This is a genomic window from Streptomyces tibetensis (assembly GCF_007655005.1).
In the GTDB taxonomy this organism is placed as follows: Bacteria; Actinomycetota; Actinomycetes; order Streptomycetales; family Streptomycetaceae; genus Streptomyces; species Streptomyces tibetensis.
Genome location: NZ_SZVW01000009.1, coordinates 114,823 through 338,922 on the forward strand (window position 1 = coordinate 114,823; position 224,100 = coordinate 338,922).

At 71.6% G+C, this 224,100-nt stretch carries 186 protein-coding genes, 5 tRNA genes and 11 pseudogenes (1 of these 202 only partly in view); 87 read left to right on the forward strand and 115 right to left on the reverse strand.

Annotated features, from left to right (window positions below; all coding sequences use genetic code 11):
* The 4 genes and pseudogenes from FDO69_RS16935 to FDO69_RS16945 all read left to right on the forward strand — a co-directional run.
* A protein-coding gene (locus tag FDO69_RS16935; protein WP_104780667.1) for a TerB family tellurite resistance protein crosses the window boundary here: on the forward strand, positions 1 to 110 show its 3' portion. It extends 586 nt beyond the left edge of the window; only the last 110 of its 696 coding nucleotides appear in the window; its start codon lies off the left edge, out of view; it ends in the stop codon at positions 108 to 110.
* Between the two features lie 153 nt (positions 111 to 263).
* Positions 264 to 533, forward strand: a pseudogene (locus FDO69_RS41210) (MMPL family transporter); the annotation flags it as partial.
* Positions 522 to 971: pseudogene (locus tag FDO69_RS16940) on the forward strand (sensor histidine kinase); the annotation flags it as partial. The pseudogenes FDO69_RS41210 and FDO69_RS16940, both read left to right, overlap by 12 nt.
* Positions 968 to 1,630 carry a response regulator gene (locus tag FDO69_RS16945; protein WP_104780668.1) on the forward strand — a complete coding sequence of 221 codons (663 nt, stop codon included), beginning with the start codon at positions 968 to 970 and terminating at the stop codon, positions 1,628 to 1,630. The pseudogene FDO69_RS16940 and the gene FDO69_RS16945, both read left to right, overlap by 4 nt.
* Before the next feature lie 75 nt (positions 1,631 to 1,705).
* Here the strand turns inward: FDO69_RS16945 and FDO69_RS16950 are convergent, their stop codons facing one another.
* Genes FDO69_RS16950 through FDO69_RS16970 form a run of 5 tightly spaced genes read right to left on the reverse strand, consistent with a single transcriptional unit; the run spans position 1,706 to position 8,216 of the window.
* Entirely contained in the window at positions 1,706 to 2,638 is a 933-nt protein-coding gene (locus tag FDO69_RS16950) for a dihydrodipicolinate synthase family protein (RefSeq protein WP_104780669.1), read from the reverse strand.
* Entirely contained in the window at positions 2,635 to 3,654 is a 1,020-nt protein-coding gene (locus FDO69_RS16955) for an oligopeptide/dipeptide ABC transporter ATP-binding protein (RefSeq protein WP_104780670.1), read from the reverse strand. Before FDO69_RS16955 ends, FDO69_RS16950 begins: the two co-directional genes overlap by 4 nt.
* Entirely contained in the window at positions 3,651 to 5,624 is a 1,974-nt protein-coding gene (locus FDO69_RS16960; RefSeq protein WP_104780671.1) for a dipeptide/oligopeptide/nickel ABC transporter permease/ATP-binding protein, read from the reverse strand. The genes FDO69_RS16955 and FDO69_RS16960 overlap by 4 nt, the downstream gene beginning before the upstream one ends.
* Positions 5,621 to 6,583 carry an ABC transporter permease gene (locus FDO69_RS16965; protein ID WP_104780672.1) on the reverse strand — a complete coding sequence of 321 codons (963 nt, stop codon included), beginning with the start codon at positions 6,581 to 6,583 and terminating at the stop codon, positions 5,621 to 5,623. Before FDO69_RS16965 ends, FDO69_RS16960 begins: the two co-directional genes overlap by 4 nt.
* Before the next feature lie 4 nt (positions 6,584 to 6,587).
* Positions 6,588 to 8,216 carry an ABC transporter substrate-binding protein gene (locus FDO69_RS16970; RefSeq protein WP_104780673.1) on the reverse strand — a complete coding sequence of 543 codons (1,629 nt, stop codon included), beginning with the start codon at positions 8,214 to 8,216 and terminating at the stop codon, positions 6,588 to 6,590.
* 290 nt (positions 8,217 to 8,506) lie between these two features.
* On the opposite strand from FDO69_RS16970, the gene FDO69_RS16975 reads away from it, so the two are divergent.
* A complete protein-coding gene (locus FDO69_RS16975; RefSeq protein ID WP_104780674.1) occupies positions 8,507 to 8,944 on the forward strand; it encodes a protein-tyrosine phosphatase family protein in 438 nt (145 codons plus the stop codon).
* A 71-nt stretch (positions 8,945 to 9,015) separates the two neighbouring features.
* On the opposite strand, the gene FDO69_RS16980 is transcribed toward FDO69_RS16975, so the two are convergent.
* The 4 genes and pseudogenes from FDO69_RS16980 to FDO69_RS16995 form a co-directional block, all read right to left on the reverse strand.
* Positions 9,016 to 10,494, reverse strand: a complete 1,479-nt coding sequence (locus FDO69_RS16980) for an alpha/beta hydrolase (protein ID WP_104780675.1) — start codon at positions 10,492 to 10,494, stop codon at positions 9,016 to 9,018.
* A 135-nt stretch (positions 10,495 to 10,629) separates the two neighbouring features.
* Positions 10,630 to 11,082 (reverse strand): GNAT family N-acetyltransferase, encoded by a 453-nt coding sequence (locus FDO69_RS16985; protein WP_104780823.1) that lies wholly within the window; start codon positions 11,080 to 11,082, stop codon positions 10,630 to 10,632.
* A 79-nt stretch (positions 11,083 to 11,161) separates the two neighbouring features.
* Positions 11,162 to 11,368 carry a DUF397 domain-containing protein gene (locus FDO69_RS16990; protein WP_104780676.1) on the reverse strand — a complete coding sequence of 69 codons (207 nt, stop codon included), beginning with the start codon at positions 11,366 to 11,368 and terminating at the stop codon, positions 11,162 to 11,164.
* Positions 11,350 to 12,182: pseudogene (locus FDO69_RS16995) on the reverse strand (helix-turn-helix domain-containing protein). The gene FDO69_RS16990 and the pseudogene FDO69_RS16995 overlap by 19 nt, the downstream one beginning before the upstream one ends.
* A 116-nt stretch (positions 12,183 to 12,298) precedes the next feature.
* Between FDO69_RS16995 and FDO69_RS17000 the strand changes: the two are divergent.
* The 5 genes from FDO69_RS17000 (at position 12,299) to FDO69_RS17020 (ending at position 15,834) form a co-directional block, all read left to right on the forward strand.
* A complete protein-coding gene (locus FDO69_RS17000) occupies positions 12,299 to 12,505 on the forward strand; it encodes a hypothetical protein (RefSeq protein WP_104780677.1) in 207 nt (68 codons plus the stop codon).
* Positions 12,502 to 12,717, forward strand: coding sequence for a hypothetical protein (locus FDO69_RS17005; protein ID WP_030836519.1), 216 nt, complete (start codon positions 12,502 to 12,504; stop codon positions 12,715 to 12,717). Before FDO69_RS17000 ends, FDO69_RS17005 begins: the two co-directional genes overlap by 4 nt.
* 26 nt (positions 12,718 to 12,743) lie before the next feature.
* Positions 12,744 to 13,490, forward strand: coding sequence for a DNA repair protein RecO (recO, locus tag FDO69_RS17010; RefSeq protein ID WP_003990109.1), 747 nt, complete (start codon positions 12,744 to 12,746; stop codon positions 13,488 to 13,490).
* A 60-nt stretch (positions 13,491 to 13,550) separates the two neighbouring features.
* On the forward strand, positions 13,551 to 14,384 hold the full coding sequence (locus FDO69_RS17015; protein WP_104780678.1) for an isoprenyl transferase: 834 nt from the start codon (positions 13,551 to 13,553) through the stop codon (positions 14,382 to 14,384).
* A gap of 61 nt (positions 14,385 to 14,445) precedes the next feature.
* Complete coding sequence (locus tag FDO69_RS17020) at positions 14,446 to 15,834, forward strand: MFS transporter (protein WP_104780679.1); 1,389 nt, start codon at positions 14,446 to 14,448, stop codon at positions 15,832 to 15,834.
* 74 nt (positions 15,835 to 15,908) lie between these two features.
* Here FDO69_RS17020 and FDO69_RS17025 read toward each other — a convergent pair whose 3' ends face one another.
* Genes FDO69_RS17025 through FDO69_RS17040 form a run of 4 tightly spaced genes read right to left on the reverse strand, consistent with a single transcriptional unit; the run spans position 15,909 to position 19,039 of the window.
* Entirely contained in the window at positions 15,909 to 16,328 is a 420-nt protein-coding gene (locus tag FDO69_RS17025) for a Fur family transcriptional regulator (RefSeq protein WP_104780680.1), read from the reverse strand.
* 58 nt (positions 16,329 to 16,386) lie between these two features.
* Positions 16,387 to 17,289, reverse strand: coding sequence for a metal ABC transporter permease (locus FDO69_RS17030; protein ID WP_104780681.1), 903 nt, complete (start codon positions 17,287 to 17,289; stop codon positions 16,387 to 16,389).
* Positions 17,289 to 18,056 carry a metal ABC transporter ATP-binding protein gene (locus FDO69_RS17035; protein ID WP_104780824.1) on the reverse strand — a complete coding sequence of 256 codons (768 nt, stop codon included), beginning with the start codon at positions 18,054 to 18,056 and terminating at the stop codon, positions 17,289 to 17,291. Before FDO69_RS17035 ends, FDO69_RS17030 begins: the two co-directional genes overlap by 1 nt.
* Positions 18,057 to 18,076: 20 nt before the next feature.
* Complete coding sequence (locus FDO69_RS17040) at positions 18,077 to 19,039, reverse strand: zinc ABC transporter substrate-binding protein (RefSeq protein ID WP_104780682.1); 963 nt, start codon at positions 19,037 to 19,039, stop codon at positions 18,077 to 18,079.
* Positions 19,040 to 19,210: 171 nt separating this feature from the next.
* On the opposite strand from FDO69_RS17040, the gene FDO69_RS17045 reads away from it, so the two are divergent.
* Complete coding sequence (locus FDO69_RS17045) at positions 19,211 to 20,593, forward strand: glycine--tRNA ligase (RefSeq protein ID WP_104780683.1); 1,383 nt, start codon at positions 19,211 to 19,213, stop codon at positions 20,591 to 20,593.
* A gap of 87 nt (positions 20,594 to 20,680) precedes the next feature.
* Here FDO69_RS17045 and FDO69_RS41610 read toward each other — a convergent pair whose 3' ends face one another.
* A complete protein-coding gene (locus tag FDO69_RS41610) occupies positions 20,681 to 20,887 on the reverse strand; it encodes a hypothetical protein (protein WP_199838290.1) in 207 nt (68 codons plus the stop codon).
* 163 nt (positions 20,888 to 21,050) lie between these two features.
* Here FDO69_RS41610 and FDO69_RS17055 point away from each other — a divergent pair, with 163 nt between their 5' ends.
* Positions 21,051 to 22,055 (forward strand): aldo/keto reductase, encoded by a 1,005-nt coding sequence (locus tag FDO69_RS17055; protein ID WP_104780825.1) that lies wholly within the window; start codon positions 21,051 to 21,053, stop codon positions 22,053 to 22,055.
* A gap of 25 nt (positions 22,056 to 22,080) precedes the next feature.
* Positions 22,081 to 22,674: a TetR/AcrR family transcriptional regulator gene (locus tag FDO69_RS17060; RefSeq protein ID WP_104780684.1), complete on the forward strand. Its 594-nt coding sequence runs from the start codon at positions 22,081 to 22,083 to the stop codon at positions 22,672 to 22,674.
* Positions 22,675 to 22,751: 77 nt separating this feature from the next.
* Here FDO69_RS17060 and FDO69_RS17065 read toward each other — a convergent pair whose 3' ends face one another.
* Together FDO69_RS17065 and FDO69_RS17070 are read right to left on the reverse strand one after the other, a co-directional pair.
* Positions 22,752 to 22,958 (reverse strand): hypothetical protein, encoded by a 207-nt coding sequence (locus FDO69_RS17065; RefSeq protein WP_104780685.1) that lies wholly within the window; start codon positions 22,956 to 22,958, stop codon positions 22,752 to 22,754.
* Between the two features lie 115 nt (positions 22,959 to 23,073).
* Complete coding sequence (locus FDO69_RS17070; RefSeq protein WP_104780826.1) at positions 23,074 to 24,525, reverse strand: MFS transporter; 1,452 nt, start codon at positions 24,523 to 24,525, stop codon at positions 23,074 to 23,076.
* A 102-nt stretch (positions 24,526 to 24,627) separates the two neighbouring features.
* Here FDO69_RS17070 and FDO69_RS17075 point away from each other — a divergent pair, with 102 nt between their 5' ends.
* Positions 24,628 to 25,542, forward strand: a complete 915-nt coding sequence (locus FDO69_RS17075) for a helix-turn-helix transcriptional regulator (RefSeq protein ID WP_104780827.1) — start codon at positions 24,628 to 24,630, stop codon at positions 25,540 to 25,542.
* Between the two features lie 132 nt (positions 25,543 to 25,674).
* Here FDO69_RS17075 and FDO69_RS17080 read toward each other — a convergent pair whose 3' ends face one another.
* Positions 25,675 to 27,120, reverse strand: a complete 1,446-nt coding sequence (locus FDO69_RS17080; RefSeq protein ID WP_104780828.1) for an MFS transporter — start codon at positions 27,118 to 27,120, stop codon at positions 25,675 to 25,677.
* Between the two features lie 78 nt (positions 27,121 to 27,198).
* On the opposite strand from FDO69_RS17080, the gene dusB reads away from it, so the two are divergent.
* Entirely contained in the window at positions 27,199 to 28,332 is a 1,134-nt protein-coding gene (dusB, locus tag FDO69_RS17085; protein WP_104780686.1) for a tRNA dihydrouridine synthase DusB, read from the forward strand.
* 28 nt (positions 28,333 to 28,360) lie between these two features.
* Here the strand turns inward: dusB and FDO69_RS17090 are convergent, their stop codons facing one another.
* The 3 genes from FDO69_RS17090 to FDO69_RS17100 all read right to left on the reverse strand — a co-directional run bounded on the left by FDO69_RS17090 (position 28,361) and on the right by FDO69_RS17100 (position 33,805).
* Positions 28,361 to 30,070, reverse strand: a complete 1,710-nt coding sequence (locus FDO69_RS17090; protein ID WP_104780829.1) for an alkaline phosphatase family protein — start codon at positions 30,068 to 30,070, stop codon at positions 28,361 to 28,363.
* A 334-nt stretch (positions 30,071 to 30,404) separates the two neighbouring features.
* Positions 30,405 to 32,342, reverse strand: a complete 1,938-nt coding sequence (locus tag FDO69_RS17095) for an amylo-alpha-1,6-glucosidase (RefSeq protein WP_104780687.1) — start codon at positions 32,340 to 32,342, stop codon at positions 30,405 to 30,407.
* A complete protein-coding gene (locus tag FDO69_RS17100) occupies positions 32,339 to 33,805 on the reverse strand; it encodes an MGH1-like glycoside hydrolase domain-containing protein (protein WP_104780688.1) in 1,467 nt (488 codons plus the stop codon). The genes FDO69_RS17095 and FDO69_RS17100 overlap by 4 nt, the downstream gene beginning before the upstream one ends.
* Positions 33,806 to 33,925: 120 nt before the next feature.
* Between FDO69_RS17100 and FDO69_RS17105 the strand changes: the two genes are divergently transcribed.
* Positions 33,926 to 35,152, forward strand: coding sequence for an ROK family transcriptional regulator (locus tag FDO69_RS17105; RefSeq protein ID WP_170320896.1), 1,227 nt, complete (start codon positions 33,926 to 33,928; stop codon positions 35,150 to 35,152).
* Positions 35,153 to 35,558: 406 nt separating this feature from the next.
* Entirely contained in the window at positions 35,559 to 38,306 is a 2,748-nt protein-coding gene (gene ppdK / locus FDO69_RS17110; RefSeq protein ID WP_420878512.1) for a pyruvate, phosphate dikinase, read from the forward strand.
* 121 nt (positions 38,307 to 38,427) lie between these two features.
* On the opposite strand, the gene FDO69_RS17115 is transcribed toward ppdK, so the two are convergent.
* The 4 genes from FDO69_RS17115 to FDO69_RS17130 all read right to left on the reverse strand — a co-directional run bounded on the left by FDO69_RS17115 (position 38,428) and on the right by FDO69_RS17130 (position 42,869).
* Positions 38,428 to 38,946, reverse strand: a complete 519-nt coding sequence (locus tag FDO69_RS17115; RefSeq protein WP_104780691.1) for an NUDIX hydrolase — start codon at positions 38,944 to 38,946, stop codon at positions 38,428 to 38,430.
* Between the two features lie 115 nt (positions 38,947 to 39,061).
* On the reverse strand, positions 39,062 to 40,219 hold the full coding sequence (locus tag FDO69_RS17120) for an alkaline phosphatase PhoX (protein WP_104780692.1): 1,158 nt from the start codon (positions 40,217 to 40,219) through the stop codon (positions 39,062 to 39,064).
* Positions 40,220 to 40,521: 302 nt separating this feature from the next.
* Entirely contained in the window at positions 40,522 to 42,009 is a 1,488-nt protein-coding gene (locus FDO69_RS17125; protein WP_104780693.1) for a sensor histidine kinase, read from the reverse strand.
* Positions 42,006 to 42,869: a response regulator transcription factor gene (locus FDO69_RS17130; protein WP_104780694.1), complete on the reverse strand. Its 864-nt coding sequence runs from the start codon at positions 42,867 to 42,869 to the stop codon at positions 42,006 to 42,008. Before FDO69_RS17130 ends, FDO69_RS17125 begins: the two co-directional genes overlap by 4 nt.
* Positions 42,870 to 43,086: 217 nt before the next feature.
* On the opposite strand from FDO69_RS17130, the gene FDO69_RS17135 reads away from it, so the two are divergent.
* Both FDO69_RS17135 and FDO69_RS17140 read left to right on the forward strand, forming a co-directional pair.
* Positions 43,087 to 43,692, forward strand: a complete 606-nt coding sequence (locus FDO69_RS17135) for a carbonic anhydrase (RefSeq protein WP_104780695.1) — start codon at positions 43,087 to 43,089, stop codon at positions 43,690 to 43,692.
* A 383-nt stretch (positions 43,693 to 44,075) separates the two neighbouring features.
* Complete coding sequence (locus FDO69_RS17140; RefSeq protein WP_420878516.1) at positions 44,076 to 45,908, forward strand: SulP family inorganic anion transporter; 1,833 nt, start codon at positions 44,076 to 44,078, stop codon at positions 45,906 to 45,908.
* Positions 45,909 to 46,105: 197 nt separating this feature from the next.
* Here FDO69_RS17140 and FDO69_RS17145 read toward each other — a convergent pair whose 3' ends face one another.
* The 5 genes from FDO69_RS17145 to FDO69_RS17165 all read right to left on the reverse strand — a co-directional run bounded on the left by FDO69_RS17145 (position 46,106) and on the right by FDO69_RS17165 (position 51,896).
* The gene (locus FDO69_RS17145; RefSeq protein WP_167526623.1) at positions 46,106 to 46,873 is read right to left on the reverse strand and encodes an SDR family NAD(P)-dependent oxidoreductase; all 768 of its coding nucleotides are present in this window, start codon (positions 46,871 to 46,873) and stop codon (positions 46,106 to 46,108) included.
* 228 nt (positions 46,874 to 47,101) lie between these two features.
* Positions 47,102 to 47,677: a TetR/AcrR family transcriptional regulator gene (locus tag FDO69_RS17150; protein ID WP_104780697.1), complete on the reverse strand. Its 576-nt coding sequence runs from the start codon at positions 47,675 to 47,677 to the stop codon at positions 47,102 to 47,104.
* Between the two features lie 45 nt (positions 47,678 to 47,722).
* Complete coding sequence (gene nirD, locus FDO69_RS17155) at positions 47,723 to 48,073, reverse strand: nitrite reductase small subunit NirD (RefSeq protein WP_104780698.1); 351 nt, start codon at positions 48,071 to 48,073, stop codon at positions 47,723 to 47,725.
* Positions 48,070 to 50,679 (reverse strand): nitrite reductase large subunit NirB, encoded by a 2,610-nt coding sequence (gene nirB, locus FDO69_RS17160; RefSeq protein ID WP_104780699.1) that lies wholly within the window; start codon positions 50,677 to 50,679, stop codon positions 48,070 to 48,072. The genes nirD and nirB overlap by 4 nt, the downstream gene beginning before the upstream one ends.
* Complete coding sequence (locus FDO69_RS17165) at positions 50,679 to 51,896, reverse strand: NAD(P)/FAD-dependent oxidoreductase (protein ID WP_104780700.1); 1,218 nt, start codon at positions 51,894 to 51,896, stop codon at positions 50,679 to 50,681. The genes nirB and FDO69_RS17165 overlap by 1 nt, the downstream gene beginning before the upstream one ends.
* Positions 51,897 to 52,079: 183 nt before the next feature.
* On the opposite strand from FDO69_RS17165, the gene FDO69_RS17170 reads away from it, so the two are divergent.
* On the forward strand, positions 52,080 to 52,862 hold the full coding sequence (locus FDO69_RS17170) for a sulfite exporter TauE/SafE family protein (RefSeq protein WP_104780701.1): 783 nt from the start codon (positions 52,080 to 52,082) through the stop codon (positions 52,860 to 52,862).
* A 242-nt stretch (positions 52,863 to 53,104) separates the two neighbouring features.
* Here FDO69_RS17170 and FDO69_RS17180 read toward each other — a convergent pair whose 3' ends face one another.
* On the reverse strand, positions 53,105 to 53,998 hold the full coding sequence (locus FDO69_RS17180) for an NAD(P)-dependent oxidoreductase (protein ID WP_104780702.1): 894 nt from the start codon (positions 53,996 to 53,998) through the stop codon (positions 53,105 to 53,107).
* Between the two features lie 105 nt (positions 53,999 to 54,103).
* Between FDO69_RS17180 and FDO69_RS17185 the strand changes: the two genes are divergently transcribed.
* The gene (locus FDO69_RS17185) at positions 54,104 to 54,496 is read left to right on the forward strand and encodes a winged helix-turn-helix transcriptional regulator (RefSeq protein WP_104780703.1); all 393 of its coding nucleotides are present in this window, start codon (positions 54,104 to 54,106) and stop codon (positions 54,494 to 54,496) included.
* On the opposite strand, the gene FDO69_RS17190 is transcribed toward FDO69_RS17185, so the two are convergent.
* Entirely contained in the window at positions 54,434 to 55,039 is a 606-nt protein-coding gene (locus FDO69_RS17190; protein WP_104780831.1) for a class F sortase, read from the reverse strand. The two genes, FDO69_RS17185 and FDO69_RS17190, sit on opposite strands and share 63 nt — an antisense overlap.
* A 164-nt stretch (positions 55,040 to 55,203) precedes the next feature.
* Positions 55,204 to 55,725: a hypothetical protein gene (locus FDO69_RS17195; protein WP_104780704.1), complete on the reverse strand. Its 522-nt coding sequence runs from the start codon at positions 55,723 to 55,725 to the stop codon at positions 55,204 to 55,206.
* A 267-nt stretch (positions 55,726 to 55,992) separates the two neighbouring features.
* On the opposite strand from FDO69_RS17195, the gene FDO69_RS17200 reads away from it, so the two are divergent.
* Positions 55,993 to 56,601: an NADPH-dependent FMN reductase gene (locus tag FDO69_RS17200; protein WP_104780705.1), complete on the forward strand. Its 609-nt coding sequence runs from the start codon at positions 55,993 to 55,995 to the stop codon at positions 56,599 to 56,601.
* Positions 56,602 to 56,674: 73 nt separating this feature from the next.
* Here the strand turns inward: FDO69_RS17200 and FDO69_RS17205 are convergent, their stop codons facing one another.
* Positions 56,675 to 57,091, reverse strand: coding sequence for a gamma-glutamylcyclotransferase family protein (locus FDO69_RS17205; protein WP_104780706.1), 417 nt, complete (start codon positions 57,089 to 57,091; stop codon positions 56,675 to 56,677).
* Positions 57,092 to 57,230: 139 nt separating this feature from the next.
* Here FDO69_RS17205 and FDO69_RS17210 point away from each other — a divergent pair, with 139 nt between their 5' ends.
* The gene (locus tag FDO69_RS17210) at positions 57,231 to 58,877 is read left to right on the forward strand and encodes a M4 family metallopeptidase (RefSeq protein WP_104780707.1); all 1,647 of its coding nucleotides are present in this window, start codon (positions 57,231 to 57,233) and stop codon (positions 58,875 to 58,877) included.
* A 3-nt stretch (positions 58,878 to 58,880) separates the two neighbouring features.
* Here FDO69_RS17210 and FDO69_RS17215 read toward each other — a convergent pair whose 3' ends face one another.
* The gene (locus FDO69_RS17215; RefSeq protein WP_104780708.1) at positions 58,881 to 61,010 is read right to left on the reverse strand and encodes a molybdopterin oxidoreductase family protein; all 2,130 of its coding nucleotides are present in this window, start codon (positions 61,008 to 61,010) and stop codon (positions 58,881 to 58,883) included.
* Positions 61,011 to 61,403: 393 nt separating this feature from the next.
* On the opposite strand from FDO69_RS17215, the gene FDO69_RS17220 reads away from it, so the two are divergent.
* From FDO69_RS17220 to FDO69_RS17230, 3 genes are read left to right on the forward strand one after another with little or no spacing between them, the layout of a single operon-like run.
* Complete coding sequence (locus FDO69_RS17220; protein WP_104780709.1) at positions 61,404 to 62,924, forward strand: amino acid adenylation domain-containing protein; 1,521 nt, start codon at positions 61,404 to 61,406, stop codon at positions 62,922 to 62,924.
* The gene (locus tag FDO69_RS17225; RefSeq protein WP_104780710.1) at positions 62,921 to 64,177 is read left to right on the forward strand and encodes a ferredoxin reductase domain-containing protein; all 1,257 of its coding nucleotides are present in this window, start codon (positions 62,921 to 62,923) and stop codon (positions 64,175 to 64,177) included. The genes FDO69_RS17220 and FDO69_RS17225 overlap by 4 nt, the downstream gene beginning before the upstream one ends.
* A 12-nt stretch (positions 64,178 to 64,189) precedes the next feature.
* Positions 64,190 to 64,969: an enoyl-CoA hydratase-related protein gene (locus FDO69_RS17230; protein WP_104780711.1), complete on the forward strand. Its 780-nt coding sequence runs from the start codon at positions 64,190 to 64,192 to the stop codon at positions 64,967 to 64,969.
* A 38-nt stretch (positions 64,970 to 65,007) separates the two neighbouring features.
* Here FDO69_RS17230 and FDO69_RS17235 read toward each other — a convergent pair whose 3' ends face one another.
* A complete protein-coding gene (locus FDO69_RS17235; RefSeq protein ID WP_104780712.1) occupies positions 65,008 to 65,706 on the reverse strand; it encodes a SanA/YdcF family protein in 699 nt (232 codons plus the stop codon).
* A gap of 212 nt (positions 65,707 to 65,918) precedes the next feature.
* Between FDO69_RS17235 and FDO69_RS17240 the strand changes: the two genes are divergently transcribed.
* From FDO69_RS17240 to dnaG, 4 genes are all read left to right on the forward strand, one after another.
* Positions 65,919 to 66,686, forward strand: coding sequence for a sirohydrochlorin chelatase (locus FDO69_RS17240; RefSeq protein ID WP_104780713.1), 768 nt, complete (start codon positions 65,919 to 65,921; stop codon positions 66,684 to 66,686).
* Between the two features lie 136 nt (positions 66,687 to 66,822).
* A complete protein-coding gene (locus FDO69_RS17245) occupies positions 66,823 to 68,100 on the forward strand; it encodes a deoxyguanosinetriphosphate triphosphohydrolase (protein ID WP_104780714.1) in 1,278 nt (425 codons plus the stop codon).
* Between the two features lie 134 nt (positions 68,101 to 68,234).
* A complete protein-coding gene (locus FDO69_RS17250; protein ID WP_104780715.1) occupies positions 68,235 to 69,500 on the forward strand; it encodes an NAD(P)/FAD-dependent oxidoreductase in 1,266 nt (421 codons plus the stop codon).
* A gap of 108 nt (positions 69,501 to 69,608) precedes the next feature.
* Positions 69,609 to 71,528 (forward strand): DNA primase, encoded by a 1,920-nt coding sequence (dnaG, locus tag FDO69_RS17255; RefSeq protein WP_104780716.1) that lies wholly within the window; start codon positions 69,609 to 69,611, stop codon positions 71,526 to 71,528.
* A 6-nt stretch (positions 71,529 to 71,534) separates the two neighbouring features.
* Here the strand turns inward: dnaG and FDO69_RS17260 are convergent, their stop codons facing one another.
* The gene (locus tag FDO69_RS17260) at positions 71,535 to 72,530 is read right to left on the reverse strand and encodes a nucleotidyl transferase AbiEii/AbiGii toxin family protein (RefSeq protein WP_104780717.1); all 996 of its coding nucleotides are present in this window, start codon (positions 72,528 to 72,530) and stop codon (positions 71,535 to 71,537) included.
* A complete protein-coding gene (locus FDO69_RS17265; protein WP_167526625.1) occupies positions 72,527 to 73,144 on the reverse strand; it encodes a hypothetical protein in 618 nt (205 codons plus the stop codon). The genes FDO69_RS17260 and FDO69_RS17265 overlap by 4 nt, the downstream gene beginning before the upstream one ends.
* Positions 73,145 to 73,283: 139 nt before the next feature.
* Between FDO69_RS17265 and FDO69_RS17270 the strand changes: the two genes are divergently transcribed.
* Complete coding sequence (locus FDO69_RS17270; protein WP_104780719.1) at positions 73,284 to 74,579, forward strand: RNA polymerase sigma factor; 1,296 nt, start codon at positions 73,284 to 73,286, stop codon at positions 74,577 to 74,579.
* 345 nt (positions 74,580 to 74,924) lie between these two features.
* On the opposite strand, the gene FDO69_RS17275 is transcribed toward FDO69_RS17270, so the two are convergent.
* The 4 genes from FDO69_RS17275 to FDO69_RS17290 all read right to left on the reverse strand — a co-directional run bounded on the left by FDO69_RS17275 (position 74,925) and on the right by FDO69_RS17290 (position 80,600).
* Entirely contained in the window at positions 74,925 to 76,853 is a 1,929-nt protein-coding gene (locus FDO69_RS17275) for an ABC transporter ATP-binding protein (RefSeq protein WP_104780720.1), read from the reverse strand.
* Positions 76,853 to 78,586: an ABC transporter ATP-binding protein gene (locus FDO69_RS17280; RefSeq protein WP_104780721.1), complete on the reverse strand. Its 1,734-nt coding sequence runs from the start codon at positions 78,584 to 78,586 to the stop codon at positions 76,853 to 76,855. Before FDO69_RS17280 ends, FDO69_RS17275 begins: the two co-directional genes overlap by 1 nt.
* Before the next feature lie 112 nt (positions 78,587 to 78,698).
* Positions 78,699 to 80,147 carry a xylulokinase gene (locus tag FDO69_RS17285; protein ID WP_104780722.1) on the reverse strand — a complete coding sequence of 483 codons (1,449 nt, stop codon included), beginning with the start codon at positions 80,145 to 80,147 and terminating at the stop codon, positions 78,699 to 78,701.
* 147 nt (positions 80,148 to 80,294) lie between these two features.
* Positions 80,295 to 80,600, reverse strand: a complete 306-nt coding sequence (locus tag FDO69_RS17290) for a YtxH domain-containing protein (RefSeq protein WP_104780832.1) — start codon at positions 80,598 to 80,600, stop codon at positions 80,295 to 80,297.
* A 159-nt stretch (positions 80,601 to 80,759) separates the two neighbouring features.
* Between FDO69_RS17290 and FDO69_RS17295 the strand changes: the two genes are divergently transcribed.
* The 3 genes from FDO69_RS17295 to FDO69_RS17305 all read left to right on the forward strand — a co-directional run bounded on the left by FDO69_RS17295 (position 80,760) and on the right by FDO69_RS17305 (position 81,174).
* Positions 80,760 to 80,832, forward strand: a tRNA-Asn gene (locus tag FDO69_RS17295).
* Positions 80,833 to 80,837: 5 nt separating this feature from the next.
* Positions 80,838 to 80,910: transfer RNA gene (locus tag FDO69_RS17300), tRNA-Asn, on the forward strand.
* 190 nt (positions 80,911 to 81,100) lie between these two features.
* Positions 81,101 to 81,174: transfer RNA gene (locus FDO69_RS17305), tRNA-Ile, on the forward strand.
* A gap of 739 nt (positions 81,175 to 81,913) precedes the next feature.
* Here the strand turns inward: FDO69_RS17305 and FDO69_RS17310 are convergent.
* The 4 genes from FDO69_RS17310 to FDO69_RS17325 form a co-directional block, all read right to left on the reverse strand.
* Positions 81,914 to 82,822 (reverse strand): SDR family oxidoreductase, encoded by a 909-nt coding sequence (locus FDO69_RS17310; RefSeq protein ID WP_104780723.1) that lies wholly within the window; start codon positions 82,820 to 82,822, stop codon positions 81,914 to 81,916.
* Between the two features lie 276 nt (positions 82,823 to 83,098).
* Entirely contained in the window at positions 83,099 to 83,575 is a 477-nt protein-coding gene (locus FDO69_RS17315; protein WP_104780724.1) for a MarR family winged helix-turn-helix transcriptional regulator, read from the reverse strand.
* A gap of 8 nt (positions 83,576 to 83,583) precedes the next feature.
* Positions 83,584 to 84,645 (reverse strand): alkene reductase, encoded by a 1,062-nt coding sequence (locus FDO69_RS17320; protein ID WP_104780725.1) that lies wholly within the window; start codon positions 84,643 to 84,645, stop codon positions 83,584 to 83,586.
* Between the two features lie 63 nt (positions 84,646 to 84,708).
* Positions 84,709 to 85,614 carry an NADP-dependent oxidoreductase gene (locus tag FDO69_RS17325; protein ID WP_104780726.1) on the reverse strand — a complete coding sequence of 302 codons (906 nt, stop codon included), beginning with the start codon at positions 85,612 to 85,614 and terminating at the stop codon, positions 84,709 to 84,711.
* A gap of 887 nt (positions 85,615 to 86,501) precedes the next feature.
* Here FDO69_RS17325 and FDO69_RS17330 point away from each other — a divergent pair.
* Both FDO69_RS17330 and FDO69_RS17335 read left to right on the forward strand, forming a co-directional pair.
* Entirely contained in the window at positions 86,502 to 86,879 is a 378-nt protein-coding gene (locus tag FDO69_RS17330; protein ID WP_104780833.1) for a type II toxin-antitoxin system RelE/ParE family toxin, read from the forward strand.
* Complete coding sequence (locus FDO69_RS17335) at positions 86,876 to 87,214, forward strand: helix-turn-helix domain-containing protein (protein WP_104780727.1); 339 nt, start codon at positions 86,876 to 86,878, stop codon at positions 87,212 to 87,214. Before FDO69_RS17330 ends, FDO69_RS17335 begins: the two co-directional genes overlap by 4 nt.
* A 474-nt stretch (positions 87,215 to 87,688) precedes the next feature.
* Here FDO69_RS17335 and FDO69_RS17340 read toward each other — a convergent pair whose 3' ends face one another.
* A complete protein-coding gene (locus tag FDO69_RS17340; RefSeq protein ID WP_104780728.1) occupies positions 87,689 to 88,849 on the reverse strand; it encodes a DUF418 domain-containing protein in 1,161 nt (386 codons plus the stop codon).
* 315 nt (positions 88,850 to 89,164) lie between these two features.
* Here FDO69_RS17340 and FDO69_RS17345 point away from each other — a divergent pair, with 315 nt between their 5' ends.
* Both FDO69_RS17345 and FDO69_RS17350 read left to right on the forward strand, forming a co-directional pair.
* Complete coding sequence (locus tag FDO69_RS17345) at positions 89,165 to 89,377, forward strand: hypothetical protein (RefSeq protein ID WP_138430113.1); 213 nt, start codon at positions 89,165 to 89,167, stop codon at positions 89,375 to 89,377.
* A 75-nt stretch (positions 89,378 to 89,452) separates the two neighbouring features.
* Positions 89,453 to 90,324, forward strand: a pseudogene (locus FDO69_RS17350) (ABC transporter transmembrane domain-containing protein); the annotation flags it as partial.
* A gap of 12 nt (positions 90,325 to 90,336) precedes the next feature.
* Here FDO69_RS17350 and FDO69_RS41985 read toward each other — a convergent pair.
* From FDO69_RS41985 to FDO69_RS17360, 3 genes and pseudogenes are all read right to left on the reverse strand, one after another.
* Positions 90,337 to 90,514 (reverse strand): annotated as a pseudogene (locus tag FDO69_RS41985) (ATP-binding protein); the annotation flags it as partial.
* Positions 90,505 to 90,654, reverse strand: coding sequence for a hypothetical protein (locus FDO69_RS41215; RefSeq protein WP_159030621.1), 150 nt, complete (start codon positions 90,652 to 90,654; stop codon positions 90,505 to 90,507). The gene FDO69_RS41215 and the pseudogene FDO69_RS41985, both read right to left, overlap by 10 nt.
* The gene (locus FDO69_RS17360) at positions 90,651 to 91,322 is read right to left on the reverse strand and encodes a response regulator (protein ID WP_167526626.1); all 672 of its coding nucleotides are present in this window, start codon (positions 91,320 to 91,322) and stop codon (positions 90,651 to 90,653) included. The genes FDO69_RS41215 and FDO69_RS17360 overlap by 4 nt, the downstream gene beginning before the upstream one ends.
* Before the next feature lie 275 nt (positions 91,323 to 91,597).
* Between FDO69_RS17360 and FDO69_RS17365 the strand changes: the two genes are divergently transcribed.
* Positions 91,598 to 91,849, forward strand: coding sequence for an alpha/beta hydrolase family protein (locus FDO69_RS17365; RefSeq protein ID WP_138430116.1), 252 nt, complete (start codon positions 91,598 to 91,600; stop codon positions 91,847 to 91,849).
* A gap of 94 nt (positions 91,850 to 91,943) precedes the next feature.
* Here FDO69_RS17365 and uppS read toward each other — a convergent pair whose 3' ends face one another.
* The 4 genes from uppS to FDO69_RS17385 all read right to left on the reverse strand — a co-directional run bounded on the left by uppS (position 91,944) and on the right by FDO69_RS17385 (position 96,127).
* Positions 91,944 to 93,800 carry a polyprenyl diphosphate synthase gene (gene uppS / locus FDO69_RS17370; protein WP_324826515.1) on the reverse strand — a complete coding sequence of 619 codons (1,857 nt, stop codon included), beginning with the start codon at positions 93,798 to 93,800 and terminating at the stop codon, positions 91,944 to 91,946.
* Between the two features lie 66 nt (positions 93,801 to 93,866).
* Complete coding sequence (locus FDO69_RS17375; protein ID WP_104780732.1) at positions 93,867 to 94,832, reverse strand: YihY/virulence factor BrkB family protein; 966 nt, start codon at positions 94,830 to 94,832, stop codon at positions 93,867 to 93,869.
* Positions 94,833 to 94,902: 70 nt separating this feature from the next.
* Positions 94,903 to 95,145 carry a DUF6411 family protein gene (locus FDO69_RS17380; protein WP_053672211.1) on the reverse strand — a complete coding sequence of 81 codons (243 nt, stop codon included), beginning with the start codon at positions 95,143 to 95,145 and terminating at the stop codon, positions 94,903 to 94,905.
* Positions 95,146 to 95,428: 283 nt separating this feature from the next.
* Positions 95,429 to 96,127, reverse strand: coding sequence for an ANTAR domain-containing response regulator (locus FDO69_RS17385; RefSeq protein WP_104780835.1), 699 nt, complete (start codon positions 96,125 to 96,127; stop codon positions 95,429 to 95,431).
* A gap of 185 nt (positions 96,128 to 96,312) precedes the next feature.
* Between FDO69_RS17385 and FDO69_RS17390 the strand changes: the two genes are divergently transcribed.
* Together FDO69_RS17390 and FDO69_RS17395 are read left to right on the forward strand one after the other, a co-directional pair.
* The gene (locus FDO69_RS17390; protein WP_104780836.1) at positions 96,313 to 96,660 is read left to right on the forward strand and encodes an STAS domain-containing protein; all 348 of its coding nucleotides are present in this window, start codon (positions 96,313 to 96,315) and stop codon (positions 96,658 to 96,660) included.
* Positions 96,657 to 97,610 (forward strand): anti-sigma factor RsbA family regulatory protein, encoded by a 954-nt coding sequence (locus FDO69_RS17395; RefSeq protein WP_104780733.1) that lies wholly within the window; start codon positions 96,657 to 96,659, stop codon positions 97,608 to 97,610. Before FDO69_RS17390 ends, FDO69_RS17395 begins: the two co-directional genes overlap by 4 nt.
* A 112-nt stretch (positions 97,611 to 97,722) precedes the next feature.
* On the opposite strand, the gene FDO69_RS17400 is transcribed toward FDO69_RS17395, so the two are convergent.
* The 9 genes and pseudogenes from FDO69_RS17400 to FDO69_RS17445 all read right to left on the reverse strand — a co-directional run bounded on the left by FDO69_RS17400 (position 97,723) and on the right by FDO69_RS17445 (position 110,675).
* Positions 97,723 to 98,760, reverse strand: a complete 1,038-nt coding sequence (locus FDO69_RS17400; protein ID WP_104780734.1) for a rod shape-determining protein — start codon at positions 98,758 to 98,760, stop codon at positions 97,723 to 97,725.
* Positions 98,761 to 98,930: 170 nt separating this feature from the next.
* On the reverse strand, positions 98,931 to 103,277 hold the full coding sequence (locus tag FDO69_RS41615; RefSeq protein ID WP_199838292.1) for an SAV_2336 N-terminal domain-related protein: 4,347 nt from the start codon (positions 103,275 to 103,277) through the stop codon (positions 98,931 to 98,933).
* The gene (locus FDO69_RS17415) at positions 103,267 to 104,274 is read right to left on the reverse strand and encodes an AAA family ATPase (RefSeq protein ID WP_104780735.1); all 1,008 of its coding nucleotides are present in this window, start codon (positions 104,272 to 104,274) and stop codon (positions 103,267 to 103,269) included. The genes FDO69_RS41615 and FDO69_RS17415 overlap by 11 nt, the downstream gene beginning before the upstream one ends.
* A 105-nt stretch (positions 104,275 to 104,379) precedes the next feature.
* Positions 104,380 to 106,113 carry a VMAP-C domain-containing protein gene (locus FDO69_RS17420; protein WP_167526627.1) on the reverse strand — a complete coding sequence of 578 codons (1,734 nt, stop codon included), beginning with the start codon at positions 106,111 to 106,113 and terminating at the stop codon, positions 104,380 to 104,382.
* Complete coding sequence (locus FDO69_RS17425) at positions 106,110 to 106,448, reverse strand: CU044_2847 family protein (RefSeq protein ID WP_167526628.1); 339 nt, start codon at positions 106,446 to 106,448, stop codon at positions 106,110 to 106,112. Before FDO69_RS17425 ends, FDO69_RS17420 begins: the two co-directional genes overlap by 4 nt.
* Positions 106,449 to 106,519: 71 nt before the next feature.
* On the reverse strand, positions 106,520 to 107,869 hold the full coding sequence (locus FDO69_RS17430; RefSeq protein ID WP_104780736.1) for a carboxyl transferase domain-containing protein: 1,350 nt from the start codon (positions 107,867 to 107,869) through the stop codon (positions 106,520 to 106,522).
* Entirely contained in the window at positions 107,862 to 109,307 is a 1,446-nt protein-coding gene (locus FDO69_RS17435; protein WP_104780737.1) for an acyl-CoA synthetase, read from the reverse strand. Before FDO69_RS17435 ends, FDO69_RS17430 begins: the two co-directional genes overlap by 8 nt.
* A gap of 36 nt (positions 109,308 to 109,343) precedes the next feature.
* Positions 109,344 to 109,508 (reverse strand): annotated as a pseudogene (locus FDO69_RS43230) (SLC13 family permease); the annotation flags it as partial.
* 93 nt (positions 109,509 to 109,601) lie between these two features.
* A complete protein-coding gene (locus FDO69_RS17445) occupies positions 109,602 to 110,675 on the reverse strand; it encodes a MerR family transcriptional regulator (RefSeq protein ID WP_104780738.1) in 1,074 nt (357 codons plus the stop codon).
* 187 nt (positions 110,676 to 110,862) lie between these two features.
* On the opposite strand from FDO69_RS17445, the gene FDO69_RS17450 reads away from it, so the two are divergent.
* The 3 genes and pseudogenes from FDO69_RS17450 to FDO69_RS41990 all read left to right on the forward strand — a co-directional run.
* Complete coding sequence (locus FDO69_RS17450) at positions 110,863 to 111,741, forward strand: ATP-grasp domain-containing protein (protein ID WP_104780739.1); 879 nt, start codon at positions 110,863 to 110,865, stop codon at positions 111,739 to 111,741.
* A gap of 62 nt (positions 111,742 to 111,803) precedes the next feature.
* Positions 111,804 to 113,174 carry an MFS transporter gene (locus FDO69_RS17455; protein ID WP_104780740.1) on the forward strand — a complete coding sequence of 457 codons (1,371 nt, stop codon included), beginning with the start codon at positions 111,804 to 111,806 and terminating at the stop codon, positions 113,172 to 113,174.
* Between the two features lie 156 nt (positions 113,175 to 113,330).
* Positions 113,331 to 113,465: pseudogene (locus tag FDO69_RS41990) on the forward strand (RNA-guided endonuclease TnpB family protein); the annotation flags it as partial.
* Between the two features lie 253 nt (positions 113,466 to 113,718).
* Here FDO69_RS41990 and FDO69_RS17465 read toward each other — a convergent pair.
* From FDO69_RS17465 to pgfA, 10 genes are all read right to left on the reverse strand, one after another.
* A complete protein-coding gene (locus FDO69_RS17465; RefSeq protein WP_104780741.1) occupies positions 113,719 to 114,327 on the reverse strand; it encodes a hypothetical protein in 609 nt (202 codons plus the stop codon).
* Positions 114,293 to 115,120 carry an FkbM family methyltransferase gene (locus FDO69_RS17470; RefSeq protein WP_104780742.1) on the reverse strand — a complete coding sequence of 276 codons (828 nt, stop codon included), beginning with the start codon at positions 115,118 to 115,120 and terminating at the stop codon, positions 114,293 to 114,295. Before FDO69_RS17470 ends, FDO69_RS17465 begins: the two co-directional genes overlap by 35 nt.
* Entirely contained in the window at positions 115,117 to 115,338 is a 222-nt protein-coding gene (locus FDO69_RS17475; protein WP_104780743.1) for a Trm112 family protein, read from the reverse strand. Before FDO69_RS17475 ends, FDO69_RS17470 begins: the two co-directional genes overlap by 4 nt.
* Positions 115,335 to 116,240 carry a hypothetical protein gene (locus FDO69_RS17480; RefSeq protein ID WP_104780839.1) on the reverse strand — a complete coding sequence of 302 codons (906 nt, stop codon included), beginning with the start codon at positions 116,238 to 116,240 and terminating at the stop codon, positions 115,335 to 115,337. The genes FDO69_RS17475 and FDO69_RS17480 overlap by 4 nt, the downstream gene beginning before the upstream one ends.
* 15 nt (positions 116,241 to 116,255) lie before the next feature.
* Positions 116,256 to 117,002, reverse strand: a complete 747-nt coding sequence (locus tag FDO69_RS17485; protein WP_104780744.1) for a class I SAM-dependent methyltransferase — start codon at positions 117,000 to 117,002, stop codon at positions 116,256 to 116,258.
* Positions 116,999 to 118,282 carry a condensation protein gene (locus FDO69_RS17490; RefSeq protein WP_104780745.1) on the reverse strand — a complete coding sequence of 428 codons (1,284 nt, stop codon included), beginning with the start codon at positions 118,280 to 118,282 and terminating at the stop codon, positions 116,999 to 117,001. Before FDO69_RS17490 ends, FDO69_RS17485 begins: the two co-directional genes overlap by 4 nt.
* Positions 118,279 to 122,454 carry a DUF3367 domain-containing protein gene (locus tag FDO69_RS17495; RefSeq protein WP_104780746.1) on the reverse strand — a complete coding sequence of 1,392 codons (4,176 nt, stop codon included), beginning with the start codon at positions 122,452 to 122,454 and terminating at the stop codon, positions 118,279 to 118,281. The genes FDO69_RS17490 and FDO69_RS17495 overlap by 4 nt, the downstream gene beginning before the upstream one ends.
* Entirely contained in the window at positions 122,451 to 123,260 is an 810-nt protein-coding gene (locus FDO69_RS17500) for a class I SAM-dependent methyltransferase (protein WP_420878513.1), read from the reverse strand. The genes FDO69_RS17495 and FDO69_RS17500 overlap by 4 nt, the downstream gene beginning before the upstream one ends.
* Complete coding sequence (locus FDO69_RS17505) at positions 123,257 to 124,405, reverse strand: glycosyltransferase family 4 protein (RefSeq protein ID WP_104780747.1); 1,149 nt, start codon at positions 124,403 to 124,405, stop codon at positions 123,257 to 123,259. Before FDO69_RS17505 ends, FDO69_RS17500 begins: the two co-directional genes overlap by 4 nt.
* 217 nt (positions 124,406 to 124,622) lie before the next feature.
* Entirely contained in the window at positions 124,623 to 125,618 is a 996-nt protein-coding gene (pgfA, locus tag FDO69_RS17510; protein WP_104780748.1) for a cell envelope lipid trafficking protein PgfA, read from the reverse strand.
* Positions 125,619 to 125,833: 215 nt separating this feature from the next.
* Here pgfA and FDO69_RS41225 point away from each other — a divergent pair, with 215 nt between their 5' ends.
* Together FDO69_RS41225 and FDO69_RS17515 are read left to right on the forward strand one after the other, a co-directional pair.
* Positions 125,834 to 125,986, forward strand: a complete 153-nt coding sequence (locus FDO69_RS41225) for a hypothetical protein (RefSeq protein WP_167526629.1) — start codon at positions 125,834 to 125,836, stop codon at positions 125,984 to 125,986.
* 2 nt (positions 125,987 to 125,988) lie between these two features.
* Positions 125,989 to 127,230, forward strand: a complete 1,242-nt coding sequence (locus tag FDO69_RS17515) for a PucR-like N-terminal domain-containing protein (RefSeq protein ID WP_104780749.1) — start codon at positions 125,989 to 125,991, stop codon at positions 127,228 to 127,230.
* A gap of 41 nt (positions 127,231 to 127,271) precedes the next feature.
* On the opposite strand, the gene FDO69_RS17520 is transcribed toward FDO69_RS17515, so the two are convergent.
* Positions 127,272 to 129,281: a TerD family protein gene (locus FDO69_RS17520; RefSeq protein ID WP_170320898.1), complete on the reverse strand. Its 2,010-nt coding sequence runs from the start codon at positions 129,279 to 129,281 to the stop codon at positions 127,272 to 127,274.
* 240 nt (positions 129,282 to 129,521) lie between these two features.
* Between FDO69_RS17520 and FDO69_RS17525 the strand changes: the two genes are divergently transcribed.
* Entirely contained in the window at positions 129,522 to 130,295 is a 774-nt protein-coding gene (locus FDO69_RS17525; RefSeq protein ID WP_104780751.1) for an IclR family transcriptional regulator, read from the forward strand.
* Positions 130,292 to 131,140, forward strand: a complete 849-nt coding sequence (locus tag FDO69_RS17530) for an SMP-30/gluconolactonase/LRE family protein (protein ID WP_104780752.1) — start codon at positions 130,292 to 130,294, stop codon at positions 131,138 to 131,140. The genes FDO69_RS17525 and FDO69_RS17530 overlap by 4 nt, the downstream gene beginning before the upstream one ends.
* Positions 131,141 to 131,317: 177 nt before the next feature.
* Here the strand turns inward: FDO69_RS17530 and FDO69_RS17535 are convergent, their stop codons facing one another.
* The 3 genes from FDO69_RS17535 to FDO69_RS17545 all read right to left on the reverse strand — a co-directional run bounded on the left by FDO69_RS17535 (position 131,318) and on the right by FDO69_RS17545 (position 134,815).
* A complete protein-coding gene (locus tag FDO69_RS17535; RefSeq protein WP_104780753.1) occupies positions 131,318 to 132,724 on the reverse strand; it encodes an FAD-dependent oxidoreductase in 1,407 nt (468 codons plus the stop codon).
* Between the two features lie 253 nt (positions 132,725 to 132,977).
* Positions 132,978 to 134,207 carry a DUF6545 domain-containing protein gene (locus FDO69_RS17540; protein WP_104780754.1) on the reverse strand — a complete coding sequence of 410 codons (1,230 nt, stop codon included), beginning with the start codon at positions 134,205 to 134,207 and terminating at the stop codon, positions 132,978 to 132,980.
* Complete coding sequence (locus tag FDO69_RS17545; RefSeq protein ID WP_170320899.1) at positions 134,204 to 134,815, reverse strand: toxin-antitoxin system, toxin component family protein; 612 nt, start codon at positions 134,813 to 134,815, stop codon at positions 134,204 to 134,206. Before FDO69_RS17545 ends, FDO69_RS17540 begins: the two co-directional genes overlap by 4 nt.
* Positions 134,816 to 135,064: 249 nt before the next feature.
* Here FDO69_RS17545 and FDO69_RS17550 point away from each other — a divergent pair, with 249 nt between their 5' ends.
* The 4 genes from FDO69_RS17550 to arfA all read left to right on the forward strand — a co-directional run bounded on the left by FDO69_RS17550 (position 135,065) and on the right by arfA (position 139,835).
* Entirely contained in the window at positions 135,065 to 136,423 is a 1,359-nt protein-coding gene (locus FDO69_RS17550; protein ID WP_104780755.1) for an extracellular solute-binding protein, read from the forward strand.
* Positions 136,420 to 137,385 (forward strand): carbohydrate ABC transporter permease, encoded by a 966-nt coding sequence (locus FDO69_RS17555; RefSeq protein WP_104780756.1) that lies wholly within the window; start codon positions 136,420 to 136,422, stop codon positions 137,383 to 137,385. The genes FDO69_RS17550 and FDO69_RS17555 overlap by 4 nt, the downstream gene beginning before the upstream one ends.
* On the forward strand, positions 137,382 to 138,215 hold the full coding sequence (locus FDO69_RS17560; RefSeq protein WP_104780757.1) for a carbohydrate ABC transporter permease: 834 nt from the start codon (positions 137,382 to 137,384) through the stop codon (positions 138,213 to 138,215). The genes FDO69_RS17555 and FDO69_RS17560 overlap by 4 nt, the downstream gene beginning before the upstream one ends.
* 108 nt (positions 138,216 to 138,323) lie before the next feature.
* Positions 138,324 to 139,835 carry an arabinosylfuranosidase ArfA gene (gene arfA / locus FDO69_RS17565; RefSeq protein WP_104780758.1) on the forward strand — a complete coding sequence of 504 codons (1,512 nt, stop codon included), beginning with the start codon at positions 138,324 to 138,326 and terminating at the stop codon, positions 139,833 to 139,835.
* Between the two features lie 10 nt (positions 139,836 to 139,845).
* Here arfA and FDO69_RS17570 read toward each other — a convergent pair whose 3' ends face one another.
* Together FDO69_RS17570 and FDO69_RS17575 are read right to left on the reverse strand one after the other, a co-directional pair.
* On the reverse strand, positions 139,846 to 140,961 hold the full coding sequence (locus FDO69_RS17570; protein WP_234387972.1) for a ligand-binding sensor domain-containing protein: 1,116 nt from the start codon (positions 140,959 to 140,961) through the stop codon (positions 139,846 to 139,848).
* A 90-nt stretch (positions 140,962 to 141,051) separates the two neighbouring features.
* Positions 141,052 to 144,060, reverse strand: coding sequence for a glycoside hydrolase family 35 protein (locus tag FDO69_RS17575; protein WP_104780759.1), 3,009 nt, complete (start codon positions 144,058 to 144,060; stop codon positions 141,052 to 141,054).
* Between the two features lie 131 nt (positions 144,061 to 144,191).
* Here FDO69_RS17575 and FDO69_RS17580 point away from each other — a divergent pair, with 131 nt between their 5' ends.
* Positions 144,192 to 144,650 (forward strand): RrF2 family transcriptional regulator, encoded by a 459-nt coding sequence (locus tag FDO69_RS17580; protein ID WP_104780760.1) that lies wholly within the window; start codon positions 144,192 to 144,194, stop codon positions 144,648 to 144,650.
* Positions 144,651 to 144,962: 312 nt separating this feature from the next.
* Positions 144,963 to 145,616, forward strand: coding sequence for a DUF4360 domain-containing protein (locus FDO69_RS17585; protein WP_104780761.1), 654 nt, complete (start codon positions 144,963 to 144,965; stop codon positions 145,614 to 145,616).
* Positions 145,617 to 145,677: 61 nt separating this feature from the next.
* On the opposite strand, the gene FDO69_RS17590 is transcribed toward FDO69_RS17585, so the two are convergent.
* On the reverse strand, positions 145,678 to 146,130 hold the full coding sequence (locus FDO69_RS17590) for a hypothetical protein (RefSeq protein WP_104780762.1): 453 nt from the start codon (positions 146,128 to 146,130) through the stop codon (positions 145,678 to 145,680).
* Between the two features lie 45 nt (positions 146,131 to 146,175).
* Positions 146,176 to 150,219: a GDSL-type esterase/lipase family protein gene (locus tag FDO69_RS17595; protein WP_104780763.1), complete on the reverse strand. Its 4,044-nt coding sequence runs from the start codon at positions 150,217 to 150,219 to the stop codon at positions 146,176 to 146,178.
* 745 nt (positions 150,220 to 150,964) lie between these two features.
* Between FDO69_RS17595 and FDO69_RS17600 the strand changes: the two genes are divergently transcribed.
* A complete protein-coding gene (locus FDO69_RS17600) occupies positions 150,965 to 151,462 on the forward strand; it encodes a hypothetical protein (protein WP_240806339.1) in 498 nt (165 codons plus the stop codon).
* An 81-nt stretch (positions 151,463 to 151,543) separates the two neighbouring features.
* Here the strand turns inward: FDO69_RS17600 and FDO69_RS17605 are convergent, their stop codons facing one another.
* Positions 151,544 to 152,320 carry an alpha/beta fold hydrolase gene (locus tag FDO69_RS17605; protein ID WP_104780764.1) on the reverse strand — a complete coding sequence of 259 codons (777 nt, stop codon included), beginning with the start codon at positions 152,318 to 152,320 and terminating at the stop codon, positions 151,544 to 151,546.
* 60 nt (positions 152,321 to 152,380) lie between these two features.
* On the opposite strand from FDO69_RS17605, the gene FDO69_RS17610 reads away from it, so the two are divergent.
* Positions 152,381 to 152,929, forward strand: a complete 549-nt coding sequence (locus FDO69_RS17610; RefSeq protein WP_104780765.1) for a YciI family protein — start codon at positions 152,381 to 152,383, stop codon at positions 152,927 to 152,929.
* Between the two features lie 78 nt (positions 152,930 to 153,007).
* On the opposite strand, the gene FDO69_RS17615 is transcribed toward FDO69_RS17610, so the two are convergent.
* Together FDO69_RS17615 and FDO69_RS43050 are read right to left on the reverse strand one after the other, a co-directional pair.
* Positions 153,008 to 153,787 carry an intradiol ring-cleavage dioxygenase gene (locus tag FDO69_RS17615; RefSeq protein ID WP_104780766.1) on the reverse strand — a complete coding sequence of 260 codons (780 nt, stop codon included), beginning with the start codon at positions 153,785 to 153,787 and terminating at the stop codon, positions 153,008 to 153,010.
* 63 nt (positions 153,788 to 153,850) lie between these two features.
* Complete coding sequence (locus FDO69_RS43050; protein WP_420878514.1) at positions 153,851 to 154,390, reverse strand: helix-turn-helix domain-containing protein; 540 nt, start codon at positions 154,388 to 154,390, stop codon at positions 153,851 to 153,853.
* Here FDO69_RS43050 and FDO69_RS17625 point away from each other — a divergent pair.
* The 5 genes and pseudogenes from FDO69_RS17625 to FDO69_RS17645 all read left to right on the forward strand — a co-directional run bounded on the left by FDO69_RS17625 (position 154,389) and on the right by FDO69_RS17645 (position 159,063).
* Positions 154,389 to 154,876 (forward strand): annotated as a pseudogene (locus tag FDO69_RS17625) (ATP-binding protein). The gene FDO69_RS43050 and the pseudogene FDO69_RS17625 overlap by 2 nt on opposite strands.
* An 81-nt stretch (positions 154,877 to 154,957) precedes the next feature.
* On the forward strand, positions 154,958 to 155,416 hold the full coding sequence (locus FDO69_RS17630; protein WP_104780767.1) for a pyridoxamine 5'-phosphate oxidase family protein: 459 nt from the start codon (positions 154,958 to 154,960) through the stop codon (positions 155,414 to 155,416).
* Positions 155,417 to 155,436: 20 nt separating this feature from the next.
* Positions 155,437 to 156,495 (forward strand): hypothetical protein, encoded by a 1,059-nt coding sequence (locus FDO69_RS17635; protein ID WP_104780768.1) that lies wholly within the window; start codon positions 155,437 to 155,439, stop codon positions 156,493 to 156,495.
* Between the two features lie 169 nt (positions 156,496 to 156,664).
* Positions 156,665 to 157,645, forward strand: coding sequence for an arabinan endo-1,5-alpha-L-arabinosidase (locus FDO69_RS17640; RefSeq protein WP_170320900.1), 981 nt, complete (start codon positions 156,665 to 156,667; stop codon positions 157,643 to 157,645).
* Positions 157,627 to 159,063: a family 43 glycosylhydrolase gene (locus tag FDO69_RS17645; protein ID WP_104780769.1), complete on the forward strand. Its 1,437-nt coding sequence runs from the start codon at positions 157,627 to 157,629 to the stop codon at positions 159,061 to 159,063. The genes FDO69_RS17640 and FDO69_RS17645 overlap by 19 nt, the downstream gene beginning before the upstream one ends.
* A 112-nt stretch (positions 159,064 to 159,175) precedes the next feature.
* Here FDO69_RS17645 and FDO69_RS17650 read toward each other — a convergent pair whose 3' ends face one another.
* From FDO69_RS17650 to mmsA, 4 genes are all read right to left on the reverse strand, one after another.
* Positions 159,176 to 161,023 (reverse strand): pyridoxal phosphate-dependent aminotransferase, encoded by a 1,848-nt coding sequence (locus tag FDO69_RS17650; protein ID WP_104780770.1) that lies wholly within the window; start codon positions 161,021 to 161,023, stop codon positions 159,176 to 159,178.
* Positions 161,024 to 161,194: 171 nt separating this feature from the next.
* Positions 161,195 to 162,343, reverse strand: a complete 1,149-nt coding sequence (locus tag FDO69_RS17655) for an aldose epimerase family protein (RefSeq protein WP_104780771.1) — start codon at positions 162,341 to 162,343, stop codon at positions 161,195 to 161,197.
* Between the two features lie 137 nt (positions 162,344 to 162,480).
* A complete protein-coding gene (gene mmsB / locus FDO69_RS17660) occupies positions 162,481 to 163,725 on the reverse strand; it encodes a multiple monosaccharide ABC transporter permease (RefSeq protein WP_104780772.1) in 1,245 nt (414 codons plus the stop codon).
* A complete protein-coding gene (gene mmsA, locus FDO69_RS17665) occupies positions 163,722 to 165,272 on the reverse strand; it encodes a multiple monosaccharide ABC transporter ATP-binding protein (RefSeq protein ID WP_104780773.1) in 1,551 nt (516 codons plus the stop codon). Before mmsA ends, mmsB begins: the two co-directional genes overlap by 4 nt.
* A 21-nt stretch (positions 165,273 to 165,293) precedes the next feature.
* Here mmsA and FDO69_RS41015 point away from each other — a divergent pair.
* A tRNA-Thr gene (locus FDO69_RS41015) sits at positions 165,294 to 165,398 on the forward strand.
* On the opposite strand, the pseudogene chvE reads toward FDO69_RS41015, so the two are convergent.
* The 4 genes and pseudogenes from chvE to FDO69_RS17685 form a co-directional block, all read right to left on the reverse strand.
* Positions 165,379 to 166,434 (reverse strand): annotated as a pseudogene (gene chvE, locus FDO69_RS43055) (multiple monosaccharide ABC transporter substrate-binding protein); the annotation flags it as partial. The gene FDO69_RS41015 and the pseudogene chvE sit on opposite strands and share 20 nt — an antisense overlap.
* Positions 166,435 to 166,563: 129 nt before the next feature.
* Positions 166,564 to 167,532 (reverse strand): glycosyltransferase family protein, encoded by a 969-nt coding sequence (locus tag FDO69_RS17675; RefSeq protein ID WP_104780775.1) that lies wholly within the window; start codon positions 167,530 to 167,532, stop codon positions 166,564 to 166,566.
* 164 nt (positions 167,533 to 167,696) lie between these two features.
* The gene (locus FDO69_RS17680; protein WP_104780776.1) at positions 167,697 to 168,701 is read right to left on the reverse strand and encodes a zinc-dependent alcohol dehydrogenase; all 1,005 of its coding nucleotides are present in this window, start codon (positions 168,699 to 168,701) and stop codon (positions 167,697 to 167,699) included.
* Positions 168,698 to 169,861 (reverse strand): mandelate racemase/muconate lactonizing enzyme family protein, encoded by a 1,164-nt coding sequence (locus FDO69_RS17685; protein WP_104780777.1) that lies wholly within the window; start codon positions 169,859 to 169,861, stop codon positions 168,698 to 168,700. Before FDO69_RS17685 ends, FDO69_RS17680 begins: the two co-directional genes overlap by 4 nt.
* Before the next feature lie 270 nt (positions 169,862 to 170,131).
* On the opposite strand from FDO69_RS17685, the gene FDO69_RS17690 reads away from it, so the two are divergent.
* Positions 170,132 to 171,010, forward strand: a complete 879-nt coding sequence (locus tag FDO69_RS17690; RefSeq protein WP_104780779.1) for an SCO2400 family protein — start codon at positions 170,132 to 170,134, stop codon at positions 171,008 to 171,010.
* Positions 171,011 to 171,433: 423 nt separating this feature from the next.
* On the opposite strand, the gene FDO69_RS17695 is transcribed toward FDO69_RS17690, so the two are convergent.
* Positions 171,434 to 171,883, reverse strand: coding sequence for a MarR family winged helix-turn-helix transcriptional regulator (locus FDO69_RS17695; RefSeq protein WP_170320901.1), 450 nt, complete (start codon positions 171,881 to 171,883; stop codon positions 171,434 to 171,436).
* A 96-nt stretch (positions 171,884 to 171,979) separates the two neighbouring features.
* On the opposite strand from FDO69_RS17695, the gene FDO69_RS17700 reads away from it, so the two are divergent.
* Positions 171,980 to 173,038, forward strand: a complete 1,059-nt coding sequence (locus tag FDO69_RS17700) for an NADP-dependent oxidoreductase (protein WP_104780781.1) — start codon at positions 171,980 to 171,982, stop codon at positions 173,036 to 173,038.
* A 95-nt stretch (positions 173,039 to 173,133) separates the two neighbouring features.
* A pseudogene (locus tag FDO69_RS17705) lies at positions 173,134 to 173,591 on the forward strand (organic hydroperoxide resistance protein).
* Between the two features lie 123 nt (positions 173,592 to 173,714).
* Here FDO69_RS17705 and FDO69_RS17710 read toward each other — a convergent pair.
* On the reverse strand, positions 173,715 to 174,860 hold the full coding sequence (locus FDO69_RS17710) for a serine hydrolase domain-containing protein (RefSeq protein ID WP_104780782.1): 1,146 nt from the start codon (positions 174,858 to 174,860) through the stop codon (positions 173,715 to 173,717).
* Positions 174,857 to 177,424, reverse strand: a complete 2,568-nt coding sequence (locus FDO69_RS17715) for a M14 family zinc carboxypeptidase (RefSeq protein ID WP_104780783.1) — start codon at positions 177,422 to 177,424, stop codon at positions 174,857 to 174,859. Before FDO69_RS17715 ends, FDO69_RS17710 begins: the two co-directional genes overlap by 4 nt.
* Positions 177,425 to 177,622: 198 nt before the next feature.
* Between FDO69_RS17715 and FDO69_RS17720 the strand changes: the two genes are divergently transcribed.
* A complete protein-coding gene (locus tag FDO69_RS17720; RefSeq protein ID WP_104780784.1) occupies positions 177,623 to 178,459 on the forward strand; it encodes an EI24 domain-containing protein in 837 nt (278 codons plus the stop codon).
* Here the strand turns inward: FDO69_RS17720 and FDO69_RS17725 are convergent.
* Together FDO69_RS17725 and FDO69_RS17730 are read right to left on the reverse strand one after the other, a co-directional pair.
* Entirely contained in the window at positions 178,410 to 179,663 is a 1,254-nt protein-coding gene (locus FDO69_RS17725) for a pyroglutamyl-peptidase I (RefSeq protein ID WP_104780785.1), read from the reverse strand. The genes FDO69_RS17720 and FDO69_RS17725 overlap by 50 nt on opposite strands.
* Positions 179,664 to 179,837: 174 nt before the next feature.
* Positions 179,838 to 180,776 (reverse strand): LysR family transcriptional regulator, encoded by a 939-nt coding sequence (locus FDO69_RS17730; protein WP_420878515.1) that lies wholly within the window; start codon positions 180,774 to 180,776, stop codon positions 179,838 to 179,840.
* Positions 180,777 to 180,825: 49 nt separating this feature from the next.
* On the opposite strand from FDO69_RS17730, the gene FDO69_RS17735 reads away from it, so the two are divergent.
* Entirely contained in the window at positions 180,826 to 181,212 is a 387-nt protein-coding gene (locus FDO69_RS17735) for a RidA family protein (RefSeq protein WP_104780787.1), read from the forward strand.
* 256 nt (positions 181,213 to 181,468) lie between these two features.
* Positions 181,469 to 183,901 carry a glycoside hydrolase family 3 protein gene (locus FDO69_RS17740; protein ID WP_104780845.1) on the forward strand — a complete coding sequence of 811 codons (2,433 nt, stop codon included), beginning with the start codon at positions 181,469 to 181,471 and terminating at the stop codon, positions 183,899 to 183,901.
* 80 nt (positions 183,902 to 183,981) lie between these two features.
* On the opposite strand, the gene FDO69_RS17745 is transcribed toward FDO69_RS17740, so the two are convergent.
* Entirely contained in the window at positions 183,982 to 184,953 is a 972-nt protein-coding gene (locus FDO69_RS17745) for an aldose epimerase family protein (RefSeq protein WP_104780788.1), read from the reverse strand.
* Positions 184,954 to 184,980: 27 nt separating this feature from the next.
* Positions 184,981 to 185,868: an SGNH/GDSL hydrolase family protein gene (locus FDO69_RS17750; RefSeq protein WP_104780789.1), complete on the reverse strand. Its 888-nt coding sequence runs from the start codon at positions 185,866 to 185,868 to the stop codon at positions 184,981 to 184,983.
* 259 nt (positions 185,869 to 186,127) lie between these two features.
* On the opposite strand from FDO69_RS17750, the gene FDO69_RS17755 reads away from it, so the two are divergent.
* Positions 186,128 to 186,622 (forward strand): DUF3145 domain-containing protein, encoded by a 495-nt coding sequence (locus FDO69_RS17755; RefSeq protein WP_104780790.1) that lies wholly within the window; start codon positions 186,128 to 186,130, stop codon positions 186,620 to 186,622.
* 315 nt (positions 186,623 to 186,937) lie between these two features.
* On the opposite strand, the gene fabF is transcribed toward FDO69_RS17755, so the two are convergent.
* From fabF to fasR, 5 genes are all read right to left on the reverse strand, one after another.
* Positions 186,938 to 188,209, reverse strand: a complete 1,272-nt coding sequence (gene fabF, locus FDO69_RS17760; protein ID WP_104780791.1) for a beta-ketoacyl-ACP synthase II — start codon at positions 188,207 to 188,209, stop codon at positions 186,938 to 186,940.
* 87 nt (positions 188,210 to 188,296) lie between these two features.
* Positions 188,297 to 188,545 (reverse strand): acyl carrier protein, encoded by a 249-nt coding sequence (locus FDO69_RS17765; protein WP_003989952.1) that lies wholly within the window; start codon positions 188,543 to 188,545, stop codon positions 188,297 to 188,299.
* Positions 188,546 to 188,626: 81 nt separating this feature from the next.
* Positions 188,627 to 189,628 (reverse strand): ketoacyl-ACP synthase III, encoded by a 1,002-nt coding sequence (locus FDO69_RS17770; protein ID WP_104780792.1) that lies wholly within the window; start codon positions 189,626 to 189,628, stop codon positions 188,627 to 188,629.
* Between the two features lie 25 nt (positions 189,629 to 189,653).
* Entirely contained in the window at positions 189,654 to 190,583 is a 930-nt protein-coding gene (locus FDO69_RS17775; RefSeq protein ID WP_104780793.1) for an ACP S-malonyltransferase, read from the reverse strand.
* A gap of 89 nt (positions 190,584 to 190,672) precedes the next feature.
* Entirely contained in the window at positions 190,673 to 191,878 is a 1,206-nt protein-coding gene (fasR, locus tag FDO69_RS17780; RefSeq protein WP_104780794.1) for a fatty acid biosynthesis transcriptional regulator FasR, read from the reverse strand.
* Positions 191,879 to 191,941: 63 nt separating this feature from the next.
* Between fasR and FDO69_RS17785 the strand changes: the two genes are divergently transcribed.
* The gene (locus tag FDO69_RS17785; protein ID WP_104780846.1) at positions 191,942 to 192,592 is read left to right on the forward strand and encodes a pirin family protein; all 651 of its coding nucleotides are present in this window, start codon (positions 191,942 to 191,944) and stop codon (positions 192,590 to 192,592) included.
* A gap of 23 nt (positions 192,593 to 192,615) precedes the next feature.
* Here FDO69_RS17785 and FDO69_RS17790 read toward each other — a convergent pair whose 3' ends face one another.
* Both FDO69_RS17790 and FDO69_RS17795 read right to left on the reverse strand, forming a co-directional pair.
* Positions 192,616 to 193,443, reverse strand: a complete 828-nt coding sequence (locus FDO69_RS17790; protein ID WP_104780795.1) for a serine hydrolase domain-containing protein — start codon at positions 193,441 to 193,443, stop codon at positions 192,616 to 192,618.
* Between the two features lie 18 nt (positions 193,444 to 193,461).
* Positions 193,462 to 193,932, reverse strand: coding sequence for a GNAT family N-acetyltransferase (locus FDO69_RS17795; protein ID WP_104780796.1), 471 nt, complete (start codon positions 193,930 to 193,932; stop codon positions 193,462 to 193,464).
* A gap of 98 nt (positions 193,933 to 194,030) precedes the next feature.
* Between FDO69_RS17795 and FDO69_RS17800 the strand changes: the two genes are divergently transcribed.
* Positions 194,031 to 194,495, forward strand: coding sequence for a MerR family transcriptional regulator (locus tag FDO69_RS17800; RefSeq protein WP_104780797.1), 465 nt, complete (start codon positions 194,031 to 194,033; stop codon positions 194,493 to 194,495).
* Entirely contained in the window at positions 194,492 to 195,508 is a 1,017-nt protein-coding gene (locus FDO69_RS17805; RefSeq protein WP_104780798.1) for an aldo/keto reductase, read from the forward strand. The genes FDO69_RS17800 and FDO69_RS17805 overlap by 4 nt, the downstream gene beginning before the upstream one ends.
* Positions 195,509 to 195,616: 108 nt before the next feature.
* On the opposite strand, the gene FDO69_RS17810 is transcribed toward FDO69_RS17805, so the two are convergent.
* The 3 genes from FDO69_RS17810 to FDO69_RS17820 all read right to left on the reverse strand — a co-directional run bounded on the left by FDO69_RS17810 (position 195,617) and on the right by FDO69_RS17820 (position 198,455).
* Positions 195,617 to 196,465, reverse strand: a complete 849-nt coding sequence (locus tag FDO69_RS17810; protein ID WP_104780799.1) for a DUF4429 domain-containing protein — start codon at positions 196,463 to 196,465, stop codon at positions 195,617 to 195,619.
* Between the two features lie 75 nt (positions 196,466 to 196,540).
* Positions 196,541 to 197,749, reverse strand: a complete 1,209-nt coding sequence (locus tag FDO69_RS17815; protein ID WP_104780800.1) for an alpha/beta hydrolase — start codon at positions 197,747 to 197,749, stop codon at positions 196,541 to 196,543.
* Between the two features lie 73 nt (positions 197,750 to 197,822).
* The gene (locus tag FDO69_RS17820) at positions 197,823 to 198,455 is read right to left on the reverse strand and encodes a TetR family transcriptional regulator (protein ID WP_234387977.1); all 633 of its coding nucleotides are present in this window, start codon (positions 198,453 to 198,455) and stop codon (positions 197,823 to 197,825) included.
* Between the two features lie 114 nt (positions 198,456 to 198,569).
* Here FDO69_RS17820 and FDO69_RS17825 point away from each other — a divergent pair, with 114 nt between their 5' ends.
* Both FDO69_RS17825 and FDO69_RS17830 read left to right on the forward strand, forming a co-directional pair.
* Entirely contained in the window at positions 198,570 to 200,195 is a 1,626-nt protein-coding gene (locus tag FDO69_RS17825) for an MFS transporter (RefSeq protein ID WP_104780802.1), read from the forward strand.
* Positions 200,196 to 200,428: 233 nt separating this feature from the next.
* Positions 200,429 to 200,737 (forward strand): small hydrophobic protein, encoded by a 309-nt coding sequence (locus FDO69_RS17830; protein WP_104780803.1) that lies wholly within the window; start codon positions 200,429 to 200,431, stop codon positions 200,735 to 200,737.
* A 51-nt stretch (positions 200,738 to 200,788) separates the two neighbouring features.
* Here FDO69_RS17830 and FDO69_RS17835 read toward each other — a convergent pair whose 3' ends face one another.
* Together FDO69_RS17835 and aceE are read right to left on the reverse strand one after the other, a co-directional pair.
* Positions 200,789 to 201,526: a potassium channel family protein gene (locus FDO69_RS17835; RefSeq protein ID WP_104780804.1), complete on the reverse strand. Its 738-nt coding sequence runs from the start codon at positions 201,524 to 201,526 to the stop codon at positions 200,789 to 200,791.
* A gap of 83 nt (positions 201,527 to 201,609) precedes the next feature.
* Positions 201,610 to 204,357 carry a pyruvate dehydrogenase (acetyl-transferring), homodimeric type gene (gene aceE / locus FDO69_RS17840; protein ID WP_104780805.1) on the reverse strand — a complete coding sequence of 916 codons (2,748 nt, stop codon included), beginning with the start codon at positions 204,355 to 204,357 and terminating at the stop codon, positions 201,610 to 201,612.
* Between the two features lie 418 nt (positions 204,358 to 204,775).
* Here aceE and FDO69_RS17845 point away from each other — a divergent pair, with 418 nt between their 5' ends.
* From FDO69_RS17845 to FDO69_RS17870, 6 genes are all read left to right on the forward strand, one after another.
* Entirely contained in the window at positions 204,776 to 205,213 is a 438-nt protein-coding gene (locus FDO69_RS17845; protein WP_031104104.1) for a DUF3052 domain-containing protein, read from the forward strand.
* A gap of 107 nt (positions 205,214 to 205,320) precedes the next feature.
* Positions 205,321 to 205,779, forward strand: coding sequence for a peroxiredoxin (locus FDO69_RS17850; RefSeq protein WP_104780806.1), 459 nt, complete (start codon positions 205,321 to 205,323; stop codon positions 205,777 to 205,779).
* Positions 205,780 to 205,926: 147 nt separating this feature from the next.
* Entirely contained in the window at positions 205,927 to 206,502 is a 576-nt protein-coding gene (locus tag FDO69_RS17855) for a TerD family protein (RefSeq protein WP_104780807.1), read from the forward strand.
* 139 nt (positions 206,503 to 206,641) lie between these two features.
* The gene (locus tag FDO69_RS17860) at positions 206,642 to 207,217 is read left to right on the forward strand and encodes a TerD family protein (RefSeq protein WP_053672145.1); all 576 of its coding nucleotides are present in this window, start codon (positions 206,642 to 206,644) and stop codon (positions 207,215 to 207,217) included.
* Positions 207,218 to 207,342: 125 nt separating this feature from the next.
* Positions 207,343 to 208,488, forward strand: a complete 1,146-nt coding sequence (locus FDO69_RS17865) for a DUF475 domain-containing protein (RefSeq protein ID WP_104780808.1) — start codon at positions 207,343 to 207,345, stop codon at positions 208,486 to 208,488.
* Positions 208,489 to 208,618: 130 nt separating this feature from the next.
* Positions 208,619 to 209,353, forward strand: coding sequence for a TerD family protein (locus FDO69_RS17870; protein ID WP_104780809.1), 735 nt, complete (start codon positions 208,619 to 208,621; stop codon positions 209,351 to 209,353).
* Between the two features lie 87 nt (positions 209,354 to 209,440).
* On the opposite strand, the gene FDO69_RS17875 is transcribed toward FDO69_RS17870, so the two are convergent.
* Positions 209,441 to 210,346, reverse strand: a complete 906-nt coding sequence (locus FDO69_RS17875; protein ID WP_104780810.1) for a TerD family protein — start codon at positions 210,344 to 210,346, stop codon at positions 209,441 to 209,443.
* Positions 210,347 to 210,574: 228 nt separating this feature from the next.
* On the opposite strand from FDO69_RS17875, the gene FDO69_RS17880 reads away from it, so the two are divergent.
* The 3 genes and pseudogenes from FDO69_RS17880 to FDO69_RS17890 all read left to right on the forward strand — a co-directional run bounded on the left by FDO69_RS17880 (position 210,575) and on the right by FDO69_RS17890 (position 215,334).
* On the forward strand, positions 210,575 to 211,741 hold the full coding sequence (locus FDO69_RS17880) for an HpcH/HpaI aldolase/citrate lyase family protein (RefSeq protein ID WP_104780811.1): 1,167 nt from the start codon (positions 210,575 to 210,577) through the stop codon (positions 211,739 to 211,741).
* Positions 211,742 to 211,761: 20 nt separating this feature from the next.
* Positions 211,762 to 214,440 (forward strand): phosphoribosyltransferase, encoded by a 2,679-nt coding sequence (locus FDO69_RS17885; RefSeq protein WP_234387978.1) that lies wholly within the window; start codon positions 211,762 to 211,764, stop codon positions 214,438 to 214,440.
* Positions 214,440 to 215,334 (forward strand): annotated as a pseudogene (locus FDO69_RS17890) (HAD family hydrolase). The gene FDO69_RS17885 and the pseudogene FDO69_RS17890 overlap by 1 nt, the downstream one beginning before the upstream one ends.
* Here FDO69_RS17890 and FDO69_RS17895 read toward each other — a convergent pair.
* Both FDO69_RS17895 and FDO69_RS17900 read right to left on the reverse strand, forming a co-directional pair.
* Positions 215,276 to 216,061, reverse strand: coding sequence for a DedA family protein (locus tag FDO69_RS17895; protein ID WP_104780812.1), 786 nt, complete (start codon positions 216,059 to 216,061; stop codon positions 215,276 to 215,278). The pseudogene FDO69_RS17890 and the gene FDO69_RS17895 sit on opposite strands and share 59 nt — an antisense overlap.
* Positions 216,062 to 216,117: 56 nt before the next feature.
* Positions 216,118 to 216,342 (reverse strand): FmdB family zinc ribbon protein, encoded by a 225-nt coding sequence (locus tag FDO69_RS17900; protein ID WP_104780813.1) that lies wholly within the window; start codon positions 216,340 to 216,342, stop codon positions 216,118 to 216,120.
* A gap of 249 nt (positions 216,343 to 216,591) precedes the next feature.
* On the opposite strand from FDO69_RS17900, the gene FDO69_RS17905 reads away from it, so the two are divergent.
* From FDO69_RS17905 to FDO69_RS17915, 3 genes are all read left to right on the forward strand, one after another.
* Positions 216,592 to 218,748 carry a transglycosylase domain-containing protein gene (locus tag FDO69_RS17905; protein ID WP_170320903.1) on the forward strand — a complete coding sequence of 719 codons (2,157 nt, stop codon included), beginning with the start codon at positions 216,592 to 216,594 and terminating at the stop codon, positions 218,746 to 218,748.
* Positions 218,749 to 218,812: 64 nt separating this feature from the next.
* A complete protein-coding gene (locus FDO69_RS17910; RefSeq protein ID WP_104780814.1) occupies positions 218,813 to 220,090 on the forward strand; it encodes a polysaccharide deacetylase family protein in 1,278 nt (425 codons plus the stop codon).
* Between the two features lie 107 nt (positions 220,091 to 220,197).
* Positions 220,198 to 221,370 carry an amidase domain-containing protein gene (locus FDO69_RS17915; RefSeq protein ID WP_104780815.1) on the forward strand — a complete coding sequence of 391 codons (1,173 nt, stop codon included), beginning with the start codon at positions 220,198 to 220,200 and terminating at the stop codon, positions 221,368 to 221,370.
* Between the two features lie 19 nt (positions 221,371 to 221,389).
* On the opposite strand, the gene FDO69_RS17920 is transcribed toward FDO69_RS17915, so the two are convergent.
* Together FDO69_RS17920 and FDO69_RS17925 are read right to left on the reverse strand one after the other, a co-directional pair.
* On the reverse strand, positions 221,390 to 222,826 hold the full coding sequence (locus tag FDO69_RS17920; protein ID WP_104780816.1) for a coiled-coil domain-containing protein: 1,437 nt from the start codon (positions 222,824 to 222,826) through the stop codon (positions 221,390 to 221,392).
* A 74-nt stretch (positions 222,827 to 222,900) separates the two neighbouring features.
* Positions 222,901 to 223,728, reverse strand: coding sequence for a DUF4097 family beta strand repeat-containing protein (locus FDO69_RS17925; RefSeq protein ID WP_104780817.1), 828 nt, complete (start codon positions 223,726 to 223,728; stop codon positions 222,901 to 222,903).
* A gap of 208 nt (positions 223,729 to 223,936) precedes the next feature.
* On the opposite strand from FDO69_RS17925, the gene FDO69_RS17930 reads away from it, so the two are divergent.
* A tRNA-Val gene (locus tag FDO69_RS17930) sits at positions 223,937 to 224,008 on the forward strand.
* Positions 224,009 to 224,100: the final 92 nt, after the last annotated feature.

Consider the following 224,100-nt stretch of genomic DNA (forward strand, 5'->3'; position numbering starts at 1 on the left):
GCCCGTACACCACGGCCGAGCGGGACGTGCTGGCGACGGTGGGAGCGGCACTCACCATCTGCTCCGACGACGTGACCCGGCTGCTCGCGGCCGCGCGCACGCCTTCGTAGGGCACACCTGCCGTTACTCCCCGGGGAGTAACGCCCGGCCGGGACCGCCCCCGGCAGTAGCGTCCGACTCGCCCTCACGCCCGACGAACCGGCCCCCGCCCGGCGGGAGTCTGGAGACCGAGCCAGACACCCGACCGGAGGGAGCCCGGGCCCATGGGGGCCGTAAGGACGCGCAGCGGGCGGAAACGGGCCGTGCCCTGGGTGGTGGTCGGGCTGTGGCTCGCCGCGCTCGTGCTGGTCGGGCCGCTCGCGGGCAAGTTCGCCGACATCCAGCAGAACCGCGCGGTCGACTACCTGCCCGACAGCGCCGACTCCACCCAGGTGGCTAGGATCCAGGACGAGCTGCCGGGTGGTGAGTCGTCCGATCTGGTGCTCGTCCACCACCGCGGCGGCGGGCTGACCGACGCCGACCGGCGCACCGCCGAGGTGCTGCGCGAGCACGGCCCCCGGACAGCCGTGGCCCGCTTCCCGGCCTCGACGGGCTGACCGACCTGGCGGAGGCGGCGCGGCTGGCCGGTGCCCGCGTCGAGCAGACCGCACGCGTGGGGGCAGGCGCCGCCCGCCGTCGGCGCCGCCGCCTACCGCATCGTGCAGGAGGCGCTCACGAACGCCGTGCGGCACGCGGGGCCCGAACCGGCCGTCCACGTCGAACTGGACGAACGGCAGGGCGCCCTGCACCTGTCGGTCCGCGACGACGGCACCGGACCGGCCTCCGGCCGCACCCCGGGCTTCGGGCTCGTCGGGATGCGGGAGCGGGCCCGCAGCGTCGGTGGCACACTCGACGCCGGACCGCGCACCGGGGGCGGATGCGAGGTGCGGGCGGTCCTGCCGCTGACCACGACGGGGGAGAGAGCCGGATGACGATACGGGTGCTGCTCGCGGACGACCAGACCCTGGTGCGGGAGGCGTTCGCGATGCTCGTGGAGTCGGCCGGGGACATGGAGGTCGTCGGCCAGGCCGCCACCGGCCGGCAGGCCGTCGAGCTGGCCCGCGGCGCACACCCCGACCTCGTCGTGATGGACATCCGCATGCCCGACCTGGACGGCATCGAGGCGACCCGGCTCATCGCGGCCGACGAGGACCTCGCTGCCGTACGGGTGCTCGTGCTCACCACGTACGACACCGACGAGAACGTCGTCGAGGCGCTGCGGGCCGGTGCCTCGGGGTTCCTGGTCAAGGACACCAGGCCGGCCGAACTCCTCGACGCCATCCGCACGGTCGCCGCCGGAGAGGCCCTGCTGTCGCCCGGCCCCACGGCACGGCTGATCGAGCGGTTCCTGCGCAGCCCCTCCGCCCCCGAGACGGGCGGGCCCGAGTGCCTGTCCGGGCGGGAGCGGGAGGTGCTCGCCCTGGTCGCGCGCGGCCTCACCAACACGGAGATCGGCGACGCGCTGGGCCTGAGCCCGCTCACCGCGAAGACCCACGTCAGCCGCATCATGGGCAAACTGGCGGCACGGGACCGGGCGCAGCTGGTCATCGTCGCCTACGAGTCGGGGATGGTGACGCCGGGCGGCGTCTGACGACCGGGCTCCTTTCCAGTCCCTGTCGCGGCACTGCGCAGCCCTGTCGCGGCACTGCGCAGTCCTGCCGCGGCACTAGAGCAGCCCGGCCGCCGCGAGGTACTTGCCGACCTGCTCCACCTCGTCGGGCGCCAGCGGGATCTGCGGCTGTGCCGTCGCCGGGCAGACGATGACGCCGCGCAGGTGCAGCGCGGCCTTGAACGCCCCGATCGCCGAGGAGTTCGCACCCATGCGGGCCGGATCTCCGACGGTCACCATGCCGAACAGGGCGCACAGGCGCTCCTGTTCGGCACGGGCCCCCTCCCAGTCCCCGGCGCGGCACAGCCGGTCCAGGCGGACATAGCCGTGCGGGTCGACGTTGCCGAGGCCCGGCACCGTGCCGTCCGCGCCGATCGCGAGGGCCGCGTCGACGATCAGCTCGGACCCGGTCAGCACGCTGAAGCCGGTGACGCCCCCGCGGTCCCGGACGCCGGTCACCACCTGGCGGAAGGCGGCCAGGTCACCGCTGGAGTCCTTGAGCCCGGCCACGACCCCGTCGACGGCGAGCTCCAGGACGACGTCGGCCGGCAGCTTCGTGTGGACGGCGACGGGAAGGTCGTAGGCGATGACCGGGACCGGGCTCGCGGCGGCTACCGCGCGGAAGTGGCGGGTGATCTCCGCGGGATGGGTGCGGGTGTAGAAGGGGGCGGTGACCACGACCGCGTCCGCGCCCGCCGCCGTCACCGACGCGACATGGTCCAGGACCCGGGGCGTCGTCATGTCGATCGCCCCGGCCAGCACCGGCAGCTGCCCGCCCACATGGCCCGCGACCGACTCGACGACCAGCCTGCGCTGCCGGTCCGGCAAAAACGCCGCCTCCGAGGTCGAGCCGAGCACGAACAGTCCGTGCACCCCGCCCGCCACCAGATGGTCGACGAGCGAGAGCAGCGAGGGGACGTCCACCTCGCCGTCCGGTGTCAGCGGCGTGCAGACGGGCGGAATGACACCGGTCAGCGGGGCGAGAGTCATGGAGCCTCCATCGGGTCGCGCCGGTGGACGAGGTCGCGGGTCGACTCGTCCTCCCGCACAGGATGGTGGCAGCGGAAGCGGTGCGCGGGCGCCGACGCGGCCGAGAAGCCCGGCATCTGCTCCGCGCAGGCCCCGTCCGCCTTCCAGCAGCGGGTGCGGAACGGGCAGCCGCTCGGCGGGCGGGTCGCCGACGGCACCGGTCCGGTCAGCGGGATCGGGTCGATCGGGTGGAGCAAGCCGGGCGTGGCGGAGAACAGGGCGCGGGTGTAGGGGTGCCGGGCCCGGTCGGTGACCAGGGCGGCCGGGGACTCCTCCACGATCCGGCCCAGGTACATGGTGATCACGCGGTCGCTCATCCTCCGTACCGTCTGGATGTCGTGGGAGACGAACACCAGGGCCAGGCCCAGGCGTTCCTTGAGGTCGAGCAGGAGGTTGAGGATCTGGGCCCGGACCGACACGTCCAGGGCGCTCGTCGGCTCGTCGGCGACGACCAGGTCCGGGTCCAGCGCGAGCGCCCGGGCGATCGCGACGCGCTGGCGCTGCCCGCCCGACAGCTGGCCGGGCAGGGCGTCGGCCAGGGCCCGGGGGAGGCCCACGAGGGACATCAACTCCCACACCCGATCCTCGCGTCGGCTTCGGGTGCCCCGGTCGTGCACGTCGAGCGGGTCACGCAGGATCCGCCGGACGGTCAGGCGGCGGTTGAGGGCCGTCGACGGGTCCTGGAAGATCATGCCGGTGCTGCCGCCGACGGCCCGGCGGCGCTCGGCTGCCGGCATCGCCCACAGGTCCCGGCCCCGGAACGACACCGTCCCCCGTGTCGGCCGCTGCACCCCGACCAGCACCTTCGCCAGCGTCGACTTCCCACAGCCGGACTCACCGACCACACCGACGGTCTCGCCCGGCGCGACGGCCAGATCGACGCCGGTCAGCGCGTACACCCGGTCGCGGGTGAACAGGCCGCCGCTGCGCGCCTTGTGGACGACGTGCGCGTCCGCCAGCTCCACCAGCGCGCTCACGACACCGCCTCGCTCTCGGTGGCCGACAGCTCCAAGGCCGGGTGATGACAGGCCGCCGTGTGCTCGGGAGGGCCGGCCAGGACCGGAGCCGTCGTACGGCAGACCCCGCTCGCGCGCGGGCACCGGTCGGCGAAGCGGCACCCCGCGGGGAAGTCGGCCGGGGACGGCACGACGCCGCTGATCTGCGTCATCCGCTCCTGCGCCGACTCCAGCGACAGCACGCTGCCGAGCAGGCCGCGCGTGTAGTGGTGCGCCGGCGCCTCCACCAGGTCGGCGGTCACGCCCGTCTCGACGATCTGCCCGCCGTACATGACCACCACCCGGTCGGTGACGTCCGCGACCAGCGCCAGGTCGTGCGAGACGAGGACCAGCGCGAAGCCGAGCTCCTCGCGCAGCCGCAGCAGCAGCTCCACGACCTGCGCCTGCACGGTCACATCCAGGGCGGTCGTCGGCTCGTCGGCGACGATCAGCTTCGGGTCGCGGGACAGGGCCATGGCGATCAGGACGCGCTGGCGCTGCCCGCCGGACAGTTCGTGCGGGTAGCTGCGCAGGGTCCGCCCGGGGTCGAGGCCGACCATCGTCAGCAGCTCGGCGGGACCGCGGTGCCCGCCGCGCCGGACGACCTGCTTCAACTGCGCGCGGATCGTCATCGCCGGGTTCAGCGACGACAGCGCGTCCTGGTAGATCATCGCCATCTCGTGGCCGAGCAGCTTGCGGCGGACCCGCATCGGCTCGGCGAGCAGGTCCCGCTGCCGGAAACGGACCTGGCCGCCGACCCGCGCCCCCTTCGGCTCCAGGCCCATGATCGCCAGGGCGGTGAGCGACTTGCCGCAGCCCGACTCGCCGACCAGCCCGAGCACCTCCCCGGGATGCACCTCGAAGCTGATGCCGTCCACGATGTCGACGCCGCCGTGCCGTCGGTCGAAGCCGATGACGAGGTTCTCCACCGCGAGCACCGGCTGCCCGTCCCGGGGCACTCGGCGCGCCCGGGCCCGCAACCGGCGCGCGGCCGCCGCCAGACCGGGCAGCGGCACGACCTCCCCGCCGCCGGGCTCCGTCTCCCGAAGCCGGTCGTCGTCCGGTGCGTCCACCTCCCGCGCCGACGGGGCCGCCCAGGCGTCCGACACCCCCTCGGACAGGACGTTCAGCGACAGCACCGTCATCAGCATCAGCAGCCCGGGGAACACCGTCGCCCACCAGCCGCCGGTCAGCACCATGTTCTTGCCGTCCGCGATGACACTGCCCCAGGACGGGTCCGGCGGCCGTACGCCCGCCCCGATGAAGGACAGCGACGCCTCGAACACGACAGCCTCGGCGACCTGGACCGTGCAGAACACCAGGACCGGCGCGGCACAGTTGACCGCCACGTGCCGCAGCACGATGTACGGCGTCCGCGCGCCGATCACCCGTTCCGCCGTCACGTAGTCCTCGCCGTACTGGTCGAGGACGTTCGCCCGCACCACCCGCGCCACCGGAGGTGTGAACAGGAACGCGATCGCGCAGATCAGCACCGTGACGCCACCGCCGAACACCGCCACCAGCACGGCCGCCAGCGCGATGCCCGGGAACGCCATCACGACGTCCAGGCAGCGCATCAGCGTCTCGTCGACCGCCTTGCGCGAGGTCGCCGCGACCGCCCCGAGCAGCGCACCGGCCACCAGGGCGAGGCCGGTCGCGCCGAGCCCGATCGCGAGCGACCAGCGCGCCCCGTACATCAGCCGGCTGAGGATGTCCCGGCCGAGACTGTCCTGGCCCATCCAGTGTGCGGCGGACGGGTGCCCGGTGCCGTCGACCGGGGGCTGCTGGTCGAGCGGGTCGTGCGGGGCGAGGAGCGGCGCGAGCAGCGCCATCAGGGCGACGAGGGCCAGGAAGCAGACGGCGATCTTCGACAGCGACGGCAGCCGGCGCAGGCCGCGCAGCCGCACGCCGGGCCGCGACAGCGCCGCGGTGAGACTCTTGCGGGTCATCATGGGGAGGCGTCCCTCAGTCGCGGGTTGACCAGCAGGTAGAGGACGTCGATGACGAGGTTCACGACGACGAACCCGGCCGCCGTGGTCAGTACGACGCCCTGGACGACGGCCGGATCGCCGTTCTTGACGGCGTCGATCATCAGCTTGCCCATGCCCGGCAGCGAGAAGATCGTCTCGATGACGACCGCCCCGCCGAGGAGGTAGCCGACGCGCAGGCCGAGCACGGTGAGGGGATTGATCAGGGCGTTTCTGAGGACGTTCCGCCCCACCACCACCCGGGGCGGCAGCCCGCTCCCGATCGCCGTCCGTACGTAGTCCTTGTCGAGCTCCTCCACGACGGCCGTCCGGACGATCCGGGTCAGCTGCGCCGCCACCGGGAGGGAGAGGGCCAGCGCGGGGAGCGTCATCGTCTTCAGCCAGCCGGTGAAGGAGTCGGCCGGGTTGATGTAGCCGCCGGTCGGGAACCAGCCGAGGTCGACCGCCAGATACTGGATCATCAGCAGCGCCAGCCAGAAGCCGGGCGCGGCGACGCCGGTCAGCGACACGACCCGGATGAGCTGGTCGGGCAGCCGGTCCCGGTGGATCGCCGCGGTCACACCGCCGAGCAGGGCGAGGACGACCGCGATGCCCAGCCCCAGGAAGGTCAGTTGCAGGGTGAGTGGCAGCGCGGTCGTCACCTGGTCGATCACCGGCGCCCGGGTCAGCGCGCTGGTGCCCAGGTCGCCGTGCAGCAGGTCGGCGACGAAGTCGGCGTAGCGCACCGGCAGCGGATCCAGCAGGCCGTGCTCTTCACGGAAGGCGTGCAGCTGCTGCGGTGTCGGGTTGGCGCCCTGGAAGAACGCGGACGCCGGGTCGACGTCCGAGAACCGCATCACCAGGAAGACGAACAGCACGATGCCGAGCATCAGCGGCACGAGCAGGGCGACACGGCGCAGCAGGATCCGCAGGACGGCCGTCATGCCGCTAGGCCCACTTGGCCGTCAGGAGGTTGATGCCCGGGTACGGCTGGGCCCTTATGCCGCTGAGCCGCGCCGGGTCCCAGGCCGTCATCAGTTCGTTGTGCACGACCGGGTAGAGCACGGCCTGCTCGGCGACGACGTCGAGGTAGTCCTGGACGATCGCCTTCTTCCTCGCCGGGTCGGGCTCCCGGGTGGCCCGGTCCATGTCCTTGAAGAGCTGCCTGGCGACGGGGTCGGCGGCCCAGCGGGTGTACTGCATCCAGAGGTTCTCGGGACCGTAGTTGTAGTGCATGATCAGGTCGGCGTCGAGGCCGAACTGGTTGGGGTTGGAGGCGGCGGCCACGACCTGGTAGTCCCGCTTCTGGTCCAGCTTCGTGAACACGGCCGTGGTCTCCTGCGGCGACAGGGTCGTCTTCACCCCGATCGCGTCCCAGGACGCCTTGACGGTCGGCAGGCAGTCCACGATCCAGCTGACGTTCACGGCCAGGATCTCGATGCTCAGCCCCTTGACCCCGGCCTCCCTCAGCAGCGCCTTCGCCTTGTCGGGGTCGTGGTCGTAGACGGTCTTCGCCCGCCGGTAGGACGGGTTGGCCTCGTCGAGGAACGAACTGGACGGTCTACCGTGGCCCTTCAGCGCGACCTCCACCATCTTCTCGGTGTCGATGGCGTAGTGCAGGGCCTGGCGCACCCGCACGTCGTCGAAGGGCTTGTGCGCGGTGTTGAACATCAGGAACAGGTTGTTCATCCCGGCCCCGCCGGCGACGGTCATCCCACCGCTCTCCAACTGCCCGATGTTGGCGTACGGGATGTTGTCGGCGATCTGCGCGCCCGCGCTCGACCCCGAGATCTTCGCGACGCGGGGAGCCGCGTCCACGATCGTCAGCCAGTTCATCTTCCGGAAGGCGGGCTTGCGAGGGCCGTTGTAGGCGTCGAACGCCTCGAAGGTCGTGTTCGACTTCGGATGGTGCGCGGTCTGCCGGTACGGCCCCGAGCCGATCGCCTTGCCCTTGATGGCGTCGTCCCAGGCCCCGGGCCGGGAGAACACGTGCTTGGGCATGATCTTGGCGAGTGTCAGCCGCGAAAGCCCGTCCGGGAAGGGGAACTTCAGCACGAGCTCCACGTTCCGCGCGTCGATCTTCCGGACCTCCTTCAGCCAGCTCGCGAAGAAGCCCTTGGCGAGCGTCTGGGTGTCCGGGTCGAGGATCCGCTCGAAGACGAAGACGACATCGTCGGCGGTGACGGGCTTGCCGTCGTGGAACGTCGCCCCCGGCCGCAGCGTGAACCGCCACGTGGTGCTGTCCGGGTCCTTCGGCACCTCGGTCGCCAGCGCGGCGTAGGGCTCGCGGGAGATGGGGTCCGTGTCCAGCAGCCCCTCGTAGATGTGGTGGTTGGCGGCCATGCAGAACGCGGACGCGGTCTGGGTGGGGTCCCAGCTGCCGTCGTTGCCGTAGCCGATCACCGCGGTGAGCGTCCGGTCCCGGCCGCCGCCGCTGCCGGTGTCGTTGGTGGACTCCGGACCCGACGAACAGGCCGACAGCGACGCGGAGACGGCGGCGGCCGCGCCCAGTGCGCCGGTGTACTTCAGGAACGAGCGGCGGTGCAGCGCCGGCACGTCGGGGGTCACGTCGCGCACGGGTCCTCCAGCGAGGTCTGGGGGGGAGGGGACTGGCAGCGGAGATACGACGTCCTACGTCCTGTGGTCAGCGCGACCATAGGAGGGGCCGTGGGGGCGGTCAAGGGATCGCACACGAATGGCGCATCCGCCGGAGGCCGGACCGATGACGTCGCCCGACTGCGTGAGTTGACGGTGCGTCGGACCTGCCGCAGTGCCGGGTCGGTGGCCGGAGGCGGGACGTCGAGACGTCCGGGCCCCGTCGTTCGAATCCGTCACCGGGCGGGCGGGAGCGGACCATGATGAGGGGCATGACCGAGCTGTGGAGCGAGAGTGACGCCGGTGTCCTGAGACTGCCGTCCGGCCGGCTGGTACGGGGCCGAGGCCTGCGCCACCCCTTGAACCCCGGCGCGCCCCTCCCCTCCTACGGTGTCTGTCTGCTCGGCCGGCGGCCGCCCGAGGTCCCTTGGGAGTCGGGCTGGATCCGCTGGCCCGACTTCCGTCTCCCGGCGGACCGGGCGGCCGCCCGGGCGGTACTGGCCGATGTGTGGGAACGGGCCGCCGGGGAGCGGGTGGAACTCGCCTGCGGAGGCGGCCGCGGCCGCACGGGCACGGCCCTGGCCTGCCTCGCGGTGCTGGACGGGGTGCCGGGGGAGGAGGCGGTCGCGTACGTCCGGCGGCACTACGACCGTCATGCCGTGGAGACGCCTTGGCAGCGGCGGTTCGTGCGCGGATTCGGCGAGGGGTGAATCTCGGCCCAGAGCATCGACGAGCCGGACTGGAGCCTCGCGCGCGGGTACGCCAGGGCGTGCCAGGCCGGTCAGTGGCAGTCGGTGTCCTTGCGGGGCCGTTCCCCGGTGGCCAGGAAGCGGGAGACGAGGGTGTCGCCGCACGCGGTGCCGTTGTCCAGGTAGGCGCCGTGGCCGGTGGCGTCGTTCGTGACCATCACGGCTCGCCGGCCCAGGGCCTCGCGCAGTTTCAGCGCACCGCTGAGCGGGGTCGCCACGTCCCGCTCGTTCTGGATGAGCAGGACATCGGACGGGCCCCGGTCGGTGACGCGCACCGGCGGCTCCTTCGGCTGCCACGGCCAGGCGGCGCACACCATCGCGTTTCGCGGCATGCCCGCGGTCAGCGGGTACTTCAGGCGGCCGGTGGCGACGTCCTTGCGGTAGACGGCGGCCGACCGGGGCCAGGCGGCGTCGTTGCAGACGGTGGCGGCCACGACCGCGGCATAGTTCCGCAGCACCGGGTCCGGCGGCGCCTGGGGCGCGGGCGGCACCGTGCCCTTCTTCGCCGCCAGCATCAGCTCGGCGACGGCGGGGTAGCCGTCGGCGGGGTCGTAGAAGCCGTCCAGCATGGTCTGGCGCAGGACGTTGCCGTTCAGCTCCTCGGGGTTGGAGCCCGGCCAGGGGATCGGCGTGCGGTCCAGGCGGGCGGCGAGGCGCAGGAAGAGCGGGCGCACCTCGGCCGCGGTGCGGGCCAGCCGGTGCGGGTTGCCGGGCCGGGAGGCCCACTTGGCGAACTCGGGGAAGTTGTCCTCGACGCCGACCTCGAACGCGGCGAGCCAGGCGCGTTGGCCCTGCACCGGGTCGGGGTGGTCGTTGCTGTCGAGCACGATGCGGTCGGTGCGCCGCGGGAACATCTCCCGGTAGGCGGCGCCGACGTATGTGCCGTACGAGACGCCCCAGGCGGACAGTTCGCGCTCGCCGAGGGCGGCGCGGATGCGGTCGATGTCGCGGGCGTTGTTCTTGGTGCTGACGTGCTGCAGCAGTTCGTCGCCGGCGCGGGCGCAGGCGTCCGACATCCGGCGGGCGGCGGCCATGTTCTCAGCGACGGATCCGCCCGCTGTGGGCCAGGGGAGCAGCTTGGTGCGGGCGAGGTCGGAGCGGTCGAAGTCGCAGCTCACGGGCGTGGACGGGGAGTTGCCACGCGGGGCGAAGCCGATGAGGTCGTATGCGTCGCGTACCGACCGGGGCAGTTGCCTGCCCGTCTCGGAGGGCCCGGCGAGGCTGTCCCCGCCGGGCCCGCCGGGGATCATGAGTAACGCGCCGCGACGGGCCGAGGGCTTCTCGCTGGGGAGGCGGGAGAGGGCGATGTCGATCTTCCGGCCGCCCGGATCGGCGTAGTTCATCGGTACGGAGAGTGCCGCGCACCGCTGACGCGGGTCGAGGCCGGTGCCCTCGCACTTGGTCCATTCGAGAGGCTCGGTATCGGCGGCGGAAGCGGTCAGCGGGACGGCGAGCCCGAACAGGAGAGCTGAGGCAGCGATCAGGGATGCGTTGCGCTTGATCTGCTTCATGGAACGAGCCTGACGGCTCACCGGCCTTCACCACATCCGGTCAACTGCCGTACCGATCAGGGGGTTTACCCCCCCTTGCAGAGTTGCCGATCGGCGTGAACGGGGGGCGTGGGGATGGATGCTCCGGTCGCGGGCCTACAAGAGCCTTTGGCGTGTTCGGTTCGTCAGGGGCAGGCGCAGCATGAAGACGTCGATCGGGTCCTGGGATTCCACCGTGAAGCCGTGGCGTTCGTAGAGACGGCGGGCGGGGCTGCCCTGGAGGACGTTCAGGCGGACGGGCTCGGCGGCAGTGTCCGTCCTGGCCAGGAGGGTTCGCAGGACTGCCGATCCCAGGCCTCGGCCCTGGACGTCCGGGCTGAGGTAGAAGTGCTCCAGCCAGTGGCCGTCCTCGGCTGGGCGCAGGGTCACGCTGCCCGCGAACGATCCGGCGGCCGTGATGATCGAGGTGTGCTGCGGGGAGAAGCCGTCCCGAAGACGCCGCCTCACCCGGTGTTCGTCGAAGCGGCCCAGACGCTCCAGGTCCGGGCGCATCACTGTCGCTCGCAGCTCCGCTATCGCGTCGACGTCCGTCGGTCGTGCCGGACGCATCGACCATGCCGGCCCTGGTCCGGTGTGCTGGTGAGCCGGCTGGGTCCTCTTCGTCTCCGTGCTCGCATCCATCGTTGGATCATTGCAGGCGGGCGGCCCCGACCGTGCGCAGGAACGCCCTCCACGCGTCCGCCCCGACCAGGACCACAGGGCCGTCGGCCAGCTTGCTGTCCCGGACGGGCACGGCCCCGGGTATCCCGTCGGCGACCTCGACGCAGCTGCCGCCCTCGCCGTTGCTGTAGCTGCTTTTTCTCCAGCAGGCGTTGCTCAGGTCGTCCTTGTGCATCGTCTTAGTCCTCAGCCGCGGATTCGATCAGGGCCAGGGACGCCTCCGGGGGCAGGGCGGCGACCCTGAGCAGATCGTAAGCGCGCTGTGCGTTCTTCACCACGCTCGGGTCATCGACCAACGTCCCCGAAAACGACGTCTCTGTATAGGCGACGGGCGGCGCGTCGTCGAACTTCATGAGCGTCAGCATGCCGCCCATGGAGGGGTGAGCCCCTGCCGAGTACGGCAGCACCGTCACCATCACCTGCCGCCCCCGCACCAGACCTGCGATGTGATCCAGTTGGGCCGCCATGGCCTCCTGGCCGCCCACCGGCATGCGCAGCACGTTCTCGTGCAGGATCACCCAATACTCGGGCCTTGTAGCGTCCTCGAGGATCCGTGCCCTTTCCAGGCGGGCCGTCACCTTCTCCTCGACGTAGTCGTCTGTGACGAACGGGTTCGCCGCCACGGTAACCGTGCGGGCGTACGCGGCAGTCTGCAGAAGTCCCGGCACCAGCGTCGGTGCGAACTCGCAGATCTGCGTCGCCAGCCCCTCCAGCTCCACAACCCCCGCGAAATAATCCGCATACCGCCTGTCGTCAATCAGCTTCCTGCACAGCCGCTCGAAAATACCGTCGGTTTGCAGCACCCCGTCGATCCGCTGCGCCACATCCAACTGTGGCTTGCGAATGGCTTGTTCGAACTGGCCGATGTATCCGCCGGAGACGAAAACCCGCGATCCCAGCTCCACCTGGGTGATTCCCGCGTCCTCCCTCCGCCGCTTGAGCTCCGCGCCGAAGAACTCCCACGCCGCCTGCCGAGAACCGTTGGCCATTACCGAACCCCTCTGTGCTGCCCCGCAGTTGTAGGGCACAGACCCTTCCCGAGTGTAGAAGCGGAGCGTCACCGTAGGGACGCGAAGAGTGAAATCGGGAAAGGGAGGGGAGCACGGTGAAGGCACGACACTCGGCGCTCTGCGTCGAAGAAGCGGAGGATGCGGTGAAAGAATTGCGGGCAGAACTCGCCGAGGCGGGAATTACCTTGCCGTCACTGGGGCTCGACCCGGTGAGTCTTGCGCGGGAAGCACCCTGTCCGCTCGTGGAATTGGGCCGGTGTTCCGTGGAGACCGCCCGGCGGCTCGCGGCGGTGCTGCGATGAAGCCACCGGTCGGCGCCTACGTGGTGGACACCCGCAGCGGCCGCATCGGCATCGTCATGGGGCATGAGGGGCCCTACGTGCAGCTGAGGCCGTACGGGGGCGGCAGGGAGTGGGACGCCGACCCCGGTGCCGTCCGGCACGCCACCCCGGCCGAGCGGCTGCGCGCGGCGACGGCGTACGCCAACGCACGCAGCAGGGGCGAGGTCCCCTGAGGCGGTGACCCTGCGAGAATGGCGCCATGAGTCTGTTCCGCGACGACGGCATCGTGCTGCGCACCCAGAAGCTGGGTGAGGCGGACCGGATCATCACGCTGCTCACGCGCGGTCACGGTCGAGTACGCGCGGTGGCCCGGGGCGTGCGCCGGACGAAGTCGAAGTTCGGTGCGCGCCTCGAGCCGTTCTCCCACGTCGACGTGCAGTTTTTCGCCAAGGGGAGCGAGCTCGTCGGACGCGGTCTGCCGCTGTGCACCCAGAGTGAGACCATCGCGCCGTACGGCGGCGGCATCGTCAGCGACTACGCTCGGTACACGGCGGGGACCGTCATGCTGGAGACCGCCGAGCGGTTCACCGACCACGAAGGGGAGCCGGCCGTGCAGCAGTACCTGCTGCTGGTCGGAGGGCTGCGGACCCTCGCCCGAGGGGAGCACGCACCCCATCTCGTGCTCGACGCGTTCCTGCTCCGCTCCCTCGCCGTCAACGGCTACGCCCCGAGCTTCACCGACTGCGCGAAGTGCGGGATGCCCGGACCCAACCGGTTCTTCTCGGTCGCCTCGGGCGGTTCCGTCTGCGTGGACTGCCGTGTCCCCGGCAGCGTCGTACCCTCACCCCAGGCCCTGGAGCTCCTCGGCGCCCTGCTGACGGGAGACTGGGAGACCGCGGACGCCTGCGAGGCGCGCTACGTCCGGGAGGGCAGCGGGCTGGTGTCCGCGTATCTGCACTGGCACATGGAGCGCGGGCTGCGTTCCCTGCGCTACGTCGAGAAGTAGCGCGAGCAGCGCACAACAGAGCAGCACAGAAGCAAGCGAGCACGAGGAGACGAGAAACACATGGCCGTACGCGGGATCCTGGGGCGCCAGCGCCGGGAGTACAGGACGCCGGAGCCGCACCCGTCCGGCGCGCGGCCCCCGAAGATCCCCGGGGAGTTCGTACCGCGGCATGTGGCGATCGTCATGGACGGCAACGGCCGCTGGGCCAAGGACCGGGGCCTGCCGCGCACCGAAGGGCACAAGGTCGGCGCCGAGCGCGTGCTGGACGTGCTCCAGGGGGCCATCGAGATGGGCGTGGGCGCCATCTCCCTGTACGCCTTCTCCACCGAGAACTGGAAGCGCTCGCCCGACGAGGTGCGCTTCCTGATGAACTTCAACCGGGACTTCATCCGCAAGACCCGGGACCAGCTCGACGAGCTGGGCATCCGGGTGCGCTGGGTCGGGCGGATGCCGAAGCTGTGGCGCTCGGTGGCCAAGGAGCTCCAGGTCGCCCAGGAGCAGACCAAGGGCAACGACAAACTCACGCTGTACTTCTGCATGAACTACGGCGGACGGGCCGAGATCGCCGACGCGGCCCAGGCGCTGGCGGCGGACGTGAAGAGCGGCAAACTCGACCCGTCGAAGGTCAACGAGAAGACCTTCGCGAAGTACATGTACTACCCGGACATGCCGGACGTGGACCTGTTCCTGCGGCCCAGCGGTGAGCAGCGCACCTCCAACTACCTGCTCTGGCAGAGCGCCTACGCCGAGATGGTCTTCCAGGACGTGCTGTGGCCGGACTTCGACCGGCGCGACCTGTGGCGGGCCTGTCTGGAGTTCGCCTCGCGGGACCGCCGCTTCGGCGGGGCGATCCCGAACGAGGAGCTGCTGGCCATGGAGGGCGAGCAGCCGTAGCGAGCACGGGCCCGGCCGCCTTGAGGTGGCGGCCGGGCCAGGGCGGCGGTGTGCTGGTGGCATGGGTTCCACCGCCGTCGGCGCACCTCGCCGGACCCCGCACCGGGCGGGGGTTTTCATGGCGTCCTCGCTGGCCCTGTTCTGCATCCAGCTGGACTTCTTCGCGCTCAACCTGGCCATCCCCGGGATCTCCGACGAGCTGGACACGACCGTTTCCGCGGCGCAGTGGACGCTGTCCGCGTACATGCTCGCCGTCGGCTGCCTGTTCATCGTCGGGGGACGGCTGGGTGACCTCCTCGGGCGGCGCCCGATCCTGCTGGCCGGGACCGGGCTGTTCGCCGCGGCCTCCGTCGGCTGCGCCCTCGCGCCGAGCCTCGGTGTGCTCGTCGTGGCCCGGATCGTGCAGGGCGCGGGCGCGGCACTGATCTTTCCCGTGTCGGTCTCCGTGATCACCAACGCCTTTCCCGAGGAGACCCGGGCCCGGGCGCTGGGGGCGATGTTCGGGATCGCCAACGTCGGCACCGCCCTCGGGCCGTTCGTCGGCGGCGGCTTCACCGACGGGCCGGGCTGGCGGTGGATCTTCTGGCTGCTGGCCCCGCTCAGCGCACTGTCGCTGCTGATCGCCCTGCGGTACGTCCCCGACTCGCGGGACGAGAGCGCCCCACGCCAGGTCGACCTGCCCGGCTGTCTGGCCGTCGTGACGAGCCTGGCCGCCCTGACCCTGGCCGTGGAGCGGGGGAGCGCCTGGGGCTGGGACCACGCCCGCACGCTCGCCCTGTTCGGGATCGCGGTGGTGGCCGGCGCCCTCTTCGCGCTGCGGGAGCGGACCTGCCGGCATCCGCTGGTCGACTTCCGGCTTTTCCGCAACATCCGCTTCGACCTCGTCACCGTGATGGGGTCGGTGGCCAACATGGGCTACGCCGTCACCGTGTTCCTCGCCACGCTCCAGTTGCAGCAGGTGCGCGGCCTGTCGGCGATCCTGTCCGGCACGGTGTTCCTCGCCCCGGCCGTGATGGTGGCCTGCTCGGGGCCCATCGGCGCCTGGCTGTCCGGCCGGATGCGCGCCACCAGTGTCATGGCCCTGGCCGGGGCCGTCGCCGGCACCGGCATGATCGGGCTGAGCTTCGCCTGGTCCTGGTGGGTCTACCTGCCCGTCTTCACCTGGTGCGCGCTCGGGCTGGGCCTCGGCTGGACCTTCGCCAGCGTGGCCACCCAGCAGGTCGTCTCGCCCGCCCGCGCCGGAGAGGCCTCGGGCGTCGTCCTCACCGCCCTCGTCACGCTCGGCGCGATCGGTCTCGCGGCCGTGGCGGCGGCCATCACCTCGCTCACCCCCGAGACCGGCCCGGAACGCGCCTACGACCTCATCCTGCGGGCCGGCGGCGCCGTGATCCTCGCCTCCTCGGCCCTGTCGCTGCTCGTCCGGCGCGGGCTCAGCGCCCGGGGCGCGTAGGAGGCCAGGAGGCCTCTGACCTCAGGGGCGCGGGGAACTGCGCGACAAGCCCCAACGCACCCGCAGCCGACAACTCATCCGCCAGACGCCGCAGCGCATTCCGCGCAGGTCCCGAAAATCTCCACCGTATGAGCCACGTTCACATACCCGTGCTCGGCGGCGATCGACTCGGCCCACTTCTCCACCGCCGGCCCCTCCACCTCGACGGCCTTGCCGCAGCCACGGCACACGAGGTGATGGTGATGGTCGTCGGTGGAGCAACGCCGGTACACCGACTCCCCGTCGGCCGTGCGCAGGACGTCGACCTCACCGGCGTCGGCGAGGGACTGCAGGGTGCGGTAGACCGTGGTGAGCCCGACCGAGTCGCCCTTGTGCTTGAGCATGTCGTGCAGTTCCTGCGCGCTGCGGAACTCGTCGACCTCCTGCAGGGCCGCCGCCACAGCGGCCCGCTGCTTGGTGGCGCGGCCCTTCACGGACGGTCCAGCGGTCGTCACCGTTGCCTCCTCACGTCTGCCTTGCCCGGGCCATTGTGCCAGCCCGGGGTGGGGGCGGTCAGACGCCGACTTCGTCGGCCGCCCGGCGGCTGCCCGGGATCGTGCAGTCCCCGGGATCGGTCGCGCCGTCAGCGGCCGCCCTGGCCCGGGCGCGGCGCCGGGCCAGTGGGGCCGCGAGCGCCGTCAGGGCGATGAACGCGCCGAGGGTCAGCAGCACGATCGTCGCGCCGGGCGGCACGTCCTGGTAGTACGAGGTGACGGTGCCGCCGATCGTCACGCTCACGCCGATGGCCACGGCGATCACGAAGGTGGCGGCAAAGCTGCGGGCGATCTGCTGGGCGGCCGCGACGGGCACCACCATCAGCGCACTGACCAGGAGCAGCCCGACCACGCGCATCGCCACCGTCACCGTCACGGCCGCGGTGACCGCCGTCAGCAGGTTCAGCACGCGCACCGGCAGCCCCGTCACCCGGGCGAACTCCTCGTCCTGGCTGACCGCGAACAGCTGCCGCCGCAGGCCGAGGGTGACCAGGACGACGAACGCGGCCAGGACGCAGATCGCGGTGACGTCCGACTGGGACACCGTCGACAGGGAGCCGAACAGGTACGACGTCAGGTTGGCGTTGGAGCCCGTCGGTGCGAGGTTGATGAACATCACACCGCCGGCCATGCCGCCGTAGAACAGCATCGCGAGGGCGATGTCGCCGCGGGTCTTGCCGTACCAGCGGATCAGCTCCATGAGGACCGCGCCGAGGACGGAGACGAGGGTCGCCATCCACACCGGGGACCAGGTCAGCAGGAAGCCGAGGCCGACGCCGGTCATCGCCACGTGGCCGATGCCGTCGCCCATCAGGGCCTGGCGGCGCTGGACCAGGTAGATCCCCACCGCGGGGGCCGTGATGCCGACCAGGACGGCGGCGAGCAGGGCCCGCTGCATGAAGGCGTAGTCGAGGAAGTCCATCAGCTCAGCAGTCCCGTGCGGATCGGTTCGGCGCCCGCCGGTGCGTGCGGGTGTACGTGGTCGTGGCCGGGCAGCGCGTGCTGGCCGACGGCCTTCGGGGGCGGCCCGTCGTGGACGACGCAGCCGTCGCGCAGCACGACCGCCCGGTCGATCAGCGGCTCCAGCGGGCCCAGTTCGTGCAGCACGAGCAGCACGGTGGTGCCCTGGGAGACCTGCTCGGTGAGGGTGTGCGCGAGGACCTCCTGGCTGGCCAGGTCGACTCCGGCCATCGGCTCGTCCATGATCAGCAGCTCCGGCTCGCAGGCGAGCGCGCGGGCGATCAGGACACGCTGGTGCTGGCCGCCGGAGAGGGCGTCGACGGAGTCCTTGGCCCGGTCGGCCATGCCGACGAGGTCGAGGGCGCGTCGTACGGCCGCGTGGTCGGCCTTGCGCAGCACGCCGAAGCGGGCCCGGGACAGGCGGCCGGAGGAGACCACCTCGGTCACCGTGGCGGGCACGCCGCCGGCGGCCGTGGTGCGCTGCGGGACGTAGCCCACGCGGTGCCAGTCGCGGAACCGCCTGCGGTCCGTGCCGAACAGCTCGATGGCGCCGGCGCCGGTCTGCACCTGGCCGATGACGCTGCGCACGGCAGTGGACTTGCCCGAGCCGTTCGCGCCGAGCAGCGCGACGACCTCGCCGCGGTGCACGGTGAGGTCGATGCCGCGCAGCACGGGGCGCGAGCCCAGGTCCGCGCGGACGCCGCGCAGGGATACGACGGGCTCGGTCATGCCGTCCTCCGATGGGTCGATCACTTGGCTCCCAGGGCCGTCCGCAGGGCCTTGAGGTTGGCTTCCATGACCTGGAAGTAGTCGTCGCCGCGGGACGTGTCCGTGATGCCCTCGATCGGGTCGAGGACGTCGGTCTTCAGGTTCGCGTCGCGGGCCAGGGTCTTGGCGGTCTTGTCGGAGACCAGTGTCTCGTAGAAGACGGTGGTGACGCCGTCGGCCTTCGCCTCCTGCTGGAGCTCCCGGACCCGGGCGCCGCTGGGCTCGCTGTCGGGGTCGACGCCGGAGATGGCCTCCTGGGTGAGGCCGTAGCGCTCGGCGAGGTAGCCGAAGGCGGCGTGGTTGGTGAAGAAGACCTTGGTCTTCGTGTTCTTCAGGCCGTTCTCGAAGTCGCCGTCGAGGCCCTTCAGCTTCGTGACCAGGGCCTCGGTGTTCTTCTTGTAGTCGGCCGCGTGGTCCGGGTCGGCCTTCTCGAAGGCCTTGCCGACGCCCTGGGCGATCTCGGCGTACTTCACCGGGTCGAGCCAGACGTGCGGGTCGCGGCCGTGCTCGTCCTCCTCGGAGTGGCCTTCCTCGGAGTGGCCTTCCTCGCCGTCGTGGCTGTGGCCGCCGGTGCCGTGGTCCTCGAGGTGGGTCAGCGTGGCCGCGTCGATCTTGGTCTTGATGCCGGTCTGGCCGACGGCCTCGTCGACGGCGGGCTGGAGGCCCTTGAGGTAGAGCGCCGCGTCGGCCTCCTCCAGCTGCGCGCGCTGCTTGGTGCTGATCTCCAGGTCGTGCGGCTCCTGGCCGGGCTCGGTCAGACTGGTCACGTTCGCATGGTCGCCGCCGATCTGCTGGGCGAGGAACGCCATGGGGTAGAACGACGCGACGACGTCGAACTTGTCCGTGTTGCCCGTGGCCGCGCTGTCGCTGGAGCAGGCGGTCAGGGCGCCGAGGCCGAGAGAGGCGGCCGCGGCGGCGGGTATGAGGCGTCGTCGTACGTTCATGACACTCATTTTCAACAAATATGGAAACCGTTGTCAACAAACCGTCCGAGCAGGGCCTTGAGGTCACCTCAGGGGGAGCGATTTGATTGAGGGGGCGTCCCCGCCGGTAACCTGAGACATTCGCTGGAAGCAACTCGCTTCGTCGCCCGTCGTCGTAATGAAGAGAGCACCGTGGCCGCCGACAAGATCGACACCATCGTCAGCCTGAGCAAGCGCCGTGGCTTCGTATTCCCCTGTAGTGAGATCTACGGCGGTCAGCGCGCCGCTTGGGACTACGGCCCCCTGGGTGTCGAGCTCAAGGAGAACCTCAAGCGCCAGTGGTGGCGCTACATGGTGACGTCGCGCGAGGACGTCGTGGGCATCGACTCGTCCGTGATCCTGGCCCCCGAGGTCTGGGTCGCCTCCGGTCACGTCGCCACCTTCACGGACCCGCTGACCGAATGCACCTCCTGCCACAAGCGGTTCCGCGCGGACCACCTGGAGGAGGCCTACGAGGAGAAGAAGGGCCGCGCCCCGGAGAACGGCCTGGCCGACGTCAACTGCCCCAACTGCGGCAACAAGGGCCAGTTCACCGAGCCCAAGCAGTTCTCGGGCCTGCTGTCCACCCACCTCGGCCCGACGCAGGACTCCGGCTCCGTCGCCTACCTGCGTCCCGAGACCGCCCAGGGCATCTTCACCAACTTCTCGCAGGTGCAGACCACCTCGCGCCGCAAGCCGCCGTTCGGCATCGCCCAGATGGGCAAGTCCTTCCGCAACGAGATCACGCCCGGCAACTTCATCTTCCGCACCCGCGAGTTCGAGCAGATGGAGATGGAGTTCTTCGTCAAGCCGGGCGAGGACGAGAAGTGGCAGGAGTACTGGATGGAGCAGCGCTGGAACTGGTACACCGGTCTCGGCCTGCGCGAGGAGAACATGCGGTGGTACGAGCACCCGAAGGAGAAGCTTTCCCACTACTCCAAGCGCACCGCCGACATCGAGTACCGCTTCTCCTTCGGCGGCAGTGAGTGGGGCGAGCTCGAGGGTGTGGCCAACCGCACCGACTACGACCTCGGCGCCCACTCCAAGGCCTCCGGCCAGGACCTCACCTACTTCGACCAGGAGGCCGGCGAGCGCTGGACTCCGTACGTCATCGAGCCCGCGGCCGGTGTCGGCCGCGCGATGCTGGCGTTCCTCCTGGACGCCTACATCGAGGACGAGGCCCCCAACGCCAAGGGCAAGATGGAGAAGCGCACCGTGCTGCGCCTCGACCCGCGCCTCGCCCCGGTGAAGGTCGCGGTGCTGCCGCTGTCCCGTAACCCGGAGCTGTCCCCGAAGGCCAAGGGCCTCGCCCAGGCGCTCCGGCAGAACTGGAACATCGAGTTCGACGACGCCGGTGCCATCGGCCGCCGCTACCGCCGTCAGGACGAGATCGGTACGCCGTTCTGCGTGACCGTCGACTTCGACACGCTCGAGGACAACGCCGTGACCGTCCGCGAGCGCGACTCGATGAAGCAGGAGCGCGTCTCCCTCGACCAGATCGAGGGCTACCTGGCGGCCCGCCTGATCGGCTGCTGATCGTCCTTCGCCATGTCCGGTGCCGGGTTCCTCCTCGAAGGGGCCCGGCACCGGTGCGTTCCGGCGACTTCAGAGGTCGAGGTCCACTTAGACGGCCACGTAGACGGCAGCGTGGTCCGAGGCGCGGTTCCACTTCGAGGTGACCGAGTCGAAGGACTTGATCGTCGAGGGCGCCCAGACGCCGCGCCGCTCCTCCACTTCCACCGTGAGCAGGATGTCGGCGTTGATCGCGGCGATCACCCGGCCGGTGTTGCGCACGACCTCCCAGTCCAGGTCGTCACGGACCAGTTCCACCCAGCCGGTACATGCCCGGCGGCCTGTGGCGACAGTTCCTGGAGCGCCATGACTGAGTCGCTGACACGTATCAGCCTGACAGATACCAGCTGACAGATACCGGCTGACAGATATCAGCTGACAGATATTGAAATCTGTCAGCTGTCATGGCATGGTGGAGGGCATGGCGATGCGAACCCGACCCCTCGGAACCACAGGCCCCCAGGTCTCCGCCCTCGGCCTCGGCTGCATGGGCATGTCCGCCCTGTACGGCGAGGCGGATCGGACCGAGTCCGTCGCGACGATCCATGCGGCGCTCGACGCGGGCGTCACCCTGCTCGACACCGGCGACTTCTACGCCATGGGTCACAACGAGATGCTGATCGGCGAGGCCCTGCGCGCCGCCCCCGCGACCCGGCGCGAACAGGCCCTGATCAGCGTGAAGTTCGGCGCGCTGCGCGGCCCGGACGGCAGTTGGCTCGGCTACGACGGCCGCCCCGCCGCCGTGAAGAGCTTCGCCGCCTACTCCCTCCAGCGGCTCGGCGTCGACCACATCGACGTCTACCGCATCGCCCGCCTCGACCCGGACGTTCCGATCGAGGAGACGGTCGGGGCGATAGCGGAACTCGTCGAGCAGGGCTATGTACGGCACATCGGCCTCAGCGAGGTCGGCGCCGAGACGATCCGCCGGGCGGCGGCCACCGCACCGGTGTCCGACCTCCAGATCGAGTACTCCCTCATATCCCGCGGCATCGAGGACGAGGTCCTGCCCACCGTCCGCGAGCTGGGAATCGGCATCACGGCGTACGGCGTGCTCTCCCGCGGCCTGATCTCCGGCCACTTCACCGCGGACCGGCAGCTCGGCGCGGGTGACTTCCGGGCGATGTCGCCGCGCTTCCAGGGCGACAACCTCCGGCACAACCTGAACCTCGTCGAGGCCCTGCGGAAGACAGCCGAGCAGAAGGGCGTCAGCGTCGCGAAGATCGCGATCGCCTGGGTGCTCTCCCGCGGTGAGGACATCGTGCCCCTGGTCGGCGCCCGCCGCCGCGACCGGCTCACGGAGGCGCTGGGCGCGCTGGAGGTGACGCTGGAGCCGGCCGACCTGGCGGCGATCGAGGGAGCCGTGCCGGCCGGTGCCGCAGCGGGCGACCGCTACCCGGCGGCCCAGATGGCACACCTCGAGAGCTGAACGGGGCTCCGGGTACGGTCAGGGCATGCCACCGACCAGCGAGACTCTGACCGCCGAGCGCATCCTCGAGGCCACCGAGGAGGTGCTGCGCCGTCACGGCCCGGCCAAGGCCACCGTGGTGGACGTGGCGCGCGCGCTCGGTGTCAGCCACGGCAGCGTCTACCGCCACTTCCGGACGAAGGCGGCCCTGCGCGAGGCGGTCACCAAGCGCTGGCTGGACCGCACCTCCGGGCAGCTGTCCGGGATCGTCGCCGCGGACCGCGTGCCGGAGGACCGGCTGCGGGACTGGCTCGCCGCGCTGTTCGCCGCCAAGCGCCGCAAGGCGGGTGAGGACCCGGAGCTGTTCGCCACGTACATGGTCCTCACCGACGAGAACGGCACGGCGGTGGGCGAGCACATCACCGACCTGGAGACGCAACTGACCCGCATCATCCAGGCCGGCGTCGAGGCGGGTGACTTCGCCGCCACCGACCCGGAGGCCTCGGCCCGCGCGGTCTTCCAGGCCACGGGCCGCTTCCACGACCCCTGTTACGCGAGGGAGTGGGAGGAGCCGGGCACCGAGGCCGACTTCGCGGCGGTCGTCGACCTGCTGGTGCAGGGCCTGCGGCGAGCCCAGTAGTCCCCGGCGCGTCAGCGGCCTGAGCCTGCCCTGCCCCGGAGCCCCGTAGCCCCCGGCGGCTCGAGCCCACCCTGCCCCTAGGCGGCCGTCGGGTCCACGGTGGCCTGGTGGGCCTCCAGCAGATGCTCCTCCGCCTTCAGCCAGGGCAGGAACTGGGCGCCTCTGTGCCAGCCGCAGGTGTCGCATCTGATCGTGCGCTGGACACCCGTCCGGTGCACCCGCACCACGTGTTCCCGGCCGTGCTGGTCCCACCGGCTGACCTTGCTCGTGTCGATCTGTGCCATGACGCCTCCCGCGTCGAGAAATCCGCCGTCCCGATCCGCTCGCAGCAAGGAGTGTGCAGCAAGACCGGCATCAACAGGGCTTCCCCGGAAGAGCTTTATCAGGCTGTGAGCGACCTCAGGCGATGGTGCGGGGCAGCCGCAGGCTCAGCAGGCCGGTCAGCACGACACCGCAGATCTGCACCAGCACAGTCGCGATCAGGGCGTCCCGCATGCCCCATCCCGGGACCAGGGACAGGAACAGCGTGCCCAGGGTCGCCACACCGAGGGCCAGCGCCGACTGCTGGGTCGTGATCATCACGCCGCTGCCGACACCGGCGCGGGCGGGCGGCACCTCGGAGAGGATCACCCGGTAGATGACGGGGAGTTGCAGCGCCTGTCCCGCACCGGCGACCACACCGCCCGGGAGCAGCTCGACGAAGCCGAGGTGCGGCCAGAACCACCAGGCGGCCAACGCCATCAGGGTCAGGCCCGCCCCCTGGAGAACGGCACCGGCCGTCACCACGCGCGTGCCGTACCGGGCGATCAGGCGCGGGCCCAGCAGCGAGAACACGAAGAACACCACCGCCAGCGGGGCGAGCGCCAGGCCCGCGGCCACCGGACCCAGCCCGGCGCCCTGCTGCAGCGCCACCGCGATCACGAACATGAAGCCGCTGAAGCCGATCGAGAAGGGCAGTACCAGCAGCAGTCCGCGGCGCAGCGAGGTGAGCGCGAACAGGCTCGGCGGCACCAGCGGCGTACGGCCCTCGCGGTCGGCCCGCCGCTCCACCGCGTAGAACGCCGCCGCCACGAAGGGGAACGCCGCCAGCGACAGCCACGTCCACAGCGGCCAGCCCGCCGCCCGGCCCTCGGTGAGCGGGACGAGCAGCGTGAGGAGCGAGGCCGCGAGAAGGAACGTGCCCGGGACGTCGACCGGCTCGGGCCGCGGCGACCTGGTCTCGGGGACGGCACGGGCGGCCAGCACCAGCCCGGCGAGCACGACCGGCACATTGACGAGAAACACCGACCGCCAGCCGGTCCCCGCGATGTCGGCGGCCACCAGCACCCCGCCGAGGATCTGCCCGGCGACCATCGCCAGCCCCGCGGTCGCGCCGTACAGGCCCATGGCCCTCGCCCGGCGGGGGCCGGTCGTGGTCGCCTGGATGGTGGCGAGCACCTGCGGCAGCATCGCGGCGGCCGACGCGCCCTGCGCGCCCCGGGCCGCGACCAGCGACCAGGCGCCGGGCGCCAGTCCGCAGGCCAGCGAGGTCAGCCCGAAGGCCGCCATCCCGGCGAGGAACAGCCGCCGCCGGCCGAACAGGTCGCCGAGTCTGCCCCCGAGGACCAGCAGGACGGCGTACGACACCCCGTACCCGGAGACGACGAGTTCGAGGACGGACTCGCTCGCGGCGAGGTCGGTACCGATGGTGGGCAGGGCGACGTTGACGATGAAGAAGTCGATGAGGGGGAGGGCGGCGCCCAGCAGCACCGTGAACAGCCCGAGGCCGCCGAGCGCGGGACCGGAGGAGGAGGCGGGGGCGGCGGCGGTGGGTGAACGGACGGGGCGTGGGGCCAGGGATTCAGTGGTCACGGTCACGAGCCTGCGACGTCCCTCAGGCTGGTACCAGAGTGTCCTTATCCTGGTAGTGGCACCACCTGGAAACAGGGTCCGGGCGGGGGCATGCTGGAGGGCATGACGACCATGGCGCAGGAGACGACGGCCCGCAGCCCCGAGGTGCCGCCCGCGCCCCGCGACGCCGAGGTGCGCCGGCACGAGCTGGCGGCCTTCCTGCGCAGCCGCCGGGAGCGGATCGCCCCCGAGCAGGTGGGGCTGCCGAGGGGCGCCCGGCGCCGCACACCCGGACTGCGCCGGGAGGAGGTCGCCCAGCTCTCCGCGGTGGGCGTCACCTGGTACACGTGGCTGGAGCAGGCCCGGGACATCCAGGTCTCCGTCCAGGTCCTCGACGCGCTGGCCCGCGCGCTGCTGCTCGACCCGAGCGAACGCGCGCACCTCTTCCAGCTCGCCGGGGCGGCAGATCCGACCCCGTCGACCACGTGCCCCTCGGTCACATCGGCGATGCGGGCGCTGCTGGAGCAGGTCGAGCCGTTTCCGGCGTGCCTGCAGAACAGCCGGTACGACATCCTCGCCCACAACCACACGTACGGGCTGCTGTTGTGCGACCTGGACGCGGTCCCGCCCGAGGACCGCAACTGCATCCTCCTCTCCTACACCCACCCCGAGTGGCAGTCCTCGATCGTGCACCTGGAGGAGACGCAGCGCCTCATGGCGGCCCGCTTCCGTGCGACGATGGCCGGCCATCTCGCCGAACCGGCCTGGAAGATGCTCCTCAACCGGCTGCACACGGAGTCCCCCGAGTTCCGCAGGGCCTGGGACCGCCACGAGGTGGTCGCCCACCGCAGCAAACGCAAGGAGTTCCGCAACCGCCACGTGGGCCGCGTCACCGTCGACCACACGGACCTGTGGCTGACGCCCGGCGCGGGCCCCCGGATCGTCACCTACGTTCCCGCGGACGCGGAGTCACACGAGCGGCTGGCGGAGCTGCAGGCGATCGCCGTGGCCCGGCGGTCCGTTCACGCCGGCAGGTGACTGCCGGTCCGTAGCTCGCCGTCGTCCGCAGTCGTCCGTACGGAGCGTTAGCGCCCGGCCGCTGGGGAACTGCTTGAGCGTCCATGCGCAGGCGACCAGACCGTCGACGGGCCGTGCGGGATGCCCGTCGGCTCAGACACGGACCCCGGCGGCGTCCCGCACCTGCTCCGACTCCAGTCTCGCGGCGGCCTGTTCGGCCGTGCCCCGGGCCCACCGTCCGTTCGTCACCGCTCCCAGTGCCAGCACCGCGAACCCGCACACCGCGAGGATCCACCACCCGGGCCGCGCCGCGGACACGAACGTCTCCCGGTACGAGGACGCGCCGACCCCGGAGGCGAGCACCGCGCCCACCACGGCCACCCCCAGCGTCTGCCCGAGCTGCCGGCTCGTGGAGGCGACCGCCGCCGCGACGCCCGCCTGGGCGCGTGGCATGCCGGAGACCGCCGTGTTGGTGATGGGCGCGTTGACGAACCCGAAGCCGATGCCGAACAGGACGTAGCCGGCGAAGAGTGTGACGTCGGAGGTCTCCGCCTCGAACGCGGCGAACAGGACACCGCTCGTCGTCATCGCGAAACCCGCGATCAGCAGGGGCAGGCGGGGGCCGCGCGTGCCCACCAGGCGGCCCGACAGCGGCGCGCACAGGAACGTCGGGACGGCCATCGGCAGCATCCACAGCCCCGCCTCCAGGGCGGTCAGGCCGCGTACGTTCTGCAGGTACAGCGTCGACAGGAACAGAAAGCCGCCGAGCGCGGCGAACGCGCTGATCGCGATGACCGTCGCCCCGCTGAACGGCGCCGAGCGGAAGAAGCGCAGGTCGATCAGCGGTTCCTTGCGGCGCGGCTCGTAGAGGAGCAGCCCGGTGAGGGCGGCCAGGGCGACGACGGCCAGGGGCGCGATGGACCGTAACGGCGTGCTCGGCGCCTCGATGATCGCGTAGGTCAGCGAGCCGAACAGCGCGATCACCAGCACCTGCCCGACGGGATCGGGGCGGCGGGCGCGAGGGGCACGGGACTCGGGGACGAAGCGCAGGGTGAGCAGCAGGGCCGCCAGACCCACCGGCAGGTTGATCCAGAAGATGGAGCGCCAGCCGACGGAGTCGACGAGGAGGCCTCCGACCAGCGGACCCGCGGCCATCGATATGCCGACGACCGCGCCCCAGACACCGATCGCCCGGGCCCGCTCGCGTGGGTCGGTGAAGGTGTTCGTGATGATCGACATGGCGACCGGGTTCAGCATCGAGCCGCCCACCGCCTGCACCATCCGGAACGCCACCAGCGCCTGAAGGTTCGGCGCCAGGGAGCACAGCACCGAGCCGATCGTGAAGACGACCAGGCCCGCCATGAACACCCGCTTGCGGCCGATCCGGTCGGCCGTGGAGCCCGCGAGCATCAGCAGCGAGGCCAGGACCAGGGTGTACGCGTCGATCGTCCACTGCAGGCCCGAGGTACTGGCGTGCAGATCCCGCTGCATGGACGGCAGGGCCACGTTCAGGACCGTGTTGTCGAGGCTCACGATCAGCAGGCTCATGCAGCAGATCGCGAGCACCAGCATGCGGCGGCGGTGACTGAGCTCGGGCATGCGGTCCATCGTACGCCGACTTCGATAGTGTGGCTAACTAATGAAATGTACCGTCTCCTCGCACGGCACAATGGAGGCATGTCCACGCCCCTCCAGATCGGCCCGCACACCGTCCGGCCCCCTGTCGTCCTGGCCCCCATGGCCGGAATCACCAACGCGCCCTTCCGCACCCTGTGCAGAGAGTTCAGCGGCGGCAAGGGCCTGTTCGTCAGCGAGATGATCACCACCCGGGCGCTGGTCGAACGCAACGAGAAGACCATGCAGCTGATCCACTTCGACGCGACGGAGACGCCGCGCTCGATCCAGCTGTACGGCGTGGACCCCGCGACCGTCGGCAAGGCCGTCCGCATGATCGCGGAGGAGGACCTCGCCGACCACATCGACCTGAACTTCGGTTGCCCCGTGCCGAAGGTCACCCGCAAGGGCGGCGGCTCCGCGCTGCCGTACAAGCGGAACCTGCTGCGGGCCATCCTGCGCGAGGCCGTCAGCGGCGCGGGCGACCTGCCCGTGACGATGAAGATGCGCAAGGGCATCGACGACGACCACATCACCTTCCTCGACGCCGGCCGGATCGCCGTCGAGGAGGGCGTCACCGCCATCGCCCTGCACGGCCGCACCGCCGCCCAGCACTACGGCGGCACCGCCGACTGGGACGCCATCGCCCGGCTGAAGGAGCACGTGCCGGAGATCCCGGTGCTCGGCAACGGCGACATCTGGTCCGCCGAGGACGCCCTGCGGATGGTGCGCGAGACCGGTTGCGACGGTGTGGTCGTGGGCCGCGGCTGTCTGGGGCGGCCGTGGCTGTTCTCCGACCTGGTCGCCGCCTTCGAGGGCCGCACCGAGGACATCGCCCGCCCCGCCCTGCGCGAGGTCGCCGACGTCATGGTCCGGCACGCCACCCTGCTCGGCGAGTGGATCGGCGACGAGACCAAGGGCGTCGTCGACTTCCGCAAGCACGTCGCCTGGTACCTCAAGGGCTTCGCGGTCGGCTCCGAGATGCGCAAGCGTCTCGCCATCACCTCGTCCCTGGAGGAGCTGCGCTCCGGCCTGGACGAGCTGGACCTCGACCAGCCCTGGCCCACTGGCGCCGACGGGCCCCGGGGCCGCACGTCCGGCAACAACCGGGTGGTGCTGCCGGACGGCTGGCTGAAGGACCCCTACGACTGCGCCGGGGTCGGCGAGGACGCCGAGCTGGACACGTCCGGCGGCTGATCAGCCGTTCGACGGGTGCGCGGCTGAATCAGCCCTTCGACGGGTGCGGGGTGGAGCCGAACGCCTTCAGGAAGCGGTCCCGGAAGGAGCTCATCCTCCAGACGGGCGCGTCGCGGTCCGGCTTCAGCCCCTGCGTCCACTTCCAGTCGGCGACCTTGTCCAGGACCTTCGGGTCCTTCGCGACGATCGACACCGGCACGTCCCGGGAGGCGTGGTTCCCGCTGACCCGGGCGATGGGCTGGTGGTCGCCGAGGAACACCAGCACGGTGTCGTCGGTGCCGTAGCGCTCCAGCCACTGGGTGAGGCTGGTCACCGAGTACTGGATGGACTTGCCGTACTCCTCGCGGGACTTGGTGGTGTCGGTGATGACGTCCGACGCCTTGTTGCCGGCCTTCTGGATCGCGTCGAAGACCGAGCCGTCGCCGAGTTCGTCCCAGCCGACCATCTTCGGGATGGGCGCCCAGGGCTGGTGGCTGGAGGTCAGGATGACGAACGACATCAGCGGCTTGTCCCGATTCTTGCCGTGCACCCGCCGCTGGAACGCCTCCAGCGCGTACTGGTCGGGCATCGTCGACCAGCTGAACTTCGGGCCCCGGTACCCCAGGTCGAAGGCGTCGTAGAGCTTGTCGAGGCCGTACCACTTCTCCTCCGGCCAGCCCTTCTGCACGCCCGGCATGACGCCGACCGTGTCCCAGGCGCCGGTCTCCTGGAACGCCTTGGTGAGGGTGAGGTGGTCGCCGGCGCTGACCGTGCGGTAGCGCCGCTGGTTGTCGATCCACAGGCCGGACATGGTCGTGGAGTGGCCGAGCCAGCTGCTGCCGCCGTACGTCGCCGAGGTCAGCCAGCCGCTGCGGGCGTCGAAACCCGCCTTCTTCAGGGCCTCGGTGCTGGAGTCCAGCGTGCGGTCGACGCCGGGGGCCATGATCGGGTCCTCGATGGCGCTGCGGCCGTAGCTCTCGATGAACGTGAAGATCACGTCCTTGCCGCGCAGGTCGGGCAGCAGCTCACCGGGCGGGGTGTTGCCGAAGGTGTCCGCCTTGGACTGCCGCACGAACGCGGCCTCGTCCCGCAGCGACTCCACCGTCCGCTGGGCGTGCACCTTGAGGGCCCCGGCCCCGCGCTCGGAGGCGATCGGCCCGCCGAACAGCGTCAGGCCCAGCGCGGAGCAGGCGACCCAGACGGTGCCGGCGATCAGGGCGCCCTTGGACGCCCGCACCCGGTGACGTGCCAGCACGTCGGCGAGCCGGATCGACGCCGCGACCATGACGGCCGCCACGAGCAGCACGAGCACCACCGCGCCGACGGCGGCGGCGGTCGCGACGCCCCCGCCGAGCGTGTCCTCGACGTACGCCTGCGCGTCGGGCAGCAGATCCCAGTCGAGCGCGGCGTTGAAGCCCCGGCCCAGGTACTCGTTGAACCCCATGTCGAGCAGGTTCACCGTGGTCAGCGCGGTGAGGCCGAGCCCGTACAGCACCGCCGCCACCAGCCGGGGCCGGCGCGGCAGCGCCAGGACGACGACGGCCCCGAGGACCGCCTCCGCCGGGATCCGCGCGAAACTGACCGCCTTCAGGGCGGGGAGCGTGTTGGGCAGGAGCAGGGCACCCAGGACCAGGAACGCGGCGATGACGGTGACGGCCAGGTGGACGGCGCGGGCGGCACGGGGGTGGCGGGTGCGCCAGGTGCGGAGAAGGGCCGGCCGGTGCCCGAGAGCGGCGGCCCGGGTGCGCCAGGTGCGCAGGCCGGTCAGCCGGGGCCCGTCGCCGGCTCGTGTGGCGGCAAGAGCCGGATCGGCCGCCGCCGCTGCCGTCTCCCCTCTCTCGCCCTCGCCCTGCTCCCCGCCCTCGGTCTCGGTTTCGGTCTCGACCTCGGGTACGCCGTCGCCCGGTTGCGACGACTCGCTGAAGCGTGTGAAGACAGGCACCCGGAGGTCCTTCCGTACGGAACCGGTGAGGTGGCGGACCCGGGTGGGGGTACGGGTCCGCCACCGTTGCGTACGGGGTGTCCCTCGGCTGTGTTCAGCCGCCCGGGCCAGAGCTCGGCAAACACCCGGCAAACGGCGGGCCAACCGGCCCTCAGACCACGCCGACCGCCGTGAGCAGCGCCAACGGGGCCGACGCCGAACGCGATTCACGCACGCACGCGTGCGGGTAGGGCACCGGCTCGGGGTGCGTGTCGCGGCCGTAGCCCGCGAGGACCTCCGGGAGCCGGTGGCCGGTCGCGCCCGCCGCGTCGACCAGGCCGTGGGCGATCGCGCGGGCCTCGTCGTGCAGCCCGTAGCGGGCCAGGCCCAGGGCGATCAGCGCGTTGTCGTGCGGCCAGACCGAGCCGCGGTGGTAGGAGAGCGGGTGGTACGCCGGCTGCCCGGCGGCCAGGGTACGGACGCCCCAGCCGGAGAAGAAGTCCGCCTCGAGGAGCCGCCGGCCGACGAGTTCGCCGTACTCCTTGTCCAGCAGCCCCGACCACAGCAGGTGCCCGGCGTCGGAGGCGAGCGCGTCGACCTGCTTGCCCCGGCCGTCGAGCGCGAGGGCGGGGAAGGAGTGCTCCGCCATCCAGAAGTCCCGCTGGAAGCGTTCGCGCAGGTCGCCGGCCGCCTGCTCCAGCAGGTGCGCGTACGTGGCGTCCTGCCACACCGTGCGGGCGAGGCCCGCCGTGCGGCGCAGGGCGTCGTAGGCGTAGCCCTGGGCGCCCGCCGCCGTCACCGGCCCGTGCGGGCGGGTGCCTTCTGCGGAGCAGATGGCTCCGGGGGAGTCCTTCCAGTTCTGGTTGGCGAGGCCGCCCTGGTCGGCGCGGTAGACGAGGTAGCCGCGCGAGGTCAGGCCGCCGTGGTCGAGCATCCAGGTGACCGCGGCCCGGGCGTGGGGTTCGAGGCGGCGGGCCGGGCCGGTGTCGCCGGTGTGCTCGGTGTACGCGCCGAGCAGGACGAGGAAGAGCGGGGTGGCGTCGACCGAACCGTAGTAGCGGCCGTAGGGGACCTGGCCGAAGTGGGCCAGTTCGCCGTGCCGCACCTCGTGCACGATCTTGCCGGGCTGGGCGATCTCGTCGGCGCCGGTTCCGGTGGCCTGGGTCGCGGCGAGCGCGGGCAGGGTGGCCGCGGCCAGACCCGGCCGGTAGGGCAGGGCGAACAGCGAGGTCAGCAGGGCGTCCCGGCCCAGCAGCGTCAGGAACCAGGGGGCACCGGCGGCCGGGACGCGCAGATCCTCGCCGTCCGGGCCGGTGGCCGGGATCTGGAGGGCGGCGAGGTCGGCGAGCCCCCGGGTGCAGGCGGCGGCCAGCTCGGGCCAGCCGGCCGGGAAGGCCACGTCCCGGACGAACTCGTCCTCCCGGGCGCGCAGTTGCTCCTGGGCGGCGGCGGGGGAGCGGGGCACGCGCAGGGCGCGCCGGTCGCCGTGCGGGCGGGCCATGACCCGCAGGGTCAGCTCGGCTGTGCCGTGCGGTTCGAGGTCCAGGGTCCACGCCAGGCGGCGGGCGCCGGTGCCGGTCTCCTCCACGGCGTCCGGCCGGGGGTCGGCCGTCACGGTCGTGACGGAACGCCATTCGCCGCGCCGGTAGACGAACTCCACGCCGTGTGCGAGCACCTGGCGGGAGCGGACGGCGCCGGCCTTCGTGTAGGTGCGGTGGTCGGAGCGCAGCTCGAACTGGTCGGTGAAGTCGGCGTCGGCGGTGACCGCGAGGTGGACCGTCGTCGGTACCGGACGGTTGCTGGTGACGCGCAGCGACTCCACGAACGAGGAGTCCCCGACGGCCTGTTCGCGAAAGAGCGTGTACGCGGGCGGTTCGTCACGGCCGCCGCGCGGGACGAGCACACAGCGCGCGGTGTCCCCGTCGGCCACTGGGGTCAGCGTGTCGGGCACCGCCCCGTCGACGGTGAGCTGCCACCGGCTCAGATGCCGGGCGTCCCGTACGAACAGACCGTCCGGGGCGCTGCCGCCCCGGTAGCCGCTGATGTCGCCGCGGTCGCCGACGGCGGCGAACGTCCGTCCGTGCACGAGCAGATGATGCCGGTCCGTCATGCCCGGTCCTCTCCCTTGATCGCCGTGAGGCCGTTCCCGCCCCGTGCGGGCCGGTCGTGCAGCAGGTCGAGCGTGAGCGCGGCGGTCCAGCCGAAACCGGTGACGCCGCAGGCCTGTGCCGTGTACGGGTCGACGTACTCCGCGAAGCCGGAGGCGCCGGCGGTGTGCAGCATGCCCTTGCGCAGGGCGTCGGCCCGGCCGCGCTCGCCGTGCAGCCGCAGGCCGCGCTCCAGCAGCCAGTTGGTGTTGAACCAGGCCGGGCCGCGCCAGTAGCGGTGCGGGTCGAAGGCCTCGCCGAGCAGGTCGTAGCTCGGGACCAGGCGGGTCGTGCCGCCGAGGCCGAAGTGCGGGCCGCACATCGTGCGGACCAGGGTGGCCGCGAGGTCGCGGGGCAGGGCGGGGAGCAGCAGGGGGACGAGCCCGGAGACGCTGCGCTCAGGGATCAGCTCCTGCGCGAGCACGTCCCGGCACAGGAACATCCCCGCCTCCGGATCGAACAGCCGCTCCACGAGCGTGGCGGTCAGCCGCTCGGCGCGGCCGAGCCGGGGCGGCTCCGCCGCGCCCAGCTCCCGCGCGATCCGGGCCAGGGCGTACTCGGAGGCGATGAGCAGGGCGTTGAACGCCGGGTCCTCGACGGCGAAATCGCCCGCCCGTCTCCCGCCACCGCCCTCAGCCGCGGTCCTGCGGCCCGGCCCGCCGATTCCGGCGTCGGCGTATCCGCGGTCCCGGTAGTCGGCCGCAAGCCGCACGTACCGCCCGTAGTCCAGATCCGTCGGCCGGTCCTTTGGGGCGCCGTGGTCGAGGTCGGCGCGGCGGAAGGAGAGGGCGGGGGCGGGGGTGACGCGGGACAACGGGCGGTCCCAGCAGGGGCTGTTGTCCATACCCTGTTCCCAGGGGTGCACGACGGACACCAGCCCGTCCCCGCCGAGGTCGCGACGGTGCAGGAGGTAGTCGTGCCACGCGGCCAGCCGGGGGTACGCCCGGGCGAGGAAGCCGCGCGCCCTGGACAGGCCGGGGTCGGCGAGGTGCACCAGCCACGCGGCCAGGGCGTGGACCGGGGGCTGCACGATCCCGGAGGTCTCTACGGTGCGCGGGGCGCCGGCGGCGCGCCCGGCGGTCGACGAACGCCAGAAGTCGGGGCTCGGGAAGTACGCGTCGAGGGGGACGGAGGGGTTGAAGACGATGTGCGGGACCCGCCCGTCCGCCCACTGGGCCGACAGCAGTGTCTCCAGTTCCGTCTGCGCCCGTAACGGCGAGAGGTGCCTGAGGCCGATCGCGATGAACGCCGAGTCCCACGACCACTGGTGCGGATACAGGCCGCGCGAGGGCACGGTGGACCGGCCGGTCCAGTTGCCCTCCAGGACCTGTGCGGCCCTGACGTGCAGGGACGTCGGCGCGGCGGCCGGATCGTATGCGATCTCGCGCCCCGCGGGACGCGTGGTGAGCTGGGCGATGCGATCCACTCGGGCTCTCCCAAAGACGTACTCCTGGCCAGGATCGGCAGGGGCTACCGTAGGGTTACGTCTATTTAACACGCAAAACCCAATATGTAATGCAGGGTTGGGAAACACAAGGGGGTGTACATGACCGGACAGCCCGGGAGAACCGGACGAGGCGCGGGCCAGGCGAGCGCCGGCGATCTGCTCGAACTGGTGCGCAGTCGCCGCGCCGTGACCCGGGGTGCGCTGCAGCAGGCGACCGGACTGTCCCGGGCCACCGTCGGGCAGCGGCTGGACCGGCTCTTCCGCGCGGGCTGGCTGCGCGAGGGCGCCGGGGGGCCGGTGGACTCGCCGCTGGGCGGGCGGCCCTCCATCACCCTGGAGTTCGACGACGAGCACGCGGTGGTCCTGGCAGCCGACCTCGACACCCGGCACGCCCGGGCGGCGGTCCTGTCGTTGTCCGGCGAGATCCTCGCCGAGCACTCCGGCACCCTCGTCGTCGAGGACGGGCCCGACACCGTCCTCGGCGAACTCGGCCGCTGGTTCGCCGAGCTGCTGGAGAAGTCCGGGCACGAGGTCGCGGCGGTGTGCGGGGTCGGGCTCGCGGTGCCCGGCCCGGTCGACATCGAGACCGGCCGCGTCGTCCAGCCGCCGATCATGCCCGGCTGGGACGGCTACGACATAAGGGGCCGGCTGGCCCGGGCGCTCACCGAGCACGCGGACGCCGCCGGCGTGCCGGTGCTGGTGGACAACGACGCCAACCTCATGGCGTACGGCGAACAGCGCACCGCCTACCCCGACTGCTCCGCCTTCGTACTGGTCAAGGTCTCCACCGGCATCGGCGCCGGGGTCGTGGTGGACGGCTCGGTGTTCCGGGGCATCGACGGCGGCGCCGGCGACATCGGGCACATCCGGGTGCCGGAGGGCGCCGGGGCGCTGTGCCGGTGCGGTTCCTACGGCTGTCTGGCCGCCGTCGCGAGCGGCGGCGCCGTGGCCCGGCGGCTGGCGGAGGCGGGGGTGCCGGCGGCCTCCGGCTCGGACGTACGGGATCTGCTGGCGGCCGGGCATCCGGAGGCGGTCGGGCTCGCCCGGGAGGCCGGGCGCCGCGTCGGGGACGTCCTCGCGACCGTCGTGACACTGCTCAACCCCGGTGTCCTGATGATCGCCGGGGATCTGGCCGGAACCCCCTTCCTGACGGGCGTGCGCGAACTGCTGTACCAGCGGGCGCTGCCCCGCTCCACCGCACACCTGGAGGTCGTGACCGCACGGCTGGGTGACCGGGCCGCGCTGGTCGGAGCCGGTGCGATGGTGGTGGAGCACCTCTACGCGCCCGAGCGGGCCGAGGAACGGCTGCGCGCACTCGGGGTGTGACGGCCGCGTTTCGGTCCCGGAACACGTCCGCATGGTGAAATCCCGGCGCCTGTGGCAGCGTGATTCTCGCCACCCCTGATAAGGGCTGCGCTCAGATGAGCGGATCGTGAGCGGCTGCACTTCTCCAAAGGGTGGCACTGAGTGCCACCCTTTGATCGTTCATCGAGCGAAATCAAATGTGCGGAATCTCTGCTCACATGAGCGCTCGGAGGGGTCCAGGAAGGCTCTTGCGTTCAAGAAATGAAAACATGCGGCTGCGATCGCTTGCTCAGCCTTGACTTTCGATCCGCTGGCGGACGAGTGGTTACAGGCGCATGACGCACAAGTGGACGTACCCAGACGCCTTTGATCTGGGTATGTTCCTGCCCGTCAGGGCAGCCACCGCGTCCTCGAGGAGTCGAGACCCGTGTCGGAAAACAAAGATCTCCCGGTAGCCGAGCAGGCCGCGAGCGTTGAGGGCGTGAAGTTCGTCTATGACTTCACCGAGGGCAACAAGGACCTCAAGGACCTCCTCGGTGGCAAGGGCGCGAACCTCGCCGAGATGACGAACCTGGGCCTTCCGGTCCCGCCCGGGTTCACCATCACCACCGAGGCCTGCAAGGTCTACCTGGACAGCGGCGAGGAACCGGCGGCACTGCGTGACGAGGTGAGCGCTCACCTCGACGCCCTCGAAGCCCGCATGGGCAAGAAGCTCGGCCAGGCCGACGACCCGCTGCTGGTGTCGGTGCGCTCCGGCGCCAAGTTCTCCATGCCTGGCATGATGGACACCGTCCTCAACATCGGCCTCTCCGACAAGTCGGTCCAGGGCCTCGCCAAGCAGGCCGGCGACGACCGGTTCGCCTGGGACTCCTACCGCCGCCTCATCCAGATGTTCGGCAAGACCGTCCTGGGCGTCGACGGCGAGCTGTTCGAGGACGCGCTGGACGCGGCCAAGGCGGCCAAGAAGGTCACGGTCGACACCGAGCTGGAGGCGGCCGACCTCAAGAAGCTGGTCACCAAGTTCAAGAAGATCGTCAAGACCGAGGCCGGCCGGGACTTCCCGCAGGATGCGCGCGAGCAGATGGACCTCGCCATCCACGCGGTCTTCGACTCCTGGAACACCGACCGGGCCAAGCTCTACCGCCGCCAGGAGCGCATCCCCGGCGACCTCGGCACGGCGGTCAACGTCTGTTCCATGGTCTTCGGCAACCTCGGCCCCGACTCCGGCACCGGCGTCGCCTTCACCCGCGACCCCGCCTCCGGCCACCAGGGCGTCTACGGCGACTACCTGCAGAACGCGCAGGGCGAGGACGTCGTGGCGGGTATCCGCAACACCGTGCCGCTCGCGGAGCTGGAGCAGATCGACAAGAAGTCGTACGACCAGCTGATGCAGATCATGGAGACGCTGGAGAACCACTACAAGGACCTCTGCGACATCGAGTTCACCATCGAGCGCGGTGTGCTCTGGATGCTCCAGACCCGAGTTGGCAAGCGCACCGCGGGCGCGGCCTTCCGCATCGCGACGCAGCTGGTGGACCAGGGCCTGATCGACGAGGCCGAGGCGCTCACCCGCGTCAACGGCGCCCAGCTCGCGCAGCTGATGTTCCCGCGCTTCGACGAGGACGCGAAGGTCTCGCAGGTCGGCCGCGGCATCGCCGCCTCCCCGGGCGCGGCCGTCGGCAAGGCCGTCTTCGACTCCTACACGGCCGTCAAGTGGTCCCGCTCCGGCGAGAAGGTCATCCTGATCCGCCGCGAGACCAACCCCGACGACCTGGACGGCATGATCGCCGCCGAGGGCATCCTGACCTCCCGCGGCGGCAAGACCTCCCACGCGGCCGTGGTCGCGCGCGGCATGGGCAAGACCTGTGTCTGCGGCGCCGAGGAGCTGGAGGTCGACACCAAGCGCCGCCGGATGACCGTGCCGGGCGGGCACGTCGTCGAGGAGGGCGACGTGGTCTCCATCGACGGCTCCTCCGGCAAGGTCTACCTCGGTGAGGTACCCGTCGTGCCGTCGCCGGTCGTGGAGTACTTCGAGGGCCGGATGCACCCGGGCGCCGACGACGCCGACGAGCTGGTCGAGGCCGTCCACCGCATGATGGCCTTCGCCGACCGCAAGCGGCGGCTGCGGGTGCGCGCCAACGCCGACAACGCCGAGGACGCGCTGCGCGCCCGCCGGTTCGGCGCCCAGGGCATCGGCCTGTGCCGCACCGAGCACATGTTCCTCGGGGACCGGCGCGAGCTGGTGGAGCGGCTGATCCTCGCCGACACGGACACCGAGCGCGAGGAGTCCCTCAAGCAGCTGCTGCCGCTCCAGAAGCAGGACTTCGTGCAGCTCTTCGAGTCGATGGACGGCCTCCCGGTCACCGTCCGCCTGCTCGACCCGCCGCTGCACGAGTTCCTCCCGGACATCACCGAGCTGTCCGTCCGCGTGGCCCTCGCCGAGTCCCGCCAGGAGCCGCACGAGAACGAGCTGCGCCTCCTCCAGGCCGTGCACCGGCTGCACGAGCAGAACCCGATGCTGGGTCTGCGCGGTGTCCGTCTCGGCCTGGTCATCCCCGGCCTGTTCACCATGCAGGTCCGGGCGATCGCCGAGGCCGCGGCCGAGCGCAAGGCCGCCAAGGGCGACCCGCGCGCCGAGATCATGATCCCGCTCGTGGGCACGGTCCAGGAGCTGGAGATCGTGCGCGAGGAGGCCGACACGGTCATCGCCGAGGTCGAGGCGGCCTCGGGCGCCCAGCTGAAGCTGTCCATCGGCACGATGATCGAGCTGCCGCGCGCCGCGCTGACCGCCGGTCAGATCGCCGAGGCCGCGCAGTTCTTCTCCTTCGGCACGAACGACCTCACCCAGACGGTGTGGGGCTTCAGCCGGGACGACGTGGAGGCTTCCTTCTTCACGGCGTACCTGGAGAAGGGCATCTTCGGGGTCTCCCCGTTCGAGACGATCGACAAGGACGGTGTCGGCTCGCTGGTGAAGCTGGCCGCCAAGGCCGGCCGCGAGACCCGCCCCGACCTCAAGCTCGGCGTCTGCGGCGAGCACGGCGGCGACCCGGAGTCGGTCCACTTCTTCCACGAGGTCGGACTCGACTACGTCTCCTGCTCCCCGTTCCGCATCCCGGTGGCCCGCCTGGAAGCGGGCCGGGCGGCGGTCCAGTCCCAGGGCAGCGACCACCGCTGACCCGGGGGTGGAGAACCCGGAGCCGTCGGCGGTCCCCGACCCTCACCGATCGCGGCGGCTCCGGAGCACGAGACGAAGGGGCGGCACCTGTGCGGAGGTGCCGCCCCTTCGGCGTCCCCGCCTAGCCGGCGAGCCCTTCCCGCAGGCATACGACGCTGCCGGTCCGGGCCGCGTCCAGCAGCGCGGTGAGGGTGGGCAGCCCCGTCGCCAGCGGGGTGGATTCCAGGTCGGCGAGGGCGAAGAAGCCGTGGTGGTCGTGCTCCGAGCTGCGCCGGACGGGCTGCCCGGCCGGGAGCCGGCCACCGTGGAAGTAGAAGTCGATCACCGGTCCCGTCTCCAGCACATCGGCCCGGTGGTCGTACCCGAGGAACCGCAGGTCCTCTTCCAGGGTGATGCCGGTCTCCTCGTGCAGCTCCCGGCGCGCGGCCCCGACGGGGTCCTCACCGTGGTCGAGCATGCCGCCCGGCAGCCCCCAGAGCCCGGCGGCGGGCAGGCCCCCGGCGTAGCGCAGCAGCAGGATCCGGTCCTCGGCGTCGAACAGCAGGACGCAGGACGCGACGATGGTCTGCGGCAATGTCCTGACCCACTCGGCACGGGGCAGCACACCCGGCGCGTCCGGTACGGGCACGGTCGTGTCCACGGTGGTGTTCCTTCCGTCGGCTGGACAGCCCGCTGCGAACTGCCCAACCGGTGGAACGGCCGGGCCCGCCGATGGTCACCGGCGGGTCCGGCTCAGGGGGCGCACGCGCCCCCCGTCACGAGCGGAACGGGCCCGTCACCTCGTAGGTGATGCCGCCCGAGGAGCTGCCGCTGGTGCCGCGCTGGCTGGAGAAGTAGAGGCGGGTGCCGTCCGGGGAGAAGGCCGGGCCGGTGATCTCCGAGGCGGACTGGCCGTCGACGCGCAGGAACGAGGCGACGACGTCGTCCGGGGTGATGACGCAGATCTCCATGGTGCCGCCGTCCTCGGCGACGAAGAGGTCGCCGGAGGAGGCGCCGGTGATGTTGTCGACGCCGGTGAGCGGGGCCGTGCCGTTGACGAGGGAGTCGTCGTAGGCCAGCTCGTAGGTGTCGTCGAGGAGGTTGAGCTGCCAGACGCGGTTGTCGCCCTTGGTGGTGAACCAGACCGTGTCGTTCGCGTAGTGGCAGCCCTCGCCGCCGTTGAAGGACTTCGAGCCGGATACCTGGGAGCGGGTGGCGGTGGGGGAGCCGTCCGGGTCGGGGATGTCGGCCCAGGTGAAGGAGCCGCTCGTGGCGCTGCCCGCGACCATGACCTGGAGTGTGCCGGACGACAGGTTGCCCCAGGTCGTCGGGACGAAGCGGTAGAAGCGGCCGTTCGTCTCGTCCTCCGTCAGGTAGATCACCCTGCGCACCGGGTCGGCGGCCGCCGCCTCGTGCTTGAAGCGGCCCATCGCCGCCCGCTGCACCGCCGCGTTCGTGCCCCACGGGTCGGTCTCGTAGACGTAGCCGAGGGACACCTCCTCGCAGGACAGCCAGGTGTTCCACGGGGTCTTGCCGCCCGCGCAGTTCTGCCGGGTGCCGGAGAGGATGCGGTACGCGCCGGTGATCGCGCCCGTCGACGAGAACCTCACCGCGCTCGCGCCGCCCGAGGGATTGATCTCGGAGTTGGAGACATAGATCCAGCCCGTGCCGTCGGCGTAACAGGCGCCGCCGTCCGGGGCGTTGTGCCAGGTGTACGACGTGCTCCCGACCCGCTGGCCCGACCGGGCGATCACCCGGCTCGTGAAACCGGCGGGGAGTCTGATGCCGTTGGCGTCCGGGGAGCCCAGCGGCCCGTAGGGGCCGGTGCCGGGCTGGGCCGGGGCCGCGTAGGCGGCGCCGCGCCAGAGGGTTCCGCCCAGAGCGGCCGACGCGCCACCGAGGACGGCCGCACGCAGGAGGTGACGACGTTCCACTCTCACTCCAAGGGTGCCGTACCGCCCTGCCGTCGGTCGACGGCAGGGTCGTGCGTGGGGGAGGCGGGAAGGACGCTAAGGGAGCCGGATTGACGGGACATGGACAACTCGTGGCCGTGGGGCGGCAGGCGCGCGCCGCCGGTGCTGCCTGCACCGCGTGCTGTTCGTCGCACCTGTGCTGTTCGTGGCGCTGTGCTGTGTGCTGTTCGTGGCGTCTGCGGTGTGTGCTGGTAGTGGCGTCTGCGCTGCGTGCTGCACGTGCCGCCTGTGCTGCTCGCTGCCTCTGCCTCTGCTGCCTCTGCCTACGCCGGCAGTGCCGGTGCCTGACGTCTCGGCCTCCTCGGGCGGTCGCCGCCCGGCCCCGGACCGGCCTCGCCCGACGGCCGCGCGGACGGCAGCCGGATCACCACGTCCAGGCCGCCGGTCGCCGCCGCGCGCAGCACCGCCTCGCCGCCGCTGGCGAGGGCGAGGCGCTGCACCAGGGCGAGACCGAGTCCCGTACCGCCCTTGGGCGCGCCCGGGGCGCGCCAGAAACGGTCGAAGGCGCGCGTCCGCTGCTCCTCCGTCATGCCCGGGCCCTCGTCGGTGACGTGCAGGTCGACCCAGCGGGGCCTGCCGTCACGCAACGCCCGCCGCGGCGGGGCCGGCAACCGCAGCTCGATGGTGACGGTGCTGCCCGCCGGGGACGCCCGCAGGGCGTTGGACAGCAGGTTGTCCATGATCTGCTCGACGGCCCCGGGCACCGCGAGCACCGGGCCCACGCTCCCCGCGAAGAGCACGAGGGAGACGCCCTCCCGCGCGAACAGGGGCTGCCACGTCCGGTGCCGCTCCGCGCAGACCGTGCCCAGGTCGACGGTGGCGGGAATGGCGGCGTGCTCCTCCAGCCGGGCCATGGCCAGCAGGTGCTCGACCATCCGGGCCAGCCGGTCCGTCTCCGTGACGGCGGCGGTGAGGCTGCCCCGGGCCCGGGCGGCGATGTCCGGCTCCAGGTTCTCCAGGCGCAGCCGCAGCGCCGCCAGGGGCGTCTTCAGCTGGTGCGAGGCCTCGCCGGCGAACGCCCGCTGGGACGCCAGCAGATGGGCGAGCCGGGCAGCGGTGTGGTTGAAGGCGGCGGCCAGACTGCGGACCTCCGGCGGCCCCTTCGTGACCGTCACCGGGGCGAACCGGCCATCGTCGGCCAAGTCGTGCGTGGCCTGCTCCAGTTCGCGGATGGGGCGGCCCGCCCAGCGGGCGAACGCGAACCCGACCACGGCGACCGCCGTCAGCACGGCCAGTCCGCCCAGCACCAACAGCAGCCACACATGGTGGACACGCTCGTGCACCGTCCGGGTGGGCACCGTCAGCCACACCGCGCCGACCGGCCGCGCCTCCTGGCCGACCGGCGCGGCCACGGACAGATACTCGACCCCGCCGATCGTGGAGGTACGCACGTCCACCGTCGACGTGCCCCGCAGCGCGGCCGCGATGCCCGGCCGCGCGGCCAGGCCGCCAAAGACCCCGGCGTCCACCGGGTGCGAGGTGGCGAGCGGCGCGCCCCGGACGTCGACGATCACCACCTTCCCGCCGATGCGCTCCGCGCAGTGCGCCACCCGCGTGGGCAGGTCCCGCTCGGCCCGCCCCGCCGCGAGGGACAGCGCGGCGTACGCGGAGACCGACTCGGCCTCGTCCTTCGCCGCGTTGACGACCCGCTCCCGCTCGCCGCGCGAGTAGACGAAGCCCAGCGGGATCTCCAGGCAGAGCAGCACCAGCGCCGCGAGGCTGAGGTAGCTGAGCAGCAGCCGACGGGTCACGGAGAGGCCACCTGCGCGGTCGGCCCCGTGTGCGCCGACAGCCGGAACCCGACGCCCCGCAGCGTCCTGATCCACGCCGGGTGCCCCAGCTTGCGGCGCAGCGCGGCCACATGGACGTCCAGGGTCTTGGTCGGTCCGTCGTAGTGCGGGTCCCAGACGCGGTCGAGGATCTGCTGCCGCGAGTACACCGCGCCCGGGTCCTCGCTGAGCAGCGCCAGCAGGTCGAACTCCTTGGGCGTGAGCAGGACGGGGGCGTCACCGACCCAGACCTGGCGGGTACGGCGGTCCACGACGAGTGGGCCGGGGTCGTGCGGCGGGTCGGGGGCGGGGTCGTACGAGGTGGTCGCGGGAGCTTCGTAGGACAGCGCCGGGGCCGGTCCGGGGGCGGACGCCGGAGCCAGCTCGTACGGCGGCGGCTCGGGGGTGCCCCGCGTGCCCGGAGCAGGACCGGTGGCCTCGGGAAACGCCTGGTGGGTGCGTTGGGTGCGTTGGGTGCGTTGGGTGCGTTGGGTGCGGCGGGTCACGGCACGGACCCGGGCGACCAGTTCGCGCACGCTGAAAGGTTTCGCCAGGTAGTCGTCGGCGCCCAGCTCCAGCCCCAGGACGCGGTCGGCCTCCTCGCCGCGTGCGCTGAGGATGACGATGGGTACGTCCGAGACCTGCCGGATGCCGCGGCAGACATCGATGCCGTCCATGTCCGGCAGCCCCAGGTCGAGCAGGACCACGTCGTTGTAAGGGCCTCTCAGGCCGTCCGTCCCGGTGGCGACGTGGTCGACCGTCAGCCCGAAGTGGCCGAGCCCTTCGGTGAGCGGCTCGGCGATCGTCTCGTCGTCTTCGATGAGCAGCACTCGTAGGCCCATACGTCCTGTCTCTCCGTGAAACCGGCATGAATCCGCGCAGCGTCAATTCGTATTCCCTGCCGCGGAGTTCACACGCTACAAGAAGACGCCAGGTCTGGGAACGGGGGCAAAGAATGTTCAATTACTGTCCGGGCTCTGTACTTTGCTTAACCTTCCTCTGTAGGTGCGCGGTCTACGGTGGGGCGCATCGGATGAACACCCAGCTCAGGAGAGTGTGTTGAAGGCTTTGCTGGACCGTGCCCGTGCGTTCAGGACGCGCCCCGATTTCGACAGCGGCGAATTCCGGAAACTGGCTGAAGGGCAATATCCGGAGGTGTTGTTCATTACCTGCTCGGACTCGCGGGTCATCCCCGCGCTGATCACGGGTGCGCGACCCGGGGAGATATTCGAGCTCCGGAACGCGGGAAATATCGTGCCGCCCTACGGACGGCCCGGGGCCTGTGGGGAGGCGGCCACCATCGAGTACGCGCTGGAGGTGCTCGGGGTTCAGGACATCGTGGTGTGCGGTCACTCACACTGCGGTGCGATGGGGGCGCTGAAGTCCGGCGGCGACCTGTCGGCACTGCCCGGCGTGGACGCCTGGCTGCGCATCGCCCGCCCGGAGCTGACCTCCGTACTGGAGACCGCGCCGGACGACCCGTCCCTGCCGGAGGTCTCCCAGGGCAACGTGGTCAACCAGCTGACGGCACTGCGGAGTTACCCCGTGGTGCGGCAACGTCTCGACTCGGGCCGGCTCCGGCTGCACGGCTGGTACTACGAGGTCGACACCGGCTTCGTGTACGAACTCGGCGACGACGGCGACTTCCGGGTGCACGCCGCGTGAGCGGGGCGCATGCGCGGGGGCGGACCTGGGGAGGCCCGGGGGGCGGGCGATACGGGGAGCCGTCGGGTGGGGGGCCGGTCGGGGATTCGGGGGGCTGGTCGGACGCAGGTCCGGTGGGGGACGGGCGGGGCTGGTCGGGCGCAGGTCCGGTGGGGGACGGGCGGGGCTGGTGGGGCGCAGGTCCGGTGGGGGACGGGCGGGGCTGGTCGGGCGCAGGTCCGGTGGGGGACGGGCGGGGCTGGTCGGATGCAGGTCCGGTGAGGGAGGGGCAGGCCTGGTCGGATGGGGATCTTCCCGGTCGTCCGGATGCCGCCGGTCGCTCCACCACCCCCGGCGGCCCGGGCAGCGCGGGCGGCGGTGCGCTCGGTGGGCTGGTCCGTGGCCTGGTGAGTGGTGCCAAGGGCGGTGGAGGCAAGGGGAGCGCGAGGGGCGACGTCGTCACCGACATCACCGCCTCCCTCGTCGTCTTCCTCGTCGCCCTGCCGCTGTGCATCGGTGTCGCCGTCGCCTCGGGCGTCCCCGCCGAACTCGGCATCATCTCCGGGGTGATCGGCGGCCTTGTCGTCGGCGCGGTCCGGGGCAGCACGCTCCAGGTCAGCGGCCCGGCCGCGGGGCTCGCCGCGCTGGTCGCGGAGACCGTCGCCGAGGTCGGCGTGGCCATGCTCGGCGTGATCGTGCTGTTCGCCGGCATCCTCCAGATCATCCTGGGACTGGTACGCCTCGGCCGGATGTTCCAGGCCATCTCCGTCGCCGTCGTCCAGGGCATGCTCGCCGGCATCGGCGTACCGCTGATGTTCAGCCAGGCCTACCCGATGGCCGACGCCAAGGCCCCCGGCACCCCGATCGAGAACATGGCCGGGATCCCCGGGCTGCTGACCGGCATCCTGACCGACCCGCAGGCGCTGATCGCCACCCTGCTCGGCGTCGTCACGATCGTGCTCAGCTTCGTCTGGAAGAAGGTGCCCGGACCGGCCGGGAAGATCCCCGCCGCCCTGGTCGCCGTGGGCATCGGCGTGCTCGTCGCTGCACTGCCCGGCGTGGACGTGAAGACGCTCCAGGTGGGCAACCTGCTCAACTCGGTGGACGTGCCGGGGGCCGGGCAGTTCGCGGGACTCGCCGACGGGACGATCATCACCGCCATCCTCACCTTCACGGTCATCGCGTCCGCGGAGAGCCTGTTCACGGCCGCCGCCGTGGACCGGATGCACAGCGGGCCGCGCACCCGCTACAACACCGAGCTGATCGCGCAGGGCGCCGGCAACACCGTCGCGGGCCTCCTGGGCGCGCTCCCCATCACCGCGGTGGTGGCGCGCAGTTCGGCCAACGTCCAGGCCGGGGCCAGGACCCGGCTCTCCCGCACCCTGCACGGCCTGTGGCTGCTCGCGTTCGCGCTGCTGCTGCCGCAGGTGCTCGCGCTGATCCCGATCTCCGTGCTGGCCGGCGTCCTCGTGCACAGCGGCTGGAAGCTGTTCGGGCCCGCCGAGTTCCCGAAGATGTGGCGGCAGGACCGGGGCGAGTTCGCGGTGATGACGATGACCATGCTGGTCATCGTGGCGACGGCGCTGCTGGAGGGCGTGCTGTTCGGTCTCGCCGCCGGGATCGTGCTGGCCGCGCTGCGCATGTCGCAGACCGTGATCCGCCAGCACGTCGAGCAGGACACGGCGAAGGTCGTCATGGCGGGCAACGCCACGTTCCTGCGGCTGCCGAAGGTGATCGACGCGCTGGAGGCGGCCGCCGCGTCCGGGAAGCCGCGGATCCGGCTCGACCTGACCGGTGTGACCCACCTGGACCACGCCTGCCGCAACCAGGTCGAGGAGTTCACCGCCCAGCAGCGGGGACTGGGGCTGCGGGTGGAGCTGCTGATGCCGGGGGAGGCGAAGCCGGCCGGTTCCGGGACGCCCGCCTTCGAGGCTCCGGCCACGGCGCCACTGCCCAGGCGCCCGGTTCCCACCGCGCAGGAGGAGGCCGGGCCGTCGCCCTGGCCCATCGCGCAGGAGGAGGCCGGGCGGTCGCCCTGGCCCATCGCGCAGGAGGGGGCGGCCGGGCCGTCACCCTGGCCCGCCGCGCAGGAGCAGGCGGCCGAACTGTCGACCCGGCCCACCGCGCCGGAGGAGGCGGCCGGGCCGTCGCCCTGGCCGACCGCCGACGCCGAGTGGTTCTACCTCGACACCCGGCCCCTGCCGGAGGAGCAGGCGCGCTCGCCCCTCGTGGGCTGACCCACCCGCGCGACCGGCGGCTGCCGCGGGACATGCCGCGGTGGCGTGCACACCCGAGTGGGCGTGCACGCCACCGCGTTCGCGTGCGGGGCCGGGACCACGACTTCGGTGACTGGCCCCACCGCGAAGGCGCCGCCGACGCCCCCCGCTCCCCGGCATGCGTCCACGACGGCGCGGCCACCGGGCCCTGAACCGGCTCAGGCCGTGGAACCGCCGTCCACCACCAGGTCGGTGCCCACGATGGACGCCGCGTCGTCCGAGGCCAGGTACAGCACGGCGGCCGCGATCTCCTCGACCGTCGAGACACGGCCGACCGGTACCGCGGTCCGCATGCGCTCCGCGCGGTCGGCCTCCGTCTCGCCCGGCTTGAAGGACATGGTGGTGGCGCTGGCGCCGGGTGAGACGGCGTTGATGCGGACGCCGTCGGCGATGTGGTCCAGGGCGGCGCCGCGGGTGAGGACCGACACGGCCGCCTTGGTGGTGCCGTAGGCGGTCATGCCGGGGATGCGGCCGTGGACGCCGATGCGGGAGGCGATGTTGACGATGGCGCCGCCGCCCGGCTGGGTGCGCATCTGACGCACCTCCGCCTGGAGGGCGAGCAGCACCCCGGTGACGTTGATGTCGAGCATCCGGCGCCAGGCGTCCTCCGGGATGTCCGCGGCGGGCCGCCCGCCGGCCTCCAGGACCCCCGCGTTGTTCACCGCGACATCGAGCGAGCCGAAGTGATCAACCGTGGCGTCGACCAGGTCCCGCAGGTCGGCGGCCCGGGTGACGTCGGCGGTGACGGCCAGGGCCTTGCCGCCCGACTCCTCGATCAGCGTCACGGTCTCGTCGAGCGGCTCCCGGCGCCGTCCCGCGACGACGACGTGGGCGCCCTCCGCCGCGAACGCGAGGGCGGTGGCACGTCCGATGCCGGAGCCCGCGCCGGTGACGAGGGCGGTCCTGCCGGTGAAGCGCTGCGTCATGATCTCCCCTTGTGAGCTTGCGAACCTGTGGCCCCGTTGCCTGTGGCCGGGTGGCCGGGTGGCCGGGTGGCCGGGTGGCCGTGTGGCCGTGTGGCCGTGTGGCGGTTTGGCCGTGCGGGTGTGGGTGTGGCCGTGTGGCTTTCGACCGTGTGGCTTGCGGCCGTGTGGTTTTCTTGACTGATCGGTTCAGTATGCGGGCATGAGAAAGGGCACCCGAGGGTGCCCGTCTCAGTCGAGCAGGGCCAGGGCCTGCTCCGCGGCGTCCCGCACCCGGCTCGGGTCCGCCGACGCCTTGCCGACGACCCGCAGCCCCTGCATCAGGACCAGCAGCATGCGGGCGAGGGCGTGCGGATCGCGGCCCTCGTCCAGTTCGCCCTGGGCCTGCGCGCGGACCAGGGCCGACCGCAACAGGGTCTCCAGCTGGTCCCAGCTGCGCTCCACGCGGCGGCACGCGGCGCTGTCGTGCGGCGCCAGTTCGACGGCCGTGTTGACGATGAAACAGCCGGTCAGTCGACGGTCTTCGGCCGTGGACTCGGCGGCGAAGCGGCGCACCACCGCCCGTACGGCGGGCAGTGCGGGCCCCGGCAGTGACAGCTCGCTCAGCAACTGCGGGTCACGATAGCGGTCCAGTGCCTTCAGATACAGCTCGTGCTTGCTGCCGAAGGTCGCGTAGATGCTGGCGCGCCCCACGCCGAGGTGTGCGACGAGGTCGGACATCGACGTCGCCTCGTAGCCGCGCCGCCAGAACAGCTCGAGAGCTGCCTGGAGCGCGGCGTCCGGATCGAACTCCTTGGTCCTGGCCACGTACCGCAGCCTAGGCTTATCGAGAACGATCAGTCAATAAAGGTGCTACGAGGTCCGCACCTTGTACGCCGTCACCCGGACCGTCTCGTCGTCCAGGCACTGGCCCGACGACAGGTCGAAGCGCTGCTTCAGCAGGGGCGAGGCGACGAAGGGGCGGCCCTGGTGGGTGCCGGTGAGGCCCCGGGAGAGGACGGCCGCGCCGGTGAAGGGGTCGCGGTTGTCGATGGCGAACAGGTCACCGGAGCGGTCGCGGAAGACCGCGGCCTGCCGGCCGTCCGGCAGCAGTGCGGCCACCCCGCGGCCCGGGAGCAGTGCGCGCAGGTCGCAGACCGTGAACCAGTCGTCGTCCAGGGCGATCTCGATCGTGAGGTCGGTGGTCTCGGGTGCCAGGGTCATCGCTGGGCGCTTCCTTCCAGTACGTCAGCGGCGGGTCGCATGCCGATGGACAGCAGCGGCAGGTCGGGCTTCATCTGGTCGCGCTCGGGCACGAAGGCGACAACGGGGTCCGGGGTGTCCGGCGCGTTCACGAAGGACACGAACCGGGCGAGCTTCTCGGGGTCGTTGATGGTCTCGGCCCACTCGTCGCGGTAGTGCGCGACATGTGCCCGCATCAGCTGCTCCAGCTCGTCGCAGATGCCGAGCGAGTCGTGGACGACGACGTCCCGCACGTGGTCGAGGCCGCCGGGGATCCGCTCCAGCCAGGTCGACGTGCGCTCCAGACGGTCGGCGGTACGGATGTAGAACATCAGGAACCGGTCGATCAGGCGGACCAGTTCGGCGTCCGACAGGTCCTGGGCCAGCAGGTCGGCGTGGCGGGGCGTGGCGCCGCCGTTGCCGCCGACGTACAGGTTCCAGCCGTTGGCGGTGGCGATCACGCCGAAGTCCTTCGACTGGGCCTCCGCGCACTCGCGCTGGCAGCCCGAGACCGCCGACTTGAGCTTGTGGGGCGAGCGGAGCCCCCGGTAGCGCAGCTCCAGGTCGATCGCCATCTTCACGGAGTCCTGGACGCCGTAGCGGCACCAGGTCTGGCCGACGCAGGACTTCACCGTGCGCAGCGACTTGCCGTAGGCGTGGCCGGACTCGAAGCCGGCGTCCACCAGCCGGGCCCAGATCAGCGGCAGTTGCTCGACGCGGGCACCGAACATGTCGATCCGCTGACCACCGGTGATCTTCGTGTAGAGGCCGAAGTCGCGGGCGATCTCGCCGATCACGATCAGCTTCTCCGGGGCGATCTCGCCGCCGGGGATACGCGGCACGACCGAGTAGGAGCCGTTCTTCTGCAGGTTGGCCAGGAAGTGGTCGTTGGTGTCCTGAAGGGCCGCCTGCTCGCCGTCCAGGACGTAGCCGCTCGCGCCGATCGTCGGGGCGAGGGAGGCGATGATCGAGCCGACGGCCGGCTTGCAGACCTCGCAGCCGTCACCGCCCCGGGCCTCCTCGCGGCCGTGCCGGTCCAGCAGGTCCTGGAAGGAGGTGATGCGCAGGGCGAGGACGATCTCGTACAGCTCCTCGCGGGTCTGCCCGAAGCAGCCGCACAGGCCCTTGTCGACCTCGACGCCGCTCGCCTCCAGCTCGGCGTTGACGAGCTGTCCGAGGACCTTCACGCAGGAGCCGCAGCCGGTGCCGGCCTTGGTGCACTTCTTGACCTCGGGCACGGTCGTGCACTGGTGGTCGGTGACCGCGCCGCGGATCGTGCCCTTGGAGACGTTGTGGCAGGAGCAGACGATCGCCTCGTCCGGCAGCGCGGACGGGCCGAGCTGCACGGACTCCCCGGCCCCGGCCGGCAGCACCAGCGACTCGGGCGAGACCGGCGGGACCGAACCGGTGAAGGCCTTCAGGGTGCCGTAGGCGTCCGCGTCGCCGACCAGGATGCCGCCGAGCAGCGTGCCGTCACGGCCGATGACCAGCTTCTTGTACAGGCCGGCGCGGGAGTCGGAGTAGACGACGTCCAGGCAGTCCTCGGCGGTGCCGTGCGCGTCGCCGAAGGACGCCACGTCCACGCCGAGCAGCTTCAGCTTGGTGGACAGGTCGGCGCCGGTGAAGGACGCCTCGTCCGAGGCGATCGTGGCCGCCGCCGTCTCGGCCTGCTCGTAGCCCGGGGCCACCAGGCCGTAGACCCGGCCGTCGGAGGCCAGCGCGCACTCGCCGATCGCGAAGACGTGCGGGTCGGCGACCGTACGGCACTGCTCGTCGACCGTGATGCCGCCGCGCTCGCCGACCGTCAGTCCGCAGTCGCGGGCCAGCTGGTCGCGGGGGCGCACACCGGCGGAGAACACCACCATGTCGGCGGCGAGTTCGGAGCCGTCGGAGAGCTTCATGCCGGTGACGGCGCCGTCCTCGCCGACCACGATCTCCTGCGTGCCGACGCCCGTGTGGACGGTCAGGCCCATCTCCTCGATGGTGCGCAGCAGCGCGGCTCCGCCGCCGTCGTCCACCTGGACGGGCATCAGCCGGGGCGCGAACTCCACGATGTGGGAGGTGAGTCCGAGGCCCTTCAGCGCGCCGGCCGCTTCCAGTCCGAGCAGGCCACCGCCGACCACCGCGCCGACCGTCGCCTTGGACTTTGCGTACTCCTCGATCGCGAGCAGGTCCTCGATCGTGCGGTAGACGAAACAGCCCTCGGCGTCCTTGTTCGGGACCGGCGGGACGAAGGGGAAGGAGCCGGTGGCCAGGACGAGGGTGTCGTAGTCGAAGACCTGGCCCGAGCGGGCCGTGACCTTCTTCGCCTCACGGTCGACGGTCTCGGCCGGGTCGCCGACGTACAGCTCGATGCCGTGCGTGGTGATGAACTCCATGTCGGTCATGGAGAGGTCCTCGGGCGTCTTCCCCGAGAAGTACGAGGTGAGGGCGACGCGGTCGTAGGCCGGACGCGGCTCCTCGCAGAGTACGACCACGCGGTGCGTGGCGGTCAGGCCGCGCTCGGCGAGCGCTTCGAGGAAGCGCTGGCCGACCATGCCGTGGCCGACGAGCACGATCGTGGGGGTCGTCCCCTGGGTGGCCGTCATCAGGAGCCTCCATCGTTGGTGAGCAGGTGGAGCAGAGGGCCGCCGTCGGAGGGGAGCGGCTCTGCTCCCTCCCAGGCGCGGGCGAGCGCGCCGACGGTGCCGAGTTCGCCGACGAGGACCCCGCCGACCAGGCGGTCGTCGCGGACGACGACCTTGCGGTAGGTGCCGCGGGTGGCGTCGGCGAGCTGGACGACGTCGTCGCCCGGGAGCGCCTCGGTCTCGCCGAACGCGGCGAGGTCGAAGGGGCTGTCGTGCCCCGTGAGGGTGAGCCGGGTCAGCGAGCGCGTGCCGGTGTACCGGGCGTTCGTGTCCCCGGCCAGCAACTCGGCCAGGGCGTCGGCCTGTTCGAGCGCCGGAGTGGCGAGTCCGTAGAGCACGTCGGCGTGCTGGGCGCAGTCGCCGACGGCGTGGATGTACGGGTCGGAGGTGCGCAGCTCGTCGTCGACGACGACGCCCTTGCGGACGTCGAGTCCGGCGTCCTGCGCGAGACCGACCCGGGGGTGGACACCGCAGGCGACGACCACCAGGTCCGCGTCGAGCGCGTATCCGTCGGCCATCTCCACCGAGCGGACCGCGCCGCCGACGCAGCGCACGTCCCGCACCCGGCACTCGGTGTGCACCTCGACGCCCAGGTCGGTCAGGTGCCGCTTGACGAGCTTCGAGGCGGCCGGGTCGAGCTGGCGTTCCATCAGTCGCTCGGACTGCTGGGCGAGTACGACCTGGGCGCCGCGCAGGGCGAGGGCCCGGGCCGCCGACACGCCGAGGAGACCACCGCCGACGACGACGGCCCGCGCGCCCGGCCGGACCGCCTTCGACAGCCCGAGGCAGTCGTCCATGGTCCGGAAGGCGTGCACACCCTCGGGCAGTTCGTGATTCTCGGTGAACAGCCCCCGCAGCGGCGGCAGTACGGGATTGGAGCCGGTCGCGAGAACGAGCCGGTCGTATGCGATCACCGTCCCGTCCGCGCAGGCGACGGTCCGCTGCACGCGGTCCACACCGACGACCCGGCCGCGCACGATCCGGGCCGGCGCCGGCAGGGCGATCACCTCGGGGCTGTACCGTCCGGCCAGCACCTCGGCGAGCAGGACCCGGTTGTAGGGCCGGTGCTCCTCCTCGCCGATCAGCAGCGCGGGCGTGCCGAGCTCACCGAGCCGCCGGGCGAGCCGTACGCCCGCGAGGCCGGTGCCGATCACCACCACACGCTCATTCGAGGTCATGTACTCGAGCGTGCGGTGCCGGTGTTACCCGGCAGCATCACCACTGTTTCCCGCGGGGAACGCTGCCCTCAGCGGGGAGCGCCGGTGGGTGTGAGGGTTCCTGAACTGCGACGACGGTGGCTGTGAGGGCCGTCGCACCGGCGTCGTCCTGGCGCCGCACCACTCTCGCATAAGCTCGCGATCATGCCCGACATATCGCTGACCATGATCGTTCTGCTCTGCGTCGCGGCCCTCGCCGCCGGGTGGATCGACGCCGTGGTCGGCGGGGGCGGCCTCCTGCTGCTGCCGGTGCTGCTGCTCGGACTGCCCGCGAACACACCCGCCGCGCACGCGCTGGGCACCAACAAGGCCGTCGCCATCGTCGGCACCACGGGGGCGGCCGTGACCTACGCCCGCAAGGCCCCGGTGGATGTCCGTACCGCCGTCCGCATCGGGCTGGCCGCCCTCGCCGGTTCCTCCGCCGGGGCCTTCTTCGCGGCCGGAATGAGCACCGACGTCCTCAAGCCGGTGATCATGGTGGTGCTGCTCGGGGTCGCCGCCTTCGTGATCCTGCGGCCCGCCTTCGGCACGGCCCCCGCGACCGGCCCGGCCACCCGCCGCCGCATCCTCGCCGCGATCGGCCTCGCGGGCCTCGGCATCGGCTTCTACGACGGTCTGATCGGCCCCGGCACCGGCACGTTCCTGGTCCTCGCGCTCACCGCGATCCTCCACCTCGACCTCGTCACGGCCTCCGCCACCGCGAAGATCGTCAACTGCTGCACCAACGCGGGGGCGCTGGCCACCTTCGCCTGGCAGGGCGCCGTCCTGTGGCAACTGGCCGCCATGATGGCCGTCTTCAACCTGGCGGGCGGCACCCTCGGCGCCCACACCGCCCTGAAGCAGGGCAGCGGCTTCGTCCGCATCGTGCTCCTGACGGTCGTCTTCGCCCTGGTGGGGAACCTGGCGTACGAGCAGTGGGTCGCCTAAGGCCGTGTCCGCAAAGTCCCGCCTGCCCCGCGACGCCTGGCACGCTCCCCCGAGCTCTTCGAGCAGGGGGCCCCCCCACTCGCCGCACCGGACGAAGCCCCAAGTACGTCCAGTACGAGGGACTCCGCCCGGCACGCCGAGAGCACGCACCAGACGCCGCGGGGCCCGCCCTCCGGGCGAACGACGGGACTTTGCGGACACGGCCCAGCGCCGCGACGGGGCGAACGGGGCCTGCCGCGAGGCTAGGACCGTCGCGTGTCCAGCAGCTCGACCACCCCCGTCCCGTCCTCGTCCCCGTGCCCCTGCGCGAGCCGGCGCTCCATGAGCTCCGTGTACGGCGTCAGCAGCTCCGGACTGACCTGCTGCTCCTCGGCCGTGCGCAGCAGGGTGGCGTTGCCCGCCACCTGCATCGCGAGGTTGGAGACGACGCCCCGGGTGTAGTCGCCGCTCTGGAGCCGTTCCGCGCTCTGGTGCGCGGCCGGGGCCATCGCGGTGAGCCAGTCCACGAGCAGTGGTGCGAAGTCCTTCGGCGCGATGTCCTCCGGGCGGATCAGCGCGAACGCGTGGGCGATGCCCGCGAACATGCCGCTCATCGCGCTCAGCAGTGCCACGTCGTGCAGCGCGGCGAAGCCCGGGTCGGCCCCGACGTAACGGGTGCCGGCCGGGACGGCGAGCGTGTCGCGGTGCTCCTCGAACAGCTCGGCGGAGCCGCTGTAGAGGACGTAGCCGCCGGAGCCCGGGGCGCCGATCATCGGCGGGACGGCCATGATCCCGGCGTCCAGGAAGCGCGCGCCGCGCGCCTCGGACCAGACGGCCCGCGCACGGCCCTCGGCCGGGGTGCCGGTGGTGAGGTTCACCAGGTCCCGCCCCGCGAGTGAGATCCCGTCGAGGGCCTCGCCCACGGAGGTGTCGTCCAGCAGGCAGGCGATCACGAGCCGGTTCGCGGCCACGGCCCCGGCGGCGCTCGCGGCGACCCTGGCGCCCTCCGCGGCGAGGGCCTCGGCACGGGCGGCGGTGCGGTTCCAGACGGTCACCTCGTGCCCGGCGGCCAGCCAGACGCGGGCGAGGGCGGTGCCCATGGCCCCGGTGCCGAGAAGAGTCAGAGGAGTACGGGAGGCAACTGCGGTGTCGGTCATGGCGTTTAGGCTCGTCGCAGGGGAAGCACCTGCTCAAGTACGTACTTCGAAGTGGGTGGTTACTCCGGGGGAAGGGTGCAGGCAGCGCAAGGGGAGGGGCGGGGCATGGGGACGACCGGGCGGCGGCCGGGGGCGTACGTGTGCGGGATCGACGCGGCGATGGACGTGATCGGCGGCAAGTGGAAGGTGCTGATCCTCTGGGCGCTGAACGAGCGGGCGTGCCGCTTCGGGGAGCTGCGCCGCGAACTGCCGGGCGTCACCGAGAAGGTGCTCGCCTCGCACCTGCGGGAGATGGAGGCCGACGGGCTGGTGCACCGCGAGGCGTACGACGAGGTGCCGCCGCGGGTGGAGTACTCGCTGACGGCCCGGGGTGTCTCCCTGAACCGGGCGCTGGCACCGCTGGGTGCCTGGGGCAGGGCCAACGTCCTCAAAGCGTCACCGGCTGCCGGTCAGGTGGGCGAAGACGACGACGTTGCCCTGGTACCCGGTGCCGCGTGACCAGCCGCCGCCGCAGGTGATGACCCGCAGCTCGGGGCGGCGGGCGGCACCGTAGACCCTCTCGTCGGGGAAGGCCTTCGCGGCGTACACCTCGACGGCGTCCACGGTGAACACCGCGACGCCGCCGTCCCGCCGGTCCACCTCGATGGTGCTGCCCCGGGCCAGGACGCCGAGGTCGTAGAAGACGGCGGGGCCGTCGGCGTTGTCGACATGCCCGGCGACGATCGCCGTGCCCGGCTCACCGGGGGTGGTGCCGGACTCGTACCAGCCGGCGAGGTTCTCGTCCGCGGCGGGCGGCACGTCGAGGCTGCCGGTGTTCGTCAGGCCGAGCCCCGTCAGCGGAGCGTCGACCCGGATCGCGGGGATGCGGATGCGGTCGGGCGGCGAGGGCGGCAGCGCGGGCACGGCCGGCCGCTCACCGGCCAGGCCGCCCAGCCCGGCCCGGGCCTGCGCGGCGGACGGCTGCGGCGGGGCGTGCGTCTCGGCGCCGTTGCGCAGCAGCCACACCCCCGAGCACAGGGCGAACACCGTGACGGCCGCCATGGCCGCGTTCGCGGGATCGCGGACGCCGCTGCCGAACCTGGGGAACCTGCGCACACCCACCCCTTTCTGAGCCTCGGCCCCGTGCCCCCTCCGGGCCGCGAGGGGCGTCGGACCCGGAGGGGGAGGGACATGCGGTACCGGCGACGGACAGCGGAGGGTGTCCGTCAGATCCCGTCGCCTCTCGCCCGGCGATGCAGGAGCCAGGTACCGCCCGCGGCGGCGACGGCGAGAGCCGCCACACCGGCCGCGGTCTGCACGGGATCGGGGCCCAGTGCGCCGCCGACCCCCGTCTTCACACTCCCCCGGGGATGCACCTGCCCGCGCACCGGCGTCAGCGTGACCACCACGTCCCCGGTGACCAGCCGGCCGCTGCCGCCGCAGGTCGCGGTGATCTCGTACGTGCCCGGCTGCGCACTCGGCGGCACCCTGAACCGCCCGGTCGCGTCCTGCCCGTGCGCGTCCGGCACCAGGCCGAGGGAACCCGCCCCGACCGCACTGGCGTCACCCGTCGCCGAGCCGCCGTCGCCGCAGGCCGCCGCGCGTACAGTGACCTGCCCCCCGGGCACGACCGACGCCGGGGACACCTCCAGGCCGTCGGCGGACGCGCCGTGGGCGGGGGCGGAGGCGAGGGCCACGGCGGCGACGGCGAACGCGGTGGCGGTCAGCGGCCGGGCGGTACGTCGCATCGGTGCTCCCTCGAGCGGTTCGGTCGTGCGCCTGCCCTTCGAGGTAACGGGCAGCGGGACGACCGCGCTTGCTGAGGGGGCGTCAGAATTGGGGTGAATGGGTGTCAGGGAGCGCTGAACCGGCTGCTCGTCACGACCGTTTCGGCAGGTCACGGGCGTTCGGCGGACAGGGTGCGGAAATGCGCGGGGTGCGCGTGTGAACGGGTGACCCGGGTGTGCGCGCCGGAGCTTGACCTCAAGAATGGTTGAGGTATGAGGCTGGGGCGCATGACTCCCATCGCCACCGACTCAGCCGCTGCCGCGACCGAGACGCTCCGCCTGACCCTGGTCGTGGGCAGCAACCGCCACGGCCGCTTCGGCCCCGTCGTCGCCGACTGGCTCCTCGCCCGCATCCGGGACCGGGACGACCTGGTCGCCGAGGTCGTGGACGTCGCCGAGGCCGCCCTGCCCATGTCCCTCGAACCGACCCCGGAGGCGACCGCCGCGCTGTCCGGCATCACCCCGAAGCTGGCCCGTGCGGACGCCTTCGTGGTCCTCACCCCCGAGTACAACCACTCCTTCCCGGCGGGCCTGAAGAACCTCGTCGACTGGCACTTCACGCAATGGCAGGCCAAGCCCGTCGGCCTCGTCTCCTACGGTGGTCTGTCCGGCGGGCTGCGCGCCGCGGAGCACCTGCGTCAGGTCTTCGCGGAGCTGCACGCCGTGACGGTCCGCGACACCGTCTCCTTCCACAACGCCGGTGCCGCCTTCGACGACCGGGGCGCCCTGCGCGACCCCTCCGGCCCGGACGCGGCGGCGAAGACCATGCTGGATCAACTGGTGTGGTGGGGCCGTGCGTTGCGGGAGGCCAGGGGGAGGTGGCCGTACGGGGACTGAGCCCGCATCAGGCGCACACGCCCCTCACACCTCCGGCTCTCTCACGCCGCCGTACCCCTGACGCCGCGGCCCGTCACACCCGCGCCCGCCAGTCCCCGCCCGCGATCGCCCGCCCCCGGGTCCGCAGGCGTGCGGCGACGGCGGGCGCGGCCACGTACACCCAGGCCCGGACGGCCACCCCGTCGGCCTCCCGCACGACCTGCCGCTCCACGCGCTCGTACAGACTGCGCGGATCCCCCGGCACGTACTCCTCCAGCCGGTCCAGCTCCGCGAGCAGGCCCCCGTACGCCTCGGGCAGCGCGGTGACCAGCTCCCCGCTCACCGCGCCGCCGCCCGGCTCCTCGACCGCGTACGGGTAGCCCGGCCCCTCGTAGAGCACCGTGTCCGCGAGTCTGCCCGGCTCCTCGGAGCGGGTGCGGCCGCGCAGGAAGAGGCCGTGGTTGACCTCCCCCGGGCGGAGGGTGCCGTAGACGAAGAAAGGCAGGGTCACAGGAACGATTCTGCACCCTCACACACCTCCACAGCGGGGCTATGGACATGCCAGGTCCGTGACGCCTTAACTCGCGGTCAACATCAACGCCGCCCCCGGTCGACCCCACGCGACCGGGTGCGCCCGTATGAGGAGACCGATGAGTCGGATACGTCATGTCCGCGGTTCCCGTCTCACCCTCGCCGGTGTGGCCGTCACCGGTACCACCGCCCTGCTGGCCGCCGTTCTCTCCCCGGTCGCCGGCGCGGCCGACCGGCCGACCAGGTCGGGCGCGATCGAGGACGCGGAGGCGGTGCTCGCGGACCGGGCCAAAGCCCTGGGCCTCACCCCGGCCCAGGAGACGAAGGTCCGGGACGTCGTCGTCGACGAGGACGGCACCCGGCACGTGCGCTACGACCGCACCTACCACCGACTCCCGGTGCTCGGCGGCGACTTCGTGCTCCACCTGAACCCGGACGGCACCTACCGCGGCACGAGCCGCGCGACGAAGTCCGCGCTCTCCCTGGCGAGCGTCACCCCGAAGGTGACCGCCCCCAGGGCCGCCGACCTCGCGGCGAACCTGCTGCGCGCCGCGCACCTCGGCGAGACCCTGAAGAAGCTCACCGCCAAGCCCCGTCTCGTCGTCGACGCCCTGCACGGCGCCCCCAAGCTGGCCTGGCAGACCGACGCGGTGGCGCACGACGAACTCGGCAACCCGGTCGGGCGCACCGTCCTGACCGACGCGACGACCGGCGCCCGGATCGACGCCTGGGACTCCATGGAGTCGGCGTCGGGCGACGGCAAATCCCTCTACGGCGGCACGGTCCCGCTGGAGACGACGGCGGCCGGCTCGTCGTACCAGCTCAAAGACGCGACGCGTGGCGGCACGTACACCGGCGACGCCGAGAACAAGACGGACAAGTGCCTGCTGACCGTCTGCCTGACCCGCGCCCCCGCGACGCTCTTCACGGACGCCGACAACCAGTGGGGCACGGGCGCGGCCGCCGACCGGTCCACGGTCGCGGTCGACGCCCAGTACGGCACGGACGCCACCTGGGACTACTACAAGAAGGTCCACGGCCGTGACGGCATCGCCGGCGACGGCAAGGGCTCCTTCAACCGCGTCCACTACGGCAAGGACTACAACAACGCCTTCTGGGACGACAACTGCTTCTGCATGACGTACGGCGACGGTGACGGCAAGCTCATGGGGCCGCTCGTGTCACTGGACGTCGCCGGGCACGAGATGTCCCACGGCGTGACGTCGAAGACGGCGGCGCTGACCTACTCGGGCGAGTCCGGCGGCCTGAACGAGGCCACGTCGGACATCTTCGGCACGCTGGTGGAGTTCCACGCGGCCAACGCCGAGGACCGGGGCGACTGGCTCATCGGCGAGAAGGTCGTCCGCTCCGGCCTCGGCCGCGAGGCCCTGCGCTTCATGGACAAGCCGTCCAAGGACGGCAAGTCGGCGGACTGCTGGAACGCGAAGCTCGGCGACCTCGACGTGCACTACTCCTCCGGCGTCGGCAACCACTTCGCCTACCTGCTCGCGGAGGGCAGCGGCAAGAAGTCCCTCAACGGCGTCGCCTACAACTCCCCGACCTGCGACGGCTCCACGGTGAACGGCATCGGCCGGGCCGCCCTGGGCAAGATCTGGTACCGCGCCCTGACGGTCTACATGACGTCCTCGACGGACTACGCGGACGCCCGCACGGCGACCCTGAGCGCGGCGAAGGACCTCTACGGCGCCGACAGCACCGAGCACAAGGCGGTGGCGGCGGCCTGGAAGGCCGTCGCCGTGAGCTGACCGCTACCGCTCGACGGCCTCCAGCCGTACCGCGCACGCCTTGAACTCCGGCATCCGGGAGGTCGGGTCGAGCGCGGGGTTGGTGAGGGTGTTGGCGCGGCCCTCGCCCGGCCAGTGGAAGGGCATAAAGACGGTGTCGGGCCGGATGGCGTGCGTGATCCTCGCGGGTGCCACCGCCCGGCCCCGCCGTGACACGACGGCCACCGGGTCCCCCTCGGCCGCTCCGAGCCGGGCCGCCAGCCTCGGGTGCAGCTCCACGAACGGCCCGGGCGCGGCGGCGTTCAGCTCCGCCACGCGCCGGGTCTGTGCCCCGGACTGGTACTGCGCCACGACCCGCCCGGTGGTCAGCAGCACGGGGTATTCCTCGTCGGGCTCCTCGGCGGTCGCCCGGTGCGAGACGGGGACGAACCGGGCCCGGCCGTCCGGCGTGGCGAAGCGGTCGAGGAAGAGGCGCGGCGTGCCGGGGTGCACGGCGGGCGCCTCCCCGCCGGGAAGGGCGTCCTCGTCCGCGTCGGCCGTCTCCACCGCCGCAGGGCAGGGCCAGAACACCCCGTTCTCCTCGGCCAGTCTCCGGTAGGTGATCCCCGAGTAGTCCGCCGCCCCGCCCGCCGACGCCCGGCGCAGTTCCTCGAAGACCTCCTCAGGGTCGGTCGGGAAGCCCTTTTCCACGCCCAGGCGGGCGGCGAGTTCGTGCAGGACCTCCAGGTCGCTGCGGATGCCGTCGGGCGGGGTGATCGCCCGGCGCCGCAGCAGCACCCTGCCCTCCAGGTTCGTCGTCGTGCCCGTCTCCTCGGCCCACTGGGTGACCGGCAGGACGACGTCCGCGAGCTCCGCCGTCTCCGACAGCACCACGTCGCAGACCGCCAGGAAGTCCAGCGACCTGATGCGCTCCTCGATGTGCGCGGCGCGCGGCGCCGACACCACCGGGTTGGACGCCATCAGCAGCAGCGACCTGATGTCGGTGCCCAGCGCGTCCAGCAGCTCGTACGCGCTGCGCCCCGGCCCGGGAAGGCTGTCCGGGTCGACGCCCCACACCTCGGCGACGTGCGCCCGGGCGGCCGGGTCGTCGAGCTTGCGGTAGCCCGGCAACTGGTCGGCCTTCTGCCCGTGTTCGCGCCCGCCCTGCCCGTTGCCCTGGCCGGTCAGGCAGCCGTACCCGGAGCGCGGGCGGCCCGCCCGGCCGGTCGCCAGGCACAGGTTGATCCACGCGCCCACCGTGTCGGTGCCCTTGGACTGCTGCTCCGGCCCGCGTGCGGTGAGCACCATCGCCGACTCCGGCTCGCAGAACATTCGTACGACCTCGCGGAGTTGTGGAACGGACACCCCCGTGATCCGCTCCACGTACTCCGGCCAGTGCGCCATCGCGGCGGCCCGGGCGTCCTCCCAGCCGGCCGTGCGTTCCTTGACGTACTCCTCGTCCACCCGGCCTTCGGCGATCACCAGGTGCAGCAGGCCCAGGGCGAGGGCCAGGTCCGTGCCCGGGCGGGGCGCCAGGTGCAGGTCCGCCTGCTCGGCGGTCTTCGTGCGGCGCGGGTCGATGACGATCAGCGTGCCGCCGTTCTCCTTCAGCTCGGTGAAGAACCGCAGCGACGGCGGCATGGTCTCCGCGAGGTTCGACCCGACGAGGATCACGCAACCGGACTTCGGGATGTCCTCCAGCGGGAAGGGCAGCCCCCGGTCGAGGCCGAACGCCTTGATGCCGGCGGCCGCCGCCGACGACATGCAGAAACGCCCGTTGTAGTCGATCTGCGAGGTGCCGAGCACGACCCGCGCGAACTTGCCGAGCGTGTAGGCCTTCTCGTTCGTCAGCCCGCCCCCGCCGAACACCCCGACCGCGTCCGGCCCGTGCTCCGCGCGCGTGCGGCCCAGCCCCGCCGCGATCCTCTCCAGCGCCTCGTCCCAGGAGGCGGGCACCAGCGTGCCGCCCTCGTCGCGCACCAACGGGGAGGTCAGACGCACGTTCCGCGCGAGCACCTCGGCCGATGTACGGCCCTTGCCGCACAGGGCGCCCCGGTTCACCGGGAAGTCCGCGCGCTCGCTCACCACGACGGTCCCGTCCGGTGCGGGCGTGAGGTTCATCCCGCACTGCAGGGCGCAGTACGGGCAGTGCGTGGGCGTCGCGGTGTTCTGCATGCCGTCCAGCGTGCGTCGGCCGTGTTACGCCGGGGACGGTTCCCTGTTACGCGGCCGGGACGGCAACCTCCCCGCCACCGCCCCGCCCACGTGAGGCGGGAGCCCCTTGCCTGGTCAGGCACAGGCCCGCCCTCCTTCAGGTCGTCGCCGACCGGCACCGACGTTGCCCTTGGGACGAGAAACGCCACATGTGGCTCATTGCGTTCCTTTCTTGGCCGATCCGACCTCGTTGAGAGTTGAAGCAGCAGCACTACGCTCTCGCTACGCGCAGCGCTCGCACGACTCCGCACGGCGTTCGACACCCGGGCATGCCCGCCGCTCACGGCAGCATCCACCCGCGGCCGGACCGCAGGTGGCAATCCGACCTCGAAACAGCCAGGAGGCCACCCGATCATGCCTCTGCGCCACTTGACCCCCCGTGACCAGCAGCTCTTCAGGCAGTACGGCCGAGGCCCCGCCGTCCCCGTCCCCGACCCCCTCCTGCACCACGCCGTCGCCCGGCATGCCCTGGCCACCCCGCACGCGGTCGCCGCCGAACACCAGGGCGCCCGCATCACCTACGGCGAACTCGACCGGTACGCCGGAGCCCTCGCCGCCCGCCTGGTCCACGAAGGCGTCCGCCCCGGCGACCACGTCGGCCTGTTCGTCCGCCGCTCGATCCCGATGCTGGTAGGCCTGCTCGGCATCCTGAAGGCCGGCGCCGCCTACGTCCCGCAGGACATCGGCCTCGCACCCCCGGCCCAGCTCACCCACGTCATCCGCACCGCCCGCACCCGGGTCGTCCTCACGGTCGCCGAACACGCCCACCGCGTGCCCCTGCCCGACGGCCATCTGCTGCTCCCGCTCGACGAGCCGCTGCCGTACGCCCCGGCCCCGCGGGTCCCCGTCACCGGCGACGACGGCGCCTACGTGCTGTTCACCTCCGGCACCACCGGCCGCCCCAACGGCGTGAAGGTCACCCACCGCAACGTCGCCAACCTCCTGCTCACCGCCCCGGGCGACCTCGGCGTCCGGCCCGGCGACCGGGTCGCCCAGCTCCTCAACATCGCCTTCGACATGGCCGCCTGGGAGATCCTCGGCTGCCTCACCCACGGCGGCACCCTCGTCATCCGCGGCAAGGACATCGCCGCGGCCGCCCGCACGGCGGACGTGCTCGTCGCGACCCCGACCGTGCTGTCCGGACTCGACCCGGCCGCCTGCCCCCGGGTGCGCACGGTCGCCGTCGCGGGGGAGCCCTGCCCGCGCCCGCTGGCCGACCGCTGGGCCCGGCAGGCCGCCTTCTTCAACGGCTGCGGCCCCACCGAGACGACGATCGTCAACACGATGAGCCGCCACGACCCGGACGCCCCGCTGCTCTCCATCGGCCGCCCCACCCCCAACAACACCGTCTACGTCCTCGACGCCGACCGCCGTCCCGTGCCCGTCGGCGAGCCCGGCGAGATGTGGGCCGGCGGCGACTGCGTGTCCGCCGGCTACCTCGGCGACGACGCCCTCAACGCCGAGCGGTACGCCCCCGACCCCTTCCTCGGCGGCGCCCACCGCATGTTCCGCACCCGCGACCTCGGCCGCTGGACCCCCGGCGGCGAGCTGGAGCACCTCGGCCGCACCGACGACCAGGTCAAGGTGCGCGGCTTCCGCGTCGAACTGGACTCCGTCTCCTCGGTCCTGGAGTCCGCCGCCGGCTGCACCCGGGCCGTCACCCTGAAACGCGACGCCCGCACCCTGGTCTCCTTCGTCTGCCCGGCGGACGTCGACCCGGAAGCGGCGCGCCGGGCGGTCGCGGACGCCCTGCCCTACTACTGCGTCCCGGAGCGGATCCTGCCGCTGGCCCTCCTCCCCGAGACCGACCGCGGCAAGGTCGACAAACAGGCTCTGCTGCACATGATCGAGGCGCGTGTGGCGGTGGCGCGATGACCACGTCCCCGCCCCGCGACCAGCAGGCCACCGGCGGGCTCCCGCCGCTCCTGCCCGGCCCCCGCCGCCTGCTCAAGCACCCCCGCCTGATGCACTACAACCGGCTCGCGGCCCTGGTGCTCCTGGCCAACACGGCTTTCGCCTTGGCCAGTTGGCCTCTGGCCGCCCCCACCCTCGGGCACGCGGCCCTCACCAACCTCGCCCTCGCCGTCGTCGTACGCCAGCAGTACGTCGTCAACCTGCTGTTCCGGCTGGCGACTTCGGCGCCGACGGGCTGGCCGCTGCGGGTCCGCTGGACGCTCGGCAAGGTCTACCACTTCGGCGGACTGCACGTCGGCGGGGCACTGGCGGGCACCGCCTGGTTCCTGGCCTCGACGATCACGGCACCCGACGGCCCCGCCAGGGCCGTCGGGTGGACCCTGATCGTCCTCCTCGCGCTGATCATCGCCACCGCCCTGCCCCCGTTCCGTTCCCGCCGGCACGACCACTTCGAGAAGATCCACCGCTTCGGCGGCTGGGCGGCCCTGGCCCTGTTCTGGACGCACACGCTGCTGTCGTCGCCGGGCCCGTGGCAGGTCGGCACACTCGCGGTGATCACCTTCAGCGTCGCCCTGCCCTGGCTGCGGCTGCGCAAGGTGGAGGTCCGCCTCGAACGCCCCTCCTCGCACGTCGTGCTGGCCCGCTTCGACCACGGCGAGACCCCCTTCGCGGGCTCCTCCACCGCGATCAGCCGCAGCCCGCTCAAGGAGTGGCACTCCTTCGCCAACGTGCCCGCCCCCGGCGAGTCCGGCTTCCGGCTCACGATCTCCCGGGCCGGCGACTGGACCGGCTCCTTCATCGACGACCTGCCCCGCCAGGTGTGGGTCAAGGGCATCACCACGGCCGGCGTGGCCAACATCGAGGTCCTGTTCACCAAGGTGGTGTACGTCGCCACCGGCAGCGGCATCGGCCCCTGCCTGCCCCACCTGCTCGCCGCCCAGGTGCCCTCCCGGCTGGTCTGGGCGACCCGCGACCCCCGGACGACCTACGGCGACGCCCTGGTCGACGAGATCCTCGCCGTCCAGCCGGACGCCAGGATCTGGGACACCTCACGGCACGGCAAGCCCGACATGGTGCGCCTCGCCCACGAGGCCTGCCGGGACTTCGGGGCGGAGGCGGTCATCTGCATCTCCAACAAGAAGCTGACCTGGCAGGTGGTCCACGGCCTGGAACGGCGGGGCATCCCGGCGTACGGCGCGATCTGGGACTCGTAGAAGGGGATACCGATGAACAACCTGAAGCTGGAACGTGACGGCCGGGTGGTGACCGTACGTCTGCACCGCCCGCACGTACGCAACGCGCTCAGCTCGGCGCTGCTGTCCGAACTCCTCGACACCCTGCGCCCGTTGGACGCGGACCCAGAGGTCGGCTGCTTCGTCGTCACCGGCTCGGACACGGTCTTCGCCGCGGGCGCCGACATCAGGGAGATGGCCGGGAAGTCGGCCGTCGACATGGCGGCCGAGGACTACTTCGCCGGCTGGGAGGAGTTCGCGGACCTCCGCACCCCGAAGATCGCGGCCGTCAACGGACATGCCCTCGGGGGTGGTTGCGAGCTGGCGATGATGTGCGACCTGGTCGTCGCGGGGGAGTCGGCGGTCTTCGGGCAGCCCGAGATCAAGCTCGGCGTGATCCCCGGCATCGGCGGCACCCAGCGGCTGACCCGGCTCGTCGGCCGGGCCACGGCCATGGACCTGGTCCTCACCGGTCGCACCATGGACGCACGGGAGGCTGGACGCTGCGGTCTCGTCTCCCGTGTGGTCCCGGACGACCGGGTCCTGCCCGAGGCCCTCGAAGCGGCGGCGGCGATCGCCTCGTACGGCAGTGCGGCGGTCAGGGCGGCCCGTGAGTGCGTCGACCGGGCCCTCGAAACCGGTCTGCGCGACGGGATCCGCTTCGAACGCCGAGTCTTCCACGCCCTGTTCGCCACCGACGACCAGAAGGAGGGCATGACGGCGTTCCTGGAGAAGCGCCCCCCGCGCTTCCAAGGGCACGGGCACGGGCACTGACACCACCGGCCGGCCGGGGGCGTCCGCCCCCGGCCGAGTCACCCGCGAGGGTCCCCGGCCGTCGCCAACGCCCGCTCCACACCCGGCTCCCGCGGTCCGAGGAACCGCGGATCCGGGCGGAACACCGCGTCCAGCGCGGCCTTCCCGGCGGCGAGGATCTCCCGGGCGCCCCCGTAGTACCAGGTCGCGTCGTGCACGGCGTCCACGCCGACGCCGTACGAGGAGATCCCCGCCGTCTCGCACAGCGCCACCGCCCGCCGGATGTGGAAGCCCTGACTGATCAGCACGGCCTGATCCACCCCGAAGATCTTCTTCGCGCGCACGCAGGAGTCCCAGGTGTCGAACCCCGCGTAGTCGCTGACGATCCGCCCGTCGGGCACCCCGTGCCGCGTCAGATACGCGCGCATCGCGTCCGGCTCGTCGTAGTCCTCCCGGCTGTTGTCCCCGGTGACGAGCACCACCTCCACCCGTCCCTCCCGGTACAGCTTCGCCGCGGCGTCGAGCCGGTGCGCGAGATACGGCGAGGGCTCGCCCTCCCACAGCCCGGCACCGAACACCACCGCCACCTCGGTACGCGGCACATCCGCCGCCGTCCGCAGCCGGTCACCCGCCACGGCGTACATCCACGTCGCCGGAAGCAGGGCCAGCACGCACCCGGCCATCACGGCCTGCACCAGCCGTCGCTGCCCTCGACGGGTACGCGGCAGCCGTGGTCTTCGGAACGTCACACGACGCATCGGACGGTCCTCCCCAGGTCGGCCCCTCGACAGTCAGGGACGTCGTCCGGGACCGCCCGGTTCATCCGCAGCCACGTGACCAGCTTCACTCGATTCGTGGAAACCGCAGGTCAAGGCAGCTCACACAGCCCTGTCCCGCATCGTGAACCGCTGGAAAACACCCGTGACGCCCACGCAACGGGAAGGCAACGCGCCGCCGCCACCATCGGAGCATGCCCAGTCAGCTCAGCCTCGTCCCGCCGCCCGCCACGCGCCGCCCGGCCCCGCCCGCCCTCGTGGTCGTGGCCCACGGCAGCCGCGACCCCCGTGCGCTGAGCACCGTGCGGGCGCTCCTCGACCGGGTCCGGGCCCTGCGCCCCGACGTGCCCGTGCACCTGGGCCACATCGAACTCAACGCCCCCCTGCTCCCCGACACCCTGGCGGCGCTCGGGGACTCGGAGGCGGTTCTCGTCCCCCTCCTCCTCAGCCGTGGCTACCACGTCAAGCAGGACATCCCCGAGATGGCGGCCGCCTCCCGGGCCCGCACCCACCTGGCCGCCCCCCTGGGCCCCCACCCGCTCCTGGTCGACGCCCTCCAGGCCCGCCTCACGGAAGCCGGCTGGGGCGGGACACCCCACCGCACCAGCGCGGTCGTCCTCGCCGCCGCGGGCTCCCGCGACCCGGACGCCAAGACGGACACGGGCCGCACCGCCCAGCTCCTGGCGACCCGCCTCGGCGTCCCGGTCATCCCGGCCTACGCCTCGGCGGCGACCCCGACGGTCGAAACGGCCGTCCGCGCCCTCCTGGCAAGGGGGCGCCGCCACATCGCCCTCGCGTCCTACTTCACGGCCCCGGGCCGCTTCGCCACGGAATGCGCCCGGAAGGCCCCCTGGATTGCGGCGGCTCCCCTGGGCACCCACCCGTCGATGGCCGACCTCGTCCTCCACCGCTACGAGGAGGCACTGGCGAAGGCGGCCTTCAGGGCATTGGCCTCAGCCTGATACCGGCGGAGCGGGACACGCCCCGAAAGGGGCGCGGGGAACGGCGCGACAAGCCACGACGAGCCCGCACACGCCACACCACCGAACTCGGCACACGCGACGGCGTACAGCACACCCGTGCCCGTACTGTCGACACATGGCAGGCACCGCACAAGACCCCACGGCCTACGACCCGACGTCAGTCGACCGCTGGGCCCCGGAACCAGACAAACGCCCCGGCCGCACCGCCTTCCAACGCGACCGGGCCCGGGTCCTGCACAGTGCCGCCCTGAGAAGACTCGCCGGCAAAACCCAAGTGGTCACGCCCGGCACCCTCGGCCCCGCCTGGGACGCCAGCCCCCGCACCCGCCTCACCCACTCCCTCGAATGCGCCCAGGTCGGCCGCGAGCTGGGCGCGGCCCTCGGTTGCGACCCGGACCTCGTGGAAGCCGCCTGCCTCTCCCACGACCTGGGCCACCCGCCCTTCGGACACAACGGCGAACAGGCCCTCAACGAGTTCGCGGCGGACTGCGGCGGCTTCGAGGGCAACGCCCAGTCGCTCAGGCTCCTCACCCGTATCGAGCCCAAACGGTTCACCTCGGAGCGCTCCGTCGGCCTCAACCTCACCCGCGCCGCCCTCGACGCCGCCACCAAGTACCCCTGGCCCCGCGGCGCGCATCCGACCGACCCGGCCTCGCACAAGTTCGGTGTCTACGAGGACGACCGCCCCGTCTTCGACTGGCTCCGCAAGGACGCCCCCGGCACCCGCACCTGCTTCGAGGCACAGGTCATGGACTGGTCCGACGACGTCGCCTACTCGGTGCACGACGTGGAGGACGGCCTGCACGCCGGTCACATCGACCCCAACTGCCTGCACGCCGACCCCGAACGCCGGGACGTCTTCGAGGTCGCCCGCGGCCGGTACGTCCCCGCCGACACAGACCCCGCCGAGCTGGCCGAGGCCCTGGACCGGCTCCTCGCCCAGGAGTGGTGGCCGCACGGCTACGACGGCACCGCCGTCGCCCAGGCCCGTCTGAAGGACGCCACCAGCCAGCTCATCGGACGCTTCTGCCTGGCCGCCGAGACCGCGACCCGCACGGCCTACGGGGACGGGCGGCTCACCCGGTACGCCGCCGAGCTCGTCGTCCCGCGCGAGACCCGGATGGAGTGCGCCGTCCTCAAGGCCGTCGCCGACCTCTACGTCATGCAGCGCGCCGAGCAGGAGCGGTTGCGCGCCGACCAGCGGATCGTCGTCGCCGAACTGGCCGAGGCGCTCACCGCCCGCGCCCCGGACGGCCTGGACCCGCAGTTCCGCGCCCTGTTCGCCCGGGCGGGGGACGACCGGGCGCGCAAGCGGGTGATCGTCGACCAGATCTCCTCCCTCACCGACACCTCCGCCCGTTCGCTTCACGCCCGTCTGACGGGGCAGGGATGAGACCGGCGCGACGGGCGGGACGCGAGCACCCCCGAAGGTGACCCTCCGTGGCCTGATCGGGTCACTCCCTCTTCCCGCATCACGCTCCGTGCGGGACGCTCGCAAGTGGCGACACCCTGACGAGGAGGCACCAAGTGGTCGACGCGGATCAGACATTCGTCATCGTCGGAGGCGGACTGGCCGGCGCGAAGGCGGCCGAGACGCTCCGGGCGGAGGGCTTCACCGGCCGCGTGATACTGATCTGCGACGAACGCGACCACCCCTACGAGCGTCCGCCCCTGTCCAAGGGCTACCTCCTCGGCAAGGAGGAACGCGACAGCGTCTTCGTGCACGAACCCGCCTGGTACGCGGCCCACGACATCGAGCTGCACCTCGGCCAGACCGTCGACGCCGTCGACCGCACGGCCAAGACGGTCCGCTTCGGCGAGGACGGCACCGTCGTCCGCTACGACAAGCTGCTCCTGGCGACCGGCGCCGAGCCCCGCCGCCTGGACATCCCGGGCACCGACCTGGCCGGCGTGCACCACCTGCGCCGCCTCGCCCACGCCGAGCGCCTCAAACACGTCCTGACCAACCTCGGCCGGGACAACGGCCACCTCGTCATCGCCGGAGCCGGCTGGATCGGCCTGGAGGTCGCGGCGGCGGCACGCGAGTACGGGGCCGAGGTCACGGTCGTCGAGCACGGGCCGACCCCCCTGCACGGCGTGCTGGGCCCGGAGCTGGGCGGGCTCTTCGCCGACCTGCACCGCGAGCACGGGGTGCGGTTCCACTTCGGCAGGCGGCTGACGGAGATCGTCGGCCAGGACGGCATGGTCCTCGCGGCCCGCACCGACGACGGCGAGGAGCACCCGGCGCACGACGTGCTCGCGGCGATCGGCGCGGCCCCGCGCACCCACCTCGCGGAGGCGGCGGGCCTGGAGATCGCCGACCGGGCCCACGGCGGCGGCATCGTCGTCGACGAGCGGCTGCGCACCTCCGACCCGGACGTCTACGCGGCCGGCGACGTCGTCTCCTTCCCGCACCCCCTCTTCGGCACGCGGGTCCGCGTCGAACACTGGGCCAATGCCCTGAACGGCGGACCGGCGGCCGCGCGCTCCATGCTGGGCCGGGAGGTGACGTACGACCGGGTGCCCTACTTCTTCTCCGACCAGTACGACCTGGGGATGGAGTACTCCGGCTGGGCGCCCGCGGGCGCTTACGACCAGGTGGTGATCCGCGGGGACGCCGGGAAACGCGAGTTCATCGCGTTCTGGGTGAAGGACGGCCGGGTGCTGGCCGGGATGAACGTGAACGTGTGGGACGTCACGGACAAGATCCAGCGCCTGATCCGCTCCAGGGCGAGGGTGAACACGGAGTCCCTGGCGGACCCGCATGTGCCGCTGGAGAGCCTCGCACCGTAGCTGTCACACCACCCCCGCGCTGTGATTCCCGGGGGGCGCCCCCCGGACCCCCGGCCGGAAAGCCGTCTCGCCTCCGGGGGTGTCAGTTCGGCCCCGTAGAATCACCTCGTGGCAGGACGGATCAACGACGAGGACGTGAAGGCGGTACGGGACGCGGTCCCGATCGACGCCGTGGTGTCCGAGTACCTCCAGCTGCGCAACGCGGGCGGCGGAAACCTCAAGGGCCTCTGCCCGTTCCACGACGAGAAGTCCCCGTCCTTCCAGGTCAGCCCGAGCAAGGGGTTCTTCCACTGCTTCGGCTGCCAGGAGGGCGGCGACACCATCACGTTCGTGATGAAGATCGACCACCTCTCCTTCTCGGAGGCGGTCGAGCGCCTGGCCGGCCAGGCGGGCATCACCCTGCGCTACGAGGAGGGCGGCTACAACCCCTCCCACCAGCGCGGCGAGCGGATCCGCCTGGTCGAGGCCCACAAGATCGCCGCCGACTGGTACGTGGAACAGCTCGCCACCAGCCCGGAGGCCGACGCCGGCCGCCAGTTCCTCGCCGATCGCGGCTTCGACCAGGCCGCCGCCCAGCACTTCTCCGTCGGCTACAGCCCCCAGGGCTGGGACCATCTCACGCGCTACCTGCGCGGCAAGGGCTTCACCGACAAGGAGCTGCTGCTCTCCGGCCTCTCCCAGGAGGGCCGCCGCGGCCCCATCGACCGCTTCCGCGGACGCCTGATGTGGCCCATCCGCGACATCGGCGGTGACGTCGTCGGCTTCGGCGCCCGCAAGCTCTACGAGGCCGACAACGGCCCCAAATACCTCAACACGCCCGACACGGCGATCTACAAGAAGTCCCAGGTCCTCTACGGCATCGACCTGGCGAAGAAGGACATCGCCAAGGCCTCCCGCGCGGTCGTCGTCGAGGGCTACACCGACGTCATGGCCTGCCACCTCGCCGGCGTGACGACCGCCATCGCCACCTGCGGCACCGCTTTCGGCGGCGAGCACATCAAGATCCTCCGCCGGCTGCTCATGGACAACGGCTCGGCCCGGGTCATCTTCACCTTCGACGGCGACGCCGCCGGACAGAAGGCCGCCCTGCGTGCCTTCGAGGACGACCAGAAGTTCGCCGCCGAGACGTACATCGCCATCGCCCCGGACGGCATGGACCCCTGCGACCTGCGCCTCGCCAAGGGCGACGAGGCCGTCGCCGACCTCGTCGAGCCCCGCACCCCCCTCTTCGAGTTCGCGCTGCGCCAGATCGTGAGCCGCTACGACCTCGACACCCCGGCGGGCCGCGCCTCCGCCCTGGACGAGGCCGCCCCGATCGTCGCCCGCATCAAGAACAGCGGCGCCCAGCACGAGGTCGCCGTCCAGCTCGCCGGCATGCTCGGCATCCTCGACACCCAGTTCGTGGTCAAGCGCGTGGCCCAGCTGGCCCGCTGGGCCCGCGACCGCGGCGGCAAGGGCCCCGCCCCGGAGAGGCACCACCAGGGGCAGCAGTACGCCGGCCCGCCCCGGCCCGCCACCCCACGGGGCCCGGCCCTCAACCTCCGCAACCCCGTCTTCGCCACCGAGCGGGAGCTCCTCAAACTCGCCCTGCAGCGCCCCGAGCTGGTCTCCCCGGCCTTCGACGCCTACGGCGTGGACGAGTTCACCGCCCCGCCCTACGCCGCCGTACGCCAGGCCATCCAGGACGCGGGCGGCGCCGAACCGGGCGTCGCCGACCCCCAGGACTATCTGGTCAGGGTCCGCGAGGCCGCCCCGGACGACGCGGTCCGCGCGATGGTGACGGAGCTCGCCGTCGAGGCGATCCTGCTGCACAAGGGCGTGAAGGGGGCCGACGAGGTGTACGCGGGCGCCCAGTTGGTGACGGTCCGCCGCCGGGCCGTGGAGCGCCGCATCCGCGACATCACGGGCCGGCTCACCCGCCTCGGAACCCACGGCGACCCGGCCGAGCTCGCCGCCGTGCAGAACGAACTGTGGGTCCTCCAGCAGTACGACCAGACCCTCCGCGAGCACGGCGCCGCCGCGCTCTGACACCGGTCAGGCCCCGGCCCCCTCGAAGGTCGGCGTCACCGCGCGCACCAGCCGCTCGGCGAACTCCCGCTCGTCGTACCTGAACCGCGGGTACTCGGTGACGAAGTGGTTCCACTCCACGTAGCCGACCGCCTCCACCACGTCCTCCAGGAGGACCTTCTCGCGGTACGGGTACGGCCACTCGCCCGACAGCCGGAACACCTCGTGCAGCAGCTCGTAGCGCAACGGGTAGCGCTCGGCCAGCAGGACGGCGTCGTACAGATCCTTGCCCTGGGCGTGCGCGTCGTTGATCACCCACATCAGCTTCCACGCCAGCGACAGCTCCGGCGTCGCGGCCTGGACGAGCGCACCGTCCGGCAGCTCGACCGGCTCGGGTTCCTCGGGCAGCCGCTCGTTGAAGACGAAGTCCAGCTGGACGTGGCCGCCGGGCAGGCCGGGTGCGCCCCAGGGGAGCACCATGCGCCGGCCGGGCACGCGGTCGTACGTCCAGATGTCCTCGACGACCGCGCCGCGCGCCGAGATGCCGACCCCGGGCCCCCGCGCCTCGGCCAGCTCCTGCGCCGCCGCCGCGATCCCGGCCAGCATCCGGTCCGTCCGGCCGTCCTCCATCCGCCAGGTGTGCGGAACCACGACGAAGTCCAGGTCACCGGGCTCGCGCGCGGCCTCCCCGCACCACGCGGACATCAGCACGCTGCCCCGCAGCACCAGTGAGTCCACCCATGGCGAGCCGCTGATCGCGGCCGGCACCAGATGCAGCGCCTGCCGGCGGGCCGCCCGCCACGCCTCGCCCCGCGTCGGGTCGGCGAAGGCCGGGTCGGTGGCGCGATAGGCGTTGTGGAGGTGCTTCAGGGCGGGGTCGAAGACCGGGCGCTGCACCACGTCGTCCCCCGGCACCGGACGCAGCGTCTTCGGCAGGTGTCCCTCCCGGCGGGTGGCGTCGTCCAGCGGCTCCCGTGGGATCTCCGTGTTCGCCCATCCGAAGCCCTGCCACGACTGTTTCATCCCGATACCCCCACCGGCTCACCGAGCCATCCCTCGTCCACCGACACATCACTGTCGTGCAGCACGAACTCCCGCTCCACACCGAGCACTTCGCAGTCATTCAGCTCGGTCAGCAGCCGCTCCACTGCCCGGCCCGCGCCCTCGGCGTCCACCGCGTGGCAGCGCTGGGTCACGAACCGCTCGTGGTGCTCGCCCCGCACCCGCCGGGCGTTCCACGACAGATGGGCGCCGTGCGGCACGACGCGCGCCGCGAGAGCCGCCAGGTCCGTGTCCCCGGTGAGCCGCAGCTTCACATGGTGCTCGAAGTAGCGCCCGTCGTCGCAGGGCCGGCGCGGTACCTCCGGTGCCCAGGGCGACGACTCGATCTTCACGCGCACCGGATCAAAACCGTCCGCCCGCAAACGCGCGGCCACCTCCCGTACGCGCGCCGATTCGCGGGCGTACGACGGTGAACCGGACAGGGTGATCATCGGCTGGTCGCGCATCCGGCCCCTGGCCAGCACGATGTGCGTGAGCTTGAACCCGCCCGCCGCCGCCCAGCGGCGCAGCCGGGCGAGCTCGGCGGGCCCGGCGCAGCGGACCGTCACATGCGACTCGTACGGGTAACGGGACATCGGCCGATCGTCGCAGACCAGTGGCATATGAGGCATCTGGGTTTCCCACGAGGGGCGACCGCGCGGTCACGGACCGGAAACAAAAAGTCATCGCACGCCCCTCGTGGCGACGATGTGTCTTACCCCACACTGGGTTCCGGTGCCTGAGTCCTCGGAGCGCGGCCGATCCGTCACCCACGGGTCCCAGACCCCCGCGGTTCCGCTCATCGCGTACGGGACGGAAAGCGGCGAGGCCGACTCCGCCCCCGAAGTACCGCTGCCGCCCTCCTTGGCAGCGATCATCCTGGAGGTCGCCCCCGTGCAGACCCAGACCCTCACCCAGACCGACGCCGGTGCCGCCCCCGGCGCCGACGGTGCCGCGCCGGACGCGGAGGCCGACGCCCTGTCAGGGGTCCCGGCGCAGAGCCGCGCCGTGCACCACCCCGAGGCGGAACCGGAGCCGGAGGAGCCGCCCGCCGAGGCCGTCGAGGCGGCCGAGCCCCCCGAGGCCGTCGAACCCCCGCCGGTCCGCACCGAGACCGGCAGCCCCTCCTCGGACCTGTTCCGCCAGTACCTGCGGGAGATCGGCCGCATCCCCCTGCTCACCGCCGCCGAGGAAGTCGAACTCGCCCGTCGTGTCGAGGCCGGACTGTTCGCGGAGGAGAAGCTGCGGCTCACCCCCGACCTGGACAGCCAGCTCGCCCTCGACCTGGACCGGCTCGTCGTCATGGGCCGCATGGCCAAGCGCCGGCTGATCGAGGCGAACCTGCGCCTGGTCGTCTCGGTCGCCAAGCGCTACGTCGGCCGCGGCCTGACGATGCTCGACCTCGTCCAGGAGGGCAACCTCGGCCTGATCAGGGCGGTCGAGAAGTTCGACTACGCCCGCGGCTACAAGTTCTCCACGTACGCGACCTGGTGGATCCGCCAGGCCATGTCCCGCGCCCTGGCCGACCAGGCCCGCACGATACGGGTCCCGGTCCATGTCGTGGAGCTCATCAACCGGGTCGTCCGCGTCCAGCGCCGCATGCTCCAGGAGCGGGGCTACGAGCCGACGCCCGAGGAGGTCGCGGCGCACCTGGACCTGCAGCCGGAGCGGGTCAGCGAGGTCCTGCGCCTCGCCCAGGAGCCGGTGTCGCTGCACGCGCCCGTCGGCGAGGAGGACGACGTCGCCCTCGGCGACCTCATCGAGGACGGCGACGCGGCCTCTCCGGTGGAGTCGGCCGCGTTCCTGCTGCTCAGGGAGCACCTGGAGGCGGTCCTGTCGACCCTGGGGGAGCGGGAGCGGAAGGTGGTCCAACTCCGCTACGGGCTGGCGGACGGACGCCCGCGCACCCTGGAGGAGATCGGCCGCATCTTCGGCGTGACCAGGGAACGGATACGGCAGATCGAGTCCAAGACCCTCAACAAGCTGCGGGATCACGCCTTCGCGGATCAGCTGCGGGGCTATCTGGACTGATGCCGAGTGCGGGGCCGGTGGGGGCGGATCGCGCAGTTCCCCGCGCCCCTTGGCCACGTGCGGCTGACGCCCCTTCAAAGGCTCGCGGAAACCACTTCCCTTGAGGGCGCGGGGACATGCGCCCCGCCAGGGGCGCGGGGAACTGCGCGACCAGCCCCCGGCCGGCCCGCAGCCGCACGCGCCCCTTGGCCACGTGCGGCTGACGCCCCTTCAGAGGCTCGCGGAAACCGCTTGCCTTGAGGGCGCGGGGACGTGCGCCCCGCAAGGGGCGCGGGGAACTGCGAGACCAGCTCCCGCCGGCCCCGCAGCCGCCCCACGACACCACCCGGCACCCCGGATCGCGACTCAGTCCACCTCGGCCACCGCCTGCGCGAACTGCGCCTTGTACAGCCGCGCGTAGGCCCCGTCCGCCGCCAGCAGATCCTCGTGCGCGCCCTGCTCGACGATCGACCCGTTCTCCATCACCAGGATCGTGTCCGCGTCACGGATCGTGGACAGCCGGTGGGCGATGACGAACGACGTCCGCCCATGCGCCAGTTTCGCCATCGCCTTCTGGATCAGAACCTCCGTACGCGTGTCGACCGAGCTCGTCGCCTCGTCCAGCACCAGGATCACCGGGTCGGACAGGAACGCCCGCGCGATGGTGATCAGCTGCTTCTCACCGGCACTGACGCCGGTGCCCTCGTCGTCGATCACGGTGTCGTACCCGTCCGGCAGCGTCCGCACGAACCGGTCCGCGTGCGCCGCCCGGGCCGCCTCCTCGATCTCCCCGCGGGTGACCTTCCGGGAGGCGCCGTACGCGATGTTCTCCGCGATCGTGCCGCCGAACAGCCAGGTGTCCTGCAGCACCATCCCGATCCCGGCCCGCAGTTCGTCCCGCGACATCCGCGCGATGTCGACCCCGTCGAGGGTGATGCGCCCGCCGGTGACGTCGTAGAACCGCATCAGCAGATTCACCAGCGTCGTCTTGCCGGCGCCGGTCGGGCCGACGATGGCGACCGTGTGCCCCGGCTCGACCTTCAGCGACAGGTCCTCGATGAGCGGCTTGTCGGGGTCGTAGCGGAACGACACGTGCTCCAGCGCCACCTGCCCGCGCAGCTCCTCGGGACGCACACCCGGCACCGGGTCCGCCTCCTGCTCCTCCGCGTCGAGCAGCTCGAAGACCCGCTCCGCCGAGGCGACACCCGACTGCACCAGGTTCGCCATGGACGCGACCTGCGTCAGCGGCATGGAGAACTGCCGCGAGTACTGGATGAACGCCTGCACGTCACCGATCGACAGCGAGCCCGAGGCGACCCGCAGCCCGCCCACGACCGCCACCAGCACGTAGTTCAGGTTCGACACGAACATCATCAGCGGCTGCATGACCCCGCTGTTGAACTGCGCCTTGAACCCCGCCTCGTACAGCGCGTCGTTCTGCTCGGCGAACTGCTGCGCCGACTCCTCCTGCCGCCCGAACACCTTCACCAGGGCGTGCCCGGTGTACATCTCCTCGATGTGCGCGTTGAGCTTGCCCGTCGAGCGCCACTGCTGCACGAAGTGCGGCTGCGACCGCTTGCCGATGCGTGTGGCCACGACGAACGACAGCGGCACGGTCACCAGCGCGACCAGCGCCAGGATCCAGGAGACGTAGAACATCATCGCGAGCACACCGATGATGGTCAGCACCGAGTTGATGAGCTGCCCCATCGACTGCTGGAGGGTCTGCCCGATGTTGTCGATGTCGTTCGTCGCCCGGGACAGCACCTCACCGCGCTGGCGCTGGTCGAAATAGGACAGCGGCAGCCGCGACAGCTTCGTCTGGACGTCCTCGCGCATCCGGAACATGGTCCGGTTCACGGCCCGGTTCACCAGCCGTGTCGCCACCGCCATCAGCAGTCCGGCCACCGTGAACACGCCCAGCGCGAGCAGCAGCACATGCCCGACGGCCGTGAAGTCGATGCCCTCACCGGGGGTGAAGTCGGTACTGCGCAGCATGTCGGCGACGTCACCGTCCCCGCGCTGCCGCATGGAGTCGAGGACCTGCTCCTTGCTCGCCCCCTCCGGCATGCCCCGGCCGACGATGCCGGCGAAGACCAGGTCGGTCGCCTTGCCGAGGATCTTCGGCCCGACGACGTTCAGGCCGACGCTGAGCACCACGCACAGCAGCAGCACGTAGATGGTGACCCGCTCCGGCCGGAACCGCGCGACGAGCCGTTTGCCCGATCCCTTGAAGTCCAGCGAGCGCTGGTCGGGGCCGCCCCCGGCCATCATCCGCCCCATGGGCCCCGCCATCAGGCAGCCTCCGCTTCCGTGAGCTGGGAGAGCACGATCTCCCGGTAGGTCTCGTTGTCCGCCATCAGCTCGTGGTGCCGGCCGGTGCCGACGACCCGGCCCTCGTCGAGGACGACGATCCGGTCGGCGTCCCGGATGGTCGCCACCCGCTGCGCGACGATCACCACGGTCGCCTCGGAGGTTTCCTGCGTGAGCGCGGCCCGCAGCGCGGCGTCCGTGGCGTAGTCGAGCGCGGAGAAGGAGTCGTCGAAGAGGTAGATCTCGGGCCGCTGCACCAGCGTCCGGGCGATCGCGAGCCGCTGGCGCTGACCACCGGAGACGTTCGTCCCGCCCTGCGAGATCGGCGAGTCGAGACCACCCTCCAGCCGCTCCACGAAGTCCTTGGCCTGCGCCACCTCCAGCGCGTGCCACAGCTCCTCGTCGGTGGCGTCCGGGTTGCCGTAGCGGAGGTTGGTCGCCACCGTCCCCGCGAACAGATACGGCTTCTGCGGCACCATCCCGACGGTCTTCGCGAGCAGCTGCGGATCGATCTCCGCCACCTCGACCCCGTCGACGAGCACCTGCCCCTCGGTCGCGTCGAACAGCCGCGGCACCAGCCCGAGCAGCGTGGACTTGCCGCTGCCGGTCGAGCCGATGACGGCGGTCGTCTCACCCGGCCGGGCCACCAGGTCCACGGCCCGCAGCACCGGCTCCTCGGCACCCGGATAGCGGAAGCCCGCCCCGCGCAGCTCCAGATGCCCGTGCCGGCGCAGCTCCCGCACCGGCGCCGACGGCGGCACCACGCTGGAGGAGGTGTCCAGCACCTCGCTGATGCGCTCGGCGCACACCTCCGCGCGCGGCACCATCATGAACATGAAGGTGGCCATCATCACGGCCATGACGATCTGCATCAGATAGGCCAGGAACGCCGTCAGATCACCGATCTGCATGCCGCCGCTGTCGATCCGGTGCGCCCCGAACCACACCACGGCGATCGACGACAGGTTCACCACCGTCATGACGATCGGGAACATCAGCGCGAGCAGGTTGCCGGTGCCCAGCGCGAAGTCGGTGAGATCGGTGTTGGCCTTCCGGAAGCGCTGCTGCTCGTACTCGTCCCGGACGAAGGCGCGGATCACACGGTTGCCGGTGATCTGCTCGCGCAGCACCTGGTTCACCGAGTCCAGCCGCTCCTGCATCGACCGGAACAGCGGCCGCAGCCGCCGCACGATCAGCGTCACGCAGATGCCCAGCACCGGCACGACCGCCACCAGCACCCCGGACAGCGGCACATCGAGACCGAGCGCGAGCACGATGCCGCCCACGCACATGATCGGCGCCGACACCAGCAGTGTGAACGTCATCAGCGCCAGCATCTGCACCTGCTGGACGTCGTTCGTCGTCCGGGTGATCAGCGACGGCGCCCCGAAGTGACCGACCTCACGCGCGGAGAACGACTGCACCCGGTCGAACACGGACGCCCGCAGGTCGCGCCCCAGTGCCGAGGCCGTACGGGCGCCGTAGTACACGGCGCCGATGTTGCACACGACCTGGACCAGCGAGATGCCGATCATCAGGCCGCCGTAGCCCACGATGTAGCCCGTGTCGCCGTTCACGACACCCTGGTCGATGATGTCGGCGTTCAGCGTGGGCAGGTAGAGCGTGGCGCAGGTCTGCAGGAACTGCAGCAGCACCAGGAGAGCGATGGGTCTCTTGTAGGGCCTGAGATAGGTCCGCAGAAGTCGTATGAGCACGCTGCTTCTCTCGGAGTGGACGACGGGGCCGAGTGGTTGCCCCTGGCCCCTATCGTCGAACACTCCACCCGCGTTACCTCAACCGAATTAACCCAACGGGCGGTCAAAGCCTTCAGAGGGCACCGGGATGCGTCTGTTCCCGCACCGCCACGAACTGCTGCCGCACCGCCTGCCCCACGGCCAGCTCGTCCCCGGGCTCCAGCACCTGCGCCACCGCGCCCTGCCAGGCCGGCGGGTTGCGCACGTCGAGCGTGCCCTGCGAGGTGCCCAGCGCCCAGGCCGCCTGGCGGGCTGCGCCGATCGCCGCGTAGTCCGCGGGCTGCGGCACCACGACCTGGGTCCCGAACAGCATGGGCGCCGCGGCCTGCACGGCGGGCAGTTCGGCGGCCGGCCCGAGCAGGAACACCCGCCGCACCTCCACACCCCGGCCGCGCAGCACGTCCAGCGCGTCCGCGAGCCCGCACAGCATCCCCTCGAACGCGGCCCGCGCCAGGTGCTCCGCCTTCATCGACTCGCGCCTGAGCCCGGCGAGCGTCCCGGCGGTGTGCGGCAGGTTCGGCGTCCGCTCGCCCTCCAGGTAGGGCAGCAGCACCAGCCCGTGCGACCCCGGCGTCGACTTCATCGCCAGGTCGGACAGGCTCTCGAGATCCGGCAGTCCCAGCAGCTCGGCGGCCCCGCGCAGCGTCCGTACGGCGTTCAGCGTGGTCACGACGGGCAGGTGCATGCCGGTCGCGTCCGCCAGCGCGGTGATCATCCCGGACCCGTCGACCAGCGCCTCGGGATGCACGGCCATCACCGACCCGGACGCGCCGAGCGACACCACCGCGTCGCCGAGGCCGATGCCCAGCCCGAACGCCGCCGCCATGGTCTCGCCGGTCCCCACGGAGATCAGCAGCCCCTCCGGCGTCGTACCGGCCGCGTCCGCCGGGCCGATCACCTCCGGCAGCATCACCTGGTGGCCGAGCGCCAGCTCCACGAGGTCGGGCCGGTAGCCACCGGTGGCCGCCGACCAGTAACCGGTGCCGGACGCGCCGCCCCGGTCGGTGGTTCTCCTGACCGGCCGGCCCAGCAGCTGCCACACCAGCCAGTCGTGCGCCTGGAGGAGGATCGCGGTGCGCTGCGCGTTCTCCGGCTCGGTGCGGGTCAGCCAGCGCAGCTTCGTGATCGGCTGGGCGGCCTGCGGCACACAGCCCACCGCCTGCGCCCACGCCTCGCGCCCGCCGAGCGCGTCGATCAGATCGGCCGCGGCGACCTGCGTCCGCTTGTCACCGCCGACCATCGCCGGCCGCACGGTGTTGCCCTGCGCGTCCAGCGGCACGACGGCGTTCTGCTGCGCCGAGACGCCGATCGCCTGCACGCCCTCCAGCAGCCCGCCGCCCGCGGCCTCGCCCAGGGAGAGCAGCCAGGCCTGCGGGTCGACGTCCGACGGCCGGCCGCCGCCCTCGGGGCTCTCCACCGGATGCGGCGCATATCCCTGCCTGAGCACGGCTCCGGAGTCCGTGTCACAGACGACGATACGAGTGAAATCGGGTGAACTGTCCAACCCGGCGACTATCCCCATGGCCAAAATTCTGCCGTACCGCTGCGCTGGCTGGAGCCGTGGGCGCCGCGGGGGTGTCGCCGGGTTTCGGGTGCGGGCCTCGTCGTGGCTGGTCGCGCAGTTCCCCGCGCCCCTTGAAGGACGTCGTCGATCCCGGCATCGAGGAGATCAGGTATTACTCGTGCCCCAGTCGTCCTCGCCGCCGTTGTGGGTGGCTCGGTCGCGCAGATGACGGACGCGGTCCGCCACCGAGTCGGGGACCCGGTCGCCGACCTTGTCGCTCACCACGTGGTACGCCTTGCCCGCGAACTCACGGCCCTGGTGGGCCGCCGTCTCCGCGGTGTTGCGCACGGCGGGGTTCTGCGCGAACTGCCGGGCTGATTTCTTCAACTGCTCGTAGCGCTCGCGTCCGGCCCTCGTGCCCAGCACGTAACCCAGGACGACTCCGGCGACGAACGTGAGCCGGTAACGCATGGCGGCCACCCTTTCCTTGCGTAGGTCTCCGGTGCGGCGACGGCGCCGGGGAGTACCGATTGGCAAAGCACCCCCCTGCTTGCGCTAATGTATGTGTCGCAGCGAGCGCGCGCCCCCTGGCGGATACCCAGGTGGGTGCGTTCGATGCAAACGAGACCTTCCTCGGTAGCTCAATTGGCAGAGCAGCCGGCTGTTAACCGGCAGGTTACTGGTTCGAGTCCAGTCCGAGGAGCTCGGTCCTCCGTAGCTCAATTGGCAGAGCAGCCGGCTGTTAACCGGCAGGTTACTGGTTCGAGTCCAGTCGGGGGAGCAGGTCGGAAAGGGACCCCTCGCAGGGGTCCTTTTTCATGTCCGTCTCCCTGTCCCGGGAACCGCGCGGCACCCGGCGCAGTCCTCAAGGTCACGTAGGCCGTGCGAAGCCGCCCAGCCGAAGCAGGAGATCGTATGAGCGGCTATGCTGCGGCAGACGGCGCGCACACATGTACGCGACACGCCGCTATGGGGCGGTAGCTCAGCCGGTTAGAGCAGCGGACTCATAATCCGTCGGCCGTGGGTTCGAGTCCCACCCGCCCCACCTGTGCAGGGCCCTGACCTGCGGAAACGTTCATTTTGTCCTGTAGGGGCGTCAACTTTGCCTGAACGGACTGAATGCGCTGCTTGTGAGTTTGGAGCCTGGCGGCGTTCGGGGGAGATCCAACCCGTCTGACCTGCGGCTGAGTTAATGATCGAGGGTGCCGCTCGCGGTCGGGGTGACTGCTCTGAGGGCCGATGCCGAGACTCAGGGGCCGTACAGGGGCCGGGACGGTGCAGACGTGTCCAGGCCGACGGTGTTTCGGGGTCGATTCGTGTCCCATTTGATGGTTGCGTGGCTGGGGCAGCCACCCACAGGGCGGACAGTCGAGTACCGGGCCGACGGCGAAGGCAGTGCTGATACCGGCGCGGCGGGTGCGCGGACGCGGTAGGGCGACGTCGGCTGCCGTCTGTGCTGTGGAGAACCTGTCGCTGCTGAGGAAGTGTCCCGGCGATGGCCGAGAGGAAAGGAAACGGCCCGAAGGGGAAACGGCCCCGATGGGTTGCTCGACCCTCTCGGCTGGCCTCGCGCCACAGTCGCTCTCCTGGAGAACTCCTGGCTGTCAGGAACCGCTGCCACCGCAGCAGGTTCCGTGGTTCTGCCAGTTCAGGTGAAGGCCGGCTGGAGTCGGCCCGGCAGGTCCCATTCCGGGTGCGGCAGGAATGTACGGCGATCTGTCAGAGCGGTCCTCCCACTCACCGGTTGGGCCCCGCCCGGGCGGCCGGACCGGCATGCGGGCTGGTCACCGGTGCTGCGCCGTGACCAGCTCGTCGGTGTACCGGCTGATGGTTTCCTCGGCGGTGGGGGCGGGGCCGAACAGCTGCTCCTGGCGGCGGGGGTCGGCGACGTAGCGGCCGCTGTCGAACCAGCTGAACATCGCGGCCATGTCCTTGACCAGGGGCATGAAGCGACCGGTGATGGCTCCTGCGGCGCGGGCGATGACGGAGGGGACGGCCCGTACCTTGATCTCCTTTCCGGCCCGGTTGCCCATCAGGTCGGCCATCTCGCGCATGCTGACCGGACGGTCCCAGCCGATGTCGATGCGCTCACCGTTGTCCGCGTCGGCGTCGACGGCGGCCGACAGGTACGCCGCGAGGTCGGAGGTGTGGACGAAGGTCAGCGGGACGGTGGTCTTGCCGATCCACGTCAGGCGGCCCTTGTCGATCGGGTTGCCCGCCATGGTCGCGATCTGGTCGAGGAAGGCCCCCGGGCGCAGTGCGACGAAGGGGACGCCGAGCTGTTCGAGCTTGTCCTCGGCGATCTTCTTGTGCCAGAAGTGCGGGACCTGGGGCGTCTGGTCGCTGGTGAGGATGCTGGTCAGGACGAACCGCCGGATGCCGGCGCGGTGGGCGGCCTCAGCGAGGTTGGCGTTGCCGACGGTGTCGATGTCGTGCGCGTTCTTGCCGCCGCGGGTGTAGCCGGCGGCTGTGGTGATCACGGCATCGGCGCCGTTCATGGCGGCGACGAGCGAGTCGAGGTCGAGCATGTCGCCGCGGGCGATCTCGACACCCTTGCTTTCCAGCTTGCTCGCGTCGGTGGTCGGCCGGACCAGGGCGCGGACGTTCTTGCCGCGCCCCAGCAGTTCGTCGACGACCTTGCCCCCGAGGGAGCCGGTCGCGCCGACGACGAGGACGGGGAGGGTGGTGGCCACGGGGGGTCCCACTTTCCATCAGGTGAGTGGTGGGGGGATTGGGCGGGCAGGGCAGTGGCGGCCGCGGGCATGGGCGCCGTCGGCCTGCAGGAGCTTGTGGAGGGCGAAGGTGCCCTGGGACGCGGGTGAGGCGGCCGTCCTCGATGTGCGGCCGACCGGCGACGAGGTAGGGCTCGCCGGCCCCGCGGGGTGTTGCCCGGCCACCGAACGGGTTCCGTCCTGATGAGCGGGAGGGTCCGCACTCCAGGCCGGAACCGGGGTGCAGGCCGAGGGGAGTTACTCGGATTCTTCCTGCGGAACAGCGCGGTCGTTGATCGCGTCGGCGATGACGTAGGCCGTGTGGACGAAGGACTCCGCCTCCTGCGCCGACAGGTTCAGCGCGGAGGTCTCCTCCAGGGCCCGCCACATGGCCGTCAGAGGCTCGCGCATCGCCCGGCCCTTGTCGGTGAGGTGGACGACCATGACACGCCGGTCGTGTGCGGCCGGCTCGCGCACGAGCAGACCGGCGTCCTGCATGCGGCGCAGGGACTTGGAGACGGTGGAGTGGTCCAGGCCGACGCTCTCGAGCAGTTCGGACTGGGTCTGGCCGTCCCGGTCGAGGAGTTGCATGAGCAGCAGCTCCTGTCCGGGGTGCAGGTCCATCTCGCGGAGCATGGCGGCGGCGCGGGCGCGGTGGGCGCGGGCGAGCTGGAAGATCGCGTAGCTCATCGGTCCCTCGCTGGCCGTGGAGGGGATGCGGTGTGTGGCGGGCATGCGGTTCCTCAGACGGTGTGGGTGGGGTAGTCGGTGTAGCCGGCCACTCCGCCGCCGTAGAAGGTCGCCGGGTCGGGGGTGTTCAGCGGCGCGTCAGAGCGTAGCCGCTCGACGAGGTCCGGGTTGGCGAGCGCGAGGGCACCGACGGAGACGAGGTCGGCCGTGCCGTTGTCGACGTCCTTGGCGCGGGTGGGCAGGTCGGTGCCGGCCCGGTTGAGGATCAGCGTGGTCGGCCACAGCGTGCGCAGGGTGCCCAGCAGCTCCTCGTCGCCCGCGTGCATCACGTGGAGGTAGGCGAGACCGAGCGGGCTCAGGGCGCGCAGGAGTGTTGGATACAGCTCGGCGGTGTCGGACTCGGCGATGTCGTTGTAGGGGTTGCCGGGGGAGATGCGCAGGCCGGTGCGGTCGGCGCCGATCTCGTCGGCCACGGCGGCGGCGACCTCGACGGCGAAGCGGATGCGGTTGTCGAGGGAGCCGCCGTAGCTGTCGGTGCGCTGGTTGGTGTTGTCGGACAGAAACTGGTGCACCAGGTAGCCGTTGGCGCCGTGGATCTCCACGCCGTCGGCGCCTGCCGCGATGGAGGCCGCCGCGGCGCGGCGGAAGTCGTCGACGGTCTCCGCGACCTCCTGCGTCGACAGAGGACGGGGCGTCGGCATCTTTTGGGGCCCGGACATGGTGAACATCGCGCCCTGCGGCTGGATCGCCGAAGGGGCGACGGGCTGACGGCCGTGCGGGGTGTTGTCGGGGTGGGCGATACGTCCGGTGTGCATCAGCTGGATGACGATCCGGCCGTCGGCCTCGTGCACGGCGTCGGTGACCTTGCGCCACCCGGCGATCTGCTCGTCATTGTGGATGCCGGGGGTGAGGAGGTAGCCCTGACCGTCGGCGGAGGGCTGGGTGCCCTCGGTGATGATGAGCGCGTGCGAGGCCCGCTGGGCGTAGTACTCGGCGTTCAGCTCGGTCGGTACGCCTTCGGGCGTGGAGCGGTCGCGGGTCATGGGGGCCATGACCAGGCGGTGCGGGAGGGAGATGTCCCCGACGGTGGTCGGTGTCCACAGGGCGTTCAGCATGAGGGTTCCTTCGGTGCGGTGATGACCAGGTGATGATCGAAAGAGGGGGAAAGGCGGGCGTGATCAGTCGACGGTGAGGACGAGCTTGCCCCGGACGTGCCCGGCGTCGCTGACCTGCTGGGCCGTGGCGGCCTGGGCGAGCGGGTAGGCGGTGACGGTGGTGACGACCTTGCCGGTCGCGGCGTCCTGCGCCAGCGCGGCCAGACCGGCGGCGGAGCGTTCCCGGGGACTGCTGGAGAAGGTGATGCCGAGCTGGTGTGCGCGGAAGTCGGAGATGGTGACGATGCGCTCGGTGCCGCCGCGCAGGGTGATGGAGTCCTCCAGGGCGCCCTTCCCGGCCAGGTCGAACACCGCGTCCACGCCATCGGGGGCGAGCGCCCGGACCCGCTCGACCAGGCCCTCGCCGTAGAGGGTGGCGGTGGCGCCGAGTGAGGTGAGGTAGTCCTGGTTCGAGGCGCCGGCGGTGCCGATGACACGCGCTCCGCGGGCTGTGGCGAGCTGGACCGCCAGGGTGCCGACCGCTCCGGCCGCGCCGTGCATCAGTACGGTCTCCCCGGCGACGACGCCGAGCAGGTCCAGGACCCGCTCGGCCGTCGCGCCCGCCACCGGCAGCGCGGCCGCGTGCTGCCAGTCGAGGCCGGCGGGCTTGGGGGCCACGGTGGTGGCCAGCGCGTACTCGGCGTACGAGCCGGTGTCCGACCAGCCCAGCACCTCGTCACCCACCTGCACGTCCCGCACGCCCTCACCCAGGGCGTCCACCACGCCGGCGAGCTCGCCACCGGGGGCGGCGGGGAGGGTCGTGGGGAATGCGGCCTCCATGGCCCCGGAGCGGATCTTGCCGTCCAGCGCGTTCAGCCCGGCCGCCTTGACGCGGACGCGGATCTGGCCGGGGCCGGGCTGCGGGACCTCGATGTCCGCCTCGTGCAGCACTTCCGTGCCTCCGAAACGGTCGAACAGGATGGCTTTCATGATGACTCCTCTCGTGTCGCCACCCATTTAGGTGGCTGGACACATAATCAACGTAACAGCAAACATGTGGCTAGCCAAGTATTTACTGTCGCTCGGGCTGTGCAAGATCGGCCGCGGTTGCATCGGTCTCCTCGGGGTGGCGGTCGAAGCGGGAGGCGCTCCGTCGGAGCGCGCCCCGCGGTTGCATCGGTCTCCTCGGGGTGGCGGTCGAAGCGGGAGGCGCTCCGTCGGAGCGCGCCTTCCGCAGCCAAGGGCTACGTCGACTGGAAGCTGGACGACCGGGCCGGCCAGCCCCTAGCGGTGCGCGGCTTCCTTCTGGTTCGGGCCCGGGTCGGCTCGCGGTTGGCCGCCCGGGCAGCCTCCAGCCCCGCGTCCCTCTCCTCCGGCCGCGCCAACAGCTTGGTGTTCGCCTGTTCCGGGCGGGAGGCCTGGCGCCCCCGTACGGCCCGACCTGGTTGCGGAGTGCCCTGCCGATGAGCAGTCGTCCAGGGTCAGTACCGCCACCCGTCCGCTTCCTGTGCTCGCGCGGCGACCTCACAGGCCACCAGGTTTCGCCCTTCGGTAGCTGACAGAACTCGGGTCGCCCTTCTCGCGGAGCATGTGGCCGAGCGCCTGAACGGCTCCTCGGCCAGGAAGGGCGGCAGCGCGCCGTTGGCCGCTCCGTGTAAGTTCACGGCAGCCCGTGCGACCTCGATCGCCACGTACTCGGCAAACGGCAGCGGCGCGTAGAACAGTCGCCCCTTGACGTCGAGCGGCAGGATGCGGTCGCTGGCATCGCGCAGGAACAGCGGCGGTACGTCCGCACTGCGAGAACGGCAGCCCTCTCCAATTATGATGTCAGTGGTGTATGCTGTAAGTGTAATAAATTGCAGATGGGGGACGTGTGCATGGCTTGGAAGGTCGTCGTGGTCGAGCCGGCTCTCTCATGGCTTCACGGCCTGCGCCGTACTGACCGTGACACCTTGATTCAGGTCAGCCAGGCTGTCACTGCCCTTCAGGAGGAAGGTCCCGCGTTGGGGCGGCCTCTGGTGGACACGGTCAAGGGCTCGGTGCTTTCGAACCTGAAGGAGCTTCGCCCGGGCTCGGCCGGGGCGACGGAAGTGCGGTTGTTGTTCGTGTTCGACCCGGACCGCCAGGCCGTGATCCTGGTCGGCGGTGACAAGGCAGGCAATTGGTCCGGCTGGTACCGCGTCGCGGTGCCCCAGGCGGAGCAGGCGTACGCGGAGCATCTGAAGCGAATCGATGGAGAGGACGGGGCGCGATGACTGATCACCTCAAGGACCCGCAGGCCGTCTCCTGGGGAGACCTGGCCGAGGATTTCGCCTTCACCGATGCCGAAAAGGACCAGATTCAGAAGGGGGCGCAGGCGATGGTCCTGGCCTCCCGTGTGCACCGTCTTGCCGAGTTGCGGAAGCGGCAGCACACCACACAGGTCCAGGTCGCCGAAGCCATGGGTGTCACCCAGGCCCGCGTCTCGCGCATCGAGAAAGGGCAACTGGAACGCAGCGAGGTCGACACCCTCGCCGCCTACGTCAAGGCGCTCGGCGGCAAACTGAAGATCGTCGCTGACTTCGGTGATGAGTCCTATGTCCTTGGCTGACCAGTCGACGCGCTGCGACCCAGGTCGATGAGCGGTCCGGTGGACAAGCTCGGGTCTTGACGCCAGGGATGATGCTCCACCCCGGGAGAAGGGGTGGAGCATCATCGCGTCGGTAGGGGACTCCGCTGTGCGAAGGTTCCATCTTCTTCGCTGAACTGGGCGGACGCGGCTGCTGCTGTGGTGAGCGTCCAACTCATCGACCCCAGGGGCCATTGAGGGGCCGCAAGGACAGGAGCAGACCGACAAGCGCTGCACAGGGCTGACACGGATCGGCACGTCTGACCTGCAAGAACGGCGTGAATCGACACTGATCGGCAAGGACCGCCAAGATCCCCAATGGACTCATAATCCGTCGGCCGTGGGTTCGAGTCCCACCCGCCCCACCACTCGCTACGCGGGCAGAACCGTTTTGACTTGCGGCGCCGTGAGATGTGCAGGCCGGGGTGGGACGTGTGGTCCCACCCCCGCAGGGTGTCATCGGATGTGCTTCGCCGGCTTGGTGGCGGCGTTGAGCAGGTACTCCAAGGGGCCGCGGCGGAAGAAGCGGGACCAGATCGCGGCGAACACGGTCGCCCCGAGGACGAACATGAGCAGCGGCACCCATGATTGCTGGGTGCTGGTCCCGGCGGGCACGGACAGCGCGGACTGAGCGAGGAAGTGGCCGACGTAGGCGGTCAGGGACATGGTGCCCACGGCGATGACCGGCTTCGCCAGGCGCCGCAGTCGCGGCAGGCGGTCCACCGCCACCATCGCGCCCACGATCACGAGGATCGCGATGCCCACGCTGCCGATGATGTCGAACGTGGTGCCGCTGTGCGGCCCGGCCGAAAGAAGCGACGACGCCGGCATATGGGGGAACGACCCGCCGTCGAGGGGCATCGACCCGCTGCCGGGGGGCATCGAACCGGAGCCGCCGGACGACGACCCGTCTTCCGCCGTGCTCCTCAGCGCGTTCTTGCCGGCGAGCAGCAAGGACATGCCGTACGCGGCCACGGTGAGGGAGGCACCGACTGCGGCCAGGCGCCGCCGGACAGTGCCGGAGGACAGGTCGAGGCGGCCCAGCGCCATACCTGCGATCACGAACGACATCCAGGTGAGCGCCGGGTAGAAGCCGGTGAGCAGCAGATCGAGCACTCCCACCTCGCTGAGGCGGCGGAGCGGGTCGTAGGCGTTGATGCTCTCCTGGACCGACGGAGTCAGCAGCGAGGTCAGGACGAACGCCAGTTGCGGTGCGACGAGGGCGAACGCGGCCGCGATGATCGCGAGCGTCTTGGCGCTCAGTCGCACCAGGGGCAGGGCCAGCAGGAAGTAGACCCCGTAGAAGCCGAGGATGATCACTCCCCCGTACTCCATGGCCATCACGGTTCCCAGCGCCAGCAGGATGACGGCGCGGATCGCGATCCGGGCCTTCGCCTGCCGGCCGGCCAGGCCGGTCTTCGGCTCCCGGCGGCCGGCGATCAGCATCAGTGAGAACCCGGCGAGGGTGGCGAACAGGACCGATGAGTGACCGTCCGCCAGGTACCGGATCCAGCTGCCGACGCCGTGCGTGGCGGACAGCGGGGGGCCGATGTGCACGACGTACATGCCGAACACCGCCAGCGCGCGGGCCAGATCCACCCCGACGAGGCGTCCCATGGAGGGACCGGGTGAGGCCGGCGCGGCGGACTCGGGGGAGGTTCGGGGTGGGGGAGGCGAGTTCTCCTGCGGAGCTGCCTGCGGCGGCTGTGTCTGTGTCATACGGAGAACCTCGCGCGGACGTCGTCGGGCGGACCATCCGGCAGCCTTCGGTACCGCCCCCGCCGGTCGGCGGGTACCGCCCTGCCGACCGGCGGAGTCTGGTCCCCGGCCGGTCCGGTGCGACCGGACGGCTGTCTTCTTCAGCCACTCGGCGGGGGTGGACCCGACAGTTGCCGGATGGGCGTGGGGCTGACGCGCTTCCAGGCTGGAGGCATGACATACCGTGCGCGACACACCGAACGTGAGGACCTCCTTGGAACATCGGCCGCGACGGGCCGTGACTCCGTCCCTGGCAGGGGCGAGTTCCTGGAGTTCCTCGGTCTGACGTCGGCGGCGGCCGCCTTCGTCCTGTTCGTCGTGCGTCCCGAGGTCTCCGAAGGGTTGGTGCGCGCCCTCGCCTCGAGGGCGTCCGCATTCGTCCACTGAGCCGACACATGCGCACGCCCTCGTGCGCCGGACCGCTGATGCCGTGCCCGGCACACCGCAGAAGAAAGGAACTTCGTGAACACCGCATCCGCCCCGACGACGGATGAGACTTCCCTGTCCGCCCGGGAGACGCTCAAGGCACTGGGCGGGTACGTTCGGCCGCACCGGTGGGCCGTCGCCCTCGGCCTGCTGTGCGCCCTGGGCGGGGCCGCCGGGGGCTGCTGCAGCCGCTGGCCACCAAGGCACTCGTGGACCGGCTCGCCTCCGGTGAGACCATCGCCGGGATCCTGATCGCGCTCACCGTCCTGGTGGTGCTGGGCACGGCAGTCGAGGCGTTCGGCGCGTATGTGCTGGAGCGGACGGCGGAGTCGGTGGTCCTGGCCGCGCGGCGCACCCTTGTGGGGCGGTTGCTGCGGCTGGGGATCGCGCAGTTCGAGCGGATCCCGCCGGGTGATCTGATGTCCCGGGTCACCTCGGACACCACGCTGCTGCGGGCGGTCAGCACCCAGGCGGTCGTGTCGGCGGCCACGGGCGCGGTGGCCTTCGTGGCGGCGATCGCGATGATGGCGTTCCTGGACGCCGTGCTGCTGGGCGTGACGCTCGGCGTGGTCGTGGTGGTCGGCGGGGCCGTCGTGCTGGTGATGCCGAGGATCGCCCGCGCCACCGAGCGCTCACAGGAGGCGGTCGGGGAGATCTCCGTCGCGCTGGAGCGGGTCTTCGGGGCATTCCGTCCCGTGAAGGCGTCCGGTGCGGAGGAGCGGGAGACCGCCCGGGTGGAGGCGGCAACACAGCGGGCGTGGCGGCACGGGGTGAAGAGCGCGAAGTGGGAGGCCGTGGCAGGCTCGGCGGACGAACTCGCCGTACAGCTGGCCTTTCTCGCCGTGCTCGCCGTCGGCGGGGCGCGGGTGGCGTCCGGGGCGATCCCGGTGTCCACCCTCATCGCCTTTCCTGCTGTACCTCTCCGCGCTGAGGGGAATCCGCAGCCGCGCCCGGTAGCCGCCCTCCTCGGTCGGGCCCGCCTCCAGGGTGCCGTGGCAGGACCTCGGCCCGTTCCCGCAGACCGACCAGGCCCAGCTGCGAACCGGGCAGGGACAGGGAGGGGCGGGTCGGTGGCGAGTTGGTGACGGTCACTCCGACGCGTCGTCGCCGTCAAGCGCGAGACCGAGGCGTGTGTGCTCCCACATGTTCAGCCACACGTCCACGGCCGCCACCGACACCAGGACGATGTCGATGACCGGCGCGGGAACCCGCTGCCCTACGGCACGTGCGCGGCTCATCGACCGGCCTCCGACCGCGGGTGCCCGTCGAGCAGACCCGCCCGCTGCGCCAGCAGGGCGGCCTGCACCCGGCTCGTCACACGAAGCTTCGTGAGGATCGCGCTGACGTGGTCCTTGACTGTGCCGGCGCCCAGGTGGATGCGCGCCCCGATGTCGGCGTTCGACAGCCCCTCCGCCACCAGGACGAGGACATCGCGCTCGCGGGCGGTCAGCAGCCGGACCCGTGCCGCATCCTCGTCGACGGCCGTCCCGCTGCCGGGGTGGCTGTGCAGCAGGGTCCGCGACGCCTTGGGGGAGAGCACCACACCGCCGGCGGCCAGGGTGCGCACCAGGTGGGCGAGCTGCTCCGGTTCGGTGTCCTTGAGCAGGAAACCGGCCGCGCCCGAGTTCAGCGCGGTCAGGATGTACTCGTCGGCGTCGAACGTCGTCAGCATCGCCACCACCGGAGCGTCCGGCCTCGCCCGCAGTTCGCGCAGCACGGTGAGCCCGTCGACGTCCGGCATCCGGATGTCCAGCAGAACCACGTCCGGCCGCTCCCTGCGGACGGTCGCGACGGCCTCGCCCCCGCTCGCGGTCGCGACGACCTCGATGTCCTCGGACGCGCCCAGAATGAGTTCGAAGCCCGAGCGGACCAGTGCCTCGTCGTCCACCACCACTACCCGGATCACGCGCGCCCCGCCTCACCTTCGTCCATGCCGACCGGCCCATGCCGCCTCGACCCTAAGACCATGCACCGTCCCCGTGACCCGAAGAGCGGCAGCTCCAGCCACACGGCGGGGTAGCACCCACCGGTCGGCAGGGACACCGCAGCCTTCCGCCGGATACGCCATGATCGGCCCGGCCTCCAGCCTGAGGGACATGACACCTCACGCCCGACTCCTGGGAGTTCATCCAGGCGGAGGCCCACCTTCCCACGCACCGCAACGAAGTGACGCTGCGGTCGATGGAGCTGGTGTCCGGCTACGAGCCGGGTCTGCTCATCGAACGGGTCAGCCCCACGCCCATGCTGATGATCGTGGGTGAGCTCGACGTGGCGTGCCCGCCCAACCTGCAACTCGGCGCCTACGCGCGGGCCCGGGAGCCGAAGCGGCTGCTGACCGTGCCCGCCGGCCACTTCGACGTGTACAAGGCAGGTCCGGCCTTCGACCGGGTGGCCGACGCGGCGGCCGACTTCTTCGCCGAGCATCTGCGGTGACGAGCGCACCCTGACGGGACGGGCACACGTCGACGAGGGGCCGCTCCCGGGCGGCCCCTCCCCGTTCACCCGCCCGAACCCGCGGCAGGGGTCGTCACGCGCGGGCCGCCGACGGCCCGTCGGCAGGGGCGAGCTCGCCCGTCGGGGCCGGAGCCGCGCCGTGGTGGCGCTGGCGCCGGGTGTAGGCGCTGATCGCCTGCCAGAGGTCGCCGCGGTCGGCGTCGGGCCACAGGCCGGGGGTGAAGTGCAGCTCGGCGTAGGCCGTGTGCCAGGGCAGGAAGTTGGAGACGCGCTGTTCGCCTCCGGTGCGCCAGAGCAGGTCCACGTCGGGCATGTCCGGGTGCGGCAGATGTCCGGCGAAGTCGTCCTCGGCGATCAGGCCGGGCTCCAGACGGCCCGCCCGGGCGTGCTGGGCCAGGGCGGCGGCCGTGCGGGTGAGCTCGTCCCGGCCGCCGTAGTCGATGCACATGGTCAGCGTCAGGCCGGTGCGGGCCCGGGTGGTGCGCTCCCGCAGGTGGAGCAGGTCGACCAGGTCGGGGGGCAGGCGGCCGGCCCGGCCGTGCCAGCGCAGCCGGACGTCGAGGTCACGGAAGGGGTTCTCGGCCAGTTCGTCGCGCAGCAGGCCGAGGATCGCGTCGACCTCCTCCGGGTCGCGGTGCCAGTTCTCGGTGGAGAACGTGTAGAGCGTCAGGTGGCGCAGGCCGATCTCCAGGGCGCCGTGGACCACCTCGCGGACGGTCGAGGCACCGGCGCGGTGGCCCGCGTGCCGGGGCAGGCCGCGCTGCTGGGCCCACCGGCCGTTGCCGTCCATGATCACGGCGACGTGGGCGGGCAGCAGGCCGGGCGGGATCTCGGGGGGCCGCTCGCCGCCGGGGTGGGGCGGCGGCGGCCGGAAGGCGCCGGTGGGTGCCGGCCCGGCGGGCGCCGGTGGCCTGTGGGCGGCGGGGCGTTGTGGCGGCGGCACCGTGAGCGGGGTCAGGCTCCAGGCCAGGGCCGCACGGGCCCGGGCGGGGGCGAGGATGCGGGCGCGGGTGCGCAGTGCGGGCCGGGGCGGGGAGCGCAGCAGGTCCGGGCCGGCCGCGTCGACGGCGTCGAGCTGGGCGCACAGCAGGGCGGCCATCGTGTGCAGGACCGTGGCGGGGCCGGGGTGCATGCCCCGGGTGAGGGCCCCCTGGCTCACCCACTGGCGGGCCAGGCCGGTGAGGTGCGTGACCAGGGCGCCGACGGCGGGGCTCCAGCGGCGCTGGGCCAGGTCGGCCGCGGACCCGGGGTGCAGGTCGAGGACCTCGGCGGGCAGGAGCAGGTCGCCCTGGGCCAGGTCGGCGGACAGGTCGGTGAGGATGTCGGTGAGCCGGACGCCGTCGAGGAACTCCTCGTAGGCCTCCCGGGTGTCCAGACGCAGCGCCACGGGGACGCCGGCCCGGTCGAAGACCGTGCGGACCAGGCCGAACCAGGGCAGCAGGTTGTCCCGGCCCCATGCCCGCCACTGCGCCCAGTCGGCGAAGTGCCTGCCGCGGGTGTCGTCCCGGACCTGGGCCATGGCGTCCCGCAGCTCGGACACATCCAGGCGCCAGCGGTTCGCGGTGTCCACCAGGGCGTGCCGGACCGGGTCCGGGCTGGAGCCGGTGGGCAGTTCGCGGTGCAGGGCGGTGATCCAGGCCTCGACCCGGGCGGCCCGCTCGGCAGCGGGCGCGGTGCGGTCGTCGCCGAGGTCGTCGAGGGCGTTGGCGGCCGCCCACAGGGCGTGCAGGGCCGGGCGCAGGGCCGCGGGCACCAGCTGGATCAGCGCGTACTCCGCCGGGTCCTGTTCCTTCGTACGGTGGCGGCACAGCCGGTAGGCCGCCCGCAGGGCCGGGTCGTCGCCGGTCGCCGGGCGCTCGGCTCGCTCCGGGGTCTCGGAGGTCGCTTCTCGGTCCGCCGGTGCTGTGGTCGCGGGGGGCACATCGCTCACACCCAGGACGATACGTCCTGGTTCAGCGGGTGGATCACAGGGGCCGGGTGCGCGTCAGGACGTGCCTCACGGCCCCGGTCCCGGATCGGGCCGCACGGCCTCGGTGATGCCGGCCCGGGCCGCTTCCAGCTGGGCGGCGAACGCGATGCCGAGGAACAGCACCACACCGGTCAGGTTGGCCCACAGCAGCAGGGCGACGAAGGCCGTCAGCGGCCCGTAGACGGCACCGAAGGAGCCGCTCTGCGCGACGTAGAGCGCCAGCAGCCAGGTGGCCGTGATCCACAGCACCAGATGGACCGCGGAGCCGAACGCGAGCCAGGTGTAGCCCGGTTGGTCCCGGCGGGGCGCCCAGCGGAAGATCACCGAGGAGGCGACCCACGCAAGTAGCACACCCAGGGGGAGGTCGAGAGCGCCCCACCAGTCGAGCCAGGCGGAGGACCAGCCGAAGGCCTGCACCACCGCACCGCCGACGGCGTCCCCGGCCACGAGCACGAGGAACCCCAGCACCATCGGCATGCCCGCGGCGAGGGCCAGGAGCAGGGACCGGCCGTACTTGGCCATGAAGGGCCGGTCGCGCTCGATGCCGTAGATGCGGTTGGCGCCGCGTTCGACCTGGGCCATCGCCGACGCCAGGTTAAGCACGGCGAAGACCAGGCCCAGCCACATGGCGACGGCGCCCCAGACGCCGGAACCGGCACTGCGCTCGGTGCCGTGCAGGGCGTCCTCGACCAGCTTCGTGCTGGCGCCGGGCACGATCCGGCCGAGGGTGAGTTCGATGATCCGCCCCACGCTCTCCGTGTGCACGGTGGTCGCCACGCCGACCAGGGCGATGGTGAACGGCACCATGCCCAGGACCACCTGGAAGGCGAGGGAACGGGAGTTGCTGAAGCCGTCCGCGTAGCGGAAGCGGGTGAACGCGTCGACGAGCAGCCGGCGGCCTCCGTAGCGCCGCAGGGCGGTGAACGCCTCGTCCCCGGAGAGTTCCTCCCCGATCATGTCCCGCGTCTGCGGGACGTGCACTGCGGTGCCCATCGAGAAAGGTCTCCTTCTGCCTGCCCTGCGTACCGGACCAGCATGCCGGGCGGCGCGGCCGCGCGGCGGGTCAGAAGGGCATGCGGCCGCGGGTGCGGCGCCCGGCCGAGCCGCTGCGGCTCACCGCGCGGGAACTCGTGTGGAAGGGCTTGGCGAAGAGCCGGCCCAGGACCCCGGGTGCCTTGCCGCCGGCCCGGGCGCCCGCGCCGAGCGAGCGCTGGGTGCCGCGCTCGGGGTGGCGCGAGAGGCGGGGGACGAGGAAGGCGAGCACGGCGAGCAGCACACACCCGGCGATGACGACGGCGACGATCACGAGTAACTCCTTTGACTGGTAGGGGAGGTACGGGTTCCCCGCCGGGCCGTCGGTATGTCGCCGCCACCGTTTTGCGAAGTCTCCGTCGTGAAGACTTCTCGGTTACGAGGACTCCTCACGCCGTGCTGTCCTCGCGTGTTTCGCCCTCGCCCGGGGCGTTCTCGTCGCCGCGGCCGCCCTCGGCCTGGGACGGGGTGTGGTCGCTTCGTGTACCCCTCGCGCAGCAGTCGGCTGCCGGGTACCCCGGTGGGCCGGGGAACACGGGTCCCCCGGACCCGGCCACTCAGCCCCGGCGGCGCCTCGCCACGGCCCGCTGCAGCGCCGTGCGCAGCTCGGCCGGCGGGGCCGGGCCGTCCGCCTCCGCGCTCGCCGTCACCGCCGCCGCGACGTCCCGCAGCTTCGTGTTCGACAGCTGGGACGTCTCCCGCAGGATGTGCCACGCCTCGTCGGAAGCGCAGCCGTGCGTGGCCATGAGGATGCCCCGCGCCTGGTCGATGACGGGGCGGGAGGCGATCGCCTGGCGCAGCTGCTCGACCTCCTCCTGGAGGACGTGCAGGCACTCCGCGCGTTCCAGGGCGACCGCGGAGACGGTGCGGACGGCCGGTGGTGCGGCGGGCGCCGAGCCGGTGGTGTCCAGGCCGGTCAGCGGGTCGGTCGTGTCCAGGCCCGCCAGCTCCAGGATCCGGCGCGGCTGGCCGTTCCAGTTCGTCGCCGTCACCGTCAGCGCCCGCTGCCGGCCGTGGTCGGCCAGCATGTCCAGGAACTGCAGACCAGCCGTGTCCATGAAGTGCACGCCCTCCATGTCCAGGTCCACCCGCGTGATGGTGGCCGGCAGGTCGGCCAGGGTTCGCGCCAGGATGTCCGCGCAGCCGTGGACGAGCTCACCCCGCGGGGTGAGCTCGGCTCGGTCCGCGTCGACGCGGCCACGGATGACCAGGGTGTCCAGCCCTCCCGTGAGATGTGGTGATGCCGCTGAGGTCATGTCACCGCCTTGTCGGTCCTCGTCGGTCGTGTTCGTCTCGCCGGACTGCACGACGTCGCTCGCCCCCGTGGACGTCCGTGTGAGCTGCGCCTGCCCGCCGTGCGGCTTACTACACTCCTTCTCGGGGAATGAGCTGCTGCCGTGCGGGTATCAGCGCTGTGGTCCGCAAACGTGGGGAGAGGGCCTTGGAGACTCGACATCAGCTCTCGGCGGCCGGCCCCGCGCCGGGCCTGGCGGTGTTCCCGCTGGCCGGGCGGCAAGGTGTCCGGGCGGCGGGGGAGGTCGGCCTGACGACGCGTGCGATCTGGGAAGGCGTGCTGGAAGAGGCTGTTCGCGAAGGTGAGGACGTGTACTACCTGGAGCTGTCCGACGTGACGTTCGTCGACGTCGCGGGTGCCGGTGCCCTCGCGGCCGCCGCCGGGAGGCTCCGGGACGGCCGGCGCTTCGTGGTGCGCCGGCCGCCGGCGGCCCTGCGGCGGACGTTGGACCTGCTGTGGCCCGGACAGAGGGGGATCGAGGTGTCGACGTCATGACCACCGCTGTCACCGAGCCCTTCGGACCCCTCGACCCCTTCGCCCACCCCGCGCTCTTCTACCGGGACGAGCAGGAGTACCTCGACGGCACCCTGCCCTTCGTACGCGACGGCCTGGACGCCGGGGAGCCGGTGGCCGTCGCCGTGCCCGGCAAGAACCTCGCCCTGATCAGGGACGCGCTGGGGGACGCCGCCGAGAGCGTGCGACTGCTGGACATGCGCGAGGCCGGACGCAACCCCGGGCGCATCATCCCGGGCGTGCTGCGCGCCTTCGCCGACGCCCAGCCCGCCGGCCGCCGGGTACGGATCATCGGCGAGCCCATCTGGGCGGGCCGGTCCGGCGTCGAGTACCCGGCCTGCGCCCAGCACGAGGCGCTCATCAACGCCGCCTTCCAGGGCCGGGCCGCGACGATCTTGTGCCCGTACGACGTGGCGCAGCTGCCCGAGCACATGGTCACCGACGCCTACGCCACCCACCCCACCGTCATCCACCCCGGCTCCCGGGCGGAGCAGGACAGCGCGGCGTACGCTCCCGAGGACGTGGTCGCCCGCTACAACGAGGCGCTGCCGCCCGTGCCGGAGGCGCTGATGTTCGCCTTCGACTCCGACTCCCTCCCTCACGCCCGGCACCTGGCCGTCGGGGAGGGCGCGCGGCTCGGCCTCGTCGGCGTGAAGCTCGACGACCTGGCCCTCGCCACGGCCGAGCTCACCACCAACAGCGTGGTGCACGGCGGCGGTTCGGGTGTGCTGCGGGTGTGGTCCGAGGACGGGTACGTGGTGTGCGAGGTCCACGACGACGGGCACCTCGCGGACGTCCTGGCCGGACGCCGCCCCGTACCCCGCGACCAGCGCGGCGGGCGCGGGATCCTGCTGGTCAACCTGATCGCCGACCTGGTACGGGTGCACCGGAGCGACAGCGGGACGACCGTGCGCTGCTGGTTCGCCCGCTGACCCGGCGGCCGGCGCTCGGGCACCCGGCGGCGGCACTCGGTGGTGGGCGCTCGGGCACCCGGCGCCGGCACTCGGTGGTCGGCGTTCAGGTCCTCGGCTCGGTGGCCGGCGCTCAGGTGCCCAGCGGGTCCAGCGCCAGCGGTGCGATCCTGCCCTCCAGCATCGCGCCGAGTCCCTGCACGGCGCACACGTCCGGGCGCTCGGCGATGTGCACCGGCATGCCGGTGGCCTGCCGCAGCATCTGGTCCAGGCCCGGCAGCAGGGCGCTGCCGCCGACCATCATGATCCCCCGGTCGGCGAGGTCGGCGACCAGGTCGGGCGGGCAGTCCCGCAGCACCTTGCCGATGCCGTCCAGGATCGCGGTGAGCGGCGTCTGGATGGCCTCCCGGACGGCCGCGGTGTCGACCTGGACGGAACGGGCCAGGCCCGTGGCGACGTCCCGGCCGTGGATCTCCGTGGAGGCCGGGCCCTGCGGGGTGAGGCCGTTGCCGGACAGGGCCAGCTGCAACGGCCGGACCGACTGGCTCGGCAGCATCAGCTCGTGCTCGTGACGCAGGTGCTGCACGATCGCGTGGTCGACGGCCTCGCCGCCCACCGGGATCCGCTCGGCGGTCACGATCGAGCCGAGGGACAGCACGGCCACCTGCGTGGCCGCCGCCCCGCACACCATGATCATGGTCGCTTCGGGCTGCTCCACGGGCAGCCCGCAGCCGACGGCCGCGGCGATGAGCGTGTCGACCAGTTCCACCCGGCGCGCGCCCAGCCCGACGAGCGTCTCGATCGCGGCGCGCTGAGCCAGCGGGTCGGCGTCGTGCGGGGTGCAGGCCGCTGCGCGCAGGATCGGCTTGCGGCGCAGGCCGCGGCGCATCTTGTCGCCGAGCAGGTGCCGCAGCATGCGTTGCGCCATCTCGATGTCGACGACGGTGCCGCCGGAGACCGGCCGGACCACCCGGATGTAGTGCGGGGTGCGGCCCGTCATCTTCTCCGCGAGCTCGCCGACCGCGATCAGCGCGCCGGTGCGGGTGTTCACGGCCGCGGCGGACGGCTGGTCGACGACGAGACCGGCGCCCTTGACGTAGACGCGTGTGCGGGCCGCCCCCAGGTCGACGGCGAAGTGGCAGCGGCGCAACTGCTCCAGACTGGCGGTCATGGCAGGTCCTCCCGAGAGCACAGACCGTGGGAGGCCGCCAGGTGGCGGGCCTCGCAGACGTGGGTCCGCCGGGATGGCGGGCCTCCTTCGCATCGTGCGCGGGAGGGGACCGGGCCGCCTTTCCTGGGGGGCCGGGCGGGGCGCCGCCGAACGGGGGGTTCGGCCTCCGGTCACAGGGAATGCGCGGCCTCCAGCAGCGGTGCGAGGGACGTCACGGTGGTCTCGCAGCCGGCCTCGCGCAGCTGCCGGTCGGTGGTGGTGTTCCGGGCGAGGCCGACGAAGCGCAGCCCGGCCCGCTGGGCGGCCGCGAGCTCGGCGACCGTGGAACCGATCACCAGGCCCGTCACGGCCGACCCGTCGCAGGCCTCCAGGGCGCGCAGCATGCAGTCCGGGTGCGGGGTGAGCAGCCCCAGGTCCTCGGCGCGCCCGTGGACGCCGGCCAGGGGCAGGGTGCCGTAGGGCCGCAGATAGCGGGGTACGGCCTCGGCGCAGACGTCCGTGATCACACAGACGGTGCGGCCGGAGGCGTGCAGGGTGCGGACCAGGGGCGCGGAGTTGTGCGTCGCCGGCGCGTCCGGCACCGCCTGGAGTTCGATGGCGTCCAGACGCTCCCGCAGCAGGGGCCCGAGCGGGTCGTGCGCGAAGGCCCGGAGCACGTCCAGCGGATGGGCGAACGTCTTCCGCACCGCGTCGGGCAGGGCGTGCCGAGGGTCGCGGTGCTCGTCGACGAGGGCGAGCAGGTCCAGCACGGCCTCGCGCCCGCTGCTCGCCGAGAACAGGCGGGCCATCGGGCCGTCGAAGCCGAGCAGGACCGTCTCGGCCTCGCCGAGGAGCCGGGGCAGCGGACGCGACGCGGGAGCGGGCCCCTGCGGGCCGGGCAGGGCCGCGCCCTCCCGGTCCAGTTGCACCGATGCCGTCACCGACAGCCCGGGAACCGGCCAGTGGCGCAGCCCGGCGTTGACCGCGCGCTGGGCTGCGCCCGCCCGGCGCAGCGGATGCCGACGGGTGATCCGGGCCGCCTCCTCCAGCAGATGAGCGAGCAGCGGCTCGGACACCCGGCCGACCTCGGCACGCACGAAGGCGACCGGGTCCTCCACATGCCAGGACAGCTCGACCGCGGCGGTGAACGCGCCCTTGCCACTGCTCGGCAGGGACACCCGGTGGTGGGCCTGGTGCGTGGTGAGGTCGACCTCGTAGTACGTCACGAGCCGCGGCGCCCGGGCGTCGTACGGCCGGGCGGGGTCGAGGAGGGTCAGCGGGCCGTCGGGCCGGGTGTGGACGACGGCCGTGCGGCCCGGGGCCGGTATGCCGAGCCGGCGCAGGTCGCGCGTGATGAAGGGGCCCTGCACCAGATCGCGGGCCTCGGGTTCGGGGGCCGTGGCGGGGGACAGCGGGCAGTACCAGGCCACGGGCGGGGTGTCCGTGGCGCCGTCCTGGTAGAGGGGCTGGAAGCGCTGCGGGCCCTGGGCGGCCGAGCTGGCGGCGAACTGCTCGTAGACGGCCGGGGAGACGATCACCCGGATGTCGGCGGGCACGGGCGGTGGCTCGGGCGGCGGGACGGGCCGGTCCCAGAACGTGACGGTCAGGGGCGGCGGGTCCACGAGCCCGTCGAGGACCTCGGGCAGGCCGCGCAGGACGGCGACCAGGACGGGCAGGAGGTAGGTGCCGGGCCGGGTGTGGACGTCGTAGCCGCCGGCGCGCACGCGTACGTCGAACCGGTGGGGGGCGAGCGCGCCCCGGGCCAGCATCTCGTGCACCGCGTACTCGAGGGTGATGCGGGCCTCGGGGTGGCCGGTGAGGTCGTCGGCCTCGAAGAGGACCGTGGGGCCGCCGGCCGCCGGCCCGGACTCCAGGTCCGCCCTGAGGGCGCGCAGGCGGTCCCGGGTGGCCGCGGCGGCGGGGCCCGGGACGCCGTCGAGGGGGTCGCCGTACCAGAGGCCGAGGGCGTCCCGGGGGTCGCCGGTGTCGTCCGCGAGGAGTTCCTCGAAGCGCCACACGTCGACGTGGACGTCGGGCACGTGCAGGGCGTACGAGCGCGAGAAGGAGACGAGCCGGTCGGGGGGAAGCACCTGGCGCACCTCCGCGGCCAGCCCCTTCAGGCGGTGAGCGGCCACGCTCTCCGTCAGGGGCTCCTCCCACAGGCCGCGGGCCAGCTCCTCGTGGGACACGCGCCGCCCGGGCCGCAGGAGGAGCATGCACAGCAGCGCCTGCGCCATCGGCGAGGGTGGCGTGACGTCCCGCGCTCCGTCGCCGATGCCCAGCGGTCCGAGCAGGGTGAAGGAACGCGACGGCGGCCAGGGGTCCGTGGCGGGCAGCCGGGCCGCGTAGCGGGCAGCCTCGGGCAACCGGTGCTGATCGATCAGATCGAGCAGCTCCTGGTGCTCGGCGGGAATCCCCGCGCCCGGCGCCAACTGCCGCAGCAGCCAACGGAACTCGGCGACGTCCGACTCGGGGCCCTTGCCCCGGGACTCCTCGCCCAGGGCGAACCGGCTCAGCAGCACGGTGCCGTCGGGCCGCAGCAGCAGGCCGTCGGGGCCGCGCTCGCCCCGCACCAGCGCGTGCGTGTGCAGGGCCTCGAGCCCGGCCATGCCCTGGCACACGAGACGGGCGAACGTCCGGAAGGAGATGCCCGACAGCACTTCGGACACCGTGAGACCGTCCACGAACTCCGTCACCAGATACGGAGTGTCACCCTCCACCCCGAAGTCGAGCACCCGCACCACATGCGGATCATCGACCCCGGCCAACGCGCGCGCCTCCCTCAGGAAGCGCTCGTGCGGAGAAGACTGCTCGCGGTACTGCCGGACGATCACCCGCCCGCCCGTGTCCACGTCGACGGCCTCGCACACCCGGCCGTTCCACCCGCGCCGCGCCACCAGCCGGTACCGCCCGGCGAACAGGTCCTCCCCGCCCAGCCGCCGTACGGTCTCCTCGCTGACCGTCGCGAACGCCGCGCCCGACTCGCCCGGTCCACCGCCCGCCTCGGCCCGGAACTCCCCGGCCGCGAACCCCGCGCGCTCGTCGATCAGGCTCCCGATCCGTTCGAGGAACTCCTGTGTCCGGCCGCGGGCCGTGCGCGGCAGGGAGCGCAGCAGCAACTCCCGCACGCCGGGCCGGAACGCGTAGGAGCCGGGCGGGCCGGGAACGGAGGTGAGCATGCCGCTGAGGATCACCTCGGCAAGGTGCTGGGGGCGCGGGTCGCGGTCCAGGGTGCGCTGGACGAGCCGCATCACCGGGATCGAGGGGACCGCCAGCGCGAGGTGCCCGGCGAGGCGGAAGGCCTCCGGGGACGCGGTCGCACGAAAGCGCAGGACCAGGTCCTCGGCGGAGGCGGTGGTGATCTCGGGGGTGGGATCGGCGGGGGGCACCGGAGCGGGCGGCAGCCAGGCCGCCGCGCCGGGTGTCCGGGCGCCGCCCGGGTCGGCGAGCAGGGCGGCCCAGTGGGCGAGCCAGGGGGCGCCCGGTTCCAGGACCGGTAGCGGGATGGCCGGGTCCGGGAGTGGCGAGGCGCCGTACGGGGAGGGTGAGGCGTCGTACGGGGCGAACGCGAGCGTTGCCGACGGGGCGGCGCTGGACGGGGCCGTCAGCAGCCCGGGCTCGGCGGGCAACGCCGTGGTGGCCCAGAGGTGTTCGGGGAGCGGCTGGACCACGGCGAGCGGCATGCGGTGGGCCCAGCGCCGCAGGGTGCGGTACCAGCGCTCGCCCGCCTCGCCCGGCCGCCATTGCGGGCCCATGCAGTCGCTGACGACGAGGGTGACCGTGCGGCCGTCGTCGAGGACGGGGACCTGACGGGCCCTCCCGTCGGCCGTGGCCGGGTGCAGGGTGACCGTGCGGAAGATGCCCGACTGGGCGAACGCCGTGTGCAGTTCGCTCACCAGGGGCCGCCAGACCGGCATGGTGGGGCCGGTGTCGTGCACGAGGTTCAGGCGCAGCCAGCGGTCGGGGGCCGGGCGCAGCACGGGGAACCACACGCCCGGGTGGGCGCCGAGCCGCGCGATCCGGTCGGCCGTCGCCCGCTCGTCCAGCAGGCGCAGATGCGGGGAGGGCACCTTGCGCTGCAGCGGACGCAGAGCGCGCTGCAGCGAGAGGGGATGGGGCAGCATCGGGGGCGCGGGCGCGAGGAGCGGCGATCCGCCACCGGGGCGGTGGTGCGGGCGGTCCGGGGAGCGGGGGGCGGGCAGCCGGAGGGGGACGCGATCGGCGGTGGCCCGGTCGGGGGGCACGGCGGGTACGGGGGCAGCGGGGGCCTGCTCGGCGGGGCCGGGCGCCTCGTCACCGGCGGCGGGCGGCTCGGGAGCGACCGGCCGGCCGGTCTCGGAGCAGGGCGCGCCCTCGGTGACAGGAGCCTTCGGAGCGACCGGCGGGCCGGTCTCCGAATCTCCGGCCGGCGGCTCCAACTGGCTGGCCAGCCACACGAGTTCGGCGATCTCCCGCGGTGTCGGCGCGGCGCCCGCCGCCGACAGTGCCGCCGCCAGCCGGGCGACCGGGGACGGCCCGGGTCCGGCGTCAGAGGCCATCGCCGTCGGCCGTCGCGCTGAGGTACGGCATCAGCTGCTCGGCGAGGTCGTCGCGGGACTCGGCGTCCAGCCCCGCCACTCCCGTGAGGTAGAGGGCGTTCAGCAACTGGTCGGTGGCCAGTTCGCCGCCGGAGGCCCGCTCCAGGAAGCGGGTGATCAGGCGGTCCGCGTCACCGTGCGGCGTGTCGAGATGGGCCCGGACGATGTGGGTGAGCTGGTCGCGGCCGGGGCGTCGCAGCTTCAGCCGGACGCAGCGGCGCAGGAACGCGGGCGGGAACTCGCGCTCCCCGTTGCTGGTCAGCACGACGAACGGAAAGGCCCGGCAGCGGACCCGGCCGCGGCGGACGGCGACCGGGGTGTCCGTGCCGTCGGCGAGGACCTCGGCGGTGCCGTCGCCGGAGTGCCGGGCGGCCCGGACCAGTTCCGGGATCTCGTACTGGCCCTCCTCCAGGACGTTCAGCAGGTCGTTCGGCAGGTCGAGGTCGCTCTTGTCGATCTCGTCGACGAGCAGCGCGCGGGGCCGCTCGTAGGGGAGCAGGGCCGTGCCGAGCGGGCCGAGGCGCAGGTGGTCCTCGACATCGCCCGGTCCGTCCTGCCCTTCCCGGGCCGCGTACAGCCGGGACAGCGGGTCGTACTGGTAGAGGCCGTCGGACAGCGAGCTGCGGCTGGTGATGTTCCAGCGCAGCACCGGGCCGAGCCGCAGCTCGCGCGCCACCGCGTAGGCCAGGGACGACTTGCCGGTGCCGGGCGGGCCGGTGACGAGCAGGGGGCGGCGCAGGCAGAGCGCGGCGTTGACGAGCCGGACGCTCTCCTCGGTGGCGACGTACGACTTCGCCCGGTGCACGCGGTCGGGGGAGACGGCCGTCGCGTCGTCGCCGTCGTGCGGCGGCGGCAGGGCGGGCCCGCCGTCGAAGGCACGCCAGGGCGGCGGGGCGGGCAGGTCGTCGATGCCGTCGTGCGGCTCGTCGCGGCCGGTGTAGACGGACCAGTGCGGCATGGGGAGTGGTCTCCGCTCTCCGTTTTCGTGCGGGTGTCTCTCGGTGAGTCGCAGCGGGGTGGGCAGGGGTGTCGCGTGTGGGTGGGGCAGGGGTGTCGCGCGGGGTCAGGCCACCGGCGACCTCGTGTGCGCCGCGGCGACGGCGTGCGGGTCGGCGAAGACCCGTGGGTCGTCCCAGAGCAGCTGAATGCCGCGCGCCCAGTGGTCCTCCTCCGCGAGGGCCTCCTCGCGCAGGGCGAGGACGTGGCGGGGGAGTTCGGCGGGCGGTACGGCCATGACGTGCGCGTCGAGCGCGTCGAGGAACGCCTTGCCGGTGCAGCCGTCCGTTCCGGCGCACTCCTCCTGTCCGGAGCCGCAGCCGCCCCGCGACCACACGATCACCGGGGCCGGTGCGGCGAGCGAGATGTCGAAGTGGGGCCGGGTGCGGACGGCGGACGGGGCGGGGCCGAACCCGGCGAGACAGGCGTCGTGCTGCCGCAGCCGCAACCGCAGCCGCCCGGGCTCCTGCGGACCGCCGCACTCCACCCGGTGCATCCGCGCGCCCGGCCAGGAGTCGAGGCGCTTCCACGCCCGGGTCAGCACGTGCCGGGTGCTGGCCTTGCGCCGGGCGTGGTCGGTGACGACCAGCGGGTAGACGCAGCCGAGCGGCGTGTCGTCGTCCGGGGCGCTGCCCCAGCGGTCGACCGGCCAGTCCAGCCAGTCCCGGGGCAGTGCGAACGCGACCAACTCGTCCGCACCTGGCGTCAGATACCGGAAGGCCGCCTCGATCCCCTCCTGCACATAGGCGTGCAGCCGGTGCTGCTCGACCGTGCCGGACTCGACCGGGTGCCGCCGTCCCCCGCTGTACGCGGACACCTCGACGCGGACCAGGCCGTCGCCCGCTCCGCTGTGCCCGAGCTCGACCAGGATGGGCGACCACTCGGGCACCTCCCGCGCCGGGGGTTCCCCGGCCGGGGTGTGCAGCAGCGCCTGAAGCCGGTCGGCGAACCGGGCGACGGTCCGGGCGGCGCCGGGGCCGTCGAGTTCGCACAGCACGAACAGGGCCGCCGACCACAGCGAGTCGAACCCCTCCTCGGGCGGCGGGGGATCGAACAGGTCGGCCGCCGCCGTGTACAGCCGCACCGGGTCGCAGTCGACGCCCGCGCGGGCCGCCTTCTCGACCAGGGCACGCAGCCGGGCCCGGTCGGCGCTGGTGTGGTCGGAGGTGGGGACCAGGCTCTGCAGGCCCCGCCAGTAGCGCGCCATGACCTGGGTGGGCATCATCCGGCCGGTACGCACCTGCCCGCTGCCGGAGTCCGCCGTGACCATGCCGACGACCTCGCCGCTGTCCGCCAGGGTGACCGCGGCCCCGCTGAAGCCGGGGGCCAGGGGCTGCCCGCCCTGGTGCCAGGACTCCAGCTGGAGCCACTCGCGTCTGATCAACTGCGGTGCGGTGACGCGGCATTCGGCCAGGGTGCCCTCGTCGAAGCCGGCGGGGAACCCGTAGACGACCAGCTTGCGGGCCGCCGCGCCGTGCGCCGCGGCGACCGGGGCCAGGGCCGCCGGGGCGATCGGCATCTCCCGGTCCAGTTCCAGTACGGCCAGGTCACCGGGGTCGGTGACGCCGCCGCCCCAGCCGCCGTGCGCGACGACCCGGGCGGGGACGGGTGGGCTGCCGGGCCGCTCGGTGAAGGTCACCGCCAGGTCCTCGCCGTCACCCACGACATGGGCGCACGTCAGCACCGTGCTCGGGGTGACCAGGAAACCCGCTCCGGCCACCCGGCCCCGTAACTCGACCCGGGCGTGCCACTCGGCGCTGTGCAGAGCGCTCGCCGGTGCGCTGTTCACGGCGTTGTTCATGAGGCGGCGCCGGCCTCCGGGGCGGACGGGGACCACGTCAGCTTGACCACCAGATGCCCCTCGGCGGTGCCCTTCGCGATGAACGCGCCCGTCTCGGCGGCCAGTTTCACCCCGAACTCGATCTCCACACCGTCGGGCCTCAGTGAGCCGTCCCGGAAGACGCGCAGCGCCGACTCGGCCGCCGCCCGCACCCCGTCCAGGGCGCCCTCGAACGTGCGGGCCGCCTGGACCGTGCCGTCGCCGCGGGAGACCAGGCGGGAACCGGACCGCTCCTCCACGGCCTCGACCGCGACCACGGCCCCGTCACCGGTCCTGAATTCGACCAACCCGTCCACGACACCCCCGTCGTTCGATTGCGCTGGGCAGCACCATTGTGACGGAAGGTACGCGATGGCGCAGGGGGCATTCACCGATCCCACTGACCGACGGTCCCCCGGATCACCCCCAGTTCCACCAGGTCCTGCGGCCGGATGCGCAGCTGGTCCGCCGTCGACTCCACTTCACGCGCGGGTCGTTTGAGGATGGCCGCCGCGAGTTCCGGCGCGATCACGGAGAAGTAGCTGTCGGGGGTGGCCCAGGTGTTGCCGGGGGCCGCCAGGGCCAGGGCGCCGCCGGAGCCGCCCTCGCCGATCACCAGTGTGGTCATCGGGGTGCGGGCGCCCGCGACCACCCCGAACAGGTCGGCGATCGCCGCGCCCACGCCCTGCCGCTCCGCCTCCGCGTCATTGGCCGCGCCCGGAGTGTCCACCAGCGTCAGCACCGGGATGCCGAGCCGGTCGGCGAGGCGGATCAGCCGGGCGGCGGTGCGGTAGCCGGCGGGACAGGTCGCGGTCCCGGTCTGCGCGGCGTACGCGACCGTACGGCCCTCGTGCGTGCCGAAGCCGCACAGCATGCCGTCCGGGTCCGTGCCGCCGCAGCGGTCGCCGCTGATCGCGACCCGGTCGGTGAAGTAGGCGTCCAGGTAGGCGGCGGCCCGCGGCCGTCGGGGCGAACGCGCGCGGCGGACGGCGTCCCAGCCCGTCGTGGGCAAAACCGTGGACCCGCCGAGCGGTTCGGGCGGCGGGGCGGGCGTGGTGGACGGGCACGTCAGCAGCCGCAGCCACCGCCCCAGCGTCTCGCGGAGCTCCTCCGGTCCTACGACCGCGTCCGCCGCGCCCGCCGCGACCTGCGCCTGCGCCGTGTACGCCGCCGGGTCCGCGTCCGCCGGCCGTACCCGGGAGCCGGCGAATCCCACCTGGGCGCCGGGCAGCGCGAGCGTCACGTCGGCCCCCGCGCCCAGGGTGGCCCAGCCGCCCCCGGTCGTCGGGTCGCGCAGGACCGCGATCTGCGCGAGGGAGGCCGCCCGCGTGAGCGCCGACTGGCGGGCCACCCGCTGGAGTTGAGTCAGCGCGAGCATGCCCTCCTGCATGCGGCTGCCGCCCGTCGCCACCAGCGGCACCACCGGGAAGCGGCGTTCCCGGGCGTAGGCGTACGCCGCCTCCAGCCGGTCGCCGGTGCGCTCGCCCAGGGAGCCGCCGAGGAAGCCGAACTCGAACGCGATCAGCACGGCCCGGGTGCCGCCCACGCGGGCGGTGCCGCAGACCACGGACTCCTGCTCGCCGGTGCGCTCGGCGGCACGGGCACGGGAGGCGTCGTAGCCCGGCCAGCCGAGCGGGCCGTCGGTCTTGGAGTTCCGTGACGGGGCGGGGAGTTCGGCGAAGGTGGCGTCGTCGGCGAGGGCGGTGACGACCTCGCGGGCGGAGCGGAGCTCAGTCATGGGCCAGCGCCCGCTTCATGATCTTCCCCATGTCGTTGCGGGGCAGTGCGTCGAGGTGGTGCACGACCCTCGGCCGCTTGTGCGGCGCGAGCCGCCCCGCCACATGGTCCGCCAGCTCATCCAGCCCGGGCGGCGACTGGGGATCCGCGGGCACGATCCATGCCACGATCCGCTCGCCCAGGTCGGCGTCCGGTTCCCCGGTGACGGCCGCCTCCCGCACCCCCGGGTGTTCCAGGAGCGCGTTCTCGATCTCACCGGCCCCGATCTTGTAACCGCCGCTCTTGATCAGGTCGGTGGCCTTGCGGCCGACGATCCGGACGTAGCCGTCGGGGTCGCGCACCGCCATGTCGCCGGTGCGGAAGAAGCCGTCGGCGGTGAAGGCGGCGGCGGTGGCGTCGGGGCGGTTGAGGTACTCGGTGAACAGGTTCGGCCCGCGCACCTGGATCTCGCCCACCGTCTCCCCGTCGTACGCGGTGACCTCCGAGCCGTCCTCCTCGGCCAGCCGCAGCTCCACACCCGGCAGGGGCACGCCGACCGTGCCCGGGCGGGCCTCGCCGTCGGCGCGGACGCTGGTGTTCATCAGCGTCTCCGTCATGCCGTACCGCTCGATCACCCGCCGCCCGGTCGCGGTCGCGATCCGGCCGTGGTCGTGCACCGGCAGCGCCGCGGAACCGGAGACCAGCAGCCGGGCCCCGGTCAGCGCCTTCACCAGGTCCGGGTCGCTCGTCACGGCCTCTGCGATGCGGTGGTACATCGTCGGCACGCCGAACAGCATGGTCGCGCCGGCGTTCAGCTCGCGGGCCACGCCCTGGGTGGTGAAGCGGCCCAGGTGGCGCACCGACCCACCGCGCCGCAACGGGCCGAGGATGCCCAGGACCAGACCGTGCACGTGGAACAGCGGCAGTCCGTGGACGAGCACGTCGTCGCCGGTCCACTGCCAGGCGTCCGCCAGGGCGTCCAGGGTCCTCGCGACGGCCCGGCGCGGCAGGACGGCGCCCTTGGGCGGGCCGGTGGTGCCGGAGGTGTAGACGATCAGGGCCGGGGCGTCGTCGTCGGCCCGCTCCTCGGGGGCGGGGCCGGAGCCGCGGACGTCGACATCGACGCGGGGCAGATCCCGTACGGGAGCCGGGAGTTGGTCGTCGGGCGCCGTGAGCACCAGGTCGGGGGCGCTGTCGGCCAGGATGTGCCCGAGTTCCTTCTCGCCGGACTTGGGGTTGAGCGGTACGGCGGGGACCCCGGCCAGCAGCGCGGCGACGACGGCGACGGCGGTCTCCATGGTGGGCGTCGCCCAGACGGCGACCCGGCGGGCGTCCCCGACGCGTTCCGCGGTCGCACCGGCCGCGGCGGCGAGCTCGCCGTAGGTCAGGGAGCGCTCGCCGAACCGCAGGGCGGGCGCGTCGGCGGAACCGCTGGTCAGGGCCGGGAAAAGGGAGGTCACGCGGCACATCTCCTTAGCTGTTTGCCTGTTCACGGGTCATCGGTGCGGCTGTCCCCAGCCGGGGACGACCATCACCAGCCAGGCCGCCGCCGGGACGAGGGCGACCACGATCCCTCCGTACACCATCAGCTGCCGGAAGAAACGTTCACGGTCGACGTCGGGTGCGGCGGCGAGATCGAGTGCGCCGCCGGCCGGGAACGGGCGCCCATGATCCCCACGGAGGAGGCGAAGACCGGGGCCAGGGCGCCGATGGAGCGAGTGCCGGTGCAGGCCCGTGGTCCTACGCCGTCCGGGTCATGCCTCCACCACGTCCGCCACCACACAGCTGACGTTGTCCGGGCCGCCCGCCGTGTTCGCCGCCTCGACCAGGGCCCGCACCGTCTCGTCGGGGGAGGCGGGCGTGGCGAGGAGTTGCCGGACGCGGGTGTCGGGGACGACGCCCGACAGGCCGTCCGAGCACAGCAGATACCGGTCGCCGGGGCGGGCGTCGTGCAGACGGAGGTCCGGAGCCGCCGGGGACCCGCTGGTGAGGGCCTTCAGGAGCAGGGCGCGCTGCGGGTGCGAGGCCGCTTCCTCGGGCGTCAGCCTGCCCTCGTCGACCATCGACTGGACCATCGTGTGGTCGTGGGTGATGCGGAACAGTTCGCCGTCGCGCAGCAGATACGCGCGGGAGTCGCCGATGTGCACCAGCGCCAGCCGCGAGCCCGTCCACAGCAGGGCCGTCAGGGTCGTGCCGACGTCGCCGGAGCCGTCCGCGACGTCCCGCACGGCCTGTTCGGCGCCCCGTACCGCGTCCTCCAGGATGTCGAGGACACCACCGGCGGGGACCTCGTCGGTGTCCAGAAAGCGCAGCGCCTCCACGGCCGCACTGCTCGCGGGTGCGCCCGCCGGTCCGAAGCCGTCGGCCACGGCGAGCAGCCGGGTGCCCGCGTAGGCGGTGTCCTGGTTGGCGGGGCGCACGCGGCCGGTGTCCGAGTGGGCGGAGTAGCGCAGTTCCAGCATGGCGGTGTCCTTCCCGGGCCCGTCCGGGCCCGTCGTCAGGTGATCGACCAGGAACGCGGCGAGGTCCCGCCGGACCGCCGTCTCCGCCTCGACGCGCGCCCAGAAGGCACGGATCTCGCGGGCGGCGGCCGACGGGTCGCGATCGTGCAGGAGGCACACCCGGCGGATCTCGGCCAGCGGCATGCCCAGCCGCCGCAGCCACGCCACCAGCCGGGCCCGCTCCAGCTGTGCGGCCGCGTAGTACCGGTATCCGGTGTCCGGGTCCACACGGGCGGGCCGCAGCAGGTCCAGCTCGTCGTACAGGCGCAGTGCCTTCGGCGAGAGCCGGCTCGCCTTCGCGAACGCGCCGATCGTGAGCATGGCCATACGTCCCCCCGCGGTCCTCGCGTCCTGCGCGCTCGTCCGTTCCGCCAGCCACCGATGCTGGGGCTTCACCGAAGGTGAAGGTCAAACGGGGTGTCGCGGTTCCGGGCGGGATTGTTAGCCTGCGACGGACATCGGGTCGATCGTCCGTACGTCGTCCGTACATCGTCCGTACGAGGAGGCAGTCGCCGTGGCCGGCACCCCGCGCATCGCCGTCGTCACCTACGACCCCCGCGCCGAGCAGCACAAGGACCGGGACCTGCCGGTGCTGGTGGACGCGCTGCGGGAAGCCGGGGCCGATGCCGTGGCCGTCGCCTGGGACGACCCGGGCGTGGACTGGGCCGGGTTCGACCTCGCCCTCCTGCGCTCCACGTGGGACTACAGCTGGCGCGCCGGGGAGTTCACGGCGTGGGCCGAGCGGTGCGCGAAGACGACGCGGCTCGCCAACCCGGTCGGTGTCGTGCGGTGGAACGCCGACAAGCGCTACCTCGGGCAGCTCGCCGAGGCCGGAGTGCCCGCCGTGCCCACCCGGTACTTCGCGCCCGGTGACCCCGTCGCCCTGCCCGCCGACGGCGAGTACGTCGTGAAGCCCGCCTCCGGGGCAGGTGCCCGGTACGCCGCCCGCTACCCGGCCGGGGAGCGGGAGGCCGCCGTACGGCAGATCGAGCGCATGCACGCCGAGGGGTTCACCGTCATGGTGCAGCCGTATCTGAGCGGCATCGACACGCACGGCGAGCGGGCCCTGCAGTTCTTCGGCGGGCGTCTGCTGCACGCCAGCGTCAAGGGCGCCGTGCTCGCGCCGGGCACGCCGTACGACGCCGACAAGGTCGCCCACCCCGACCTCCGCCCCTGGGAGCCGACCGCGGACGAACTGGCCGTCGCCGAGCGGGCACTGGCCGCCGTACCGGGGGACGCGGAGCTGCTGTACGCGCGGGTGGACCTCGTCACCGGACCGGACGGCGAGCCGTGCGTGATGGAGCTGGAGCTGATCGAGCCGAACCTGTTCCTGGGTCTGCACCCTGACTCGCTGCCGAGGGTCGTGCGGGCGGTGCTGGCCGCCGCCGGCTGAGCACGGCGCGCGGTACGTCCCCTGACGTCCCGTGATGCGGCTTTTGGTGTAGTGGTAGGGCCATGCCCTCCGAGCGACGGTCCTGGGCACCGCTGCTGGCGGTGTGCGCCGGGTACTTCATGGTGATCCTCGACGTGACGGTCATCAACGTCGCCGTGCCGGTGATCGGGCGGGAACTGTCGGCCTCGCTCACCGGCGTCCAGTGGATCACCGACGGGTACACCCTGGTCTTCGCCGGGTTCCTGCTGACCGGCGGGGCGCTGGGGGACCGGCTGGGCAACCGGCGGGTCTTCTGTTGGGGCGTGGCGGTGTTCACCGCGTCCTCCGCGGCCTGCGCGCTCGCGCCCGGTGCCTCCTTCCTGGTGGTGGCCAGGCTGGTGGAGGGGCTGGGTGCGGCACTGATCGTGCCGGGCTCGCTCGCCCTGCTCCAGCAGTCCTACCCGCGGCCGGACGCACGCTCGCGGGCCTTCGGGCTGTGGGGCTCGATGGCGGGCATCGCGGCCTCCGCCGGGCCGCTGCTGGGCGGGCTGCTCGTCTCCACAGTGGGCTGGCGCTGGGTGTTCCTCATCAACCTGCCCGTCGGCGCGGCCTGCCTGGCGCTCACCCTGCGGCACGTGGCCCGCTCGCCCCGGCGCGCCGACCGGGCCCTGGACCGGCCGGCGCAGGTCGCGGTGGTCGCGGCGGTGGCCCTGCTGACCGCGGCCCTGAACGAGGCCGGGCGGCGCGGCTGGTCCGACCCGGCCGTCCTCGCCGGGCTCGGTCTGGCCGTCCTGGCCGCCGCGGCCTTCGCCCTGCGCGAGCGGCTGGCCCGGTCCCCGGCCCTTCCGCTGGGTCTGCTGCGCTCCCGCACCATGAGCGGCGGGGCCGTGATCGGCCTGCTGTTCAACTTCGGCTTCTACGGCATGGTGTTCACCGCCAGCCTGGAGTTCCAGCACCAGCGCGGCTACAGCGCCCTCGGCACCGGCCTCGCGCTGTTCCCGGCGGTGGCCATGACCATGTTCGCCTCGGTCCTGTCCGGCCGGCTGTCCCGCCGTACCGGTGACCGCCCCCTGGTCGTCTTCGGCATGCTCCTGGCCGCTCTGGGGCTGGCCGGCTGGGCCGCGGCGGGCCCCGACCCGGCCTACGGGCTCCTGGTGCTCCCGATGATGGCGGCCGGATTCGGCACGTCCTTCGCCCTCACCGGCTCGACCGCCACCGTCATGGGCGCCGCGCCCCCGGCCTACTCGGGAGCCGCCTCCGCCCTGTTCAACACCACCCGCCAGGTCGGCAGCGCCACCGGCGTCGCGCTCGGCGGCAGTCTGCTCGCCTCGGCCGCGAACTACGGGGCCGGGATCCGGACCAGCATGGGCATCGGCGCGCTCGCCTATCTGGCCGCGGCGGTCCTCGCGTGGAGGTGCGTACCGGGGACGGCCGTTCGCAGTAAGAGCAGTTGAAATGAGCGGTGGCTGTCAGCTTTCCCGTGTGGCAACGTCGACCGCCGTACTTCTCGCTCTGGGCTTCGGGTTCGTGTTCCTGGCCACCATCAGTCTGGTCGTGCAGCTGGGGAGCTTTCTGACCCACCGCCTCCTGTCCGCTCTGGAGCGGCACGATGGTCCGGCAACGCCGACCACAACGCCGCACGGAACGTCTGGCACCTGTACCGGATGGGCCACGCGCTCGTCCCGGCTGCCGGAAGGGCAGTCGTCAGGCGCCCCCGCGGCGTCAAGCCCGCCACCGCAAGGTAGGAGGGAATCTCCCGGCTTCAGCCGGGAGAGCGCTTCAATACCCGCACTACGTCCACGCCAAGGCCCACCCCCTCACCGCCGTCTCCCTGCTGTCGGCCACCCACTCCGACCGCCTGGCCACCCGGATCAGCGACCTGCTCACGCGGCAGGGCGGCTCCGCCGACGCCTTCCGGGAGACCGAGGAACGGGCCCTGCACCTCAAGACCGCCTTCTACGACCAGTTCCTCCCGGCCCTCGACCGGGTCGAGGCCCCTCAGCCCTGAGCGCCGGTGGCCGACACCCGCTGCACCAGACCCCAGGTGAACTCCGCGACCGCCTCCCGCCGCACCCCCTGCGCGTCCGGCGCGGTGAACGCCAGACCCCACCTGGTCGGAGTCGTGCCCTCCAGGGGACGGGCCGGGGCGAAGGCCCGGGCCGCCTCGTCGACCGTGCAGGACCAGGGGGTGAGGTCGTCCAGGGTGCGCAGCTGCGGACCCGTCGCACCCGGGGCGCGGACCAGCCACTCGTTCCACACCGCGCGGTTCGGGGCGGTCAGCACCTCGAAGCGCAGGGAGGGCCAGAGCGGCACCGGCCACAGCCAGGCCTCGCAGTCGAGGTCGCCGATCCGGCGCGGCGTGTGTGACTCAGGCTCTCCCAGCACCTGGCGGTAGCGGGAGAGGGGTGCCCGGGAGCGCGGCGAGCGGACCATCGCCTGCCAGCGCTTGTTCGCCTCGCGCATGTCCGCGATCGACACGCCCAGCTCATGGCGGGCGTCCTCCACCAGCCCGGGGTTGTGGTCGGCCATGCGGCGCAGCAGCACCAGCTGGAAGTCGAGCGGGGTGAAGGGGCTAGCGGGGTGCTTTCCGGAGGGCATGGGACCCATCGTCGCCCACCGGGGCCCCGCCGGGGCGGCGGCCGTCGGGCAGGAACAGCACGGAGTTGACGTAGCGCGGGCCCCGCAGGAGCGGGGAGGGCAGGACACGGCGGAGCAGGCCGTGGGAGACGACGTAGGAGGCGTCCGCCTGGTGGTTCTCCAGCGGGAACTTCGCCAGCGGCACCCACGTGTCGCCGGGCAGGACCCAGCCGTCGTAGCCGAGCAGGGACAGGTAGGTCACCACCGGCGCGATCGGCTGGATGCGGGACTCCAGTTCCACGAACAGGGCCGGCCGGTCACGGGCCAGCAGACCCGTCGCTCCGCGCAGCACCGCGGGCTCGTTGCCGTCCACGTCGATCTTGATGAAGCCGACCTCGCGCAGCCCCAGCTCGTCCAGCGTGACGCAGTGCACGTCCAGCGCGCGGCCGTGGATGTCGCGGCGGACCAGCGAGGACACGCCCCGGTCGCCCGAGTCGTCCGGCGGCAGCCACAGCCGGGCGATGCCCGGCCGGTCCGAGGCCGCCGCGCGGATCACCCGGACGTTCGGCGGGGCGGCGGCGGCCAGCAGCCGCGCCAGATGGGGCACCGGCTCGATGGTCACGACCTGTTCGGCGAGTCCGGACAGCCGGTGCGTCCAGGGCCCGTACCAGCCGCCGACGTCCACCGCCGTGCCGCAGCCCGGCGGGCACAGCTCGGCGAGCCGGGCCAGCTCCGGTTCGAACCGGGGGTACAGCGCCCGGGCCGTCGCGGCCACCAGGCGGGTGGGCAGCAGGGGGGCGACGCGGGCCGCCAGGCTGGTCACCGGGCCATCCTCTTGAGGAGTTCCTCGTGCTCGTCGTCCGGCACCTGCTCGCCCGAGGACGGCAGCAGTTGCGGAATGCCGTCGGTGATCGGGTAACGGCGGTGCAGGCGCGGGTTGTACAGCGCCTCCTCCCGCCCGGCCTCCTCGGCCAGCAGATGCAGCGGGCCCTTGTCGATCGGGCACGCCAGGATCTTCAGCAGCGGGTCGTCGGGCTTCACGGTGAGGTCAGCTCCTTGGCGGGTGGGGAGGGTTGGGGAGAAGCGTCGTGCTTCGGCATGGTCAGCAGCACGGCCACCGCCAGGGCCGTGCCCGCCACCCGCAGCGCGAGCCGCAGCGGCTGCTCCGGCAGGGCCTCGCCGAACGACAGCGTGCCGAGCACCGCCGTGAACAGGGACGTCACGGTCGTGCACACCGGCACGATCAGCGAGGCCCGGCAGCGCTGCAGTGCCGCCTGCGACATCACCAGGCCGAACACACCGGTGAACGCCAGGAGATAGGGGTACGGGGAGCCCAGCAGGTCCAGGACGGCACCGCCGATCCCGTCGGTCGTCAGATGGCCGGAGACGCCCTTGATGGCCAGCGAGCTGACCCCGTACAGCAGGCCCACCGCCACGCCGTACTCGACGCCGGTCGTCGGGCGCCGGTGCCGGTTGCGGGTGCGCCGCTCGGCGGAGCCGTACAGCCACACCCCGGCCGCCAGCGACGGCACGCACACCAGCAGGACCAGCGGGTAGGGCGCGTCCTGGCTGACGGTGTCCGCTCCCTCCCGCAGCGACAGCACCACCATCAGCAGCGCCAGCAGGATCGCGCCCAGCGCGTACCGCTCCCGGCCGGACGTCTCCTCCCCGAGCAGCCGCGCCGACAGCAGCACGAGCAGCACCAGGCCGGAGACGAAGATGCCCTGCGCGGCGGCGATCGGCAGGGTGCGGTAGACGACGAGCTGCGCGGCGAAACCGGCCGCGAGGGCGAGGGACCCGCCGATCCACAGAGGGCTGCCGACGACGAGGCGCAGCAGCCGGACCGGCTGCCGGATCGTCACCTCGGGCAGGGCGGTGAGCGCCCGTTTCTCCAGCACGAAGCCCAGGCTGTACAGGGTGTTCGCCAGCAGGGCCGCGGCCACTCCCCACCACATGGGCTACGTCCTCCTGGCGTGCAGCAGCAGGATCGACGCGAGCTGCGGCCGGGCGCAGGCCAGCCGGTCCAGCGGCCGCAGCGGGCGCGGTACGCCGTGGAAGGGAGCTCCTTCGAGCCGTTCGACCGTGAATCCGGACGCGGCGACGAACTCCTGGAGCGCACGGGCGGTGTAGAGCCGCAGGTGCCCCACGACCTCCTTGCCCGGGCGGCCGTGGATGCCGCGCAGGCTCACTTCCGAGAACACCGGCTGCACACCGGCCAGCAGCAGGCCGCGGTTGTACCAGGCGGCCAGGTTCGGTGTGGACAGCATCAGATGCCCGCCGGGGCGCAGGATCCGCCGGATCTCGTCGAGGGCCGCGTCCGGGTCGACGAGGTGCTCGACGACCTCGCTGAACAGCACCGCGTCGGCCGATCCGGACGCGAACGGCAGTCCGCCGCCGGTGAGTTCGCCGCGCACCGCGTACGGGATGCGGGTGCGGGCGCGGCGCAGGGCGTCCTGGGACCAGTCGACGCCGATGACGCGGTGGCCGGGCAGGAGCGGGGCGGCGGTGGCGGCGGCGGTGCCGTCCCCGCAGCCGATGTCGAGGATCGTCTGCGGGCTCGCGGTCGCCGGGCGGTTCAGGGCCCGCGCGAGCATGCGGGCCTGGCGGAGGCTGCGCGGGGTGCCGGAGGCGACCGGCACGGCGGGGTTCTCGTAGAAGTCGCGCAGGTCGCGGGGTGGGGCGCCGGTGGTGGCCGGAGTGGTCACGGGGTCACCTCCGTGGTGTGCAGGTAGTGCTCGAAGAGGTCGCGGAGGTGGGCGCCGTCACCGCTGCTGAGCAGGGCCTTCGACCAGCGCAGGGCCAGATGGAGGCGGCCGGCCGTGGAGGCGGTGGTCACCGTCAGGCCGCGCGGCATCCGGGCCGGGGCGGAGAACCAGACCGCGTGCGCCCGGCCCGCCTCCTCGCCGAAGTCCAGCGGGTACGGGATCCGGCCGATGTTGCTGAGCAGGGTCGTCGACGTCCAGGGCGCGGCCGCCCGGCGCAGGGTGCGGGTGAGGGCCGCGCGGGCCCCGACGGGCGCCCAGGGCGCGGTCAGGAGGGCGGCCCCGTGTCCGAGCTGGGGCCGGGGGAGGGCTTTGAGGGCCCGGGTCCGCTCCGCGGTGCGGCGCAACAGGGCCGGCATGTCGGTGACGTCCAGTTCCCGCGGCGCGTACGGGACTTCCACCAGGCGGGTGCCGTTGCCGATGGGCATCGTGGTGTCACGGGGCCGGTCGTCCACCGGCATGGTGATGCGCAGGGGCCGGGTGGGGGTCCCCCCGCTCGAGCGAAGCCGAGAGTGGGGGCGGGCGCCGTGCTCCCGGTTCCAGTGGGCGATGGTCAGGGCCGTGGTCACCATGAGCTGGTCGTTGACGGTGTACGGGGAGCCCTTGGGGCGGTGCGGGAGAGGCAGTTCGGTGACGAGCAGGCCGTTGCCGGGGGAGGGCTCCGGCCTGCCGTGCGCCACCCGCGCGGGGGGCGACCAGCCGCCCGGGGTGTCCGGGACCTCCCGCCGGGGTTCGGCGGGGCGGGTCGGGGGCGCCGCCGGGGAGTTGTCCCGGCCCCCGTACAGCTCCGCGGCCGTGGCCAGGACACGGAGGCAGGCCGGGCCGTCCAGGGCGGTGTGGTTGATGGTGAGCAGCAGGACCGAGTCCACCACCTCCAGCCGGATCGGCGGGGACATCGACAACGGCGGGGCGTGGGTGAGGGCCCGGGTCCGGGCGTCCGCCAGGGCTCGCGGGCCCGGCGGGGCGAAGGTCACCACCTCCACATCGGGCTCCGGCGTCAGCTCCCACTCGTACTGCCGCCGGTACCAGGGCCCCCGCGCCTCCCGCATCAGGATCCGCGGATGCCGGTGCAGGGCTTCGAGGAACGCCTTGCGCAGACGCCCCTGGTCGAGGGGGCCCGGGAGGTGCACCTCGATGTGGACCGTCTCCGGTTCCGCCTCCTGGAGGCAGTGCCGGGACACCTCGTCCACCACTGGGAACGGGATGCGTACCGGTGCCGTCATACGGTCTTGCCCTCCCCGGGGTCCGTCCTCGGCAGTTCTCGCGTCGGCGCCTCCTCGGGCGACGGCCCTTCACGCAGGCTCACCAGGGACGCGAACAGGCCGATCAGCGCCAGCAGTTGGGCCAGATGCCCGAACGCCCCCTCGCCCGCACCCACCGGCTCCCCGGCCCCGAACGCGGCGACGATCCCGGCCCCGGCCAGGGCGGCGAAGGCGATCGGCACCAGCAGGGCGTGCCGCCGCGCGGCGAGCAGCGCCAGCGCCGGGACCAGCAGCGCGAACCAGCCCGCGATCACCACTGCGACCAGCGTCAGCGCCACCGTGCCGAGCCACAGCCCGGGCAGCGGCGGGACCGGCTGGGGCGTGTCCGGGTTGGGAGCGCGGCGGCGCCACAGCGCCAGGCCCAGCAGGACCGCGATGCCGACGCCGCTGCCGATCAGGGCGGCGTCGTACGTCGTGGCCGGCTCGTAGGACAGCGTGACCTCGCCGCCCGCCCCGGCCGGGACCCGCCAGCCCTGCTGCCAGCCGTCCAGCCGCACCGGGGTCAGCTCCTTGCCGTTCAGCGTGGCCCGCCAGCCGTCGTTGAAGTTCTCGTACGTCGTCAGGTACGAGGCCGCGCCCGAGCCGACCGTCACTGTGCGCCGGTCGCCCAGCCAGTCCCGGATCCGCAGGTCACGCCCGGCCGCTGCGGCCTCGGGGACCGTGCCGCGGGTCAGCGTCACGTCCGTGAGCGCGAGCGGGCCCGCGTCGCCGCCCTCCAGGCGGTGCTCACCGGCGTCCAGCCGCACCCCGGTGTCGTCCCGGCCCTCCTGGCAGAGCGTCACCTCCACGCCCCGCCGCTCGACCAGGTCCCGCACGGTCCCCTTCGCGCCCGTCCGGTACAGCTCGCCGTCCAGCGCCACCACCGGGCCCTTGCCGCAGGGCAGGGAGAACTTCCGGGTGCCGTCCGGCTGCGGGGTGCGGTACTGGTCGAGGGACGGGACGTACGCCTCGGTGAGGCCCACCGGGAGGCGCAGGTCCTCGTCGGCGACCGGGTTGTGCAGGGTCAGGGGGGCCGTCTCGGTGATCGTGATGTCGAGCCGGTCGGTGGTGATCGGCGGGAAGCGGACCCAGCCGTTCTTGTCGGCTCCGGCGATGGCCGCGCCGTCCGGGGAGCTGATGTGCACCTCGGACGCGCGGGCCGACAGACCGCCCGCGGGGGCGAGGACCAGTTCGCCGACCGGCTGCTTGCCCTCCCAGCGCAGGTGGATCGTCGGCCGGTCGCCCGCGATCCACGCCGTCGTCAGGTCGCCGTCGGTGAGGTTGCGTGCCGCGAGGCCCGCGCCGAGACTCGCCGTGGAGTCGGCGGTGGCGACGATCCGGGCCTGCTGCTCGGGCGCGACCTCGTAGAGCAGTTCGTCGAGTTCCGCGCCCGGCACGGGCACCGCGCTCGCCTTCACCTCGTACGTCCCGGCGGCCGGGGTGGTGAAGCGGCGGTGCAGGCCCGCCTCGGTGCCGGCCGGGGACAGGCCCGTGGGGTCGGAGGCGCGGTGCAGGGAGACGACGGTCGCGGCCGACGTGGCGTCCTGGGCGTCCGCCGGGAGCCGCAGCAGCCGTGTCACCTGCACGTCCGGCAGGTCGATCTCGGAGAAGCCCGCGCCGGTCAGCCCGGCCCTGCGCTCCACGGAGTCCACGATGGTCAGCTTCATCCACCGCGTCGTGCCCTCGGGCGCCTTGACCCGCTGGGTCGTGCCGTTCGGCTGGAGGAAGCTCGTCCGCTCGCCCTTCTCGGTCTCCACCCGGACCCTCGTCGCCGCCGCCCGCACGCTCTCCTGCGGCAGCGGAGTGACCTTGAAGGAGGCCGGCATGTCGTAGCGGCCGGTGAAGCCGATGCGCAGCCACTGCCCGTCCGGCGTGTCCGGCGCGCCCTCCGCCCACGCGGTGCGCGGGTTGCCGTCGAAGGCGTTCACCGGGTCGTACTGGGGCAGATGGAACAGCCAGTTGCCGTACGAGGACGCCGACACCGAGCGGGCGCCGCGCAGTTCGGCCACGGTCTGGTGACCGGTGCCCTCGGTGGGCAGGATCTGGCGCGGCTTGTCGCCCGGGTCCTGCAACGCGTCCGGCGCGTTGCGCTCGTCGCGCGTGTACGTGTACGACGTACCGGCGTTGACCAGCCCGAACCGGGTGTCCGCCCGCCGCAGCCCGTCACCGAGCACCTGCACGGCCGGGGTGCCGAGCCCCGGGTGGTTGTCGCCGGTCAGGACGGTCGCCCGCCCGCGCAGCCGTTCCGCCAGCGGCAGCAGCGCCTCCGGCCCGCCGGACACCACGGCCGTGTCGGCGACCGGGGCGAGCCCGGCCTGTCCCGGCCGGACCACGTCCTCACCCGTCGGCCGGTAGATCTCCACGGCCCGCTGCCGCGGATACAGCCCCTCGACCTGGAGCGGCGCGTCCTGCGCGATCCGGCCGCCGGTCATCACCGGCCCGAGCCCCGTCACCCGCTCGTACCCCGACTGTTCGAGGGTGCGCTTGACGGTCGCGGTCGGCACGTAACCGATCTGGTCGGGGTCGAGGTCGTTGCGTACGACGACGTAGTACAGCCCGGCCCGGCTCACGTAGTCGGCCAGACCCGGGACTTCGGCCCCGGACAGCAGCGCCTGCTCGACGGCGTCCATCGCGCGCCGGTTGCCGGGGGTGCCGAAGGGCACGTAGTCGCGCTGCGCCCACCGCGACTCGGCGAGCACGTCGAGCGGCTGGTCGACGGGGGAGCCCCAGGTGTAGAGGCCGTGCGCGGTCGCCGGGACGACCAGGGCACGCGAGTCGGGCGAGTACTTCTCCAGCCAGTCGGCCGTGGCCTGCCAGTACGTGGGGAGTTTCTGGAACGAACCCGGGTTGAGGATCGATCCGTTGAGGTACGGCCACAGCAGCCCGGGCAGGATCAGCACGGCCGCGACCAGCGGGGCGAAGCGCCGGCCGCGCACCTGCCGGGCCCCGCGCGGCTCGGCGGCCACCCCCACCAGATGGGCCAGTCCCAGTGCGAGTGCCAGCGCCACACCGGTCTGGAACTTGTAGATGTTCCGGAACGGCGACAGCCACCCGTCCAGCCAGCCCTGCACGACCCCGTGGAACGGCGCTCCGAACGCCCCGCCGTACCCGGCGAGCAGCACCAGCGCGGCCACCAGCACCGTCAGCACCAGCCACCGCCGCTCGGGCATGTCCCGCCGGGCGAGTCCGGCGAGCCCGAGTCCGGCCGCGAGGGCCGAGCAGAGGATCACGATCACGGAGGAGGCCACGGCCCAGCCGGCCGGCAGCCACGCCTCACCGAGGTGCAGATAGGCGACCCAGTTCCCGGCGCCGCGCAGCGCCTCGGTCGCCGACATGGTGTCCGTGGTCGTCCGCGCGGTCTCTATATAGGGGAGGAAGTTCTCGCCGTAGACCCCGAGCAGCAGCAGCGGCACCCACCACCAGGCGGTCACCACGAGCACGACCGGGGCCCACCAGGCGATCAGCTTGCGCTGCCGGGGGCCGGGCGGCCGGGACAGCAGGTACAGCCCGACCGGCAGCAGGGAGGCCAGCGTCGCCGACGCGTTCACCCCGCCCATGAACGGCACGAGCAGCGCCGACCGCAGGGCCGCGACCCGGGCGGCGTACCGCTCGTTCGTCAGCGGCAGCAGCACCCACGGCAGGAACGCCCCGGGCAGCGCCGCGGCCGAGGTCGACCCGATGACGGTGGTGAACACCGGCCACAGCGCATAGGCCACGGCCCCCAGGAGCCGGGACGCCCCGCTGCCCACCCGCAGCCGCTCCGCCAGCCGCAACGCACCCCAGAAGGCGACGGACACGATCAGCGACAGCCACAGCCGCTCCGCCAGCCACACCGGCAGCCGTACGAGGTCGCACAGCCAGTAGAACGGCAGCATCGGCCACAGATAGCCGACGTACTGGTCCTGGATCCCGCCGAACCCGGCCCGGTCGTGCCACAACTGGCCCAGATCGGCGAGGAACTGTCCCGGATCGACCGTGACCCCGAGCTTGGTGTCGAAGGTCTGCCGCCCCGGCTGTACCGCGAGGAACAACACGAACACCACGGCCCAGAAACCCAGCAGCCAGCGCCGCGACCGCGGGCCCTCGGGCGGGCCCGCGGTGGTCGCGGTGGTGGGGACGGCTGCCGGGGGAGGAGCCTGGACCGTGGTTGTCATGAAGGACACCGCCGCAGAATGAGGAGGAGGTTCCAGGTGGCGAACTCGCGGATGCCGGGCGCCTTGACGACGGCCTCCGCGAGGAACGGCCAGTAGCGGGAGCGCGCCGAGACGATGGTGACGTCGTCCCGGGCGCGCACCTGCCGCAGGGTGGAGCCGATGTGCACCGCGAACAGGTTCTCGCCGAGGGTGTGCTTCGCGGGCCTGCCCGTCCGCCGCACGTAGCGGGCCCGGGCCCGCTCGGCGCCGAACCAGTGCCACGGGGCCCACTCGTGCCCGCCCCACGGCGACAGCCAGTTGGTGAACGACACGTAGATCAGCCCGCCGGGCCGCGTCACCCGGGCCAGCTCACTGAGGAACGTCTCCGGATCGGCCACGTGCTCCAGCACGTTGGAGGAGAAGGTGACGTCCGCGACGCCGTCCCTCAGCGGCAGCAGGTACCCGTCGGCGACGACCGCCGCGGCAGGGGGTTTCCCGCCGAGCTCGGCCGGGTCGGGCTCGAAGAGGAACGCGTTCGCCCCGCGGCGCCGGAACTCCTCGGTGAAGTACCCGCTGCCGCCACCGACATCGAGGACGGTACGCCCGGCGACGGGACCGTCGTAGGCCTCGACCTGGTCGACGGCGTCGCGGGCCAGCAGGGAGTAGCAGGCCTCGGGGTCGTCCTGCTCGTGGCGGAACGCGCGGAACAGGGCGAGGGAGCGCCGGAACGACGGATCCTTCCAGCCGAGGCGCCGGGAGGTGCCTTCCCCCGGACGCGGGGCGGTGACGGGTGCGGCTCCGCCGCGCGGGGGCGGGAACGGTGTCACGGGGCCCAGCCCTTCACCGCCTCCGTGGCGACGGCCCTGAACTGCCGGACCGTCCGGTCCCACCGGAACTGCGCCGCCCGCTCCCGGGCCGCCTTGCCCATCAGCTCCCGCTGCCGCCCGGACAGGGTCAGCGCACACCAGGCCGCGGCGAACGAGGACTCACCGCGCGCGAGGACGCCGGTTTCGCCGTCCACCACGGAATCCTTGAGCCCCGGCACGTCGAAGGCCACACTCGGTGTCTCCCGGGCCGCGGCCTCCGTCACGACGAGACCCCACCCCTCCACCGCCGAGGGGTGCAGCAACAGCCAGGCCGCGCACAGCAGTCGGTGCTTCTCGGCCTCCGTCACATACCCGGTGAACTCCACACCCGGACCGGCGAGCCGCTCCAGACGTTCCCGCTCGGGCCCGTCACCGACGATCACCAGCCGGCCGCCGGTCACCGGCCGCACCCGCTCCCAGAGCCGCAGCAGCAGATCGACCCGCTTGTACTCGACCAGCCGCCCGATGGCGACGAACAACGGCTCGGCCGAGCGATCGGCCCTCGGGCCCGGCTCCTCGACCCCGTTGTGCACCACCCTGATCCGGTCTCGCTCGACGCCGATCGTGCGCAGCGCGTGGGCGGTCGAGGCGGACACGGCGACGAGCAGGTTCCGCTGCCGCGCCCCGGTCAGGGCCCAGTGTTCGAGTCTTCGGCCGACCCGTGCCGCCGGTGCCAGCGGTCCGCCGAAGCGCATCTTCCACAGATCCGTGTGGACGTGGTTGACCAGGGTCAGCGTGGGTCCCCGGTGCCACAGCGGCGCCAGGTACGGCATGCCGTTGCACACCTCCACCAGCAGATCGCAGTCGCCGACCCGGCGCGTGAAGGCCGATCTCGCGCGCAGGTAGTGCCCGTACGGGCCGCCCGCGGACACGACGCGATAGTCGCGGAGGGCCGCGGGCCCGCCGCACAGCAGGGTCACCTCATGGCCCAGGCGGGTCAGGCCGTCGGCGAGCCGGTCGACCAGCAGCTCGGAGCCGCCGGCGGACGGGTTGCCCAGATCACGATGGGCGAGGAAGACGATCCGGCGCGGAGGTGGGGGGAGCGCCGGGGGGTGCTGCGCGCTGGGGGATGCGGTGCGCAGCTTGGACGGTACGTGCTGGGGCATGGGTGCTCCAACTCGTCTCGGGGTGCGGAACTCAGCGTGGGGAAATCGTGGGGGGTCTGGTCGTCGCAGGGGGCGGCCTGTGGGGGGCCTGAGCTCTTCCTGGGAGGGGAGTGTGGACGGGGTGTGCTCGGGTGGGGTTGGACAGTTTTCGCCCGGACGTTCGCCACGGCTACTCACCGACGTGACAATTTCGGGCTTTGTTGGAGCTGACGTCACATCACATCGTGAGGGTGGGCTGGGGCGTATCGGAAGTTTGCGCCGGAACGGGGTTCTCCGGCTCCTTCCGCCCACGCGCCACGAGAACGCCACCCACCACGGCGAGCAGGAAGCCGGCCGCCGCGGCTCCGATCGGCAGCGTCGTGCCCACCAGCCGCAGTTGCCCGCTGTCCCGCTTCGCCTGCCGGACCGCTTCCTTCTGCGTCGCGGTGGTGAACGAGACCTTCCGGCTGTCCAGCAGTACCGCCGCGTCCTTCTTCCCGCCCGGCGCCCGCAGGGTCCGCCGCGGGCCGGTCTGCGCGTAGATCACACGGCCCGTCGCCTGGTCCACGACCAGCTCGAAGCCGTGGTTGGAGTACCACTCCTCGGCCAGCACCTGCGGCCGGTTCGGCTGGTCCACGAGGCTGCCCGGCACCATGCGCGTGCCGGTCCTCGTCGGCGGCACGGAGCCGGTGAACCTGTAGCCGGTGTAGCCCTGGATCTTCGCGGTGCCGCGGTAGCGCAGCACGACCGTGTCGCCGAGGGTGTTGTCCCACCACTGGTAGGAGCGTTTTTGCACGTCGAAGGGGAACTTCAGATACGCCTCGCCCTCGATGTACGGCTTCTCCCCACAGCAGTGCACCGGCCGCGTGGTCTTCCGGTCCATCACCCAACGGTGGGGGACGAAGTCCAGCGCGTCGTGCGGATCGGCGGCCGGCAGGGACTTGTCGGTGTCGACCGTGGTCGTCACGTCCCAGACGGCGGTGCCGCTGCGTTCGCTGTCCTCGACGTTGCCCCGCACCCGCTGGGTCACGGTGATCTTCCGGTCGGGCACCGTCTCGATCCGGTCGGTGTCGAAGACGCTGCCCCGGCCGGTGTAGACGGCGGTGGTGTCGATGTCGATCGGGTTCACCGCGGCACGCGGCTCCACGTACCAGGCGAGCAGCGGCGCCAGCACCAGCAGGAACGTGCCGAGACCCAGCAGGACCAGGGAAAAGGGAGAGGTTGTACGGCGCATCCGGGCACTCCAGTGGCTTGGGACGGCTCGACGTACGAGAGGGCCGGCACGGCGGCGGGATGCGCACGTGCGGCTGGGCCGGGAACCGTAGGCCGCTCTTGACGGGGTGTCAATGCTTGTCGAGACTGGGCGCGACAGGCAGGGACGGGGTGCCCGGGGTGGGGCAACCTCCGGACGATCTCCGGGCGAATCCGGACAGAGAGGCTGACCCTGCGATGTCCAGACTGCTCGCTGCCGCGCTGACCGTCGCGCTCGCCGCCGCCCTCGCCGTGGGCGCCGCGCTGGGCGTGGTCGCGCTGCTCCAAGCCACACCCGACCAGCCGAACACCCCCCTGATCACGTACGAGCGAGCCGGCCAGGGGAGTTGACGATGACGGCCGCCCGCACCGCCGCCGTCACGACGCGCTCGGCCTGGCACGACGTACCGCGCTTCCAGGTACGCCGGTTCGCCGCCATCGCCATGGCCGAGGCACCCGCACTCGCCGAGGAGATCCTCCGTGAGATCCAGCGCGAGTACCCGCACCTGCCCGTCGTCCTCGACGACTCCGGCGAGCCGATGGCCCTGGTCGGCATCCGCCGCGCCATCGAGGTGTTCGTGCAGCACCTGGAGCACTCGGAGGGACGCCCGACCGTCCCGCCCGGCGTCTTCCAGGACTTCGGCCGTGGCGAGGGCAGAGACGGCCGCTCCCTCGACTCTCTCCAGGCCATCTACCGCATGGGCGTACGGCTGGCCTGGCGCCGCTTCGCCGACATCGGCCAGCGCGTGGAGATCCCGCCCCCGGCGATGTACGAACTCGTCGACGCGGGCTACGAGTACCTGGACGGCCTGGTCGACCAGTCCGTACGCGGCTACGCCGAGGCCGCGGCCCGCCAGGCCGGCGAACGCCTGCGCCTGCAACGCCGCCTGATGGAGCTGTTGCTCGCCGAGCACCACCGCGGCGACCCCTCCGAGGCCCTGACCGAACGCGCCGCCCGCATCGGCTGGCCCTTACCGGCCAAGGTCGCGGTGGGCGTGCTGCTCCGCCCGGCCCGCGAGGCGATGGCCCCCGCGGTCGGCCAGGGCGTCCTGCTCGACATGGAGTACGAGCAGCCGCGCATGGTCGTGCCCGAGCCGGACGCGGCGGGCCGCCCCGAGCTCATGCACCGGGCCCTGGCCGGCTGGTCCGGCGCGATCGGCCCACCGGTCCCGCTCAAGGAAGCGGCGAAGTCGCTGCGCTGGGCGGAGGCGGCGGTCCGACTGATGGAACGGGACCTGCTGCCCTCCGGAGAGGTCCTCTACTGCACCGAACACACCGAGGCCCTGGTCCTCCTCCAGCCCGAGGAGCTCATCGACGACCTGGCACTCAGGTGCCTGGCCCCCCTGACCCACTGCGGCCCCACGCACGGCCGCCGCCTCGCCGAAACCCTCCTGGCCTGGCTGGAGACCCGAGGCGGCGCCCCGGAGGTCGCCACCCGCCTGGGCGTCCACCCCCAGACGGTCCGCTACCGCCTGCGCCAGATCCGCGAGCTGTGGGGCGACGAGATAGACGACCCGGACCGCCGCTTCGAACTGGAACTGGTGCTGCGGGCACAGCGGTTGAGGGGGGAGCTGGGGGCGAAGCGGCGGCGGTGAGCCGACCGGCTCACCCGGGGACGACCACCGCCGCCCCGGCGTCACACCGTGGCCCGCTCCGTCCCCGCGGGGCGCCCGGAAGCCGGGGCGTCCAGGTGCGCCACCACGGAGGTGTAGAAGCGGTGCACGGCGTCGTCGACGCTGCGGATGAAGCCGGACTCGGCGCTGCCGCGGCCGCTCCCCATGCCCTTGAAGAGAGACAGGCGGAATCCGGTGATGCGGGTCGAGCCGTCCTTCGGGAGCAGGTCCGCGGGTTCGGGACGCAGCCGCTCCAGCGTGCCCCGCGGGCCGCCCGTCTCGCCCTCCACCAGGGTCTCCACGTGCAGGTCCGCCGGTGCCTCGGCGAGGCGGCGGACCAGACGCTTGGCCCAGGTCAGGGGGTAGCCCTGCTCGGGTGCCGGGATCTCCACCGACGTGCGCAGCTTGGCGGTCCGCAGATCGGCGCTGATGGTGAGCAGGCCGGGCGCCCCCTCGACACGCAGTTCCGCCTGGAGCCGGCCTTCCCCGCACAGCTGGTCGGCGAGGCGGGCGCGGCGGGCCCCGGGATCGGTCCCCCGCCGGGTGCGCTGGGCGGGAAGCACCTTCTGCCCGAGCTCGCCCCCGAGCCGCAGACACACCTGCCGGACGAGCCGCTCCCAGCTCTCCACGACCTCCAGGGCGCGCGGGTCGCCGTGGCAGAGGGTCTCGTCGTTGATCCCGTTGCGTACCGGGACCCAGGCCGCGCCCATGTTCTGGAAGCCGTGACAGCCGGAGTTGTCGTGCTGGAGGTAGTGCAGCAGATCCTGCAGCAACCAGGTGCGCGCCGCGTTGCCGACGCCCTCGTGCCGGATGAGCATCTGGGCCTGGTGGGCCACTTCGGCCCACGACAGGTGCCAGAGCGCCACCTGGTGCTTGCGGCGCCGGTCGACCTTCACGTCGACCAGCGGGCTGCCCTCCAGTGCGACATCGTTCGACAGGGTGATCACGGCCTCGTAGCCACGCCGGGCCGCGATGTCCATGTAGGCCTGCACCTGGTCGGACTTGAGGGGGTTGCCGTTGGTCTTGGTCTCGACGAGTGCCGTCCACAGCTTGCCGGCGCGCTCGACGCGGATCACCCCGTCCGGGCGCCGGGGCGTGTCGCCGTGCGGCAGGGAGACTTCGGTGAACGTCTCCATCCGCCCGGACGGAGCGCCGAAGGGAGCGGTGATGCGTCTGCCGAACCGGGGCACCTGGGCCATCACCGACAGCAGCACCGACGTGGCCCGCGTCTCCCGGTCCCGGTCGTTCTTCAGCGCTGACACCGGAAAGAGGCGAGCCTGCCTCCAGGACTCGTTCTCCGCGAGGCTCCTGGCGGGCGGCCTGGGTGGTGTGACCTTCTTTTTGGCGGTCCGGGGCCGGGCTGTCCGCTTCTTCGGCCCGGCCATCTCCTCGGCCGGTGGGCGCGGTGCCGGAACGGCCTCCAGTGTCGCCGGTGGCGGAGCGTCGGCGGTGCCGGCGGCCATCTCCTCGGCCACCTCCGTCGCGGGCTCGGTCTCGTCGTCCTCGATGTCGACGCCGAAGTCGGTCGCCAGCCCCGCCAGCCCGCTCTCGTAGCCCTGACCGACGGCCCGGAACTTCCACTCCGTGCCCCTCCGGTACAGCTCACCGAAGATGATCGCGCTCACCTGGCCGGCGTCCTCGATGACGAACCGGAGGAGGCTCTCACCGCCCGCGTCGGCCAGCGTCACCTTCAGGTCGTCCAGTTCGCCGAAGCGCGCCCCCTCGTAGCGGCTCGCGGCGACGACGATCCGCTCCACCTCGGCCGGAACCGCGGTGAGGTCGAAGCTGATCCGGTCCTCGCTGCCGTCCCCGGTCGGCTCTTTGCCGAGCAACTGCACGCTGCCGTCGGCGGCCACCGGGTTGTTGTAGAAGTAGAAGTCGGCGTCGCTGCGTACCTTGCCGTCGCCGTTCAGCAGCAGGACGGACACGTCGGCATCGCCCTCGCCGGTCGGGCTGGACCAGCCCAGACTCACGATCGCGGAGCCTACGTTCTCGCTCAGGGCCGCTAAGGACACGTTCGAGCCCATGGTCATGTCACGCACAGAAATCCCCCCACCTCTGCGACACCTGTGACGTGCCGCACACACGGCACTTTAATGTGCACACCACGTGCACGTGGGGTGCTCGTGGGTTTCCGCTCGCCGGGCCTGCGCCCATTGCCCGGGCAAACCTCTATGGCTAGCCTGTGTTCGTCATGCCGATCGCCTGTTGATATCTCGAACATCGGGATCCGGAACACAGGCGCCTGAGACATATAAGGGAGGGGGCCGGTCGTGGGACGCCTCGTACCAGCCGTGACCCGGGCTCTCGACATTCTCGAGCTCTTTCTCGACGGGGACGGTACGCTCTCCGCCCCCGACATCGTGCGCCGGCTCCAGCTGCCGCGCACCACCGTGCACGAGCTGGTCACCACGCTCGCCGCCCGGAAGTACATCGTTCCGGTGCCCGGCCAGCCCGGACGCTACCGGCTCGGCGTGCGCCCGTACCAGCTCGGTGCCCGCTACTCCGAGCAGCTCGACCTCGCGGCCGAGGGGCAGCAGGTCGCCCGGTCCGTCGCCGAGACCTGCGACGAGACCGTGCACGTGGCGATCCTCGAGGACACGGACGTCATCTACATCGCCAAGGTCGACTCCACGCACGCCGTGCGGATGGTGTCGGCGGCCGGGCGCAGGCTGCCCGCCCACTGCACCTCCGTCGGCAAGATGCTGCTGGCCTCCCTCCCGGAGCCGGAGCTCACCGCGCGCATCCCCGACAGCGCCCAGCTGGTCGCGATGACCCCCAACAGCATCACCGACCCGGCCGCCCTGCGCGAGGCCCTGGCCGAGATCCGTGAGCGCGGCCTGGCCGTGGAGAACCGCGAGTCCAACCCGGACGTGTCCTGCGTGGCCGCGCCGGTCCGCGACCGCACCGGGCAGGTCGTCGCCGCCCTGTCGATCTCCGTGCCCATGATCCGCTGGAGCGAGGAGCGCCGGGCCGAGCTGGAGCAGCTCGCCGTCAAGGGCGCCGCCGAGCTGTCCGAGCACCTCGGTCACCGGAGCGTGGCATGACGACGCCGTACGAGGTCGCGGTGCGCGCCGAGGCCGAACTCGGCGAGGGACCGACCTGGGACGCGGCGACCGGCCGGCTGCTGTGGATCGACATCCTGGGCTCCCGCCTGCACACCTACGACCCGGCCACCGGGCGCCGCACCCTGCGCCGCACGGAACAGCACATCGGCGCCGTCAAGCCGCGCGCCGGCGGCGGACTGGTGCTGAACCTGCGCGACGGGGTCGGCCTCCTCGACCCCGACGGTGCCTTCCGCTGGCTCCACCACGAGCCGGTCCCGGGCCGCCGTGCCAACGACGCCGCCGTCGCACCCGACGGCGCGCTGTGGGCGGGCACGATGCGCTACGACGAGGCGCCGGGAGGCGGCACGCTGTCCCGCCTCACCGGGGACGGCACGGCCGAGGTCGTGCTCGACGACGTGGCCGTCAGCAACGGCACGGGGTGGAGCCCCGACGGACGCCTCATGTACTACGTCGACTCCCCGACCAGGTGCCTCGACGTCTTCGACCACGCGGACGGGCGGATCACCGGGCGCCGGACCCTCGCCGAGATCGAGGAGAGCGCGGGCTTCCCGGACGGGCTGACCGTGGACGCCGAGGGGTGCGTGTGGGTCGCCCTGTGGCAGGGCTCGGCGGTGCGGCGGTACACGCCCGACGGTGAGCTGGACCGGGTGATCGAGCTGCCGGTGCCGCTGGTGACGGCCTGTGCGTTCGGCGGGGACGGGCTGAGCGACCTGTACGTGACGACGGCCCGGGTGGGGCTGACCGACCCGCCCGCACTGGCGGGATCCCTGTTCGTGGTGCCGGGAGCGGGCAAGGGACTGCCCCAGCCCGCGTTCGCCGGCTGACGAGGAGAGGCACAGGAGCGAGTGGCGGACGCGTCCCGGGACGGCCTCGCCCCCGGGACGCCCGCACGCGAGGACGCCGACGGGGCGCGCGGGTACCGGACCGGACCGCCGTCGAGGGCGTCGGGCGGCCCGTCGTGCTCGCCGCCCGCTCCTACGGCGGTGGGGGCGCCACCGCCCTCACCCTCCCGTCCGGTCCAGCCGGCGCAGCACCGTCCGCTCCTCCTCCGTCAGCGGCGCCCCCACCGCCGCCGGCAACGGCGGTCCGCTCAGCGTCGCCAGGACCGTCGAGGGCCGGAGCAGCCGCGTCGGCCCCGTCGTCATGCTCATCACGTCCCAGAGCGCCGACGCCGCCGTGTACGAACCGGTCGCCGTGCGGATCATGCGACGGGTGTAGGCGGTGACCAGACGGTCGGCGAGGCCGGGCGAGCCCCCACGCGTCCCGGGGTACCAGACGTCCTGGCTCACCGCCATCGTCCACGCGGACTCCACCGGCCTCGCCGCCCGCCGCTGCACGCGCCGGGCGAGCCCGGGCTCGCCGAGGCCGGAGGAGGACCGCCGCAGCTCCCGGGCCAGCTCCCGGGCGCCCAGCGCGGCCACCGACATGCCCTGCCCGTAGGCGGGGTTGAACGTGGCCAGGGCGTCACCGAGGACGACGAGGCGGTCGGGCCAGGAGCGGACCTTCTCCAGGTACCGGCGGTGATTGCTGGTGCTGCGGCTGACATGGACGTCGGTGAGCGGTTCCGCGCCGGATATCAGCCGGCCCACGACGGGGTCGGGCAGGTCCAGGGTGTACCGGAGGAACGCGTCCGGGTCGGACGGCGGTTCGCCGCCGCCCCGCGTGCCGGCCAGGCTGACCATCCAGCGGTCGCCCTCGATCGGCAGCACCATGCCGCTGCGGCCGGGCCGCCCCTGGTACGGATCGGCCTGCACCATGGTCAGCGGGAAACGCCCGGCCCCCTCGGGAGTGCGGTAGAGACGGGTGGCGTTCACCAGGCCGGCGTCCACCGTCTTCTCGCGCACCTCGTCGACGCCCAGCCCCGCCAGCCAGGTCACGATCCGCGAACCACGTCCGCTCGCGTCCACCACGAGGTCGGCGGCGAGTTCCTCCTCCCCGGCGTCGGTCGAGAGGCGCACCCCGGTCACACACTGCCGCGACCCGGTGAGCTCCAGCACCCGCGCCTTGCGGATCACCACCCCGGTGCTGTCCAGCACGGCGCCCCGCACCGCCCAGTCGAGCAGGGCCCGGGTGCAGGTCAGCATGTGCGGTCCGGGGTGACGCCAGCGCCGGAGCCAGCCCTCGGGCGTGAGGGCGACCATGCCCGAGCCGAGCGGAATCTCGTGCGCACCGGCGGCGAGCAGGTGCTTGCGCATGCTCACCCCCGGCACCAATTCCTCCATGGGGGCCAGACCGCCGGCCATGAGGAGATGCGCGTGACGTCCCTGCGGCAGGCCCTTGCGGTGCTCCGGCCCCGCGGGCAGATCGTCGCGGTCGAGCACGACCACCTCGTCCGCGACGGCGGACAGGGCCGCCGCGGCCAGCATGCCGGCCAGACCCGCACCGATGACGACAGCTCTACGCGACATGCGACTCCTCGCACTCAGCCATGAAGGCTCCTTTGCCCTGCGGGCATTCCCCGACGCCCGGCCACAGCCGTGCGGCGCGCAACACCCGTGCGCCGACAGCGGTTTCGAGCCATGCGGGCCTCGTCCCGGACGGCTCTCACCGTACCTTCACGTTCCGTGTCCGCGGCCTTCCGTGCGGGTCTCGTCCGCGCACCGGGTCCGGCGAGGCACCGGCCGCGACCCTCGAGAGCGCCCGAAGCGGCCCGGGCCGTCGTCAGCCGGTGAGCGACCGGCCGTCCGTGTGGTCACGCGCCAGGGCGCGGATCGCCCGGAGGTCCTCCGTGCGGCGCAGGGCCCGGGACACGGCGCCGATCTCGCGCAGCAGGTCCGTGGTGTCACGGGCACCGGTGCCGTCGTCCTCCCGTGCCCGGCTCCTGGCGTCGGCCGCGTCGAGGATCGCCGCGGTGGCGGCCAGTGCCTTCGCCCGGTCGGGCGGGTGGCCGAGGGCGAGGGCGGCGTCGTGGAACCGTTCGCGCCGGTCCTCGTCGATGTGCCGGGCGAGCGGCAGCAGTACGTCGCGGATGAAGGTCTCCCGGCGGACCAGGCGCAGCTCCGGCGTCGCGCGCAGCAGGAACGGGACCCCTTCGCCGTTGACCGTTCTCATCAGCAGGTACAGCGGGCGCAGTTCGTGGTGCGCGAGCCGGACGTGCCAGCGGCCGTGCAGGTACTGCCCGGCGTGCGGGAGGATGAAGCCGACCGCGATGAGCACGGCGGACAGGCAGGCGAGCGGCGGGGCGACGGCGGTGCTCAGCCAGTCCACGTCCCGCCCGGCCCAACGGGCCGCCACGGCGCTGATCTTGGCCGCGTCGAAGAGCAACTGCGCCGCGTAGCCCACGCCCAGGAACTTCAGCCCCCAGCGCAGCAGCGAGTCGAGGCCGTCCGTGCGGACCCAGTTCCAGATCAGCCCGTTGGTGACCAGCGCGGCCACGGTGTGCGCGAGCAGGTACAGCACGATCACCTCGCGCATGTACGGGGTGTTCGCGTAGTACGTGTCGAGATCCCGCAGCCGCTCCACCGGCACGTCCGCGAGAGCGAACAGCACCCACATCGCGACGATCACACCCGAGTAGACCGCCACGACCCCGCGCATCGCGCGCCGGGTGCGGTCCGAACGGTCGGACAGGCCGTTGCGCCAGGAGATGATCAGCAGCAGGCAGAAGGCGCAGAACGCGGTGAGCAGCGAGTAGACCCAGGGGCCGGAGAAGTTCGCCACCCCGGTGAGCCGGTTGACCCGGGCGATCGTCGACGGCGCGACGAAGACGAACACCGCGCAGGCGAGCAGCAGCAGCCCGCCGACCGCGCGCAGCATCGGGTCCTTCCAGAGCCGGATGATGCTCGGCAGCTTGATGGCCAGGGCGGCGGCCAGGACCCCCGCGGGGATCCACCAGAAGTTCGGATAGAACTGGTTGACGAACTCCGCCGGGGTCAGCGCCACCGTCGTCACGGTGCCGCACCTCCTCGCGGCCCCCGGTAGTACAGCGACCGCTGCACCGGTTCGAGGGGTACGTCCGGGTCGCGCCCACCCGGCAGCAGCGCCCGGCACCCCGCCGCCAGCCGGTGTCCGAAGGCATCGGCCTCGGCCTCGTCCCGCTCCCGGGAGCCGTTGCGGGCGGCCACCGCCAGCGCGACGTCCTCCCACCCCGGCCGGTCGGCGAACGCGTGGGCCGCCGCCGCACCTACCCCGTGGTGATGCCCGTGCCCCGCGTGCAGATGCCACAGCTCGTGCCCGAGGATGACCAGCTGCTGCACGGCCTCGGCCCGCTCCTCCACGATGACGAGGTCGAAGTCCTGGAACTCCACCCACAGGCCGGTCACTTCTATCTCGTCGGGAAACCGCTCGAACCGCAGCTCCACGGGCCGTCCGCCGCGCCGCGCGCTCATCTCCTCGCACAGCGCCCGGCACAGCGACCGTACGTCGGTGGGGCGTTGGGGTCTCCTGCGGACCGCGGTGGCGAGCTCGGCGGCCAGGCCGCGCATGGCTGAGCCACTGCGTGAGCGCCTGAGCGCGGCGGTGACTCGGGCGGCCCTGACCCGCGCGCCCGCGATGTCCATCGCTCCCCCTTCTCGGCGCCGGCCGAGGCCCGCCGGCGCATCCGAGACTACGCGCCCGAAAGTGTGCGCGTCATGCGATCCGACGTCCGATGTTCCATGGGGAACGACCGTTCCTGTCCGGAAAAGTCCCGACCGACGTCGGGCCGGACCATTGACGTGCAAGCGCTTCGAATTTACGGTCCCGTTCGAAGTGACGAGCGCAATCCGAAATATCGAACGCACCTCCGTCATCGATCGCAAGGGCAGGGCATGGGACGACCTGACCTGAATCGCAGGCAGCTTCTCGGCGGGCTCGGCGGACTCATCGTCGCCGGCAGCCTCGGCTTCGCCGCGGTCGGCACCGGAGCCGACGCACTCGCCGCCGGCACGCACCCGCGCGTGCGCTACTGGAACCTCTTCAGCGGCGGCGACGGCTCCAACATGATCGCGATGCTGGACGCCTTCCGTAAGGCCAACCCGGACATCGCCGTCAAGGACTCCACCCTCCAGTGGGGCAACCCCTTCTACACCAAGCTCGCCATGGCCGCCGCGGGCAACCGCGCCCCCGACCTCGGCGTCATGCACCTGGGCCGCGTCACCGGCTTCTCACCCGGCCGCCTCCTCGACCCCTGGGACGTCGGCCTGCTGGCCAAGTACGGCGTCCGCCAGGAGGACTTCAACCCCGCCCTGTGGAAGCGCGCCGTCGTCGACGGCAAGCTCTACGCCCTCCCGCTCGACATCCACGTCCAGCTCTGCTTCTACCGCAAGGACGTGCTGAAGAAGGCCGGGCTGCTGGGCACCGACGGCCGGATCGTGCCGGTCACCTCCGCCGACGAGTGGTTCGGCGTCCTCAAGGAGGCCAAGCGGGCCACGAAGAAGGGGCTCCAGACCATCGGCCTGTGGGCCAACGACCAGAACTTCCAGTGGTGGTTCTTCGTCGCCTTCTACACCCAGCTCGGCGGCACCTGGTTCAACGCCGCGAACACCGAGGTCACCTTCGACACCGACAAGGCCGTCCAGGTCCTCACGTTCCTGCGCCGGCACCTCACCGACGGCTACGCCGACCCGGGCTTCGCGGGCCCCGCCGGCGCCGAACAGTTCATCAACGGCTCCCCCTTCGTCTGGGAGGGCAACTGGTCGGTCCCGGTCTACTCCGGCGCGAAGCTCGACTACGGCGCGACCCCGCTGCCGCCCGTCTTCGGCAAGCAGGCCACGCACGCCGAGTCGCACGCCTTCGTCCTGCCGCACCAGTCCGACCGCGGCGGCGCCACCAACGAGGCCGCCCACGAACTCGCCGCCTACGTCGTCACCCACGCCCGGCAGTGGGCGGCCGGCGGCCACATCCCCGCGTACACGCCCACGCTGTCCACAGCGGCGTACAAGGAGCTGGACCCGCAGAGCGAATACGTCTCCGCCATGAACCACCAGGCCACCGAGCCGAAGGTGTGGTTCGCGGGCTCCACCGGCATCCTCGCCCAGCGCGTCGGCCCGATCGTCGCCGCCTCGACGATGGGCTCCACCCGGCCCGAGAACGCCGCCCGCCGGATGAAGGGCGCACTCACCCAGTTGCTGGCCATGAAGAACCCCATGGACGGCATGACCGCCGCGGAAGGAGGCGCGGCCGCATGACGACCAGCCCCCGGACCGGCCCCGCTGTCGCCCGGACCCTCGCCGCACCCGCACCCGCACGCGCGAAGACCGCCGCCGCGAGCGCCACCCTGCGCCGCGGTCAGGGCTTCCAGCACGGCGGCTGGTTCGTGGCCCCGTTCCTGCTCCTCTTCGCCCTGTTCGTGATCTGGCCGCTCCTGAGAGGCGTCTACCTCAGTTTCACGGACGCCAACATCACGGGCGAGGGCGCGAGCTTCGTCGGCCTCGACAACTACCGCGAGGCCCTTCGAGACCCCCTGGTGTGGGACTCCCTCGGCCACAGCGCGTACTTCACGCTCCTGGTCGTGCCGTGCATCACCGTCCTCGCCTTCCTCCTCGCGATGCTGGCCCACCACATCGAACGCGGCAAGTGGCTGTGGCGGCTGTGCTTCTTCGCCCCGTTCCTGCTGCCGTCGACCGTCGCGGGCAACCTGTGGCAGTGGCTGTTCAACCCCGGCACCGGCATGGTCAACCACGTCTTCGGCCTCGACACGCCCTGGCTGACCGACAAGTCGTACGCGATGCTCGCTCTCGTCATCACCACCCTGTGGTGGACGGTCGGCTTCAGCTTCCTGCTGTACCTCGCCGCGCTCCAGGGCATCCCGGGCCACCTCTACGAGGCCGCCCGGCTGGACGGGGCGAACGCCTGGCACCGCATGGTCCACATCACCCTTCCGATGCTCCGCAACATCACCGGCCTCGTCATCGCCCTGCAGATCCTCGCCTCGCTCCAGGTCTTCGACCAGGCCGTGGTGATGATGGACTTCGGCCCCGGCCCCGAGGAGTCGACCCGCACCTTCGTGCAGTTCACCCTCGAAGAGGGCTTCACCAGCTACCGCGTGGGCTACGCCTCCGCGATCTCCGTCATCTTCTTCGTGATCATCGCGGCCGTCGCCTTCGCCCGGATGTGGCTGCTGCGCAACCGTGAGGAGAGCGCCCGATGACCACCAAGGCGTGGACGCCCAGCCAGATCCTGCTCACCCTCCTCGGCACGGCCGTGTCGGTCGTTTTCCTCGCCCCCTTCGCCTGGGGCCTGTTCACCTCGCTCAAGTCCGAGACCGAGGCGGTGGAGGTCCCGGCGCACTGGCTCCCGAAGGACTGGACGGGCCAGGCCTGGAAGGCCCTGTTCGAGTCCGGCAACATCACCAACTGGTTCGTGAACTCCCTGGTCGTCTCGGTCTGCGTGACGTCCGTGGTGCTCCTCGTCAGCGCCCTCGCCGGCTACGGCTTCGCCCGCACCGAGTTCCGCGGCAAGAACGTCCTGATGGGCCTGGTCATGGCAGGCCTGATGATCTCGCCCGCCGTCCTCGGCGTGCCGCTGTTCACCACGGTCCAGCAGATGGGGATGGTCGACACCTACTGGGGCATGATCCTGCCGCAGTGCGCGCCCGCCGCGATGGTGTACATCCTCTACAAGTTCTTCCAGGGCATCCCGCGGGAGCTGGAGGAGGCCGCGTTCATCGACGGCGCGGGCCGCTGGCGGGTCTTCTTCACCATCGTCCTCCCGCTCTCCCGCCCGTCCCTCGCCGCCGTCGGCATCTTCACCTTCATCGCCTCGTGGAACAACTTCCTCTGGCCGTACATGGTGACCAACAACCCCGATTTGATGACCATGCCGAACGGCATCGCGACCGTCATGAACTCCTACGGCATCCAATGGGCCCAACTCATGGCCGGCGGCCTGATGGCGGGCCTGCCCCTGATCATCGTCTTCGTGTTCTTCCAGAGACAGATCGTGGCGGGCGTGGCCCACACAGGCCTGGCAGGGCAATAGCGCCCTTCTGTCAGGGGCGCGAGGCTGTGCCCGATGTGCGACTCCGCCGCGTGGGCGCGACAAACCCCCACAAACCCGCAGACGAAACTGAACCTCGAAAGGCAAGCAATGCACACCGCCCGCTTCACCCTCGACCCGGCATTCACCGTCGGCGAGGTCAACCCCCGCCTCTTCGGCAGCTTCGTGGAACACCTCGGCCGCTGCGTCTACACCGGCATCTTCGAACCGGACCACCCCACCGCCGACGAGGACGGCATCCGCACCGACGTCCTGGACCTCGTCCGCGAACTCGGCGTCACCGCCGTCCGCTACCCCGGCGGCAACTTCGTCTCCGGATACAAGTGGGAGGACTCCGTCGGCCCCGTCGAGGACCGCCCCCGCCGCCTCGACCTCGCCTGGCGCTCCACCGAGACCAACCGCTTCGGCCTCTCCGAGTACATCGCCTTCCTGAAGAAGGTCGGCCCCCAGGCGGAGCCCATGATGGCCCTCAACCTCGGCACCCGTGGCGTCGCCGAGGCCATCGAACTCCAGGAGTACGCCAACCACCCCGCCGGCACGGCCCTGTCCGACCTCCGTGCCGCGCACGGCGACAAGGACCCCTTCGGCATCAAGCTGTGGTGCCTGGGCAACGAGATGGACGGCCCCTGGCAGACCGGCCACAAGACCGCCCAGGAGTACGGCAGGGTCGCCGCCGAGACCGCCCGCGCGATGCGCCAGATCGACCCGGGCGTCGAACTCGTGGCGTGCGGCTCCTCCAGCCAGTCCATGCCGACCTTCGCCGCCTGGGAGGCGACGGTCCTGGAGGAGACGTACGACCTCGTCGACCACATCTCCCTGCACGCCTACTACCAGCCCGAGGACGGTGACGTCGACTCCTTCCTGGCCTCCGCCGTCGACATGGAGTCCTTCATCGAGAACGTGGTCGCCACCGCCGACCACATCGGCGCGAAGCTGAAGTCGAAGAAGAAGATCAACCTCTCCTTCGACGAGTGGAACGTCTGGTACATCTCGCAGTGGCACGAGATCGAGAACTCCGGCGCGCGGGACTGGGCCGAGGCCCCGCGCCTGTTGGAGGACAACTACAGCGTCATGGACGCGGTCGTCTTCGGCTCGCTCCTCATCGCCCTGCTCCGGCACGCCGACCGCGTCACGGTCGCCTGCCTCGCCCAGCTCGTCAACGTCATCGCGCCGATCATGACCGAGCCCGGCGGCCCGGCCTGGCGGCAGACGACGTTCTTCCCGTTCGCCCAGGCGTCGAAGCACGGCCGCGGCCAGGTCCTGGACGTCCGCGTGGACTCGCCGACGTACGAGACGAAGAAGTACGGCGAGACCGACCTCCTGCACGCCACCGCCGTCCGGGCCGAGGACGGCACCGTCACCGTCTTCGCCGTCAACCGCAGCCGCACCGACGCCCTGCCCCTCGAAGTCGCCCTGAGCGGCCTCGACCTGACACGGGTCGTCGAGCACAGCGCCCTCGCGGACGCCGACCCCGACGCCCGCAACACCCTCGACGACCCCGAGCGGGTCGCTCCCCACCCGGTCGACGGCACGGCCCTGAGGGACGGCACGCTCGGCGCCGTCCTGGAGCCGCTGTCCTGGAACGTCATCCGGCTGGCCTGACAGCCGCCGGTCAGCGCTCGATGCGCAGCAGGGCGGCCGAGGACGCCGACGTCGAGGTCGTCCCGACCGCCCAGTAGCCGTCCGAACCCGGCACCCGGGCCAGGGCGTTCATGACGACGGGGGTCGAAGCCACCGGCCCCCGCTCGCTCACCCAGGCCGTGCCGTCCCAGCGCAGGTAGTGGGCCCGGGTCTGGTCCCAGAAGTCCCAGCCGGCGATCCGGTCGGGACGGCCCCGCGCGTCGGCGACGACGCCGTTGAGCATGCCGACGCCGAACGGTTCGGTGACGCCCTGCCAGGTGCTGCCGTCACCGTGCAGGAGCAGCACGCCCGGGGGCTTGCCGACCGGGCCGCCCACCCCGTAGTCGTAGCCGACCAGCCACAGGTCGTCGTCGGCGACCGGCAGCAGCCCCGTGATGCTCGCGCGGATGCCCTGGTAGGCGGGCAGCTCGGTCCAGGCGGAGCCGTTCCAGCGGGCGACGATGCCGACGCCGTACAGCCAGACGTCGCCGCGCGGGGTGAGCTGGACCCCCGAGGGAGTGACCGTGGGCGCGCTCGACGGTGCGGGGAGCCAGGTCCAGGCGCCGCCGTCGTGGTGCAGGAGCAGCCGGCCGTCCGAGGTGCGCCCGGAGAACCAGGCTCCGCCGCCCGGGTCGACCGCGACGCCGGTGAGGGACGTGCCGGATTCGCCCCGGCCGGGGAAGTCGGTCTCCCGCCAGGTTCCGCCGTCCCAGGCGAGCAGGTGCGTGCGGCCGGCCGTGTCGGTGCCGATCGCCCACGCCGAGCGGGCGCAGGTCCCGGCGACCGAGTGCAGGTAGCCGCGGAAACCCAGGTGGGTGAGGCCGGTCCGCGCCCATGCCGTGCCGTCCCACACCAGAGCCAGTGGCGAGCCGAGGGTGCCTCCGCTTCGGCCCTCCTCACCCACGGCCCACGCCAGGCCGCGCCCGGCAGCGGCGACGTCCCGCAACTGGGCGGCCGGTGCGCCGTCCGGTGCCGGCACGGCCTGCCACGCACGGGCCTCCCCGGTCGCCCGGGCGGCCGCCGCCGCGACCGGCCCGCCACTCGCCGGGACGAGTCCCAGACCCGCCCCGACACCGGCCAATCCGCTGATGAACCGCCGTCTGCGCACCAGGTTCCCCTCCCTGTCGGCAGCGCTGAAGGGTCAACACGGTGAACCAGCGGGCCGCAGAAGGCAATGCGCGAGGACGGCTCGATCCGGTCACACCGGTTCGACGGGCACCCCTCCGGCCGCCGCGCCCAGCAGTGTCAGCCGTACGTCCCCGGGCCCGGACGGTGTGGTTCCGTCGGACAACACCGCCAACGCCAGTGTGTTGGCACCCCGTGTGCGCAGGATCCCGTTCGGCAGAACGAAAGTGTGCTGCGGGCCTACGTCGTTGATGTACTGGCCCATGTTCCAGCCGTTGAGGAAGATCTGGACGCGGTAGGCGCGGCCCGGGTCGTCGTCCAGGACGAGCCCGACCGAGGCGTCGACGCCGGGGTCGACGTTCAGCCGGAAGTCCGTCCGGTACCAGGCGACACCCTGCCGCCGCTCGGACCGGGGAAGCTCGGCGCCCTTCCAGTTCCCGTCGTCGTACTCGGGCAGATGCCAGCCCTCGCGCTCCCCGTGCAGCCCGCCGTTGTTCATCGGACCGCGCACGGGATCCGGCATGGCGGCGCCCTGGATACGCCACGTCACCTCGGGGGAGCCGCCCTCGAAGGTGACGGCGGTCAGACCGCGTGCGGCCTTGTGCGTGTCGCGCGCCTCGCCGTCCATGTCGTGCTGCATCCGCCGCACGAGCACGGACAGCACGTGCCTCTCACGCTTCCCGTCCTGCTCCCGACTTTGTTCCTGTTCCTTCTCCCGCTCCTCGCGGAACTTCTCCCGCAGCTTCTCCGGCAGGTCGAAGTCGGCCTTCGCGGTCCACGTCCCCTGTCGTGCCCGGTCCCTGTCCGGCACCGGCATCCGGTGCGTGCCCAGCGGCTCGCCGTCCAGCCACGCCATCAACAGGCCCTGCGTGCCCGTGCTGTAGGCGAGGGACACGGACGCGATGTCGTCGTCGCCGCTCCACTCGCCTCGGTACCAGACGTCGCCGTAGTGGAAGCCGTAGTCGTCGGCGAACAGGACGGGCTGCCCGTCGGGCACGGGCGTGCTGCTGAAGGTCGTCTCCTTGTCGGCCGTCGTCCAGTCCGAGTCGTCGAAGTCCGGCTCGGACTCCGGGTTCCCGGCCCGCCATCGCCAGCCCTCCAGTGCGGGCAGGGCCGGCCGGACCACCCCCGGCAGCGGCCGCAGCGCCAGCAGGCTGCCGGAGGCGCTGATCCGGGTGGCGACCGGGCGCCCGTTCCAGATGACGTGGGTGATCCCGCGCGGCCCCCACACCTCCAGGCCGGTCTGCCCGATGGTGTCGCCGGTGAGGTGGACCGTCGAGCCGCGCAGCTCGGCCGACCGCAGCAGGGCGGGGCCGTAGACGAGGAGCGGGCCGGACGGGGTCTCGCGGGGCCACAGCCGCAGGGCGGTGGCGTCGTCGGCGAACAGCACCAGTATCGGAGTGTCCACACCGTCGCCCTCGACCCGCACCCGGCTCAGCCCGCCGGCGCCGAGCGGGGCCGTGATGAACAGCTTGCCCAGGTTGTAGGCCCAGGCGGGCTCCGCGTCCAGCCGCATGGGCGTCGGTTCGTCCGCGCACTCCAGGACGACCTGGGCCATCTCGCCCCGGCGGCCCACGAACACGGCGATGTCCTGCCGCCCTGCGGTCAGGCTCACCATGGGCTGCACGGTGGAGTGCACCAGTGTCCGCTTCCCGAGGTTCAGGCCGGCGGCGATCAGCTTGGCGTCCCGGGCCGGGACGGTGACCGGCTCGTCGATCCCGGCGTCAGGCAGCGTCGAGGAGAGAGCCTCACCCGTGTCGTTGCGCAGGACGTAGAAGTGGGCCCCGGTGTCGGGGTTGGTCAGGTGGTAGACCTTCATCCGCGCGTCGGTCGCCCGCACCGCCTTCGCCCGGCGCAGCTTGGCGAGGTCGGGCACGGACCGCAGCAACTGCCCGATCTGGTGCATCGGGGCGAGCTTCGGGGTGGCGTTGCGGGCCTCGTCGAACGCGGCGCCGTAGTCGTACGAGGTATAGACCGCCGGCGCGGGCAGCCAGCCCCACGAGGTGCCGCCGTACGTCATGTAGACGTTGTGCAGCGTGATGCCGTTGGCGAGGTTGGTGAGGTAGAAGCGCCGCTCGTACGCCGCGTCCCGGGTCCGGCGCGCCTCGGCGTACCCCTTGCCGTCGAACCAGGACCCGCCCCACGGGTCGAACCAGCCGCCGCCGAACTCGGGCACGAACCCGGGCGTGCGCGGACTGGCCGTCGCCCCGCCCTCCTTGCCGCCGGCCCCGAACGCCCCCCAGTCCGGCGGCACCCGGTCCGGCTCCGGGTAGCCGTCGAACCCGTACAGCCAGCGCCCCTTCTCCCCGCCGGTGCCGAACGACCCCGGTGTCCAGGCGCCGTCGCGTCCCTTGTCGTTGTGGAACAGCGGCACGTCGATGCCGTCGGCGCGGACCTTCTCGTACAGGTACGACATGTAGGCACGCCCGGACGGCTCGTCGACGTGCGCGTCGTACTCGTTCTCGATCTGGTAGAGCAGGACCGTGCCCGTGCCCCGGGTGAACAGGCGCTTGGCCGCGATGGCGTTCACCGCGGTCAGCCACTCGTCGACATAGCGCAGATAGGTCGGGTCGGAGGTCCGGGCCCGGCCCTCGGTGGCGGTCAGCCAGCCGGGGAAGCCGCCGGCGTCGACCTCCGCGTTGATGTACGGCCCGGGCCGCAGGATGACGTACAGCCCCGTCTCGGCGGCCGTCCGCAGGAACAGGTCCAGGTCGCGCACGCCGGTGAAGTCGTACCGGCCGGGGGCGGGGGAGTGGTGGTTCCAGGCGACGTACACGCTGACGGCGTTGTAGCCGTGGGCACGCATCTTCTCCAGCACGTCACGCCACAGCGACGGGCTCGGCAGCCGGAAAGGGTGCATCTCGCCCGACCACAGCACCAGGCGACGGCCGTCGACGATCAGCGAGTGGTGGTCGAAGCCGATCTCGTGCGGTCGGCCGTCCGCGCTCGGCACCGGGGGCGGCGGGCCGGTGGGCGCGGTGCGTGCCGGGTTGGCGGAGGTCGGCGACCCGCTGCCGGTCAGCGCGAAGCCGAGCGCCGCCGTGCCGGCCAGAGCGTGGAAGGTACGCCTGCTGAGCTCCAAGGGAGCGCCTCCTGTTGTGCCTTGCGATACGTGGTGCGAGATGCGTGGGCTTGTCGTACGGGGTGGGTGTGCTCGCTGTGGTGCGAGGTACGTGTGCTCAATGTCTACAGGGTGACGGCGACAATGGTCCTATGAGGATCTCGGCACGTGCGGACTACGCGGTACGAGCGGTCGTGGAGCTGGCCGTCCGGCAGGGGGAGGGGTCGGTCAAGGCGGAGGCCGTCGCCACCGCGCAGGACATCCCCCACAAGTTCCTGGAGGGGATCCTGGGCGATCTGCGCCGGGGCGGTGTCGTCGACAGCCGGCGCGGCGGGGGCGGCGGCTACCGGCTGGCCCGGGAGGCCGCGGAGATCACGGTCGCCGACGTCATCCGCGCTGTGGACGGGCCGATCGTCTCGGTACGCGGCGAACGGCCGACCGGCCTCGCCTACTCCGGCACCGCCGAGCCGCTGCTGCCGCTGTGGATCGCCCTGCGGGCCAACGTGCGCAGGATCCTGGAGGGTGTGACGGTCGCCGACCTCGCGGCCGGGGCGCTGCCCGAGCCGGTGGAGCGGCTGGCTGCGGAACCGGCTGCCTGGGAGAACCCCTGAGGGGCGGCCGCCGGGCGCGACGCTGTGCGTGATCCTCATTCCGTCCTCGGGATGTCCTCGGTCTGACGCACTGGTGCAACGCACCCTATGCGCCCACCGGCATCCCGGGTGAATTCCCGCCAGTGTGAATGGCCGGAGAGCTATCTGGCCCGCCCCTGCCGCCCTGCGTACGATGCGACCGCTCCCGGCCTTCACATCTCCTTCATGGAACGGTCACAGACCGGGGGTGCATGCGCTGTCACTTTGACATGCCCATGCAATGCACCTTGCCTGTCGCCTTGATCCACCCCCCACGAACGGAATGGGAGAACCATGGCCGGTGGCCTGCTCCTGAGCGGCGCGATCGCCGCGCTGCTCACCAGCGCACTTCCCGCGCAATCCTCGCCCTCCGGGTTCGACGACCCGCCCCCGGACAAGATCGTCATCCAGGTCGCCACGGTGAACGGCTCCGGCTGCCCGCAGGGCACGGCAGCGGTCGCCGTCTCCGAGGACAACACGGCGTTCACGGTGACCTACAGCGACTACCTCGCCCAGGCCGGCGGGAACTCCGACCCGACCGCGTTCCGCAGGAACTGCCAGCTCAACCTGAAGGTCCACGTCCCCGGCGGCTTCACCTACGCCATCGCGAGCGCCGACTACCGGGGCTTCGCCGCCCTCCAGCCCGGCGCGACCGCTTCCCAGCGGGCCTCGTACTACTTCCAGGGCTCGCCCAGCACGGTGTCCAAGAACCACCCCTTCAGCGGCCCGTACAACGACAACTGGCAGGCCACCGACGAGACGGACTGGGCCCAGCTGGTCTACGCGCCCTGCGGAGTGCAGCGCAACTTCAACATCAACACCGAGCTCCGCGTCAACGCCGGCACCCAGTCGGCCAACAAGGTCAGCTTCATGACGATGGACTCCACGGACGGGGACATCAGCACGGTCTACCACCTGGCGTGGAAGGAGTGCCCGAAGAAGTCGTGACGGTGTGAAGAGGGGCGGTCTCACCGGGCCGGTGGTCCGGTGAGACCGCCCCTTCGTGGTCCTATGCGTCGTCCGGCCGGTGGCCGACGCCTGCCAGCGCTGCACCGAGAAGAACGTACGCGGCGAAGGCCGGAATCGGTATGTGCCCGCCCGCATGGTCGATGTCGTCGATGAAGTAGCCGGAGAGCACCACCCAGACCAGCCCGCCGACGAGGACGAACACGGTGTTGCCGGTCTCCCGCAGCACCAGCATGCCGAACCACAGCAGCAGGGGCATGAGCGCCCACGAAGCGGCCGTGGTGAAGAGGAACTCGAAGGCGCCGGCGAAAATGGTGTCCCCGCTCGCGGTCGCGCTGTCGCGTGACCACGCGTAGCCGCCGGACATGATGCCGTGGCAGGCCGCGGTGGCGGCGGCGACGGTCAGGGCGCCCTTGGCGTGGCGTACGTACCGAATGACGAAACTCCTCGCTCTTCGCAGGCCGATGGGCCCCAGCACGAGTGTGTTGGGACCCACGGAGGTGTGCGGACGGCGACCACTACGTGGCCGGTCCCTCAGGTACTACAGGGCGCGCTCCAGGGCGTTGGCGTAGAGCCGGGCGCCGGAGATCTTCGGGTGGAACGACTTCATCGACGGGTTGGGCGCGTCGTTGTCCGCCTCGGACCGGCCGTCCGTGACGATACCGTGGATGGATTCGGGGTCACCGCAGATCGCCTTGTCCTTGAAGTCGGACGCGGGGTCCACGAACGTGGCTCCCGCAGACGTCGCGGCGGCCTTCATCTCCTGGCTCAGCTTCGGAGCGACCTCGTCGTTCAGCCAGGGCGCCTCCTCGGTTCCGATGCCCGGGATGCACTGACCGTTCCCGGACAGCAGCGGCGGGTAGCCCACGAGGTAGACCTTGGCCTGCGGCGCACGGGTCTTGATCTCGTTGAGGACCTTGACGATCCTCGGCTTGACCTCGTTGGCGAGCCAGTTGGGCATGAAGTCCTTGAGCGGACCGGTCATCTCGCCGGTCTTGTCGCCCGTGTCCGGGTTCCGCTTCTCGATTTCGGCGTTCTGGCAGAGGCTCAGTCCGGCCTTCCAGACGCATTCGTTGAACACGTCCGTGAACAGGGAGTCGTTACCGCCGATGGCGATGGTCACGATGTCCGTGTTCTGGTCGAGGTAACCGAGGTCCATCTGCGGCGGCGAGTTCTGCTGCCCCTTGCCGCCCGACCAGACGTTGTAGGTGCGGGCGCCGGAGCAGGCGATGAAGCTCAGGTCGACGTTGCCGTAGTCGTCGGAGATCTTTCCGATGGACTGGGACCTGCCGGGCAGGGTCGCCTGCCGGATCCAGGCCTGCTTGGAGCGGTGGCACTTGTTGACGATCTCGCTGCTGCCGAGATCCTCCTTGTAGTCCGTCTCCCGGAAGTAGTCCTTTCCGCCCTCGTTGTCGGCGCCCTCGCCGGAGGCGAAGGAGTCACCCATGCCGACCACGTGCGTCGGGTTGGCGCCGAGCGTCTGGAAGGCGATGGCGTCCCAGGCGATGTCGACGCCCGGAGCCTCTTCGGTGATGTTGGACAGGGACACCGACGGGGTTCCGGTGAAGTTGAAGACGCCGAGCGAGCGCCACTCGTTGCTGCGGATGCGCTGCGGAGCGACGCGCTTCGGAGACTTGGAGTCGGTGCCCGACACCGAGTACGTCGCCTGCTGGGACCGTGCGGCCACGTTCGGCATGTGGACCAGGACCCGGGTCCAGCCCTTGACGGCGCTGGGGCCGGTCCAGGTGCCGGTGGCCTTCAGCCGCTGATCCGTCCCCGGGGAACTGCCCTTGTGGGTGGTGGAGAACCAGACGTGGTTCCCGTACCCCACACCGAGCTGATGGGTGTCCATCTTGGCCGAGGGCGTGGCGAAGTCGAACTTGAACGAGCCGTCCGACTTGCCGGTGTCGAAGCAGCGTCTGCCGTCCTTGCCCGCGATCCGCTGACCGGAGTTCACGTTGTCGACGATGTACGTGGTTCCCGGGATGCCGGAGTCGCAACGGGGCGGGTGGGAGTTGCCGTCCGCCTCCTCCGGGTAGGTGCTGTTGAAGCGGAAGATCTCGTTGCCGCAGGCACCGGCTCCGCAGTTCTTCCACTCCACCTTCTTGTTCCACCAGCACCGGAAGTCCGAACGCTGACAGGGACCCGTCGCGGGCGAGTCGTTCGACGCGCCTTCCTTGATCTTGCCCGGGTCGCATTCGTTGGAGCCGTCACAGAACAGGGCGACCGGCGGCTTGGCCAGGGTGCGGAACATGGGCTCGGTCCACCAGGCCGGCCGGAAACCGTGGACGAGGGTGCCCGGCGCCTCCAGCGCTTCCAGCGGGCGCGCGGCCCAGCCGATGACCTTCTCCGGGTAGGGCCAGAACTGCGGCTTGGCGGCGTGGGAGTAGTCGTCGCCACCGTTCTCGTTCTCCAGGAACGGGGTCCGGTTGGGCTTGTAGGTGGGGCTTGCCGGGTTGTTGGCCCAGCCCACACCCCACTTGCCCCCGTTCTTGCCCGCGTCCGCCTGCTCGTAGAACCCGGAGTTGTAGGCCCAGAGGGCGAAGAACCAGTTCTCGATGGCCTTCGGGTCACCGTTGTTGACGGTGAGGCCGGCGTTACGGGTCTGGTTCCACTTCTCGGCGAGGATGTTCACGCCCGCCGCGACGTTCGCGGTGTAGTCCAGCGCGACGGCGTCCTGGTACGCGCGCGGCTTGGACGGCCGCACCTCGCCGTTCTCGTACGGCTTGCCGGGCAGCCGCATACCGTCGGTGACCTGCGTGATGCCGTAACCGCAGTCAGCGGCAGGCCAGTTGATGGCCCAGGGGTCGTCGACCTCGCCGTGCTCGTTGTGGACGAGGCCGTAGTAGTTGCCGATGAGGCTGTTGGCGGTGGTGCCCGGTGCGGCGAAGCGCGTGGCCTGCCACATGTTGGATTCCTGGGCGGTGATGCCGAGGAACACCTGGGCCGGTATGCGCCCGCCGCCGGAGAGCGGGGTGAGGCCGCCGATGAGGGCCTGCGGCGAGTAGGCCCCCATGCCCATGTTCTTCCAGTTGGCGGCCCGCTTCACGTGCTGGTCCATCGTGCCTTCGATGGCCCGGTCGACGGCCCATTCGATCTGCCGTGGCTTCGGCTGGAACGCCTGCTTCTGCGGGTTGCCCCGCTCCACGGCGCAGGTGCGCTCCGACTCCGGCTCCGCGATGTTCAGCAGCGACGTCTTCTTGCCGCCCACCGTGCCACCGCTTCTGGAGGGGGCGGTGCCGAGCGCAGGGGAGCGGTCCTGGCCCTCGGCCGGGTCCGGATTGACCGGGGACGCGGCCGGGTTGGCCTCGAAGACGGGCTCGCTGCCGGTGGGCAGGTGGCTCATCTCGATGCGGGCCGTGCGCGCCGTGTCGTATTCCGAGGGGCGGATGCGGGTGTCCTTGCCGTCGGCCCACGCGGAGTCCACGACGGCGCGGGCTCTGGTGGAGGCGGTGGCGTCCTTGTCGATGCCGCCCGGGTTCCGCACGTCCTTCGGCAGATTGCCGACGTTCTCCGCCGCGCCGGTGACGATCGTGGTCCCGTCGGCTGCGCGGGTGAGGTCCATACCCGTCAGGTTGCCCTCGGCGACCGTTCGGGCCTTGACAGCCCTGCCCTTGAGCTGGCCGCCGGTCAGGTACTTGACCTCGGACGTGTTGCCGGCGGACGCGGCCTCGGCGGGCTTCGCGGTGGCGCCGCGGGCCAGTACCTTCTTCGCGGCCCGCGCGTCGTGCGTGCGGTCCAGGAAGGCGATGCCGCCGCCCTTGGTGACGGACAGGCTGAAGGGCGTGTTCTCCGTGCGCGTGACCAGCTCTGTCTTCCCGTCGCCGGTGATCCGGACGATCGCGTTGCCCTGCGCGGCGACGATGCCGCCCGGGGTCGGGACCGCGGAGGTGATCTGGCCCTTCACCGTGGTCTTCTTCGTCTTGCCCGTGCGGGCGTCGACGGTGATCAGACGGGTTTCGTTCCGGTCCGACGTGTTCTCGTCGGTGAACTGCGAGAGCACCGCCTGCTCGCCGTCGCCGCAGCCGGGCGAGAAGTAGGCGAGGCTCGCCTGGTACGGCAGCTTCGTGACCTCGCCCGAGTTCAGGTCCACGGCAGCCGTGAAGGCGCCCCGGGCCATGAGGTTGGGCTTGTTGGTGAAGGTGCGCGGCGCGTAGGCGACCATGGCGCGGTCACCGGAGGCGGTGACGCAGGCGTTGCCGATCCAGGTGTCGGTGTCGGAGAACCCGGGTTCGACGAGGGTCGCCGCGGTCTTCCAGCGGTAGCCGTCGGCCTCGTCGGCGGTCATGAGGTGGAAGCCGGTGGCGTCACCGATGGTGGTCCACGCGGTGTCCGAGGACTTGGTGTAGCCGCTGCCGAGCACCTTGCTGCGCTTCTTGGCGGGAACGCGGTCCTTGTGGCCGTTCTCGTCCGCCTTCACGCGGGGCGCGGCGGAGCCGGACCACCCCTCGGCGGCATTCGGGGGCGGCGTCGGTGCCTGCTGGGGAGCGGCTTGCGCCTGGATCGCGGTTCCGAAGGCGATCGCGGTGGCGATGGCGCAACTGATGGGAACACGCGCGTACGTGTGTCTTCCGGCCCGTCTCAAAGAACGTCTCCATGGGTGAGAGGTGGGGGAACGCTTGTGCGCGGGCGCAACGGAGCCTCGGCACGTGGGTGATGCGTCGAAGGGGCGGAAGGAACCGCGACGGCAGAGGGAAGCGGCACATCGGCGTGCCCATCGCTCTGTCGTTCTTCAGTCGGAGTCGCCGACCATCGCTGTGCTGGGCCGGAGAGTGAGCCAGGCCCTCTACGACCCGGAAGCGCTGTGCGCGGCGGGCTCGATGGCCGAATGGCGCAGGCCACAGTGGCGGCCCGCGCGCCAGGTGTCGGACATTCCTGTTCCTCCCCCGTCTGAACGCGATGGGAGGAATGTGGTCATACGAGTGCTGGTCAACAGCACTTGCTCCCCCCGAGCGGCACACGAGACCGGGTGATGAGACCAGGTCGCCTGAGTGCCTGGTCACTGTAGACGCACGGCACCATCAGAAATAAGCACTGATCGGTGCATGGCAAAAAGATGGTCATGTCTGGGGGAGGCTGCTGGACAGGCGCACCGCCTCCTGATCTGTGAAGTTTCGAAGGAGCCGGACGGGATGGACGGAGGGAGGGGCTCAATACGTTGGCTGAATTTCGCCCCTCCGGGCTGACCTGCAAAAACCTTTGCCCGCTTGCGTGTGCGATGCGCTACGGTTTCTGCGACACGATCATCTGACTGTCACTCATAGGGGGAAAATGTGAAGACTGGGATACGTCTGGGTGGCGCCTGCGCCGTCCTGCTTGCCGCGACAGCGATGACGCCCACCGCGTCGGCCGCCGACCAGCCCGGACTGAAGACGAGCGCGGCGATCCAGACCGTGGACATCGAGGGCGTCAAGGTCGCCAAGGAGGCGTCGGCCGAGACCAAGCGGATCATCGAGGCCGAGGCGGGAGTCGCCGCGGCCGCCGCCAACGTGTGCGGATCCGGCTACACCATCTCCACCGGGGCTGCCCGCTACGGGACCTACGGCACCACCTACACGTGGACCAACGGCAAGACCACGGGCGACCGGTACTACGACAAGCCGATCTGCGCCGTGTTCTTCAACGACACCGGCGTGGCGCACTCCATGGGGATCCGACTGAAGGACAACTACACCGATACGCCTCACAAGGAAGACTTCGGCACCTTCAGTACCTACGCCGGGCCCGTCTACCAGAACCGCGGCTACTGCGGCGAGGCGTACTCCTACATGAAGGTCGGCACCAAGGTCGTCGTCGACAACATCCTCACCGTGGGATCCTGCAACTGACGTCACCTCGCGACAGTGCCGCGCCCGCATCGTGCGGGCGCGGCACTGTTTCCGGCCCGAGCCGCGGTAGGTGAGGGCGGGTCAGCCCTGCGTCGTCAGTGCCGCGGCTGTGGCCTTCACGAAGGCATCCCGGTTGTCCAGCATGATGTTGTGGCCGCAGTCCGGGATCGCGACGACGGCCACTCCGGCCTCGGTGAGGGCGTCGGCCCCGGGAAGCGGGCCGTCGGACTCGGGAAGCAGGAAGGCGCGGGGGATCCTCAGCTCCAGCAACAGCTCCCGCATGGTGGGGGTCGTGCCGCGGGTGAGGTGGAACGCGCTGCGGTGCAGGGCCTCGCGGCCGGCCAGGCGCATCGTGGACCACCAGTGCGGGCCGACCCGGTCGCGGACCTCCTCCCAGCCGCCACCCGTCACGAACTCCGCCTCGGAGTACGCGGCGATGCCGCTGCTGCCCTGGGATCCGGGCACGCGCGGGACGGGGTCGAGGTTGGCGTCGACGAGCACCAGACGGGAGACCAGCCGGGGATGGCGGGCCGCCAGGACGATCGCCACCGAGCCGCCCATGCTGTGGGCGATCACTTCGGCGGCCGAGACGCCCGCTGCCGTCAGAGCGCCGGCGAGCGCGTCGGCGTGGGATTCCAGCGTGTAGTCGAAGTGCGTCGGGCGGTCGCTGATGCCGTGGCCCAGCATGTCGATCAGCAGGGAACGGCGTCCGGCCAGGCGCGGATCGACCGCGACTTCGGTGAAGTAGGCGGGCGCGGTGGCGCCCAACCCGTGCACGTAGACGCGCGCGGGCTCCTGCCCCGGCAGTTCGACCCAGCGGATTCGATCGCCCTCGGGCGTCACGGTGGCGCTGCGCACGGTCTTTTTCCCCCTGGGTGCGACGTCGGTGTCGGTGGACAGTCAACAGTAGTCTGCAGCATGGAGTTCTTCTGCTACCACCGCGACCGGCCCGGCTCCCTGCCGCTGCGCGAGGAGCTGGGGGAGGCGCACTGGGCCTACATGGACCGGTACGAGGCGGAGCTGATCGCCCGCGGGCCGACCTTCGCCGCCGACGGGGAGACGCCGAGCGGCAGCGTCCACATCGTCGACCTGCCTGACCCCGCCGCGGCCCGCGCGTTCGCCTTCGACGAGCCCAACTACCAGGCCGGGGCATACCGCGACGTGCTGCTGCGGCGGTGGCGCAACCTGCTGGGCCGCACCATGTGGGACTTCCCCGGCGGGCGCACGGGCGGTGACCGCCACCTCGTTCTGGGTCTCGGCTCGGGCCCGGCCGCCGACCTCGACCTACCGCCCGACCGCGACGAGCTGATCGCTTACGGGCCGCTGCTGTCCGACGACGGCGCCGTGTGGCTGGGCACCGCGGCGCTGGTGCGGGCGCCGGACGCGGAGTCGGCGCGTGCCGTGCTGACCCGGGAGAGGTACGCCGACATCGAGGTGCACGACTGGGAGTTCGGCGGGCGGCGATGAGGCGCGGATGGGCCGGGGGTGAGGGGGGTCGCTCGGTGTGCGAGCGACCCCCACGGTACGCGTCGGCCGTGCCCGGCGTCAGCCCTGTTCCACGCCCAGGGTCAGCGTGCCCGCGTAGCCGGCGGCCGTCGTGCTGCCGAGCGGGGTGAGGGTGAGGAGGCCCGAGGCCGCGCCTCTGTCGTCGTAGATCGAGTCCTGGGCCAGGGTGGTGCGCCGGACCGTGTTGACCTTGTACGTGGCGAGTGCCGCGACCTTGGTCGTGATCGTCTCGGCGAAGAAGAGCTGGCCGGTGTGGAGTTCCCGGCCGCCGGTGAAGGAGCCGTCGGGGGTCAGGGTCACGTCGGTGTGGACCTTGACGTGGATGTGCACGCAGCGGCCCACGTACCAGCCGGGGTAGACGGTGGTGATCGCCGCGACTCCGCGCGCGTCGGTGAGGACGCCGCCGCGCAGGAACGTGCCGTTGTCCGGTTCGTCGTGGCCGTTGTCGCCCACGAAGCCGGAGTACTCGCCGAGCGCGTCGGCGTGCCAGATCTCCACCAGGGCGTTCTTCAGCGGGGCGCACGTGTCGTCGTCGACGACCGTCAGCGTCAGCTTCAGGGGGATGCCGGTCTTGTCCTCCCGGATGTCGGAGCGGACGTACTGGCCGTCGAGGTAGTAGGGGCCTTCGGTCAGCTCCTTCGTCAGGGTGCAGACGGCTGCGGCGGCGACGGGGGCGGTGCCGCCGGTCTCCTGGGTGCCTCGGTCGGCCGAGGCGGCGGCAGCCCCGACGGCCAGTGTGGCGGCGGTGGCGCCGGTGGCCAGCAGGACGGAGCGGCGGCCGATGGGGGTGTCGCTGTAGTTCTTCGAGTTGTCTGTCATGGACACGGCAGAGTAGAGGTGGATTCTGTTCGTGAGCTGTGAGTTCGGCAAAGTGCTGCGGCGTCAAGTATCTGACAAGACAGGTATTTTCGGGTCCTGGTGAGGCCGCCCGCTCCTGCGCAGTGTCGTGCTTCCACGGCCTGCGCGATCGCCGTCTGCTCCAGGGCCGGACCACCGCCGAAACCAAGCCGCCAACCCCGGCTGCCTCTCCAGGCACCCCGCTGCCTTCCGCAACGCCCCCGTCCTGCCGAACACCTCCTCCGCCCGCTCCACGAACACCGGATCCGGCATCCGCCTCCCCAACTCCACGGAAGCCACCGTGTGTTTGGAGAACCGCACCAGCTCGCCGAACTCCTCCCGGCTCAACCCCGCGTGCTCGCGCAGCCCCTGGACCACGGCCCCGAACGTGCGCAAGCTGTCCGAGGACTCCGGCTCGCCGCCGTTGCCGCCCCCACCACGCCATCGACCACCGTCGATAACCTCCCGCGCGCCATGGTTACGGCACGTCACCAGTACTGTCCAGTCAGTGACCGCGTACGCTGCACCGGCGTACGCGGTTGTGACCTCGCGCAGTGCGGTCGGCACGCGGGACATTGGCCGCATGACAGCACCTGCCCCTTCGCAACATCCCGTCGCCGTGCGTGGGTTCGTGCAGCGGTTCAGCGCCACTCCCCGCGGCGCCCGCCTGGCCCGGCACCTCGCCGTCGGCCGGCTGTACGCATGGGGCATCCCCTACGGCACGGACGCCTCCGACGCCGTCGCCCTGGTCGTCGCCGAGTTTGCCGCCAATGCCGTGACGCACGGGCGCGTCCCGGGCAGGACTTCGAGCTGCGGCTGTCGCTCGTCGGCGGCAGCGTCCGCGTCGAGGTGACCGATACGGAGAGTGGGCCGTCGAGCCTGCCAGGGCCGGGCGGGGTGGAGTGGTTGGGCTCGCTCGACGAACACGGCCGGGGGCTGGTCCTCGTCGCTGCGCTCGCCGACCGGTGGGAGGTCCTGGAGCGGAAGCCGTCGCCCGGCAAGACCGTACGCGCCGAGATCGACCTGCCGGGGTGGCTTTCCCCGCTTCGGGCGGGCACGGCCGGTCCGTAGGCGCACAGCATGGCAAGTGCGGGTACGGCATCCTCCCCGGCGCGCTGAAATGATCTGCACCACAACGCCGTTGGCGATGACATGACTCAGAGACCGGCACCTCGCCTCCTGTCCGACGCAGCCCTCTCCGACCTGCTCGGTGCACAGCGGTTCGGCACGCTCGCCACCGTCAAGCGCAGTGGCCACCCCCATCTGACCACCATGCTGTACAGCTGGGCCGCCGAGTCCCGCACGGTGCGCTTCTCGACCACCGCCGACCGCGTCAAGGTCAAGCACCTGCGCCGTGCACCGCGTGCGGCGTTGCACGTGCAGGGCGGGGACGTCTGGTCGTTCGCCGTCGCCGAAGGGGAAGCCGAGATCTCCGAGGTCACGGCGGTCCCCGGCGACTCGGTCGGCCGGGAGCTGCTCGCGATGATTCCGGCGGGCGCCGAACCGGAGGACGAGGGCGCCTTCCTCCAGCAACTGGTCGACGAACGCCGCGTCGTCATCAGGCTGAAGGTGGACCGGCTCTACGGGACGGCCCTCGACATCGAGGGATAGGGCTGCGGCACGATGAGTGCATGAACGCACAACGGGGCAGCACCGATGAAGAATCCCTCGCGGACCTCGCCCGGCGACTCCTCGCCGCGGATACCGGCGGCTGGTCGCCGGACGGGGTGAACACCCTGGCGGAAGGGCTCGGCTGGGCCCCGAGCGGCACGGCGGACCACCCCGTGCTGGTCACCGGCCGGTCCTCGGGCGACGCCCGCCTGCGTCCCGTGGGCACCTACGAAGAGCGTTACACCGACGGCGAGTCGTACGTGGAACTCGCGGTGCCGGTGGCGGCCGTCATGCCCGACGCCGCGGCACAGGCCGCCGCCTTCCGTGCGGCGGCTGAGGAGCTGTCCGCGGCCCTGGGCCGGCCGTCCGTCCTGGGTTCGCATGGCGACATGGGCCCCTTCTACGACAGCGGTCCACTGTGGGGCGCCCCCTTCATGCGCTGGCGCGGCAGCCCGGACACCCTGGAGCTGCGCGCCGGGAAGTCGGGGCCGGAGCTGGTCCTGCAGCCCACCGACCCGGCCGAGAACTGGTTCTGGCGCCAGGGCCACGGCGAAGAGCACGCGATCAGCGGCTTCTTCGGCAGCAACCGTGACCCCGCCAACGCCGGCCTCGGCTTTCCCGGCGGCTGGACCGCCCGCAGCTGGGAGACCGTCACGCGGTCGCTGGGCGACTTCCTGGAGGCCCTGCCCGCGGAGACCACCGCCCTCGGCATCGGTATCGGGATGCCGTTGTACGGGCGGACCGGAGGTGGCGCGCCCCTCCTCTTCGACGTGGCGTGCGACAACCGGCTCTCGATCGGCTGCTTCGCCCCGGACGGCGTCGACGCGGCGTCACTCGGCTGGGGCACCGTCGCCGAACACCCGGGCACGGCCTCGGTCTGGCGCGACGACGACCCGGTGTGGCGCGTGGACGCCGGAGGCCCCGGCGAACCCAAGGGCCGCGCCCTCGCGGAGATGCTCGTGGCGACGGCCAGGGCGGCGGGGGTGAGCGAGCCGGCCGGTCTGATCGTCGGTGGCGAGGCCGAGTACGTGGACGGCTACCACGTCAGGTACTACGGCCTGGGCCTGCCCACCGGCTGACGCTTCGACGGCGCCGGCCGTCTCCTCGGCCCGTCTCCCATGGTCCGCGCAGCGGATGCTGCGCGGACCATTGACGCGCAAGGTGTTCGATTCTACGGTCCGGTTCGAACTTGCGATCGCTGTTCGAGATATCGGTCAGCGCTTTCACCCCCACCGCAAGGAGGACCGCATGAGCCGCTCCATCGTGCGCACGAGAACCGCCCTGCTCGCCCTCCCCGCAGCCTTCTTGCTCGCCCTCGTCCCGGGCACGGCGTCCGCGTACCCCAACCCCGGCGGGGTCACCGGTGACGTCGTCACCCACGACCCCTCGATGATCCGCACCTCGTCCGGGCAGTACCTGCTGTACGCCACCGGCGGCGGCATCGCGAGCAAGACCTCCGGTGACCGCACCGCCTTCCGCAACGGAAGCGACGCCTTCGCGAGCAGGCCGAGCTGGTGGCGGAACTACTCGTCCGTCCCGGAGGCCTGGGCGCCGGACATCTCGTACCACGGCGGCAAGTACCTGATGTACTACTCCGTCTCGAAGTTCGGCTCGAACACCTCCGCCATCGGTCTCGCGACCTCCAGCACCGGCCGGCCGGGCAGCTGGACCGACCAGGGCACGGTCTACACGTCGAGCTCCGCCAGCGACTTCAACGCCATCGACCCGAACCTCTTCGTGAACGACGACGGCAAGTGGTGGCTGTCCTTCGGCAGTTGGTGGACAGGGATCAAGATGATCCAGATCAATCCGTCCACCGGGAAACAACTGGCCGGCAGTACCACCCGGTACTCGCTCGCCTCCCGCCCCACCGGGACCAAGGCCGTCGAGGCGCCCTTCATCGTCAAGCGGGGCGGCTACTACTACCTCTTCGCCTCGTACGACACCTGCTGCGCCGGCACCAGCTCGACGTACAAGGTCAAGGTCGGCCGCGCCTCCAGCGTCACCGGGCCGTACCGCGACAAGAACGGCGTCGACCTCATGAAGAACGGCGGCACGCCCGTTTTGGAGTCGCACGGCAGCATCATCGGCCCCGGCGGCCAGTCGATCATGAACGACACCGACGGCGACCTGATCGTCTACCACTACTACGACGGCAACGCGAACGGCACTCCCAAGCTCGGCATCAACCTCCTGAACTGGAGCAGCGGATGGCCCGTCGCCTACTGACCCTGCTGGCGGCCCTGCTGCTCGCGCTGAGCTTCGGTCAGCCCTCCGCGAGCGCCGCCTCCTTCTCCAACCCGGTCAAGTCCGTCAAGGGCGCCGACCCCTGGATCTCGTACCACGACGGCAACTACTACCTGGTGACGACGAGTTGGACCGACGTCATCACCATCCGCAAGTCCACCACCCTCGCGGGCCTCTCCACCGCCCCCAGCGTCCAGGTGTGGAAGGGCGACGCCGCCTCCCGCTGCTGCAACATCTGGGCGCCGGAGCTGCACTTCCTGAACGGCCGCTGGTACCTGTACTACGTGGCCGGGCAGAACGTGTCCGACTACAACCCGACGCAGCGCAGCCATGTGCTGGAGAGCGCGGGCTCCGACCCCATGGGGCCGTACACCTACAAGGGGCAGCTCAACAGCGCGTGGATGCTCGATCCGAGCGTGCTGAACGTGGGCGGCCGGCTGTACATGCTCGGCAGCGCGATCACCGGCGGCACCCAGAACCTCGTCATCGCCCCGATGTCCAACCCGTACACCGTCAGCGGCTCCTACGCGACGATCTCGACCGCGACGTACGCCTGGGAGCGGCAGGGCGGCACGGTCAACGAGGGCGCGGAGATCCTGCAGCGGAACGGCCGGACCTTCCTGATCTACTCGGCGAGCGGCTGCTGGACGCCCGACTACAAGCTCGGGCAACTGGAGCTGACCGGCTCCAACCCGCTGTCGGCCTCCTCCTGGACCAAGAAGTCCACGCCGGTCTTCCAGCGCAGTGACGCCAACGGGGTGTACGGACCCGGCCACAACGGCTTCTTCACCTCACCCGACGGCCGCGAGAGCTGGATCGTCTACCACGCCAACGACTCCGCCTCCGAGGGCTGCGACAACGGCCGTACGACCCGGGCGCAGAAGTTCACCTGGAACTCCGACGGCACGCCGAACCTCGGCACACCCGTCCGGCTCGGGGCGGGCCAGGCCGGGCCGTCGGGGGAGCCGGCCTCCGCCTCGACTACCTACACCGTCACCAACCGCAACAGCGGCAAGTGCCTGGAGGTGGCGGGCAGTTCCTCGGCCGACGGAGCCGACGTCCAGCAGTACGGGTGCAACGGAGGCGCCAACCAGCGCTGGCGCCTGGAGGACCTCGGCGACGACACCCACCGCCTGGTGAACGCCGCCACCGGCAAGGTCCTCGACACCGCCGACTGCTCGACGGCCGACGGCGCCTCCCTGCGCCAGTGGTCCTGGCTGAACAACACGTGCCAGCGGTTCCGTTTCGTGGCCACGGACAGCGGCTACGTCCGCGTCGCCAACCAGGCCTCCGGCAAGGTGGCCGACGTGGCGAACTGCTCGACAGCGGACAGCGCGGACGTACGCCAGTGGACATGGCTCAACAACACCTGCCAGCAGTGGAAACTGACAGCGGTCTGACGCCCGAGGGGCGCGGGGCCGTGCTCGATGTGCGGCTCCGCCGCGTGGGCGCGAACAACCACGAAGGACCCGCACCCGCACAGTCGCAGGAACCACCTACGGCGAGAGGGCGCTACCCCGCCTGACCCATCCCCGCCGCGTTGGGCCAGCTCTGCGCCGCAGGCCACCCCGTGGCCGGGGCCGGGGTCAGTCCGTTCGTGCCCCGTACCTGGGCTGCCGTCAGGCCGCCTCGGGCCGGGACGCCGGGCGGTGTGGGGCCGGTGAACGGGGCGGCCATGGGCGATGGTGCGGGGACGGGGGCCGGAGCAGGGGCCGGCGCCGGGGCTTGGGCCACGGGGGCCAGGGGCGGTGCCGGGGCGGCCATCGGCTGGGGAGCGGGCTGCGCCATCGGCTGGGGGATCTGTGGCTGCGGTATCTGCGGCTGGGGCATCTGGGCCGCAGCCGGCATCGGCATCCCGCCGCCCGCACCCGCCGGTACGGCGGACGCGGCGGCGGGGAGCGGCATGCCGATGCCGGTGGCCGGAGTGGGGGCCGGGGCGGGGGGCAGTCCCGGCCCCCCGACGGCACCGGCACTCGCGGCAGCGGGTGCGGGCGCCGGCACGGCGGAGAACCCCTGGCCGCCCGTCCCGGTGCTCGCAGCAGCCGGAGCCGCGACGAGCCCCGGCCCCCCGGCCCCCGCCGCGGCAGCCGGCATCGGCATCGCTGCCGGCGCCGTTCCCATCGCCTGCGCCGCGAGCCCCCGCATGCCCGACCCGTTCGTCTCGCTCACCAGCCGGTCCACGGCCGCCGTACCCGAGCTGTAGCTGGTCCCGTTGCCCAGCTCGGGTACGGCGGCTCCCCTCCTGGACGTCCCGTAGAGCACCTGTTCCAGGCCGGACACCAGGCGACGCACGTCCACCTGGGGGCGCACCACGAGACGCAGGAAGCGGCTGGACGAACCGATCTTGTTGCCGCACTCGCGGACCAGGATCCGGTGCTCGGTGAGCATCCGGTCCCGGACCACCGTGCCCTCGGCGCCCACGGGGAGGCGCACGAAGAGGAAGTTGCCCTGCGACGGGTAGACCGTGAGCCCGGGCAGGGAGGAGAGCTGGCCGGCCATGTCGAGGCGGTCGCGGCGCACCTGCTGAAGGCTCTGCGCGTACTCGGCGCCGTGCTCCTTCAGCATGAAGACGACGTGCTCGGCGAAGGAGTTGAGGTTCCACTTGGGGAGCATCGAGCGGATACGGCCCGCGAGCGCCGGGTTGGCGACCAGGTAGCCGAAGCGGATGCCGTGCAGGCCGAAGTTCTTGCCGAGGCTGCGCAGCACGACCACGTTGGGCCGCAGCATCGCCTCCTGGACGACGGACGGCTCGGCCTCGGCGTCCGCGAACTCCAGGAACGACTCGTCGATGACGACCAGGTCGAGGTCGGCCATGGCGTCCATGAACTGCACGATGGCGTGCTTGTGCAGGAAGCCGCCGTCGGGGTTGTTCGGGTTGCAGATCACGGCGACGCGGGTGCCGCGGGCCCGGATGAACTCGGCGTACTGCGCGAGGTCGAGGGCGAAGCCGCTGGACTCCTGGAGCGGGAACATGTCGACCCGCTTGCCGGTCTCCATGGGCTGGTCGGTCCAGCGGCCGAACGTGGGGACGGGCACGGCGAGGGACTCGCGGACCAGCAGGTGGTCGATCCAGGTGATGAGCTCGGTCGAGCCGTTGCCCATGGCCACGCACTGCGGCGGCAACTGGAGCAGGCTGCACAACTCGGCGGTGATGGTGTCGGCGCTGCTCGGGTAGTACGTGATGATGTCGCGCAGCCGGCCCGCCATGTCCTCGAACATGGCCGGGGTCGGGAAATAGGGGTTGCAGGGGATACAGAAGTCCACGGGGCCGGCTCCCTCGCCGCCCTCACGTGTCAGAGCCGCCATCGACGGGCTGTGTGCCGCGGTACTGCGGAACAGCGACGTGACGTTGTCGGCCATGGAACCTCCGTATGAGGCGGATCCGTTGGGGACGGACGGACCCGACGTTTAAGGGCGGCCCGCGCGGGGGAGCGCGGGCCGCCCTTTCATACGGAGGCCACGGTGGCACTGTTCAACCGTCGGTAAAACGGTCGGCACCCGTGTCCGGCCCGTGAAGACCTGTCAGCGGCCTCAGCAGCCGAACGTGTGGATCGTCGTCGTCCGGTACGTCTGCCCCGGTCGCAGCACCGTCGACGGGAACTTCGGCTTGTTCGGCGAGTCCGGGAAGTGCTGCGTCTCCAGGCAGAGCGCGTCGCCCTGCCGGTAGGTGCGGCCGGACGGACCGGTCAGCGTGCCGTCGAGGAAGTTGCCCGAGTAGAACTGCAGACCCGGCTCGTTCGTGGCGATCTTCAGGGTGCGGCCGGAAGCCGGGTCGCGCAGGGTCGCGACGTGCTCGGGCCGGGCGGTGATGCCCTTGTCGAGCACCCAGTTGTGGTCGAAGCCCTTGGCGGTCACCAGCTGCGGGTGCGAGGTGCGGATGTCCCGGCCGATCGGCTTGGTCCGGCTGAAGTCGAACGGCGTGCCCGCGACCTTGGCCAGCTCACCCGTCGGGATCAGACCCGCGTCGGTGGGCGTGTAGCGGGAGGCCGCTATCTGCAGCTCGTGGTCCTCGATCGTGCCGCTGCCCTCACCGGCCAGGTTCCAGTAGACGTGGCTGGTGAGGTTGACGACGGTGGCCTTGTCCGTGGTGGCCTCGTAGTCGATGCGCCAGTCACCGTGCCGGGTGAGCGTGTACGTCACCTTCGTCTTGAGCGTGCCCGGGTAGCCCATCTCGCCGTCGACGCTCGTGTAGTACAGGTGCAGGCCGACGTCGGAGCCCTTCACGAACGGCTCGACGTCCCACACGCGCTTGTCGAAGCCCTGGGTGCCGCCGTGCAGGCTCTGCTCGCCGTCGTTCACGGACAGCTGGTAGTTCTTGCCGTCGAGGGTGAACTTGCCCTTGCCGATGCGGTTGCCGTACCGGCCGATCAGGGCGCCGAAGTACGGGGTCTTCGCGACGTAGTCCTCGAGGTTGTCGAAGCCCGCGGAGACATTGGCGTAGCGGCCGCGACGGTCGGGGATCTCCAGGGACTGGACGACACCGCCCCAGGAGAGGACCTTAAGGCGGGTGCCGCCGTTCTCCAGCGACCAGCGGTAGACCTTCGTGCCGTCGGCGAGCTTGCCGAAGAGCGTCTTCACCGGCTTCCTGCCTCCCGTGGCGTGCGCGGTGCCACCGACGGTGGCGGCGGTGACACCGGCGGCGGCAGCCCCGGCGATGACGGTACGTCTGCTCAGTTCCACGTGCGGCTCCTCGTGAATGAGGGGAGTTGCTCCCCGTACTGTGCGGTGCGTAGTCGTGCGACAGCTTTGTGCTGTTCCTGACAAAGTCCGGTCCGGAGAGAGCCGGGGCCCCGCCGGTCGGCGGGGCCCCGGTCGTGCTACGAACCGACCTTGCGCTTGTTCCACACGTCGAAGCCGACCGCCGCCAACAGGGCCAGACCCTTGATGACCTGCTGCCAGTCGCTGCCGACGCTGAGGAGGTTCATGCCGTTGTTCAGCACACCGAGGACGAGACCGCCGATGATCGCGCCGAGGACGGTGCCCACACCGCCGCTCATGGACGCGCCGCCGATGAACGCCGAGGCGATCGCCTCGAGTTCGTAGTTCAGGCCCGCCTTCGGTGAGGCCGCGTTCAGACGGGCGGCGATCGCCAGACCCGCCAGGGCCGCGAGCGCGCCCATGTTCAGGAAGACCAGGAAGGTGACCTTCTTGTCCCTGACGCCGGACAGCTTCGCCGCCGGCAGGTTGCCGCCGATGGCGTAGATGTGGCGGCCGAAGACCGCGTTGCGCATGACGTAGCCGTAGCCGACCACCAGCACGCCCAGGATCAGCAGGACGATCGGCGCGCCCTTGTAGCTGGCGAGCAGCATCGTCACGACGAGGATCGCGGCGACGATCAAGACCAGCTTGAGCAGGAAGAGGTTGCGCGGGACGACGTCGAGCGAGAACTCCTTCTGGCGCCTGCGGTCACGGACCTCCTGGAAGACCGCGAAGACGATCAGGGCCAGGCCCAGCAGCAGCGTCAGGTTGTGGTAGTTCGTCTCAGGGCCGGTCTCCGGCAGGAAGCCGTTGCCGATCTTCTGCAGTCCGTCCGGGAACGGGCCGAGGGTCTGCCCTTCCAGGAGGATCTCCGTCATGCCGCGGAAGATCAGCATGCCGGCGAGGGTCACGATGAACGACGGTATGCCGAGATACGCGATGAAGAAGCCCTGCACCGAGCCGGCCACCGCGCCCACCAGCAGGCACAGCACCACGGCCACCGGCCACGCCACATCGTGCTGCACGGTCAGTACGGCCGCGAACGCGCCCACGAAGGCCGTCAACGAACCGACCGACAGGTCGATGTGGCCCGCGATGATCACCAGCATCATGCCGATCGCGAGGATCAGCACGTAGCTGTTCTGCAGGACGAGGTTGGAGACGTTGCGCGGCAGCAGCAGGTCGCCGTCCGTCCACACGGCGAACAGGGCGACGATCAGACCGAGCGCGATCAGCATGCCGTACTGGCGCATGTTGCTGCGCAGGCCGTTCAGGACGAGCTGCAGCAGGCCACCTCCGGCGGCCCCACCCCCGCTCTTGCCCGGCGCCGGGGCCGGGGTCTTGGCGGTCACATCCGTGCTCATCGGGTTACCTCTTTGTCCTTAGTCATCTGACGCATCAGTGATTCCTGCGAGGCCTCGGCCCGCGAGAACTCACCGGTGAGCCGCCCCGCGGCCATCGTGTAGATGCGGTCGCACATACCGAGCAGCTCAGGCAGCTCGGAGGAGATGAAGACGACCGCCTTGCCCTGGGCGGCCAGTTGATCGATGACCGTGTAGATCTCGTACTTGGCGCCGACGTCGATCCCCCGCGTCGGCTCGTCCAAAATCAGCACCTCGGGACCCGCGAAGATCCACTTGCTGAGGACGACCTTCTGCTGGTTGCCGCCGGACAGCTTGCCCACCGGCTCGGAGACGGTGGGCGCCTTGATGTTCATGGACTTGCGGAAGCCCTCGGACACCCGCCGCTCCGCCTGCTCGTCGACGATCCCCCGCTTGGCCACCTTGCCCAGCGCGCTGAGCGAGATGTTGCGGTTGATGGTGTCGATGAGGTTGAGGCCGTAGTGCTTGCGGTCCTCGGTGACGTACGCGATGCCGTGCCTGACCGCCTCCGGGACGGTCTTCGTACGGATCTCCGTGCCGTCCTTGAAGACCTGGCCGCCCGCGTACCGGCCGTAGGTGCGGCCGAAGACGCTCATCGCGAGTTCGGTGCGGCCGGCGCCCATCAGGCCGGCGATACCGACGATCTCGCCGCGCTTGACCTCGATCGACACGTCGTCGACCACCTTGCGCTGCTGGTCGATCGGGTGGTGCACGGACCAGCCGCGGATCTCCAGAGCCGGGGCCGAGCCCACCTCCCCCTCGTACGCGGTGCGTTCGGGGAAGCGGTGGTCGAGGTCACGGCCCACCATGCCGGAGATGATCCGGTCCTCGGTGGTGTCCGACGCCTTCACGTCGAGCGTCTCGATCGTCTGCCCGTCCCGCAGGATGGTCACCGAGTCGGCGACCTTGCGGATCTCGTTCAGCTTGTGGGAGATGATGATCGAAGTGATGCCCTGCTTCTTCAACTCCAGGATGAGATCCAGGAGTTTGTCGCTGTCCTCGTCGTTCAGGGCCGCGGTCGGCTCGTCGAGGATGAGCAGCTTCACCTTCTTCGACAGCGCCTTCGCGATCTCCACCAATTGCTGCTTGCCCACGCCGATGTCGGCGACGCGGGTCTCCGGGTGGTCGGACAGACCGACCCGGCGCAGCAGTTCACTGGCGTGCTTGAGCGTGTCGTTCCAGTTGATGAGCCCTCGGGTGGCGTGCTCGTTGCCGAGGAAGATGTTCTCCGCGAGGGAGAGGTAGGGCACCAGGGCCAGCTCCTGGTGAATGATCACGATGCCGCGCTGCTCGCTGGCCCTGATGTCCTTGAACTCGCAGGTGTCTGACTCGAAGAGGATCTCGCCCTCGTACGTGCCATGCGGGTGAACGCCGGAGAGGACCTTCATCAGGGTCGACTTGCCGGCCCCGTTCTCCCCGCAGATGGCATGGACCTCGCCCTGCTGGACGGTCAGTGTGACATCCGACAGCGCCTTGACGCCGGGAAAGGTCTTGACGATCGAGCGCATTTCCAGGACGGGTCCCGCCATGGTCGTGCCTTCCAATCTGTTGCTGCAGTGGGCCCGTCGGTCAGTTGAGGTCGCCGGCCTTGTAGAAGCCGGAGTCGACGAGCTCCTTCTGCCAGTTGCTCTTGTCGACGCTCACGGGCTGCAGCAGGTACGCGGGCACGACCTTCGTCCCGTTGTCGTAGGTCTTCTCGTCGTTGACCTCGACCTTCTTCTTGTTCAGCGCCGAGTCGACCATGTTCGTGGCGACCTGGGCGAGCTTGCGGATGTCCTTGAAGACGGTCTGCGTCTGCTGGCCCGACTTGATCGACTTCACCGAGGCGACCTCGGCGTCCTGGCCGGTGATGACGGGCAGCGGCTTGCTCGCCGTGCCGTAGCCGTCCGACTTCAGCGCGGAGATGATGCCGATCGAGATGCCGTCGTACGGCGAGAGGACCGCGTCGACCCGGCCGCTGGTGTACTTGCCGGTCAGGATGTCGTCCATGCGGCGCTGGGCGGTGGCGCCGTCCCAGCGCAGCGTGGTGACCTGGGTGAGCTCCTTCTGGCCGGACTTGATCACCAGCTGCTTCTTGTCGATGTAGGGCTGGAGCACCTTCATCGCGCCGCCGAAGAAGTACCGGGTGTTGTTGTCGTCGTTGGAGCCGGCGAAGAGCTCGAGGTTGAACGGGCCCTTCTTGGAGCCGTCCTTCAGACCGAGCTTCTCGACGATGTAGCTGCCCTGGAGCTCGCCGACCTTCTCGTTGTCGAAGGACGCGTAGTAGTCGACGTCCTTCGTGCCGAGGATCAGGCGGTCGTAGGAGATCACCGGGATGTTGGCGTCCTTGGCCTGCTGGAGGACGTTGTTGAGCGACTTGTTGTCGATCGCCGCGATGATCAGGGCCTTGACGCCCTGCGTGATCATGTTCTCGATCTGTGAGACCTGCTGGTCGGGCTCGTCCTCGCCGTAGACCAGCTTGGTCTTGTAGCCCTTGGCCTGGAGGTCCTTGACGACGTTCTTGCCGTCGGCGATCCAGCGCTCGGAGGACTTGGTCGGCATCGAGATGCCGATGGTCGCGCCCTTGGTGCTCCCCGGCTTCTCCTCGCTGCCCCCCTCGCCGCTCTGGCCGCAGGCGGACAGGGTCAGGGCGAGGGACGCGGCTCCGGCTATGGCGGTGAGAGCGGCTCTGCGGTTACGCATGATGATCATCCTTGATCTGTGGCAGGGCTCGGTCTCAGGCGCGAAGTCGATCCGGGTGGTCGTGCCGGAAAGACCGAGAAGAGATGTGGTGGATTGTGGTCGGCTGTGTCTTCTTTTGTAAGCCGAGTTTCCGGAACGTTATGACGAGATTTCGAACCGTTGCAGATCGCCCGGCAGTCGGGACCCGAGCGGCGCCATGTCGCCGTCCGCTCCGTGGCGGGCCAGGAGGTCCAGGGCGAGCCGTCCGCGCCGCACCCGCTCCTTGGCCGTGGCCAGGGTCAACTCCCGCATGTGGTGCCCGTACGGGTAGATCCCGGGGGACTTGGACAGGCCGAACTTCAGGTACAACGGGGCCCCGCGTCTGATGAGTTCGGCCACCTCGTACATGCGGACGTAGCCGCCGAGGTCGTCGGGTGCCTCGATGTACATGTCCATCGGAGCGCCCGACACTCGGCGGATCTCGGTGAGGTGATCGAGCGTCAGGTCGCTGGGCACGTTGACCGAGTCGGCGCCGAGGCGCTCGTAGACCGCGTAGGCGGCCGGGTTGACCGGTCCGATGAGCGCGGAGACCTTGAGTGTCGTGTCGGCCGGGATGATGCCGGCCGCCCGGGCCCGGTGCAGCGTCCACAGCACGCCCTCGTCGGCGACGAGCAGGCACTTGACGCCCAACTCGGTCGCCCGCACGGCGTCTTCGACGCAACCGGCGACGGCGTCGTGGCCGCGGGCGCGCAGCCCGGCCCCCCGTGAGTCGGTGCGCGTGGACCCGCCGATGTCCCAGGTGCCGCGCGGGCCGGTGAACAGGCAGAGCTCGATGTCGCGTTCACCGGTCGACTCGACCATCTCGGTGATCTCGGAGTCGGTCAGCATCCACACGCCGCTGCCCTGGCTGATCCGGTGGATCGGCACGTCCAGCCGCGAGGCCTCCTTCAGGACCACCGCGAGTGCCTCGGGACCCTCGCAGGAGGGGATCTCGGTGCGCCAGCGGCCGCCGCCGGGGAAGGAGTGTGCGGAAGTGTCGGCGGGGTCGGGGGCGGGCGCGCTCAGACCCAGCGCGGTGAGCGCCGGCTCACCGGGCCTGCGGGCTGCCGTGGCGGAAGCGTCGGTCACAGGACTGTCCTTCGGTTCGATATTTCGGACGAGGTTCGCGGCTCTGGGTGGGGCACGGCTGGGCTCGGGACGCGGCCGGGCGCAGGCCACGGCCGCGGCTGGGAGGCGCGGCTGGGTGTACGCCGGTACGGGAGCCGTCAGGTTGCTCCCGTACCGGCGTACGACTAGGGGCGGAGCAGGACCTTGCCCACCTTCGGATCGCCGGCCCCGACCAGCTCGATGGCCTGCGAGAACTCGGTGAGCGGCAGCTCGTGCGTCACCAGCGGCAGCGGATCGAGCAGACCGGCGGCGAACACCCGCACCGTGTGCGCCCAGGCGTCCGGCGGCGCACCGAAGACGGTGTGCACCTCCAGCTGCTTCACCACGAGGTCGGTCGGGTCGAGGCCCTCGGCGCCCGGGGCCGGGATGCCGGTCAGGACCAGCCGGCCGCCGCGCCTGAGCAGAGCGGCGGAGATCCGGGCGGCGTCCGCGGACCCGGCCGTCTCGATCACCACGTCGATGTCGTCGGGGAGTGCCTGGTCCTTGGTCCGGAAGTCCGTCGCGCCGTACTGGCGCGAGAGCGCCTCACGGTCCCGGCGGGTGCCGACCACGAGCAGCTCGGCCGGTGAGTTGGCCTTCAGGAACTGCACGGCGAACATGCCGAGGGTGCCGGTGCCGACCACGGCGACGCGCTCACCGGGCTGCGCGTTGCCCTTCAGCGCGGCGGCCGCGATGCAGGCGGCGGGTTCCAGGAGGGCCGCGGCCGTGAGGTCGCAGTCGTCCGGGAGGGTGTGCAGGAGACGGGCCGGGAGGGTCAGCGTGGCCGCCATGGCGCCCGGCTGGGTGAACCCGGTCTCCTCGTACCCGGCGGTGCACAGGGTCGTGTCGCCCGCGTGGCAGCGATCGCAGACCTGACAGTTTCGAAAACCCTCGCCGACGACCTTGCGGCCCACGAGCGAGGCCGGGACGCCGGCGCCCACGGCCTCCACCGTCCCGGACCACTCGTGGCCCGGGGTCAGCGGATAGCGCACATAGCCCTCGGGGCGATTGCCCTGGTAGACCTCGCGGTCGCTGCCGCAGATCCCGGAGGCGTGCACCCGGACCAAAGCCTCACCGGCCTCGGGCCGCCGGGGCTCGTGCGGGACGAGCCGGTGTTCGCCCGGGGCGTCGACGACGACCGCGGTGCTCACTTCGAGCCCTTCGGCTTGCGCTGTTCCCAGCCTTCCGCCCAGAGGTCGAAACGGGCCTGCTGCTGCGGGAACTCGGCAGCGGCGTCGACGTCCAGCTCCACACCCAGGCCCGGGGCGTCGGAGAGGTGGAAGCAGCCGTCCTCCGGGTTCACCTGCGGGGCGCCCTTGACCACCTTCTTGATCTCCGCGTCGGCGAAGTCGTTGAAGTGCTCAAGGATCTTGAAGTTCGGGGAGGTGAAGCCGACCTGGAGGGACGCGGCGGTCAGGACCGGGCCGCCCACGTTGTGCGGAGCGACCAGCATGTAGTGCGTCTCGGCGGTCGCCGCGAGCTTCCGGGTCTCCCAGATGCCGCCGATGTGGCCGACGTCCGGCTGGATGATGTCGACGGCCTGGCTCTCGAACAGCTCGCGGAACTCGATCCGGTCGTGGATGCGCTCACCGGTGGCGACCGGCATGTCGACCTTGGCGGCGACCTTCTCCAGGGCCTTGAGGTTCTCCGGCGGGACCGGCTCCTCCAGCCACGCAGGCTTGAACGGCGCGAGCTCCTTGGCCAGGCGCACGGCCGTGGCGGGAGAGAAGCGGCCGTGCATCTCCAGCATCAGCTCGGCCTCGGGGCCGATGGCGTCGCGGACGGCCTCGATCAGCGAGACCGCGTAGAGGGTCTCCTTGTGGTCCAGCTCGAAGTGGCCGGTGCCGAAGGGGTCGATCTTCAGCGCCCGGTAGCCGCGCTCCATCACGCCCTGGGCGGCCTTGTGGTAGGCCTCCGGGGTGCGCTCGGTGGTGTACCAGCCGTTGGCGTACGCCTTGACCTTGTCGGTGACCTTGCCGCCCAGCAGCTGCCAGACGGGGACGCCGAGGGCCTTGCCCTTGATGTCCCAGCAGGCCATCTCGATCACGGCGATGCCGGACATGACGATCTCGCCCGCACGGCCGTAGTCGCCGTACTTCATGCGCTTGACGAGGTCCTCGACGGCGAAGGGGTCGGAACCGAGGATGTGGTTGGTCTCGGCCTCCCGCAGGTAACCGAGGAGGGCGTCGGTGTGTCCCAGCATCCGGGTCTCGCCGACTCCGGTGATCCCCTCGTCGGTGTGCACCTGGACGTAGGTCAGGTTGCGCCACGGCGTCCCGACCACGTGTGTGCTGATTCCGGTGATGCGCACGGCGGTTGTCCCTCGCAGCTTCGTTTCGGCTCGTTCTGTCAGTTTGTTCCGTCAGCGTCCCGTTCGCGTTCCGGCGCCTCGGCTTGTTCGAGATTTCGGCACACGTTCGAAATGCTGGCGTGACAGTAAGGATCGGGCGGTGGGGGTGTCAATGGGTCGCGCGCATAACGGTTTCGACAGTTTCGAAACCGGGGAGCGGCCGTGTCCGTACAGAACCTTCACAGCCGGCTCTAGGAACGTGACCGGCGCGGAACTTAATCTTCCCGCGTCATGGACTACTGCGACCCGTGCCGACGGCACCTCAACGGCGCCCTCGCCTGCCCGGGGTGCGGCACCTCGGCCGACGCACTGCGTCGGAGCGACCCGGTGTACGGCGGGTACGACGCCACCGCGTCAGGGCACGCCGGCGACGGGCCGGGCGGACCGTCCGTACCGCACGTCTCGCACGCCCCCGACGACGGGTACGACGCCCCGTACGACGACGGGGGTGACGCCCCGTACGACGACGGGGGTGACGCCCCGTACGACGACGGGCGCGACGACGCCTACGGCGATGACGACGGCGAGCGCGTGGGGCGCGCGGCCCGACGGCGCGGACACGGGCGCGGCCCGGCCCCCGACGGCCCGGGAGGGTCGAGCCGGCGGGACCGCAAGGCCGCGGCACACCGCCGCCGGCGCCGCCGCACCCTGTTCGTGGCCGCCGGGTTCGTACTGGCGGCCGGTGGCCTGTCCCTCGCGGAACTCGGCATGGACGCCCCCGGCTCGAAGCCGAAGCCGGCCGCGGCCGGGGGAGAGTCGGCGGACGGGGACGCCTCGCCCGAGGCGGGGGAGCCGGGCAGCGGTCCGGGAGGCAGGAGGGCGGGGTCTGACGATGCGTCAGGTGCCGCTTCACCGACGGCATCTGACACACCGTCCGCTTCCACGTCCCCGAAGGACGAGAGCTCGCAGTCCCCGAAGGGCGGCGAGCCGTCGAAGGACCCCGAGTCCGTGGCCGGAGGCGCCCCAAGCGGCCCGGCGCCCGCTCCCACGGCAGCCCCGCCGACCTCGGACCCGGGCCCCGCCCCGACATCGGATCCGACCACCCGGCCCCCGGAACCGGAGCCGTCCGCCTCGGAGCCGTGCAAACGGTTCCTCTGGTGGTGCACTTAGCTTCCGCTCGGCCGGCCACGCCGTGGGGTGACCGGTGTGACTGCGCGGGTCACGCTCCTCGAATGCGCAGCCCTACCCACGCCGTGGGGTGACCGGTGTGACTGCGCGGGCCACGCTCCTCGAATGCGCCGCCGTACCCACGCCGTAGGGTGACCGGCGTGACTGCGCGGGCCCCGCTCCTCGCATGCGCCGCCGTACCCACGCCGTAGGGTGACCGGCGTGACTGCGCGGGCCCCGCTCCTCGCATGCGCCGCCGTACCCACGCCGTAGGGTGACCGGCGTGACTGCGCGGGCCACGCTCCTCGAATGCGCCGCCGTACCCACGCCGTGGGGTGACCGGTGTGACTGCGCGCGGGCCACGCTCCTCGAATGCGCCGCCCTACCCGGCCCTGAAGAGCCCTCGACGGCGGCAGCGCCCCGGCCTCAGCCCAGCATGCGCCGCAGCGTGTCCCGCAGCGCCACCCGCTCCTCCTCGGAGAGCCCGGCCAGGGGCTCCCGGGCGAACCGCAGGGACTCCCGCAGGCTCCGGGCCACCTGCCGCCCCTCCGGCGTCGCCGCCGCCACCTTCACCCGGCGGTCGGAGGGGTTCGGCTGCCGCTCGACCAGCCCCCGCGCCTCCAGCCGGTCCACGATCCCCGTGACGTTCGACGGCTCGCACTTCAGCTGCTGCGCCAGCCTCCGCATCGGCAGCGGCTCCAGACACAGCAGGCTGAGCAGCCGCGCCTGCGCGCCGGTGAGGGCGTGCTCCGCCGCCGCGGACTCGTAGTCCTCGTGGAACCGCGCCACGACCTCCCCGATCAGCTCGACGACGTCGAGAGTCAGCTGATCCGGGCGGGTGCCCGTCATTTCGGGCGTCGGTGTGGTGGAAGCCATGCCTTCGAGGGTACCCGGTTATTTGACAACCTGAAATATTCAGGAGCATGGTTGTTTCAGGTACTGAAATATCGAGCCAGTGAGGTAAGGCGCACCATGACCGACACCCCCGCACTCCCCGCCGTCAGCCGCGAGTGGCACCTGGCGAGCCGTCCTGTCGGCTGGCCGAAGCCCGAGGACTTCTCCTTCGTCGAGGTGGACGTACCGCAGCCCGGTGAGGGTCAGGTCCTCGTCCGGAACAAGTACCTCTCCGTGGACCCGTACATGCGTGGCCGTATGAGCGACGCGAAGTCCTACGTCGCCCCCTTCGAGATCGGCAAGGTCATGCAGGGCGGCGCCGTCGGCGAGGTCGTGGCGTCGAACGCCGAGGGGTTGTCCGTCGGGGATCACGTGCTGCACTTCTTCGGGTGGCGCGAGTACGCGGCGGTGGACGCGAAGAACGCCGTGAAGGTGGGCCCGACGGCCATCCCCGCCGTCAAGGTCGACGCCGACATCGAGGCCGTGCCCCTCTCGGCGTACCTCGGCGTGCTCGGCATGACCGGCCTCACCGCCTACGCCGGTCTGCTGCGCACCGCCTCCTTCAAGGAGGGCGACTCCGTCTTCGTCTCCGGAGCGGCCGGCGCCGTCGGCAGCCAGGTCGGCCAGATCGCCAAGCTCAAGGGCGCCTCCCGGGTGATCGGCTCCGCCGGCTCCGACGAGAAGGTCAAGCTCCTCGTCGAGGAGTACGGCTTCGACGCGGCCTTCAACTACAAGAGCGGCCCTGTGAGCGAGCAGCTGCGCGAGGCCGCGCCCGACGGTGTGGACGTCTACTTCGACAACGTCGGCGGTGACCACCTGGAGGCGGCCATCGGCTCCCTCAACGAGGGCGGCCGGATCGCCGTCTGCGGCATGATCTCCCTCTACAACAACACCGAGCCCGCCCCGGGCCCGAAGAACCTCGCCCGCCTGATCGCCACCCGCGGCCGCATCCAGGGCTTCCTGGTCGGGGACCACTACGACCTGCAGCCGCAGTTCGTGCAGGAGGTCGCCCCCTGGGTCGCCTCCGGCGAGCTGAAGTACCGCGAGACGGTCGTCGAGGGCATCGAGAACAACCTGGAGGCGTTCCTGGGTGTTCTGCGCGGCGACAACACCGGGAAGATGATCGTCAAGCTCTGACGCCTTCCTTCAGGATTCCGGCATGCGGTACTTGTTTCCGAATCCGTCCCGGCCCGGGCGCGAGCCGCGGCGGACGACCTGAGGAACACAACCGCATGCCGATCCAGCAGTCCGACGTCCTGTACACCGCCGTCGCCACCGCCGAGAACGGGCGCGACGGCCGGGTCACCACCGACGACGGCACGCTCGACGTCGTCGTCAACCCGCCCAAGGAGATGGGCGGGAGCGGCGCCGGTACCAACCCGGAGCAGCTGTTCGCCGCCGGGTACAGCGCCTGCTTCCAGGGTGCTCTCGGTGTCGTCGCCCGTCAGGAGGGAGCCGACCTCTCCGGTTCGACCTTCCCCAAGCTCTCAACTTCGTTCGAGCAGGGGAGACCCCTATCGCCAAGGTCGGCCTCGGCAAGAACGGGGACGGCTTCGGGATCATCGTCGAGATCTCGGCCGACATCCCGAAGGTGGACCGGGGAACCGCCCGGTCACTGATCGAGAAGGCCCACGAGGTCTGCCCGTACTCGAAGGCGACCCGCGGCAACATCACCGTGACGCTGGTCTGACCACGCTCGTTGCGTACGCGGAGGCCGCACCCCTGGACGTGGGGTGCGGCCTCCGTCGTGCCCGGGCTCAGGGTTCTTTCACCATGCCCGCCCGGGTAGCGCGCTCACAGTGGAAGGGCACCCTCAAAGGGCCAGCGCCGCCGTGTGGACCGCCCGCGCCAGCCGGCCGTTCTCCGGGGCCGCCCCACCGGGGAAGGCGAACCGGCGGCGCGTGTAGCCGTAGGCGAGGCCGCTCCACGGGTCCGCGAAGGCCTGGGAGCCGCCCGCGCCGCTGTGCCCGATCGTCCCGGCGCCGAGGAACGGGTGCCACGTGTCAGCCGTCATCTGGAAGCCGAGCCCGAACGACTTGTGGGCCCGGGCCACCAGGTCGTAGCCGGCCGAGTGGAACTGCCCGAACTCCGCCACCGTGTCCGGCTTCAGCAGCGCGGGCTGTTCTCCCACCCCGCTGATCGCCGCCGCGTACATCCCCGCCAGGCCCCGCGCGGACGCCACCCCGCCCACCGACGCCGGGCCCTTCGCCCGGATCAGCGGCATGTCGGGCAGGGAGACGAGGTCGGTCGGCTCCGCCGCGTTGCCGTTGAACGCGATCGAGGCAAGCGCGTGCGGGCCCGTGGGCACGGCGTCCAGCACGGTCTGCTGCTCGGGGGTCGGGTCCATCGGCTGGACGGTGCGGAAACGCGGCTCCTCGGGCGCGGGCAGGCCCAGGTGGAAGTCCAGCCCGTAGGGGGACCTGATCCGCTCCTGGTAGACCTCCTGGAGCGTGCGGCCCGTCGCGCGGCGGACGACCTCGCCGGCCAGGGCGCCGGCGACCAGCGCGTGATAACCGAACGCCGTGCCGGGGCGCCAGAACGGCCGCTGGTCGGCGAGGCGTTCCGCGAGCTGACGGTCGTCGGCCAGCTCCGCGAGCGTGAAGCCGGTGTCCGTACCGACCACGCCCGCCCGGTGCGCCAGCAGATCCCGCAGGGTCAGGGCGCCCTTGCCCTCGGCCGCGAACTCCGGCCAGTAGTACGTCACCTTGCGGTCCAGTTCGAGCGTGCCGTCCTGGACGAGCAGAGCCACGACCAGGTAGGCGGCGCCCTTGGTGGACGAGAACACACCGTAGAGGGCGTCGGCGTCGGTCCCCGCCCACAGGTCGACGACCCTCCGGCCGCGGACGTAGGCGCACAGCTGTCCCTCGTAGTCGGCACGCTCCCCGGCGACGAAGGCCGTGAACTCCTCGCGCACCGCCTCGAAGCCGTCCGCCACGCTGCCGTGGATCTCCTGCGTCATCCGCTCTCCTTGACTGAAGCGCTGTGTGCCACTGTGAACAATGCCCTCGCCACCTGCGGGAATTCACCCTTGGGGTGGTCCCGGAAGAGTGGTTCGGTGCCGAACAGGACCGTGTGGCCCCCGCTGACGACCGAGGCCTGCCCGGCGGCAGCGGCAGGACCGCCGGAGCCGTCCCGCAGCGGTCGCCAGTGCCCGGAGACCAGCGGGTTGCCGGCCGCGTACGACTGCTCCACGCGGACACCGGGGCCCGGGTCGGTGAACCAGAGCGGGGCGTAGACGAAGCCCCTGGCCGGGGCGTCACGCGTGATGCCGCCGGAATTGCGCACCCGCACCACGCCGTTGGCGTCCGCGTTGCCCTCCACCGGCTTGACCGCCAGCCGCCCCGCCGCCGCGTTCAGGGCCGCTCCCGCGGCGCCCCGGCCGACCAGGCCGTGCCCGTCCAGGAAGGAGTCCAGGGCCTGCCGGGCGGGTTCGGTGAGGTCCGGGCGGTCCAGGCCGGCGGACACGAACAGCACGTCCGCGCCCGACCAGTCGAAGCCCGCGTTCAGCACGGCCGTCGAGACCGGCGTGACGTCGAAGCCCATCTCCCGCAGGGCGAACAGCTCGCCCGGCGTGACGGCGGCGGCGACGCGGAGGCGGTGCAGCGGCGCCGTGCCGGACTGCCGGGTGGCCGTGAAGGAGACGTCGTGGGTGCGGGCGGCCGTGCGCGCCTCGCGGCGGGCCGACGCCGGGACGATCGCGCTGCCGTCCGCCGCCCGCCGGACCAAAACGCCCTGCCGGAGCAGGGAGTTGAGGGCGGCGATCTCACGCGGATCGGTCAGGCGCAGCCGCAGGTCGCCGTGCGCGGGCACGTGCGCGACCGGCGCGGCCTCGCCGACCGGCCGCAGGGGAGCGCCCCGCAGGCTGCCCGACGGCACCCGCTCGACCGTGGCGCCCCACAGGCTGCCCAGGCTCCAGCCGGAGATGTCGTACATCACCGAGACCTTGCCGCTGATGTCCCGGCCGTCGGCCAGCAGCGCGTTCGCCATGCCGCGCTTGGGCTGGTGCAGGTCGACGACGTACGAGCCCCGGGGGTAGGTCCGGCCGGCGAGCCGGAAGGGGCGGGTGGCGCGGGTGACGCGGACGTCGTTGGCGAGGAGGTGGTCGACCAGACGGGCGGCGGCGGGTCCCGAACGCTGCGTGCGGGCTCCGCCCGGCGGGATGACGTAGGCGCGCGGGAACGTGGTCGTGTAGACGTCCTCCGGGCCGATGCCGGGAACGCCCGGGACCGACTCCGGGGACACCGGCACCTGCATGGCGCCCGCCGCGCCGCGCCGGAACACCTCGATCTGGTCGGTGATCAGGGTGCCGCGGTGCTCGCGCACGTGGTTCAGGGTCGCGCGGATGGCCGCGCCCGCCACGGCCGTGTTGATCGCCGAGCGGCGGCGCAGCTCGGGGACGGGCAGCTCGTCGTACTCCTCGTTGTTCACCGCCAGCGGGATCTCCACCGTGTGGGCGGCCACCGTGCCGTGGAAGGCCGCGTACTGCGGGGTGAAGATCGGCGGCCAGTCGTCCCAGCCCTCCTCCTGGTCGCGGAACGGGATCTGCGCCGCCTGAACGCCGTCCTTCGCGGGTGTGTAGCCGAGGGCGTTGACCGCGGACTCCATGCCGAGGGCGTTCGCGTAGGTGTTCTTCAGGAAGAGGTCGTACTCGTAGTTCTCGCCGTGCGGGGGAGTGGTGGGCTCGATGAGGGTGCCGTTGACGTAGCCGTGCAGGTCGAGCAGGACCGCCGGCTGCGTGCCGAGCTCGATCTGCCGCATCGCCCGGGTCTCGGGCTGGGAGGCGGTGACGAAGTCGCGGTTGAGGTCGAAGCCGTTCGCGTTGGCGCGGGTGCCGGCGACACGGCCGTCCGGATTCGCCGTGATGTTGAAGTACAGGCGGCTGTGCGCGAGGAGGTCCCTGGTCCTGGCGTCCTTCGCGGTGGCGAGCTGCTCGATGACCTTCAGGGAGGCGTCCGTGCCCTCCCACTCGTTGCCGTGGATGTTGCTGTTGACGAAGACCGGCGTCTTGTAATCGCGGGTGATCTCGCGGGATGTGGCCGCTGTGGCGGGCGCGTTCTCGATCAGCTCGCGCATGCGTTCCTGGGCGCGGGCCTGCCGGGTGGTCTCCGGGGCGGTGACGGTGACGAGGTAGAGGCGGTGGCCGCCGGCCGAGCGGCCCGTCACCTCCACGCTCACCCGGTCGCCGAGGCGCTGCAGGGCGTTCAGCTTCGGCGCGATCGCGTGGTACGGCGTGAGTCCCAGCTTCAGGGACTTGTCGCCGGGGTTCTCCGGGTCGGGGGCGAGGGCCAGGCGGCGGGGGTAGGAGCGGGTGGGTGCGGCGGGGGAGGCGTCCGCGGTCAACGCGCGTCGCGCCGCGCCGGCGGGAGCCCGTGCCGCCCGGTCGTCCACGGCGGAGCCCTCGCGGGTGACGGGTAACGGGTCGGCGCCGGCCGGGCCGGGCGCGAGCAGGAGCGAACCCGCCGCGGCGAGGGCCAGGGCGGTGATCAGTGCAGGTCTCGCAGGAACGCTTCTCTTGGTGCGCACGCGTACCTCCTCCTGGGGCTTCCTGAGATCGGTACGGCGAGGTGTACCGGTTCGACTCAACGGCAACAAGAGCGCGTTGGTGTCACCCGTGACCCGGTTGGCTCTCACCGGCGCGTCCGGCCTGACCTGGGCGACCCGTGACAGCGGTGTGACCGGAGCGCGTCAAGAGCGCGACACGGGCCCGGATAGGGTTTGCCCATGCGCGATCTAGGAGCGGGTTTCCGGTACCTCCTGAAGGGCCAGCGGTGGGTGGCCCGGCACGGCAGGCAGTACGGCTTCGGGCTGCTCCCCGGTCTGATCACCCTCGTTCTCTACGCGGCGGCGCTCGTCGCGCTGGCCCTGTGGGGCGAGGACCTCGTGGGCTGGGCGACGCCTTTCGCGGACGACTGGTCCAGCCCGTGGCTCGGACTGTTCCGCGGCTTCCTGACCGCCGTGCTGTTCGCCCTCGGCCTGCTCCTGTCGGTCGTGACCTTCACCGCGGTGACCCTGCTGATCGGGCAGCCCTTCTACGAGAACCTCTCCGAGAAGGTCGACCGGGACGTGTCCCCGGACGGGTACGCCCCCGAGTCGGGGCTGCCGTTCTGGCGTGAGCTGTGGATCTCCGCCCGGGACAGCCTGCGGATCGTGGTGCGGGCCGCCCTGTGGGGGGTGCTGCTGTTCGCGTGCGGCTTCATCCCCGTGGTCGGGCAGACGGTCGTCCCGGTGATCGGGTTCTTCGTCACCGGGTTCTTCCTCACCGAGGAACTGACCGCCGTCGCCCTCCAGCGCCGCAGCGTCGCACTGCGCACCCGCCTCACCCTGCTGCGCTCCCGCAAGACCCTGGTCTGGGGCTTCGGCACGCCGCTCGCCGTGGCGTTCCTGGTGCCGTTCGTCGCCGTGTTCCTGATGCCGGGCGCGGTGGCCGGCGCCACCCTCATGGCACGCGACCTGCTCGGCGAGGACAGCCGCGAGGGCGGCGAAGACGGCGAGGAGGGCGACGGGGCCGCTACGACGTCTCCGCAGCCACCTTCAGGATGGTCCTCACCTGGGCGATGATGTCCAGCCGGTTGCGCACGAACTCCGGGTCGGTGATCTCCGTGGTGTTCCCGGTGCCGAACTGCAGTACCGGCGTGTGCACATGGCCGCCCGGCAGCGTGTCGTGCAGCCCGAGCCGGTCGCGCAGCAGGGTCGCCCGGTAGGCGATCTCGTTGGAGAGGTAGTCGCCGCCCCCGCCCGCGCGAGCGGTGGAGCCGGGCGTCGGCCCGTCGGGGCGTACGACGGGCTGGGAGCCGCCGGCCGGGATCTCGGTGACGCTCGTGTTGTCGTACACCGGGAAACGGCCGGTCCGCGCGGCGACGATCGCCGCGTGGGGCAGCGTGGTCGTCGTCCACTGCGGCTGCGAGGCCGGGTCGGAGACCGGCACGGTCTCGGTGCGGCCGACGGTGTCGTTGTCCGCGAAGCCGCCGCGCCAGGCCCCGTTGGTCCGCTCGATGTCGAACCGCCCGACCCGGCCCTGGCTCACCGTCGTGAACAGGTCGACCTTCGGCAGGTGCGGCCGCAGGGTCCGCTCCACCGTGCCCTCGGTGAAGTCCTGCCAGCGCACCGGGAACACGGCCGTCTCGATCCGGGCCGGGCCGTCCGCCGTCTCGATCACCGTGCCGTCGAGGGCCAGTGCGGTGGCGCCGGACGGGTTGGAGATACGGATGTCCCGGTCCAGGGTGAACGGGTCGAAGCCGGTGAGCAGGATCCGCTTCAGGCCCTTGCCCCGCGGATACCGGATGGCGTCCTGGCCGCGCGAGGTGCGCTCCAGTTCGTCCAGCAGCGCGGCCCGCTGCCCGTCCGTCAGACCGAACGCCGGCTTCCACGTGCGCACTTCACGCGTCATGCCGAGCCGCGCCCAGTACAGCGGCCGGTCGTCGTCCCGGCTCACGTCCCCGCCGGACGGGCCGCGCCCCTGCGCCCGGTCGACCGCACGTTGCCACAACCGCGCGCCCTCGCCCGCCACCGCACGGCGGGCCTCCCCGTAGGAGCGGGCCGAGTCGAGGGCCCGGGCCAACCGCGGGGCCAGGGCGTCGAATCCGGAGCGGCGCAGGATCTCCTGGGGTGCGGCCCGGTCGAGCCGCTGCTCCTCGACGGTGGGAGAGGGGGCCGCCGAGGCGGCGCTCCCGGCCGTCGGGGTGGCACTCGCGGCCGTCGGGGTGGCGAAGCCGCTCAGCAGGGCGAGACCGAGCACGCCGAGGCGAACGCGTTGGGTTATCAAGGGTGTTCAGGCCTTCCGTCGCGGTGGGGGGTCGGTGCCGGACGGCCGCAGTATCGCGTGACGCGTGGGGTCCACGCCATGGTGGGGGCTCAGGCGGGGATCATCGCCCCCGGTGGAGTCCACGGTGGGGGCTCAGGCGGGAACACCCCGCGGGGTCCACGCCATGGGTGGGGCTCAGGCGGGAATCCGCGCCGTCGCCTCCCGCACCGCGTCCAGAAAGGCCGAGGCCGCCGGCGTCAGGGACCGGCCGCGCACGGTCGCCGCGTACACCGCCCGGGCCGGGGCGCCCTCGTCACGCACCCGCAGCAGCGTGACGTCCGGGCGTACGGACGCGGCCGCGAGCCCCGGCACGAGGGCCACGCCGAGACCGGCGGCCACGTAGCCCTGCTTGGCGGTCCACTCGCCGACGACATGGGCGACCCGGGGACGGAAGCCCTGGCGCAGGGCCGCGTCCAGGAGGGTGCCCTCGGGGCGGGCGCCGCCGGAGATCCAGTCGGCGTCCGCGAAACGGCCGAGCGGCACCGGGCCCCGGTGGCCGGCGAGGGAATGGCAGCCCGGGACGGCCACGTACAGCGGCTCGTCGAGGAGGTGGTGCAGCTCGTACGACTCCAGCGGTGCGCCGCCCGTCGTCGAGACGACCGCGAGATCCAGGTGACCGGCCGTCAGCCGGTCGAGCAGAGCGGGCGTGAAACCCTCCTCGCGGGTGACCCGGACCTGGGGCCGACGGGCGCGGAAGAGGGCCAGGGCATGCGGCACCAGGACCGCGTCGGCGGTGGCGAACGCGCCGAACCGGAGCCGGCCGCCGGCCGCCTCGCGCAGGGCGCCGAGCTCGCGCCGGGCCTCGTGCAGCGCGTCGGTGACCGTCTCGGCGTGCGGCACCAGCAGCCGCCCGGCCTCCGTGAGCGCCACACCGCGCGGCAGCCGGTCGAAGAGCGGTCCGCCGCCCAGCGCCGCTTCCAGGGAGGCCACTTGGCGGGACACCGCGGACTGCGTCCAGCCGAGTGTCCGCGCCGCCACCGTGAACGAGCCGTGCCGGGCGACCGCCAGGAAGACCCGCAGCCAGACGGTGGAGAGCCCGGTCTCCGAGTCATGCGTGTTCGGCATGACAGCCATGCTAGACATTCGCTTGTCGCATCCAGGGCTCGCGCCTAGCGTCGGCGGCATGCAGATCACCCTCGACAACCCGGCCTCCGCTCCCCGGCCCCTGAGCCCCTACTACTCCCAGGTCGCCCGCATCGAACACCCCGACGGCAGCGCCCTGTTGTTCGTCTCCGGGCAGATCGCCGAGGGCGCCACGCTCGCCGAGCAGACCCGGGGCGTCTTCGAGACCCTCACCGCGCTGCTCACGGCCCACGGCGCGACCCTGGCCGACGTGGTCAACATCCGCACGTACCTGACCGACATCTCCCAGCTGGACGAATACGGAGCCGTACGAAGAGAGTTCCTCACCGGCACCCCTCCGACCAGCATGACCTTCGAGGCGGCCCGGCTCTTCCGGCCCGAGGCCCTCGTCGAGGTGGAGGTCGTGGCCGCCGTACCGGCCCGCTAGTCGGTGCCCTCGCCCAGCAGCGTCAGGAAGTCCCGGAACGCGGACGCGCTGCGTGAAGTACGCCCGGGCCGGATGTCCTTGCGCGCCGTGCCCTCCTGTGCGGCTCGACCGCCGCCGCTCTCGCGGAGGCGGTCGCTCGCCGTGTCGGTCGCTCAATTGCCGGTCTCGGTCACGAGTCCTTCGCATGCCGCCGAGGCAGGATGATGACGACATCGACTTCGACGAGGAGGCCGACGTGGCCGAGACGACACAGACGATGCAGGACGCGGCCCGCGAGAACGCCGTCGAGGCCGCCCTCGGCAAGCTCGACCTGGACGCCAAGGCGCGGCTGCTGGCCGGCCAGGACCTGTGGAGCCTGCCCGCGATCCCGGAGGCCGGGCTGGCCTCGCTGGTCATGTCCGACGGGCCGGTCGGGGTCCGGGGAGTGCACTGGAGCGCCGACGACCCGTCCGTCGCCCTGCCCTCCCCGACCGCCCTGGCCGCCACCTGGGATCCCGGCCTCGCCCACCGGGCCGGGGTGCTGCTGGCCCAGGAGGCCCGCCGCAAGGGCGTCCACGTCCTGCTCGCCCCCACGGTCAATCTGCACCGCTCCCCGCTCGGCGGCCGCCACTTCGAGGCCTACAGCGAGGACCCCTACCTCACCGGCCGGATCGGCGCCGCGTACGTCCGCGGCGTCCAGTCCGGCGGCGTCGGCACCACCGTCAAGCACTTCGTCGCCAACGACGCCGAGACCGACCGCCTCACCGTGAACAACCTCGTCGGAGAACGGGCCCTGCGCGAGCTGTACCTGGCCCCCTTCGAGGCGATCGTCGACAACGCCCACCCCTGGGGCATCATGACCGCCTACAACTCCGTCAACGGCCCGACCATGACCGAGCATCACCACCTGGTCAACGAGGTCCTGCGTGGCGAGTGGGGCTTCGACGGCGTCAACGTCTCCGACTGGACCGCCGCCCGCTCCACCACCGGCGCCCTCACCGGCGGCCTCGACCTCGCCATGCCCGGCCCTCGGACGGTCTACGGCGACGCCCTCGCGCAGGCCGTCCGGGACGGCGAGGCCGACGAGGCACAGGTCGACGAGGCCGTCCGCCGCGTGCTGCGCCTGGCCGCCCGGGTCGGCATCCTGGAAGGCGCCGAACCGGCCGTCACCGACCTGCCCGGCACCGTCGACGGCGAGGCACTCGCCCGCGAGATCGCCCGCCGCTCCTTCGTCCTCGTCCGCAACGTAAGGGGCGCGCTGCCGCTGAGGCCCGGCCGCATCGCGCTGATCGGCGCCGCAGCCCGCGACGCCCGTGTCCTCGGCGGCGGCTCCGCCACCGTCTTCCCCGCCCGGGTCGTCTCCCCGCTCGACGGTCTGACCGCCGCCCTCCCCGACGGGAGCCTCAGCTACGCCCTCGGCGCCGACCCGAACACCGAACTCCCCGTCGCCGACCCGGGTTTCGAGCTGCGCGCCGTCTGCCGGGACGCGGCCGGCCGGGTCATCGGCACGCGCTCGGCCCCCAGCGGCCACATCCAGTGGATGGGCGCGGACCTCCCCGAGGGCGTCACCCACGAGAACCTGCACAGCGTCGAACTGACCGGCACCTTCACCCCGCGCGAGAGCGGCACGCACACCTTCGGCATCAAGGGCCTCGGCCCCTTCAAGCTCACCGTCGCCGGCACCACGCACTACGACGACGTCCAGCGCCCCGCCGGGGACCGCGACCCCTTCGCGGCCTTCTTCGGTGCCCCGGTGCCCCACGCCCGGCCCGAACTCACCGCGGGCGAACCCGTCGAGGTCTCCCTCACGTACACGGTCCCGCCGCTCGGTGACCACCCCATGCGGACCATCGGGTTCACCCTCGCCCACCAGGACCCGCAGCGCGACGCCGACGAGCTGATCGCCGAAGCCGCCGCGGCGGCCCGGGCCGCCGACACGGCCGTCGTCGTGGTCGCCACCACCGACCGCGTCGAGTCCGAGGGCTTCGACCGCACCGACCTGCGCCTGCCCGGCCGCCAGGACGACCTGGTCCGCGCCGTCGCCGCCGCCAACCCCGACACCGTCGTGGTCGTCAACTCCGGCTCCCCGGTGGAGCTGCCGTGGCGCGACGAGGTCGCCGCGGTGCTCCTGTCCTGGTTCCCCGGCCAGGAGGGCGGCGCGGCCCTCGCGGACGTCCTCACCGGTGCCCATGAGCCCGGCGGCCGCCTCCCCACCACCTGGGGCTCCCTCACCGACGCCCCCGTCACCCGGGTCGTCCCGGAGAACGGCGAACTAACCTACGAGGAAGGCGTCTTCATCGGCTACCGCGCCTGGGAGAAACACGGCCGCAGCCCCGCCTACCCCTTCGGCCACGGCCTCGGCTACACCGACTGGAGCTACGAGTCCGTCGAGGTGGCCAAGACCGCCGAGGGGACCACCGCGAAGGTCCGCCTGCGCAACACCGGCGACCGCCCCGGCCGCGAGGTCGTCCAGCTCTACCTCGCCCCCACCGGCCCCGGCCCCACCCGCCCGGCACGCTGGCTGGCCGGCTTCGCGAGCGTCGAGGCCGCACCCGGCGACAGCACCGAGGCCACCGTGGAACTGCCGAGCCGCGCCTTCGAGATCTGGGACGAGGCGACCGGCTCGTGGTCGTTTGTGAAGGGTTCGTACGAGATCCAGGTCGGACGCTCGATCACGGACCGCAGGATCACCGCGACGATTAACGTCTGATCCGGGACACGTTCCCCACCAGGCAGCCCCGGTCCGGGACCTGACCTCCGGACCGGGGCTCGTGGTCTGTCACGAGTGGCTCAGCGGACGCCGAACCCGTACACCGTCTCCGAGCGGAACACCTCGCCCGGCCGCAGCACGGTCGCCGGGAAGTCCGGCCGGTTCGGCGAGTCGGGGAAGCGCTGGGTCTCCAGCGCGATGCCGTCACCGGGCGCGAAGGGCTCGCCCAGGTGGTCGGCCGTGTACAGCTGGAGGCCGGGCTCGGTGGTCGCCACCGTCAGCACCCGCCCGGACGCCGGGTCATGCAGCTCGGCGACCTCCACCGGGCCGTCCGTCACGCCCTTGTCGAGCACGAAGTTGTGGTCGTAGCCGGAGCCGGTCTTGCGCGCCTCGCGGAAGTCGAACCGCGTACCGGTCACCTCCTCGGGGCCGCCGGCGGGGATCAGGTCCGCGTCGACCGGCGTGTACCGGGAAGCGGCCAGCCGCAGCTCGTGACCGCCCGCGTCACCGGAACCGGCCAGGTTGAAGTAGCTGTGGTTCGTCAGGTTCACCACGGTCGGCGCGTCCGTCACCGCCTCGTACGCGATCCGCAGCGCGCCGCTCCCGTCGAGCGTGTACGTCGCCGAGACCTCCAGCCGCCCCGGGAACCCCTCCTCGCCGTGCGGGCTGATCCGGGTCAGCCGTACTCCGTGCTCGACCGGCTCCGCCTCCCACACCCGCTTGTCGAAGCCGCGCGCGCCACCGTGCAACGAGTTCGGCCCGTTGTTCGGTTCCAGCGCGTACGTACGGCCGTCCAGGGTGAAGCGGCCGCCGGCGATCCGGTTGGCGTACCTGCCGACCAGGGCGCCGAGGTACGGCTCCGGATGGGCGAGATACCCGGCGAGATCCGGGAAGCCCAGCACCACGTCCCCGGCCCGGCCCTCCCGGTCCGGCACCTCCACGGACTGCACGATCCCGCCGTACGACAGGACCCGCACCCGTACGCCCGACCGCTCCAGGGTCCAGCGGTGCACCGGGGTCCCGTCGGAAAGTGTTCCGAAGAGTTCGTTCATGTGCGGAACTCTAAGTCAGAGTCCGGGTCAGGGCTTCTTCGCGGTCACGGTGCGGTACGCGATCTCCGCCAACCGGGCCTGTCCGTTCACACTGGGGTGGAAGTAGTCCCAGCGGCTCAACTGGGCCGTGCCGAAGCGGTAGTCGTACACCGCGCCCCCGTCGTACCGGCACCGCTTGTCCTCGGCGCAGACCTCCTTCAGGACCTTGTTGTAGTCCTCCACACGCTTTTGCACCGTGTCCCGCCGCAGCGTCGCCGCCGGGTCCAGGGCGTCCGCGTCGCCCAGCATCGACGGGCAGATGCCCAGCTTCCACACCTGCCTGCCCATCGGGCTGGTACGGCCCTCGGACCACAGCCGCTTCAGGTTCGGCACGCTCGCCACGAACACCTGCGCCTTCGGCAGGGCCTTGCGCAGGGAGCGCAGGGAGTCCTCGAAGTCGGCACGGAAGGCGGAGACCGGAGTCATCGCCGAGGGCGTGGACCGGCAGGCGTCGTTGGCCCCCACCATCACCGTCACCAGCTGCGGTTCGCGCCGCACCGCCTGCGCCATCTGCCCGGGCAGATCGGCAATCCGCGCCCCGGTCACGGCGTAGTTCCAGCTCCGCCGGGCGGCCCCGGACCTGCCCAGCAGCCGCACCGCGAGCGAGTCGACCTCGGGGCTGGCGCCGGTCGCCCAGGACGCCTCCGGACAGTCCGACAGCACGTCACACGCGTCGAACCCGCGCGTGATGGAGTCCCCGACGGCGGCCACGGAACCCGGGCTGCGGTCCCACAGGGGCGTGGGCTTCGGCGACGGCTTCGCGGATTCGGACGGAGCCGCGGAATCACCCCCCACGGCATCACACCCGGCGACACCCAGCACGGCCGCCGCGACCACGGCCAGAACGCCCCGTGTGCGACGGCTTCGCTTCCGCATCCCTGGTCCATCCCCTCGCCACGCCGTGCCTGTCTCCCCAACCCATAACAACGCACGAGGGTTCCCGACCGATCAGATGCAACGGCTCACACCCGTACAAGCGTCCCCATGGGTGAATGGCAGGCGTTTCCCGGCACCTGGACCGACCGTACGTCACACTCCTTGCCCCCTCGCACGGTAGCCTCGCCATCAACGTGACCCGCCCGGTCACAGCCGTTCCGCCCGCTTGCACCATGTCCCGCTCTGCCCGGAGGTTCCGGTGACGACACGTGGAGTTCTGTACGTGCACTCCGCGCCGCGCGCGCTGTGCCCGCACGTCGAGTGGGCCGTCGCCGGGGTGCTCGGCACACGCGTCAGCCTGGACTGGATCCGTCAGCCGGCCGCCCCCGGCACCTGGCGCTCGGAGTTCTCCTGGCAGGCCCAGGCGGGCACGGCGTCCAAGCTGGCCTCGGCGCTGCGCGGCTGGCACCTCCTGCGCTTCGAGGTCACCGCGGAGCCCTGCCCCACCGCCGAGGGCGAGCGCTACAGCTGCACCCCCGACCTGGGCATCTACCACGCCGTCACCGGCATCCACGGCGACATCCTCATCCCCGAGGACCGCCTGCGTGCGGCGCTGCACCGCAGCCGACGCGGCGAGACCGACCTGGAAGCCGAGATCGGCAAACTCCTGGGCAAGCCCTGGGACGACGAACTGGAACCCTTCAGATACGCAGGCGAAGGCGCCCCGGTCCGCTGGCTCCACCAGGTGGTGTGAACCGCCCCCAGGGATACGCCCTGAAGGGGGGCGCGCACCAGGTGGTGTGACTCGCCTCCAGGGATACGCCCTGAAGGGAGGCGCGCACCAGGTGGTGTGAACCGCCCCCAGCGACACGCCCTGAAGGGGAGCCGCACCAGGTGGTGTGAACCGCCCCCGGGGACACGCCCTGAAGGGGCGCGGGGAACTGCGCGACAAGCCCCCACCCGCCCGCACCCGGCAGGCAACGCGACACAAAACGGCGATCGGCCCGAACCCCCACTGGGAGTTCGGGCCGATCAACCCTGCGACCGCTGAGCGTCGCGGTGCACAGGATCAGATGGTCCGGAAAGCCAACACCACGTTGTGCCCACCGAACCCGAACGAGTCGTTCAGCGCGGCGATACGGCCCTCGACGGGCAGCTTCCGAGCCTCCCCCCGCACGACGTCGGCGTTCGCCTCGGCCTCGGGGTCCAGGTTCTCCACGTTGATCGTCGGCGGCGCCACCCGGTGGTACAGCGCGAGCACGGTCGCAACCGTCTCCACACCACCCGCACCACCCAGCAGATGCCCGGTCATCGACTTCGTCGCGGACACCGCGAAGTGGTCGGCGTCGTCACCGAACACCTTCCGCAGCGCCTTCAACTCGGCGATGTCCCCGGCCGGCGTCGACGTCGCGTGCGCGTTGACGTGCACGATCTCCGCCGGGTCCAGGTCGTTGCGGTCCAGCAGGTTCTGCAGGGCGTGCGAGATGCCCCGCCCCTCCGGCTCCGGCTGCACGATGTCGTGCGCGTCGGCGGAGATGCCCTGCCCGACCGCCTCGGCGTACACCCGGGCCCCGCGCTTCGCGGCGTGCTCGGCGGACTCCAGGACCACGACACCGGCGCCCTCACCGAGGACGAAGCCGTCGCGGGCGGTGTCGTAGGGACGCGACGCGCCCTGCGGGTCGTCGTTGTTCTTGGACATCGCCATCATGTTGCCGAACGCGGCGATGGGCAGCGGGTGGATCGCCGCCTCCGTGCCACCCGCGACGACGACGTCGGCGCGGCCGGTGCGGATCATCTCGATGGCGTAGCCGATGGCCTCGGCGCCCGAGGCACAGGCGGAGACCGGCGTGTGCACGCCCGCCCGGGCGCCCACGGCCAGACCCACGTTGGCCGACGGGCTGTTGGGCATCAGCATGGGCACGGTGTGCGGGGAGACGCGGCGGACGCCCTTCTCCTTCAGCACGTCGTACTGGTCGAGCAGCGTCGTCACGCCGCCGATACCGGAGGCGATGACCGCGCCGAGCCGGTCGGGGTCGATGTTCGGGTCCTCGCCGGCCTTCGCTTCGAAACCGGCGTCGGCCCAGGCCTCCTTGGCCGCGACCAGCGCGAACTGCGCCGAGCGGTCCAGTCGGCGGGCCTGCGGCCGAGGGATGACCTCGGTCGGCTCCACGGCGACCGGGGCCGCGATCTTGACGGCCTGGTCGGCCGCCCAGTCCTGCTCCAGGGGCTTCACGCCGGACTTACCGGCGATCAGGCCCTCCCAGGTAGAGGCTGCGTCGCCACCCAGCGGTGTGGTTGCGCCGATACCGGTGACGACCACGGTGCGATTGGTCGAGCTCACGGGAATTCTTTCTCCAACGGATCCGAGGATTAAGCGGCGCCACCGCCGGGTGGCGGGGCAGTCAGCCCGCAGGGGCAGATCGGCTGATCAGCCCTGGTGCTTGAGGATGTAGTCGGTCGCGTCACCGACGGTCTTGAGGTTCTTGACGTCCTCGTCGGGGATCTTGACGTCGAAGCGCTCTTCGGCGGCGACGACGACCTCGACCATGGACAGCGAGTCGACGTCCAGATCGTCGGTGAAGGACTTGTCCAGCTGGACGTCCTCAACCGGGATGCCGGCGATCTCGTTCACGATCTCGGCGAGACCGGCGACGATCTCTTCCTGAGTGGCGGCCATGTTGGCGCTCCTTCGTAGATATCCAGAGGGTGTGGCAGGTGTTTCCTCCCGTGCCGGATCGCATGATCCGGCACGGAGTGCCTAGGGGAGGGTAACGACAGTCGCGGCGTAGACGAGACCCGCCCCGAAGCCGATGACGAGCGCGGTGTCGCCGCTCTTCGCCTCACCGGTCGCCAGGAGCCGCTCCATCGCGAGCGGAATCGAGGCGGCCGAGGTGTTGCCGGTGGTGCGTACGTCACGTGCGACCGTGACGGACTCCGGCAGCTTGAGAGTCTTCACCATCGAGTCGATGATCCGCTCGTTGGCCTGGTGCGGAATGAAGACGTCCAGGTCCTCCGCGGAGATGCCGGCGGCGTCCAACGCCTCCTTGGCGACCTTCGCCATCTCGAACACGGCCCAGCGGAACACCGCCTGGCCCTCCTGCGTGATGGCGGGGAACTTGGCGACCTCGCCGGAACGGTAGTCCGTCCACGGCACGGTCTGCTTGATCGTCTCGGACTTGTCGCCCTCGGAGCCCCAGACGGTGGGGCCGATGGCGGGCTCGTCGGCCGGGCCCACGACGACCGCGCCGGCGCCGTCGCCGAACAGGAAGGCCGTCGCCCGGTCCTCCAGGTCGGTCAGATCGCTCAGCCGCTCCACGCCGATCACCAGGACGTACTCGGCCGAGCCCTCGACGATCATGCCCTTGGCGAGGGTGAGGCCGTAGCCGAAGCCCGCGCAGCCGGCCGAGATGTCGAAGGCGGCGGCCTTGGCGGTGCCCAGCTTGTCGGCGATCTCGGTGGCGACGGCCGGGGTCTGCTTGAAGTGCGAGACGGTCGAGACGATCACGCCGCCGATCTGCTCGGCGGAGATCCCGGCGTCGGCGATCGCCTTGCCGGACGCCTCGATCGACATCGCGGCGACCGTCTCCTCGTCGTTCGCCCAGTGCCGCGTCTGGATGCCCGAGCGCGAGCGGATCCACTCGTCGGACGAGTCGATCGTCTCGAGGATCACCTCGTTCGGCACGACCCGGGTCGGGCGGTAGCCGCCGACGCCGAGGATGCGCGCGTACGGGGCGCCCTTGCTGGGCTTGATCTTCGCCATGCGGTCGGCTCCTTGGGGGCGGCGGTCAGGCGTGCTCGGCGATGAGCTCGCGAGCCGCGTCGAGGTCGGCGGGGGACTTCAGGGCCAGCGTCTTCACCCCGGGCAGGGCCCGCTTGGCGAGGCCGGTGAGGGTGCCACCGGGGCACAGCTCGACCAGGGCCGTGACACCGAGCTCCTTGAAGGTCTCCATGCACAGGTCCCAGCGGACCGGGTTGGCGACCTGGCCGACCAGGCGGTCCAGCACCTCGCCGCCGGCGGCGACGGTCCGGCCGTCCTTGTTGGAGACGTAGGTGACCTTCGGGTCGCCGGGCGCCAGGGCCTCGGCGGCCTTGGCCAGCGTGTCGACCGCGGGGGCCATGTGGTGCGTGTGGAACGCGCCGGCCACCTTCAGCGCGACGACCTTGCGCACGCCCTCGGGCTTGTCCGCCTCCAGCGCGGCGAGCTGCTCCTTCGTGCCGGCCGCGACGATCTGGCCCGCGCCGTTGATGTTCGCCGGGGTCAGGCCCAGCTTCTCCAGGTGCACAACCGTCACGGCGGGGTCGCCGCCCAGCAGCGCCGCCATGCCGGTCTCCGTGACCGCGGCGGCCTCGGCCATGCCGAGCCCACGGGTGCGGACCAGGCGGAGCGCCTCCTCGTGGGGGAGCACTCCGGCGAGCGACGCGGCGGTGATCTCGCCGACGCTGTGACCGGCGATCGCGCCGACCTTCTGCGCCAGCTCGGCCGGGTCGTCGAACAGCAGGTTCGCGGACGCGAGTCCGGCCGCGACCAGCAGCGGCTGCGCCACCGCGGTGTCGCGGATCTCCTCCGCGTCGGCCTCGGTGCCGTAACGGATCAGGTCGAGCCCCGCGGCGTCGGACCAGGCCTCGAGGGCACCGCGAACACCGGGGAGGTCGAGCCATTCAGTCAGGAAGCCGGGCGTCTGAGCGCCCTGGCCGGGAGCGACGAGTACGAGCACTCTCACACTCTCTCTTGGTGACGGGCACAACCGCCCGTGGGGACAGGGACGAAGAACACGAAGGGGTTTTGTCGAGCTTCCACAAAACCCTAGGACTGAGGATCTCCATCGACCAGACGCCCCAGGATCAGCGCGATCCGCAGGGTGAACGCAGAGCGTACATCGGAGGGTGACCAGCCGGTGACGTCAGTCACACGTCGAAGCCGGTAGCGGACGGTGTTGGGATGGACGAACAGCATCCGGGCGGCTCCCTCGAGACTGCTCGCCTGTTCGAGATAGACGCTGAGGGTCTCCAGGAGCGCGGCCCCGGCCTCCTCCAGCGGTCTGTAGATCTCCTCCACCAGTTGCTCGCGGGCCGAGGGGTCACCGGCCATCGCCCGCTCCGGGAGCAGATCGTCCGCGAGGACCGGGCGCGGGGCGTCCTGCCAGGCGGAACACGCCTTCAGCCCGGCCGCGGCGGCCTGCGCGGACCGGGTCGCGGCCAGCAGGTCCGGCACCACCGGGCCCGCCACGACCGGCCCGGCCGCGTACGGGCCGATGAGCGACTTGGCGACGGCCAGCGGATTGTCGCTGCCGCCGGCGATGACGACCAGCCGGTCGCCGAGCACCCCGGTGAGCACCTGGAGCTTGGCGTGCCGGGCGGCCCGGCGGATCGCCTCCACGGTCAGTTCGGAGTCACCGTCGGGCGCGGTGCCGAGCACCACGCACACGTGCTCGGGCGAGTTCCACCCGAGCGCGGCGGCCCGGGACACGGCACCCTCGTCGGCCTCGCCGCTGAGCACGGCGTTCACGACCAGGGACTCCAGCCGGGCGTCCCAGGCGCCGCGTGCCTCGGCGGCCTGGGCGTACACCTGGGCCGTGGCGAAGGCGATCTCGCGGGCGTAGACGAGCAGCGCCTCGCGCAGCACCCGCTCGTCGCCGGGGGCCGCGACCTCGTCGATCGCGCTCTCCATGACCTCGATGGTGGTGCGCACCATCTCCACGGTCTGGCGCAGGGTGATCGCCCGGGTCAGCTCGCGCGGCGCGGTGCCGAACACGTCGGTGGAGATGGCCTGCGGAGCGTCCGGATGCCGGAACCACTCGGTGAACGCGGCGATACCCGCCTGCGCGACCAGACCGATCCAGGAACGGTTCTCCGGGGGCATGGCCCGGTACCACGGCAGTGTCTCGTCCATCCGCGCGATGGCCTGCGCGGCGAGCGATCCGGACGACTTCTCCAGCCGCTTCAGCGTCGCGGCATGCGGATGGACGTCGTGGGCTGCGGCTTCGTTCTTGCTGGTTTCGGGTTCGGGCACGGGGACAAGACTGCCTTATCCGGACGGGAAGGTGGGCCGCCGGGGTCTACGGTGGACCACGTGATGGACGTACGGCGCGCGGGCGAGCGCTACCCCGGAGGGGACGCGACCGCAGGGATCGAGACGTGGCACGCCTTCTCCTTCGGGCCCCACTACGACCCCGACAACCTCCGTTTCGGCGCGGTGCTCGCGTGCAACGAGGAGCGGCTGGCCCCCGGGGCGGGCTTCGACGAGCATCCGCACAGCCACACCGAGATCGTGACCTGGGTGGTGGAGGGCGAGCTGACCCACCGGGACTCCACCGGGCACGAGTCGGTCGTCCGCCACGGGGACGTGCAGCGGCTCAGCTCGGCCGGCGGTGTGCGGCACGTGGAGCGCAACGACGGCCCGGAGCCCCTGACCTTCATCCAGATGTGGCTGGCCCCCCTCAGCCCCGGCGGCGACCCGTCCTACGAGGTCGTCCGCGGCATCGCCGACTCGACGCCCTACGCCGTCCCCGAGGCCGGCGCGATGCTGCACGTGCGGCGCCTCGGGGCGGGGGAGCGGACGGCGGTGCCCGACGGGGCGTACGCGTACGTCCATGTCGTACGCGGTGCCGTACGCCTGGACGGCACCGCACTGGCGGCGGGTGACGCGGCCCGGATCACGGACGTCAAGGGCCTGGAGGCCGAGGGCGTGACCGACGCGGAGCTGCTGATCTGGGAGATGAACTAGAAGGCAAGATCTTCATGAGCCTTCTAGGACCCGTTCCGGAGCTCGGCCAGCACCGCGTCCGTGAACGCCGGCCACGCCTCGATCGCCCAGGGCCCGAACGCCCGGTCCGTCAGGGCCACGCAGGCCGCTCCCGCGTCCGGGTCGATCCACAGGAACGTACCCGACTGCCCGAAATGCCCGAAAGTGCGCGGCGAGGACGAGGAGCCCGTCCAGTGCGGCGACTTGGAGTCGCGGATCTCGAACCCGAGCCCCCAGTCGTTGGGGTTCTGGTGGCCGTACCCCGGCAGGACGCCCTTGGTGCCCGGGTAGTGCACGGTCATGGCGTCGGCGACCGTACGCGGATCCAGCAGCCGCGGCGCCTGCACCTCGGCCGCGAACCGCAGCAGGTCCTCCACCGTCGACACCCCGTCCTTGGCCGGGGAGCCCTCCAGGGTCGTCGAGGTCATGCCCAGCGGCTCCAGCACGGCTTGCCGGAGGTACTCCCCGAACGGGATGTCGGTGGCCTTCGCGACGTGGTCGCCCAACTGCTCGAAGCCGGCGTTGGAGTACAGCCGCCGCTCCGCGGGCGGGGCCGTGACCTTGTGCTCGTCGAAGGCGAGGCCCGAGGTGTGCGCGAGCAGGTGGCGGACCGTCGACCCGGGGGGACCCGCGGGCTCGTCGAACTCGATGGCCCCCTCCTCGTACGCGACGAGCACCGCGTAGGCGGCCAGCGGCTTGGTCACCGACGCGAGCGGGAACCGCTGCGCGGCCGGTCCGTGGAGGCCGAGGACGGTGCCGTCCGCGCGTACGGCACCCGCCGCGGCGGTGGGAACCGGCCAGTTCTCGATCAAGGCGAGGCTCTTCAGCGACATGCGTTCGAGCCTATGCGCTCAGAGCGCGAGCTCCAGCAAAGGGTCGGGCTTGGGGCGGAAACCGAGCGAGACGTACAGCGGCTCCGCCTCCGGCGAGGCGGTCAGCTGCACCCGCCGGGCACCGCGCTCGCGGAACCACTCCAGCAGGGTGGTCATGCAGGCCCGCGCGTATCCGCGGCGCCGGGCGTCCGGGGCGGTGGCGACGCTGAACACGAAGCCCACCCTGCCCTGCGGATCGCCCGCCTTGCCGATGCGGTAGTCGATCGTCCCGGCCACCAGGCAGGCCAGCGCCCCCGGCCGCTCCGGGTGGTCGACGACGAACGCCGTGAAATCGCCTTCCGGATCGCCCAGTTTGGCCCTCAGGGTCGGGAGCGATTCCCCGTGCCAGGCGATGGAGGGATCTGAGGCGAACACCGAGTCGATCATGACTTGGCGCAACCGCAGGACTTCTGCGGCGTCTTCGGGCAGGGCGCGACGTACAACACTCATGAGTCCGTACGCTAACCAGTCGGGTCCGGTGACGTCCTGCCGATTTCTTACCGTCGGCGCTTGCTTGGAGTGCACTCCAGGGTTCTAGCGTGGGGGCCATGACGGTGATGGAGACCACGACGGCCAGGACCGACACCTGCGCCGGCCCGCCGCAGCAGAATCGGCGCCCGGACGGCGACGACCACTACACGATCAGCGAGGTCGTCGCCTTCACCGGCCTGACGGCACACACCCTGCGCTGGTACGAGCGCATCGGCCTGATGCCGCACATCGACCGGTCCCACACCGGTCAGCGCCGCTACACCAACCGCGACCTCGACTGGCTCGACCTGGTCGGCAAGCTCCGCCTGACGGGCATGCCGGTCGCGGACATGGTCCGGTACGCGGAACTGGTGCGCGAGGGCGACCACACCTATGTCGAGCGCTTCGAGCTGCTGAAGACGACCCGCGAGGACGTCCTGGCCAGGATCGACGAACTCCGGGGCACGCTCGCCGTGCTCGACCGGAAGATCAGTTTCTACGCGGACGCCGGGCGTGCCCTGGCGTCGGAGAGGTCCCGATGACGGACGGCAGGATCACGACGGCGAAGCTCGGCGACCACGGTCCCGAGGTGAGCGTCCAGGGCCTGGGCTGCATGGGCATGAGCTTCGGCTACGGCCCCGCGGACGCGGACGCGTCCCGGGCCACGCTGGAGCGGGCGCTCGAACTCGGCGTCACCCTTTACGACACGGCCGACGCGTACGGCGCCGGTGAGAACGAGCGGTTCCTCGCGCCGTTCTTCAAGGCCCACCGCGACGAGGTCGTGATAGCCACCAAGTTCGCCCTGTCGATCCCGCCGGACGACCCGACGCGCCGCGTCGTGCGCAACGACCCGCCCTACATCCGCCAGGCCGTCGAGGCGAGCCTGAAGCGCCTGGACGTCGACGCCATCGACCTCTACTACATGCACCGGCGCGATGTGAACGTGCCGATCGAGGAGAGCGTCGGCACCATGGCCGACCTGGTCCGTGAGGGCAAGGTCAAGCATCTGGGCCTGAGCGAGGTCACGGCCGGTGAACTGCGGGCCGCCCACGCCGTCCACCCCATCGCCGCCGTGCAGTCGGAGTGGTCGCTGTTCAGCCGTGACATCGAGACGCACGTCGTCCCCGCGGCCCGTGAGCTGGGCGTGGCCCTCGTCGCGTACTCGCCTCTCGGCCGGGGCTTCCTCACCGGGTCCTTCACCGATGCCGACCAGGATCTGACCGCCGGTGACTTCCGCCGCCAGCAGCCCCGCTTCACGGGCGACAACGCCACGGCGAACGCGACGCTGCTGGAGCTGATCCGGTCGGTGGCCAAGGCCCACGACGCGACCCTCGGTCAGATCGCCCTGGCCTGGGTCCAGCAGCAGGCCACGGTCCACGACCTCCCGGTCATCCCGATCCCGGGCACCCGCAAGCCCACCAGGGTGGAGGAGAACGCGGCCGCGACCAGGATCGTCCTCACGGACGAGGAACTGGACCTCCTGGACGGCATAGCGGCCCAGGTGGCGGGCACGCGGTATGCGGACATGGCGTTCACCTCGGCAGGCAGGGAGTAGTGAAGCGCCCCTAGGGGCGCGCCTTCAGGGGCGCGGGGAACTGCGCGATCAACCAAGCACGCACCCGCGCCCGCCCACGGCGAGACCTGGGCAGACGCTGAGGGGTCCTTAAAGCTCCGCCAGCAACTCGGCCTTTTTGACCGAAAACTCCTCATCCGTCACCAAACCGGCCTGATGCAACTCACCCAGGTGGCGAATCCGCTCGGCGATGTCCGCAGGATCACGGCGCGGCCCGCCGGCCGGCACGGCCGGCACCGGACTGGACGTTCGCACCGCCGCCAGCACCGCCGCAGCGAACGGCAGCGACTCGTGCACCGGCCCGTACCCCAGCCCGAACACCACCGCCGCGGGATCCTGGTCGGCCTGCGCCCCGGGTGCCCCCGCGTCCCGCTGCAACAGCCGCAGATGCCCCTCGAAGACCTCCGGCGACCGCCACTCCACCCCGTTGAGCTCTCCGACGGAGAAGCTCTGGTCGCCGGCCTTCCACTTCGCCGACGACGCCCCCGTCCAGAACCACCGGAAGTTCACGGTCCGTCCGTCGAAGGTCGCCTTCCCGTCGTACGCCTTGAACGACAGCGGCCCCTCGGGCGCCTTCACCAGGAACCGATCGGCCGGCCCGGACTCCGTCAGCAGACCCCGCAGTTCGTCGGCGTAGTACTCCGCGAGGACCTCGCGCTCGGCGGGCAGCACCAGCCGGTAGGGGTCGACGTTCTCCTTGAGCTGCCCGGCGGCCGCCTCCAGCAACGGGTCCGCCCCGGGGCGCGGCTCGACGCGCAGTACGACCGTGCCGCGCTTCCCGCGGGTCAGGGTCACCCCGGCGATCGCCGCCAGGGGCACGCGACGTTCCCCGAGGGCCTGGAAGAGCTTGGGTGTTCGGATCCCTCGTTCGTAGCGGATGAGCACGGAGTCGGACTCGAACTCCCAGGCGGCATGCAATCCGGCCAGTACGTCACCCATGCGGCTCATCGTATGCGGCACGCGCTCCTCCGTCCCCCTCCCGAGCAGACCGCAATTTCTTCGCCTCTACGCGCGTCAGGCCGCCGCCGTGCCGGACATACCGGTACGGCAGACGCCGTCTTCGTGCGCGCAGTGCACCGAGCGGTATGCGCCGACGCCGATCTCTGCGAAATTGAACAGACTTGCCGTTCCAGGCTCGAAGTAGCCCGCGTGACCCTTCGCGCCCGCCGCCGACAGCACCCGCGCGCCGAACCCGGCGGACACCGGGTCGGCTCCGTGGCCCAGTCCGCCGACCTCCAGGTAGGGCACGTCCTGGATCCAGTCGTCGGAGTCCCGCATCGCCCACACCCGGGCACCGGTGTGCAGCTGGGCGGCCTTCTCGACCCGCATACCGGGGCTGCCCGCCACCGCGATGTCGGACACCCGGCCCGGCAGCGAGTGCGCGGCGACGCCGCACACCACGGAGCCGTAGCTGTGGCAGAACAGCGAGACCGGCGAACCGCCCGGCAGCGCCCGCACCAGCGCGTTGAGCCGTACGGCACCCTCCTCGGCGCGCATCGCCGTGGCCGAGTCGATGCCGAGTCCGCTAGGCGCCGTGTAGTCGGCCCAGGCGATCACGGCCGTGCGGGTCGACGGGCTCACCTGCTGCTCGGCCGCGTACAAGGACTTGGCCATGCCGACGGGCGCGGAGTACTTGCGGTTGGTGCGCTGGAAGGTGAGCAGGTCGGTGTCGACGCCGGGGACGACGACCGAGACCCGCTCCGCCCTGCGCAGGTCGCCGAAGACCTCCGCCACCCGGCCCGAACCCTCCGGGTCGAAGGCCAGGATGTGCCGGCCCTGCTCCATGAGGTCCCCGAAGCGGTGCATCCTGCGGCCCGCCTCCTGCTGTCCGGCCGGGGTGAGGCGCTTGTCGTGCATGCGTTCCCGCTCGACCTTGCGCGCCTTGGCGAGCGCGAGGTGGTTGGCGCGGTAGCGCAGCTCGACCGGTGCGCCGTTCATGTTGCCCACCGCGAGCGAGTACGTGCGGACCAGGGTCGAGCGGTCCTGCTCGGTGAGCGAGGAGAAGAAGCGGGCCAGCTTCGCCGGCTCGGACTGCGGGTCCGGCAGCCGGTGCCCGCCGATCCGGCCGTGCTCCCAGGCGGAGAGCGAGGCTTGGAGCGGCGTGGCGCCCCGCTGGTTGCGCAGGGCCGTCCAGCCGGTGGTCGCCAGCATCACGAACACGACGGCCAGAGCGAGCAGTGCGCGCCAGACGTTCAGTTGCGGGGAGGTGTCGAAGGAAGTCACTGAAAGGACACACTAGGAGAACGAGAGGGTCTCGCGTTAACCAAGTGACCGGGATCACGTTTCGGTGGAGGGGTTAAGGGGACTGCTTTGCACGCCAGTTCCCGGCCAGTGCGGGACCCACCTGATCCAGGTATGTCGTGGTGAGTTCGCGCATTCCGTCGAGGGTGACGTCGTCCCCAGCGGACCACAAGCGTTCGGTGACACGAATCACTCCGCCGAAGAGCGCGACGACGATCCTCGGCCGGGGGTCCAGGTCCACGTCGAGTCCTTCGCGTTCAGCGATGATGCACGCGAGCTGCTCCTCCAGCTCCGCCGACCGCCGCAGATGGGCGGCGAGCAGCGCGGGCGTCGACTCGATCACCCGGTAGACGCGCATGTGGAGCTCGAGCGGCACGAGTTCCACGACGGCCTCGTTGATCGCGTCCCAGCTCTCCAGCACGGACCGGCGCAGCGCCTCCAGCGGCACCTCGTCCGGCGGGCGGGTGCGCAGGGCCTCGACGACGAGGGTCTCCGCGAGGCGCGGTACGAAGAACGCCGTCTCCTCCTTGCCGGCGAAGTAGCGGAAGAAGGTGCGCTGCGAGACGTCCACGGCGGCGGCGATGTCGTCGACGGTCGTCTCCTCGTACCCGCGCGTGGCGAAGAGTTCCAGCGCGGCCCGCAGCAGTGCGTCCCGGGTGCGCCGCTTCTTGCGTTCGCGCAGGTTCAAGGCATGCCTCTCGTTCTCGGTGTTTTCCCAGTTCAGGCTATACGGGATGTCGTGTCAGTCACCGACCGGCGAATTGGTTTGTCAACTGTCAGTGGCTGACACTAACCTCCCGGTATGACTAGTCAGACCACCATCGACACGACGGGGCCGGGGGACGAGGCACCGGCGGGGACGTCGGGCGCGACGCCGGGCAAGGGGTTGCGAGGGCATCCCTGGCTCACCCTCATCACCGTCGCTGTGGGGGTCATGATGGTGGCCCTCGACGGCACCATCGTGGCCATAGCCAACCCGGCGATCCAGAAGGACCTCGGTGCCACCTTCGCCGAGGTCCAGTGGATCACCAACGGATACTTCCTCGCCCTCGCGGTCTCCCTGATCACCGCGGGCAAGCTCGGCGACCGCTTCGGTCACCGGCAGACCTTCCTCATCGGCGTCGTCGGCTTCGCCGCCGCCTCGGGCGCGATCGGACTGTCCGACAGCATCGCGTTCGTCGTCGTCTTCCGCGTCCTCCAGGGCCTGTTCGGCGCGCTGCTGATGCCGGCCGCGCTCGGCCTGCTGCGGGCCACCTTCCCGGCCGAGAAGCTGAACATGGCCATCGGTATCTGGGGCATGGTCATCGGCGCGTCCACCGCGGGCGGGCCGATCCTCGGCGGCGTGCTCGTCGAGCACGTCAACTGGCAGTCGGTGTTCTTCATCAACGTGCCGGTCGGTGTCCTCGCCGTCGTCCTCGGCGTGCTGATCCTGCTCGACCACCGCGCCGAGAACGCCCCGCGCTCCTTCGACCTCCTGGGCATCGCCCTGCTGTCGACCGCGGTGTTCTGCCTGGTGTGGGCGCTCATCAAGGCCCCGCCGTCCGAGTGGGGCTGGGGCGACGTCAAGACGGTGTCGTTCCTCGGTGCTTCGGTGCTGTGCTTCGCGGTCTTCGCCTTCTGGGAGACGAAGGTGAAGGAGCCGCTGATCCCGCTCGCGCTGTTCCGTTCCGTGGCGCTGTCCGCCGGTGTGGTGCTGATGGTGCTGATGGCCATCGCGTTCATGGGCGGCCTGTTCTTCGTGACCTTCTACCTGCAGAACGTCCACGGCATGAGCCCGATCGACGCCGGCCTGCACCTGCTGCCGCTCACCGGCATGATGATCGTCGGCTCGCCGCTGGCCGGCGCGATGATCACCAAGCTCGGCCCCCGGGTCCCGCTCGCGGGCGGCATGGCGCTCACCGCGATCGCCATGTACGGGATGTCGACGCTGGAGACGGACACCGGCAGCGGCATCATGTCGCTCTGGTTCGCGCTGCTGGGCCTCGGCCTCGCGCCGGTCATGGTCGGCGCGACCGAAGTCATCGTCGGCAACGCCCCGATGGAGCTCTCGGGCGTCGCGGGTGGCCTCCAGCAGGCCGCCATGCAGATCGGCGGCAGCCTCGGTACGGCCGTGCTGGGTGCCGTCATGGCCTCCAAGGTCAACAGCGACCTCGCCGGCAACTGGGAGAAGGCCGGCCTTCCGCCGCTCACCCCGGAGCAGGAGCACCAGGCCTCCGAGGCGGTCCAGGTGGGTGTCCCGCCGGTGGCGCCGGGCACACCGGACGCGATCGCCGCGAAGATCACGGGCGTCGCGCACGACACGTTCATCTCGGGCATGAGCACGGCCTCGCTCGTCGCGGCCGGGGTCGCCGTGGTGGCGGTGCTGGTCGCGTTGCTCACCAAGCGCGGCGAGAACGCGGAAGCCGGCGCGGGCGCCGCGCACATCTGACGGTCCGGCGGTTCGTTCCCTCATCAGGGTGAACACAACCGCCGAACCCTCCCCTCCGGCGCGCGGAGCAGGTCACAGTGGGTCACGTCTTCCGCAGGGCATGGAGGACGGACGCTGCGGCGCGCCGCCGGAGGGGGGTGGCGCGCAGGCAGCGGGATTAACCCGCACCGACGGGGTACCCGCCATGTCATACCCGAAGAGAACCCCAACCGATCGAGGGTTTACGGGAGTTGATGATGGCGAGCTTCGGACACGGTACGCGCAGGCACCCCCGCTCACGTGGCCGGACGTGGTCACGGGCCGGGACGGATCGCGCGACGCTCGGACTCATCGGAGTCATCTGCGCCGTTGCAGGCTTCTTCGTGCTGGGGATCGTTCTCGGTCCCGCCGCGATGGTCTGCGGCTGGCTCGCCATGGGCCGCGCGTGGTCGGGCTCCCGCCCCACCGCGGCCGTCGTCGCCCTGGTTTTGGGCGCCATCGACACGCTCCTGGCCATCATCTGGCTGTCCGGAGCGGCCACACCGGGCATGGGCATGTTCTGACCCGGGTGAAGAATGTGGGAAGAGCCCCCGGCCGCCTGGCCGGGGGCCCTCTCATCGCTCCACCCGGGTCCCCTTGAGCTCCGCCAACTCCCCCCGCAGCGCCCGCACCTCCTCCGTGAGCTCCCGGATCGCCTCGGTCTGCCGCCGCTCCTCGACGTCGTCCTTCTCGAAGCGGGCGATGAACCAGGCGGCGATGTTCGCCGTCACCACACCGAGCAGCGCGATCCCGGACAGCATCAGCCCGACCGCCAGCATCCGCCCCAGCCCGGTGGTCGGCGCGTGGTCGCCGTACCCCACGGTCGTCATCGTCGTGAAGGACCACCAGACCGCGTCACCCAGTGTCCTGATGTTCCCGTGGGGAGAGTCCCGCTCCACCGACAGCACGGCCAGCGACCCGAACATCAGCAACCCGACCACGGCACCCACGACATACGTCGTCAGCCGTATCTGGGAAGCCATCCGCGCCCGCTGCCCGACGAGCAGCAGCGTCGAGACCAGCCGCAGCAAGCGCATCGGCTGGAACATCGGCAGCAGCACCGCCCCCAGGTCGAGCCAGTGCGTCCGTATGAACGCCCGCCGGTGTGGCGCGAGCGCCAGCCGTACGCCGTAGTCGAGGGCGAACGCGGCCCACACCACCCACTCGACCACCGTGCACAGCTCGACCACGTCCCGGTCGGCGTCGGGCCGGACGATCGGCACGGCGTAGGCGACGGCGAAGGCCAGGGCCAGGCCGAAGAGGGGCCGTTGCGTGTGGTGTTCCCAGCGGAGCTGGGCCGAGTGCTGCTGCATGGCGGCATCGTAGAAAAGGTGAAGGGGTGGTGTGCCCACGGTGTACCCGTGATGCGCACCACCCCTTGACAGGGCTTGACGTGTTATGCGTCGCCGCCCGCGGCCCCCGGGTCGGCGGCCGACACGTCGAGCAGCTGGTACCGGTCGATGGCCTGCTTGAGCACGGAGCGGTCGACCTTGCCCTCACGCGCCAGCTCGGTCAGCACGCCCACCACGATCGACTGTGCGTCGATGTGGAAGAACCGCCGGGCGGCGCCACGCGTGTCGGCGAAGCCGAAGCCGTCCGCGCCGAGCGACTGGTACGTCTGCGGCACCCAGCGCGCGATCTGGTCCGGAACCGCCCGCATCCAGTCGGACACGGCCACGACCGGCCCCTGCGCGTTTGCGAGCTTGCGCGTCACGTACGGCACCCGCTGCTCCTCCTCGGGGTGCAGCAGGTTGTGCTCCTCGCAGGCCACGGCCTCGCGCCGCAGCTCGTTCCAGGAGGTCGCCGACCAGACGTCCGCCTTGACGTTCCAGTCCTCGGCCAGGATCTGCTGCGCCTCGATGGCCCAGGGGAGCGCGACACCGGACGCGAGGACCTGCGCGGGGATCGAGCCCGCCGTGCCCTCACTGAAGCGGTAGAGGCCCTTGAGGATGCCGTCGACGTCGACGTTCTCGGGCTCGGCCGGGTGCTGGATCGGCTCGTTGTAGACGGTCAGGTAGTAGAAGACGTCCTCGCCGTGCGGGTGCTCCTCGGTGCTGCCGTACATCCGGCGCAGGCCGTCCTTGACGATGTGGGCGATCTCGAAGCCGAACGCCGGGTCGTACGCCACGCAGCCCGGGTTCGTGGACGCCAGCAGCTGGGAGTGGCCGTCCGCGTGCTGGAGGCCCTCACCGGTCAGGGTCGTACGGCCGGCGGTCGCGCCCAGGACGAAACCGCGCGCAAGCTGGTCGGACATCTGCCAGAACTGGTCGCCGGTGCGCTGGAAACCGAACATCGAGTAGAAGACGTAGACCGGGATGAGCGGCTCGCCGTGCGTCGCGTAGGCCGAACCGGCGGCGATCAGCGACGCCGTGCAGCCGGCCTCCGAGATGCCGTCGTGCAGCATCTGGCCGTTCGGCGACTCCTTGTAGGCGAGCAGCAGGTCGCGGTCGACCGACTCGTACTGCTGGCCGAGCGGGTTGTAGATCTTCGCACTCGGGAAGAACGAGTCCATGCCGAACGTGCGGTACTCGTCCGGCGCGATCAGCACGAACCGCTTGCCGATCTCCTTGTCCCGCATGAGGTCCTTGAGGAGCCGGACGAAGGCCATGGTCGTCGCGATGGACTGCTGGCCCGACCCCTTCTTCACGGTCGCGTAGGTCTTGTCCTCGGGCAGCGCCAGCGGCTTGGAGCGGACCACGCGCGTGGGGACGTAACCGCCGAGCCCCTTGCGGCGGTCGTGCATGTACTGGATCTCCTCCGAGTCCCGGCCCGGGTGGTAGTACGGCGGCACGCCGGACTCCAGCTCCTTGTCCGGGATCGGCAGGTGCAGACGGTCGCGGAAGCGCTTGAGGTCGTCGACCGTCAGCTTCTTCATCTGGTGCGTGGCGTTGCGGCCCTCGAAGTTCGGGCCCAGGGTCCAGCCCTTGATCGTCTTGGCGAGGATCACCGTCGGCTGGCCCTTGTGCTCCACGGCCGCCTTGTACGCCGCGAAGATCTTCTTGTGGTCGTGGCCGCCGCGCCCCAGGTGCAGGATCTGGTCGTCGGTCATGCCCTCGACCATCGCCCGCAGCCGGTGGTCGTCACCGAAGAAGTGGTCGCGGATGTACGCGCCGGTCTCCGTGGCGTACGTCTGGAACTGCCCGTCGGGCGTGGTGTTCATCCGGTTGACCAGCACGCCGTCGCGGTCCTGGGCGAGCAGCGGGTCCCAGCTGCGGTCCCAGACCAGCTTGATCACGTTCCAGCCGGCACCGCGGAAGATCGACTCCAGCTCCTGGATGATCTTGCCGTTGCCGCGCACCGGGCCGTCGAGGCGCTGGAGGTTGCAGTTGACGACGAAGGTGAGGTTGTCCAGGCCCTCGCGGGCGGCGATGGACAGCTGGCCCAGCGACTCCGGCTCGTCCATCTCGCCGTCGCCGAGGAACGCCCAGACCTGCGACTTGGAGGTGTCGGCGATCCCGCGCGCCTCCATGTAGCGGTTCATGCGCGCCTGGTAGATCGCGCCGATCGGACCGAGGCCCATCGAGACCGTCGGGAACTCCCAGAAGTCCGGCATGGACCGCGGGTGCGGGTACGACGACAGCGCGTGGGGCGCCTTGGACTTCTCCTGGCGGAAGCCGTCCAGGTGCTGCTCGCTGAGCCGGTCCAGCAGGAAGGCGCGGGCGTAGATGCCCGGCGAGGCGTGTCCCTGGAAGAAGACCTGGTCGCCGCCGAGGCCGTCGTCCTTGCCGCGGAAGAAGTGGTTGAAGCCGACGTCGTAGAGGGACGCGGAGGACGCGAACGTGGCGATGTGGCCGCCGACGCCGATGCCCGGGCGCTGGGCCCGGGAGACCATCACGGCGGCGTTCCAGCGGGTGGCGTTGAGGACCTTGCGCTCGATGTCCTCGTTGCCCGGGAAGAACGGCTCGCTCTTGGTGGGGATGGTGTTCACGTAGTCCGTGCTGCGCATCTCGGGCACGGCCACGCGCTTCTCGCGTGCCCGCTCGATCAGCCGCAGCATCAGGTAGCGGGCCCGCTCCCGGCCGCGTTCGTCGACGGCGGCGTCGAGGGAGTCGAGCCATTCCTGAGTCTCTTCGGGATCGAAGTCAGGAACCTGACTCGGAAGGCCGCCAATGATGATCGGGTTGCGATCGGATGCGGAAGCCACGCTGTTCCTTACCTGTCAGAGGGCCTGCGAGGGCCGCTGTTTCGCTGTCGTCGCCGGGGCGTCGTCGCTGGGGGGCGCGCCGCTGTCCATGGTCCACCTCAGGGCCGGGAAACGTCATCTCTACCGAGCGGTAACCCAGACGTGAGATCGACTCCGTGACGTATGGGGCGAATACCTTCGAGTCTCGTACCCACAGACGATTCCCAAACGCCCAAACAGGGCAGAAAGGTGTGGTGTGTGTCACCTCGGACCATGATGGTGTGCCTGAAGTTGCGGTGACACCGCCAGGATCGTCACCGTTTCGGCGGTCTGAACGGCCGGGTACTTGCGCGATCGGTCCCGCCCGTGTGGACTACGGCCAATGCTTCGCGCACGCGCGTGGCTGAGTTATTCCCAAAACATGATCAGGAGGCAACCCGTGAGCGCGACCGCGGACCACGCGGAGGAGCGGACGAACCCTGCCGCCAGGCTGGGGTTCCAGCCCGGGCAGGTGGTCCAGGAGATCGGCTACGACGACGACGTGGACCAGGAGCTCCGCAAGGCCATCGAGGGCATCATCGAGGCCGACCTGGTGGACGAGGACTATGACGACGTGGCCGATGCCGTTGTGCTGTGGTTCCGTGACGACGACGGCGACCTGACGGACTCGCTGGTCGATGCCACCACGTACATCGAAGAGGGCGGCGCGATCCTGCTCCTCACGCCGAAGACCGGCCGTTCGGGGTATGTGGAGCCGAGCGACATCTCGGAAGCCGCCACCACGGCGGGTCTGACGGCGTCCAAGAGCGTCAGCGTCGGCAAGGACTGGAGCGGCAGCCGGCTGGCGACGCCCAAGGCCGCCAAGTCCAAGCGTTAGCCGTACGGCTGGGCGGGCCGGCGTCTGTCGGCCCGCCCATCGGCCTGCGCCGGTGTCTGCGTAGGGTGGTCTCACCCGAAAAGCCCCACGAAGGGACACCCACAGCGATGGCGATCCAGGTCGGCGAGAAGGCCCCCGACTTCGAGCTCAAGGACAACCACGGCCGGGCCGTGCGGCTGTCCGACTTCCGGGGCCGCAAGAACGTGGTGCTGCTCTTCTACCCCTTCGCCTTCACCGGCGTGTGCACCGGCGAGCTGTGCGAGCTGCGCGACAACCTGCCGCAGTTCTCCGATCGCGACACCGAGCTGCTCGCCGTCTCCAACGACTCCATCCACACCCTGCGCGTCTTCGCCGAGCAGGAGAACCTGGAGTACCCGCTGCTGTCGGACTTCTGGCCGCACGGCAACGTCTCGCGCGCCTACGGCGTCTTCGACGAGGACAAGGGCTGCGCGGTGCGCGGCACCTTCGTCATCGACAAGGAGGGCGTCGTGCGGTGGACCGTCGTCAACGGCCTGCCGGACGCGCGCGACCTGAACGCGTACGTGAAGGCGCTCGACTCCCTGTGACGCCGGTCGGGCGGCACACGGCCGACACCCGCTGATTTCTCGGCTTCAGGGCCTGCGAGCGGCGGGAACCCGTCACTAGGATCGACTCGTTGATCCGACATCCGAGCACAACGGGGCATCCCGCCCCTGGACACCAATGGAGGACTCGTGGGAGTCAGCCTCAGCAAGGGCGGCAACGTATCGCTGAGCAAGGAGGCGCCGGGCCTGACCGCGGTCATCATCGGTCTGGGGTGGGACGTCCGCACCACGACCGGCACGGACTTCGACCTGGACGCCAGCGCGCTGCTGCTGAACAACTCCGGCAAGGTCGGCAACGACCAGCACTTCATCTTCTTCAACAACCTCAAGAGCCCCGACGGCTCCGTCGAGCACACCGGTGACAACATCACCGGTGAGGGCGAGGGCGACGACGAGCAGATCAAGGTCAATCTCGCCGCCGTCCCGGCCGAGGTCGAGAAGATCGTCTTCCCGGTCTCGATCTACGACGCCGAGACCCGCCAGCAGTCCTTCGGCCAGGTGCGCAACGCCTTCATCCGCGTCGTGAACCAGGCCGGCGAGGCGGAGATCGCCCGCTACGACCTGAGCGAGGACGCCTCCACCGAGACCGCCATGGTCTTCGGCGAGCTCTACCGGCACGGCGCGGAGTGGAAGTTCCGCGCCATCGGTCAGGGCTACGCCTCTGGCCTGCGCGGCATCGCGCAGGACTTCGGTGTGAACGTCTGAACCGACCACCTGAAGGGCCCTGACGCCGGGGCCCGCAGGTCCTCTCGTCCGGCGCCGCACGGTTTACGTGCGGCGCCGGACGCGCAGGACCACCTCAGTAACACCATCGGGCCGGTGGCCCAAGGGGAGGGACAGCATCATGGGCGTCACGCTCGCCAAAGGGGGCAATGTCTCCCTGTCCAAGGCCGCACCGAACCTCACCCAGGTGATGGTCGGACTCGGCTGGGACGCGCGCTCCACCACCGGAGCGCCCTTCGACCTCGACGCCAGCGCCCTGATGTGCGGCGGCGGACGCGTGCTCGGGGACGAGTGGTTCGTCTTCTACAACCAGCTCAAGAGCCCGGACGGCTCGGTCGAGCACACCGGTGACAACCTCACCGGCGAGGGCGACGGCGACGACGAGTCGCTCCTGATCGACCTCTCCAAGGTGCCGCCGCAGTGCGACAAGATCGTGTTCCCCGTCTCCATCCACATGGCCGACGAGCGCGGCCAGACCTTCGGCCAGGTCAGCAACGCCTTCATCCGGGTGGCCAACCAGGCCGACGGTCAGGAACTCGCCCGCTACGACCTGAGCGAGGACGCCTCCACGGAGACGGCGATGATCTTCGGGGAGCTCTATCGCTATCAGGGCGAGTGGAAGTTCAGGGCCGTCGGGCAGGGGTACGCGTCGGGCCTGCGCGGCATCGCGCTGGACTTCGGGGTCAACGTCTCATAACGCGTTATGAGCAAAATCCGGGCCCCATAGGGGTGCGGAGGGGGTCCGACTAGACTTCGGCTTCAAAAGTTCGTAAAGCCGGGTACGGCGCGGGGGAGCCCCGTACACACACGATTGGGTAGCCAGTGGTTCTGAAAACCTTCGGGTGGTCGTTCGCGGTCACCGCGCTCGGCCTGGTCGCGGCGGTCCTGTTCGGCGGATGGACCGCGCTCGGCATCGTCGCGATCCTCTCCGTCCTCGAGATCTCGCTGTCCTTCGACAACGCGGTGGTCAACGCCGGGATCCTGAAGAAGATGAATGCCTTCTGGCAGAAGATCTTCCTCACCGTCGGCATCCTGATCGCCGTCTTCGGCATGCGACTGGTCTTCCCCGTCGTGATCGTCGCGATCAGCGCCCAGCTGGGCCCGATCAAGGCTGTCGAACTCGCCCTGAACGACAAGGACCGCTACCAGCAGCTGGTGACCGACGCCCACCCGTCGATCGCCGCCTTCGGTGGCATGTTCCTGCTGATGATCTTCCTGGACTTCATCTTCGAGGACCGGGACATCAAGTGGCTCGGCTGGCTGGAGCGCCCGCTGGCCAAGCTCGGCAAGGTCGACATGCTGTCGGTCTGCATTGCCCTGATCGTCCTGCTGATCTCGGCGATGACCGTCGCCACCCATGCCCACCAGCACGGCGGCACCCACGTCGACAAGGCCGAGACGGTCCTGCTCGCCGGCATCGCCGGCTTGATCACCTACATGATCGTCGGCGGGCTCTCCGGCTACTTCGAGGACAAGCTCGAAGAGGAGGAGGAGCGCGAGCACGAGGCCGAGGAAGAGGCCGAGCGCACCGGCAAGCCCCGCTCCGCCGTCGCCCTGGCCGGCAAGGCCGCGTTCTTCATGTTCCTCTACCTCGAGGTCCTGGACGCGTCCTTCTCCTTCGACGGCGTGATCGGCGCCTTCGCCATCACCAACGACATCGTGCTGATGGCCCTCGGCCTCGGCATCGGCGCCATGTACGTCCGGTCGCTGACGGTCTACCTGGTCCGCCAGGGCACCCTCGACGACTACGTCTACCTGGAGCACGGCGCGCACTACGCCATCGGCGCCCTCGCCGCGCTCCTGCTCATCACCATCCAGTACCAGATCAACGAGATCATCACCGGCCTCATCGGCGTGGTCCTGATCGCCGCCTCCTTCTGGTCCTCCGTCCGCCGCAACAAGGCGCTCGCGGCCGCCGAGGGAGAAGCCGGCTCGGACGAGAAGACTGAGGTCCCGTCCGGGGTGTGACACCCCTTTGAGCGAGGAACGCTCTGTGCGGGGCGGCCACCGAGGACTCCTCGGCGGCCGCCCCGTCGGTCTTCATGGGCCGCGGGTACAGCGGTGACCTGCGGTCTCCAAGTGAACGTGGGGGGCGGAAATGGGCCTGTTCGACGGACTCCGGCGTGGCGATGTGCAGTTCGACTCGGGCCACGCGGCGACGAACGCGATCGAGCTGACCAAGCGGCGCGCGCAGATATCACTCACCAAGCAGGACGCCGCCACCGGCCATCTGCGCGTCAACCTCAGCTGGCGGATGCGCACGTCCGACATCGGCGGAAACCAGCGCGAGAGCCTGCTGCGCCATCCCTTCCGGGCCCTCAAGCCCCCCGAGGTCGTCGGCCACAGCCAGAGCATGGTCAACGTCGACCTCGACCTCGGCTGCCTCTACGAACTCCAGGACGGCAGCAAGGGCGTCGTCCAGCCCCTCGGCGGCTACTACGGCGACGTCAACGCCCCGCCCTACGTCAAGCTCAGCGGCGACGACCGGTTCGGCTCCGGGTCCGGCGAGACGATGTACATCAACCTCGACCACCGCGACGACATCAGGCGGCTCCTGGTCTTCGTCTACATCTACGACCAGACCCCCGCCTTCGACCGCACGCACGCCAGCGTCACGCTCTATCCGAGCAGCGGCCCGCGGATCGAGATCCACCTCGACGAACGCCAGCCGCAGGCCCGCTCCTGCGCCGTCGTCATGATCGAGAAGGTGAAGGACGAGATCGTGGTCCGCCGCGAGGCGAAGTTCGTCTACGGCTTCCAGGCCGAGCTGGACCGGCTGTACGGGTGGGGGTTGCAGTGGGGGCGGGGCTACAAGACGAAGGTCGACCGCTGACCGGGGGAGCCCCGGTGAACGCAGGGGCGGGGTCCGGCCAGGCCTGTCGTTCGGATCCCGTCTGCGACCTGATCCGGACGACCGGCCCTAACGGCCGATGAACTGCGGGCCCTGCGGGGGCAGGCGGAAGTCCGGGTCGGGGGCCGTGGTGGCCGCCGGCGGGTAGCCGTAGCCGGTCTGTCCCCCCGCTGCGCCCGCCGTGGCCGGTGCCTGGGGGTAGCCGTAGGCGGGACGGCTCGTGGGCTGCGGGTAGCCGTAGGCCGGCTGCGTGGCCGGCGGCTGCTGCGGATACCCGTAGCCGGGCTGCGTGGGCACCGCGTTCGGCTGCTCCGGGGGCAGCGGCAGGGAGACATCGGGGGTCTGCTGCGCCGGGCCGCCGGTCGTCGGCTGCGCGGGCGTGTTCGTGGTGGGGGGCGCGGGGACCGTCGTGGTCGGCTCCTCCAGGGCCTCCGACTCGTCCACCGAGATGCCGAAGTCGGTCGCGAGCCCCTTCAGCCCGTTCGAGTAGCCCTCGCCCAGCGCCCGGAACTTCCAGCCCTCCCCGCGGCGGTACAGCTCGCCGCAGATCAGCGCGGTCTCCTCGCCCGTCTCCGGCTTGACGTCGAAGTACGCCAGCGCCTCCGCGCCGGTGTCCGCGGCGTCGTACAGCAGGATGCGCAGGGCCTGTACACGGTCGAACGTCACGCCGTCCGCCGATGCGACCAGCAGAATCCGGCCGACCTCCGACTCGACACCGGTGAGGTCTGTCTGGATCGTGTCGGTCAGGCCCTCGGCGACCCGCTTCTTGCCGAGCCGCCACACCTTTCCGGCCGGGTGCCGGGGCTGGTTGTAGAAGACGAAGTCCTCGTCGGAGCGCACACGACCGTCGGGGCCGAGGAGCAGCGCGGAGGCGTCGACGTCCGGAACCCCCTGCCCGGGTGTCCAGCGCAGCACGGCCCGTACCGTGGTGGCTTCCAGAGGGACGTTCGACCCCTTCAGCATCGCGTGCGTCATGCGGTCATCCTGCCTTCTCGGTCCTGCTCACGACAACGCGGGGGGCCGCGCTCACGAGCGGCGCCGACGGCCGTGGCGGACTACCGTCGTCATGGCCGGGCCTCGCTGTGCTTGCCCGCGTTACCTGAAATTCATGCCTGACGGGAACCTCTGACATGGACTTCTACGTACTATTACCGGCCACCTTTCATCGATTCGCAGGCCGCACAACCACCACGGGGGAGTTTCATGCGTCATTTCGGGCACATCGCCCCTGAGGTCCGGAAGCGTCTCTTCTTCCGCGAACCGTGCGTGTTCACCCCGGACTCCCCGGCCCGGCTGCTCGCCGCCGCCCTGGGCGCCACGCTGTACAGCCCGGCCACCCGTCCGCGCCTCGCCGACGACGTCCTCAAGCAGGCCGGGCGCGGTGTGGTCTCGATGGTGCTGTGCCTGGAGGACTCGATCGACGACGCGGACGTCGGCCCCGGCGAGGAGAACCTGGTCCGCCAGTTCACCGCCCTCGACGACCTCCCGGACGCCGACCTGCCCCTGCTGTTCATCCGGGTCCGCGCCCCCGAGCAGATACCCGACCTGGTACGACGTCTCGGACCCGCCGTCCGGCAGCTGTCCGGATTCGTCCTGCCCAAGTTCACCGAGGAACGCGGCATTCCCTTCCTGGAGGCCCTCGCGACCGCCGAGGCCGAAAGTGGCCGTCGCCTTTTCGCCATGCCCGTCCTGGAGTCCCCGGAGCTGCTCTACCGCGAGTCGCGCGTGGAGACCCTGGAGGGCATCTCCCGCGCGGTCGACAAGTACCGCGACCGCGTCCTCGCCCTGCGCCTCGGGGTGACGGACTTCTGCTCCTCCTACGGGCTGCGCAGAGGCCCCGACATGACGGCCTACGACGTGCAGATCGTCGCCGCCGTGATCGCCGACGTGGTGAACATGCTGGGCCGCGCCGACGGCACCGGCTTCACCGTCACGGGGCCGGTGTGGGAGTACTTCCGGGTCCAGGAGCGCATGTTCAAGCCGCTGCTGCGGCAGAGCCCCTTCCTGGAGGTGCAGGCCGCGGAGCTGCGCGAGAAGCTGATCGAGCACGCCATGGACGGCCTGCTGAGGGAGATCTCCCTGGACCACGCCAACGGCCTGCTGGGCAAGACCTGCATCCACCCCTCGCACGTGCTGCCGGTGCACGCCCTGTCGGTCGTCAGCCATGAGGAGTTCTCGGACGCCCAGGACATCCTGCGCCCCGAGCGCGGCGGCGGGGGTGTGCTGAGATCGGCGTACACGAACAAGATGAACGAGGTGAAGCCGCACCGGGCCTGGGCCGAGCGGACCCTGCTGCGTGCCGAGGTTTTCGGCGTGGCCAACCAGGACATCGGCTTCGTGGAACTGCTGGCCGCGGGATTGCCGGGCTGACGGCACGACGCAAGGGATTCATGGAGAAGGCCGAGAAGACGGAGAAGGCGGAGAGGGCAGTGAACGAGGGGGAGCACCACGAGGTGCGCGCCGATGCGGCGGCCGGGCCGGCCGACGGGGCCGACGGCGTCTGGTCCGGCGACTGGGTCGCCGAGCGGCTCGGCGTCGAGCTCGTCGGCGACGACGGGCTGACCGGCCTGCTGGGGCTGGCGCTGCGCCGCAACCCCAAGCGGGCCCATCTGCTCGTGTCGAACGTGCTGGGCAAGCACGTACCGCAGTCGCCGTCCGTCGTGTACGGCTACGGCTGGGAGCTGGGCCGCCGGGTGCGTGAGCTGCTGGGCGACGACGAGGCCCGCAGGGCCGTCGTCCTCGGCTACGCGGAGACCGCGACCGGGCTCGGCCACTGTGTCGCCGACGGGCTGGGCCTCGCCCCCTACCTGCACTCCACGCGCCGCCCGATCGCCGGTCTCGACCCGGCCGGCGGTTTCGAGGAGTCCCACTCGCATGCGACCTCGCACCTGCTGCTGCCCGAGGACCCGGCCCTGCTGGCCGGTGACGGACCGCTGGTCCTGGTCGACGACGAGTTCTCCACGGGCAACACGGTGCTGAACACTGTCCGTGATCTTCACGCGCGGTATCCGCGGCGGCGTTATGTCGTGGTGGCGCTGGTGGACATGCGGTCGCCTGCGGATGCGGGGCGCCTCGCGGAATTCGCCGAGGAGATCGGAGCCCGGGTCGACTTGGTCACGGCGGCTTCGGGGACCGTGCGGCTGCCCGAGGGGGTGCTGGAGAAGGGGCAGGAGCTGGTGGCGCGGTACGAGTCGGAGAGTGCGACCGAGAGTGTGGCGGGGGGTTCGTCGGCGGGTGCGGCGCCGTCGGGGCTGATCGCGCAGTTCCCCGCGCCCCCCAACAGCGGCGCTGCCGTCGAAGCCGACCAGGAGGCCGACCCCCTGGGGGCGCGGGGAACTGCGCGACCAGCCCCCACCGGCCCGCGCCCGGACGAGGACCGCACCGCCCCCCACGCCACCCGCATCGACCTGCACTGGCCCCACGACCTGCCGGACGGCGGACGTCACGGCTTCACCCCCGCCCATCGGGAACGCCTGGAGGACGCCCTCCCGGCGATGGCCCGCCGCCTGGCCCACGCGCTGCCCGGGGGCGCCCGCCGCGTGCACATCCTCGGCTTCGAGGAGCTGATGTACGCGCCGCTGAGGCTGGCCCGGGAGCTGGAACGGGTGACGGACATGGAGGTCCGTTACTCGACCACCACCCGCTCACCCGTCCTCGCGGTCGACGACCCCGGCTACGCGATACGCACCCGCCTCGCCTTCCCCGCCCACGACGACCCCGCCGACGGCCCCGGCGAGCGGTACGCCTACAACGTCGCGGGCGCCGGGTTCGACGCCGTCGTCGCCGTCGTCGACTCGGCCGCGGACACCCTCGCCCTGCACGCGCCCGACGGCCTGCTGGCCCGGCTCGCCGCGCACACCCCCGAGGTCCTCCTCGCCGTCGTACCGTCGTACGCCCCTGAAAGGCCCCGCATGCTGCCCGAGCCCCTCCGCGGCCCCCACTTCTCGTCGTACGCGCCCGAGGAGGTCGGCTGGCTGCTCCAGGACCTCTCGGACGTGACGCTGGAGGCGCCGACCGAGGAGCGCGAGGAGGCGATCCAGAGCGGCGGCGCGCACTACGCGGAGTCGCTGCCGGTGGAGTACCAGCCGAGCGAGCAGTACCAGGAGCTGTTCCACGCCGCGCTGGAGGAGTCGGCGGCCCGTATCGCCCAGGCGGTCGGTGTCGTCACCGAGACGGTCCTCGCGGAGCGGTCACCCCGCCCCGTCCTGGTCTCCCTGGCCCGCGCCGGCACCCCCGTCGGCATCCTCATGCGCCGCTGGGCCCAGCACCGGCACGGCCTCGACCTGCCGCACTACGCCGTGTCGATCGTCCGCGGCCGGGGCATCGACGCCAACGCCCTGCGCTGGCTCGCCGAGCACCACGACCCCCGGGACGTCGTCTTCGTCGACGGCTGGACCGGCAAGGGCGCCATCACCCGCGAACTCGCCCAGGCCCTGGAGGAGTTCGAGAAGACCGACGGCATCAGCGGCTTCAGCCCCGAGATCGCGGTCCTGGCCGACCCGGGCTCCTGCGTGCGGACCTACGGCACCCGCGAGGACTTCCTCATCCCCTCCGCCTGCCTCAACTCCACCGTCTCCGGCCTGATCTCGCGGACCGTGCTCCGCGCCGACCTGGTCGGCCCGCACGACTTCCACGGCGCGAAGTTCTACCGCGAACTCGCCGCCACCGACGTCTCGGTGGCCTTCCTGGACGCCGTCTCCGCCCGCTTCCCCGAGGTCGCCGACGCGGCCGTCGCCCAGGCCAAGGAACTGCTCGCGGCCGACCGCTCGCCCACCTGGGAGGGCTGGGCCGCCGTCGAGCGCATCAGCGAGGAGTACGGCATCCACGACGTGAACCTCGTCAAGCCCGGCGTCGGTGAGACCACCCGGGTCATGCTGCGCCGCGTGCCGTGGAAGGTCCTGGCACGCGCCGGGGCGGGCAGCGACCTCGACCACGTGCGCCTGCTGGCCGAACAACGCGGCGTGCCCGTCGAGGAGGTCGGGGGACTGCCCTACAGCTGCGTCGGCCTGATCCACCCCCAGTACACCCGGGGTGCGACCGGCGCCGACGGCAAGGCGGTGGCCCTCTGATGCCCGCCATCGTCGCCAGCGACCTCGACCGCACCCTGATCTACTCCGCCGCGGCCCTGGCCCTGACCATGCCGGACGCGCGGGCGCCCCGGCTGCTGTGCGTGGAGGTGCACGAGAGCAAGCCGCTGTCGTACATGACGGAGACGGCCGCCCGGCTGCTCACCGACCTGGGCGACGCGGCCGTGTTCGTGCCGACGACCACCCGGACGCGCAAGCAGTACCTGCGCATCAACCTGCCGGGTCCCGCGCCCACGTACGCGATCTGCGCGAACGGCGGCCATCTGCTGGTGCAACCTGCCGGGTCCCGCGCCCACGTACGCGATCTGCGCGAACGGCGGCCATCTGCTGGTGGACGGCGTGTCCGACCCCGACTGGCACGCGCAGGTCACCGCACGGCTGGCCGACCAGTGCGCGCCGCTGGCCGAGGTGCAGGAGCATCTGCTGAGGGCCGCCGACCCCGTCTGGGTGCGCAAGCACCGCGTCGCCGACGACCTCTTCGCCTACCTCGTCGTCGAGCGGGAGTTGCTCGACGAGGACTGGGTGAAGGAACTCGCGGTGTGGGCGGAGAACCGCGGCTGGACCGTGTCCCTCCAGGGCCGCAAGATCTACGCCGTTCCCAAGCCGCTCACCAAGAGCGCGGCGATGCGCGAGGTGGCCCGGCGCACCGGGGCCGATCTCACGCTCGCCGCCGGTGATTCCCTGCTCGACGCCGATCTGCTCCTCGCGGCGGACCGGGGCTGGCGGCCGGGGCACGGGGAGCTGGCCGACACGGGGTTCACGGCACCCACGATCAGGGCGCTTCCCGAGCGGGGCGTTGCGGCCGGGGAGCGGATCCTCAGGGAGTTTCTGGGGGCAGTGAGGGGCGCTGACGCTCGGCCTGGGCCGGGCGCCTGAGAACTCGGGTGTCCTGGTCGTCGTGCGGGTGCGGCGCCGACGTGGCCGTTCGCGCACCGCGGCGGAGCCGCACATCGACACAGCCCCGCGCCCCTTCGGGGCGCGTCCCCTTGGGGCGTCGGAACAGCCGCACTGCGATGAACACCGCCACCGCCACCACCGCTACGGCCAGGACCACCTTCGAGTAGGCGGAGACGATGTCCGAGACCTGGTGCCAGTTCGCGCCGAGGAAGTAGCCCGCGAGCACGAACGCCGTGTTCCAGAGGGCGCTGCCCAGGGTGGTCAGGCCCAGGAACACCGGCAGGCGCATGCGCTCGACACCCGCCGGCACGGAGATCAGGCTGCGGAAGATCGGGATCATCCGGCCGAAGAACACGGCCTTGGTGCCGTGCTTGAGGAACCATGCCTCGGTCTTCTCGATGTCCGCGACCTTCACCAGCGGCAGCCGGGCCGCGATGGCCACCGTCCGGTCACGGCCGAGCAGCGCGCCGACGCCGTACAGCGCGAGCGCGCCGATCACTGAGCCGGCCGTCGTCCACAGCAGGACCGCGAGCAGGCTCATCCGGCCGCTGCTCGCGGCGAACCCGGCCAGCGGCAGGATCACCTCGCTGGGCAGCGGCGGGAACAGGTTCTCCAGGGCGATGGCGAGACCGGCACCCGGCGCGCCCAGCCCGTCCATCAGGTCGTTGACCCACTGCGGCCCGGCGTCCGCTGCGATGGCTGTCATGCCGCCACGCTAGGGAACCGAAGCTGAAGGACTCCTGAGGAAACCCGGCGGCCGCGTCAGCCGCAGCAGCCGCCTCCGCAGCAGCCGCCCCCGCCGCCGCCGCCCGCGCGGGGCGCCGGTGCCGGGGCGGAGGCCGAGCCGCCGACCGCGACCGTGGAGAGGAGCTTCACCGTGTCGTCATGCCCGCTGGGGCAGGCCGCGGGGTCGGAGGACTCGGCCATGGGACGGCTGAGTTCGAACGTGTCGCCGCAGGTCCGGCAGCGGTACTCGTAGCGAGGCATGGAGACAGGTTAATCCGCGCCGACGGAAGTGACATCCTTCGGGAATCGCTTTGATCACTGTTGCCGTACCGGTGTGGAGGACCTGTAAAGGCCGCTGATAACTTTCGATCGTCGCGAGAAGCCGTGAAGGCGGGGGAACGAAAGGGCTCGCTGCCGTCGAGCACGGCAGCCATGTCCTTCCGCGCGAGCACCATGGTGAGCGGGAGGGAGACAGCCGTGTCCAAGGCTGGGCGGGAATCGGACGAGACCATGCAGTTGAAGGTCCCCGCTTCCATGAATGCGGACGAGACCGTCATGTTGCGCATCGTCGAGGCGGCCGCGACCGACAAGGAGAAGGCGTGCTCCGGTACGGCCGCGGACGGGAATGGCCCCGACCGGTCGCGCCGCCGGCGCAGAGCCCCCCGGACGTCCCCCCTGTCCCGTCTGTCCGCCGCCGCCCCGGGACCGGCACGACTCGCCGCCCGCGTCGCCTTGGAAGCCCGCCGCCTGCGGCCCTGTTATCCGCATGCCGACCGCACCGGCTGGCGGCGCTGGGCGCCCTCCTGGCGGCAGTGGCTCGGTGCCGCGCTGACGTTCACCGGCCTGAGCATCGTCCTGCTGGGCTCCGCCTACGCCGCCACCGACATCCCGGACAACCTCAACTCGTACGCCACCCAGCAGGACAACGTCTACTTCTGGTCCGACGGGACGCCCATGGCCCGCACCGGCTGGGTGCGGCGGCAGGCGATGCCCCTGAAGGACATACCCGAGGACGTCCGCGGCGCGGTGCTGGCGGCGGAGAACGCGAGCTTCTACAGCGACCCCGGCATATCCCTCAGCGGCGTCGGCCGCGCCCTGTGGCGCACCGTCGGCCAGGGGGAGACGCAGGGCGGCTCCACCATCACCCAGCAGTACGTCAAGAACGTCTACCTCAACCAGGACCGCTCGGTCGGCCGCAAGTTCACCGAGGCGATGCTCGCCCTCAAGCTCGACAACGGGATGAGCAAGGACGACATCCTCGAGGGCTACCTCAACACGAGTTGGTTCGGCCGCGGCACCTACGGCATCCAGCGCGCCGCCCAGGCCTACTACGGCAAGGACGTCGGCGAACTCGACGCCGGCGAGGCCGCCTTCCTCGCCTCCCTCCTCAAGGGCGCCTCGCTCTACGACCCGTCCGTGAGCCAGGCCAACCACGCCCGGGCGGTGGAGCGCTGGTCCTGGATCCTCGACCGCATGGTCGACACCGGCGCGCTGTCGAAGGCCGAGCGCGCCCGGTACAAGGAGTTCCCCGAGCCGCTGAAGCGGGCGCCCGGGTTCGACACCGGCAAGCAGAGCGACTACCTGGTGGAACTGGCCGCCCAGTACGCCAAGAAGGCGGCGCACCTGACGGCCAGGGAGTTCGACCTGGGCGGCTACCAGATCTACACGACCTTTGACCGCAAGCAGGAGACCGCGCTCACCGACGCCGTGGACAAGGCCCGCAAGCGGGCCCGCAAGGACGACCCGGCCAAGGCGAAGGCCCTGCACTTCGGCGCCTCCTCGGTGGCCGCCGACGGGCGCATCCTCGCCGTCCACGGCGGCCCCGACCACCGTGAGCAGGGCTACAACGAGTCGAACGCGACCACTGTCCCCGCCGGTTCGGCCTTCCTGCCGTTCGTCTACGCCGCGGCCCTGGAGCACGGTGTGCACCGCACCCGTGACGGCGCCGCGACCGAGGTCACCTCGCAGACGCCGTACGACGGGGACGACGGCATCGCCGTGCGGACCCCCGAGGGCCCCTACTGGGACCGTGGCGGCAAGCAGGTCACCTCCCGCAACGACGGCGGGAAGTCCTACGGGCGGATCGGCCTGGGCCGGGCGCTCGCCCTGTCGGTGAACACGCCGTTCATGCAGCTCGGCATGGACACCGGCCTGGACAGGGTGCGGGACACCGCCCAGCGGGCGGGCCTGCTCTCCTCCAGCTTCGGCCCGCAGGTGCCCGCGATGTCGCTGGGCAGTGCCACGCCCAGCGCGATCCGCATGGCGAGCGGATACGCCACGTTCGCCGCCGCCGGCAAGCACGTCGAGCCGTACTCGGTGGCCCGGATCACCCGCAACGGCTCCGAGGTCGCGCTGACGAAGCCCGCCGCCCGCCGTGCGGTGAGGGCGAGCGTGGCCGAGGCCGTCCAGTCCGCCCTCACGGACGCCTTCCGCACCGCCCGCCCGGGGGCGGTCACGACCGCCACGGTGGCCGGGAAGGCCGGCACCACGCAGAACGACACCGCCGCCTGGTACGTCGGCACGGCCAACTCCGTGTCGACGGCCGTGGTGGCCTACCGCATCGACCTCACCAAGAGCCTCGAACCCCTGCCGCTGGACGGGATCGCGGGCTCTGCCGGCGACAGCGTCCCGTACCGCATCTGGTCGGGTGCCCGCGGCATCGGCTGATCCCCGAGCCCGGCCCCGCCCCGTCCCCCCACCGCCACCTCCCCCCTCGCAGAATGAGCCGCGCATGATATCGCCGTCCGGCCGCCGCCGCCGACCCCGCGCACCCCGTCGCGCCGTGCCCCCGGGGGTGCTGACCCTGGCGGCCCTCCTCGTCGTCGCGTCCCTGGTGGCGGGCTACGTGGTGCTGAGCCGCTCGGACACCACCACCCCGACCGCCTCCTCGGGGGGTCACAAGGCAGGCTCGGCGAAGCCGGACCAGGAACCCCGGTGGGACGGCAGGACGAAGGTCCTCGGGGACGGCTCCACCTCCTACACCGGCCCGCGGCACGGGCAGTTGAAGCCGGTGCCGCTCAAACCGGGCGAGAAGCCGCCGCAGTTCGTCGTCTTCTCCTGGGACGGCGCGCTGCAGGGCGACGACGGGCTCTTCTCGCACTACCGGGAGCTGGCCGAGGAGTACGACGCCCACATGACCTTCTTCCTCACGGGCATCTACCTCCTGCCCAAGAGCAAGAAGAACCTCTACACCCCGCCCCAGCACGCCAAGGGCTCGGCGGCGATCAGCTTCGCCACCGACGAGCACATCCGCACCACACTGGAGCAACTCGGCAAGGCGTGGCAGGACGGGAACGAGATCGGCACCCACTTCAACGGCCACTTCTGCGGCAAGAAGGGCGGCGGCGACTGGAGCGTCGCGGAGTGGAAGAGCGAGATCGACCAGTTCTACGACTTCACCGAGAAGTGGAAGACCAACACCGGCTTCCAGGACGTCGACCCCCTGCCGTTCGACGTCAGGAAGGAGGTCACGGGAGGCCGCGCGCCCTGCCTGGAGGGCCAGAAGAACCTGCTGACGGCCGCCAAGGACTACAAGTGGCGCTACGACGCGAGCTCCGCGGGCGACTTCCAGATATGGCCCGGCAAGAAGAACGGCATCTGGGACTTCCCGCTGCAGATGCTCCCGTACGAGGGCGGCACGTACCAGGGCCTCTCGATGGACTTCAACTTCCTCTACAACCAGTCCGAGGGGGAGACCGAGGGCGACCCGGCGAAGTACCCCGAGTGGGAGGAGCAGACCGTCGCCTCCTACATGTCCGGCTTCAACCGCGTGTACTACGGCAGCCGGGCCCCGCTGTTCATCGGCAACCACTTCGAGGACTGGAACGGCGGCATCTACATGCGGGCCGTCGACCGGGTCATCAAGGACATGTGCACCAAGAAGGGCGTCAAGTGCGTGTCCTTCAGGGAACTGGCCGACTGGCTCGACGTGCAGAAGCCCGGGACCCTGCAACGACTGCGCGGCCTGGACCCGGCACAGTCGCCCGACTGGTCGACCGTCGTGAAGTGATCAGGTCCGCAAGAAACAGGCGCAACACCCTTCACAGCGGCCGCACATTCCATGCAAAGATCTCCTACCCCGGTCATCCTTCGGCCGGGGCAAGAGGGGAAACACCAGTGAAATCAAGGAAACTGAGCGGGACGCGCCGCCGCGTCACGATACTCGGGGCCGCGGCGACCTCGGTCGTCGCGGGAGTCGCCCTGCTGCCCAACTGGAGCGCGGGCGCGGCGGTCAGCGACGATCCGACGGTGGACGCGCGGACCAAGGCCACCTTCCAGCGGCTGGCCGACGCGGTCTTCACCGACCGCACCAACGCCCTCGTCAAGGGCGGACAGGCCGGCGCGGACAAGCCACTGACCGACGGCTTCTCCGGCGACGTCGCGCTGTCCTCGGGCACGGCACGCACCGAGGACGCCACCCTGTCCGCGCTGGGGCAGCGCAAGGAGAGGCTGGCGAAGGCCGGCGAGACGTACGGCAAGGCCAGCACCACCGTCACCCTGAACGCCACGCGGGTGACGGGCCGTACGGCCAAGGCGGACGTCACCGAGACCACGACCCTGACCTACGCCGGAGCCCGGGGCGACGCGCCGAAGACCACCGGATTCCAGGCCCGGCACGAGCTGACCTTCAAGGCCGACCGGCAGGGCGACTGGCGGCTGACCGGCATCCGCGACACCGACGAGGGTGGTCTCGCGGTGAACACGCTCTCCAAGCCGGCCCCCGTCAAGGCGACCACCGCCGCCGACAACACCACGCCGAACGCCGCGCGTGCGGCGATCACCCCCAACCCGGCCGCCGCCCCGAAGACCGGCACGACGTACGACTACAAGGCCATGGCGGCCTACGCTGAGAAGTACTGGAACGTCTACAACAAGGACTACCCGGACTTCAGCGGGCACGGCGCGGGCGGCGACTGCACCAACTTCGTCAGCCAGTCCCTGAAGGCGGGCGGCTGGAAGCACGCCCCCGGCTACGTGTACGACTACACCAAGTGGTTCGGCAACGCCGACATCCAGTCGGACTCCTTCGTGGGCGTCAACGAGTGGTCCTGGTTCGCCCAGAACTCCAAGCGGACCACGCCGCTCGCCAACGTCTTCCAGCTCGAGGTCGGTGACGTCCTCCAGATGGACTTCGACCGGGACGGGTCCAAGGACCACACGATGATCGTCACGTACAAGAGCGGCGGTGTGCCGTACGTGACCTACCACTCCAACAACACCCTCCGCAGGTCGGTGGCGAGCCTCGTCGCGTCGTACCCGAACGCGTACTACTACGCCTACCGCACCTGAGAACGGGCGGGGGCCGGGCTCAGTGTCCGGCCCCTCGCTCCTCGCGGATCCCGGAGACCACGTGGGCCACCGCCTGGCGGACCGCTTCCGTCTCCGTGAGGAAGTGCCAGTAGTCGGGGTGGCGGCCCTCCAGGGTGGCGACGGCGCGGTCCAGGCGGGCCACGGCGTCGTCCAGGGGGCGGGCGTGGCGCGGGTCGGGGGTGTTGCGGCCGGCCATGGCGAGGCGCTGGGCGTCGCGGATGGCGAAACGGGTGCGGTCGATCTCCTGCTGGGGGTCCTTCTGCACGGCGTTCAGACGGTGCAGCCGGTCGCCCGCGGCGGAGACGGCTTCGTCGGTGCTGTTCAGCAGCGCCCGCACGGTCGACAGCAGGGCTGTCGCGTCGGCCCAGCGCTGTTCGCCCCGGGCGGTGCGCGCCTCGGCCAGTTTGGTCTCTGCCCGGCGGACGTTCTCGGCGGCGCTGTCGGGGACGTGTTGCAGGTCCTGCCAGCAGGCCGCGGTGAAGCGGCGGCGCAGTTCGCTCAGGGTCGGTTCGACCTGCTCGGAGCGGGTGGTGAGGGCCTGGGCGCGGGTGCGCAGGGAGACGAGTCGGTGGTCGATCTCGGCAGCCCGGTCCGGCAGCCGCTCGGCCTCCACGCGGACCGCCTCGGCCTCACGCGTGACCCGCGCGGCCCGCTCCAGGGTCTGCGGTACGCCGTGCTGTCCGGCGCCCTGGTTCAGCTTGGTCAGCTCGGGCGAGAGGGAGGCGAGCCGGGCGGCGAGATCGTCCGCCCTGAGCCCGGCGGCGCGTACGGCGTCCAGGGCGTCGGATGCGGCGAGCAGGGACTGGCGGGCCCGTTCGACCGCGGGGGCGAGCCGGGCCAGCTGGGTCTCGGCCTTGCCGAGGAGGGGCCCGAGGCCCTCGGTGAACCGGTCCAGCTCCTGTTTGACCCGGCCGAGTTCCTCCTTGGCGGCGGTCAGCTCGGCACGGGCGCGGGAGGCGGCGGAGGCCTCCAGGTCGTCGCGGTCGAGGTCGTGGGCGTCGACGGCGTTGATGTAGCGGTGGCTGGCCTCGTCGATGCGGTTGCCGAGAGCGTCGAAGTCGGCCACGGCGCGCCGGGCGGCGGGCGAGTCGTCGACGGCGGTGATCGTCTCGATCGAGATGCGCAGGTCGCGCTGGGCGGTGTCGAGCTCGTAGAACGCGGCGGCGGCGGCGTCCTTCGCCGCCTGGGCCTCGGCCCGCTGGTTCTCGGCCCGGCCGCCGAACCAGCGCCGGGTGCCCCCGCCCGCGAAGGCGGCGGGCAGCGCCAGCGCGGCCACCAGCGGCAACGCGATCAGGGTGAGCGCGTCCTGGAGCGGGCGGCCCGGCGTACGGGACGTGGAGCGACGAGTGCGGCCCGGCGTACGGGGGGCGGGGCGACGCGGGCGGTGTGCGCGCGGCGCCGACGGCGAGTCCGGCTGTCCTGGTGTCGCCGTCACATCCCTCTCCCGTGCTGTGGTCCACCCTGCCCGGTGTCATTCTCCCACCGGTTATGGACGAACACACGGGCCGGTCAGTTCGCTGTTCGGACCGTCACTTTGCCGTCGCCGGTCCGGGCGGACACCACATGGGCGCTGCTGTCGTCGCGGGGCACGGACACCTCCACGCCGCCGTCGCCGGTCTCGGTGGTCACGCGGTAGCCGGCCCGGGGCACGGCGATGGTCACGGAGCCGTCACCGCTTCGGGACTCCACGCGGTCCGGTACGACGCCGAGTTCGAGGCGGACCGAGCCGTCACCGGTGTGAGTGCGGACGTCACGGGAGGAGACGTCCGCCCGGATGGATCCGTCGCCGGTGCGCAGCCGCAGGGGACCGGTGGTGTCGCTGACCCGGATCGACCCGTCGTCGGTGCGCAGCTCGACGGGGCCGGTGGTGTCCGTGACGCGGACGGATCCGTCGCCGGTGCGGATGTTCAGGGAGTCGTGGAAGCCGCGGGCCCGCACGCTGCCGTCGCCGACCCGGACCTTGACGGTGACGCCGCGGGGCACCTCGATGCGGTGCTTGGCGGAGCAGTCGACGACGATGCCGGAGCACTTCATTCGCAGGACCAGCCGGTCGTCCCGCAAGGACCAGGTGGCCTTGGGGGCCGTGCCGATGGCGGCCTTGCCCTGGAACCAGCGGGTGACCTCGATCTTGCCCGCCGGATGCCGGTCGGCCGCGACGATCTCGAGGGCGGAGTCGTCGGAGTCGACGGTGAGGGTGCGGCCCTGGAGGCCGAAGGACCGGTGGTCGGGGTCCGTGTCGTCCTCGGCGGACGCCCCGCAGGCGCTGAGCCCCGCGACGAGCACGACGACGGCCCCGGCGAGGGCGGTGGCGCGGGCAGCGGCGGTGCGTGTGGTCATGACGATCTCCCCCTGGACGGACGACGGGCGCCTCGGGCGCTCTACGACCGTATGGAGCGGGGGCCCGCAGGGGGATCCGGCACACTCCCGGAATGGGGTGGGGTTAACCCCAGGTGCGGCACCCGCCGCCGCCCTGCGATACGGGTTTGCGGGACCGTGCCCCGGGCAATGTAGGCTGTCGACTCGTCCTGGGCGTGGCCCGGGATCCGGGTGCGTAGCTCAGGGGTAGAGCGCCTGCCTTACAAGCAGGATGTCGGCGGTTCGAAACCGTCCGCGCCCACAACACCGCGTTCAGCGGCAGAGGCCCTCCAGGGATTGGCGGTTTCTAGGGATCGTCGCAACACATGATCGGTTGTGTCAGACGGCGAGCAG

Excerpts from the sequence above, each read along its gene's own strand:
- FDO69_RS17215 (WP_104780708.1), bottom strand. The coding sequence starts at position 61,010 with ATGCAGAACACCGCGACGCCCACGCACTGCCCGTACTGCGCCCTGCAG.
- FDO69_RS17035 (WP_104780824.1), bottom strand. The coding sequence starts at position 18,056 with ATGACCGAGCCCGTCGTATCCCTGCGCGGCGTCCGCGCGGACCTGGGC.
- FDO69_RS17585 (WP_104780761.1), top strand. The coding sequence starts at position 144,963 with ATGGCCGGTGGCCTGCTCCTGAGCGGCGCGATCGCCGCGCTGCTCACC.
- FDO69_RS17430 (WP_104780736.1), bottom strand. The coding sequence starts at position 107,869 with ATGACTGAGCTCCGCTCCGCCCGCGAGGTCGTCACCGCCCTCGCCGAC.
- FDO69_RS17735 (WP_104780787.1), top strand. The coding sequence starts at position 180,826 with ATGCAGATCACCCTCGACAACCCGGCCTCCGCTCCCCGGCCCCTGAGC.
- FDO69_RS17560 (WP_104780757.1), top strand. The coding sequence starts at position 137,382 with ATGACCACCAAGGCGTGGACGCCCAGCCAGATCCTGCTCACCCTCCTC.
- FDO69_RS17040 (WP_104780682.1), bottom strand. The coding sequence starts at position 19,039 with ATGAACGTACGACGACGCCTCATACCCGCCGCCGCGGCCGCCTCTCTC.
- FDO69_RS16975 (WP_104780674.1), top strand. The coding sequence starts at position 8,507 with ATGACCGAGCTGTGGAGCGAGAGTGACGCCGGTGTCCTGAGACTGCCG.
- FDO69_RS17730 (WP_420878515.1), bottom strand. The coding sequence starts at position 180,776 with ATGGCTGTCATGCCGAACACGCATGACTCGGAGACCGGGCTCTCCACC.
- FDO69_RS17340 (WP_104780728.1), bottom strand. The coding sequence starts at position 88,849 with ATGGGACGCCTCGTCGGGGTGGATCTGGCCCGCGCGCTGGCGGTGTTC.
- FDO69_RS17180 (WP_104780702.1), bottom strand. The coding sequence starts at position 53,998 with ATGACCGACACCGCAGTTGCCTCCCGTACTCCTCTGACTCTTCTCGGC.
- FDO69_RS17650 (WP_104780770.1), bottom strand. The coding sequence starts at position 161,023 with ATGGCCGACAACGTCACGTCGCTGTTCCGCAGTACCGCGGCACACAGC.
- FDO69_RS17395 (WP_104780733.1), top strand. The coding sequence starts at position 96,657 with ATGACCACCGCTGTCACCGAGCCCTTCGGACCCCTCGACCCCTTCGCC.
- FDO69_RS17825 (WP_104780802.1), top strand. The coding sequence starts at position 198,570 with ATGACTAGTCAGACCACCATCGACACGACGGGGCCGGGGGACGAGGCA.
- FDO69_RS17630 (WP_104780767.1), top strand. The coding sequence starts at position 154,958 with ATGACTCAGAGACCGGCACCTCGCCTCCTGTCCGACGCAGCCCTCTCC.
- FDO69_RS17635 (WP_104780768.1), top strand. The coding sequence starts at position 155,437 with ATGAACGCACAACGGGGCAGCACCGATGAAGAATCCCTCGCGGACCTC.
- pgfA (WP_104780748.1), bottom strand. The coding sequence starts at position 125,618 with ATGCGCCGTACAACCTCTCCCTTTTCCCTGGTCCTGCTGGGTCTCGGC.
- FDO69_RS17420 (WP_167526627.1), bottom strand. The coding sequence starts at position 106,113 with ATGAACAACGCCGTGAACAGCGCACCGGCGAGCGCTCTGCACAGCGCC.
- FDO69_RS17415 (WP_104780735.1), bottom strand. The coding sequence starts at position 104,274 with ATGCCGCACTGGTCCGTCTACACCGGCCGCGACGAGCCGCACGACGGC.
- FDO69_RS17615 (WP_104780766.1), bottom strand. The coding sequence starts at position 153,787 with ATGACAGACAACTCGAAGAACTACAGCGACACCCCCATCGGCCGCCGC.
- FDO69_RS17075 (WP_104780827.1), top strand. The coding sequence starts at position 24,628 with ATGACGACCATGGCGCAGGAGACGACGGCCCGCAGCCCCGAGGTGCCG.
- FDO69_RS17830 (WP_104780803.1), top strand. The coding sequence starts at position 200,429 with ATGATGGCGAGCTTCGGACACGGTACGCGCAGGCACCCCCGCTCACGT.
- FDO69_RS17030 (WP_104780681.1), bottom strand. The coding sequence starts at position 17,289 with ATGGACTTCCTCGACTACGCCTTCATGCAGCGGGCCCTGCTCGCCGCC.
- FDO69_RS16965 (WP_104780672.1), bottom strand. The coding sequence starts at position 6,583 with ATGACGGCCGTCCTGCGGATCCTGCTGCGCCGTGTCGCCCTGCTCGTG.
- FDO69_RS17220 (WP_104780709.1), top strand. The coding sequence starts at position 61,404 with ATGCCTCTGCGCCACTTGACCCCCCGTGACCAGCAGCTCTTCAGGCAG.
- FDO69_RS17610 (WP_104780765.1), top strand. The coding sequence starts at position 152,381 with ATGGAGTTCTTCTGCTACCACCGCGACCGGCCCGGCTCCCTGCCGCTG.
- FDO69_RS17720 (WP_104780784.1), top strand. The coding sequence starts at position 177,623 with ATGCGCGATCTAGGAGCGGGTTTCCGGTACCTCCTGAAGGGCCAGCGG.
- FDO69_RS17190 (WP_104780831.1), bottom strand. The coding sequence starts at position 55,039 with ATGGCGGCCGTCACGGTGTTCGCCCTGTGCTCGGGGGTGTGGCTGCTG.
- FDO69_RS17850 (WP_104780806.1), top strand. The coding sequence starts at position 205,321 with ATGGCGATCCAGGTCGGCGAGAAGGCCCCCGACTTCGAGCTCAAGGAC.
- FDO69_RS17060 (WP_104780684.1), top strand. The coding sequence starts at position 22,081 with ATGCCACCGACCAGCGAGACTCTGACCGCCGAGCGCATCCTCGAGGCC.
- FDO69_RS17020 (WP_104780679.1), top strand. The coding sequence starts at position 14,446 with ATGGGTTCCACCGCCGTCGGCGCACCTCGCCGGACCCCGCACCGGGCG.
- FDO69_RS17785 (WP_104780846.1), top strand. The coding sequence starts at position 191,942 with ATGGACGTACGGCGCGCGGGCGAGCGCTACCCCGGAGGGGACGCGACC.
- FDO69_RS17005 (WP_030836519.1), top strand. The coding sequence starts at position 12,502 with ATGAAGCCACCGGTCGGCGCCTACGTGGTGGACACCCGCAGCGGCCGC.
- FDO69_RS17445 (WP_104780738.1), bottom strand. The coding sequence starts at position 110,675 with ATGGCCATGCTCACGATCGGCGCGTTCGCGAAGGCGAGCCGGCTCTCG.
- FDO69_RS41215 (WP_159030621.1), bottom strand. The coding sequence starts at position 90,654 with ATGAGCCGCGCACGTGCCGTAGGGCAGCGGGTTCCCGCGCCGGTCATC.
- FDO69_RS17790 (WP_104780795.1), bottom strand. The coding sequence starts at position 193,443 with ATGTCGCTGAAGAGCCTCGCCTTGATCGAGAACTGGCCGGTTCCCACC.
- FDO69_RS17230 (WP_104780711.1), top strand. The coding sequence starts at position 64,190 with ATGAACAACCTGAAGCTGGAACGTGACGGCCGGGTGGTGACCGTACGT.
- FDO69_RS17910 (WP_104780814.1), top strand. The coding sequence starts at position 218,813 with ATGATATCGCCGTCCGGCCGCCGCCGCCGACCCCGCGCACCCCGTCGC.
- FDO69_RS17770 (WP_104780792.1), bottom strand. The coding sequence starts at position 189,628 with ATGGCGAAGATCAAGCCCAGCAAGGGCGCCCCGTACGCGCGCATCCTC.
- FDO69_RS17290 (WP_104780832.1), bottom strand. The coding sequence starts at position 80,600 with ATGCGTTACCGGCTCACGTTCGTCGCCGGAGTCGTCCTGGGTTACGTG.
- FDO69_RS17145 (WP_167526623.1), bottom strand. The coding sequence starts at position 46,873 with ATGACGCAGCGCTTCACCGGCAGGACCGCCCTCGTCACCGGCGCGGGC.
- FDO69_RS17875 (WP_104780810.1), bottom strand. The coding sequence starts at position 210,346 with ATGACGCACGCGATGCTGAAGGGGTCGAACGTCCCTCTGGAAGCCACC.
- FDO69_RS17580 (WP_104780760.1), top strand. The coding sequence starts at position 144,192 with ATGAGGATCTCGGCACGTGCGGACTACGCGGTACGAGCGGTCGTGGAG.
- FDO69_RS17520 (WP_170320898.1), bottom strand. The coding sequence starts at position 129,281 with ATGACCATGGGCTCGAACGTGTCCTTAGCGGCCCTGAGCGAGAACGTA.
- FDO69_RS17245 (WP_104780714.1), top strand. The coding sequence starts at position 66,823 with ATGGCAGGCACCGCACAAGACCCCACGGCCTACGACCCGACGTCAGTC.
- FDO69_RS17870 (WP_104780809.1), top strand. The coding sequence starts at position 208,619 with ATGGGCCTGTTCGACGGACTCCGGCGTGGCGATGTGCAGTTCGACTCG.
- FDO69_RS17080 (WP_104780828.1), bottom strand. The coding sequence starts at position 27,120 with ATGCCCGAGCTCAGTCACCGCCGCCGCATGCTGGTGCTCGCGATCTGC.
- FDO69_RS16950 (WP_104780669.1), bottom strand. The coding sequence starts at position 2,638 with ATGACTCTCGCCCCGCTGACCGGTGTCATTCCGCCCGTCTGCACGCCG.
- FDO69_RS17885 (WP_234387978.1), top strand. The coding sequence starts at position 211,762 with ATGGAGAAGGCCGAGAAGACGGAGAAGGCGGAGAGGGCAGTGAACGAG.
- FDO69_RS41615 (WP_199838292.1), bottom strand. The coding sequence starts at position 103,277 with ATGGCCTCTGACGCCGGACCCGGGCCGTCCCCGGTCGCCCGGCTGGCG.
- FDO69_RS17275 (WP_104780720.1), bottom strand. The coding sequence starts at position 76,853 with ATGGCGGGGCCCATGGGGCGGATGATGGCCGGGGGCGGCCCCGACCAG.
- FDO69_RS17235 (WP_104780712.1), bottom strand. The coding sequence starts at position 65,706 with ATGCGTCGTGTGACGTTCCGAAGACCACGGCTGCCGCGTACCCGTCGA.
- FDO69_RS17710 (WP_104780782.1), bottom strand. The coding sequence starts at position 174,860 with ATGACGCAGGAGATCCACGGCAGCGTGGCGGACGGCTTCGAGGCGGTG.
- FDO69_RS17545 (WP_170320899.1), bottom strand. The coding sequence starts at position 134,815 with ATGGACATCGCGGGCGCGCGGGTCAGGGCCGCCCGAGTCACCGCCGCG.
- FDO69_RS16945 (WP_104780668.1), top strand. The coding sequence starts at position 968 with ATGACGATACGGGTGCTGCTCGCGGACGACCAGACCCTGGTGCGGGAG.
- FDO69_RS17465 (WP_104780741.1), bottom strand. The coding sequence starts at position 114,327 with ATGGGTCCCATGCCCTCCGGAAAGCACCCCGCTAGCCCCTTCACCCCG.
- FDO69_RS17695 (WP_170320901.1), bottom strand. The coding sequence starts at position 171,883 with ATGGCTTCCACCACACCGACGCCCGAAATGACGGGCACCCGCCCGGAT.
- FDO69_RS17240 (WP_104780713.1), top strand. The coding sequence starts at position 65,919 with ATGCCCAGTCAGCTCAGCCTCGTCCCGCCGCCCGCCACGCGCCGCCCG.
- FDO69_RS17515 (WP_104780749.1), top strand. The coding sequence starts at position 125,989 with ATGACGGCCGCCCGCACCGCCGCCGTCACGACGCGCTCGGCCTGGCAC.
- FDO69_RS17805 (WP_104780798.1), top strand. The coding sequence starts at position 194,492 with ATGACGGACGGCAGGATCACGACGGCGAAGCTCGGCGACCACGGTCCC.
- FDO69_RS16980 (WP_104780675.1), bottom strand. The coding sequence starts at position 10,494 with ATGAAGCAGATCAAGCGCAACGCATCCCTGATCGCTGCCTCAGCTCTC.
- FDO69_RS16990 (WP_104780676.1), bottom strand. The coding sequence starts at position 11,368 with ATGCACAAGGACGACCTGAGCAACGCCTGCTGGAGAAAAAGCAGCTAC.
- FDO69_RS17490 (WP_104780745.1), bottom strand. The coding sequence starts at position 118,282 with ATGACGGCACCGGTACGCATCCCGTTCCCAGTGGTGGACGAGGTGTCC.
- FDO69_RS16960 (WP_104780671.1), bottom strand. The coding sequence starts at position 5,624 with ATGATGACCCGCAAGAGTCTCACCGCGGCGCTGTCGCGGCCCGGCGTG.
- FDO69_RS17105 (WP_170320896.1), top strand. The coding sequence starts at position 33,926 with ATGACCGGACAGCCCGGGAGAACCGGACGAGGCGCGGGCCAGGCGAGC.
- FDO69_RS17285 (WP_104780722.1), bottom strand. The coding sequence starts at position 80,147 with ATGGGGATAGTCGCCGGGTTGGACAGTTCACCCGATTTCACTCGTATC.
- FDO69_RS17745 (WP_104780788.1), bottom strand. The coding sequence starts at position 184,953 with ATGAACGAACTCTTCGGAACACTTTCCGACGGGACCCCGGTGCACCGC.
- FDO69_RS17600 (WP_240806339.1), top strand. The coding sequence starts at position 150,965 with ATGACGCCCACCGCGTCGGCCGCCGACCAGCCCGGACTGAAGACGAGC.
- FDO69_RS17900 (WP_104780813.1), bottom strand. The coding sequence starts at position 216,342 with ATGCCTCGCTACGAGTACCGCTGCCGGACCTGCGGCGACACGTTCGAA.
- FDO69_RS17925 (WP_104780817.1), bottom strand. The coding sequence starts at position 223,728 with ATGACCACACGCACCGCCGCTGCCCGCGCCACCGCCCTCGCCGGGGCC.
- FDO69_RS17740 (WP_104780845.1), top strand. The coding sequence starts at position 181,469 with ATGCAGGACGCGGCCCGCGAGAACGCCGTCGAGGCCGCCCTCGGCAAG.
- arfA (WP_104780758.1), top strand. The coding sequence starts at position 138,324 with ATGCACACCGCCCGCTTCACCCTCGACCCGGCATTCACCGTCGGCGAG.
- FDO69_RS17795 (WP_104780796.1), bottom strand. The coding sequence starts at position 193,932 with ATGAGTGTTGTACGTCGCGCCCTGCCCGAAGACGCCGCAGAAGTCCTG.
- FDO69_RS43050 (WP_420878514.1), bottom strand. The coding sequence starts at position 154,390 with ATGCGGCCAATGTCCCGCGTGCCGACCGCACTGCGCGAGGTCACAACC.
- FDO69_RS17200 (WP_104780705.1), top strand. The coding sequence starts at position 55,993 with ATGACTCCCATCGCCACCGACTCAGCCGCTGCCGCGACCGAGACGCTC.
- FDO69_RS17195 (WP_104780704.1), bottom strand. The coding sequence starts at position 55,725 with ATGCGACGTACCGCCCGGCCGCTGACCGCCACCGCGTTCGCCGTCGCC.
- FDO69_RS17265 (WP_167526625.1), bottom strand. The coding sequence starts at position 73,144 with ATGTCCCGTTACCCGTACGAGTCGCATGTGACGGTCCGCTGCGCCGGG.
- FDO69_RS17320 (WP_104780725.1), bottom strand. The coding sequence starts at position 84,645 with ATGCTGAACGCCCTGTGGACACCGACCACCGTCGGGGACATCTCCCTC.
- FDO69_RS17690 (WP_104780779.1), top strand. The coding sequence starts at position 170,132 with ATGGACTACTGCGACCCGTGCCGACGGCACCTCAACGGCGCCCTCGCC.
- FDO69_RS17645 (WP_104780769.1), top strand. The coding sequence starts at position 157,627 with ATGGCCCGTCGCCTACTGACCCTGCTGGCGGCCCTGCTGCTCGCGCTG.
- nirD (WP_104780698.1), bottom strand. The coding sequence starts at position 48,073 with ATGACCCTGGCACCCGAGACCACCGACCTCACGATCGAGATCGCCCTG.
- FDO69_RS17375 (WP_104780732.1), bottom strand. The coding sequence starts at position 94,832 with ATGGGCACCGCAGTGCACGTCCCGCAGACGCGGGACATGATCGGGGAG.
- mmsA (WP_104780773.1), bottom strand. The coding sequence starts at position 165,272 with ATGGCGGGACCCGTCCTGGAAATGCGCTCGATCGTCAAGACCTTTCCC.
- FDO69_RS17260 (WP_104780717.1), bottom strand. The coding sequence starts at position 72,530 with ATGAAACAGTCGTGGCAGGGCTTCGGATGGGCGAACACGGAGATCCCA.
- FDO69_RS17505 (WP_104780747.1), bottom strand. The coding sequence starts at position 124,405 with ATGCCCCAGCACGTACCGTCCAAGCTGCGCACCGCATCCCCCAGCGCG.
- dusB (WP_104780686.1), top strand. The coding sequence starts at position 27,199 with ATGTCCACGCCCCTCCAGATCGGCCCGCACACCGTCCGGCCCCCTGTC.
- FDO69_RS17055 (WP_104780825.1), top strand. The coding sequence starts at position 21,051 with ATGGCGATGCGAACCCGACCCCTCGGAACCACAGGCCCCCAGGTCTCC.
- FDO69_RS17095 (WP_104780687.1), bottom strand. The coding sequence starts at position 32,342 with ATGACGGACCGGCATCATCTGCTCGTGCACGGACGGACGTTCGCCGCC.
- FDO69_RS17365 (WP_138430116.1), top strand. The coding sequence starts at position 91,598 with ATGGAGCTGGTGTCCGGCTACGAGCCGGGTCTGCTCATCGAACGGGTC.
- FDO69_RS17750 (WP_104780789.1), bottom strand. The coding sequence starts at position 185,868 with ATGCGGAAGCGAAGCCGTCGCACACGGGGCGTTCTGGCCGTGGTCGCG.
- FDO69_RS17170 (WP_104780701.1), top strand. The coding sequence starts at position 52,080 with ATGCCCGACATATCGCTGACCATGATCGTTCTGCTCTGCGTCGCGGCC.
- FDO69_RS17895 (WP_104780812.1), bottom strand. The coding sequence starts at position 216,061 with ATGACAGCCATCGCAGCGGACGCCGGGCCGCAGTGGGTCAACGACCTG.
- FDO69_RS17535 (WP_104780753.1), bottom strand. The coding sequence starts at position 132,724 with ATGTCGCGTAGAGCTGTCGTCATCGGTGCGGGTCTGGCCGGCATGCTG.
- FDO69_RS17330 (WP_104780833.1), top strand. The coding sequence starts at position 86,502 with ATGGCTTGGAAGGTCGTCGTGGTCGAGCCGGCTCTCTCATGGCTTCAC.
- FDO69_RS17400 (WP_104780734.1), bottom strand. The coding sequence starts at position 98,760 with ATGACCGCCAGTCTGGAGCAGTTGCGCCGCTGCCACTTCGCCGTCGAC.
- FDO69_RS17385 (WP_104780835.1), bottom strand. The coding sequence starts at position 96,127 with ATGACCTCAGCGGCATCACCACATCTCACGGGAGGGCTGGACACCCTG.
- nirB (WP_104780699.1), bottom strand. The coding sequence starts at position 50,679 with ATGACGGCCACCCAGGGGACGACCCCCACGATCGTGCTCGTCGGCCAC.
- FDO69_RS17860 (WP_053672145.1), top strand. The coding sequence starts at position 206,642 with ATGGGCGTCACGCTCGCCAAAGGGGGCAATGTCTCCCTGTCCAAGGCC.
- FDO69_RS17640 (WP_170320900.1), top strand. The coding sequence starts at position 156,665 with ATGAGCCGCTCCATCGTGCGCACGAGAACCGCCCTGCTCGCCCTCCCC.
- recO (WP_003990109.1), top strand. The coding sequence starts at position 12,744 with ATGAGTCTGTTCCGCGACGACGGCATCGTGCTGCGCACCCAGAAGCTG.
- FDO69_RS17810 (WP_104780799.1), bottom strand. The coding sequence starts at position 196,465 with ATGGGTGACGTACTGGCCGGATTGCATGCCGCCTGGGAGTTCGAGTCC.
- FDO69_RS16985 (WP_104780823.1), bottom strand. The coding sequence starts at position 11,082 with ATGCGTCCGGCACGACCGACGGACGTCGACGCGATAGCGGAGCTGCGA.
- FDO69_RS17130 (WP_104780694.1), bottom strand. The coding sequence starts at position 42,869 with ATGGGCCTACGAGTGCTGCTCATCGAAGACGACGAGACGATCGCCGAG.
- FDO69_RS17550 (WP_104780755.1), top strand. The coding sequence starts at position 135,065 with ATGGGACGACCTGACCTGAATCGCAGGCAGCTTCTCGGCGGGCTCGGC.
- FDO69_RS17495 (WP_104780746.1), bottom strand. The coding sequence starts at position 122,454 with ATGACAACCACGGTCCAGGCTCCTCCCCCGGCAGCCGTCCCCACCACC.
- FDO69_RS41225 (WP_167526629.1), top strand. The coding sequence starts at position 125,834 with ATGTCCAGACTGCTCGCTGCCGCGCTGACCGTCGCGCTCGCCGCCGCC.
- FDO69_RS17455 (WP_104780740.1), top strand. The coding sequence starts at position 111,804 with ATGCCCTCCGAGCGACGGTCCTGGGCACCGCTGCTGGCGGTGTGCGCC.
- mmsB (WP_104780772.1), bottom strand. The coding sequence starts at position 163,725 with ATGAGCACGGATGTGACCGCCAAGACCCCGGCCCCGGCGCCGGGCAAG.
- FDO69_RS17905 (WP_170320903.1), top strand. The coding sequence starts at position 216,592 with ATGCAGTTGAAGGTCCCCGCTTCCATGAATGCGGACGAGACCGTCATG.
- FDO69_RS17225 (WP_104780710.1), top strand. The coding sequence starts at position 62,921 with ATGACCACGTCCCCGCCCCGCGACCAGCAGGCCACCGGCGGGCTCCCG.
- FDO69_RS17835 (WP_104780804.1), bottom strand. The coding sequence starts at position 201,526 with ATGCAGCAGCACTCGGCCCAGCTCCGCTGGGAACACCACACGCAACGG.
- FDO69_RS17335 (WP_104780727.1), top strand. The coding sequence starts at position 86,876 with ATGACTGATCACCTCAAGGACCCGCAGGCCGTCTCCTGGGGAGACCTG.
- FDO69_RS17210 (WP_104780707.1), top strand. The coding sequence starts at position 57,231 with ATGAGTCGGATACGTCATGTCCGCGGTTCCCGTCTCACCCTCGCCGGT.
- FDO69_RS17065 (WP_104780685.1), bottom strand. The coding sequence starts at position 22,958 with ATGGCACAGATCGACACGAGCAAGGTCAGCCGGTGGGACCAGCACGGC.
- FDO69_RS17165 (WP_104780700.1), bottom strand. The coding sequence starts at position 51,896 with ATGACCTCGAATGAGCGTGTGGTGGTGATCGGCACCGGCCTCGCGGGC.
- FDO69_RS17765 (WP_003989952.1), bottom strand. The coding sequence starts at position 188,545 with ATGGCCGCCACTCAGGAAGAGATCGTCGCCGGTCTCGCCGAGATCGTG.
- FDO69_RS17015 (WP_104780678.1), top strand. The coding sequence starts at position 13,551 with ATGGCCGTACGCGGGATCCTGGGGCGCCAGCGCCGGGAGTACAGGACG.
- FDO69_RS17555 (WP_104780756.1), top strand. The coding sequence starts at position 136,420 with ATGACGACCAGCCCCCGGACCGGCCCCGCTGTCGCCCGGACCCTCGCC.
- FDO69_RS17185 (WP_104780703.1), top strand. The coding sequence starts at position 54,104 with ATGGGGACGACCGGGCGGCGGCCGGGGGCGTACGTGTGCGGGATCGAC.
- FDO69_RS17530 (WP_104780752.1), top strand. The coding sequence starts at position 130,292 with ATGACGACGCCGTACGAGGTCGCGGTGCGCGCCGAGGCCGAACTCGGC.
- FDO69_RS17345 (WP_138430113.1), top strand. The coding sequence starts at position 89,165 with ATGACATACCGTGCGCGACACACCGAACGTGAGGACCTCCTTGGAACA.
- FDO69_RS17800 (WP_104780797.1), top strand. The coding sequence starts at position 194,031 with ATGACGGTGATGGAGACCACGACGGCCAGGACCGACACCTGCGCCGGC.
- FDO69_RS17700 (WP_104780781.1), top strand. The coding sequence starts at position 171,980 with ATGACCGACACCCCCGCACTCCCCGCCGTCAGCCGCGAGTGGCACCTG.
- FDO69_RS17880 (WP_104780811.1), top strand. The coding sequence starts at position 210,575 with ATGCGTCATTTCGGGCACATCGCCCCTGAGGTCCGGAAGCGTCTCTTC.
- FDO69_RS17325 (WP_104780726.1), bottom strand. The coding sequence starts at position 85,614 with ATGAAAGCCATCCTGTTCGACCGTTTCGGAGGCACGGAAGTGCTGCAC.
- FDO69_RS17315 (WP_104780724.1), bottom strand. The coding sequence starts at position 83,575 with ATGCCCGCCACACACCGCATCCCCTCCACGGCCAGCGAGGGACCGATG.